Source organism: Desulfotomaculum defluvii, from assembly GCF_054657375.1.
Genome location: NZ_BAAHYV010000006.1, coordinates 345,307 through 575,992 on the forward strand (window position 1 = coordinate 345,307; position 230,686 = coordinate 575,992).

The 230,686-nt window shown below is 41.8% G+C and carries 212 protein-coding genes, 5 tRNA genes, 3 rRNA genes, 1 other RNA gene, 4 pseudogenes, 1 riboswitch and 2 other annotated features; of the genes and pseudogenes, 144 read left to right on the forward strand and 81 right to left on the reverse strand.

Translation table 11 applies throughout. The features are described from left to right. Window positions 1-9 precede the first annotated feature (9 nt). The 10 genes from gpmI (at window position 10) to ACYQ03_RS04380 (ending at window position 11,062) form a co-directional block, all read left to right on the forward strand. Entirely contained in the window at window positions 10-1,560 is a 1,551-nt protein-coding gene (gpmI, locus tag ACYQ03_RS04335) for a 2,3-bisphosphoglycerate-independent phosphoglycerate mutase (protein ID WP_459907911.1), read from the forward strand. Between the two features lie 228 nt (window positions 1,561-1,788). Then, the gene (gene eno, locus ACYQ03_RS04340) at window positions 1,789-3,075 is read left to right on the forward strand and encodes a phosphopyruvate hydratase (RefSeq protein ID WP_459907913.1); all 1,287 of its coding nucleotides are present in this window, start codon (window positions 1,789-1,791) and stop codon (window positions 3,073-3,075) included. Between the two features lie 174 nt (window positions 3,076-3,249). After that, on the forward strand, window positions 3,250-3,480 hold the full coding sequence (gene secG, locus ACYQ03_RS04345; protein WP_459907915.1) for a preprotein translocase subunit SecG: 231 nt from the start codon (window positions 3,250-3,252) through the stop codon (window positions 3,478-3,480). A gap of 53 nt (window positions 3,481-3,533) precedes the next feature. Continuing rightward, window positions 3,534-5,627 (forward strand): sodium-translocating pyrophosphatase, encoded by a 2,094-nt coding sequence (locus ACYQ03_RS04350; RefSeq protein ID WP_459908743.1) that lies wholly within the window; start codon window positions 3,534-3,536, stop codon window positions 5,625-5,627. Window positions 5,628-5,827: 200 nt separating this feature from the next. Continuing rightward, on the forward strand, window positions 5,828-6,319 hold the full coding sequence (locus ACYQ03_RS04355) for a PaaI family thioesterase (RefSeq protein ID WP_459908745.1): 492 nt from the start codon (window positions 5,828-5,830) through the stop codon (window positions 6,317-6,319). Window positions 6,320-6,631: 312 nt separating this feature from the next. Next, window positions 6,632-7,117, forward strand: a complete 486-nt coding sequence (smpB, locus tag ACYQ03_RS04360; protein WP_459907917.1) for an SsrA-binding protein SmpB — start codon at window positions 6,632-6,634, stop codon at window positions 7,115-7,117. 46 nt (window positions 7,118-7,163) lie between these two features. Further along, window positions 7,164-7,513: a transfer-messenger RNA gene (ssrA, locus tag ACYQ03_RS04365) on the forward strand. Window positions 7,514-8,061: 548 nt separating this feature from the next. Next, the gene (locus ACYQ03_RS04370; protein ID WP_459907919.1) at window positions 8,062-8,346 is read left to right on the forward strand and encodes a Nif11-like leader peptide family RiPP precursor; all 285 of its coding nucleotides are present in this window, start codon (window positions 8,062-8,064) and stop codon (window positions 8,344-8,346) included. 98 nt (window positions 8,347-8,444) lie between these two features. Continuing rightward, entirely contained in the window at window positions 8,445-9,968 is a 1,524-nt protein-coding gene (locus ACYQ03_RS04375) for a radical SAM family RiPP maturation amino acid epimerase (RefSeq protein WP_459907921.1), read from the forward strand. Next, on the forward strand, window positions 9,965-11,062 hold the full coding sequence (locus ACYQ03_RS04380) for a hypothetical protein (protein WP_459907923.1): 1,098 nt from the start codon (window positions 9,965-9,967) through the stop codon (window positions 11,060-11,062). Before ACYQ03_RS04375 ends, ACYQ03_RS04380 begins: the two co-directional genes overlap by 4 nt. 186 nt (window positions 11,063-11,248) lie before the next feature. Here ACYQ03_RS04380 and ACYQ03_RS04385 read toward each other — a convergent pair whose 3' ends face one another. The 6 genes from ACYQ03_RS04385 to ACYQ03_RS04410 all read right to left on the reverse strand — a co-directional run bounded on the left by ACYQ03_RS04385 (window position 11,249) and on the right by ACYQ03_RS04410 (window position 16,551). Next, the gene (locus tag ACYQ03_RS04385; RefSeq protein ID WP_459907924.1) at window positions 11,249-12,484 is read right to left on the reverse strand and encodes an ABC transporter permease; all 1,236 of its coding nucleotides are present in this window, start codon (window positions 12,482-12,484) and stop codon (window positions 11,249-11,251) included. Continuing rightward, window positions 12,465-13,151, reverse strand: coding sequence for an ABC transporter ATP-binding protein (locus ACYQ03_RS04390; RefSeq protein WP_459907925.1), 687 nt, complete (start codon window positions 13,149-13,151; stop codon window positions 12,465-12,467). The genes ACYQ03_RS04385 and ACYQ03_RS04390 overlap by 20 nt, the downstream gene beginning before the upstream one ends. A 241-nt stretch (window positions 13,152-13,392) precedes the next feature. Next, window positions 13,393-13,800 (reverse strand): PaaI family thioesterase, encoded by a 408-nt coding sequence (locus tag ACYQ03_RS04395; RefSeq protein WP_459907927.1) that lies wholly within the window; start codon window positions 13,798-13,800, stop codon window positions 13,393-13,395. A 48-nt stretch (window positions 13,801-13,848) separates the two neighbouring features. After that, entirely contained in the window at window positions 13,849-14,622 is a 774-nt protein-coding gene (locus tag ACYQ03_RS04400; RefSeq protein ID WP_459907929.1) for an ABC transporter ATP-binding protein, read from the reverse strand. Between the two features lie 2 nt (window positions 14,623-14,624). Further along, window positions 14,625-15,506 (reverse strand): ABC transporter permease, encoded by an 882-nt coding sequence (locus ACYQ03_RS04405; protein ID WP_459907930.1) that lies wholly within the window; start codon window positions 15,504-15,506, stop codon window positions 14,625-14,627. 28 nt (window positions 15,507-15,534) lie between these two features. Further along, a complete protein-coding gene (locus tag ACYQ03_RS04410) occupies window positions 15,535-16,551 on the reverse strand; it encodes an ABC transporter substrate-binding protein (RefSeq protein WP_459907932.1) in 1,017 nt (338 codons plus the stop codon). Window positions 16,552-16,601: 50 nt separating this feature from the next. Further along, window positions 16,602-16,842, reverse strand: a binding site (T-box leader). A gap of 217 nt (window positions 16,843-17,059) precedes the next feature. Here ACYQ03_RS04410 and ACYQ03_RS04415 point away from each other — a divergent pair. The 8 genes from ACYQ03_RS04415 to ACYQ03_RS04450 all read left to right on the forward strand — a co-directional run bounded on the left by ACYQ03_RS04415 (window position 17,060) and on the right by ACYQ03_RS04450 (window position 27,379). Then, complete coding sequence (locus ACYQ03_RS04415) at window positions 17,060-17,497, forward strand: chemotaxis protein CheW (RefSeq protein WP_459907933.1); 438 nt, start codon at window positions 17,060-17,062, stop codon at window positions 17,495-17,497. 12 nt (window positions 17,498-17,509) lie between these two features. Next, window positions 17,510-18,997, forward strand: coding sequence for a CheR family methyltransferase (locus ACYQ03_RS04420; RefSeq protein ID WP_459907935.1), 1,488 nt, complete (start codon window positions 17,510-17,512; stop codon window positions 18,995-18,997). A gap of 64 nt (window positions 18,998-19,061) precedes the next feature. Next, a complete protein-coding gene (locus ACYQ03_RS04425) occupies window positions 19,062-19,661 on the forward strand; it encodes a chemotaxis protein CheW (protein ID WP_459907936.1) in 600 nt (199 codons plus the stop codon). Window positions 19,662-19,692: 31 nt separating this feature from the next. Then, the gene (locus ACYQ03_RS04430) at window positions 19,693-21,315 is read left to right on the forward strand and encodes a methyl-accepting chemotaxis protein (RefSeq protein ID WP_459907937.1); all 1,623 of its coding nucleotides are present in this window, start codon (window positions 19,693-19,695) and stop codon (window positions 21,313-21,315) included. A gap of 13 nt (window positions 21,316-21,328) precedes the next feature. Continuing rightward, on the forward strand, window positions 21,329-23,671 hold the full coding sequence (locus tag ACYQ03_RS04435; RefSeq protein ID WP_459907939.1) for a hybrid sensor histidine kinase/response regulator: 2,343 nt from the start codon (window positions 21,329-21,331) through the stop codon (window positions 23,669-23,671). Window positions 23,672-23,689: 18 nt separating this feature from the next. Continuing rightward, the gene (gene cheB / locus ACYQ03_RS04440; RefSeq protein ID WP_459907940.1) at window positions 23,690-24,733 is read left to right on the forward strand and encodes a chemotaxis-specific protein-glutamate methyltransferase CheB; all 1,044 of its coding nucleotides are present in this window, start codon (window positions 23,690-23,692) and stop codon (window positions 24,731-24,733) included. A 39-nt stretch (window positions 24,734-24,772) separates the two neighbouring features. Continuing rightward, window positions 24,773-26,137 carry a diguanylate cyclase gene (locus tag ACYQ03_RS04445; protein WP_459907942.1) on the forward strand — a complete coding sequence of 455 codons (1,365 nt, stop codon included), beginning with the start codon at window positions 24,773-24,775 and terminating at the stop codon, window positions 26,135-26,137. Window positions 26,138-26,218: 81 nt separating this feature from the next. Then, window positions 26,219-27,379, forward strand: coding sequence for a sensor histidine kinase (locus ACYQ03_RS04450; RefSeq protein WP_459907944.1), 1,161 nt, complete (start codon window positions 26,219-26,221; stop codon window positions 27,377-27,379). A gap of 98 nt (window positions 27,380-27,477) precedes the next feature. On the opposite strand, the gene ACYQ03_RS04455 is transcribed toward ACYQ03_RS04450, so the two are convergent. Continuing rightward, window positions 27,478-27,756 carry a metal-sensitive transcriptional regulator gene (locus ACYQ03_RS04455; RefSeq protein WP_459907945.1) on the reverse strand — a complete coding sequence of 93 codons (279 nt, stop codon included), beginning with the start codon at window positions 27,754-27,756 and terminating at the stop codon, window positions 27,478-27,480. 279 nt (window positions 27,757-28,035) lie between these two features. On the opposite strand from ACYQ03_RS04455, the gene ACYQ03_RS04460 reads away from it, so the two are divergent. After that, window positions 28,036-30,492 (forward strand): DsrE/DsrF/DrsH-like family protein, encoded by a 2,457-nt coding sequence (locus ACYQ03_RS04460; protein ID WP_459907946.1) that lies wholly within the window; start codon window positions 28,036-28,038, stop codon window positions 30,490-30,492. Between the two features lie 56 nt (window positions 30,493-30,548). Here the strand turns inward: ACYQ03_RS04460 and ACYQ03_RS04465 are convergent, their stop codons facing one another. The 3 genes from ACYQ03_RS04465 to ACYQ03_RS04475 are packed head-to-tail and all read right to left on the reverse strand — an operon-like array spanning window position 30,549 to window position 33,168. Next, window positions 30,549-32,180 (reverse strand): GMC family oxidoreductase, encoded by a 1,632-nt coding sequence (locus ACYQ03_RS04465; protein ID WP_459907947.1) that lies wholly within the window; start codon window positions 32,178-32,180, stop codon window positions 30,549-30,551. Continuing rightward, window positions 32,170-32,772, reverse strand: coding sequence for a gluconate 2-dehydrogenase subunit 3 family protein (locus ACYQ03_RS04470; protein WP_459907948.1), 603 nt, complete (start codon window positions 32,770-32,772; stop codon window positions 32,170-32,172). Before ACYQ03_RS04470 ends, ACYQ03_RS04465 begins: the two co-directional genes overlap by 11 nt. Window positions 32,773-32,778: 6 nt before the next feature. Next, a complete protein-coding gene (locus ACYQ03_RS04475; protein ID WP_459907950.1) occupies window positions 32,779-33,168 on the reverse strand; it encodes a hypothetical protein in 390 nt (129 codons plus the stop codon). A 253-nt stretch (window positions 33,169-33,421) separates the two neighbouring features. Between ACYQ03_RS04475 and ACYQ03_RS04480 the strand changes: the two genes are divergently transcribed. Then, window positions 33,422-35,074 carry a long-chain-fatty-acid--CoA ligase gene (locus ACYQ03_RS04480; protein ID WP_459907951.1) on the forward strand — a complete coding sequence of 551 codons (1,653 nt, stop codon included), beginning with the start codon at window positions 33,422-33,424 and terminating at the stop codon, window positions 35,072-35,074. 115 nt (window positions 35,075-35,189) lie between these two features. Here the strand turns inward: ACYQ03_RS04480 and ACYQ03_RS04485 are convergent, their stop codons facing one another. Beyond that, on the reverse strand, window positions 35,190-35,870 hold the full coding sequence (locus ACYQ03_RS04485) for a hypothetical protein (protein WP_459907952.1): 681 nt from the start codon (window positions 35,868-35,870) through the stop codon (window positions 35,190-35,192). Window positions 35,871-36,056: 186 nt separating this feature from the next. Here ACYQ03_RS04485 and ACYQ03_RS04490 point away from each other — a divergent pair, with 186 nt between their 5' ends. The 7 genes from ACYQ03_RS04490 (at window position 36,057) to ACYQ03_RS04520 (ending at window position 43,136) form a co-directional block, all read left to right on the forward strand. Next, complete coding sequence (locus ACYQ03_RS04490; RefSeq protein WP_459907954.1) at window positions 36,057-36,584, forward strand: rubrerythrin family protein; 528 nt, start codon at window positions 36,057-36,059, stop codon at window positions 36,582-36,584. Between the two features lie 131 nt (window positions 36,585-36,715). Further along, window positions 36,716-37,054 carry a YtrH family sporulation protein gene (locus ACYQ03_RS04495; RefSeq protein WP_459907956.1) on the forward strand — a complete coding sequence of 113 codons (339 nt, stop codon included), beginning with the start codon at window positions 36,716-36,718 and terminating at the stop codon, window positions 37,052-37,054. Further along, window positions 37,051-37,539, forward strand: a complete 489-nt coding sequence (locus tag ACYQ03_RS04500) for a sporulation membrane protein YtrI (RefSeq protein ID WP_459907957.1) — start codon at window positions 37,051-37,053, stop codon at window positions 37,537-37,539. The genes ACYQ03_RS04495 and ACYQ03_RS04500 overlap by 4 nt, the downstream gene beginning before the upstream one ends. Window positions 37,540-37,825: 286 nt before the next feature. After that, on the forward strand, window positions 37,826-39,508 hold the full coding sequence (locus ACYQ03_RS04505; RefSeq protein ID WP_459907958.1) for a LytS/YhcK type 5TM receptor domain-containing protein: 1,683 nt from the start codon (window positions 37,826-37,828) through the stop codon (window positions 39,506-39,508). A 10-nt stretch (window positions 39,509-39,518) separates the two neighbouring features. Continuing rightward, on the forward strand, window positions 39,519-40,232 hold the full coding sequence (locus tag ACYQ03_RS04510; RefSeq protein ID WP_459907960.1) for a LytR/AlgR family response regulator transcription factor: 714 nt from the start codon (window positions 39,519-39,521) through the stop codon (window positions 40,230-40,232). A gap of 142 nt (window positions 40,233-40,374) precedes the next feature. Then, a complete protein-coding gene (locus ACYQ03_RS04515) occupies window positions 40,375-41,817 on the forward strand; it encodes a carbon starvation CstA family protein (protein WP_459907961.1) in 1,443 nt (480 codons plus the stop codon). A 98-nt stretch (window positions 41,818-41,915) separates the two neighbouring features. Beyond that, complete coding sequence (locus ACYQ03_RS04520) at window positions 41,916-43,136, forward strand: D-alanyl-D-alanine carboxypeptidase family protein (RefSeq protein WP_459907963.1); 1,221 nt, start codon at window positions 41,916-41,918, stop codon at window positions 43,134-43,136. 15 nt (window positions 43,137-43,151) lie between these two features. Here the strand turns inward: ACYQ03_RS04520 and ACYQ03_RS04525 are convergent, their stop codons facing one another. The 4 genes from ACYQ03_RS04525 to ACYQ03_RS04540 form a co-directional block, all read right to left on the reverse strand. Continuing rightward, a complete protein-coding gene (locus ACYQ03_RS04525) occupies window positions 43,152-43,577 on the reverse strand; it encodes a hypothetical protein (RefSeq protein ID WP_459908747.1) in 426 nt (141 codons plus the stop codon). 260 nt (window positions 43,578-43,837) lie between these two features. Next, window positions 43,838-46,972 (reverse strand): efflux RND transporter permease subunit, encoded by a 3,135-nt coding sequence (locus ACYQ03_RS04530; protein ID WP_459907964.1) that lies wholly within the window; start codon window positions 46,970-46,972, stop codon window positions 43,838-43,840. Continuing rightward, window positions 46,969-48,102, reverse strand: coding sequence for an efflux RND transporter periplasmic adaptor subunit (locus ACYQ03_RS04535; protein WP_459907965.1), 1,134 nt, complete (start codon window positions 48,100-48,102; stop codon window positions 46,969-46,971). Before ACYQ03_RS04535 ends, ACYQ03_RS04530 begins: the two co-directional genes overlap by 4 nt. Before the next feature lie 36 nt (window positions 48,103-48,138). Further along, window positions 48,139-48,714 carry a TetR/AcrR family transcriptional regulator gene (locus ACYQ03_RS04540; RefSeq protein ID WP_459907967.1) on the reverse strand — a complete coding sequence of 192 codons (576 nt, stop codon included), beginning with the start codon at window positions 48,712-48,714 and terminating at the stop codon, window positions 48,139-48,141. A gap of 153 nt (window positions 48,715-48,867) precedes the next feature. Between ACYQ03_RS04540 and ACYQ03_RS04545 the strand changes: the two genes are divergently transcribed. From ACYQ03_RS04545 to cooS, 7 genes are all read left to right on the forward strand, one after another. Then, window positions 48,868-49,596, forward strand: coding sequence for a (Fe-S)-binding protein (locus ACYQ03_RS04545; protein ID WP_459907968.1), 729 nt, complete (start codon window positions 48,868-48,870; stop codon window positions 49,594-49,596). Continuing rightward, window positions 49,593-51,008, forward strand: coding sequence for a LutB/LldF family L-lactate oxidation iron-sulfur protein (locus ACYQ03_RS04550; RefSeq protein WP_459907969.1), 1,416 nt, complete (start codon window positions 49,593-49,595; stop codon window positions 51,006-51,008). Before ACYQ03_RS04545 ends, ACYQ03_RS04550 begins: the two co-directional genes overlap by 4 nt. 16 nt (window positions 51,009-51,024) lie before the next feature. Next, on the forward strand, window positions 51,025-51,726 hold the full coding sequence (locus ACYQ03_RS04555; RefSeq protein ID WP_459907971.1) for a LutC/YkgG family protein: 702 nt from the start codon (window positions 51,025-51,027) through the stop codon (window positions 51,724-51,726). 497 nt (window positions 51,727-52,223) lie between these two features. Beyond that, window positions 52,224-53,753, forward strand: a 16S ribosomal RNA gene (locus ACYQ03_RS04560). A 257-nt stretch (window positions 53,754-54,010) separates the two neighbouring features. Next, a 23S ribosomal RNA gene (locus ACYQ03_RS04565) occupies window positions 54,011-56,947 on the forward strand. 187 nt (window positions 56,948-57,134) lie between these two features. Next, a 5S ribosomal RNA gene (gene rrf, locus ACYQ03_RS04570) occupies window positions 57,135-57,251 on the forward strand. Together the 16S, 23S and 5S rRNA genes form the textbook arrangement of a ribosomal RNA operon. Before the next feature lie 231 nt (window positions 57,252-57,482). Beyond that, complete coding sequence (gene cooS / locus ACYQ03_RS04575; protein ID WP_459907972.1) at window positions 57,483-59,606, forward strand: anaerobic carbon-monoxide dehydrogenase catalytic subunit; 2,124 nt, start codon at window positions 57,483-57,485, stop codon at window positions 59,604-59,606. A gap of 113 nt (window positions 59,607-59,719) precedes the next feature. Here cooS and ACYQ03_RS04580 read toward each other — a convergent pair whose 3' ends face one another. After that, the gene (locus ACYQ03_RS04580) at window positions 59,720-60,286 is read right to left on the reverse strand and encodes an HPP family protein (protein WP_459907973.1); all 567 of its coding nucleotides are present in this window, start codon (window positions 60,284-60,286) and stop codon (window positions 59,720-59,722) included. A 279-nt stretch (window positions 60,287-60,565) separates the two neighbouring features. Between ACYQ03_RS04580 and ACYQ03_RS04585 the strand changes: the two genes are divergently transcribed. From ACYQ03_RS04585 to ACYQ03_RS04595, 3 genes are read left to right on the forward strand one after another with little or no spacing between them, the layout of a single operon-like run. Beyond that, window positions 60,566-61,777 (forward strand): anaerobic nitric oxide reductase flavorubredoxin, encoded by a 1,212-nt coding sequence (locus tag ACYQ03_RS04585; protein ID WP_459907975.1) that lies wholly within the window; start codon window positions 60,566-60,568, stop codon window positions 61,775-61,777. A gap of 1 nt (window position 61,778) precedes the next feature. Further along, a complete protein-coding gene (locus tag ACYQ03_RS04590; protein WP_459907976.1) occupies window positions 61,779-62,300 on the forward strand; it encodes a ferritin family protein in 522 nt (173 codons plus the stop codon). 38 nt (window positions 62,301-62,338) lie between these two features. Next, window positions 62,339-62,491 (forward strand): rubredoxin, encoded by a 153-nt coding sequence (locus tag ACYQ03_RS04595; protein WP_459907977.1) that lies wholly within the window; start codon window positions 62,339-62,341, stop codon window positions 62,489-62,491. Between the two features lie 219 nt (window positions 62,492-62,710). On the opposite strand, the gene hcp (ACYQ03_RS04600) is transcribed toward ACYQ03_RS04595, so the two are convergent. The 3 genes from hcp (ACYQ03_RS04600) to hcp (ACYQ03_RS04610) form a co-directional block, all read right to left on the reverse strand. Further along, window positions 62,711-64,051 (reverse strand): hydroxylamine reductase, encoded by a 1,341-nt coding sequence (hcp, locus tag ACYQ03_RS04600; protein ID WP_459907979.1) that lies wholly within the window; start codon window positions 64,049-64,051, stop codon window positions 62,711-62,713. Window positions 64,052-64,251: 200 nt separating this feature from the next. Continuing rightward, on the reverse strand, window positions 64,252-65,400 hold the full coding sequence (locus tag ACYQ03_RS04605; RefSeq protein WP_459907981.1) for a THUMP domain-containing class I SAM-dependent RNA methyltransferase: 1,149 nt from the start codon (window positions 65,398-65,400) through the stop codon (window positions 64,252-64,254). A gap of 116 nt (window positions 65,401-65,516) precedes the next feature. Beyond that, on the reverse strand, window positions 65,517-66,818 hold the full coding sequence (gene hcp, locus ACYQ03_RS04610; protein ID WP_459908749.1) for a hydroxylamine reductase: 1,302 nt from the start codon (window positions 66,816-66,818) through the stop codon (window positions 65,517-65,519). Between the two features lie 229 nt (window positions 66,819-67,047). Here hcp (ACYQ03_RS04610) and ACYQ03_RS04615 point away from each other — a divergent pair, with 229 nt between their 5' ends. The 7 genes from ACYQ03_RS04615 to ACYQ03_RS04645 all read left to right on the forward strand — a co-directional run bounded on the left by ACYQ03_RS04615 (window position 67,048) and on the right by ACYQ03_RS04645 (window position 73,386). Further along, the gene (locus tag ACYQ03_RS04615) at window positions 67,048-67,293 is read left to right on the forward strand and encodes a 4Fe-4S dicluster domain-containing protein (RefSeq protein WP_459908751.1); all 246 of its coding nucleotides are present in this window, start codon (window positions 67,048-67,050) and stop codon (window positions 67,291-67,293) included. Window positions 67,294-67,507: 214 nt separating this feature from the next. After that, window positions 67,508-68,347 (forward strand): hypothetical protein, encoded by an 840-nt coding sequence (locus ACYQ03_RS04620; RefSeq protein WP_459907982.1) that lies wholly within the window; start codon window positions 67,508-67,510, stop codon window positions 68,345-68,347. Window positions 68,348-68,637: 290 nt separating this feature from the next. After that, window positions 68,638-69,816, forward strand: coding sequence for an ABC transporter substrate-binding protein (locus tag ACYQ03_RS04625; protein WP_459907983.1), 1,179 nt, complete (start codon window positions 68,638-68,640; stop codon window positions 69,814-69,816). A gap of 125 nt (window positions 69,817-69,941) precedes the next feature. Beyond that, window positions 69,942-70,835 carry a branched-chain amino acid ABC transporter permease gene (locus tag ACYQ03_RS04630; RefSeq protein WP_459907985.1) on the forward strand — a complete coding sequence of 298 codons (894 nt, stop codon included), beginning with the start codon at window positions 69,942-69,944 and terminating at the stop codon, window positions 70,833-70,835. 2 nt (window positions 70,836-70,837) lie between these two features. Next, a complete protein-coding gene (locus tag ACYQ03_RS04635; RefSeq protein WP_459907987.1) occupies window positions 70,838-71,908 on the forward strand; it encodes a branched-chain amino acid ABC transporter permease in 1,071 nt (356 codons plus the stop codon). Beyond that, window positions 71,901-72,686, forward strand: coding sequence for an ABC transporter ATP-binding protein (locus ACYQ03_RS04640; RefSeq protein WP_459907989.1), 786 nt, complete (start codon window positions 71,901-71,903; stop codon window positions 72,684-72,686). The genes ACYQ03_RS04635 and ACYQ03_RS04640 overlap by 8 nt, the downstream gene beginning before the upstream one ends. Further along, entirely contained in the window at window positions 72,679-73,386 is a 708-nt protein-coding gene (locus ACYQ03_RS04645) for an ABC transporter ATP-binding protein (RefSeq protein ID WP_459907990.1), read from the forward strand. The genes ACYQ03_RS04640 and ACYQ03_RS04645 overlap by 8 nt, the downstream gene beginning before the upstream one ends. A 97-nt stretch (window positions 73,387-73,483) precedes the next feature. On the opposite strand, the gene speE is transcribed toward ACYQ03_RS04645, so the two are convergent. Beyond that, complete coding sequence (speE, locus tag ACYQ03_RS04650; RefSeq protein ID WP_459907991.1) at window positions 73,484-74,311, reverse strand: polyamine aminopropyltransferase; 828 nt, start codon at window positions 74,309-74,311, stop codon at window positions 73,484-73,486. A gap of 348 nt (window positions 74,312-74,659) precedes the next feature. On the opposite strand from speE, the gene ACYQ03_RS04655 reads away from it, so the two are divergent. From ACYQ03_RS04655 to ACYQ03_RS04690, 8 genes are all read left to right on the forward strand, one after another. Continuing rightward, a complete protein-coding gene (locus ACYQ03_RS04655) occupies window positions 74,660-74,800 on the forward strand; it encodes a hypothetical protein (RefSeq protein ID WP_459907992.1) in 141 nt (46 codons plus the stop codon). 145 nt (window positions 74,801-74,945) lie between these two features. After that, window positions 74,946-75,602: a DVU0298 family protein gene (locus ACYQ03_RS04660; RefSeq protein ID WP_459907993.1), complete on the forward strand. Its 657-nt coding sequence runs from the start codon at window positions 74,946-74,948 to the stop codon at window positions 75,600-75,602. Between the two features lie 135 nt (window positions 75,603-75,737). Further along, window positions 75,738-77,015: an efflux RND transporter periplasmic adaptor subunit gene (locus tag ACYQ03_RS04665; protein ID WP_459908753.1), complete on the forward strand. Its 1,278-nt coding sequence runs from the start codon at window positions 75,738-75,740 to the stop codon at window positions 77,013-77,015. Beyond that, window positions 76,999-77,715, forward strand: coding sequence for an ABC transporter ATP-binding protein (locus ACYQ03_RS04670; protein WP_459907995.1), 717 nt, complete (start codon window positions 76,999-77,001; stop codon window positions 77,713-77,715). The genes ACYQ03_RS04665 and ACYQ03_RS04670 overlap by 17 nt, the downstream gene beginning before the upstream one ends. Continuing rightward, window positions 77,705-78,892, forward strand: a complete 1,188-nt coding sequence (locus ACYQ03_RS04675) for an ABC transporter permease (protein ID WP_459907996.1) — start codon at window positions 77,705-77,707, stop codon at window positions 78,890-78,892. Before ACYQ03_RS04670 ends, ACYQ03_RS04675 begins: the two co-directional genes overlap by 11 nt. A gap of 142 nt (window positions 78,893-79,034) precedes the next feature. Continuing rightward, complete coding sequence (locus ACYQ03_RS04680; protein WP_459908755.1) at window positions 79,035-79,898, forward strand: DMT family transporter; 864 nt, start codon at window positions 79,035-79,037, stop codon at window positions 79,896-79,898. A 1-nt stretch (window position 79,899) separates the two neighbouring features. Beyond that, window positions 79,900-80,433, forward strand: a complete 534-nt coding sequence (locus ACYQ03_RS04685; RefSeq protein ID WP_459907998.1) for a methylated-DNA--[protein]-cysteine S-methyltransferase — start codon at window positions 79,900-79,902, stop codon at window positions 80,431-80,433. 153 nt (window positions 80,434-80,586) lie between these two features. Next, entirely contained in the window at window positions 80,587-81,426 is an 840-nt protein-coding gene (locus tag ACYQ03_RS04690; RefSeq protein WP_459908000.1) for a stalk domain-containing protein, read from the forward strand. Window positions 81,427-81,468: 42 nt separating this feature from the next. On the opposite strand, the gene ACYQ03_RS04695 is transcribed toward ACYQ03_RS04690, so the two are convergent. The 4 genes from ACYQ03_RS04695 to ACYQ03_RS04710 form a co-directional block, all read right to left on the reverse strand. Further along, window positions 81,469-81,633 carry a hypothetical protein gene (locus ACYQ03_RS04695; protein WP_459908001.1) on the reverse strand — a complete coding sequence of 55 codons (165 nt, stop codon included), beginning with the start codon at window positions 81,631-81,633 and terminating at the stop codon, window positions 81,469-81,471. Window positions 81,634-81,873: 240 nt separating this feature from the next. Next, window positions 81,874-81,950: transfer RNA gene (locus ACYQ03_RS04700), tRNA-Asp, on the reverse strand. 9 nt (window positions 81,951-81,959) lie between these two features. Then, window positions 81,960-82,035: transfer RNA gene (locus tag ACYQ03_RS04705), tRNA-Val, on the reverse strand. A gap of 56 nt (window positions 82,036-82,091) precedes the next feature. Further along, complete coding sequence (locus tag ACYQ03_RS04710) at window positions 82,092-82,478, reverse strand: hypothetical protein (RefSeq protein WP_459908002.1); 387 nt, start codon at window positions 82,476-82,478, stop codon at window positions 82,092-82,094. 273 nt (window positions 82,479-82,751) lie between these two features. On the opposite strand from ACYQ03_RS04710, the gene ACYQ03_RS04715 reads away from it, so the two are divergent. The 3 genes from ACYQ03_RS04715 to ACYQ03_RS04725 all read left to right on the forward strand — a co-directional run bounded on the left by ACYQ03_RS04715 (window position 82,752) and on the right by ACYQ03_RS04725 (window position 83,105). After that, window positions 82,752-82,827: transfer RNA gene (locus ACYQ03_RS04715), tRNA-Val, on the forward strand. A gap of 7 nt (window positions 82,828-82,834) precedes the next feature. Continuing rightward, window positions 82,835-82,910, forward strand: a tRNA-Thr gene (locus ACYQ03_RS04720). Window positions 82,911-83,029: 119 nt separating this feature from the next. Further along, window positions 83,030-83,105: transfer RNA gene (locus tag ACYQ03_RS04725), tRNA-Thr, on the forward strand. A gap of 106 nt (window positions 83,106-83,211) precedes the next feature. On the opposite strand, the gene ACYQ03_RS04730 is transcribed toward ACYQ03_RS04725, so the two are convergent. Both ACYQ03_RS04730 and ACYQ03_RS04735 read right to left on the reverse strand, forming a co-directional pair. Continuing rightward, window positions 83,212-83,799 carry a hypothetical protein gene (locus ACYQ03_RS04730; protein ID WP_459908003.1) on the reverse strand — a complete coding sequence of 196 codons (588 nt, stop codon included), beginning with the start codon at window positions 83,797-83,799 and terminating at the stop codon, window positions 83,212-83,214. Window positions 83,800-84,091: 292 nt separating this feature from the next. Further along, window positions 84,092-84,385, reverse strand: coding sequence for a hypothetical protein (locus ACYQ03_RS04735; RefSeq protein WP_459908004.1), 294 nt, complete (start codon window positions 84,383-84,385; stop codon window positions 84,092-84,094). Window positions 84,386-84,518: 133 nt separating this feature from the next. Between ACYQ03_RS04735 and ACYQ03_RS04740 the strand changes: the two genes are divergently transcribed. Next, window positions 84,519-85,073: a 5' nucleotidase, NT5C type gene (locus ACYQ03_RS04740; RefSeq protein WP_459908005.1), complete on the forward strand. Its 555-nt coding sequence runs from the start codon at window positions 84,519-84,521 to the stop codon at window positions 85,071-85,073. 175 nt (window positions 85,074-85,248) lie between these two features. Then, window positions 85,249-87,666 carry an S-layer homology domain-containing protein gene (locus ACYQ03_RS04745; RefSeq protein WP_459908006.1) on the forward strand — a complete coding sequence of 806 codons (2,418 nt, stop codon included), beginning with the start codon at window positions 85,249-85,251 and terminating at the stop codon, window positions 87,664-87,666. Window positions 87,667-87,707: 41 nt separating this feature from the next. Here ACYQ03_RS04745 and ACYQ03_RS04750 read toward each other — a convergent pair whose 3' ends face one another. After that, a complete protein-coding gene (locus ACYQ03_RS04750) occupies window positions 87,708-87,968 on the reverse strand; it encodes a ribbon-helix-helix domain-containing protein (protein ID WP_459908008.1) in 261 nt (86 codons plus the stop codon). Window positions 87,969-88,186: 218 nt separating this feature from the next. Between ACYQ03_RS04750 and ACYQ03_RS04755 the strand changes: the two genes are divergently transcribed. Continuing rightward, a complete protein-coding gene (locus ACYQ03_RS04755) occupies window positions 88,187-88,495 on the forward strand; it encodes a helix-turn-helix domain-containing protein (protein ID WP_459908010.1) in 309 nt (102 codons plus the stop codon). An 80-nt stretch (window positions 88,496-88,575) separates the two neighbouring features. On the opposite strand, the gene ACYQ03_RS04760 is transcribed toward ACYQ03_RS04755, so the two are convergent. The 19 genes from ACYQ03_RS04760 to pduA form a co-directional block, all read right to left on the reverse strand. After that, window positions 88,576-88,866, reverse strand: coding sequence for a zinc-ribbon domain containing protein (locus ACYQ03_RS04760; RefSeq protein WP_011879210.1), 291 nt, complete (start codon window positions 88,864-88,866; stop codon window positions 88,576-88,578). Window positions 88,867-89,046: 180 nt separating this feature from the next. Next, window positions 89,047-89,994: an NAD(P)H-dependent flavin oxidoreductase gene (locus ACYQ03_RS04765; RefSeq protein ID WP_459908012.1), complete on the reverse strand. Its 948-nt coding sequence runs from the start codon at window positions 89,992-89,994 to the stop codon at window positions 89,047-89,049. 185 nt (window positions 89,995-90,179) lie between these two features. Next, window positions 90,180-91,529 (reverse strand): Trk system potassium transporter TrkA, encoded by a 1,350-nt coding sequence (gene trkA, locus ACYQ03_RS04770; RefSeq protein WP_459908013.1) that lies wholly within the window; start codon window positions 91,527-91,529, stop codon window positions 90,180-90,182. 171 nt (window positions 91,530-91,700) lie between these two features. Next, complete coding sequence (locus ACYQ03_RS04775; RefSeq protein WP_459908015.1) at window positions 91,701-92,252, reverse strand: BMC domain-containing protein; 552 nt, start codon at window positions 92,250-92,252, stop codon at window positions 91,701-91,703. A gap of 18 nt (window positions 92,253-92,270) precedes the next feature. Next, window positions 92,271-93,599 carry an SLBB domain-containing protein gene (locus tag ACYQ03_RS04780; protein ID WP_459908016.1) on the reverse strand — a complete coding sequence of 443 codons (1,329 nt, stop codon included), beginning with the start codon at window positions 93,597-93,599 and terminating at the stop codon, window positions 92,271-92,273. 32 nt (window positions 93,600-93,631) lie between these two features. After that, window positions 93,632-95,068, reverse strand: a complete 1,437-nt coding sequence (locus ACYQ03_RS04785; protein ID WP_459908018.1) for an aldehyde dehydrogenase family protein — start codon at window positions 95,066-95,068, stop codon at window positions 93,632-93,634. A 15-nt stretch (window positions 95,069-95,083) separates the two neighbouring features. Further along, a complete protein-coding gene (locus ACYQ03_RS04790) occupies window positions 95,084-96,049 on the reverse strand; it encodes a cob(I)yrinic acid a,c-diamide adenosyltransferase (RefSeq protein WP_459908020.1) in 966 nt (321 codons plus the stop codon). Window positions 96,050-96,055: 6 nt separating this feature from the next. Further along, on the reverse strand, window positions 96,056-96,337 hold the full coding sequence (locus tag ACYQ03_RS04795) for a EutN/CcmL family microcompartment protein (RefSeq protein WP_459908021.1): 282 nt from the start codon (window positions 96,335-96,337) through the stop codon (window positions 96,056-96,058). Between the two features lie 36 nt (window positions 96,338-96,373). Further along, the gene (locus ACYQ03_RS04800; protein ID WP_459908023.1) at window positions 96,374-97,159 is read right to left on the reverse strand and encodes a flavoprotein; all 786 of its coding nucleotides are present in this window, start codon (window positions 97,157-97,159) and stop codon (window positions 96,374-96,376) included. Between the two features lies 1 nt (window position 97,160). Further along, window positions 97,161-97,769 (reverse strand): phosphate propanoyltransferase, encoded by a 609-nt coding sequence (locus ACYQ03_RS04805; RefSeq protein WP_459908757.1) that lies wholly within the window; start codon window positions 97,767-97,769, stop codon window positions 97,161-97,163. 80 nt (window positions 97,770-97,849) lie between these two features. Next, window positions 97,850-98,128 carry an ethanolamine utilization microcompartment protein EutM gene (eutM, locus tag ACYQ03_RS04810; protein WP_459908025.1) on the reverse strand — a complete coding sequence of 93 codons (279 nt, stop codon included), beginning with the start codon at window positions 98,126-98,128 and terminating at the stop codon, window positions 97,850-97,852. Between the two features lies 1 nt (window position 98,129). Further along, complete coding sequence (locus ACYQ03_RS04815) at window positions 98,130-98,639, reverse strand: BMC domain-containing protein (protein WP_459908027.1); 510 nt, start codon at window positions 98,637-98,639, stop codon at window positions 98,130-98,132. After that, on the reverse strand, window positions 98,636-99,106 hold the full coding sequence (locus ACYQ03_RS04820) for a glycerol dehydratase reactivase beta/small subunit family protein (RefSeq protein ID WP_459908028.1): 471 nt from the start codon (window positions 99,104-99,106) through the stop codon (window positions 98,636-98,638). The genes ACYQ03_RS04815 and ACYQ03_RS04820 overlap by 4 nt, the downstream gene beginning before the upstream one ends. A 5-nt stretch (window positions 99,107-99,111) precedes the next feature. Beyond that, on the reverse strand, window positions 99,112-100,950 hold the full coding sequence (locus ACYQ03_RS04825; RefSeq protein ID WP_459908029.1) for a diol dehydratase reactivase subunit alpha: 1,839 nt from the start codon (window positions 100,948-100,950) through the stop codon (window positions 99,112-99,114). Window positions 100,951-100,962: 12 nt separating this feature from the next. Further along, window positions 100,963-101,490 carry a diol dehydratase small subunit gene (locus ACYQ03_RS04830; RefSeq protein ID WP_459908030.1) on the reverse strand — a complete coding sequence of 176 codons (528 nt, stop codon included), beginning with the start codon at window positions 101,488-101,490 and terminating at the stop codon, window positions 100,963-100,965. Between the two features lie 19 nt (window positions 101,491-101,509). Next, window positions 101,510-102,172 carry a propanediol/glycerol family dehydratase medium subunit gene (locus tag ACYQ03_RS04835; RefSeq protein WP_459908031.1) on the reverse strand — a complete coding sequence of 221 codons (663 nt, stop codon included), beginning with the start codon at window positions 102,170-102,172 and terminating at the stop codon, window positions 101,510-101,512. 25 nt (window positions 102,173-102,197) lie between these two features. Then, complete coding sequence (locus ACYQ03_RS04840) at window positions 102,198-103,868, reverse strand: propanediol/glycerol family dehydratase large subunit (protein ID WP_459908032.1); 1,671 nt, start codon at window positions 103,866-103,868, stop codon at window positions 102,198-102,200. 18 nt (window positions 103,869-103,886) lie between these two features. After that, on the reverse strand, window positions 103,887-104,681 hold the full coding sequence (pduB, locus tag ACYQ03_RS04845) for a propanediol utilization microcompartment protein PduB (RefSeq protein WP_459908034.1): 795 nt from the start codon (window positions 104,679-104,681) through the stop codon (window positions 103,887-103,889). Between the two features lie 26 nt (window positions 104,682-104,707). Next, window positions 104,708-104,983, reverse strand: coding sequence for a propanediol utilization microcompartment protein PduA (gene pduA, locus ACYQ03_RS04850; protein WP_459908759.1), 276 nt, complete (start codon window positions 104,981-104,983; stop codon window positions 104,708-104,710). 271 nt (window positions 104,984-105,254) lie between these two features. Between pduA and ACYQ03_RS04855 the strand changes: the two genes are divergently transcribed. Next, on the forward strand, window positions 105,255-106,364 hold the full coding sequence (locus ACYQ03_RS04855; RefSeq protein WP_459908761.1) for an iron-containing alcohol dehydrogenase: 1,110 nt from the start codon (window positions 105,255-105,257) through the stop codon (window positions 106,362-106,364). A 157-nt stretch (window positions 106,365-106,521) separates the two neighbouring features. Here ACYQ03_RS04855 and eutJ read toward each other — a convergent pair whose 3' ends face one another. Next, window positions 106,522-107,337, reverse strand: a complete 816-nt coding sequence (eutJ, locus tag ACYQ03_RS04860; RefSeq protein ID WP_459908035.1) for an ethanolamine utilization protein EutJ — start codon at window positions 107,335-107,337, stop codon at window positions 106,522-106,524. Window positions 107,338-107,566: 229 nt separating this feature from the next. Here eutJ and ACYQ03_RS04865 point away from each other — a divergent pair, with 229 nt between their 5' ends. After that, window positions 107,567-107,818, forward strand: a complete 252-nt coding sequence (locus ACYQ03_RS04865) for a hypothetical protein (protein WP_459908037.1) — start codon at window positions 107,567-107,569, stop codon at window positions 107,816-107,818. A gap of 124 nt (window positions 107,819-107,942) precedes the next feature. On the opposite strand, the gene ACYQ03_RS04870 is transcribed toward ACYQ03_RS04865, so the two are convergent. Genes ACYQ03_RS04870 through ACYQ03_RS04880 form a run of 3 tightly spaced genes read right to left on the reverse strand, consistent with a single transcriptional unit; the run spans window position 107,943 to window position 109,124 of the window. Continuing rightward, window positions 107,943-108,515, reverse strand: a complete 573-nt coding sequence (locus ACYQ03_RS04870) for a manganese catalase family protein (protein ID WP_459908038.1) — start codon at window positions 108,513-108,515, stop codon at window positions 107,943-107,945. Between the two features lie 18 nt (window positions 108,516-108,533). Then, window positions 108,534-108,767 (reverse strand): spore coat protein CotJB, encoded by a 234-nt coding sequence (locus ACYQ03_RS04875; RefSeq protein ID WP_459908763.1) that lies wholly within the window; start codon window positions 108,765-108,767, stop codon window positions 108,534-108,536. Window positions 108,768-108,824: 57 nt separating this feature from the next. Then, window positions 108,825-109,124, reverse strand: coding sequence for a spore coat associated protein CotJA (locus ACYQ03_RS04880; RefSeq protein WP_459908039.1), 300 nt, complete (start codon window positions 109,122-109,124; stop codon window positions 108,825-108,827). 246 nt (window positions 109,125-109,370) lie between these two features. Between ACYQ03_RS04880 and ACYQ03_RS04885 the strand changes: the two genes are divergently transcribed. The 3 genes from ACYQ03_RS04885 (at window position 109,371) to ACYQ03_RS04895 (ending at window position 112,042) form a co-directional block, all read left to right on the forward strand. Continuing rightward, window positions 109,371-110,804: a glucose-6-phosphate isomerase gene (locus tag ACYQ03_RS04885; protein ID WP_459908041.1), complete on the forward strand. Its 1,434-nt coding sequence runs from the start codon at window positions 109,371-109,373 to the stop codon at window positions 110,802-110,804. An 82-nt stretch (window positions 110,805-110,886) separates the two neighbouring features. Then, a complete protein-coding gene (locus tag ACYQ03_RS04890) occupies window positions 110,887-111,219 on the forward strand; it encodes a hypothetical protein (RefSeq protein WP_459908042.1) in 333 nt (110 codons plus the stop codon). A 181-nt stretch (window positions 111,220-111,400) separates the two neighbouring features. Continuing rightward, a complete protein-coding gene (locus ACYQ03_RS04895) occupies window positions 111,401-112,042 on the forward strand; it encodes a rhomboid family intramembrane serine protease (protein WP_459908043.1) in 642 nt (213 codons plus the stop codon). A 62-nt stretch (window positions 112,043-112,104) separates the two neighbouring features. Here ACYQ03_RS04895 and ACYQ03_RS04900 read toward each other — a convergent pair whose 3' ends face one another. Then, a complete protein-coding gene (locus tag ACYQ03_RS04900) occupies window positions 112,105-112,434 on the reverse strand; it encodes a YmaF family protein (RefSeq protein WP_459908044.1) in 330 nt (109 codons plus the stop codon). Window positions 112,435-112,621: 187 nt separating this feature from the next. On the opposite strand from ACYQ03_RS04900, the gene ACYQ03_RS04905 reads away from it, so the two are divergent. From ACYQ03_RS04905 to ACYQ03_RS04975, 15 genes and pseudogenes are all read left to right on the forward strand, one after another. Continuing rightward, window positions 112,622-113,104, forward strand: a complete 483-nt coding sequence (locus ACYQ03_RS04905; protein ID WP_459908045.1) for an N-acetyltransferase — start codon at window positions 112,622-112,624, stop codon at window positions 113,102-113,104. After that, the gene (locus ACYQ03_RS04910; protein WP_459908046.1) at window positions 113,091-113,465 is read left to right on the forward strand and encodes a zinc-ribbon domain-containing protein; all 375 of its coding nucleotides are present in this window, start codon (window positions 113,091-113,093) and stop codon (window positions 113,463-113,465) included. Before ACYQ03_RS04905 ends, ACYQ03_RS04910 begins: the two co-directional genes overlap by 14 nt. Window positions 113,466-113,587: 122 nt before the next feature. Next, on the forward strand, window positions 113,588-114,103 hold the full coding sequence (ilvN, locus tag ACYQ03_RS04915) for an acetolactate synthase small subunit (protein ID WP_459908047.1): 516 nt from the start codon (window positions 113,588-113,590) through the stop codon (window positions 114,101-114,103). A gap of 64 nt (window positions 114,104-114,167) precedes the next feature. Then, window positions 114,168-114,443, forward strand: coding sequence for a CopG family ribbon-helix-helix protein (locus ACYQ03_RS04920; protein ID WP_459908048.1), 276 nt, complete (start codon window positions 114,168-114,170; stop codon window positions 114,441-114,443). A gap of 7 nt (window positions 114,444-114,450) precedes the next feature. Next, window positions 114,451-114,801 (forward strand): type II toxin-antitoxin system PemK/MazF family toxin, encoded by a 351-nt coding sequence (locus ACYQ03_RS04925; RefSeq protein WP_459908050.1) that lies wholly within the window; start codon window positions 114,451-114,453, stop codon window positions 114,799-114,801. Window positions 114,802-114,993: 192 nt separating this feature from the next. Continuing rightward, a pseudogene (locus ACYQ03_RS04930) lies at window positions 114,994-115,635 on the forward strand (gamma-glutamyl-gamma-aminobutyrate hydrolase family protein); the annotation flags it as partial. 21 nt (window positions 115,636-115,656) lie between these two features. Continuing rightward, the gene (locus ACYQ03_RS04935) at window positions 115,657-116,811 is read left to right on the forward strand and encodes an amidohydrolase (RefSeq protein WP_459908052.1); all 1,155 of its coding nucleotides are present in this window, start codon (window positions 115,657-115,659) and stop codon (window positions 116,809-116,811) included. Between the two features lie 129 nt (window positions 116,812-116,940). Then, window positions 116,941-117,348, forward strand: a complete 408-nt coding sequence (locus ACYQ03_RS04940; RefSeq protein WP_459908053.1) for a response regulator — start codon at window positions 116,941-116,943, stop codon at window positions 117,346-117,348. Window positions 117,349-117,600: 252 nt separating this feature from the next. Continuing rightward, window positions 117,601-118,086 (forward strand): tRNA (adenosine(37)-N6)-threonylcarbamoyltransferase complex ATPase subunit type 1 TsaE, encoded by a 486-nt coding sequence (gene tsaE / locus ACYQ03_RS04945; RefSeq protein WP_459908054.1) that lies wholly within the window; start codon window positions 117,601-117,603, stop codon window positions 118,084-118,086. After that, window positions 118,067-118,771, forward strand: a complete 705-nt coding sequence (gene tsaB, locus ACYQ03_RS04950; RefSeq protein WP_459908056.1) for a tRNA (adenosine(37)-N6)-threonylcarbamoyltransferase complex dimerization subunit type 1 TsaB — start codon at window positions 118,067-118,069, stop codon at window positions 118,769-118,771. Before tsaE ends, tsaB begins: the two co-directional genes overlap by 20 nt. An 8-nt stretch (window positions 118,772-118,779) precedes the next feature. Further along, entirely contained in the window at window positions 118,780-119,250 is a 471-nt protein-coding gene (gene rimI / locus ACYQ03_RS04955; RefSeq protein WP_459908057.1) for a ribosomal protein S18-alanine N-acetyltransferase, read from the forward strand. 256 nt (window positions 119,251-119,506) lie between these two features. Then, the gene (gene tsaD / locus ACYQ03_RS04960) at window positions 119,507-120,529 is read left to right on the forward strand and encodes a tRNA (adenosine(37)-N6)-threonylcarbamoyltransferase complex transferase subunit TsaD (RefSeq protein ID WP_459908058.1); all 1,023 of its coding nucleotides are present in this window, start codon (window positions 119,507-119,509) and stop codon (window positions 120,527-120,529) included. A gap of 355 nt (window positions 120,530-120,884) precedes the next feature. Next, window positions 120,885-121,130: a binding site (T-box leader), on the forward strand. A gap of 206 nt (window positions 121,131-121,336) precedes the next feature. Beyond that, window positions 121,337-122,641, forward strand: a complete 1,305-nt coding sequence (locus tag ACYQ03_RS04965; RefSeq protein ID WP_459908059.1) for a phenylacetate--CoA ligase family protein — start codon at window positions 121,337-121,339, stop codon at window positions 122,639-122,641. A gap of 25 nt (window positions 122,642-122,666) precedes the next feature. Then, window positions 122,667-123,098, forward strand: coding sequence for an ACT domain-containing protein (locus ACYQ03_RS04970; protein WP_459908061.1), 432 nt, complete (start codon window positions 122,667-122,669; stop codon window positions 123,096-123,098). A gap of 130 nt (window positions 123,099-123,228) precedes the next feature. Then, window positions 123,229-123,819, forward strand: a complete 591-nt coding sequence (locus tag ACYQ03_RS04975) for a 5-formyltetrahydrofolate cyclo-ligase (RefSeq protein ID WP_459908062.1) — start codon at window positions 123,229-123,231, stop codon at window positions 123,817-123,819. On the opposite strand, the gene hemZ is transcribed toward ACYQ03_RS04975, so the two are convergent. After that, the gene (hemZ, locus tag ACYQ03_RS04980) at window positions 123,816-125,291 is read right to left on the reverse strand and encodes a coproporphyrinogen dehydrogenase HemZ (RefSeq protein ID WP_459908064.1); all 1,476 of its coding nucleotides are present in this window, start codon (window positions 125,289-125,291) and stop codon (window positions 123,816-123,818) included. The two genes, ACYQ03_RS04975 and hemZ, sit on opposite strands and share 4 nt — an antisense overlap. Window positions 125,292-125,431: 140 nt before the next feature. On the opposite strand from hemZ, the gene ACYQ03_RS04985 reads away from it, so the two are divergent. From ACYQ03_RS04985 to ACYQ03_RS05000, 4 genes are read left to right on the forward strand one after another with little or no spacing between them, the layout of a single operon-like run. After that, a complete protein-coding gene (locus tag ACYQ03_RS04985) occupies window positions 125,432-125,611 on the forward strand; it encodes a hypothetical protein (RefSeq protein WP_459908065.1) in 180 nt (59 codons plus the stop codon). A gap of 48 nt (window positions 125,612-125,659) precedes the next feature. Next, window positions 125,660-126,889 (forward strand): molybdopterin molybdotransferase MoeA, encoded by a 1,230-nt coding sequence (locus ACYQ03_RS04990; RefSeq protein ID WP_459908066.1) that lies wholly within the window; start codon window positions 125,660-125,662, stop codon window positions 126,887-126,889. Between the two features lie 25 nt (window positions 126,890-126,914). Further along, complete coding sequence (locus ACYQ03_RS04995) at window positions 126,915-128,849, forward strand: molybdopterin biosynthesis protein (RefSeq protein WP_459908068.1); 1,935 nt, start codon at window positions 126,915-126,917, stop codon at window positions 128,847-128,849. A gap of 8 nt (window positions 128,850-128,857) precedes the next feature. Next, complete coding sequence (locus tag ACYQ03_RS05000; RefSeq protein ID WP_459908069.1) at window positions 128,858-129,235, forward strand: winged helix-turn-helix domain-containing protein; 378 nt, start codon at window positions 128,858-128,860, stop codon at window positions 129,233-129,235. Between the two features lie 128 nt (window positions 129,236-129,363). On the opposite strand, the gene fdhD is transcribed toward ACYQ03_RS05000, so the two are convergent. After that, complete coding sequence (fdhD, locus tag ACYQ03_RS05005; protein WP_459908070.1) at window positions 129,364-130,152, reverse strand: formate dehydrogenase accessory sulfurtransferase FdhD; 789 nt, start codon at window positions 130,150-130,152, stop codon at window positions 129,364-129,366. A gap of 99 nt (window positions 130,153-130,251) precedes the next feature. On the opposite strand from fdhD, the gene ACYQ03_RS05010 reads away from it, so the two are divergent. From ACYQ03_RS05010 to groL, 3 genes are all read left to right on the forward strand, one after another. Beyond that, window positions 130,252-130,740, forward strand: a complete 489-nt coding sequence (locus ACYQ03_RS05010) for a MogA/MoaB family molybdenum cofactor biosynthesis protein (protein ID WP_459908071.1) — start codon at window positions 130,252-130,254, stop codon at window positions 130,738-130,740. 304 nt (window positions 130,741-131,044) lie between these two features. Beyond that, a complete protein-coding gene (gene groES, locus ACYQ03_RS05015) occupies window positions 131,045-131,329 on the forward strand; it encodes a co-chaperone GroES (protein ID WP_459908072.1) in 285 nt (94 codons plus the stop codon). 53 nt (window positions 131,330-131,382) lie between these two features. Next, window positions 131,383-133,011, forward strand: a complete 1,629-nt coding sequence (gene groL / locus ACYQ03_RS05020) for a chaperonin GroEL (RefSeq protein ID WP_459908074.1) — start codon at window positions 131,383-131,385, stop codon at window positions 133,009-133,011. Between the two features lie 699 nt (window positions 133,012-133,710). On the opposite strand, the gene ACYQ03_RS05025 is transcribed toward groL, so the two are convergent. The 3 genes from ACYQ03_RS05025 to ACYQ03_RS05035 all read right to left on the reverse strand — a co-directional run bounded on the left by ACYQ03_RS05025 (window position 133,711) and on the right by ACYQ03_RS05035 (window position 136,043). Further along, entirely contained in the window at window positions 133,711-134,124 is a 414-nt protein-coding gene (locus ACYQ03_RS05025) for a chemotaxis protein CheW (RefSeq protein ID WP_459908076.1), read from the reverse strand. A gap of 18 nt (window positions 134,125-134,142) precedes the next feature. Further along, window positions 134,143-134,610 carry a methyl-accepting chemotaxis protein gene (locus ACYQ03_RS05030; protein WP_459908078.1) on the reverse strand — a complete coding sequence of 156 codons (468 nt, stop codon included), beginning with the start codon at window positions 134,608-134,610 and terminating at the stop codon, window positions 134,143-134,145. 264 nt (window positions 134,611-134,874) lie between these two features. Beyond that, window positions 134,875-134,961: riboswitch (cyclic di-GMP riboswitch) on the reverse strand. 392 nt (window positions 134,962-135,353) lie between these two features. Beyond that, window positions 135,354-136,043, reverse strand: coding sequence for a Crp/Fnr family transcriptional regulator (locus tag ACYQ03_RS05035; protein ID WP_459908079.1), 690 nt, complete (start codon window positions 136,041-136,043; stop codon window positions 135,354-135,356). Between the two features lie 388 nt (window positions 136,044-136,431). Between ACYQ03_RS05035 and nhaC the strand changes: the two genes are divergently transcribed. The 11 genes from nhaC (at window position 136,432) to lpdA (ending at window position 148,729) form a co-directional block, all read left to right on the forward strand. Then, window positions 136,432-137,853 carry a Na+/H+ antiporter NhaC gene (nhaC, locus tag ACYQ03_RS05040; protein WP_459908081.1) on the forward strand — a complete coding sequence of 474 codons (1,422 nt, stop codon included), beginning with the start codon at window positions 136,432-136,434 and terminating at the stop codon, window positions 137,851-137,853. Window positions 137,854-137,874: 21 nt separating this feature from the next. Then, the gene (locus tag ACYQ03_RS05045; RefSeq protein WP_459908082.1) at window positions 137,875-138,975 is read left to right on the forward strand and encodes a Leu/Phe/Val dehydrogenase; all 1,101 of its coding nucleotides are present in this window, start codon (window positions 137,875-137,877) and stop codon (window positions 138,973-138,975) included. Between the two features lie 208 nt (window positions 138,976-139,183). Further along, the gene (locus tag ACYQ03_RS05050; protein WP_459908083.1) at window positions 139,184-140,080 is read left to right on the forward strand and encodes a phosphate acyltransferase; all 897 of its coding nucleotides are present in this window, start codon (window positions 139,184-139,186) and stop codon (window positions 140,078-140,080) included. Between the two features lie 25 nt (window positions 140,081-140,105). After that, on the forward strand, window positions 140,106-141,884 hold the full coding sequence (iorA, locus tag ACYQ03_RS05055) for an indolepyruvate ferredoxin oxidoreductase subunit alpha (protein ID WP_459908084.1): 1,779 nt from the start codon (window positions 140,106-140,108) through the stop codon (window positions 141,882-141,884). A gap of 1 nt (window position 141,885) precedes the next feature. Beyond that, on the forward strand, window positions 141,886-142,455 hold the full coding sequence (locus ACYQ03_RS05060) for an indolepyruvate oxidoreductase subunit beta (protein ID WP_459908085.1): 570 nt from the start codon (window positions 141,886-141,888) through the stop codon (window positions 142,453-142,455). A gap of 4 nt (window positions 142,456-142,459) precedes the next feature. Further along, window positions 142,460-143,137: a hypothetical protein gene (locus ACYQ03_RS05065; RefSeq protein WP_459908087.1), complete on the forward strand. Its 678-nt coding sequence runs from the start codon at window positions 142,460-142,462 to the stop codon at window positions 143,135-143,137. 20 nt (window positions 143,138-143,157) lie between these two features. Beyond that, a complete protein-coding gene (gene buk, locus ACYQ03_RS05070) occupies window positions 143,158-144,255 on the forward strand; it encodes a butyrate kinase (RefSeq protein WP_459908089.1) in 1,098 nt (365 codons plus the stop codon). Window positions 144,256-144,409: 154 nt separating this feature from the next. Next, window positions 144,410-145,858, forward strand: coding sequence for an aryl-sulfate sulfotransferase (locus ACYQ03_RS05075; protein ID WP_459908090.1), 1,449 nt, complete (start codon window positions 144,410-144,412; stop codon window positions 145,856-145,858). Window positions 145,859-146,018: 160 nt separating this feature from the next. Continuing rightward, entirely contained in the window at window positions 146,019-146,417 is a 399-nt protein-coding gene (gcvH, locus tag ACYQ03_RS05080) for a glycine cleavage system protein GcvH (protein WP_459908092.1), read from the forward strand. Window positions 146,418-146,476: 59 nt separating this feature from the next. Continuing rightward, the gene (locus ACYQ03_RS05085) at window positions 146,477-147,325 is read left to right on the forward strand and encodes a hypothetical protein (RefSeq protein ID WP_459908093.1); all 849 of its coding nucleotides are present in this window, start codon (window positions 146,477-146,479) and stop codon (window positions 147,323-147,325) included. Between the two features lie 27 nt (window positions 147,326-147,352). Next, window positions 147,353-148,729 carry a dihydrolipoyl dehydrogenase gene (lpdA, locus tag ACYQ03_RS05090; protein WP_459908094.1) on the forward strand — a complete coding sequence of 459 codons (1,377 nt, stop codon included), beginning with the start codon at window positions 147,353-147,355 and terminating at the stop codon, window positions 148,727-148,729. A gap of 120 nt (window positions 148,730-148,849) precedes the next feature. Here the strand turns inward: lpdA and ACYQ03_RS05095 are convergent, their stop codons facing one another. The 4 genes from ACYQ03_RS05095 to ACYQ03_RS05110 all read right to left on the reverse strand — a co-directional run bounded on the left by ACYQ03_RS05095 (window position 148,850) and on the right by ACYQ03_RS05110 (window position 153,346). Beyond that, the gene (locus ACYQ03_RS05095; protein ID WP_459908096.1) at window positions 148,850-150,790 is read right to left on the reverse strand and encodes an ABC transporter permease; all 1,941 of its coding nucleotides are present in this window, start codon (window positions 150,788-150,790) and stop codon (window positions 148,850-148,852) included. Next, complete coding sequence (locus ACYQ03_RS05100) at window positions 150,783-151,550, reverse strand: ABC transporter ATP-binding protein (protein ID WP_459908098.1); 768 nt, start codon at window positions 151,548-151,550, stop codon at window positions 150,783-150,785. Before ACYQ03_RS05100 ends, ACYQ03_RS05095 begins: the two co-directional genes overlap by 8 nt. 112 nt (window positions 151,551-151,662) lie before the next feature. After that, window positions 151,663-152,673 carry a sensor histidine kinase gene (locus ACYQ03_RS05105; protein WP_459908100.1) on the reverse strand — a complete coding sequence of 337 codons (1,011 nt, stop codon included), beginning with the start codon at window positions 152,671-152,673 and terminating at the stop codon, window positions 151,663-151,665. Window position 152,674: 1 nt separating this feature from the next. Next, window positions 152,675-153,346 (reverse strand): response regulator transcription factor, encoded by a 672-nt coding sequence (locus tag ACYQ03_RS05110; protein ID WP_459908101.1) that lies wholly within the window; start codon window positions 153,344-153,346, stop codon window positions 152,675-152,677. Window positions 153,347-154,139: 793 nt separating this feature from the next. Here ACYQ03_RS05110 and cysK point away from each other — a divergent pair. From cysK to ACYQ03_RS05125, 3 genes are all read left to right on the forward strand, one after another. Then, a complete protein-coding gene (cysK, locus tag ACYQ03_RS05115; protein ID WP_459908103.1) occupies window positions 154,140-155,096 on the forward strand; it encodes a cysteine synthase A in 957 nt (318 codons plus the stop codon). Between the two features lie 314 nt (window positions 155,097-155,410). Next, window positions 155,411-155,788: a holo-ACP synthase gene (acpS, locus tag ACYQ03_RS05120; RefSeq protein WP_459908765.1), complete on the forward strand. Its 378-nt coding sequence runs from the start codon at window positions 155,411-155,413 to the stop codon at window positions 155,786-155,788. Between the two features lie 6 nt (window positions 155,789-155,794). Then, window positions 155,795-157,351, forward strand: coding sequence for an NAD(P)H-hydrate dehydratase (locus ACYQ03_RS05125; RefSeq protein WP_459908105.1), 1,557 nt, complete (start codon window positions 155,795-155,797; stop codon window positions 157,349-157,351). Window positions 157,352-157,460: 109 nt separating this feature from the next. Here ACYQ03_RS05125 and ACYQ03_RS05130 read toward each other — a convergent pair. After that, a pseudogene (locus tag ACYQ03_RS05130) lies at window positions 157,461-157,664 on the reverse strand (recombinase family protein); the annotation flags it as partial. A 157-nt stretch (window positions 157,665-157,821) separates the two neighbouring features. After that, window positions 157,822-158,700 carry a LysR family transcriptional regulator gene (locus ACYQ03_RS05135; protein WP_459908107.1) on the reverse strand — a complete coding sequence of 293 codons (879 nt, stop codon included), beginning with the start codon at window positions 158,698-158,700 and terminating at the stop codon, window positions 157,822-157,824. Between the two features lie 99 nt (window positions 158,701-158,799). On the opposite strand from ACYQ03_RS05135, the pseudogene ACYQ03_RS05140 reads away from it, so the two are divergent. The 5 genes and pseudogenes from ACYQ03_RS05140 to ACYQ03_RS05160 all read left to right on the forward strand — a co-directional run. After that, a pseudogene (locus ACYQ03_RS05140) lies at window positions 158,800-159,347 on the forward strand (NAD(P)/FAD-dependent oxidoreductase); the annotation flags it as partial. Between the two features lie 76 nt (window positions 159,348-159,423). Beyond that, window positions 159,424-160,458, forward strand: coding sequence for a selenide, water dikinase SelD (selD, locus tag ACYQ03_RS05145; protein WP_459908108.1), 1,035 nt, complete (start codon window positions 159,424-159,426; stop codon window positions 160,456-160,458). Between the two features lie 2 nt (window positions 160,459-160,460). Beyond that, window positions 160,461-160,769, forward strand: a complete 309-nt coding sequence (locus ACYQ03_RS05150) for a J domain-containing protein (RefSeq protein WP_459908110.1) — start codon at window positions 160,461-160,463, stop codon at window positions 160,767-160,769. A 212-nt stretch (window positions 160,770-160,981) separates the two neighbouring features. Further along, entirely contained in the window at window positions 160,982-161,815 is an 834-nt protein-coding gene (locus tag ACYQ03_RS05155; protein WP_459908111.1) for a cysteine desulfurase family protein, read from the forward strand. Window positions 161,816-162,035: 220 nt separating this feature from the next. Beyond that, window positions 162,036-162,158 (forward strand): hypothetical protein, encoded by a 123-nt coding sequence (locus tag ACYQ03_RS05160; RefSeq protein WP_459908113.1) that lies wholly within the window; start codon window positions 162,036-162,038, stop codon window positions 162,156-162,158. A gap of 578 nt (window positions 162,159-162,736) precedes the next feature. Here ACYQ03_RS05160 and ACYQ03_RS05165 read toward each other — a convergent pair. The 3 genes from ACYQ03_RS05165 to ACYQ03_RS05175 all read right to left on the reverse strand — a co-directional run bounded on the left by ACYQ03_RS05165 (window position 162,737) and on the right by ACYQ03_RS05175 (window position 165,601). Then, on the reverse strand, window positions 162,737-163,069 hold the full coding sequence (locus ACYQ03_RS05165; RefSeq protein ID WP_459908114.1) for a CGGC domain-containing protein: 333 nt from the start codon (window positions 163,067-163,069) through the stop codon (window positions 162,737-162,739). Between the two features lie 30 nt (window positions 163,070-163,099). Further along, the gene (tsoY, locus tag ACYQ03_RS05170; protein WP_459908115.1) at window positions 163,100-164,248 is read right to left on the reverse strand and encodes a selenoprotein TsoY; all 1,149 of its coding nucleotides are present in this window, start codon (window positions 164,246-164,248) and stop codon (window positions 163,100-163,102) included. A 153-nt stretch (window positions 164,249-164,401) separates the two neighbouring features. Next, window positions 164,402-165,601: an NAD(P)/FAD-dependent oxidoreductase gene (locus ACYQ03_RS05175; RefSeq protein WP_459908116.1), complete on the reverse strand. Its 1,200-nt coding sequence runs from the start codon at window positions 165,599-165,601 to the stop codon at window positions 164,402-164,404. Between the two features lie 192 nt (window positions 165,602-165,793). Between ACYQ03_RS05175 and ACYQ03_RS05180 the strand changes: the two genes are divergently transcribed. From ACYQ03_RS05180 to ACYQ03_RS05240, 13 genes and pseudogenes are all read left to right on the forward strand, one after another. Continuing rightward, window positions 165,794-166,027, forward strand: coding sequence for a hypothetical protein (locus tag ACYQ03_RS05180; protein WP_459908117.1), 234 nt, complete (start codon window positions 165,794-165,796; stop codon window positions 166,025-166,027). A gap of 289 nt (window positions 166,028-166,316) precedes the next feature. Next, window positions 166,317-167,441, forward strand: a pseudogene (gene ald, locus ACYQ03_RS05185) (alanine dehydrogenase). Window positions 167,442-167,531: 90 nt separating this feature from the next. Beyond that, window positions 167,532-168,641, forward strand: coding sequence for an alanine racemase (gene alr / locus ACYQ03_RS05190; RefSeq protein WP_459908119.1), 1,110 nt, complete (start codon window positions 167,532-167,534; stop codon window positions 168,639-168,641). A 14-nt stretch (window positions 168,642-168,655) separates the two neighbouring features. Beyond that, window positions 168,656-169,231: an ANTAR domain-containing response regulator gene (locus ACYQ03_RS05195; RefSeq protein ID WP_459908120.1), complete on the forward strand. Its 576-nt coding sequence runs from the start codon at window positions 168,656-168,658 to the stop codon at window positions 169,229-169,231. Between the two features lie 286 nt (window positions 169,232-169,517). Continuing rightward, entirely contained in the window at window positions 169,518-169,856 is a 339-nt protein-coding gene (locus tag ACYQ03_RS05200; protein ID WP_459908121.1) for a P-II family nitrogen regulator, read from the forward strand. A gap of 117 nt (window positions 169,857-169,973) precedes the next feature. After that, window positions 169,974-171,296 carry an ammonium transporter gene (locus tag ACYQ03_RS05205; RefSeq protein ID WP_459908123.1) on the forward strand — a complete coding sequence of 441 codons (1,323 nt, stop codon included), beginning with the start codon at window positions 169,974-169,976 and terminating at the stop codon, window positions 171,294-171,296. A 166-nt stretch (window positions 171,297-171,462) separates the two neighbouring features. Further along, window positions 171,463-172,866, forward strand: a complete 1,404-nt coding sequence (locus ACYQ03_RS05210) for an ammonium transporter (RefSeq protein ID WP_459908124.1) — start codon at window positions 171,463-171,465, stop codon at window positions 172,864-172,866. 103 nt (window positions 172,867-172,969) lie between these two features. Continuing rightward, window positions 172,970-173,308 carry a P-II family nitrogen regulator gene (locus ACYQ03_RS05215; protein ID WP_459908126.1) on the forward strand — a complete coding sequence of 113 codons (339 nt, stop codon included), beginning with the start codon at window positions 172,970-172,972 and terminating at the stop codon, window positions 173,306-173,308. Window positions 173,309-173,435: 127 nt separating this feature from the next. Next, the gene (locus ACYQ03_RS05220; protein WP_459908128.1) at window positions 173,436-175,646 is read left to right on the forward strand and encodes a YcdB/YcdC domain-containing protein; all 2,211 of its coding nucleotides are present in this window, start codon (window positions 173,436-173,438) and stop codon (window positions 175,644-175,646) included. A 112-nt stretch (window positions 175,647-175,758) separates the two neighbouring features. Beyond that, window positions 175,759-176,634 carry a glycosyltransferase family 2 protein gene (locus tag ACYQ03_RS05225; protein WP_459908130.1) on the forward strand — a complete coding sequence of 292 codons (876 nt, stop codon included), beginning with the start codon at window positions 175,759-175,761 and terminating at the stop codon, window positions 176,632-176,634. A 110-nt stretch (window positions 176,635-176,744) separates the two neighbouring features. Next, complete coding sequence (locus ACYQ03_RS05230) at window positions 176,745-177,473, forward strand: metallophosphoesterase (protein ID WP_459908131.1); 729 nt, start codon at window positions 176,745-176,747, stop codon at window positions 177,471-177,473. A 106-nt stretch (window positions 177,474-177,579) separates the two neighbouring features. Continuing rightward, window positions 177,580-179,142, forward strand: coding sequence for a methyl-accepting chemotaxis protein (locus ACYQ03_RS05235; RefSeq protein ID WP_459908133.1), 1,563 nt, complete (start codon window positions 177,580-177,582; stop codon window positions 179,140-179,142). A gap of 39 nt (window positions 179,143-179,181) precedes the next feature. Further along, window positions 179,182-179,571: an XRE family transcriptional regulator gene (locus tag ACYQ03_RS05240; RefSeq protein WP_459908135.1), complete on the forward strand. Its 390-nt coding sequence runs from the start codon at window positions 179,182-179,184 to the stop codon at window positions 179,569-179,571. Window positions 179,572-179,776: 205 nt separating this feature from the next. Here the strand turns inward: ACYQ03_RS05240 and ACYQ03_RS05245 are convergent, their stop codons facing one another. Both ACYQ03_RS05245 and ACYQ03_RS05250 read right to left on the reverse strand, forming a co-directional pair. Further along, window positions 179,777-181,123 (reverse strand): ATP-binding protein, encoded by a 1,347-nt coding sequence (locus ACYQ03_RS05245; RefSeq protein WP_459908136.1) that lies wholly within the window; start codon window positions 181,121-181,123, stop codon window positions 179,777-179,779. A gap of 48 nt (window positions 181,124-181,171) precedes the next feature. After that, window positions 181,172-183,250, reverse strand: a complete 2,079-nt coding sequence (locus ACYQ03_RS05250; protein WP_459908137.1) for a thioredoxin domain-containing protein — start codon at window positions 183,248-183,250, stop codon at window positions 181,172-181,174. A 167-nt stretch (window positions 183,251-183,417) separates the two neighbouring features. On the opposite strand from ACYQ03_RS05250, the gene ACYQ03_RS05255 reads away from it, so the two are divergent. Continuing rightward, window positions 183,418-184,290, forward strand: a complete 873-nt coding sequence (locus ACYQ03_RS05255) for an AraC family transcriptional regulator (protein ID WP_459908139.1) — start codon at window positions 183,418-183,420, stop codon at window positions 184,288-184,290. Window positions 184,291-184,669: 379 nt separating this feature from the next. Here the strand turns inward: ACYQ03_RS05255 and ACYQ03_RS05260 are convergent, their stop codons facing one another. Further along, a complete protein-coding gene (locus ACYQ03_RS05260) occupies window positions 184,670-185,299 on the reverse strand; it encodes a helix-turn-helix domain-containing protein (protein ID WP_459908141.1) in 630 nt (209 codons plus the stop codon). A gap of 233 nt (window positions 185,300-185,532) precedes the next feature. On the opposite strand from ACYQ03_RS05260, the gene ACYQ03_RS05265 reads away from it, so the two are divergent. Next, on the forward strand, window positions 185,533-186,768 hold the full coding sequence (locus ACYQ03_RS05265) for a MalY/PatB family protein (RefSeq protein WP_459908143.1): 1,236 nt from the start codon (window positions 185,533-185,535) through the stop codon (window positions 186,766-186,768). A 60-nt stretch (window positions 186,769-186,828) separates the two neighbouring features. Then, window positions 186,829-187,239 carry a hypothetical protein gene (locus tag ACYQ03_RS05270; RefSeq protein WP_459908145.1) on the forward strand — a complete coding sequence of 137 codons (411 nt, stop codon included), beginning with the start codon at window positions 186,829-186,831 and terminating at the stop codon, window positions 187,237-187,239. A gap of 530 nt (window positions 187,240-187,769) precedes the next feature. Here ACYQ03_RS05270 and ACYQ03_RS05275 read toward each other — a convergent pair. The 6 genes from ACYQ03_RS05275 to ACYQ03_RS05300 form a co-directional block, all read right to left on the reverse strand. Then, complete coding sequence (locus ACYQ03_RS05275) at window positions 187,770-190,601, reverse strand: [Fe-Fe] hydrogenase large subunit C-terminal domain-containing protein (RefSeq protein WP_459908147.1); 2,832 nt, start codon at window positions 190,599-190,601, stop codon at window positions 187,770-187,772. Between the two features lie 32 nt (window positions 190,602-190,633). Further along, window positions 190,634-191,005 (reverse strand): response regulator transcription factor, encoded by a 372-nt coding sequence (locus tag ACYQ03_RS05280; RefSeq protein WP_459908149.1) that lies wholly within the window; start codon window positions 191,003-191,005, stop codon window positions 190,634-190,636. A gap of 592 nt (window positions 191,006-191,597) precedes the next feature. Further along, a complete protein-coding gene (locus ACYQ03_RS05285) occupies window positions 191,598-193,076 on the reverse strand; it encodes a GAF domain-containing protein (RefSeq protein ID WP_459908151.1) in 1,479 nt (492 codons plus the stop codon). A gap of 13 nt (window positions 193,077-193,089) precedes the next feature. Then, complete coding sequence (locus ACYQ03_RS05290; RefSeq protein WP_459908153.1) at window positions 193,090-193,365, reverse strand: transporter suffix domain-containing protein; 276 nt, start codon at window positions 193,363-193,365, stop codon at window positions 193,090-193,092. Next, entirely contained in the window at window positions 193,340-193,594 is a 255-nt protein-coding gene (locus tag ACYQ03_RS05295; RefSeq protein WP_459908154.1) for a DUF2442 domain-containing protein, read from the reverse strand. The genes ACYQ03_RS05290 and ACYQ03_RS05295 overlap by 26 nt, the downstream gene beginning before the upstream one ends. Before the next feature lie 105 nt (window positions 193,595-193,699). Next, complete coding sequence (locus ACYQ03_RS05300; RefSeq protein ID WP_459908155.1) at window positions 193,700-196,171, reverse strand: LuxR C-terminal-related transcriptional regulator; 2,472 nt, start codon at window positions 196,169-196,171, stop codon at window positions 193,700-193,702. A 535-nt stretch (window positions 196,172-196,706) separates the two neighbouring features. On the opposite strand from ACYQ03_RS05300, the gene ACYQ03_RS05305 reads away from it, so the two are divergent. Further along, window positions 196,707-196,907 carry an IS3 family transposase gene (locus ACYQ03_RS05305; protein WP_459908767.1) on the forward strand — a complete coding sequence of 67 codons (201 nt, stop codon included), beginning with the start codon at window positions 196,707-196,709 and terminating at the stop codon, window positions 196,905-196,907. Between the two features lie 193 nt (window positions 196,908-197,100). Here the strand turns inward: ACYQ03_RS05305 and ACYQ03_RS05310 are convergent, their stop codons facing one another. Beyond that, window positions 197,101-197,571, reverse strand: coding sequence for a hypothetical protein (locus tag ACYQ03_RS05310; protein WP_459908157.1), 471 nt, complete (start codon window positions 197,569-197,571; stop codon window positions 197,101-197,103). A gap of 71 nt (window positions 197,572-197,642) precedes the next feature. Between ACYQ03_RS05310 and ACYQ03_RS05315 the strand changes: the two genes are divergently transcribed. Then, window positions 197,643-198,389 carry a hypothetical protein gene (locus ACYQ03_RS05315; protein ID WP_459908159.1) on the forward strand — a complete coding sequence of 249 codons (747 nt, stop codon included), beginning with the start codon at window positions 197,643-197,645 and terminating at the stop codon, window positions 198,387-198,389. A gap of 161 nt (window positions 198,390-198,550) precedes the next feature. Here the strand turns inward: ACYQ03_RS05315 and ACYQ03_RS05320 are convergent, their stop codons facing one another. Both ACYQ03_RS05320 and ACYQ03_RS05325 read right to left on the reverse strand, forming a co-directional pair. Further along, a complete protein-coding gene (locus ACYQ03_RS05320; RefSeq protein WP_459908161.1) occupies window positions 198,551-198,850 on the reverse strand; it encodes a zinc-ribbon domain containing protein in 300 nt (99 codons plus the stop codon). A 412-nt stretch (window positions 198,851-199,262) separates the two neighbouring features. Next, a complete protein-coding gene (locus ACYQ03_RS05325; protein WP_459908163.1) occupies window positions 199,263-199,763 on the reverse strand; it encodes a hypothetical protein in 501 nt (166 codons plus the stop codon). A 404-nt stretch (window positions 199,764-200,167) separates the two neighbouring features. On the opposite strand from ACYQ03_RS05325, the gene ACYQ03_RS05330 reads away from it, so the two are divergent. From ACYQ03_RS05330 to ACYQ03_RS05385, 12 genes are all read left to right on the forward strand, one after another. After that, window positions 200,168-200,734, forward strand: a complete 567-nt coding sequence (locus tag ACYQ03_RS05330) for a glycerol-3-phosphate responsive antiterminator (RefSeq protein ID WP_459908165.1) — start codon at window positions 200,168-200,170, stop codon at window positions 200,732-200,734. Window positions 200,735-201,165: 431 nt separating this feature from the next. Continuing rightward, window positions 201,166-201,876 carry an MIP/aquaporin family protein gene (locus ACYQ03_RS05335; protein WP_459908167.1) on the forward strand — a complete coding sequence of 237 codons (711 nt, stop codon included), beginning with the start codon at window positions 201,166-201,168 and terminating at the stop codon, window positions 201,874-201,876. Window positions 201,877-201,921: 45 nt separating this feature from the next. Next, a complete protein-coding gene (gene glpK, locus ACYQ03_RS05340) occupies window positions 201,922-203,424 on the forward strand; it encodes a glycerol kinase GlpK (RefSeq protein WP_459908168.1) in 1,503 nt (500 codons plus the stop codon). Between the two features lie 239 nt (window positions 203,425-203,663). Continuing rightward, complete coding sequence (glpA, locus tag ACYQ03_RS05345) at window positions 203,664-205,265, forward strand: anaerobic glycerol-3-phosphate dehydrogenase subunit GlpA (RefSeq protein WP_459908170.1); 1,602 nt, start codon at window positions 203,664-203,666, stop codon at window positions 205,263-205,265. Continuing rightward, window positions 205,262-206,524 carry an anaerobic glycerol-3-phosphate dehydrogenase subunit GlpB gene (gene glpB, locus ACYQ03_RS05350; RefSeq protein WP_459908172.1) on the forward strand — a complete coding sequence of 421 codons (1,263 nt, stop codon included), beginning with the start codon at window positions 205,262-205,264 and terminating at the stop codon, window positions 206,522-206,524. The genes glpA and glpB overlap by 4 nt, the downstream gene beginning before the upstream one ends. A gap of 4 nt (window positions 206,525-206,528) precedes the next feature. Further along, window positions 206,529-207,719 carry an anaerobic glycerol-3-phosphate dehydrogenase subunit C gene (locus tag ACYQ03_RS05355; RefSeq protein WP_459908174.1) on the forward strand — a complete coding sequence of 397 codons (1,191 nt, stop codon included), beginning with the start codon at window positions 206,529-206,531 and terminating at the stop codon, window positions 207,717-207,719. A gap of 148 nt (window positions 207,720-207,867) precedes the next feature. Beyond that, complete coding sequence (locus tag ACYQ03_RS05360) at window positions 207,868-208,476, forward strand: nitroreductase family protein (RefSeq protein ID WP_459908175.1); 609 nt, start codon at window positions 207,868-207,870, stop codon at window positions 208,474-208,476. A gap of 467 nt (window positions 208,477-208,943) precedes the next feature. Next, window positions 208,944-210,029 (forward strand): transketolase C-terminal domain-containing protein, encoded by a 1,086-nt coding sequence (locus ACYQ03_RS05365; RefSeq protein ID WP_459908176.1) that lies wholly within the window; start codon window positions 208,944-208,946, stop codon window positions 210,027-210,029. 29 nt (window positions 210,030-210,058) lie between these two features. Beyond that, complete coding sequence (locus ACYQ03_RS05370) at window positions 210,059-210,832, forward strand: thiamine pyrophosphate-dependent enzyme (protein ID WP_459908177.1); 774 nt, start codon at window positions 210,059-210,061, stop codon at window positions 210,830-210,832. Next, a complete protein-coding gene (locus ACYQ03_RS05375; RefSeq protein ID WP_459908179.1) occupies window positions 210,825-211,388 on the forward strand; it encodes a 2-oxoacid:ferredoxin oxidoreductase subunit gamma family protein in 564 nt (187 codons plus the stop codon). The genes ACYQ03_RS05370 and ACYQ03_RS05375 overlap by 8 nt, the downstream gene beginning before the upstream one ends. Window positions 211,389-211,399: 11 nt before the next feature. Continuing rightward, window positions 211,400-211,651 carry a 4Fe-4S dicluster domain-containing protein gene (locus tag ACYQ03_RS05380; RefSeq protein ID WP_459908181.1) on the forward strand — a complete coding sequence of 84 codons (252 nt, stop codon included), beginning with the start codon at window positions 211,400-211,402 and terminating at the stop codon, window positions 211,649-211,651. A gap of 265 nt (window positions 211,652-211,916) precedes the next feature. Beyond that, entirely contained in the window at window positions 211,917-213,314 is a 1,398-nt protein-coding gene (locus tag ACYQ03_RS05385) for an NAD-dependent malic enzyme (protein ID WP_459908183.1), read from the forward strand. Window positions 213,315-213,426: 112 nt separating this feature from the next. On the opposite strand, the gene ACYQ03_RS05390 is transcribed toward ACYQ03_RS05385, so the two are convergent. Next, window positions 213,427-214,665 (reverse strand): sensor histidine kinase, encoded by a 1,239-nt coding sequence (locus tag ACYQ03_RS05390; protein ID WP_459908185.1) that lies wholly within the window; start codon window positions 214,663-214,665, stop codon window positions 213,427-213,429. After that, window positions 214,662-215,339: a response regulator transcription factor gene (locus ACYQ03_RS05395; RefSeq protein ID WP_459908187.1), complete on the reverse strand. Its 678-nt coding sequence runs from the start codon at window positions 215,337-215,339 to the stop codon at window positions 214,662-214,664. Before ACYQ03_RS05395 ends, ACYQ03_RS05390 begins: the two co-directional genes overlap by 4 nt. Window positions 215,340-215,506: 167 nt before the next feature. Between ACYQ03_RS05395 and ACYQ03_RS05400 the strand changes: the two genes are divergently transcribed. The 3 genes from ACYQ03_RS05400 to ACYQ03_RS05410 are packed head-to-tail and all read left to right on the forward strand — an operon-like array spanning window position 215,507 to window position 218,877. Further along, on the forward strand, window positions 215,507-216,232 hold the full coding sequence (locus ACYQ03_RS05400; protein ID WP_459908188.1) for a polyphosphate polymerase domain-containing protein: 726 nt from the start codon (window positions 215,507-215,509) through the stop codon (window positions 216,230-216,232). After that, the gene (locus ACYQ03_RS05405) at window positions 216,225-216,902 is read left to right on the forward strand and encodes a DUF4956 domain-containing protein (protein ID WP_459908189.1); all 678 of its coding nucleotides are present in this window, start codon (window positions 216,225-216,227) and stop codon (window positions 216,900-216,902) included. Before ACYQ03_RS05400 ends, ACYQ03_RS05405 begins: the two co-directional genes overlap by 8 nt. 13 nt (window positions 216,903-216,915) lie before the next feature. After that, window positions 216,916-218,877, forward strand: coding sequence for a carbohydrate-binding domain-containing protein (locus tag ACYQ03_RS05410; protein ID WP_459908190.1), 1,962 nt, complete (start codon window positions 216,916-216,918; stop codon window positions 218,875-218,877). A gap of 50 nt (window positions 218,878-218,927) precedes the next feature. Here ACYQ03_RS05410 and ACYQ03_RS05415 read toward each other — a convergent pair whose 3' ends face one another. After that, complete coding sequence (locus ACYQ03_RS05415) at window positions 218,928-220,061, reverse strand: PRK06851 family protein (protein WP_459908192.1); 1,134 nt, start codon at window positions 220,059-220,061, stop codon at window positions 218,928-218,930. Window positions 220,062-220,628: 567 nt separating this feature from the next. Between ACYQ03_RS05415 and abc-f the strand changes: the two genes are divergently transcribed. From abc-f to glnA, 7 genes are all read left to right on the forward strand, one after another. Then, window positions 220,629-222,392, forward strand: coding sequence for a ribosomal protection-like ABC-F family protein (gene abc-f / locus ACYQ03_RS05420; protein WP_459908194.1), 1,764 nt, complete (start codon window positions 220,629-220,631; stop codon window positions 222,390-222,392). Between the two features lie 146 nt (window positions 222,393-222,538). Continuing rightward, window positions 222,539-223,084 (forward strand): flavin reductase family protein, encoded by a 546-nt coding sequence (locus ACYQ03_RS05425; protein WP_459908195.1) that lies wholly within the window; start codon window positions 222,539-222,541, stop codon window positions 223,082-223,084. 182 nt (window positions 223,085-223,266) lie between these two features. Next, the gene (gene buk / locus ACYQ03_RS05430) at window positions 223,267-224,364 is read left to right on the forward strand and encodes a butyrate kinase (protein ID WP_459908196.1); all 1,098 of its coding nucleotides are present in this window, start codon (window positions 223,267-223,269) and stop codon (window positions 224,362-224,364) included. A gap of 317 nt (window positions 224,365-224,681) precedes the next feature. After that, complete coding sequence (locus ACYQ03_RS05435; RefSeq protein ID WP_459908198.1) at window positions 224,682-225,980, forward strand: glutamine synthetase family protein; 1,299 nt, start codon at window positions 224,682-224,684, stop codon at window positions 225,978-225,980. Window positions 225,981-226,138: 158 nt separating this feature from the next. Beyond that, window positions 226,139-226,714 (forward strand): ANTAR domain-containing response regulator, encoded by a 576-nt coding sequence (locus ACYQ03_RS05440; RefSeq protein WP_459908200.1) that lies wholly within the window; start codon window positions 226,139-226,141, stop codon window positions 226,712-226,714. A gap of 231 nt (window positions 226,715-226,945) precedes the next feature. After that, window positions 226,946-228,523, forward strand: coding sequence for an FMN-binding glutamate synthase family protein (locus ACYQ03_RS05445; protein ID WP_459908202.1), 1,578 nt, complete (start codon window positions 226,946-226,948; stop codon window positions 228,521-228,523). Window positions 228,524-228,804: 281 nt separating this feature from the next. Next, window positions 228,805-230,139 carry a type I glutamate--ammonia ligase gene (glnA, locus tag ACYQ03_RS05450; protein ID WP_459908203.1) on the forward strand — a complete coding sequence of 445 codons (1,335 nt, stop codon included), beginning with the start codon at window positions 228,805-228,807 and terminating at the stop codon, window positions 230,137-230,139. Window positions 230,140-230,173: 34 nt separating this feature from the next. Here glnA and ACYQ03_RS05455 read toward each other — a convergent pair whose 3' ends face one another. Further along, window positions 230,174-230,482, reverse strand: coding sequence for a DUF2508 family protein (locus tag ACYQ03_RS05455; RefSeq protein ID WP_459908205.1), 309 nt, complete (start codon window positions 230,480-230,482; stop codon window positions 230,174-230,176). Window positions 230,483-230,686: the final 204 nt, after the last annotated feature.

A 230,686-nucleotide genomic window follows, 5' to 3' on the forward strand; every position in this document is an offset into this window, starting at 1 on the left:
TTCCAAGTATTGAGTCAACAAAAACATCCCCTAGCCTTAGTTATCCTGGACGGCTGGGGGTTAAGTAAGGATGAAAACGGTAATGCCATAGCCCAGGCCAAAACGCCCAATATTAAGAATTATTTAGCCAATTATCCCCATACAAAACTGGCCTGTTCCGGGGAGGCTGTGGGTCTGCCAGAGGGTCAAATGGGCAATTCCGAAGTGGGTCACTTAAATATCGGTGCCGGGCGGGTGGTTTACCAGGAACTAACCCGCATCACTAAATCCATTAAAGACGGGGATTTTTTTCAAAACCCAGAGCTTGTAAAGGCCATGCAGTTGGTCAAGGAAAAAGGCTCGGCCCTTCATATAATGGGGCTGCTTTCCGATGGCGGTGTACATAGCCACATTAAGCATATTTTTGCAACACTGAAAATGGCAGCCCAACAGGGCTTATCCAGAGTCTATTTTCATGCCTTTTTAGATGGTCGGGATGTTCCACCCTCCAGTGCCAAACTTTATATGAGGGCACTACTCACCAAGATGAAGGAAGAAGGAGTGGGGCAGGTGGCAACGGTCAGTGGTCGTTACTATGCCATGGATCGAGACCGCCGCTGGGAGCGTACGGAACTGGCCTATAGGGCCATGGTTTATGCTGAAGGATTGCAGGCCAACTCCCCGCTGGAAGCCATTGACGTGGCCTATGAGCGTGGCGAAACCGATGAGTTTGTAAAACCTACCCTAGTTACCGATGATAGTAAACAACCCCTGGCCAAGGTAGCCGATGGAGATGCGCTGATCTTTATTAATTTCCGGCCGGACCGGGCTAGACAAATTACCCGGGCCTTTGTGGATGAAGAGTTCACTGGTTTTGACCGAGGACCTGGCCAGCCCAAGGTACATTTTGTCTGCATGACTGTATATGATAAGACCATTGAGGCGGCGGTGGCATTCCCGCCCCATCAGTTGGTTAATACCTTAGGTCAGTGGTTGAGTAATCAGGGCCAGAAGCAATTAAGGCTGGCTGAGACAGAAAAATACGCCCATGTCACCTTTTTCTTTAATGGTGGAGTAGAGGCTCCCAATCCCAATGAGGAGAGGGTGCTGATCCCATCACCCAAGGTAGCCACCTATGATTTAAAACCAGAGATGTCTGCCTACGAGGTTACAGAGGCCTTTATCGATAACATTAGTAAAGAGACCTTTGATGTTTTTATTACCAACTATGCCAACCCAGATATGGTGGGACATACCGGGGACCTGGAAGCAGCTAAAATAGCTATTGAAACGGTGGATAAGTGTATGGGGAAGGTGATAGCTGCCATACTAGAGAAGGACGGCACGATAATTGTCACCGCTGACCACGGCAACGCCGAAAAAATGCAAGATGAAAAAGGCGGCCCGCATACCGCCCACACCACCGAACCGGTACCCTTCCTATTAATCGGAAGCCGCTACCAAAATGTCAAGCTCAGGGATGATGGCAGCCTCGCCGACATAGCACCCACCATGCTAGAGATCCTAGGCCTACCTGTACCGGCAGAAATGACAGGCAAAAGCCTGTTGCTTGAGGAATAAAGGCTTGAGGGATAGAACTTTGGGGTCTAGCTGTTAGTCGTTAGCCATTAGCTTTTAGCTCTTGGCTTATAGCTAAGCTTACGGTCGGCAAGGCTGCCTAGGTGCCTGGCACGGTAGAATGGCCGGTCTATTTCTAAGGTATCTATATCTAAAAGCTAAAAGCTTAGTGCAAAGTCTACAATTATAAATAGCCATAGATATAAAAAAAGTCTAGGAGGGAATACAAACATGACGATAATCAGCGATGTTTTCGCACGGGAGATTCTGGACTCCCGGGGTAATCCTACTTTGGAAGCAGAAGTATGGTTAGAAGATGGTACCGTGGGTAGGGCTGCTGTGCCTTCCGGTGCATCCACCGGTGCCTATGAAGCAGTTGAATTAAGGGATGGCGATAAAGGCCGTTTCCTGGGTAAAGGTGTTATTAAGGCTGTGGAGAATGTTAATGAAATTATTGGCCCTGAACTGATTGGTTTGGATGTCACAGACCAGATTGGTATTGACAAGCTAATGATTGAACTGGACGGTACTCCAAACAAAGGAAAACTGGGTGCCAATGCTATCCTAGGTGTTTCCTTAGCCGTGGCCAAGGCCGCAGCCAACTACTATGGGCTACCTTTATATCAGTACATTGGTGGCGTTAATGCCAAGGAACTACCAGTGCCCATGATGAATATTCTTAACGGCGGTGCCCATGCTGATAACAATGTGGATATTCAAGAGTTTATGGTTCTCCCTGTAGGTGCTGAAAGTTTCTCCGAAGGACTGCGGATGGGGGCGGAAATCTTCCATAACCTGAAGTCTGTGCTTAAGGCCCGGGGTTTAAACACCGCTGTGGGTGACGAAGGTGGTTTTGCCCCCAACCTAAAGAGTAACGAAGAGGCTTTGGCCGTGATCATCGAAGCCATAGAAAAGGCTGGCTATAAACCTGGGGAAGATGTATACTTAGGTTTGGACGTTGCGGCCACGGAAATGTACAAGGATGGTAAATATGTACTGGCCGGTGAAGGTGTAACCTATACAGCCGATGAAATGATTGCCTTTTATCAGAAGTGGGTGGATAAATACCCCATTATCACCATTGAGGATGGTCTGGCCGAAGATGACTGGGAAGGTTGGGCTAAACTGACCGACGCCCTAGGCAAAAAAATTCAATTGGTAGGGGACGACCTGTTTGTCACCAATACTGAGCGTCTGTCCAAGGGAATTAAGGCTGGCGTAGCTAACTCCATCCTGATCAAGGTCAACCAAATTGGAACCCTGACAGAAACCCTAGATGCCATTGAAATGGCCAAGCGTGCTGGCTATACCGCTGTGGTATCCCACCGTTCTGGTGAAACCGATGATACCACCATTGCCGACTTATCCGTAGCCACCAACGCTGGACAAATTAAGACTGGTGCACCCTCCAGAACCGATCGGGTAGCCAAATATAATCAATTACTGCGTATCGAGGAAGAGCTTGGCAATGTATCTCGTTACCGTGGTAAAGGAGTTTTTTATAATCTGCAGGATTAAGGGATTGTTAAATTAATCACAAAACTCATGAAAATAGGAGCCAGGGAGAGTTAGAAGAAGCCTTGGCTACCTATTTTTACATGTATAAAGATTGTCACTTATTTCACGTTGTGCTATAATACAGAAGTATACAAGTCCTTTTTTTACATATAACCAATAAAAGGAGGTGGAGTTTTGTTAAAAGGTGTAGTGACTGCCATTCACGTACTAATTGCACTATCATTAATAGCTACGATTCTACTGCAGTCAGGTAAGAGTGCCGGGTTGTCCGGCTCGATTGCTGGCGGGGCTGAGACACTGTTTGGGGGAAAAGCTAAAGGTCTAGATGAAAAACTCGGCAGGCTCACAGCCTTTATCGCTATTGCCTTTGCAATTACTTCGATGGTATTAGTGGTATGGAAGTAGGTCCTAAGTAATTAATATCGGGACGAGGAGGGTAACTTCAAGTGGAAACTAATATGACGCTTGCTTATTATGCAGCGGGTGCCGGAGTGTTGGCTTTGTTATTTGCTTTTTATACACTGTCCAGCATTTTAAAAGAAGATATGGGTACCCCTAAAATGCGCGAAATTTCTGAAGCTATTCACGAAGGTGCGATGGCTTTCTTAAACCGTCAGTACAAGACATTAATTCCCTTTGCTATTATCATTTTTGTACTTCTTTGGGCTGCACAATATTTTGTAGAAGGTGGCGGCAGTGCACACATGCCTGTGGGACCTGCTTCTGCAATCTCCTTCTTAGTTGGTGCTGCGCTGTCAGCCGTAGCAGGTTACATCGGCATGACCTCCACCACCAAATCTAACGCCCGTACCGCTGAGGCTGCTCGCAGCCACGGTCTGGCTAAAGCGTTAAACGTATCTTTCCGTGCTGGTGCTGTTATGGGTCTGTCCGTTGCTGGTTTAGGTCTGCTGGGCGTATCCTCACTGTTTATAGTGTTTGGTCAACCCACCATTATCAACTCCTTCGCATTCGGTGCTTCTGCTATCGCGTTCTTCGCCCGTGTTGGCGGTGGTATCTATACCAAAGCTGCTGACGTAGGTGCTGACCTGGTAGGTAAAGTAGAAGCTGGTATTCCTGAAGATGATCCACGTAACCCTGCCGTTATCGCCGACAACGTTGGTGACAACGTAGGTGACACTGCTGGTATGGGTGCTGACTTATTCGAATCCTATGCTGCAACCACCATCGCTGCTATGTTAATTGGTAACACTCTGTTTGGTTTTGCCGGTGTTATCTTCCCATTGTTGGTAGGTGCTGTGGGTATTGTTGCTGCTATTATCGGTACCTTCTTCGTTCGTACTTCCGAAAATGGCAACCCTCAAGCTGCTTTGAACGTAGGTCTCTGGGTAACTAACATCTTAACCGCTATTGGCGTTTTCTTTGTAGCTAGGGTTACCTTTGTTGGGGAAACTGCTGATATTTCAACTGGTATTTTCATGGCTGTTGTAGCTGGTTTGATTGTTAACGTAGCCGTTGGTTACTTAACTGAAATATATACTGGAACTGGTAAAGCTTCCGTAAACCGTATTGCTGAGGCTTCCAAGTCTGGTCCTGCTACCAACGTTATCCACGGTCTGGCTGTAGGTATGGAATCCACTTTCTTACCTATGCTGGTATTTGCAGGTGCTATTTATTTCTCCTTCTGGGCTGTAGGTTCTGCTGCTCCTGCTGATAAAGCTGAAGCTTGGGCCATCTATGGTATTGCTATGGCTGCTATGGGTATGTTATCCTCTGCTGGTTTCGTAGTCGCTATGGACTCCTTCGGTCCTGTTGCTGACAACGCCGGTGGTATTGCTGAAATGGCTGAACTTCCTCCGGAAGTTCGTGTTAAGACTGACAAACTAGATGCAGTTGGTAACACAACCGCTGCTATTGCTAAGGGCTTCGCAATTGGTTCCGCTGCATTGACAGCTATGGCTCTGTTTAGTGCATATGTTGAATCTATCACTCATAAGTTTGGTGCTCAACTGCCTGATGGCAAGTTTATCGTTAACTTAACTGAACCTATGGTTCTGGTTGGTTTATTCATTGGTGGTTCCATACCTTTCTTAGTAGGTGCTCAAACCATGCGTGCTGTTGGTGAGGCTGCCTACGGAATGGTTGAAGAAGTTCGTCGTCAATTCCGTGAAATCCCTGGTCTGCTGGAAGGCAAGCCCGGTGTAAAAGCTGACTACGCTCGTTGCGTTGACATCGCTACTAGCTCTGCTATTTCCAAAATGATCGCTCCTGGTCTTGTTGCAGTATCCGGTCCTGTACTGGTTGGTTTTATCCTTGGTGCAAAAGCTCTTGCTGGTTTCTTAGGTGGCTTAACTGTAACTGGTGTTCTGATGGCTCTGTTCCTGTCTAACGCCGGCGGCGCTTGGGACAACGCTAAGAAATGGATCGAGCAAGGTAACCTGGGTGGTAAGAAATCCGATCCACACAAAGCAGCCGTTGTTGGTGACACTGTAGGTGACCCCTGCAAAGATACCTCCGGTCCTGCTATGAACCCACTGATCAAGGTTGCTGGTACAATCTCCCTAATCCTTGGTCCCCTTCTTACCAAACTGTAAGATTAAATTAAACCCCAAAAATTGCCGGCCCTTCAGGCCGGCAATTTTTTATTTTTGCGACACCGGGGACGGTTCTCGCTGTCGCATTATTCATTGTCTTATGCGACAGCGAGAACCGTCCCCGGTGTCGCATTTGCTATCGCAAGCTTGCCAGTTATCAATTTATTTAGTAAAATATTACAGGAAGGAAAATGATGGGGGTGAAGCATTTGTTAGATTATAAGGAATTATATGGTAGTCCACAATGGCAAGAAATTAACAAGTGTTTTTGTTGCGGTCCCAACAACCCCATTGGGTTAAAGTTAACAATTAAACATAAAGGTGATATTACCTACACCACCTTTACTCCAAAAACTGAGCATTCTGGATGGTTAAACATGATGCATGGTGGTCTTTTGGCCACAATTATGGATGAGGTTATGGGCCACTGGCTTTGGAGTAGAGGTAACCCAGCAATGACCGTAGAAATGACAACACGCTATTTAAAACCAGTACCCATTGGGGAACCTCTTGTGGTAACTGCCAGACAACAGGTTGATAGAGGTAGATTAGCTACTATGGAAGCAGAAATTACAATGGCTGATGGTACACAGGTAGCCAGAGCTACGGCAAAATTTATCAAGACGGAAAAGGGACTTCAAATCGAATCGGGAAAAGGAACAGTAAGTACTGAAGAAAAGCCTGAAGAATAAAACATTTATTGGCACAGTGTTTTCTTTGAATTTATTTAAAAACACTTGACCTACAATTATGTTGATAATCTTTGCTAGTGGTGGCAATTGAGAGCAAGTTTATACCTGCGCTGAGATAGTTTTAACCCAGAAAATTTTTGGGGTTAAATACTGAACCATGTAGGTTGCAGCCGATCAACGAGTCTAAAATTGAAGTATGGCTTGACATAAAAGTTTAGTTTGCTATAATATAAATACTTGCTTATAACATTTGTTTGCAAAAGCCCGAGTCTCAGATGAGTACCTGGGCTTTAACTGTCAGAGGTGTTTTTTATGGCTACCAAAGGAACCGCCGAAAAGGGTTTTAAAACTGTTACCGATAATCGCCGTGCCCGGCATGAGTATCACATCTTAGAAACCTATGAAGCTGGTATAGCTTTATCAGGTACTGAGGTGAAATCACTGCGGGCTGGCAGGGCTAATCTGCAAGACAGCTTTGCCCGAGTTGAAAATGGCGAGATGATGCTTTATAATTTACACATCAGCCCATATGAACAAGGTAATCGTTTTAATCATGAACCTAAAAGAACTCGTAGACTTCTGATGCACAAGCAAGAGACTTTACGTTTATATGGTAAGGTTAGAGAAAAGGGACTTGCATTAATTCCTTTGAAAGTGTACTTTAACCCTAGAGGTAAAGTAAAAGTACAACTAGGTTTGGCTCAAGGTAAAAAGTCTTATGACAAACGTCATGACATTGCTGCACGAGACGCTAAACGGGACATGGACCGTGCAATGCGTGAACGGCAGAAAATGTAAGACAAACTGAATAGCTTTACGTTAGCAAAGCATTCTCTTATAATCAGGGGGCGAAATGGCTTCGACGGGGGATGCGATGGCAAGAGGAGCGAGCCGGGATCTCACCAGCCCGTTAAACGGTGAACACTAATAATTGCTAACGAAGAATACGCTTTAGCAGCTTAATTGCTGTCTAACCCTCTACCTGCTACGCCCGTTGTGCAGGATAGGGGGTCATTATAACGGGACGCTCTATAGCCTGATGTTCGGAGGGCTATAGCTAAGACTACCGGACTAGCAACCGAGGAGGCTGTCTATGGCCGCCAAGGGAGCGAAATCTAAAGCATAGTCTACGCTCGTAGAGCCTGTTGTGGTTGCTCTTTCGGACGGTGGGTTCAACTCCCCCCGCCTCCACCATACATACAGGAAAATAAACGTTACTGAGCCGTTGATTTTACAATAAGTCATTCGAACACCCCAAAATACTTATGGTAAGGGGTGTTCTTTTTTGGTTGGAGGGATTTACTTGACTAAAGCCGCAGCGGGTGATGTTAAGAACCAACTTAATAAGCTTACCCAGTGTTAAGTTTGTTTGACAAACCAAAGAAGATTAGGAGAATATAGTTTACATTACTACAAAATTTGCCGCCCTTTCCGTGGGCGGCATTTTATTTTGAACAAAGAATTTGATTATCAGAGAGGTTCCATTTTTTATTTATTTTAGAAATCGACATATTTCTTGTAAATAATTATGATTCTAGAGATATAATATTTGAAACTTAGGACAGATAGGTGTTTGTTTGTGAGATTAGTATCAGAAAATTATAAATACATAGAAGAAGTTTATATCGCACGTATCTAGTTTCTAATCGTTTTCAGCAGTATAGGGATATAACATGAGAGCAAGTGATAAAACAAAATGAATGTAGTGAAGTCGATAAATAACTGGAGAGGAGATTATGTAAATGAGTGTAGAAGATTTAAAAGCCTTTGGTAAAAAAGTTTGGGAGAATCCTGATCTGAAGGAGAAAGCCAAGCAGATAGGTATTGATAACTTGGAGGGGATCATTGGTCTAGCAAAGGAAAACGGGTTTTCTATAAGCATAGAAGATTTTGAAATTCTTGCCAAGGATTTTCAAAGTACTGATGAGCTGAGTAATGATGATTTGGAGAAGGTGGCAGGCGGAAATGCAGCAGCCGCTGCCGCAGTAGGTGCGGTAGCTGTGGCAGCCGGAGCCCATTGGGTATAGTTTTTAATTGATTTGTGTTGTAGATTAAAATTATAGTTAAACATCTTTAAAATTATCGACTTCATTAATTTTATGTTTATCTTAGAAGGAGCTATACCATGAATAATGATGAACATACGTATAGTTATCAGAGTGTCTTGGACGCATTTACTCAGGACGAGTTATTTTGCATATCTCAAGTAAAAAGATTTTTTGAGTGCTATGAAGGAGATGTCGACTTTAGATCAAGCGTTAATTCTGGGCAGATTAACGATGAACAACAAAGGCGTATGAAACAAATCGGGATCGATTTTCATCTCCGGGAGATGGCTTTGGTCTGGGAGAAGCCTGAAATACTTAATGAGTACATTTCCCGAAAGCGCGGCAGTGAACATTCAGATATTCTTATAGAACATGCTGAATTGTTACGTAATTACCCACTTCTGGAGCTCTGGGTAAGATTTAACCTACGCCAAAGAATGAGGATCAAAGAAGTATGTACACAACGTCAACTTCCCGATTTGAAAAACACCATGTTTGAAAATTGGCGTAAAAGGCGTATCGCTTCTGCCCAAAGTGAATTAGGAGATTATAACCATTATATTGATCATCCCACCCTAGCCTTAGAATTATCTGAAGGCTGCAGCGTCCAATGCTGGTTTTGTTCATTCAGTGCTAAGAAGCTACAAAAAATATTGGATTATAATGAAAATAAAGATTTTTTCCGGGGCATTGCCCAGGTGTGCACCGATATTTTAGGTAATAATGCCGCAGGCAGGGCCTTGCTCTATTATGCTTCAGAACCTTATGATAATCCACATTACATAGACTACATGAGGGATTATGCAAATATTACAGGATCATTTGTCTGTACATCAACAGCAGTCTGTACAAATAAAAAATGGATTGATGATCTACTGGCCTTTTATCGGCCATACAATTTGCCATGGCCCAGATTAAGTGTTTTATCAACTAGTGTGTTGCATAAAATTCATGATCAGCATTCACCATATGAATTAAGGGATGTTTCTATGCTGATGCAGATGAAAGATAGCGAGCGGCCCAAAGTGCCGGGAGGACGGATTTTTGAACAAAAAGGTGATATGCGCCAATGTAACAATATAAATGATTTACGGGTTGGCATACCTCAAGGATCCATTGCCTGCGTTACCGGTTTTTTAATTAATCTAGTTAGAAAGGATATCAAGCTGGTCAGTCCTTGCTTTACCTCAGAGAAGTGGCCCTATGGCTATCGTATATTTGATCAGGCTTCCTTTAATACGGTTGATGATTTTCACAGTACCATACTGGATATGATCGATCGTAATATGCCCAAAACACCTCCGGCACATATGCCGCTTCGACTACGAGATGATCTTGTTTGTAGAATATCGGGAAGAGGATTTGATTTAGCTTCCCCCAATCAAATCCATCACTTTCAAAACAAAAGTGTTTTTAAAGCTCTAGGTGAGCTTTTAGTAAATCCAACTGTTAGCTATCAAGATGCATTTGACATTTTAGTGGATAAGTATGGGCAAAATCCTTTTGAGGTTCAAGCAGTACTAAAACATATGTTTACTAATGGTTTTTTTGATGAAGTGAACTTAAACCCTAACATTGCAATAGAGGAATACCAATTATGAATTCTGAGTGCACAGAAGACAGTTTAAAAGAAGATTTAGATATAATATGCAAAGATATGCCTGCTGAACTCTTAGATCGGGAAGGCTATTTGAGGCTGTCTGCTATCACATCATTGCTTCCTTTTGAACTATCAAACTTTTGGATCTTGGAGTGTCTGTTAAATAGAGATGAGCCTCTGTCTGATGTTTCGTTTGAGATTAGTAACAATACTTTAGGTCAGAAAATCCTTGCTGGCGATAGTCCTTCCTGTCTTGATGACCTGTGCTTAAATCATAATGTTTGGAAGGAACTCAGGGCTTTTACAAGACAATGGGCTCAGGAGTCGAACATATTAAATAAGCACATCCGCAACCTTTGGCTGGAATTTGATACAGAGTGTCTAGCCACGCACGAATTTGCAAAAAATCTTATCGGAAATCCTTCTATTTTTCTGGGCTTCCGCAGTAATGAATTATCGAATTCTGAACGGGCCGAAATATTGCATCGTTCATCTGATTTGCTGCACATTCCTGATTTTTTGATAGAAGACATTCTATCTTTTATGAACAATATACCGTCTACAGGCCAGTTATTTCAATTGGGCTCAATGCTGGGTAGGCCAAGCAGAGATACGCGGGTCTGTGTGAATCAACTGCATCCCGAGGTCATTCCTTTCTGGCTGTCTGAGATTGGCTGGAGTGGGGACAACTTGGCATTGTCAGAATTCCTAAACAGGCTGACTCCATTATTAAGGGATTTTGCTATTGATTTAAATCTGACCAAAGATGGACCATCTAGAAAAATTGGAATCGAGTGCTATATGGACTGGGATAATGATAGTCCTGGGAAATTGGAAGTATTGTTGGATTTTATTCAGGAATTTATATGGTGTAGTCCCAATAAACGCAAAGGGTTGCTCCAGTACTCAGGTTCAGTTCCCCTACCTGCAATACGTAAAAAAGCACCTGATGGTGCCCTGTATTCAGCCTTATTCAAAAGAATTAATCATATCAAATTGGTCTTAGACGGTAGACGTATTACTGATGCGAAAGTATACCTAGCCATCTACAGGCCAAGTTTACTGTTTTTCAATAATTGGTTTATTATCCAATAATATGCAAAAATTCTTTAAAGGGAAATTCATGCTCATCTTTAAAGTTCCAATGGCAGGATGGCGGCGAAGAGACTGAAGAAAGCATCTGCTGAACAAATAATTATCAATCTAAAAAGCTTACTTAAACGCAGGCGAGAACTAGCAAAAAGATAAGGTGACGGGTGTTGAATAACACCCGTCACTACATTATTCATGTCTCAAAGACTCAATAGGGTTGACCCTTGTTGCTTTAAGAGCGGGGAGGATGCCAAAGATAATGCCAATTAGCAGTGAAAAAACTAGACTATATTCTAATACCCTAAGGGGAATTTCTATGGCTAGGTAAGGTATTTTCCAGTTGATCAATTTTATACAGAGGTTGGCCATAAGTAAGCCCAGGATATTGCCTAGAAAACTTAACACTATCGATTCCGTAAGGAATTGAGCTAATATGTGGATATTACGTGCACCCACTGACTTTCTAAGACCAATCTCCCGAATACGCTGCTGAACACTAAGCAGCATGACATTAACTATACCAATGCCCCCGGTAATCAGGGATATGCCGGTTATACAGGTGGCCAAGCCGCCCAGCATAAGCATTATTTGGTTGATTAGAGAAATCAACTCATCAGGTTTGATTGTAATGAAATCAGATGAATTATGAGCCTTGGCGATTATGCCATGGATAGCCTTTTCTGCAATCACCATTTCTTCAAGGGAGGTGGCCTTGAAAAATAATAAGGAGGCATGGTCAATATTTGTTAACCTTTGAAATGTTGCTACCGGAATATAAACCCGATCATTATAGTTCAAACCAATAGCTGCTTTTGAAGTCATTACTCCGATGATCTCAAATTCTTCCCCAAGTAAAGCAAGTTTATTTCCTACGGCTGGGGAATCACCAAAAAGATCTTCCTTAACCTTTTGACCTAGTACCATCACATTTTTTTTATGCTTCATATCTTCTTGGCTAAAAAAATGGCCCTCTATGGGAAAATAGTTAAAGGTGTTAGTATAGGCTGGGGTTGTCCCCGTTAAAATAACATCGGAAGTGGCCTTTGTTTTGCCTGAAAAAGAAACCCTAGCAAAGGTTTCGTACTGCGGTGCTCCTGTTTCAACAGAGCTAACATTTTGTAAAACTGCTTCAACATCTTTAGTGTTTAGTGTACTATTGATTCCCTTATAGGAGTTTATGCCGGACAGGCCGCCTTCTAAAATGGATTGTTTAGCATTTAGCATTTTTCCCGGGGCAACAATAATTTGCTGCGTACCAAGTCCTTGCTCAATATGTTTAATTAAACTGGAGTTAAAACTATAGATAAGAGAAATAAAAGTAACTATAGAGGCCACGCTAATGGATATGCCCAGGATGCATAAGAGGGAACGAGATTTATTGGCCATGATACTTTTTAGACTGATTTTAATTGTTTTTATGATCAAAGGAAAGAAACCTCCCCTGGAATTTATCCATTGTTATAATACGCTGGGCATGGTGGGCAACCTTTTGATCATGGGTAACCATTATAATCGAAGTACCTGTGTGGTTTAAATTATCAAATATTTTTAATACTTCTTCGGTTGAATGGGAGTCTAAATTACCAGTAGGCTCATCAGCCAGTAGTATAGAAGGTTTACCCACGATGGCCCGGGCAATAGCAACTTTTTGTCTCTGGCCTCCAGATAGTTGAGTGGGATAAGAATTTACTTTCGCTAGTAAACCCACCTGCTCCAGAGCTGAAAACACTCTATTCTTGCGTTCTCGGGCTGAGATATTGGCATATAATAAAGGTAATTCCACATTACTATAAATCGAGTCCCGGGGGAGTAACCAGAAATTTTGAAAGACAAAACCAATATTTTGATTGCGGAATTTAGCTAGTTGGCCAGAATTATACTTGACTAGGTCCTGGCCCCGAAATAAATACGCTCCTGATGTTGGTGTATCCAGACACCCAAGAATATTCAAGAGAGTAGTTTTTCCAGAGCCTGAAGAACCCATTATAGAGATGTATTCATTTTCTTTGACCGATAAATTAATATTTATTAAAACTTGATTTTGTTTAAAGGCATCTTTATAAACCTTATTTATATTAATTAACTCAATCACCGGTACAAAATCACCTTCTTTGGGGGCTAGTTGTTAAATGATATCAATTAAGACTAATTATACAATATTTGGTTAACAAAAACGAAGTGTCGCACATTACTTTTAGTGCTAGCGACACTTCGTTTTTACATTCCAAAGATTGTCGGGAACGACCTCCGTGTCGTTCCCGACGGTATATCTACACAACAATGATTTAACATTGTGTAACTACCTTTTTTTACAAGGGTTGCGAACAATTCCTTTACTCAAATTCGATTGGCTTATCTTTTTTGTAACCCATCAGCGTTAATCTTGCAATTAGTTCATGTTTCTCATTAAACACATCAACATTATAATTGGCGATTTTGGAGGAGGATGAAACCTCTTTAGCTTCAGCCATAAGGATTTTCCCACTGGAGGCTTTAAAATAAGATATATTGGCATTAATGCCTACAGTCACTTGACCGTAAGAATTGGCTGCAGCTGCAAAGGCCAAGTCAGCCAGAGTAAATATAGCTCCACCCTGGATAATATCAACCCCATTTAGGTGGTTTTCAGTGACTACCATCTTGGTTACAGCATAGCCAGGTTCCACTTTTTCTAGGGTAATACCGTTATAGGCGGCAAATCTATCCCTTTGGAAAAATTTTTTTAATTTATCCTCATTCATAACAATACCATCCTAACCTTTGGAGTTATTCAACAATGGGCACCATACTTAATTGCCGCATTCGATGCTGATTTCATTAAATACTTCTAATAGCTTACTGATGCCTATTTTTTGCTTTTCTTCAGCCGTTGCGTCGATGACAATACCACCTTCATGCATCATCAGGATTCTATCTCCATAACTGACAGCAAATTTGAGGTTATGGGTGACCATAAGGGTGGTGATCCCTTTGGATTTAACAATATGATCCGTAAGCTCCATGATGTTTTCTGAGGTTTTCGGGTCCAATGCAGCGGTATGCTCATCCAGGATGAGCAGATCAATGGGGGTCATGGTTGAGGTTAAGAGTGCTAGGGCCTGTCTCTGTCCGCCGGATAGGGCACCCACTGGAACATTAATTTTATCTTCCAGACCAAGTTTTAGCTGCTCTAATAGTGATTTGTAGTAGTCTGTCCGTTTTTTGTTTACCCCTGCGGATAGTCCAAAGCTTTTGCCCTTGTTATCAGCCAGGGACATATTTTCAAGGATAGTCATATTAGGGCAAGTACCTTTGGCTGGATCTTGAAAAACCCGACCAATAAACTCAGCCCGCTGATGTTCCTTGATTTTGGTGATATCCTTATTTCGCAGCAGGATATTGCCACCGTCTATATCGATGCTGCCGCAAATAATATTAAGCATGCTGGATTTACCGGAGCCGTTACTACCCACTATGGAGATAAACTGACCTTCTGCAACTGTGAGGTTAAAGCCAGAAAATAGAGTAGTTTCGTTTATTGAGCCTTTGTTATAGGTTTTATGTATCTGATTAAGGGTGAGCAATTTTATTCCTCCCGAGCTTTAAGTACTTTTCCATTGGCGATCAGTGCAATTAGGAATAATACCGCTGTGATAAGACGGATATCGGCATTATCAAAGCCCACCTCAAAGGCCATGGCAATACAGGCTTTGTAAATAATAGAGCCACCTAGGACCATGGTGGTAGCCTTAAGAAATTTCATTGGTTTAAATACATTTAAACCGATAATAACTGCTGCCAGTCCCATAACGATTGTTCCTGTACCCATGGATATATCAAAGAGCTTTTGCTGTTGGCAGACCACCGAGCCTGACAGGGCAACAAAGGCGTTGGAGATGGCAAGACCAATAATTTTAACAGTGCCATAATCCTTAGCCAGAGAAGTTACAAACTGTTTGTTGTCCCCCGTGGCCCGTAGTAGGAAGCCGGACTTTGTGTTAAGGTACCAATCCAAGGCCAACTTCATCAGAAGGGCAACTATAAATACGATAATTAGGACCAAGAAACCTGATAGAGCTGGGGGAAGAAGCTTTGCAATGCCACTATTGAAAATAGTATCACTATCAAAAATAGGGATGTTGGCTTTTTTTCCTGCTATGCGGTAATTTACGGAATAAAGTGCTGTCATTAAGAGAATACCTGATAAAAGGTCTGTGACCTTTAACTTTACATGGATAATGCCGGTCATTAGACCGGCCAAAATACCTGCTATAAAGGATACAACCAGTGCAAGCCAAGGGTTTACCCCAACTGTAAGTAAAACGGCAGTAACGGCAGCCCCTAAAGGGAAACTGCCGTCAACCGTAAGGTCCGGAAAATTTAATATTTTATAGCTGATATATACACCCAAGGCCATGATGCCGTAAATAAAGCCCTGTTCTAAAACACCTAGAAAAATTTCAAACATATTTTATGCCTCCGCTAAGTTCCACCTGCTACTTCACCATTTGTGCGGTAGCTTTAAGATTTTCGGGTAATGTCAACCCTAAGTTATTCAAAGAGTTCTCATTAACAACTAATTTGCTTTCCTTAATTGTTTCAACGGCTATATTGTTAATGTCCTCACCCTTTAAAACTCTGGCAGCTATTTTACCAGTTTGCTTACCAAGCTCAATATAGTCGATGCCCTGTGAGGCCAGGCAGCCATTTTTGACCTGTTCCTCTTCTGAACCGAATACAGGTATTTTCTTTGCATTTGCTTTGCCTAACACAGTTTGTAGATTAGAAACAACAAGATTATCTGTGAGATTGGTGATGCAATCTACATTTGCCAAGATACTATCAGTTGCCATAGGGATATCTGCCTGTGCTGCTACACCAACTTTAACAATTTCAAAATTATATTTAGGGGCAGCGGCTTCATACATGGCAATCTGAGTGGCTGAATTGGGTTCACTGGTGTTAAAAAGAATACCAATTTTTTGTGCCTTGGGCATAAAGGCTCGGATCATTTCCAGTTGTTTTTCCACAGGAATAACATCGCTGGTACCGGTTGAACCTTTGCCAGGTTTGTCCAATGAATTCACCAGTTTTGCTGCCACAGGGTCTGATACCGCAGAGAAAACAACGGGTATTTTTTTCTCAGAAGCAGCTGTATAGGCTGTCTGGGCAGAGGGAGTTGCAATGGCACAAATAAGATCATAATTATTACCAACAAAGCTGGTGGCAATGGTGTTTGCCGTGGCTATTTCACCCTTAGCACTTTTGTAGTCAAAGGTAACATTTTCACCTTCCACAAAACCTTCGGCTTTTAACCCCTCAATAAAACCAGTACGACAATTGTCCAAAGAAGGATGATCTGCAATTTGTGTAATTCCGATGGTATATTTTTTTTCTGAGTCGTCGGTAGCAGTGGATGTTTCTTTGGTTGATGAAGAACAGCCAGTTAAAACTCCTAAAAACAATGTTGCACAACATAATCCGACCATGAGCCTTTTTAATGTTTTTTTCATATCCTCGTCCCCCCAAATATATTTATAAAAACAAAAAACTCTTATCCCTGATTAGGGACAAGAGTAAAATCCTGCGGTACCACCCAAATTGGTCATAAAGACCCACTCAAATAATGTACTGACATACATTCTCACTTTGTAACGAGCTGAGATCTCGTCAAAGCCTACTCTAAAAAATTTCAGCCTGCCCTCATAAGTCCATTCAGTAAAGTCAACCATATCGCAATCACACCAGCTGCGACTCTCTGTAAAGGTAAATACTTTCTTACTATTCTTAATCATTGGTTTAATTATTGAATTTTTATCATCGTATTATATGGTCAACTATTTGTCAAGCTAAATTTTAATCTTTATGAGCTGGCTGACGGCTGGTGGCAAGGTTCTTAGGTTTACTTTAAAAAAGGTATCTTAATAATCGCAGATTTTGTACCAAAATGCAGGAAGAAAATCTTATTTGTTGAAATTTAATGCTATCTACTTAGTCAATTAATTTTGTGAAGGGATACCTATGAAACACCTTATATTTATTATTCAAGAACATCGATTTGCCATCAAGCTTACAGATGTTGAGCGGGTTATCAGGGCTGTTGAAGTTACCCCCATACCAAATCAAAGTAAGCTTTTGGGGGTCATAAACATACAGGGAGCTATTACACCTGTGATTAATACCTATAGCCTATTCAACTTAACACTTAGTGAAATTGGTATTAATGACAGGTTCATTATTGTACGTGCAGGGAAACGCCAGGCTGTCTTGGTTGCCAATGAAGTTGACGAAGTCATTGAAAAAGACTGGCAGGAAATCAAAAATGCAGAAAAATTTCAGGACCGGGTAGAGATAATCAATGGGGTTTTAAAACTTCCTGATGGTTTAGTTCTAATAGTGGACTTAGAAAAATTATTCTCTGCTGATGAAGAAGAATTACTTAATCTATATGGCCAGTAGGAGTATGAAGAAATGAAACCGAGGATTTCCTCAAGTCTACTGACAAAGTTCAGTGAATTAGTTGCAGATTATACAGGGCTTTATTTTCCCAAGAATAGATTTTACCAACTGGAAAGGGCACTAACTGCCGTATATCCTCAATTGGGCTATAGCAGTGAAGAAAGTTGCCTTGAGGATCTGTTATCACGACCCTTAACCAGGGACAAGGTTGATATTCTGTCACAATACCTTACCATAGGTGAAACATATTTTTTTAGAGATAAAATGTTGTTTCAAAATTTGGAGCAGTTCATCCTGCCAATACTAATCAAAGAAAGAGAACAACCTCTTAAAATATGGAGTGCTGGTTGCAGTACTGGTGAGGAACCATATTCTATTGCTATCTTACTAGATAAAATGTATGGCAACTCTAAAGGGGTTAATATTTCAATAACCGCAACGGATATTAACCTAGTTTCATTAAAAAAAGCAACAGATGCTGTATATAGTAACTGGTCCTTTCGAGCTGCGCCGGATTGGCTAAAGAATAAATATTTTTTTGCAGCAGAGAGTGGACGATACAAGTTGTGTGAAAGGATTAAGGAAAGGGTTAGTTTTTCCTATCTTAATCTAGCCAGGGATAGTTTCCCAGCGGTAAACATGATTTTTTGCCGTAATGTCTTGATGTATTTTGTACCGGAACTAAGAAGAAAAATAATCCAAAAATTTTATCATTGTCTGGCACCAGAGGGTTTACTGATAGTAGGTCCCAGTGAAATATTGCAGGTCCCCAAAGAACAATTTACAACTATTAATTATGCAGGTTTGATTATTTATAAAAAGGCTTCAGTAAGTCAGGTTTCTTTAGCAGAAAAGGAGCCTTTTCAGCTTTATCGTGGGCTGCCCTCTACTGATATATCTAGGTTTGATTTTGAGTTTCAAGATCTAGCCAGTAATATCACAATTACAGAAGCTGCTAAATTGGACGAAGTAAACAAATTGTCTGAAAAGGTCTCAAAAAAAGAGCTTTATGAGGAAATCGAGGCATTATTTGAACTGGGAAAATATAATGAGATTATTGAGCTGCTGCAAAATAAGTTGGCAAGGGAAGGTTATACTGGCTCAGCTAAGGAAATGGCTCTGCTGGCAAAGACCTATGCTAACCTAGGAGAGTTGACTAAGGCAGAGGATTGGTGCAATAAGGCAATTAACCAGGACAAGCTGGATGTAAATTTACATTTTCTATTGGCAACAATCCTTCAAGAGCAAGGTAAAATAGCATCAGCTATTCAATCTCTAACAAAAACCATTTATCTAAAGCCTGAATTTTTACTAGCCCATTTTTTAATGGCAAACCTTTATAATCAACTAGGTAAATACCAAGATGCAAAAAAATCCTTTGAAAATGCTCTAAATCTTATCGATAGTTACAAAGCTGAAGAAATACTGCCGGAATCCCAGGGAATTACAGCCGGCAGGCTTAAACTGGTCATTGAGACTTCTTTGAAATTTCAGCAATAAAAAACTAAGGATGCCTGCCTAAATGGCACTAAAGAAAAGATCTTTCCCAAAAAGGAGTTAATAAATGGAGCAAGATAAACAAGGTGCTGCCTGGGATAAACTCAAAGAGCGGCTGTTAAAGGCCCAAAGGATACCAGATGGGTCTTTGCATGAAGAGAAGAAAAGAATATTAAGGTTGAGGGCAGAAATATTGGCCCAGGAAATACAAAAACAGGACATAGAAGTTTGTCTAGAAGTGGTGCAATTTACCCTGTCAGGTGAGCAGTATGCCCTTGAGTCGAAGTATATTCGGGAAGTATTTCCCCTCAGAGATATTACACCCTTGCCCTGTACACCTGATTTTGTTATGGGAGTAGTAAATGTACGGGGACAGATTGTTTCGGTTCTTGATTTTAAAAAGATTTTTAAATTACCACAGAAGGGAGAAGTAAAAATCCCTAAAGTTATGGTCCTGCACTGTTCTGATATGGAATTTGGTATGCTGGTGGATGAAATAACTGGTACTGGGCCGCTACCCTACAGTTCCATTGGCCCACCCCTTAATAACCTAACGGGTAAACAAGCGGCTTACCTCAGAGGGGTTACAGGGGAACGGCTTATTGTTTTGGATGGAGAGAAAATCCTTTCGGACAAAGATATTATAGTTGACGAAGAGGTTAGTTAGCGGACAAAAGTTCTCTGGAGGGGATAATTAAATGAAATGGTTAAATAATTATAAAATTGGCACCAAGCTACTGGCTGTGTTTTTAATTGTGGCTTTTTTTGGAGCCATCATAGGCTATAACGCACTTTATAATCTAAATCAAATTAAACAGCGAGATATAGAGGTATATCAAAATAATATCCAGCCCCTAAATGAAATTTGTAATGCCACAATCGCCTTTCAAGAAATGCGTACTTATCTAAGGGATATAGTTAATACCCATGATACTAAATATAGGGATGCCATCTATGAATTGGATGTTATGCTGGATGATGAGCTGGTTAAATTTGAAAGTAAAATAAAAAGTGAAGAAGTTCGTCAAAAATACAATGAACTTAACGCAAAGCTTGACAAATATAATGTAATAAGGGATAAGGCCATTGAACTTGCCATGGAAAATAGAAATGAAGAGGCCCTGAAATTAATTTATGCTGGGGAAGGCTATCATCTGGCCCTGGACATAGATTCGACTATCCAAAAAATTATGGATACAGAGGTAGCACAGGCTAAAGAAAGAGCCGATGCCAATATTATCACTGCCAACAATGCTGAAAGAAATATTATTATAACTATCTTATTGGCTTTGGGAATTGTTCTTTTCCTTGGCATAATGATTACCCGAAATATTCAAAAACCCCTAAAACAGGTGGTAGAGGTTGCCGAATGTATATCAAATCGAGATTTAAGTATAGATGTGCCACTGGACGACCGAAAGGATGAACTGGGCGATCTTCTTAGAACAATTAATCAAATGAGCGTAAATCTAAGAGAAGAAATTGGTAAGGTTGCCACAGGTGTCAATGTGCTTGTTACTTCAGCCGGCGAAATTTCTGCCTCAACTTCTCAATTTGTTTCTGGTGCCCATGAAACAGCTTCGGCTGTGAACGAAACTACCACCACCATGGAAGAAGTAAAACAAACAGCCCAACTCTCCAATGACAAGGCCCAGTATGTCTCGCAGATTGCCCAGAAGGCTGTGCATGTATCCCAAAATGGTCAGAGATCTGTGGATGAGACAGTGCAGGGCATGAACAGAATCAAGGACAAGATGGAACTGATTGCGGAGGGGATTGTCAGACTCAGTGAACAAAGCCAAGCCATAGGTGAGATTATCACCACGGTGGATGATTTAGCTGAACAGTCCAATTTACTGGCAGTAAATGCATCTATTGAAGCGGCAAAGGCTGGTGATCAGGGCGTTGGCTTTGTGGTGGTGGCCCAGGAGATCAAAAGTATGGCAGAGCAGTCAAAAGAGGCTACAGCCCAGGTGCGCAGTATCCTAAATGAAATTCAGAAGGCTACCAGTTCGGCAGTTATGGCTACAGAACAAGGTTACAAGGTAGTTGAGGATGGGGTAAAGCAATCCACCGAAGCAGGTGAATCCATAAGAATGATGACTAAAACTATTTCTGAAGCGGCCCAATCCGTTGTGCAGATTGCAGCTTCCGTTCAACAACAGTTCGTGGGAATGGATCAAGTGGCCCTAGCCATGGAAAGTATTCAGCAGGCCAGTGGACAAAATGCCGACAGTGCCAAGCAACTGGAGCTAACTGCCCAAAGTTTAGCAGAAATGGGTAGGGAACTGAAGCAAATGGTTCAAAGCTATAAGCTTTAGTAGGGAGATTTTTATGACTAGTAGGAAAGAGGATGAATTTTTCCAACGACTTCAAGCAATGTTTTTTGTAGAAGCTGAAGAGAGAATAAAGGTAATGTCTAGTGGCCTGCTCCAACTGGAAGAGCAACCCCAACCGGAGCTTCAAGAAAAAATGGTAGAAACAATTTTTCGTGAAGCTCATAGTTTAAAGGGTGCAGCCCGGTCGGTCAATATTACTGATATCGAGACTATTTGCCATGCCCTAGAAAACATCCTGGCTCTTGTGAAAAGAAAGGAGCTCAGTCTTTCACCAGCTGTTTTTGATATATTACATAAAAGTTTAGATACTATGACCAATGCCTTAGCTGACCCTAGTGGTAATAGCACGGCGGTGTTGGAATTGCTTCAAATCTTAAAAACCTTGGAGAAATCGAAACCAAAGGAGGAAAACAAGGCAGAAACTAGCCTTATTCCTAGCCATATTTTAGATAGTCTCCATAATCTGGCCCCGGTGGCCAAGGCCTCATTAGATCAGCAGGTGCCTGGAGATACCGGTAAACAAATTAATCAGTTAATAATAAAGTCTAACGAGGATCAAAACATCCGGATATCCACTACAAAATTAGATGAAATATTGTATCTATCTGAAGAATTACTTTCCGCCAAACTGTCAGCAGCACAGCTAGTTTCTGATCTTCGGTCTGTAACTGACTCGGTAAAAATGAGGCAGAGGGAATGGTATAAGCTTACTCCCTTAATTCGTAAGGCCCGTAAAATGGTGGATATGGGAAAAGACTTTAATGATAGTGGTGATTGGTTAAAGGTTTTCACAGCTTTACTTGAGGTTTATGAAAAGGAATTTGAATTTATAAAACAACTAGATAAAAAAACACAGAATGTAAGAAAACTGTCCGAGCATAATCATAGATATATTTGCGGCAATGTTGATAAGCTGCTGAAGCAGATTAAAAAAACCCTGATGCAGCCGGTGTCTACCCTTTTTCATAATGTACCAAAGGATGTCCGGGATTTGTCTAGGGCCCAGGGGAAAGAAGTAAAAGTTAATCTGCATGGTTTAGAAGTAGAGGTAGATAAACGTATTTTAGAGCAATTAAAGGATCCAATCTTACATATTGTGCGTAATTGTATTGATCACGGCATTGAAACACCAGAGGTTCGGAAGGGCCTTGGTAAAACACTTCAGGGAATACTTCATATATCGGTTACACAGGTCGGAGGAAACAAGGTTGAAATTGTTATTGCAGATGACGGAGCAGGTATAGATCTAGCTCAAGTACAAAAGGCAGCAGTCAGTCGGGGCCTATTAACAAAACAGCAGGAAGGCAAGTTGGGGTATAAGGAACTATTAGATCTCATCTTTCTGTCGGAACTTTCAACTAGCCCGATGATTACAGATATCTCTGGCAGGGGTCTGGGGCTGGCCATTGTTCGAGAAAAGGTGGAAAGCCTGGGAGGGGAAGTTGCGGTAGAGACAAGGCCCGCAACAGGTACAACCTTTAAATTACTTTTGCCCGTGGCGATTTCTACCTTTCGCGGTACATTGGTTAAGACTGCAGAGCAGAATTTTATCGTGCCTTCTTCGAGTATCAAGCAAGTGCTAAGGATAAAAAGGGAAGATGTAAAAACCGTAGAAAATCAAGAAACCCTAGCAATAAATGGTCAAGTTGTACCATTGATAAATTTGGCCGAGGTTCTAGAACTATCCTATCAAGGAATACAATCCCAAAATACAGATCCCTTAAAAGTACTTGTGGTGAGCAGTTCTCAAAAACAAATCGCCTTTCAAGTGGATGAAATTATCAGTGAGCAAGAGGTACTGGTTAAACCTCTAGGTAAACAGCTTAAAAGGGTAAGGAATATCAGTGGTGTAACGGTGCTAGGGACTGGGCAAGTAGTACCTATACTGCATGTCCCGGACTTAATCAAGGCCGCCATAAGGTATCCCACTAATAATATAAAGGCTGTGGCCAGTGAGCCAAGGCAGGTAGATCAAAGAAAATCCGTATTGATTGTAGAGGACTCCATAACCTCCAGAATGCTTCTAAAAAATATTGTGCAATCTGCAGGCTATCGCGTGATATCAGCGGTTGATGGGGTTGATGCATTAACTACTTTAAAAACAGAAGAATTTCACTTGGTTGTTTCTGATGTGGAAATGCCAAGGATGAACGGTTTTGATCTGACTGCCCAAATAAGGGGAGATGAAAAACTTTCACATCTGCCTGTTATTTTAGTCACCAGCCTTGATTCAAGGGAAGATCGGGAGAGGGGTATTGATGTTGGTGCCAACGCTTATATTGTTAAAAGTAGCTTTGACCATAGTGATTTGTTGTCAGTTATTAAAAGACTTATATAAAAACGTGGGGTACCTAACATGATTAAGGTACTAATTGTTGAAGATTCGCCAGTTGTACAATGTCTCTTAGAACACATACTGAAGTCTGATGATGAAATAAAGGTAATAGGCACTGTAAGTAGCGGTTCAGATGCGGTGAATTTTGTCAAACAATATCGGCCGGACGTCATAACAGTGGATATTGAAATGCCAGGAATGGATGGCTTTGCAACCACCCGTAAGATATTAGAGGTTGTACGGGTTCCCATTGTCATTGTTAGCTCACATTATCAACAGGATAATTTAGCCATGACCTTCCAGGCACTGGAGGCAGGTGCAGTGGCTGTGGAGGAAGTACCACCAGGAATTGGTCACTCGGAATTTGCTGAGAAGAGTAAAAGACTGATACAAACGATAAAATCTATTTCCCGGGTTAAGGTACGAGCTAAGAAATTACCCCTACCTCAAAGAACATTAAAACAGGAAATAAAGCCTGAAAACAACGGGAAAAGAATTAAATGTATTGCCATTGGTGCTTCCACCGGCGGCCCACAGGTGCTCAAACAAATTTTTTCTCAACTACCAGGTACTTTTCAGGTGCCAATTCTGGTTGTCCAACACATTTCTACGGGGTTTATTAAGGGCTTTGTTGATTGGTTAAGTCAAACCACAGCTTTGCCAATTCACATCGCTTCCCATGGGGAATATGCCCTGCCAGGACATGTATACTTTGCACCGGATGATTTTCATTTAGGGATAGAAGCAAATAGACGACTGTTTCTTTCCAAGGATCCACCAGAAAAAAGTACTCGTCCAGCTGTTTCTTTTTTGTTTCGCTCCGTCAGCAAAGCCTTCGGCTCCTCGGCGGTGGGAGTACTTTTGACCGGGATGGGAGAAGACGGTGCTAAAGGATTAAAGGCCATGAGGGAGAGAGAAGCAATTACCATAGCGCAAAGTAAAGAAAGCTGTGTTATTTTTGGCATGCCCGGGGCAGCCATAAAACTTGGTGCTGCTGCCTATGTCCTATCTCCAGAAGAAATCGTGGTAACCCTAAATGAAATAGTAACTGGACTATCTATGTAAATGTTTTGATTTGATTAACCTAGATTTGGAGGGACATTCTTGAGTAATAATGTTAGTATTCTGGTGGTTGAGGACAGCCGTACCCAAGCGGAGCAACTGAGATATATCTTAGAGCAAAATGGTTATCAGGTATATGTGACCTATAATGGGGTACAGGCCCTTGACTATATAATTATGAAAAAACCCACTATCATCATCAGTGACATAATCATGCCAGAAATGGATGGCTACGAGCTTTGCAAGACTGTTAAAACAAACGAGAGTTTAAAAGATATACCGGTTATTCTGCTGACAGGGCTTTCGGATCCCAAGGATGTTATTAAAGGCTTGTCCTCCGGAGCAGATAATTTTTTAACTAAGCCCTTTAATGAACAATTTTTACTCTCACGCATACGCCATATCTTAATCAATAAAGAATTGCGTCAATGTGGCAGTACAGAAATGGGTATGGAAGTTTTCTTTGAAGGGCAAAAGCACTTCCTTACCTCCGAGCGCATGCAAATTATAGACCTGCTCCTCTCTACCTTCGAAAATGCTGTGCAAAAGAATCTGGAACTGGAGCAGTCCAATAATCAATTAAAGGATGCGCTGAACCAAATTAGGCTACTTGAGAACAATTACCGAACCATCCTTGAAAAGAATAGTGATGCCATGGTAGTGGTAACTTGCCAAGGGGTTGTTAGTTATGTTAACCCCGCCGCAGAAGCACTTTTCGGCTGCTCCGCCAATGAGATATTGGAGAAGCCCTTTAGATTTAAATTAACTTCCGGTGAAAAAAAAGAGGTCTCCATTGTTCGAGAGAATAATGAACTTGTTGTGGCTGAAATGCATGTAGTGGAAATAAATTGGGAAGGTAAAAATGCTTATCTTGCTTCCTTGCGGGATGTTACGGAGAATGTACAGTTAAGGGAGAAATTACGCAATTTATCCCTGCGTGATGAGTTAACCGGTCTGTATAACAGACGTGGTTTCATTACATTGGCAGAGCAACAGCTAGAGGCGACCAAAGTTACCGCAGGGAAATTGATGATGTTCTTTGTTGATCTTGACCAGATGAAGCGCATAAATGACCAGTTTGGTCATCACCAAGGTGATCAGGCACTAATTGACACAGCAAGTATTTTAAGAGAAACTTTTAGGGAATCAGACCTCCTTAGCCGTTTGGGTGGGGATGAGTTTGCGGTGATAGTTTTAGGTGACCAGGAAGATAGGTTACCAGAATTAACAGCTAATATAACAAAAAATGTAAAGAAATTTAACTCACGGGGAATTAGAAAGTATAATATATCCCTCAGTTTTGGTGTTGCCTTTTACGACCCAGGGCATCCCTGTACCCTTGATGAATTGATCAATTCTGCAGATAAGTGTATGTATGAAAATAAGCGTAGTAAGGTTACTGCCTAAACCAATTTGGTCTGAGCAGGAATCTTTCTTTTCACAGGGAATTAAATACGGCGTAAATAACTTTAGGCGGTGTCGGAGAGTATGAGTGAAATTTTGTATCAGAACCATTTTACCTATTTTGCCCCGGCTGCCCGGTTGCCGAAGGATAAAATATTGGAGCAGGCTAAAATCGTGCAAAAGATTTATGATGTGCATTCGATATTTGATGCATTCCCCAATGTTATCCTAATCCTTAATCAATACAGACAGATTGTTTATTGTAATGATGCATTAATAGATTCTTTTAAAGTTGAAGATAGCGAAAAAGTTCTAGGGGCCCGAACAGGAGAAGTTTTGCATTGTATTCATGCCTTTGAAAATGAAGCAGGCTGTGGGACCACTGAGCATTGTACAACCTGTGGTGCTGTCCTGGCCACATTAGTGGGTCTTGCAGGTGCAAAGGCATCCAGGGAGTGCCAGGCAGTTGTAGAACGGCAGGGCCAGTGTGTTTCATTGGATTTGCTTTTTACAGCGAAGCCCCTTGCTTTAGATGGGCAGCAGTTTACCATTGTTTTTGTAACTGATATCAGTCATGAGAAACGAAGAAAATCCTTGGAGCGAATATTCTTTCATGACATTTTAAATACTGCAGGCAGTCTCCGGGGAATTGTGGAGTTACTGAGTTCTACCAAAGACTCTGCCAAAGCCAAGGAAATGATGCAGGATCTGGAGGAAATAGCCGGGGGCCTAATCGAAGAGATTCTCGCTCAAAGGGATTTACTCAGTGCCGAAAACAACGAGTTAAAGGTAAGCCCCGAACCCTTTGATCCAGTTGAATTGTTAGTTAGTATTGTGGAACAATATGCCAAGCACCCGGTTGCCCAGGGAATGCAATTGGAGTTAGTAAATGTTCCAGAGGAGGTTACCTTGGTCAGTGATCCACTACTCTTAAAAAGGGTACTGGGGAATATGTTAAAAAACGCCTTGGAAGCCTCCCAACAGGGTGATGTTATTGGTCTGGGAGTGGATCAAATCGATAATGAGGTACATTTTTGGGTTAATAACCCAGGGGAAATGTCCAGGGAGACTCAGTTACAGATATTTAAGAGATCCTTTTCCACCAAGGGTAGTGGCAGGGGCTTAGGAACCTATAGCATGAAATTAATCACAGAACGTTACCTAAAGGGAAGCATCTCTTTCGTTGTAGAAGAGGGAAAAGGGACCACCTTCTTAGCTAGGTACCCCCAAAACATTAGAGTGTAAATTGTTAAACTGCTGTCTTGTTTTGGGGCAGCAGTTCTTTTATGCCTTAAGGAATATTAGTCATTAGTTAGACTAACTGCCAAAAACTAATCCTAAATCTAAGAGAATTTTTTAAATACCTTCATAAAATCTTCCAGAGAGTCATTGATTTCTTTTCCTTGATCCATATTCTCCTGGATGGAAGTGGCCAGATGACAGGCTAGTACAGAAAAACCCACCCGATTAATTGCTGCTTTAACGGCGGCAAGTTGGATTACCACATCACTGCAACTGCGGTTCTCTGCAATCATTTTGTGTATTCCCCGAACTTGACCCTCGATTTTCTTCAAACGGGCCATTAAATCCTGTTGTAACTCAATATTGATATTGGCTGGCATTATTAAAAACCTCCATTTAAGCTACTATACCCCCTATGGTATCAGCGTTTTTAGCTATTTGTCAATAAATTAACCCTTTAGAACTAAATAGAAGATATATAACCATTGACTAACTGGCAGTAGAATGCTATTTTTATTATATACCCATACCCCTAGGGGTATATAGACGATCTGATATAGTTTGTAAATAGTCCGGGGGTATCTTGTGTTAGAAAGTTAATTTTTATGAAATAATTTTGTTAGAGCATTTATAGAGTGACTTACATGGGAGTGAAGAAAATGTCAAAAAAAGTGTTAATTGTGGGTGGAGTTGCCGGTGGGGCCAGTGCGGCAGCCAGATTAAGAAGGTTAGATGAAGAGGCAGAGATTGTTCTCTTTGAAAGGGGAGAATACATTTCCTTTGCCAACTGTGGCTTACCCTATTATCTGGGTGGAGTTATTCAGGAACGAGACAATTTGTTGGTACAGACAGTTCAGGGTATGCAGGAACGATTTAATATCGATATTCGCATCAAGAGTGAGGTTACCAGGATTCTGCGGGATAGTAAAGAAGTAGAGGTTTTTTCAGAGGGTAAGACCTATAGGGAAAGTTATGATTATTTGGTATTGTCGCCTGGGGCTGCTCCCATTTTACCTCCTATACCAGGGATTCAGCGGGAAGGTATTTATACCCTGAGAAATATGGCTGATGTTGATAAAATTAAAGACTTTCTCACAGTTAGGAAGCCCCGAAGGGCTGCTGTGGTAGGTGGAGGCTATGTCGGCATAGAGATGGCAGAAAATCTGAAACATGCCGGTCTGGATGTGGTCATCATTGAAGCGGCAGATCAGCTTATGGGACCATTGGATGCAGAAATGGCAAGGATTGTTGAACAGGAAATGCTGGCAAATGGTATCAACCTTTCCCTTAAGGATGCCGTGCAAAGGTTTCAAGGAGAGAAGCAAATTGAAATAGTTCTAAGCAGTGGCAAACAGGAACAGGTGGATATGGTTATTATGGCTGTGGGAGTGCGGCCAGAAACGAAGCTGGCCAAGGAAGCGGGCCTAGAGCTTGGAGATAAAGGTGGCATCCGGGTGGATGAGTATCTAAGAACCTCAGACCCGGTTATTTATGCCGTAGGGGATGCCATTGAAGTGAAGGATAGGATAAGTGGGCAATATGCCATGATTCCTCTGGCAGGGCCAGCCAATAAACAAGGGCGGATTGCTGCCAATAATATTTGTGGCGGCAATGATAAATATTTAGGGTCCCTGGGAACTTCAATTATTAAGGTGTTTAATCTTACTGCAGCCGCAGTGGGAAATAATGAAAAGCTCCTCAAACGGGCAGGGATTCCTTATTTAAAGTCCTTTACCCACTCGGGTTCCCATGCGGGCTATTACCCCGGGGCCTTTATGCTTACTATTAAGCTTCTTTTCTCACCCGAGGATGGAAAAATTCTTGGGGCCCAAATTGTTGGGCGGGAAGGTGTAGATAAACGGATTGACGTTTTGGCTACAGCCATTAAGCATAGTCTAACAGTTTATGATCTGGAGGAGTTAGAACTGGCCTATGCTCCCCCCTATGCATCGGCCAAGGACCCAGTTAACATGGCGGGTTTTACAGCCGCCAATATTCTCAAGGGAGACGTTAAAACTCTGCATTGGGAGAACCTCAAGGAATTAAGCAGAGACGATAGTATTATTTTAGATGTTCGAACCCAGGAAGAGTATGAGAATGGTCATCTGGAGGGTTCAATTCTGATGCCTGTGGATAGTATTCGGCAGAGGCTAAAAGAGATTCCAAAGGATAAAAAAATAATAATTTACTGTAAAGTGGGGCTAAGGGGCTATATCGCCTACCGGATTTTAGCTCAGCGAGGGTATGATGTTTATAATCTTAGTGGTGGCTACGATATGTATCTGGCTGAACAATATAAATATGCGGAGGGTATTGATTTGAATGAACAGATGACCAAGTTTGAACATATACCCGAACCTAAGGAAGATATGCAGGGGAGAACTATTCAGGTGGATGCCTGCGGACTTCAGTGTCCTGGACCCATTATGAAGGTGTATCAAGAAATAGCACATCTTCAACCAGGAGAAGTTCTCGAGGTCTTTGCTTCGGACCCGTCCTTTCCCAGGGATGCTAAGGCCTGGTGTGAACGAACAGGAAATACCTTTCTAAAGTCTGAATCAACGGCTAAAGGGTACCGGGTTTTGCTTAAGAAGGGCAATACCCAGGTACAGGCAGCTCAAAGGGACCTAAAAACCTTAGATATTCCCCATGGCAAATCCATTATCGTCTTTAGTGGTGATTTGGATAAGGCCATTGCTTCCTTCATCATTGCCAACGGTGGTGCTGCCATGGGAAGAAAGATAACCATGTTCTTTACCTTCTGGGGACTTAATATCCTGAGAAAAGATGTGGTTGGTAAGGTTGATAAAAACTTTATTGAAAGAATGTTTGGCTTGATGATGCCTAGGGGTAGCAAACGCTTAGGGCTTTCCAGAATGAATATGGCTGGCCTAGGCTCTCGGATGATTCGGAACATCATGAAGAAGAAAAATGTAGCTTCCCTGGAGGAACTTATACAGCAAGCCAAAGACAATGGGATACGGCTGGTGGCCTGTACCATGTCTATGGATCTAATGGGCATTAAGGCGGAGGAACTCATAGATGGCATTGAGTATGGTGGAGTGGCCTCTTATTTAGCAGAGGCAGAAGAAGCCGATACAAATTTATTTATTTAAAGTTATTTAAGAAAGAAGGACGTTCTAAAAACAAGAACGTCCTTCTTTGATATTATTCAATGGCCACCAGCCTTAGCCTGTTCGATAATATGATCAGCAGTCCGAGCTGCGATGGCCATGACGGTTTCCGTGGGATTACCGCCGCCGGAGGTGACAAAGACGCTGGCACTGCATATATACAGATTAGAAATATCGTGGCAGCGGCAAAAGGGGTCCACCACTGATGTAGCAGGATCTTTACCCATCTTGGTGCCCCCCATTAAGTGGGCCGAATCTGGTATAACAAAGGCAGGTTTGCCACCAACAGCCTCGAAGATTTGCCGAGACATTTCCATCCCATGGGCGATTAATCTATTATCATTGTCGCTGTAGCTAAAGGAAGATATTGCACGGGGTATACCGTATTCGTCCTTCTCACCACCCAATGTAATACAGTTATCTGGGTTGGGTAGCACCTCACCCACTAAGGTTATGCGTCCATAAAAATTATAGTCTCGCATAATTTCGTAAAGATCTTTGCCCCAAATGCCGGCTGTTGCAGCTAGCCCCCTGGCCATAGCCACTGGTCTAGTACCGTGGGCGTGTAAGGTATAACCCCGCACAAAGCCTCTGACAGAATCGGTTTCATAGAATTCTTGAGTTGAAGCCAAAACTGGTGTTCCTTTATAAAGACGCACTTCTTCGTCAAATTTGGCATAGAGGTCATGGCTGCTATGGGGCATGATGCATTTCCCAACCATGCCACTGCTGTTGGCTAGCCCGTGGGGAAACTTTGCACAAGCCGAATGAAGCAGCAGTCGAGGTGTTTCTACCACAAAGTTTGAGAGGATAAAAACCTTGGCTTCTTGGGAGTATTCCTTGCCATCATGGACAAAGGTTACACCTCTAACCAGTCCCTCTTTGTTTAAAGCAATGTGGGTGACCATACAATCACTTAGGATCTCTGCCCCCAGTTGAATAGCCTTGGGTATATGGTGTATAAGGGTGCTAAACTTGGCATTGGGCAGGCAACCCTGGTTACAAAATCCCCGGTTGATGCAGGGGGGACGACCCTCAAAGGGAGCCGAGAGAATAGCCAGGGGTGTCACCACACTGGGGATCCCTAACCTTTCACAGCCCCGGCGAAATAACTGGGCATTGGCACTTATTGGTTCACGGACAGGATAAGGATAAGGTCCGGGGAATTCCCCCCAGGGAAACTCCTGGGGGCCAGAAACAGCAATGTCCCGTTCGATTTTGTCATAATAAGGGGCTAAGTCTTCGTAGCTAAAGGGCCAGTCCTCAGCTACACCATCTAAAGTTTTTACTTTAAAATCGCTGGCATGGAAGCGCAGAAAAACACCGGTAAAGTGGACCGTTCCTCCTCCCACACCACGGCCAGAATTGTTATGACCAAAGCTAATGGGATCCTTGCCTGTGGAAAGTCGAGTATCTTGCCAACCCAATGAAGCCATAGATAGCTCATCGCTGGCAAAGTCCGTCTGGGGATTCCAGTAGGGACCTGCTTCAATAACCACAACCTTAAAACCGGCTTTACTTAGCTCATAGGCCAGGACACCACCAGCGGCGCCGGCACCCACAATACAGATATCGGCATCGTCCTTATACTTTCGCTGGTTTAGGTTATTATATCGATGACCATCATAATGATCGCAATTGTGAGTTACAAAATCATGATTATTTTTCATCTTGCCGGGCCTCCCATGGATCAGTAAGTCCCTGTTCTACCCGCACATAGCCTCGGGGATAGGCCGGACCGCCATAGCCAATTTCCGACCAAACTATGGGATGTGAATAGTAAGCACTGGTAATTTCCGATGCTAGTTTTTTAAATAATTCCTGCTGCATTTCTTTATCCCAACCAGGTAGAAGTTTTACCTGACCTCTTTGTAGGGCGGAAAGAATAGAAAACTGCTGCGAGGTAGCTAAATCTATAAAGCTTTTATGATAGGAATGCTTGGCCAAATTGTTCAGGGCTTTTAAACCTTCACGGATTAATTGCTTTTCTGGGGGTATAGTTGGTTTGCGTTGGGACTCACCAATTTTTGAAGTTAATTTTTGGTCTATGTGATGAGTGACATAATCTAAAAGCTCACTGCGATTATCATAGATTAGGTGGCTAGTAATACTTTTAATTAATATTACTTCATCATTTGTTAAAGTTTTTGGTTGAGAAAAGGGTCCCAGTCTCTTTTTTACTATTTCTCTAGTATGGGGATCCCACTCATCCTGGTATTTTAGAAGATCATATGAAGGGTAGCGGGTACGATTTTCTTTCACGACACATTACCTCCAATAAAGTGCGATAAGACCCAGTACACTGATAGCTGCTACCATTAGAGGCAAGATTACCGGAGGTCCTACCAAAAAATTTTGCATACGATAGCCATCCACACGTTCGCCTACACCTTCTACATGAAGACCAAAGCCAACTAAACCCGACAATACCCCTGCTGCACAAAAAATACCTGTGATGGCTCTCAGCCAGGGGATATTATAGAAAACTAAAGTCAGCAGCAACATGCCTATGATCGGAGTTCCCAGCACAGGTGCCCACATGGCCCAATGGCGAAAGTTTTGTCGATAATGAAGAAGGGTTACCTGAACAAAAATTAAGAATAGTGCCAAGGCTGAAAACAACAGGATTATCCTACTAATTGGCCAACCGTCCCACATTTGATTTCACCTCTAAAATTAATTTAGGGTAGCTTTCCCTAAGAAGGAATAAATTATTATTTTTAGGTAACCGGCCAGGGGTGCTATCGTTATCCCCCCGATTTTGCCTTCCACTCGTCAGTAAGTTGGCCATGTACTTGCAATAAAATTTTCTTTCGACATGATTTCTAAAGGAAAAATCAGTTCCAATACAGAAATTTTCCCCATGGGCTTTGTACAAATGGTTTCAATCTTCCCAAGGGGGTAAAGTAATTTGACTGATAAACATCTTTGGCACAGCTATTACCCGGAAGGGATGCCCACAAGCATAGACCTTCCTAAAATTTCTCTTTATGATTTTTTAGATCAATCGGCCAAGAGATATCCAGTTAACACTGCAATTATTTTTCAAAACCATCAACTGACCTACACTGAACTAAAAGAAAGAGTTGACCGTATTGCCACGGCACTGCATGGCCTGGGCGTAAAAAAAGGGAATCGAGTTGCCATTATGCTACCCAACTGCCCACAAGTGGTCATTGCTTATTATGCCGTTATGCGGCTGGGGGCCATTGCAGTGATGGTAAACCCCTTGTATTCAGAGCGGGATTTAGCTTATATTCTAAAGGATTCCCAGGCAGAGATCTTAATCTTTCTTGATCAGTTACAACCCAAGGTAGCCAAAGTACTTCCGGGTACTACAATAAAAACAATGATTTCCACAGGGGTGCAGGAGTACCTAGCCTTGGGCAATGATCTGAACGGACTAGCTGGTACCAGTGAAGAAAAGGAGATTATTTCCTTTGAACAATTGCTGGTAAATTCTTTGCCAGCCCCACCGGAGGTTAACTTGGATGTTCAGGAAGACATCGTACTTCTTCAATATACTGGGGGAACCACAGGTATTGTTAAAGGTGCCATGCTAACCCATCAAAATCTAGCGGGTAATGTTATGCAAACCAGGTATTGGTTAAGAGAATGTCGAGATGGCCAGGAAAGATTCTTCTGTGTTCTGCCTTTCTTTCACATCTTTGCTATGACAACTTGCATGAACTTATCTGTTTACCTGGCTTCTACCATGATCTTAATTCCTCGCCTAGAGGCAATGAATTTACTGAAACAGATCGCTCAATATAAACCCACGGTCTTTCAGGGCGTACCTTCCCTATATGTGGCCGTCATCGCCAACCCAGAAGTAAAAAAATATGATCTTTCGTCAATTCACATTTGCTTGTCTGGGGGAGCACCCTTACCGTCAGAGGTACAGCAAAAATTTGAAGCTGTTACCGGGGCTAAATTGGTCGAAGGGTATGGTTTAACAGAAGCATCGCCGGTAACCCATTGTAACCCATTAAACAATCAAAAAGTTGATGGTTCCATAGGTTTACCGATTCCCAACACTGAAATTAAGATTGTTGATTTGGAAACTGGCAAGCGAGAGTTGCCACCAGGTGAAATTGGTGAGTTATGTATCCGGGGACCCCAGGTCATGAGGGGTTATTGGAACATGCCAGAGGAAACAGAAAAGGTTTTGCGGGATGATTGGTTGTTTACAGGGGATATTGCCCGTCTGGATGAAAGAGGGTTTACCTATATTGTGGACCGAAAAAAAGATCTGGTTATTAGTATGGGATATAATATATACCCAAGGGAAGTAGAAGAAGTACTCTATGAGCACCCCAAGGTAAAGGAAGCTGCCGTGATCGGGATTAAGGATCGCAGTAGGGGTGAGGTATTAAAGGCTTTTATTGTCTTGCAGGAAGGTCAAGAAGCAAAAAAAGATGAAATAATCAAGTTTTGCCGACAGCACCTGACACAGTACAAAGTACCAAAGAAGGTCGAGTTTCGAACGGAATTACCCAAGTCCACCGTAGGTAAAGTTCTCCGGCGGATACTTATTGAAGAGGAAAAAAGCAACGAAAAATAATAAACATGTGTAAAAAAGAAACTGTTGCACAATGATTAATCGTTCTCTAAAAGTTGTCTTAAAAAAAGAAGTGTCGCTAGCTACTAAAAAGTAGTTTTGCGACACTTCTTTTATCTTACTTCAGGTAGGAATCAACTTGATTTTCGATTTGGACAATTTCTTCTTCGCTAAGTTCTCTGCCTAAGAAAGTGCGAAGGCTCTTAATAGCGGCACCAATGGCAACCCTTCTGATATCAATTTCAGATTTTACTTCCACTGGTGCAGTTCTGGGTTGGTATTTGGCAGAGGGTAGGCCCGGACTAATGGTAGCAGCCAAGTCATCCAGAGAGGGTACTGGCTTTTCATCCACATAGCCATGATCAACAAAGCGTTGTTCCTCATGGGTCTGTCTAGGGGAATCTTCCCAGGGAAGATCATCCTTAGTAGTAATAGAGGTAGTAACTGAAGTTTCTTCTGTAGAAAAATTTGCTATAAAGGGAGTCTCTTCTTCAAACTTAGGTGGTTCTGTAGCCAGGTTAGATTTTCTTTGTTCTCTCTTTTCCCGGGCCTTTTCCTTTTTTTGCATATAGTTAGTAAAAGCATAGGATATTTCTTGCTCAATTTGCAGCAGTTCCATGCGGTGCTGTTCCACAAAGATATTATAATCAGGATGGTTTTTTTCCACAACTTCCATTAGCTCAAGTTGGTTAGCAATGAGTGCTTGAAGTGCGGGAGATACTTTTATAGGCACCCGAGCTAAGTCTTTATCTACTTCGTGTCCGGAAATGGTAAATTCGATCTCTTGTTTTTTAGCCAAAGCTAACACTCCTATACAAATAAGTCTGATCACATAGTATAAATTGTATCGAAGCAACTGGGGGAGGGTCAATATAAATGTGCTCAATTGGTTAGGTCAGAAGCTAATTTTGTAAGGTACCAATGGTATAATCTAGGCAATATATGGTAAAAATGGCAACAGAATACCTAAATTGGAGGTAGCTAAATGACTAAGAAAACCGTAGATAATTTAAAGGCAGCCTACGCCGGGGAAAGTATGGCCCGTAATTATTATACTTTCTTTGCATCCGTAGCCCGGAAGGAAGGCTGGCATGAGATAGCGGAGATTTTTGAAGAAACAGCTAGAAATGAGAAAGAACATGCAGAAGTAATTTTAAAGCTTTTAGGTGGCATTAAAGGAACCAAAGAAAATTTATTGGCTTCTATAGATAAAGAATCTTACGAGTGGCAGGATATGTACCCTGAGTTCGAACAGGTGGCCAGAGAAGAAGGTGAACAGGAGGCGGCAACTTTCTTTGCCACCGTTCAGCAAGTAGAACACCACCATGCGGACCGCTTTAGAAAACTTCTAGAATTGTTGGAGAATAATAAACTCCTCCAAAAGGATCAAAAAATTAAGTGGAAGTGCCGAGAATGTGGTTATGTTCATGAGGGTAATGAACCACCAGAGAAGTGCCCCCTCTGTGGTCATGGTAAAGAGTATTATGAACCAGAGGTAAAGGAATACCTGTAATTATAAAAGACCTTGCCAAAGCTATTTGGGAAGGTCTTTTTGCGATCCATAGAGAAATACTATAATCGTAAACCCAAAGGCATATTTTTATTGTCCGGTAAATAAGGATTAGAAGATTGTCCTTATGAGGGGTGATAAAAGTAGAAACCTTTGGACATAAAGTTATTTTAATTTTCTTTACTGCCCTTGGCATTATGCTGGGCTCAGTACTTATCGGCTCTTTGGCGGCGCTGCTGGTAAGGGAACCTTCCTTAGGTGTCATGCTAAAATTGTCCCGGGATATGAAAATATGGGCCATTGCCGCGGCCATCGGAGGTACCTTCTCTACCTTTGAAGTCTTTGAGAGTGGTCTTTTTAATGGTGAGGTCCGGGCAGTTATTAAGCAGATTTTTTATATTGTTAGTGCTTTAGCCGGTACCCAAGCGGGTTACTACCTGATCCTAGCCCTATGTGGAGGAAACTCTAAATGAAGGGGACATTATTAAGAAGTTGTGCTTTTCTGGTATTGGGTATTCTATTGGGCGCTGCAACAACCAATGTGATCATTGGCAAACAGGTGGATCATCTTACCTTGACCAATCTAACCCTACGGGACCAATTGGCAGATACTCAAACTGAATTGTTAAAAATAAAAGACAATAGTAAAAAGGAAAAAAAGAAAACTATTACCCATATAGAAACCTATGTTATCATTTCTTCCCGTGAAGGATTAACAGATTTTGATGAACTTAGTGTTAATTTGGAAGCAAATGAAAAGGTGAAAAACTGGTTAGCGCCTTTAATTGGACAAGAAGTGGATGGCCTAGATACGTTATGGATTCCTGGTGTAGTAGATAACCGTGAGATAGAAGCCAATGGCAATCAGTATCAATTAAAGTCCTATCTGGTAGTGATAGATGAAAAAATCACTGTTTACTTAAAGGCCAACCAAATCAAAGGAGAAACCAAGCGATAAGGGCCTGTTAGAAAAGGTTCAGGGCAATATGTTGATAGGTTATCATCGAACCATACCTATTACAGGATTACTCGGGAGGGTAGGGATTATCTAAGAAGACTACGCAGGGAGAACAAGAAGCACAAAGCGATAGTTAGGCCATGGAAATAAATCTCCCATGGTTTTTTTGTATGCTGGCCTCAAAACATAATAAGAGGTATTGTAAGGGAAAACTGAGGATGAAACGGAGGTGTAAAACCTGATTTGGTTATTATTTATTTCAATGGCACAAAGAATGGGGTTTATTGTGGCCATTGCTTTTTTATTTACCCGTTGGCAAGGGTTTAGATCTCTATTGGAAAACAGGCCGACTCTGCGAGGGAAGATTCACTTAGCTATCATTTTTGGTATTTTCGGTATTGTTGGAACCTATACCGGTATTACCATAACACCAGGCGATGTGCAAGAACTTTTCCCTGGTAATCTGACCTACGAAGACGCCATTGCTAATTCACGGGCCATCGGGGTGATGGTAGGGGGGTTATTGGGAGGACCAATCACGGGGCTTTTGGCCGGTCTTATTGCTGGTCTACAGAGAATGACCATGGGTGGTTTTACTGATGTGGCCTGTGGTATTTCTACAGTTTATGAAGGGATCATAGCAGGAGCCGTTTATTATAAAATGAGGCAAAGGACCTTCACCCCGGGGGTGGCTTTATTGACGGGCATTATTGGGGAATTTGGTCAAATGGCTATTATCCTAATGGTAGCACAGCCCTTTTATAAGGCTCTTGCCCTGGTGAAGATCATTGCTATACCCATGATCTTTGCCAATAGTTTAGGAATTGCCCTGTTTATAGCCATTGTTCAGGCAGTTTTAGAAAATGAAAGGAATATTGGAGCTGTCCAAGCCCAGCGGGCCTTGGGTATTGCAGACAAAACACTTTCTTACCTAAGAACCGGTTTGAACGAGGATTCGGCTTTGGCTACTGCCCGAATTATCTATGAGGAATCCAGTATTGGGGCAGTGGCAATTACCAATCAACAAGTTATTCTTGCCCATGTGGGAGAAGGAGCAGATCATCATCTTCCTGGTGAATTAATATTGACTAAGGTAACCCGAGAGGTTTTGCGCAAGGGACATTTGGAGATTGCATCTAATCCAGAGGAGATACTATGTCCAGAACCACACTGTCCACTCCAATCAGCAGTGGTAGTGCCGCTAGCTAACGGTAAAGAAACTGTAGGGACTCTCAAATTGTATTCAGTGCGAAGACAACAGCCAGATCCCTTGATGGTAGAACTGGCCCGGGGCCTAGCCCAGCTCTTTTCAACACAACTGGAACTGGGGGAGGCAGAAAGGCAGGCCAGATTACTGCAAGATGCAGAAATTAAAGCTTTACAGGCGCAGATAAATCCCCATTTTATTTTTAATGCTTTAAACACAGTGGTTTCTTTGATTAGGACCAATCCAGATGAGGCAAGGAGTGTTCTTATCCATCTAGGTAACTATATTAGACAAAATTTAAAAAGTTCCTTAAATAAGTGGACCAACTTAGAAACGGAGATTAAACACGTACAGGCTTACCTTGCTGTGGTACAAGCTCGTTTTTCCAATCGACTTCAAGTAGAAATAAATATACCGCAAAATCTTTATGGATTAAATTTACCACCACTTACTTTACAACCCTTGGTGGAAAATGCTGTTCAGCATGCCTTTAAGAAAATCACAGAGGATTGTCATGTCATGATAGAGGCAGTGCAGCAGGAGAATCAGGTACAAATTTCGGTGCAAGATAATGGCCTGGGAATTGAGCCGCAGCGGGTGATAGAATTGTTGCATCCAGAAAAAAGAAGTGATGAGGGCATTGGTTTAAATAATGTGCACAGTAGACTAATCAGTATTTTTGGACCCCAAGCGGGCCTTTCTATTCAGAGTAAGCCAGGTCTAGGAACCAAGGTTATTTTTATCATACCAATGAACCAATAAGGAGGGGATTATGATACGGGTAGTGGTAGTGGATGATGAGGCACCGGCCAGAGATGAACTAATCTATTTGTTAAAACAACATGTAGATATTGAAGTGGTAGGAGAAGCAGACGATGTTCAATCGGCCCTTCAGGTCATCAAGAAGGAGCGGCCAGATGTAGTATTTTTGGATATTTCTATGCCCGGAGGGGAGGGTCTAGAAGTAGCACGACAGTTAGGGCGTTTTACGGAAGCACCCTTGGTGGTTTTTGCCACAGCCTATGACCAGCATGCCGTTGAAGCCTTTGAAGTAAATGCTGTGGATTATTTATTAAAACCATTTGCCGAAGAACGGGTGGCAGAATCAATTGAAAAGCTCCAACGAATGTTCAGCCATAAAAAGCAAAATCTTTTTCAGAAGAAAATTGCAGTTAGTTCTGACGACCTAATAAAATTATTAAACCCTGAAGATATTGTCTTCGCCAGCCGGCAGGGTAGGGATGTCCTAATCAAAACCGCCAAGGATACCTACTCTGTTAATTATACATTACAAGCCCTGCAAAACCGTTTGGAGGATTTACCCTTTTTTCGACCCCATCATAGCTTTCTAGTAAATATTGATAAGATTGAAACCATTGAGCCAGGATTCCAAGGATATCAATTGGTGATGAAGGATGACAGCTCTTCAAGGGTTCCGGTAAGTCGTAACGGTATGAAGGAAATCAGGCGTCTTTTGGGGATATAATAGTTTTTAACAAAGGAGTTTTGACAACTTATACACTGCTTTCGACCAATTATGCAGATTTTAAACAAAACCATTCCCTCCTGTATTACTATGATAGCAATGAGTCAACCTACTAAATTACTTTCCTAAGGAGGGAAGCGAAATGATAACTTTTATTCTTTCTATTGTATTGCTAGTAGCCGGGTACTTCACCTACGGTAAGTTTATCGAAAAGACTTTCGGGGTGAATGAGAAAAATGTAACTCCGGCCTATGCAAATCAAGACGGTGTAGATTTTGTGCCCATGGAATGGAAGCGTGCCAGTCTTGTTCAGTTACTAAATATTGCAGGCTTAGGACCTATTTTTGGCCCTATTATGGGCGCCCTGTGGGGACCAGTGGCCTTTGTATGGATTGTACTAGGCTCTATATTTGCAGGTGCAGTTCATGACTATTTCTCAGGGATGCTCTCCGTACGAAATGGTGGTTCCGGTTTACCGGACATAGTTGGTAGATACCTGGGAAAAGGCATGAAATCCTTTACCAACATCTTTGCTTTGGTACTGCTGGTATTGGTGGGTACCGTGTTTATGACAGGACCTGCTAAACTATTGGCTGACCTAACCCCTGGTTGGATGACGTTATCTGTCTGGGTAGGAATTATCCTCCTTTACTATGTATTAGCTACCCTGTTACCAGTTGACAAGATTATTGGTAAAGTGTACCCCTTCTTTGGTGCTCTGTTGCTGATTATGGCCTTTGGGGTTGCTGGTTCTCTGATTGTACAAGGTTATCAGATTCCGGAATTAACACTGGCTAACCTGCATCCCGGCGGAGCTCCCATCTGGCCACTGTTGTTTATTACCATAGCATGCGGTGCTATTTCTGGTTTCCATGCTACTCAGTCCCCTATTATTGCTCGCTGTACTCAAAATGAAAGAGAAGGCCGTAAAATTTTCTACGGCATGATGATAGCTGAAGGTGTTATTGCCCTGATCTGGGCAGCTGCTGGTATGGCCTTCTATGGTGATACTGCGGAATTAGGCAAAATGTTGGCCGCCGGGGGACCTGGTCCTGCCGGAGTTGTAAAAGAAGTTGCTACTACCATGATGGGTGCCGTTGGTGGTACCATGGCTGTGTTGGGTGTTATTGTACTACCTATTACCTCGGGAGATACAGCATTCAGGGGTGCACGGATGCTAATTGCAGACTTCTTTAAAATGGATCAAAAACCCTTTGGCAAACGCCTGTTAATTGCTTTCCCGCTATTCGCAGTCGGTTATGCCTTGACCTTGGTTGATTTTAACTTCTTATGGCGTTACTTTGCCTGGGCAAACCAGACAACAGCCATGATTATGTTGTGGGCAGCTGCTACCTTCCTGGTACAGAATCAGAAAGCCCATTGGGTTGCATCAGTGCCGGCTGCTTTTATGACGGTGGTGACCTTTACCTATATCCTAATGGCCCCAGAAGGTTTTAAACTGGCTACCAATATTGCATATCCGTTGGGCTTTGTGCTAGCCTTAATTCCCATCGGAATCTTTATTAAAAAGGTATATGGCAGCCAGGATGAAATTGCAGTATTATCTGCTAAAAAGCTTATGTAACTTTTAAAGCACGCATTTTGCGTGCTTTAATTTTTTCCAGCCATAAGCTGATGAGGCAAGGGAAACCTAAGCAAAACAATAATTTGCGGGGTGGTAAAGTGCGGAAAAATAGAAGTATAAGCTTGGGTTTCTTGATTTTTTTAATGGTTTTATTTTTCTCTACAGGGTCTGTCTTTGCCCAGGAAACGGATAAGATGGGTACTGATGTGTTTTTTCTTTATGAACAAGAATTGCCAGTGATAGAAACAGGAAATTTTATTAATGATCCACCGGTGCTTTCTGCTCTTTCGGCCTTGGTTATGGATGCTCACACAGGACAGGTTCTTTATGCTAAGAATCCTCACCAATCGCGGCCCATTGCCAGCACTACCAAAATTATGACAGCCTTGTTGGCCATTGAACTTGGTAATTTGCAGCAGGTTACAACTGTTAGTTCTCAGGCTGCCGGGGTTGAGGGGAGCAGTGTTTATCTAAGGGTAGGGGAAAAATTATCTCTGGAGCAACTTCTTTATGGGGCTTTAATGCGTTCTGGCAATGATGCTTGTGTGGCCATAGCAGAGCAAATTGCGGTTCGGGAGGATATTTTTGTTAACTTAATGAATTTAAGGGCCCGCAGATTGGGAGCTAAGAATACAAATTTCTGTAACTCCAACGGGCTACCCAATGATAATCATTACTCATCTGCCTATGATTTGGCCCTCATAACAAGGGCTGCCTTAGAAAAACCTGTTTTCAGTAAAATTGTTTCCACTAAAACCCATACCATTCCGGGTCCAGAGGGAGTACGTGCATTAAGCAATACCAATAAAATGTTGTGGAGTTATCAGGGAGCCAATGGAGTAAAAACCGGTACAACCAACGCCGCAGGTAAGTGTCTAGTCGCAGCGGCTCAGCGGGGCGGGCGGCAATTAATTGCTGTGGTACTGCACAGTGATGACCGGTGGAATGAGTCAATTAGATTGTTAGATTACGGTTTCAGTAGGTATGAAAACTTGCAGCTTGCCAGAAGCGGAGAAGCTTTTACTGCTGTTGAGGTTAAGGAGGGGGTTGTTAACAAGGTGCCAGTTACAGTTAACCAGGATATTGTGTTGACGGTACCAATTGCTAATTCTGAACAGGTTGAGAAGGTTGTGAAGCTAAAAAAAGAAATTTATGCACCGCTAAGATCAGGACAGGTTGTGGGAAAGCTGCAGGTAATGGTGGCTGGTCAAGTTGTGACCGGGGCTAGTTTGGTGACTATGCAAGGATGTGCACAAAAACCTTATCCTCAATTAATGTGGCAAAGGGTTAGTAATAAAATAAAAGGTTGCTTACCCTAGGGTTCAGCAACTACTTTAAAAATATTTACCTAAAAATTGGTGTTTGGCACAGTTGCCACAGGAGCAAGAAAGGTTGACAGCTACTAGGTCATAAACAAACTTAAAGCCAGATTGATCAAGTTTAATATTAACTCTAATATCTTGACTACCACATTTGTTACAGCTTATCCTTATTCCTTTGGGAAGGTGAGTAAAGTTATCATAGTTATCAGACCCAGACATATTTTCTGCTAATTTTAAAAAATGGTAGGAGAGGTTTCGACATTCCGGAGAGGAACAGAATATGGATAGTCCAAAGTTTTTAACTACTTTGTTATTAAGGAATTCCACTTCAGGAAGAATTGAGGCCCCTATGTTGCCGCATTGGTTGCAGAGCTGATCAAAATCCCCTGTAATACTAAAATTACTAATTTTTACAGCAGTAAATTTTAACTGTTTCACTTGGCTCAAGAGACTAACCACCTTGTAAGAACATTATTACTCTTTATAATTATACGATAAATCCATTATTCCTCTAGAAAAATGTCATATTTTTTGTTTCCTCACAATTAATGTCTTAAGCTTATTAGAAAAATGTCCTGATTGTGCCCGTTAGGGGGGCCAAGTAAGACTAGTTGTCCTTATGCAGGTAGATCAAAGAAAATAAAGTTTATTTAATTTGCAGAGAAAAGGTTGCCGAAATTATCGGCAACCTTTTCTAATTATACTGTTTTTGATTTGAAGAAGGGTATTTTCATTTTGCCGAATTTACTAGATAGTTTTTTGCCTAGGTCATCGAAGAGTGTATAAACCACTGGTACAAGCACCAGGGTAATTAACGTGGAGAAGGTCAAACCAAAGGCGATTACGATGGCCATTGGTGCCTGGGCTTCGGCACCTTCACCGGTACCAAAGGCCATTGGCAGCAAGGCCAATACCGTTGTCAAAGCAGTCATCAAAATGGGACGTAGTCGTACTGGACCAGCCATTAAGATTGCCTCATTACGTTCATGTCCTTGTCTGCGCAGTACGTTAATATAGTCTACCAGTACGATGGCATTGTTTAACACAACACCCACTAGCATGATCGCCCCAATCATAGCGGTTACACTGATGGGGTTTCCTGTGATGCCTAGTCCAAAAATCGCTCCAATAAAGGTTGGCGGCAGGGAGAACATGATAATAAAGGGCTGGAACAAAGATTCAAACTGGGCAGACATAACCATAAATACCAGTAACACCGACAGCAACAGAGCCAATCCCAGACTTGCAAAGGATTCTGCCATATCCTCAGCTTGACCACCAAAAGCAATTTCGTAGCCGTCAGGTAAGGCTAATTGATTAATGGCTGCTTGAATGTCCTTATTCACACTTCCTACGTCACGACCTGTAACATCGGCAGTAATCGTAACTTCCCTGGTTTGGTCGGTACGGGAGATTGTTGTTGGTACTTGGTGAGATTGGATGCTTGCTACGGCTGATAATGGTACCCTAGCTCCGGTTGGTGAGACAATAGTCAAATTCGCTAAGGTATCAACGCTTTTGCCAGTGTCTTCTGGGGTAAGCATCCGTATATCAACCTCATCGTCGCCGGTACGCATTTGACCAACCAATTTACCATCAAAGGACGTGCTCACTGCCGAGAGAATCTGACTGGCAGATAGTCCGTAACGGGCAGCTTGCTCCCGATCAACATTAATGCGCATCTCAGAAGTGCCTTCGGTCAAGGAGTTGGTCACGTTTCTAGTGCCCTCTACGCCTTTCACTGTTTCAACCAGCAAGTCGCCAACTTGTTCCAGCACCTCTAGGTCTTCCCCGTGGATGGCAATTTCTACCGCTGTGCTAGTAGGGCCACCGGAACCATCAGAAACTGCTACAGTAATATCAGCTCCGGGGATATTTTGCATGGCCTGGCGTAGTTTTTCTGCAGCTTGCTCCGTTGTTATATCCCGTTCCGCTAAAGGCACTAGTTTAATCTGTAGCGATGCTTGATCACTGGCACTGCCTCCCAGGAAGGAGAGTTGGCCACCGCTACCCACGGTAGTAAAGATTCTTTCAATTTCTTTGACTTGGTCATGGGCTAACTTTTCAAGGTCCGCAGCCACTCGGGAAGTTTCTGCTACCTTTGTACCTGCGGGCATCTCAATATTAACGGTAATTTCACCCTGATCCATGGTGGTCATAAATTCAGTACCAATTAAAGGAGTGGCAGCAATACTGGCTATGAGGAGAGCCACAGTGAAACCAACAACCTTTTTCCGGTTTCCGAGGGCCCAACTCAATAGTCGACCGTAACGTTGATTTAACGAGTGCATAAACTTACCAAACACAATAACGGGGTTTTTGGTTTTACCCTCCGGCAATGTCTCATCCGCAGGGGAGACATTTCTAAGTAATCGTGCAGACATCATGGGCACCAGCGTTAAGGCAGCAAAAAGGGCTGCTATGTGGGAAAAACTTACTGTCAAAGCCATTGGCTTAAATAATATACCCGCGATTCCTTCTACGAAAACAATGGGCATAAAAACAACCACTTGGGCTAAGGCCGACGCCGTTACAGCATTGGAAACTTCAGAAGTACCTAGTTTAGCAGCTTCGATAATACCAAAGCCGTTTTGTCGGTACCGATAAATGCTTTCCAGAACTACTACAGAAAAGTCTACCAGGGAACCCATACCTAGAACTAAACCGCCTAGGGAAAGCATGTTTATGGTTTGGTCACCGAAATACATTAAGGAAAAGGTAGCTATAATGGAGATAGGTATAGTTAAGGCTACCACTAGGGTACTACGGACGCTGCGGAGGAACAGATAGAGGACGATTACTGCAAAGAAGCCGCCCAGTAAGCCGTGCTCCACAACGTTATTAATGGAGTCCTTAATAAATTTAGATGTATCAACCACAGTTGTAATCTTTACGCCATCCGGCAGTGTTTTATTGAGCTCTTCAACCTCTGCCATAACTTCATTGGCTACCTGTACGGTATTGCCTCCGGTGGCTTTCAACACGCTCAAGCCCAGAGAGGTTTTACCATCTGTAAATGTAAACTGTTCCTCTTCTTTAAAACCATCTTCTATGGTGGCAAGATCTTTTAAAGCAATGGAGTTGCCAGTGGCAAGATTGATTTGAACTTGCTTCAGTTGGTCTAGGCTTTTATATTCACCAACTACACGGAGAGTTGTTTGGCTAGAGCCCTTGTCAACTCGGCCTGCAGTACCGTTGATATTATCAGAAGCGATGGCCTGCATAACTTGCCCAGTGCTTAAGCCATAGGCTTCCATTTTAGCTGGGTCTAAAATAACTTTAATCTCTCTGGTTTTACCACCGCTAATATAAACGGAACCAACACCCTTAATCCGTTCCAGACGAGGCTGAATATCATCTTCAGCAATTCTCTTAAGTTTTACTAGGTCTCCATTTGCACCAGTTAATGAGAAGGAGATGATGGGTGCTTGGTTGGGATCTAGTTTCATAACCCGGGGGGAACTGGCATCGTCGGGCATCATACCCCTTACGAAATCAATCTTTTCCCGTAAATCAATGGTAGCATTGTCCATATTGGTACCCCAGTTAAATATGACAATTACTAGAGAGAAACCATTTTGGGAATTGGACCGAATTTCTTTGATGTTTTCCGTGGTTGCTACGGCTGATTCAAGGGGCTTGGTGATTAATTCTTCTACTTCTGCTGGTGCTGCTCCTTCATACGAGGTAGAAACTACAGCAATAGGGAGTTCCATATCAGGATAGAGGTTTACCGCTAGCCGAGGCAAGGAAAAGAGACCTAGCACAACTAGGGCAATAATCAGCATGGAAATGGCCACTGGGCGATCGACAGATATATCTGCTATTTTCACTTAGCAGCACCTCCCAGTTCCTTGACCACCTTCACTTTCTGTCCTTCGCCCACCAAGCGGTTGCCAGTTACGATTACTGTTTGCCCCTCTTTCAAACCAGATTTAATTTCGGTTAATTCTCCAGAGGTAGCACCTACCTTGACAGAAACCTCTTTGGCCTTACCATCTTCCACAATAAAGACGGAGTACTGGCCATCTCGTTCTAACACTGCATCAATGGGTAGAGCTAGAACTGCCTTTGAAGTACCAGTGGATAGATTCAAGCGAGCTACCATGCCGGGTTTAATATCGCCCTTTTCATTGGGAAGTTGGATTTCCACGGCAAAGGCTCGGGTATCGGGGTCAGCTTTGGGAGCCACTGAGAGAACTGTACCTGTTACGGTGTTGTTTAAGGCGTTAATGGTTACAGGTACCTTGGTGCCGGTTTTAATGGAAGCCACAACGTTTTCGGAAACGTTGACCTTAATTTTGGTACTCGCCATTTGGACCACAGTAATCGGTGAAACTTGGGGTGATACCATTTCACCGGGGTCCACATTTACAGCAGCCACTACCCCGTCAATGGGAGAGATTACAGTGGCATTGTTATAGTTATCCTGAGTTGTATTTAAGGTTGCCTGGGCTTGTTTTACCTGGGCCTCAGATACCTTGACATTGGTCTGGGCAGTAACTAACCCACTCTCAGCTTGCTCGTATTGTGCTTGAGAAATGGCCTGGGCAGTATAAAGTTCTTTATTTCTATCAAAATTTATTTGAGCATCCTTAAGCCCTTGCTGAGCTCTTTCCAAATTGGCTTGGGCCAATGCAAGTCCAGCCTCTGCTTGAGACAGGGCATTTTGGGCATCGTTACCCTCCAGTTGGAGTAGTACCTGGCCATTATGTACCTTATCACCTACATTGACCATGACCCTTTGTACACGACCGGAAACCTTAGGCATGACGTTGACATCTGCCCCGGCAATAACTTCACCAGTCGTATTCAGAGTATGGTTGAGGTCTTTGGTAGAGATTTTTGTAGTTTCCACAGGGACCAGCTTTTCCTCCTGGGCCTTAGGGGCTTCTTTACCACAGCCTGTCATAAAAACAGCGAGTATTAGTAGTAGACTAACCGTACTTATGATTCTTTTCAAAATTTTTTACTCCTTTCGGATATTTAATTTAGTTAATTAACTAGCCCGTACCCCTGTAAGAAAAATGTCTAAAGCAGTTCTTACGGTTTTTTCTAGTAATTGCTTATTCTTGTGCATAAATATCTGTAGAACAATGCCATCAAAAATGGCTAAAAAGGATAGAGTCAAGATATTAGGGTCTAGGGGTTTAAATTCGCCGTTATCAATGGCTTCCTTGATAATGTTGTAGATAATACTGGTAGGTTTATGAATTTCGCAATTCATTTTAATGACATTTTCTTTATCCTTATTTTGCAGAAGAAATTCCAATACTAAGGCAATGATAGGTGCATCTACCTCATTAATACGATGTTCTACGTATTTTGACAGCTTGTCCGATGCCGTACGGGTTTCCTTTAGTGTGGCTAAGTAATGATTGTTCCACTCATCTATCATACGTGTGATGATGTAGAGAAAAATATCTTCTTTACTCTTAAAGTGCCAGTAGATGCCTCCTTTGCTCATACCCGATGCCTTGGCTATTTCGTCCACAGAGGTTGCACCGTAACCCGATGCTAAGAAACAGGATAAGGCCGCATCGGCAATGATGTCCTTTTTTATTTCTTTAGTCAAAAAACGACCTCCTTCTCCAAACAGACTGGTCAGTCTGTTATGATTGTATCGGCCATAGCTAGGCATGTCAATAATTTTATGTCGAGGCAAAAAATTAATATTAGTAAAAAAATTGTAAATAATAAATGCAACCTTACTACTGGGAGGATTAGTATGAAGGCATCCATTTTTGTTACCTGTATTGTTGATAGTTTTTACCCCCAGGTTGGTGAAGCAATGGTGAGGGTTTTAGAAAAATCGGGGGTTCAGTTGGAGTTTCCGGAGAGTCAAGTTTGTTGTGGTCAGCCAGCCTATAATACTGGCTACTGGGATGAAACCCGGCAAGTGGCCAAAACTCTTCTGGAGGCCTTTAAAAATAGTGAATATGTTGTGGCACCATCGGGCTCTTGTGTGGCGGCCATCAGAGAGTACTATCCCATTATTTTTGAAAAGGACCCCGAGTATTTGCCATTGGCAAGGGAACTAGTCCAAAAAACCTATGAGTTTTCCGAGTTTATGGTCAAGGTGCTGCAAATATCAGATGTGGGGGCGAGGTTTCCCCACAAGGTAACCTACCATGCTTCCTGTCACGGCAATCGCTTGTTGGGGGTAACACCCTATGCTAAAAAACTACTGGCCCATGTGAAGGACATGCAATTATTAGAGCTACCTCATGCAGAAACCTGCTGTGGGTTTGGTGGTACCTTTTCGGTAAAACAACCTGAGATTTCAGAAGCAATGGTAGATGAAAAGGTTCATCATATAAAGGAAACTGGGGCAGATGTTGTTACTGCCATTGATATGGGATGCCTGATGAACATAGAAGGTAGGTTGAAAAAAGAAGGATCACCAATTAGAACGCTGCACCTGGCACAACTTCTTGACGAGGGGATGAGACAATGACCCATTTTATTGAAGGTAATACGTTTCGGGATCGGGCCAGGCGAACACTAGAAAGTGAATTCATGAGAAAGGCAGTTCAAAAGGCCGTAGATCGACTTGAAACAAACAAAAAGAATGCCAGCAAAGAGTTAGGTAATTGGGATGATTGGCGGGCTCGGGGCCGAGATATACGTAAGCATACTGTTGATCATCTGGATTATTACTTGGGACAGCTAGCCGATAATGTAAGAAAAAATGGTGGCACAGTCTATTTTGCCCCTTGGGCTGAAGATGCTAGACAAATTATCAGTGAGATAATCAAAAAACATGAAGGTAAGTTGGTTGTTAAATCTAAGTCTATGGTGACAGAAGAAATCCATTTAAACAAGACTTTGATTGAACAGGGTCACGAAGTTGTAGAGACTGACCTAGCGGAATACATCCTACAATTAGCTGAAGAACCGCCCTCCCATATTGTGGTACCTGCTATTCATAAAAGTCGAGAGCAAATTGCCCAGCTGTTTTCAGAAGTAGCCGGTGAAAAATTGGCCAATGATACTCCTACCTTAACAGCCTTTTCACGTAGAGTCCTGAGAGAGAAATTTCTTAAAGCTGATATTGGCATTACGGGCTGTAATTTTGCTATAGCCGAGACGGGGTCTACATCTCTGGTAACAAATGAAGGTAATGCTCGTCTTGTATCTTCACTGCCCAAGGTTCATATCGTGATCATGGGCATGGAAAGAGTACTGCCCACCTTTGAAGATTTAGAGGTAGTACTGACTCTACTGCCCCGCAGTGCCACCGGGCAAAAGCTAACCAGTTATGTCAGTATTAATAACGGGCCCCGCAAGCCAGGCGAGTCAGATGGACCGGAACATTTTTACCTAGTAATATTAGATAATGGGCGATCCCGGATGTTAGCAGATGATGAATTTAGACAAGCTCTCCATTGTACTCGTTGTGGGGCCTGCTTTAACGTATGTCCTGTTTATCGTCATGTAGGTGGACATGCCTATGGCTCAGTTTATGGTGGGCCCATTGGCTCGGTCATTTCCTCCTTTTTAGGTAAAGATTATAAGGAATACTTGGGACTTGCCTACGCAACGACCCTATGTGCTGCCTGTAGCAGGGTCTGTTCAGTGATGATTCCGATTCATGACTTATTATTGACCCTACGTAAACGTTATGTTCAGGCAGGGCTGCCCCCCTTCTCCGAAAGAGCAGCCTTTAAGGTTTGGAAAACAACCTTCAAGAGTCCCGGTACTTACCGAATTGCTATGAAGTCAGCACAGATAGCCCAGAAGCCCTTTGTCAATAATGGTTATATTGGCCGGGGACCGGCACCTCTATCGGCCTGGACCAATTCAAGATATTTTCCGGCCGCTGCCGATAAAACATTTCGGGAACGTTGGCTAGAGAAACATCATTAAAACAGGGGTGGCGAAGATGGCACAGTTAGGTATCAGTGAACAAGAATTTTTAACCCAGGTAGCAACGGCTTTGGGGCGAGATATTCCTTTGACAGAGCGACCAGAGAGACAGGAAATTGGGCCACCAGCTTTTTGGAGAGAAGATGAGGATATTAAACATAAAGCATTGGAACTCTTCAAAAATAATTTAGAAGCCTTAAGTGGTCGGGTAGTTCTAGTCAAGAATCCTGAAGAAGTTTGTCGTCAGGTTAATACATGGTTGGCAGAATTAAATGCAAAACAAGTCATCTGCTGGGATCATGAGGAATTGAAAAGGATTTTGCCCCCGGAAGCATTGCAGGCCAAGGTTCGTTTCTGGAATGGTGACAATAGTAGGGAACAATTAATTGAACAGGCAGCACAGGCTGATGTAGGAATTACCTGGGTCAACTATGCCATTGCCTATACGGGTACCATGGCAGTATTTAGCGGACCTACAACTGGTAGGAGCGTTAGTCTTTTGCCACCGACACATATAGGTATTTTTAAACGTTCTAGTTTAGTTCCTACCATGAGTCATGTGGTTAGATATCTCGTTGAATTAAAGGGCAATAACAAACTTCCCACAGCCGTAAACTTCATCACAGGTCCCAGTCGAACCTCGGACATAGAAATGGACCTCAGTATTGGTGTACATGGACCTTATCGTACATGGACAATTATTTTAGAAGATAAATAAAGGACGCATAATCTGCAAAACAATGGGCAAGATATCATATGTTAAAATGAAAATAGTCTTCAGCCATCAGCCTTCAGCTTGAAAAGCCATGGGCGGTTAGTATGATTGGTAATGCGCTCCTGAAATTGGGGCGCAATACCAAAAAAAAATTGTCAAAAGGTCTTGCATTAAGGTTTAACTAGTGTTAACATAATAAATGTCGCCGCAAGGTGATGGACAAAAATTACCACTTGAAATTAACGTATTAAAAGTGGTAAGATAAAGTTCCGGTCGCAAGATCGGGACAAGTTAAAACAAAATGGTCTTTGAAAACTAAACAGAAGATGATGGATGAAAAACAGGTCAAGTCAAAAGTCGAGATACCCCGTAACGGGGATAAGACACTCGAAACTAAGACGACCACAAAAAACATCCTCGTCAAGCGTTATTAAATGACGCTAGCGAGTAAATCTAGGATAAGTAAAGAGCCAAAACTCTTTAAGATATTTTTAAAATATTTTACGGAGAGTTTGATCCTGGCTCAGGACGAACGCTGGCGGCGTGCCTAACACATGCAAGTCGAACGGAGATTAGAATGAAGCTTGCGATTTCTAATTTTAGTGGCGAACGGGTGAGTAACGCGTGGATAACCTGCCTGATAGACCGGGATAACAGCTGGAAACGGCTGCTAATACCGGATACGCTTGCGGAGTCGCATGACTCTGCAAGGAAAGCGCATACGCTATCAGATGGATCCGCGTCCCATTAGCTAGTTGGTGGTGTAGAGGACCACCAAGGCGACGATGGGTAGCCGGCCTGAGAGGGCGATCGGCCACACTGGGACTGAGACACGGCCCAGACTCCTACGGGAGGCAGCAGTGGGGAATCTTCCGCAATGGGCGAAAGCCTGACGGAGCAACGCCGCGTGAGGGAAGAAGGCCTTCGGGTTGTAAACCTCTGTTTTCAGGGAAGAAGTCAGTGACGGTACCTGAAGAGTAAGCTCCGGCTAACTACGTGCCAGCAGCCGCGGTAATACGTAGGGAGCGAGCGTTGTCCGGATTTACTGGGCGTAAAGGGCGCGTAGGTGGTTCATTAAGTTAGAGGTGAAAGTTCGGGGCTCAACCCCGTGATTGCCTCTGATACTGGTGGACTTGAGTGCAGGAGAGGGGAGCAGAATTCCCAGTGTAGCGGTGAAATGCGTAGATATTGGGAGGAATACCAGTGGCGAAGGCGGCTCTCTGGACTGTAACTGACACTGAGGCGCGAAAGCGTGGGGAGCGAACAGGATTAGATACCCTGGTAGTCCACGCCGTAAACGATGAGTGCTAGGTGTTGCGGGTATCGACCCCTGCAGTGCCGCAGTTAACACAATAAGCACTCCGCCTGGGGAGTACGGTCGCAAGACTGAAACTCAAAGGAATTGACGGGGGCCCGCACAAGCGGTGGAGTATGTGGTTTAATTCGACGCAACGCGAAGAACCTTACCAGGGCTTGACATCCTCTGAAAGGCGTAGAGATACGTTTTCTTGACTTCGGTTAAGCAGAGAGACAGGTGGTGCATGGTTGTCGTCAGCTCGTGTCGTGAGATGTTGGGTTAAGTCCCGCAACGAGCGCAACCCCTAACATTAGTTGCCAGCATGTAAAGATGGGAACTCTAATGTGACTGCCGTTGACAAAACGGAGGAAGGTGGGGATGACGTCAAATCATCATGCCCCTTATGTCCTGGGCTACACACGTACTACAATGGCCGGTACAGACGGAAGCGAAGCTGTGAAGTGGAGCAAACCTGAGAAAGCCGGTCCCAGTTCGGATTGTAGTCTGCAACTCGACTACATGAAGTCGGAATCGCTAGTAATCGCAGGTCAGCATACTGCGGTGAATACGTTCCCGGGCCTTGTACACACCGCCCGTCACACCACGAAAGTTGACAACACCCGAAGCCGGTGAGCTAACCGTAAGGAGGCAGCCGTCGAAGGTGGGGCCGATGATTGGGGTGAAGTCGTAACAAGGTAGCCGTATCGGAAGGTGCGGCTGGATCACCTCCTTTCTAAGGAGAAATCAGCAACAGCTGATTATCTAAGGTCGGACATTCATCATCTAATCTGTTTAGTTTTGAGAGACCAAAACAACCAGAAACTTCCGGTTGTTTTTCAGACTCTCATGCATTAAAATCATAAATCCAGCCTAAAGGCTGGTGAGAAGTGTTCTTTGAAAACTGAACAGCGAAACAAGTAAAGCGTCGACATAAAAACAATTTCAGTAGGTTACCAAAAGTAACCGAGCCGAAACAAGCAAGTAAGATTTGGTCAAGAAAGAAAGGGCATACGGTGGATGCCTTGGCGCTAAGGGCCGAAGAAGGGCGCGGTAAGCTGCGAAAAGCCACGAGGAGCCGCAAGCAGGCATTGAATCGTGGATACCCGAATGGGGCAACCCGGCGGAGTAAACCTCCGTCACCCTATGCTGAATATATAGGCATAGAGGAGGGCACCCGGGGAACTGAAACATCTAAGTACCCGGAGGAAAAGAAAGAAATATCGAACCCCCAAGTAGCGGCGAGCGAACAGGGGCGAGCCTAAACCAGATTTCTTCGGAAATCTGGGGTTGCGGGACCCTCATCACGTGAAGAATAGTCCTAGTCGAAGACACCTGGAAAGGTGCTGCACAGAAGGTAAAACACCTGTAGACGAAAGGATGAAACTTGCAGAGGGAATCCCAAGTACCGCGGGACACGAGAAACCCCGTGGGAATCAGGGGGGACCACCCCCCAAGGCTAAATACCCATAGCGACCGATAGTGAACCAGTACCGTGAGGGAAAGGTGAAAAGCACCCCGGGAGGGGAGTGAAATAGAACCTGAAACCGTATGCTTACAAGCTGTCAGAGCACATTAAAAGTGTAATGGCGTACTTTTTGTAGAACGGACCGGCGAGTTACATCTAACGTGCAGGTTAAGGCAGAAAAGCCGGAGCCGAAGCGAAAGCAAGTCTTAATAGGGCGATATGTACGTTGGAGTAGACCCGAAACCTGGTGATCTACCCATGTCCAGAGTGAAGCTTTAGTAAAATAAAGTGGAGGCTCGAACCGACCTTCGTTGAAAAGGAGGCGGATGAGGTGTGGGTAGGGGTGAAATGCCAATCGAACCAGGAGATAGCTGGTTCTCCCCGAAATAGCTTTAGGGCTAGCCTCGGTGTGAGAATAGCGGAGGTAGAGCACTGAATGGGCTAGGGGCCTTCACGGGTTACCGAACCCAATCAAACTCCGAATGCCGCTATATTGTAACCGGGAGTCAGACTGCGGGTGCTAAGATTCGTAGTCAAAAGGGAAACAGCCCAGACCAACAGCTAAGGTCCCAAAGATATACTAAGTGGAAAAGGATGTGGGGTTGCTAAGACAACCAGGATGTTGGCTTAGAAGCAGCCACCATTTAAAGAGTGCGTAATAGCTCACTGGTCAAGTGACCCTGCGCCGAAAATGTAACGGGGCTAAGTATATCACCGAAGCTTTGGAATGTAGTAATACATTGGTAGGGGAGCGTTCTTACAGCGTTGAAGCAGTACCGTAAGGAGCTGTGGAGTAGTAAGAAGTGAGAATGCCGGTATAAGTAAGCGAAAAGGCAGGTGAGAATCCTGCCCGCCGAAAACCTAAGGTTTTCTGGGGAAGGTTCGTCCGCCCAGAGTAAGTCGGGACCTAAGCCGAGGCCGCAAGGCGTAGGCGATGGACAATCGGTTGAGAATCCGATACCACCAGATACCGTTTGAGGATGGAGTGACGCAGGAGGGTAAGTTAAGCCAGCGGCTGGAAAAGCTGGTCCAAGCCCGTAGGGAGTAAGGTAGGCAAATCCGCCTTACACATATCCTGAGAGGTGATGGGGAGCGAAAACAAGTAGCGAAGTAACTGATCCCAAACTGCCAAGAAAAACTTCTAACGAGGTAAGCTGGTGCCCGTACCGCAAACCGACACAGGTAGGTGGGGTGAGAATCCTAAGGCGCGCGAGAGAACCCTCGTTAAGGAACTCGGCAAAATGACCCCGTAACTTCGGGAGAAGGGGTGCCTCGATATCGTGAAAAACACACGTTTGGAGCGAGAAGAGGCCGCAGAGAAAAGGCCCAAGCGACTGTTTACCAAAAACACAGGTCCCTGCTAAAGCGAAAGCTGACGTATAGGGGCTGACGCCTGCCCGGTGCTGGAAGGTTAAGGGGAAATGTTAGAGCAATCGAAGCATAGAACCGAAGCCCCAGTAAACGGCGGCCGTAACTATAACGGTCCTAAGGTAGCGAAATTCCTTGTCAGGTAAGTTCTGACCCGCACGAAAGGCGTAACGATTTGGGCACTGTCTCAACGAGGGGCTCGGTGAAATTGTAATGACGGTGAAGATGCCGTCTACCTGCGACAGGACAGAAAGACCCCGTGGAGCTTTACTGTAGCTTGACATTGGGTTTTGGTATTTGATGTACAGGATAGGTGGGAGACTGAGAAACTTGCACGCCAGTGTAGGTGGAGTCAACGTTGGGATACCACCCTTTAGATATTGAAATTCTAACTATAGACCATGAAGCTGGTTTTAGGACAGTGTCAGGTGGGCAGTTTGACTGGGGCGGTCGCCTCCCAAAAGGTAACGGAGGCGCCCAAAGGTTCCCTCAGTGCGGAAGGAAATCGCACGTTAGAGTGTAAAGGCAAAAGGGAGCTTGACAGCGAGACCAACAAGTCGAGCTGGTACGAAAGTAGGGCTTAGTGATCCGGCGGTTCTGAGTGGAAGGGCCGTCGCTCAACGGATAAAAGCTACCCCGGGGATAACAGGCTTATCTCCCCCAAGAGTCCACATCGACGGGGAGGTTTGGCACCTCGATGTCGGCTCATCGCATCCTGGGGCTGAAGTAGGTCCCAAGGGTTGGGCTGTTCGCCCATTAAAGCGGTACGTGAGCTGGGTTCAGAACGTCGTGAGACAGTTCGGTCCCTATCCGTCGCAGGCGCAGGAAACTTGAGAAGAGCTGTCCCTAGTACGAGAGGACCGGGATGGACGGACCGCTGGTGTACCAGCTATCGTGCCAACGGTAGTGCTGGGTATCTAAGTCCGGAAGGGATAAGTGCTGAAAGCATCTAAGCACGAAGCCCCCTTCAAGATGAGGTTTCCCACTACGCAAGTAGATAAGATCCCATGAAGACTACATGGTAGATAGGCCGGAAGTGTAAGAGCAGTAATGTTTTCAGCTGACCGGTACTAATAGATCGAGTTCTTGACCAAGAATTAGCCTTGTGCCATGTGCCATGTGCCGTGAGCTAAGGTAGAAATAAATGACGCAGTTACTTCAACGCTGTTTAGTTTTCAGAGAACACATAGGTTTAGTAAAAAAGGAAAAGCCCCAAAAAGCCCATGGCGCAAGGCCCAAGGCTTATGGCCGACCTGAAGAATTACCCAATAGTATAAAGTTTCTGGTGGCGATACCGGAGGGGGTACACCTGTTCCCATCCCGAACACAGCAGTTAAGCCCTCCAGGGCCGATGGTACTTGGAGCTAGCGCTCCTGGGAGAGTAGGTCGTCGCCAGAGTAATTTTTAAGAAACCACAGTGAGAAACCACTGTGGTTTTATTTTATTTAGATATTTTATGCGACAGCGGGGACGGTTCTCGCTGTCGCATTTTTTACCACAGCAGTTCCAATTTGTTTGCGACAGCGAGAACCGTCCCCGCTGTCGCACAGTGAGAATAAAGTTTCTAACATTGCATAATACTCCCTAAATAGGGAATAATCACATCATATCTATTTTAGGGGGGTTACCATGTCTGATAAAAATAATGAGAATTATGACAGTCTAATTCATAACAGTGATCCTACCCATCTAGCTGATACAAATGACCCAAGTGCCCACGAGGATCGCAACAAAACCGAGGTGCCCTATAACTACCGTAAGTTTGAACCCTCTCCCAAAGGTGAAGAACTCCACAGGTGGCAAAGGGAACATATTAAGAAGGATGATCAATCCAAAGAGGGCTATCCCTTAAATGTAATTGTAGATCCTGCTATGCGGGAAATGTACCAGGTTGTGCATAATCAAGGACTTACCAACGTATTTGATCGTTTTCAAGAACAGCAGCCCCAGTGTAATTTCTGTGCTCCAGGACTCTCCTGTCAGCTATGTGCAAATGGCCCCTGTCGAATTACTAAAAAAGCCCAGCGTGGTGTGTGCGGTGTGGATGCCCATGTCATGGTGTCTAGGAACTTTACTTACCGTCATACAACAATCGGAACTTCAGCTAACTGTTATCATGCTATGCAGGCTGCCCGAACACTGAGAGCAGCGGGCACGCACCCCAACAGTGGCTTAACCATTCGAGAACCAGAAAAACTTAAGAAATATGCAGAATTTCTAGGAATGGATACTAATAAATCCATAGATGAGCTAGCCGTGGATTTTGCGGATTTCTTTATTCAAGAACTACACCGTCCCAACTTTGAAGAATCTAAACTGGTGGAAGCCTTTGCACCGGCCCGCCGTAAGGAATTGTGGCGGAAGCTTGGACTCTTCCCCGGAGGTGCTTTTTCTGAGGTTGGTTTTGCACAAACCAAATGTATGACTAACTTAGGGGCAGATCCTGTGGATTTCCTTTTAACCTGTGTAAGGCTAGGTGTAGCCAATGAGTTCCAGGGACTGTGGGCACTGGATATTCTTCAGGAAATACTGATCGGAACCCAGGAGATTACCAAGCAAAAAACCAATATGGGACTCTTAGACCCAGATAAAGTTAATATTATCACCAACGGCCATATGCCTTTGCTGGCCCACGTTGTAATTGATATGGCCTCTACGGATAAATGGCAACAAAGGGCCAAAGATGCCGGCGCCACAGGATTGCAAATTATGGGACACGTTTGTGAGGGGCAGCAGTTAATTAATTATTCCGGCTCCCATAATATGCCTGCCTTGACTGGACAAGAGGGTGAATGGTTATCTGAGGAATACTTGTTTGCCACTGGCTGTGTGGATCTATTTATGTTTGACTATAACTGCACCGTACCCACCCTGCCACTGTATGCCGAGCGGTTTGGCACCAAGCTCATGAGTGTCGATCCTGTTATCCGTTTCCCAGATACTGAAGCCTTGGATTTCAAACCTGAGCAAATGAAGAAGCAAGCTGAAGAGTGCCTAGAGAGAGCTATTGAGTTCTTTAAGAAACGTAAGGCAGAGAATCGTGATGTCTATGTGCCACCCCATGTTAGCGATGCTATGGTGGGCTTTTCTACTGAATCCATAAAACAAGCCCTAGGCGGAAGCTGGCAACCTTTGATTGATCAAATTGCCAACGGTAATATCCGGGGTATCGCCACTCTAGTGGGTTGCACCACCGCTCGTTATGGCCAGGGTGGTAGCAATGCCTTCAAGATGGCCAAAGCATTAATTGAACGAGATGTTCTGGTACTCTCCGGTGGTTGTGTATCGGCAGTGTTTGAATATACAGGACTTTGCAAGCCTGAGGCAGCCAATGAAGCTGGAAACGGTTTGAAACAAGTGTGTCAGTCCCTGGGTATTCCTCCAGTCCTCTCCTACGGAGCCTGTGTAGACATTGGTAAAATGACTCACACTGCAATGGAATTGGCCGATGCTTTAGATGTTGATACCAATGCGCTTCCTCTTGTGATAGGTGCTCCAGAGTATCTTGAACAAAAGGCTGTGGCTGATGCCTGTACTGCAGTTGCAATGGGTTGGTTGGTCCACGTGGCCCCGGTTCCCTCTGTTACTGGAAGTGAAGTAGTTGTGAAGACCCTTACCGAAACCACCGAAACATTGGGCCTTGGTAAAGTAATGATAGAATTAGATGCTGAGAAGGCAGCGGATATCTATCTAGAACATATTGAAAAGAAACGCGCAGAACTTGGCCTGTCAGCAAATCTGCCTAAACAGTAAATAGATCTGGTTAATAGCAAGAGGCTGCTCTTTAGAGCAGTCTCTATTTTAATTTATTGTAAGGGTCAATTTAAACGAACAGCAGTAGCCAAAAGAAATACCCGAAGTATTGGTTAAAACCAATATTCCGGGTATTTTCTGTTTGCAGAAAAGTTGTTAACAATGACTGCAATGATTACTAAAAGAAATGCCCCTAGTCCAACTGGTGAGAATATGTAGCTAAAACTTTGGCCGGTATATACTGCTATGAATGCTGTTGCTCCGCCTGGCGGGTGCAATGTACGGGTTAAATTCATGGCAAAGATAGCTAAGGTAACAGCCAATGCAATGGACCACCATTGATTACTGCATAGTTGGAACACTAGTACACCAGCTGTGGCTGATACAAGATGTCCGCCAATAACATTTCTCGGTTGGGCCATTGGAACCTGACAGGCTGCGAAGAGAAGTACAGCTGAGGCACCCAGGGATGGAAACAAGAGGGCAATATCATAGAAGGAATTTAGCCAAGCAATGAGGCCTACTCCCAAAAAACTACCAATAGCCGTAAAGATATGGTTAGTCAGTTTTAGATTATTAACGGCTGGAGAGTTACCCCCACGCATTTTAGTTAAGTAAGAATGAAAGGTTTCGAATGTTGAATGATTCATGGCAGTCTCCAGGGGTCGGGTTTTTTCCATTTTTACCACCTCCAATTAAATTGTAAGTGAGGTGTTCTCTAATAGCTGTTAGATACATCACAGCAGTGATGTCTTTCTCCGGACATAGAACAAAATGTTAGATTTTTATAACAGATGTGTAATAATTCTGCAAACTATACTTGTTATTATAAATTATAAACCTAGTACTGAATTAACTCAATGTTTCTAGGGCTTAGAAAATTTAACCTTTAGGTTGATAAGTTTTTACTTCCTGGGAATCATAATGAAATAATGGAATATAACAGTGAGGTGTTTTGAATGTTTCAAATTAAAGACAAAATTTACTGGGTTGGTTATAAAGACTGGGAGTTAAGAAGATTTCATGGGGAGGAGTATTCCACCCATAAGGGTTCTTCTTATAATTCTTATATTATAAGAGATGAAAAATTAGCTCTAATTGACACTGTATGGACACCCTATCATGAAGAATTTGTGGGGGAGCTGGATAAAAGGGTTGGTATTGATAAGATTGATCTAATTGTTATCAATCACTGTGAAGTAGACCATGCGGGAAGTCTGGCGCACTTATTAGAGAAAAGACCGGATATCCCCATATACTGCACCAAAAAAGGTTCAGAAATGATGAAAAAGAGTTTTCACAAGGAATGGAACTTCAATGTTGTAAAAACCGGCGATAGCATCGAATTAGGACAGTATAAACTAATTTTTGTTGAGGCACCCATGCTTCACTGGCCGGATACCATGATGACTTACGTTCAAGGTGCTAATCTATTAATATCTAATGATCCCTTTGGTCAGCATCTAGCCTCTCCCCATTATTATAATGATCAGGTGGATCAAGGTGAGTTATTTTACGAAGCATTAAAGTATTATGCCAATATCATTACACCCTTTAATAAACTGGTTAAAGCCAAGATTAAAGAGTTAAAGGGTCTAAATCTGCCAATCGATATGATAGCCCCTAGCCATGGTATTATTTGGCGGGACAACCCCCTACAAATTGTTGAGAAATATGAACAATGGTGCAATAACTACCACGAGGGTTCTGTGACAATATTATATGACACCATGTGGGGGGCGACCAAGAAAATGGCCCTGGCCATAGCAGCAGGGTTAGAAAATGTAGGTGTTCCTGCTAAGGTAATTAATACTGCTAAATATGATAAAAATGACATAATTACTGAAGTCTTTCGTTCTAAGGGAATTATTGTGGGTAGTTCGACCATAAATAACGGGATTCTGTCTTCCATGGCAGCTATTTTAGAAATGATTAAAGGCCTAAAATTTAAGGAGAAGATTGCTGCTGCCTTTGGTTCCTATGGCTGGAGTGGAGAATCAGTAAAGATTATTGAGGGATGGCTTAAAGAGAGTGGGTTTGAAATTGTTCAGGAAGGTAAAAAGATAAGCTGGGATCCTACAGGTGACGAGATCAAAGAATGTATTGCCTTTGGGGAGTCCTTTGGTGAAAGGATCAAGACCTACGGAAGTATGCAACAGGCGGTGAAGTAAAATGAATACCAACTGCCTAAATTTGTCAACTATCTTTGATCTTGCTGTTCAGAACAGTGAGAAGGGTGTTAGCTATTATCGTAAAATGCAGGAATTGGCAGAGGATAATATTGCTAAACAAGTATTTCATCGTTTGGCAGAGGAAGAAGATGAGGAGAGACGTGCTCTAATTAAAGTAGCCCAGGCAGAAGTTGAAAAGGGAGAAATTAATCTTGATGAGCAAACCTATTGTTACTTATGCGCCCTTGGGGATGAGCTAAACTTTCCCTATGATCAAACCCAGGAATTTAAGGCGGTTACTCCCCGGGAGGCCTTTGAAATTGGTATTGAAGCCAAAAAAGACGGTATGTTGTTATATCATGAATTTCTCAAAAGATGTGTTAGCAAAGAGGCTAAGAATATATTAATGCATTTAATTGAAAATGAACAACGACATTTGTTGGAATTAAGAGACTATATGTATGAGATATGTCCTACGGGATGTAAGTATTATCCAAAAAGTGGTAATAATATTAGTAGCTAGAGATTAGCACAAGATTTAGAGAAATAAGGAGGAACCAAATGTCTAAGTATGAATGTGTTTGTGGGTATATTTACGACCCTGCTAAGGGTGAGGGGGATATTGCACCAGGAACGGCCTTTGAGGCTTTACCGGACGACTGGGTATGCCCTGAATGCGGCTTAGGTAAAGATGCTTTTACCGAAGTAGAATAATAAATAAAAGAAGGGGCTGTTACATGGTAACCGAGTGGTTCCAATGTAAACAGCCTCTTCTTTATTGCATCGTCATCAGCTTAGGGGCCGTGTGCCATGTGCCATGGGCTTTTGTGCATGTATTGTTAAAGAGACCATGGCCCCTAGGCATTATTCAGTGGTTTATGACTGGTGGTCATGGACCTTTAAGGAGGGTACCAATAACCTAGACGGTAATATTTAGCCTAACATCTTAGCTAGATCGGCTTGGGCATATCCGCTAATCAGTTGTAAATTAAAGGTCTTTTGAAGAACTTCCACAACTCCCGGTGTCAGGAATTCAGGAGCTTTGGGCCCTATATACATGTTATTAACACCCAAGCTGAACAGACCTAACAGAATGGCCACAGCCTTTTGTTCAAACCAGGACAGAACGATAGTTAGGGGTAGGTCATTAACACCACAGTTAAAGGCTTCGGCCAAAGCTAGGGCGATTTTCACGGCAGAACCAGAGTTGTTGCATTGACCTAAGTCTAGGAAACGAGGGATAGCAGTGCCTTCAATGGTGCCAAAATCAATGTCATTGAATCTAAATTTACCACAGGAGGTGGTCAAGAGGACACAATCCTTAGGTATGGCCAATGCCAATTCTCTATAGTAATCTCTACCCTTGGTAGGGGAGTCACAGCCTGCAATAACGAAGAAACGTTTAATTTTACCAGCCTTGACAGCTTCCACAATTTGAGGGGCCAAAGGTAATACATTCAAGTGGTGGAAACCGGTGGTCATGGTTTTTACTTCTTCGGCTGAACCGTTTAGTTTACCAACAATTTTCTTCCATAGGCCATCAGTTGGAGCGCCGGGTAAAGAAAGGGCCTTATCGATCACTGGGGTGAAGTCCATATCCTCAATTTTTTTGACTCCCTCTAAACCGGTAACACCGAAGGAAAACATGCGGTCACCATAGGTTGCATCTTTACGAACGGGCATTACGCAGTTAGTGGTGGCCAGGATAGCACCGGGAAATGCTTCAAATACCTTTCTTTGATCGTACCAGGCTTTACCCACATTACCTTTCAGGTGACCAAATTTCTTTAACTCAGGGTAACCGTGGGCAGGCAGCATTTCAGAGTGAGTATAAATATTAATACCTTTGCCTTCTGTTTGTTTAAGAAGTTCCTTTAAAGCCAACAGGTTATGGCCAGTTACTAAGATGCATTTGCCTTCAATCTTATCAGAAGTAACAGTGACCGGGGAAGGTATACCCAGGTTATCCAGGTGAGCTTTATCCAGTAGATCCATAACCTTAACGGTAGCAGTACCCACTTTGAGAGCCATATTGATGGTTTCTTGTAGGTTAAAGTTAACATTAGTTAAGGTAGAGTATAAAGCCTCGTGGGTAATAGCATCTACTTCAGGGTCGGTATAACCAAGTTCCTTAGCATGGGTGGCATAGGCAGCCACACCCTTTAAGGCAAATATTATAGTATCCTGTAGGCTTGCTATATTTTCGTCTTTTCCACATACGCCGATTTTAGAGCATCCGCCTTTGGGAGTTTGTTCACACTGATAGCAAAACATAATTAAGATCCTCCTTTTTATTGGTTAACGGCTTAGCCGTTGTTTGTTTTCTGATGTAATCATACCGAAAACAAGAAAAGGAGGATGTGATTGAGGTCATGAAGCGGGAGTGATTTTGCTCACACTTAGCTGTTAGCCATTAGTTATTTGCTATTAGCATTTAAACTAAAGGCTTATAGCATAAAGCTAAAAGCTAAAGGCTAAAGACTAGCCTTGGGTCTAGGGGGCCGTGGGCCAAGATATTGGTAGTAGTTGCATTCTACTCGGCCATTGTAAAGCTTACGTTTTTTATCTGCCTTTTTACCAAAGTGTTGCTCAAACTGATCAAAGGCAGAGATCACAAAACAAGACCAGTTTTCTAAATAAGAATAGCTTCGACCCAATTCTTCAGTCAATTTTTTTACTTCTGCTATTTCTCCTAACCGCTGACCATAGGGGGGGTTGGTAATAACAGAACCATACTTTTGTTTTGTACGGACATTGGCCACTGGTACCCGCTGAAAATGAATAGAATCTTCCACATTAGCTTGCTTAGCGTGGTAGCGTGCGAGGCTAAGGACCTCATCATCTATATCTGTACCGTAGATGCGGAGCTTAGCATCCCTAATTTCAGATTCCAGGGCCTCCTTACGTGCGGTTTGCCAGACCTCCTTGGGTATGATGGGCCATTCTTCTGCCACAAAGTTTCTCCCAATGCCTGGTGCAATGTTGTGTCCTATCAGTGCTGCTTCAATAGGAATGGTGCCTGAACCACAGAAGGGGTCTAGTAAGGGACGATCTGGATACCAACGGGCAATGGAGAGCAGACCAGCAGCTAAGGTTTCCTTCAAGGGTGCTTGGGCTGATAACTTGCGGTAACCCCTTTTATGTAAGCCAACCCCACTGGTGTCAATGGTGATGGTGGCAATATCCTTTAGTAAAGCTACCTCAATTTTATAGCGTGGACCAGTCTCATCAAACCAGTCTTTTTTATAGGTTTGCTTCATCTTCTCTACGATGGCCTTCTTTACAATGGCTTGGCAATCAGGAACACTGTGTAGCTGAGATTTAATTGATTTCCCTTCCACCGGGAAGTTGGCATTTACAGGTAGCCAATCGGGCCAGGGTAGGGCTTTTGTTTGTTGGAATAGTTCTTCAAAGGAAGTTGCTTTGAATTCTCCCATCTTTATCAAAACTCTATCCGCTGAGCGTAACCACAGATTTGTCCGACAAATGGCCATTTCGTCACCAAAAAAAGTGACTCGCCCGTTCTCTACCATCACATCATAACCAAGTTTTTTTACTTCGTGAGCAACCACTGACTCTAACCCAAAGGTGGCTGTTGCAATTAACTCAATTTTTTTTGCCATAATAACTCCTTATACATTATTATCCACTAAGGGTTAATTTACCACGTTAGTCTATATATTATCAAGTTGTGCACCTAAATAACGGGGAGGTGACTAGGCCACCTCCCCAGTAGTATTTATTTTGTTTCTCCTAACATTCTGGCTAAGTCAGCTTTGGGGTCGCCGCTAATCAGGGTTAGTCCGAAGTTCTTTTGCAATACTTCAACCACTGTGGGGTTGAGGAATTCGGGTAATTTAGGGCCAATGGTGATGTTCTGAACATTTAGACTTAATAGGCCCAGCAGAATAGCTACTGCCTTTTGCTCAAACCAGGATAAAACTATGCTTAGTGGTAAATCATTAACGGTGCAATCAAAGGCTTCCGCCAGGGCTTGAGCAATGTGTACAGAGGAAACAGAGTTATTGCATTGGCCTAAATCAAGGTAACGGGGAATATCGGTTCCTTCGATATTGCCGTATTCAATGTCATTAAACCTAAATTTACCACAGGAAGTAGTAATAATGACACAGTCTTTGGGAATGGACATAGCCAACTCACGGAAATAATCTCTGCCTTTGGTGGGGGCATCACAACCTGCAACCACGAAGAAGCGACGAATCTTTCCTGCCTTAACTGCATCCACAATCAGTGGAGCCATAGGTAGTACATTCTGATGATGGAAGCCGGTTAACAAGGTTTCTTGGGAATCTTGATTAGCTTTGGGTAGAGAAAGGGCTTTTTCGATAATAGGGGTAAAATCCCTATCTTTAATTTTTTGTGCTCCCTCCACACCTGCAACTAAATAGGTAAACATCCGATCACCGTATGTTTTGTTACGTATGGGCATTACACAGTTGGTAGTGGCCAAAATCGCACCAGGAAAGTTTTCAAATACTTCTCTCTGGTCATACCAGGCCTTGCCCACATTACCCTTCAAATGCTTGAATTTCTTTAATTCGGGGTAACCATGGGCGGGCAACATTTCTGAATGGGTGTAAATATTTATTCCCTTACCTTCAGTTTGCTTTAATAGTTCCTTAAGTGCCAGTAGGTCGTGTCCAGTAACCAAAATGCAATGTCCCTCTACCTTATTATTGGTTACCTTTACTGGTTTAGGGATACCCAATTCTGAGGTATGGGCTTGATCTAATAAATCCATTACTTTAACACAGGCTGTGCCAACCCTTAGGCACATATCAATATGATCCTGTAAGTGAAAGTTAGAGTTGGTCAAGGTTAAAAATAGGGCTTCGTGGGTAATGGCATTAACATCTGGATCGTCGTAACCTAATTCCCTTGCATGTACAGCATATGCGGCAACGCCCTTGAGACCTAAAATAATTGTGTCTTGGAGACTGGCAATGGCAGGGTCTTTACCACAAACACCTATCTGAGTACAACCGCCGGGGGGGGCATACTCACATTGATGACAATGCATTTTATTAACTTTTCCTTCTTTTTCAACCTGGGGCTTGGTTTCAGGTGTCTGTTTTCCTAGAAGTTTGTCCAAAATACCACCCAAGTTATATCACCTCATTTAGTTTTTTTTATTATTCTCTAATCCTTCTAACCTAATACCTTATGAAAAAACATGGTATTATCTAGATAAAAACATCAAAAAAATCAATTTACATATTGAAACTGGACAAGGGTTCGAGCATAATTAAATTAACCCATTAACTAACTGGGTATCAAAAAGTAAAAGGGAGGAACAAAAAACTATGTACGTTGTATCTATCGACAGAGATAAGTGTGACGGATGCGGTGCTTGCGCTGATGCTTGTCCTGCTGGCATCCTTGGTATGCTGGATGATGGCAAAGCTGATATTACCGGCGAAGCTGAAGAGTGCATGGGCTGCGAAACCTGCGTAGCTACTTGCCCTAACGAGGCATACACCGTTACTGAAATGTAATGAAAATAAAAGCCGCCATTAGGCGGTTTTTATTATTTATCATAGATGATTTATCTCATTTTTTGTAAAACATGTGAAATTAGAATAAAGAACCTGTATTTAAAATGCAGATGATGGCATCCCCTTAGATTTAGTGTCGGAATAAAATGCTACAATTGTTAAAAATTAACTGGTATAATTTAGCAAGACAAATCATAAGAAGGGGTGCCTTATATTGGGAAAGAAAGTTACATTCTCTGAAGGAGCTGAAATCTTAGGGGTACCAATCAGTACGGTAAGTAAATGGTTCAGCCAAGGATTATTTAAACATGTAGAGTTGGATAGAAAAAGTCCCGGTGGTCCGACTTATTTATTAAGACTAGAGGAATTATTGGCCATTAAAGATGCAATGGAAGCTGAGTCCAGGGGGCAACAGTTAGTAAAGGCAGAAATAGCTGCGGCAAAAGAAGATGCATGTGAAGAAAGTAAAAGGGATATAAACAAGAAAAAACTAAGCCTAGTTAAAAGCAACGTCAATAAGCAGGTATTAGATAACACAAATATTGAACAAGGTAAAGCGATTATATTAAAGATAGAAGAGGAAACAGCTGCCGGACTAATCAACTCTTTGACCAGTTATTTAAATAATTTTGAGCAAAAATTTATACAACACATGGAAGAACAGGCAGACAGAAATGCTTTAAAGTTTAACACAATGGCTATTGAGCATCTGGAAACTTTAAAGGAAATGTCCTTTAAGATGGAAAAGGTAGTTGACGCCTTAATATCAATGCCTCAAAAGGTTAGTGATGATACCATTAAGGCAGTAAATGAAATTAAAGAGATGATGCCAGATATGACCCAGCTATCTGAAATTAATCAAGGAACCACTGAAAAACTTGAATCTGTCGGTAAAAAACTGGAGCGGTTAACCGAGGAGATAAAGGACACTAAATGGGCAGTTGTTAAAATGGCAAGGGATAATAATAAACCTGGCAAGAAAGATAAAGGGAAGAAAAAGATAGGATCCGGGTTTACCAGTGGGATTGGAAAAATTTTTGGTTTAGGGAAATAACCTTAAAAGTCCGGTAGCACCGGGCTTTTTTGTTTAACCTAGACTAAAATTATCAACACATTTTAAAAAACAAAGTGTCCATTGTCAAACTACATATGTACATAAAATAATTAGCAAAGTGTAAAAAATAGTTAGAAGTTAATAAAAATTGATAAAAAAGTCTACTTATGGACAAAAAACAAATTGATTATTGGACAAAAACATAATAGTATACCCTATAGGGAGATATATCCGTTTTCAGGGGACAAGGGATGTGATCTCGAACATTTTAGGGGGAGGTTTTCTGGAGGATGTTTAAGAAAAAGTATTTTGCCGTTATTTCCCTCCTGCTAGTTGCAGCATTAGTGTTAGCAGGTTGTGGTGGCGGCGGTGCGGAGAAGCAGGACGCTGCTGAGAATGCTGGATCCGATGTAATAAAAATTGGTGTTTATGAGCCATTAACTGGTACAAATGCAGCTGGTGGCGAAATGACTGTTGAAGGTATCAAGCTAGCTAATCAGTTGTTCCCAGAGGTTTTAGGTAAAAAAGTAGACTTATTTATAGTAGATAACAAGAGTGAAAAACAGGAAGCTGCTAACGCTGTAGAAAGACTTGTAAGTAAGGACAAAGTAAATGTAATCATTGGTAGTTATGGTAGTTCCCTTTCTATGGCTGGTGGCCCTATTGCTAAGGATGCAGGTATCCCTGTAATCGGTTGTTCACCAACTAACCCTGCAGTTACGCTGGGTAATGATTATTACTTCCGGGTTTGCTTTATTGACCCCTTCCAAGGTACTGTAATGGCTAACTATGCTGTTGAAAAATTAGGTGCCAAAACTGCTGCCATTGTACAAGATGTTCAACAAGACTACTCTGTAGGCTTAAATAACTACTTTGAAAAATCCTTTAAGCAACTTGTTGGTGATGAGAATGCCATTGTAGCTAAAGTTAACTACAATACCGGCGACAAAGATTTTTCTTCTCAATTAACCACAATTAAGGCTAAGAATCCTGATGTAATTTTTGCACCAGGTAACTTCTTAGAATCTGGTATTTTAGTACAAAAGGCTCGTGAGCTGGGCATCACTTGCCCAATTCTCGGTGGCGACACCTGGGAAGCTCAAGAATTCCTGGATCAAGTTAAAACCACTAAAGACATTTACTTCAGTACTCACTTTGATTCTAGCCAGCCTGTAACTGAGATGTCCCAGAAATTTATGGATGAATATGCTAAAGCTTACCCTGACAAGCAGGTTAACGCTTTTGGAGCACTTGGTTTTGATGCTTACATTCTAGCTTTGGATGCCATTACCAAGGCAAACTCAGCTGAACCTCAGGCTATCCGTGATGCATTGGCTGCCACTAAGGATTTCCAAGGTGCCACTGGTTTAATTACTCTTGATACCAATGGTGATGCCACTAAGACTGCTATCATCAAGAAAGTGGTAGACGGCCAATTCGCATATGAAGGAAAAGTTGATCCCAAATAAGTAAGGGAAAATTTATGCTACACGACTCCCCTCCTGCTCCGCAGGTGGGGAGTCGGTATTCTTATTTCTAATTTGGAATATGTACCCAAAGAGTCATTATGAGCTTTTTTGGAAGGGGTTATAGCATGACCGGAGAACTATTACTACAAAATTTAGCAAACGGCATTTCTTTGGGCAGCTTATATGCACTGATTGCTATTGGTTATACAATGGTTTATGGAATTCTTCGTCTTATTAATTTTGCCCATGCTGATTTGTTAATGGTAGCAGCCTATGGGGCTTTTTATGGAATTGTGATTTTTGCTTTGCCCTGGTGGGCATCCTTTGCCATTGCTATTATTATTACAGCTTTATTGGGAGTCAGTATTGAGAAAATAGCGTATCGACCGCTGCGTAATGCTCCAAGAATTTCTGTGTTAATCTCTGCTATTGGTGTATCATTCTTGTTAGAAAACTTAGGTATTGTGATTATCGGAGCCCGTCCTAAGTCTTTCCCTCGTCCAGAAGATATTGTTTGGAATATTCAAATGGGTGGAATATCGTTTCTATCTTTGACAATTATTATTCCTGTGGTAACGATCCTCCTTTTGGTGGCAGTAACTTATATGGTCAATAAAACCAAGACAGGTACAGCCATGCGAGCTGTTTCAAGGGATTTTGAGACGGCTAGTTTGATGGCTGTTGATGTGAATAGAGTGATTAGTACAACCTTTGTGGTTGGTTCTGGTTTAGCTGCTGTGGGTGGCATTATGTGGAGCTTGCAATATCCTCAGATTGATCCTTTGATGGGTGTTTTCCCCGGCTTAAAATGCTTTATCGCGGCTGTTATGGGGGGGATTGGTAACATCCCTGGGGCTATGCTGGGGGGCTTTATACTTGGCATGGGTGAAGTTTTCTTAGTGGCTTTGATGCCTGAACTATCTGGCTATCGGGATGCCTTTGCCTTTGTCTTATTAATCTTTATTTTGTTATTCAAACCCACCGGCATTCTAGGTGAAAATGTAGTGGAGAAGGTGTAGACATGGACAATCGACAGGGTTTAAAAACACTTTTAACCATTGGCTTGATTGCCTTATGTTGTGTTTTCCTCTTTTTTGCAGAGGGTTACTTAGATAACTTTAAGGCTAGGGTACTTAATCTAGCTGCCATTTTTGTTATATTAGGTGCCAGTATGAATCTGGTACTTGGGTTTACCGGCATGTTTTCCTTGGGACATGCAGGTTTTATGTGCGTGGGAGCCTACGTTTCTGCTATTTTAACCATGTCACCGGAAAGTAAAGAAATGATTTATTTTATGGAGCCCATTACCCCTGCTCTGGCTAATATACACTGGCCTGTTCTACCGGCAATTTTCGTGGCAGGTTTGGTGGCCGCATTTTTTGGTTTTTTAATTGGATTTCCTGCCTTGCGTCTGCGGGATGACTATTTAGCCATCGCTACTCTAGGTTTTGGGGAGATTATTCGTATTGTTGTCACAAATACCATTACTATTACCAATGGCTCTTTGGGGTTAAAGGATATTCCTTCTATTAAAAGTATGTATCTTTACTGGGGCATTGCAATTATTACTATTCTTATTTTAAAACAATTGATTAATAGTAGTTGGGGCTATGCCTTTAAAGCTATCCGTGATAACGAAATTGCCGCCGAGGCAATGGGTATTGATATCTTTAAACATAAATTACTGTCCTTTACCATTGGTGCTTTTTTTGCTGGTGTAGCTGGGGCTCTTATGGGTCACTTAATTACATCAATTGACCCGACGATGTTTAGATTCTTATTTACCTTCCAAATCTTACTTATTATTGTCTTGGGTGGTTTAGGGAGCCTAACTGGCTCTGTCATTGCCGGGGTTGTAGTAACTGTGATGATGGAAGTATTGCGTTTTGTGGAGCAACCGATGAACATTTTTGGACTAGAAATTCCCGGTATTTCAGGCATGCGTATGGTTATCTTCTCATTGCTGCTGCTCATTGTGATTTTATTCTATCGTCAGGGTCTGATGGGAACTAGAGAATTTAACTGGGATTGGGTTCTCAACAAAATAGGAAGTAAGCGCAACAAAGAGAAGGGGGTTGGAGCAAATGGCTAATACCCAGTCAATTCTAGTTACAGAAAATATTACCATGCAGTTTGGCGGGTTAAGGGCTGTTTCCAACCTGGCTTTAAATGTAGCGCCTAAACAAATCGTTGGTCTAATAGGACCCAACGGGGCAGGAAAAACAACAGCTTTTAATATGATTACCGGTGTGTACAAGCCTACCTTGGGGCGGGTAATATTTGATGGCCACGATATCACTGGTCTTAAACCAAACAAAATTACTGAGTTAGGTGTTGCCCGTACCTTTCAAAATATCCGTTTATTTTCCAGTATGACTGTGTTAGAGAATGTGCTGCTAAGTAAGCATGTACGGCTTAAGGCCAACTGGCTGGAAGCTGTTTTGTCACTACCAAGGTATACCAGATCCCGCAAGAGGCATATTGAGGAGTGCATGGAACTACTGGATCAGGTTCAACTGGCTGATCTGGCCCACGAACCGGCCACTTCTCTTCCCTATGGTAAGCAGCGGCGGTTGGAGATTGCCAGGGCTATGGCTACTCAACCTAAGATGATTTTGCTGGATGAGCCTGCTGCTGGTATGAACCCCCAGGAATCTCTGGAATTGATGGATTTTATTGCGAAGATTCGGGATGAATTTAATCTTACAGTCTTAATGATTGAACACCATATGGAAGTTGTTATGGGCATTTGTGAGCATATTGTGGTACTGGATCATGGCGAACCCATTGCCCAGGGTACACCAACAGAGATTCAAAATAATCAGCAGGTTATCGAAGCTTATCTTGGGGCGGTGGATGAGAGTGCTTAAAATTGAGGATTTACATGTATTTTACGGTGGTATACATGCACTGAAGGGCATTACGCTGGAAGTACCAGAGAATAAAATTGTCACATTGGTAGGTGCTAACGGTGCCGGTAAAAGTACCACCTTACGAGCAATTAGTAACCTAGTACCGGTGGCTAAGGGGAGAATTAGCTTCCGGGGAGAAGATATAACCAAAACTAAGACAGCAGAGATTGTAAAAAAAGGTATCACCCTGGTGCCGGAGGGCCGGCGTATATTTGCTAACCTTACGGTTTTGGAAAATATTAACATGGGGGCTTTTTCCCGGAACGACAAAGAAGGCATTAAAAAGGATATCCAGAATATCTATGAAATGTTTCCCCGTTTGAAGGAAAGGGAATGGCAAGCAGCTGGTACACTCTCCGGGGGGGAACAGCAAATGTTAGCCATTGGCAGGGCCCTGATGTCTCGGCCAGCCCTATTAATGATGGACGAGCCTTCCCTGGGCTTGGCACCTCTGCTGGTTAAGGAAGTCTTTAGAATTATCAAGGATATCTATAGTGATGGTATGACCATACTATTAATTGAACAAAACGCCACCGCAGCTTTACAAGCTGCAGACTATGGCTATGTTTTGGAAACAGGTAATATCGTACTACAAGGCCCCGGCAAAGAATTAGCAGCCAATGAAGAAGTGAAAAAAGCATACCTGGGCAAAGCATAAAAACATAAAAAACAAAAATGCGACAGCGGGGACGGTTCTCGCTGTCGCATTTTTTTGAAATTTTTGCGACAGCGAGAACCGTCCCCGCTGTCGCACGTTATTCAGTTATTTTCTCGATGTATTTGGGTAATACAAAGGCGGCCTTGTGAACTGCAGGGGTATAATAATTTGTTTTTATATTTAACATCCGATGCGGATTAATATTATCCAATTGATATTTCTTCGAACCAACTGTAAAACTCCAGAAGCCTGCTATATAGGTAGGTTCACAGGTTAAGTAAGGTCTTGCTAAGGGGAACACTTCCATAATATTTTTAACTGCCAGTCGATAATGGCTGCTAAAGCTTGGCGAACCAGTTTGGGATACAAAAACCCCATCGCTCTTTAATGCTTTATAAATATCCTTATAAAATTCCTTTGCAAACAAATTCATGGATGGACCACTGGGATCTGTACAGTCGACAATGATAATGTCATAGCTGGCATCACATTGTTTGGTATATTTTAGTCCGTCCACAATCCTAATGTTAACTTTTTCAGAACCTAGGGCATGGCTGATTTCTGGCAACCACCTTTTACTTACTTCAATGACTCTTTCGTCAATTTCAATTAGGTCGATGGTTTCTACGGAAGGATGTTTGAGAATTTCCCGTACCGTACCACCGTCACCGCCACCTATTATCAGTACACTTTTAGGTTCTGGGTGGATCATAAGGGGAATGTGAGTAATCATTTCATGGTAGATAAACTCAAACTTGGTTGTGGTTTGTACAATGTTATCTAACAGCAGGGCTCGTCCCAGTTCGGGAGATTCTATCACGGCAATTTCTTGAAAGCTAGATTTTTCTGTATGTAAAATTTTTTCCACTCGCCAGGACACCTTATAGCTGTCGGTGTGATGTTCAGTGAACCAAAAGTCGAGCATAGTAATACCTCCTTCATAACTTTCCTGGTCATTCGTCACCTCTCTTTTAAATATCCAGAAAAACACGATTAATATTATAACATGGAAAAGGGTTTTTATAAAGTTGAGTGTAGATAATTGGCTTTAGACATGGCGTTGCTATGACAAATATTTGGATAACAAAAAAAGGGTCCTCATTGAGGACCGGTCAGAGGAGGGTAGTTGTCACTTTAAACTTTACAGTAAAGATCTCACAGTTTAATTACAAAAATATTACAAAAGAATAAAAAATAACCAAGCAGTAGCTTAAATATGGGCAGATACTGTGGGAGATAATAATAGCAAGCCTAATAAAAAGGAGGGTTCTACGTGGCTAATAAAAGTAGAGGGTCTATTAATCGTCCCGAAGCAGAGAAAATAGCCCGGCAGATAACCAAAAAGACCAGTGAAGAAAGGGCCTATGGTTACGAACCTGAGGATGGATTGGTTCAGGGAACCCCAATGGCTTAGTTTTTTTAAAAAGGGCTGTTGCACGTTAGTGCATCAGTCCTTTTTTAAACCTAGCTGTAAGCCTTATGTAAGGATAATTTTATGAATAAAAAAGGAACAAGTGGTACAATGATTTCATCCCTAATAAAATTACTGGGGTGATATTATGTCCATTTTAAGGGAAGAAGTTAATACGCTATTAAAGGAGTTGCGCTATTCAGAACTGGTGGCCAGGGCACTGGAAAACCCAGGAATAATGAGATATTTGTTTAGGTTACTATATCATCCCTATGGTCTAGAGAGATGGCGGGCTATTGAAGGTTTAGGTTGTATTACCGAAGCCATGCAGCAAGAAAATCCAGAGGCTGTGCGGGAGGTTATTAGAAGGTTGCTATGGTCCATGAATGATGAGTCTGGGACCACCAGTTGGAGTGCTCCAGAAGCCATAGGGGAAATTGTATATAGAAAACCAGAAGAACTTCAAGAATTTATCCCCATTGTGGTAAATGCTTCTGAGGAGGAAATATTTCATCGGGGGATTGCCTGGACACTTGGCAGAGTTGGTTCCAAGCGACCAGAATTGGTACAGGAATTTATACCGCTACTTAGGCAATTTCTCTCACATCCAAAACCAGAAGTAAGGGGGCATGCCGCACGATCCTTGGGTCAAATTGGGTGTTCTGCTAGGGAGACACTGCCAGGTTTGCAGGCTTTGCTGCAGGATTACCAGGAAATTGAGGTTTACGAAGTAAGTGATATGGTTTATGTCCAAGTAAAGGATCTGGCCGAGAGGGCAATGCAGAGAATCCTCTACAATAATTGAATATAGAGATTTAACCCGGCCATGAAAACCGGGTAATTTTTTTGCGGTATATAGAAAATTATGCGAAATAATTAGTTAGTTTAGTACGTCATAGCTAATAAAGAAAAATATTTGGAGGGAAGTTTATTGGAAGTTGTGCAGGATGAGATAAGTAGGTCTAAAAAAATACAATTACTTATTAGATCGGGCCCCCGTTGGGTCAAGGTGCTTTTAGTTGTTATTTTACTTTCTGCTATTGGCCTGTTGGTACTGAATAGCCTTAGTAATAAGGATATTGTGGTACAAACAGTTAAGGTAGAAATGAAAAGTATTGAACAGAGTGTAATGGCGACGGGGAAAGTGCAGGCCGCTGAAAAACAGGAGTTTTTTACACCGGTGGACAGTACGTTAATGGAGCTTTCTGTTAAGGTTGGTGACAAGGTTAAAAAGGGGGATGTTTTAGGGCGCCTTGATACGCAAGAATTGGGACGACTATACCAACAGTCATTAGCTAGGCTAGCGGGTTTGGAAGCACAACTGGCCACTGCCAAGGCCAATAATGATCAATTAAACTTGGCCTATAGTAAAGTAGCCTATGAAAAAGCCCAAAGTGACCTAAATAGAATTACGCAATTACATAATCAAGGAGCTGTGCCAGTAACGGAATTAGAACAGGCTAGGGTATCCTTTGCCAGGGCGGAGGCTGATTACCAAGAAAACTCTCTGCGGGTACAACAGGGTGCCACGGCAAAGGAGATTGCTTCCCTGGAAGCTCAGGTGGCATTAGGACAACAGGAAGTAGCCCAGGCCAAAGAACGATTGGATTTAGCTAACTTTATTGTGCAGGAGGACGGGGTAGTACTTTTTGTGGGAAAAGAAAAGGGAAACCGTGTCCTAGAGGGCACGCTGTTGTTGGAAGTTGGTAGTACTAGCCAACTAGAAGTTAGTACTAATGTCAATGAAATTGATGCCGGAACCCTCAAGGTGGGACAACCTGTAACTATCTCCTGTACTTCCCTGCCAGGCAAGGAATTTACCGGTGAAGTCACGCGGGTGGCCGGGGTGGCCATACAGGAGAATAATAGTGTCAGTAGCGGCAATACAGTTGTGCCTGTAACAATTCAAGTGAAGGGAGATACAACTGGCCTTAAACCAGGATTTACTGTGGATGTTAGTATTGTGACAATGGAAGCAAAAAAACTGCTTGCTTTGCCCTATGAAGCCTTGGTCAGTCAAAATGGTGAAAAGTATGTCTTTGTGGTAAAGGATGGGGTCGTTAAAAAACAAAGGGTTAAAACCAAAACTGGCAATGAGTTGTACGACATTGTTGTCAGTGGGCTAAAGGAAGAGGAAGAAATAGTTCTAAGCCCTCCTCCCTCCCTTAGGGAAGGCCAAAGGGTTTCTATAGGAGCAAAAAATGATAAAGGTAAATAATTTAAGAAAAGTGTACACTACTGGTTCTGTTGATGTGGAAGCTCTTAAAGGTGTGAGCTTATCTATCCAGAAGGGTGAATTTGTGGCAGTGATGGGACCATCGGGATCGGGCAAATCAACCTTTATGAACCTGTTGGGTTTATTGGATAGTCCTACTGAGGGAACCTACTGGTTGGAGGAACGTCAGGTATCATCCCTAGACAGAAATGAATTGGCCATACTCCGTAATCAAAAGTTAGGTTTTGTGTTCCAGGCCTTTAATTTAATACCATCCCTTACCGCCCTTAAGAATGTTGAGTTACCGATGCTCTATGCGGGTATTAAGCCGGATGAACGACGTCAGAGGGCCATACTCGCCCTGGAAAGGGTTGGCTTAGCCGAGCGTTTACAGCACCGCCCCAGTGAACTATCTGGTGGTCAAAACCAACGGGTAGCCATTGCCAGGGCCATAGTGAATCGTCCATCGGTAATTATGGCCGATGAACCCACTGGGGCCCTAGATACCAAAACTGGTGAGGAAATCATGGGGATTTTTGAGGAACTTCATCGGGAAGGAACAACCATTGTATTAGTTACCCATGAGCCGGACATAGCAAGACATGCAAAACGGATACTACGATTTAAAGATGGACTATTAATAGGTGATGAAGAGGTAACAAACCCTATTTCCTCTGCAAAAGAGGTGGATCATGAACCTTAAGGAATTTATTTTAATCGGACTGGAGGGCCTTCGCAATAACAAACTACGGTCATTTCTAACCACCCTAGGGATTGTGGTTGGTATTGCTGCAGTGATATCTGTAATCGCCATAGGTGAGGCTGGTAAAGCGGTGATTATGAATGAGATGGAAAGCTTTGGTACCAACTTGTTTCAGGTATACCCAAACTATAGAGAAGGGGAGCCTGTGAGAACAGTTGAATATACCAGGCAAGATGTAGCGGTCATTAAGAAGTTAGCACCGGAAGTTAAGTACTTGGCACCTGTAAAGTACGATCGGAGTGAGGTCAGGAGTAAAACAGGAAAAAAGACTACCCGTATTATTGGTACTACAGCAGATTATAAGCAGATTCGGAACCTAGAGATTTTATACGGCAGATTCTTTAGTGAAGAGGACGATGCCGTAGGTAAAAGAGTTGTGGTTTTGGATGAAATGTTGGCTAATGAAATCTTTGCTATGGAAAACCCTGTGGGAGAGCGGGTGATGATGCAAGGAAGTGCCTCAGTGGTTATTGGGGTCATAAAAAAAGCAGAGTCAACCATCCCTGGCATGAACCCGGATAACTATGCCTATGTACCCATATCTGCTACACCCGGAGGCTCACGCTGGGAGTATGCTAGCTCACTCATGGGTAGTGCTGCCAGTAGAGAAGAGGTCTACCAGGCAATGGATCGGGTCAAGCTGATACTTGAGCGGCGGCATAATGCACCGAACCATTATGAGGTATATAGTATGGAGCAAGAGATGCAAACCGTAGGTAAAGTTACAGGTATAATTGGTTTGGTGATCAGCTGTATTGCGGGGATCTCCCTACTGGTGGGAGGTATCGGAGTAATGAACATCATGTTGGTCTCAGTTACCGAAAGAACCAGGGAAATCGGCATACGCATGGCCTTAGGTGCCCAAAGGAAGGACATCTTATTACAATTTCTTATTGAAGCAATTGTACTCTGTGCTGTTGGTGGTCTGATTGGTATTCTGTTGGGCTACGGAGGTGCATTGGTTGTGGCCTTAGTCCTAAAGCTACCTCCGTTGGTTTCTGGATGGGTTGTTCTTTTTGCTTTCCTATTTTCGGCTTTGATTGGAGTGTTTTTTGGTCTTTATCCAGCCAACAAAGCATCCCAGTTAGATCCTATCCAAGCATTACGTAGGGAATAACATAACCTCAGGTGCAAACCTGGGGTTGTTTATTTATATGACCTGCAGGAATATGACTGATTTTGCAGAAAAGTCTATGTTATGTAAAGGAGGTGTAGCCGTGCATACAGACAAGCCTAAAGTAAATCCCTACTTGGTAATTATGCTTGGGGTTTTGGCAGCAGGCTTTTCCAGCATTTTTACAAAATTGGCCGAGGCCCCACCCTTAATCATTGCGGTATATCGCTTGGGATTTACCGTTCTAATTATTGCTGCACCCACTTATTTTTCAGGACGTAAAGAATTATGCCGAATTAACAAAAAAGATTTCGTTTTTGCCTGCTTATCAGGGGTGTTCTTGGCCCTACACTTTGCGGTTTGGATAAGTTCATTAAATTATACATCTGTAGCCAGCTCCACTGTGCTGGTCACGATGCAACCGCTTTTTGTTATTACTGGCGGCTATTTTTTATACAAGGAACGAGTAGGCCGACAGGGTTTAGTGGGAGCAGCACTGGCCCTGGGGGGGAGTATACTAATTGGCATCAATGATTTTCAAGTGGGAGGACAAGCCCTTTTAGGGGATGTTTTAGCCTTTGCAGGTGCCTTTTTTGTGGCAGTTTATGTACTCATTGGTAGACATTTGCGCTTTAGAATGGCACTTCTGCCCTACACATTTATCGTATACGGTGCTGCGACCCTTGTTCTTTTGTTGCTGAATGTTGTTTTTGGGTCATCCTTTTATCCATACCCTACCATGACCTGGGTTTGGTTTCTTTGTTTGGCCATTTTCCCAACGATTTTTGGTCATTCCCTGTTTAATTGGGCTCTCAAATATGTTAAGGCTGCTGTGGTCTCAGTTAGTATTTTGGGAGAACCAGTGGGTGCGACTATCTTAGCTTACTTTATTTTTCAAGAAGTTCCCACTGTTATGCAGTTAGCCGGAGGTTGTATTATTATTCTAGGCTTATATATTTTTATTACTTCTCAACTAAAGGCACAATTGCAACAAAACGGAGGCTCTTAGAATGCGAGTTCAACTAATTGAAGTTTCTCGGGGTATTGCCGCTGCGGCCTGGCAGAATGGCCAACTGGAAGCACTAACTCTACCCCATATCAACACAGATGAAGCCATTGTGACCCTAGGTGATTATCTAAAAATGGATTCGAGTCTTTTCAGGCTAATTGATGATTTGGATTCTTACCAACTGGAACTTGAAAGAGCAGTTAGCCAATATTTTGAAGGGAAACCTGTAACATTTAATATGCCCCTTAACTGGGATAGGTTAACACCCTTTCAAGGGAAGGTTTTAAAGGTTGTTAAAAATATACCTTATGGGACGACTATGAGTTATGGTGAGATTGGTCAAGTCTTAGGTTATCGGAGTGGTGCTAGGGCTGTGGGAGGGGCAGTGGGCGCCAACCCTTGGCTGCTGGTAGTACCCTGTCACAGGGTGTTGGCAGCAAACAAAGGGTTAGGTGGATTTAGTTCTGGCCTTGGATGGAAAGAAGTGCTTTTGCAAATTGAAAAGATCCAATATAAAACCAGCGACGGTAAATAGTCGCTGGTTTTTCATTTTATATATTCGTAGGGAAAGGTCCCAGTGCCGTTCCGCCTGAATACTAACGACACAAAATAACAATAAAAACGGTAATAAATGGTAATAAATGGGAATAAATATGGTAAGAGATCATATACTTAAGGGGTGGTTTTTTTGCTGAAGAAATGGCTTGTTCTTTGGGTGTTTTTAATTGCCATGCATTTACCGTTTAATTCTGCCTATGCTGAAACTCCCGTGGCTGTAGATGGCAGGCTAATTAATGGTTGTCAATCAATGCTAATGGAAGGGCAGATTATGTTACCACTACGTCCAATTTTTGAGGAAGCTGGGTATAGGTTAGAACCCAATATTCAAAATGGGGTTATTGTGGGATATAAAGGGAAGGGGTTTGTTCAGATCCATCTTGGACAACTGGAGATGATATTGGGCCAAAATAAAATCAAATTATCTACTATACCCCAGATAACTTTAGGTAAGACTTATTTAGGGGTTCAAGATATTTGTAGAATCTTAAATTTAGAAAAAAAAGAGGAACCAGGCTTACATCTAATTTCTCTTTTTCATAGTCAGGAAATGACTGAAGAGGGAGTTATTTCTCAACTGTTGGCCGCAGACAGACAGATGCTTCGGGTGGAATATTTTAATAACCAAGAATTTTTAGCTGAGCATCAAATTGCACCTTCTCCCAAAATAAAAAATAAAGAAGAATTAATAGATCATCTTAGTAGCTACTGGGATGAAACTTTTATAGACAGACTCTGGCAAGAAGGTTCTCAAAATGACCACTATATTGGCTTTTTCTCCGAAGGCTCCATACCCTTACTTTATAATAAAGAATTAAATGTAATTGCCTTATCTCCAGAGGAGGCCCGGATCCATGTGCTGATGCCTGCCTGGGATAAAGATAATCTTACAGAATTTGAAGAGATTATTTATACTTTGCAAAAAAATGAGTTGGGGAAATTAATCATAAAAGATATTCGATACCAATAAAAAGTAAAAAATAGTAAAGGCCCACAGTGGGCCTTTACTTTATTAGTTGCGCTTAGAACTTCCTTTTGATTGATTACATACGGAGAAAGCCTTTCCTACCTGACGCCCCATAGGTGCTCCCATGAAGGTTGCTAATCCTAAACCAAAGGCAATTGCTGTGGGAAAAACCCACCAAGCGTGACGCTGCTTTTCTGAAGCAATGATCATGGTTTATCCCTCCTGATGTTATTGTTCCATGAAAGGATTGGTTTCATCCAAAACAATAAATACTTATGCCAAAAAACAGCCGCCCCGGAGGCAGAGGGCGGCTCTTAGAGGAGGAGGCTGTTGGAATGAAAATTTAGTATTTATTATTTTTAATAATGTGCAGGAATTCTATAATTTAGAACAGGAAAAAATAGCGGAAATATACAAATAATACCAATGCTTAGCATTGGTATTATAAAGTGGCGGAGCTGACGGGAGTCGAACCCGCGTTCTCCTGCGTGACAGGCAGGCATGTTAGGCCACTACACCACAGCTCCATATATTATTGGTGGGCGATGACGGGATCGAACCGCCGACATCCTGCTTGTAAGGCAGGCGCTCTCCCAGCTGAGCTAATCGCCCGTGTTTAACTGACAATTGATATATTAACAAAATAATAACATTAAGTCAACATTGTTTTACATATTTTTATCGTTTTTTTCAAATTTGAAAAAAATAAAACCACAAATACAACCATAAGTTACCTTGTCCATGGTACCCTCTAAAACACTAAGAATTCTTACTGGACTATTAGGAATATAGATGTCTTGGTTACAATAAGGGCAATATTGGGTCTTGGTCTCAAGATGCCCTTGAATATAGGACAAACCTGAAGCTGAAGTACGGTGGACAGAAAATGTGTCTATATTAATTTTAGATACTCTATATTTATCAAGAATACAACGAATGTCATGCAACATTTGATCGCGATATTTCCCATGTTGATTCTTTAAAAAGCGTTGAATTGAAAATTTAATCCTATCAATATCCGTTTTGGTGGGATAATAGAGTATGTCTGTTGTCAACAAATGTACCTCCAAAAGCACTTTATAGTGAGTATAGACAGTTTTAGTAAACAAACATACTAGTGGGCCCTAGGCTGTGAGACATTAGCTAAAGATCCTTAAGCAAACATGTATAAAAGCCCAAGGCCACCCATACTCAATAGCCCACTGCCTTCTCCCAAGCTTAAAAGGTTGATCTTAAGGCTGGAGGCTGATTGGAAAAGTTGTTTTTTATGAAGAAACAATTTGTAGTTGACTTGCCTATTCATTTCTGTTAACATAAATCTTGTCGATGGGCGATTAGCTCAGCTGGGAGAGCGCCTGCCTTACAAGCAGGATGTCGGCGGTTCGATCCCGTCATCGCCCACCATCATCATGCTGCTATAGCTCAGTAGGTAGAGCGTATCCTTGGTAAGGATAAGGTCACCGGTTCAATCCCGGTTAGCAGCTCCAAGCCTAGGATCTTGCAATGCAAGGTCCTGTTTTGTTTTATACAATACCACTTGCATTCTAAGTGTGACTTTGATACTATAGCAATTGAATTAAGCTAAAAACATATTTTACATTAACATGCTGGGGTAGCTCAGTTGGTAGAGCAATTGATTCGTAATCAATAGGTCGAGGGTTCAAGTCCCTTCCTCAGCTCCACTGTGAAAAACGCTTTGGTAAGTATAAAACGCTATATTTTTTTTAAGATGTGTTTGGCTAAAGCAGGAGTAAAAAAACCGGACGGTATATACCGCCCGGTTTTAATCTATCTAGGGTTTTGTGCTATTTGTGAACCAGTGAAGGTAATGGGTCCAATAACATTAGCCTGACCGCCATCAATAATTTGAGCAGTTACGAAATAAGGTACTATAGAGTCATCGTGGCAATGATGATCATCTTCGCAGGGGTTTTTATGACCATTTTTATCTAGGGGTAAATCAACGTGGGTAAAGGTTGTAGTTTGGAGGTTCTCCTCCTCTGCATTGGCACTTTGACAACAGCTAAAAATCAGTTTGCGATGGTTATTATCCCCTCTAAAGATTTTGAATAATACATCAACTTTATTATTCTGTCGGAGATCATCATTGGCATTGGCAATAGCTTCCCAGCCAACTGTACAGGTTAAAAATACACGATCACACTCATCCTCGATTCTAAGTACGTCCTCATCTGTTAATGAAGCGATAATGGTAGGTTCAGCATTAAGTGGTATTGAGGTAGCTCCACAGGTGTTAGGACCCAGGGTAAAGGCTTCAAATTCAGTTAATAAACCTGGGCGCCTATTATTAAAAAGAGAGCTAGAAGATACAACTTCGTCAGTGGACTCTGTTAACTCCTTTGCGTCTTTAGTCATAAAACAGACCTCCCCTTGCGTTTTTATATTTTATATATAGTATGCAGGGGAAATGGTAGTGTGAGGGAATATTGTAATTAATTAACTAAAATGGCCATTAGCTAATAGCAATTAGTCATGAGTAGAAAGTAGAAAGTTGGATAGAAAATTAAATGATCTTTGGGTAAGACTCCCCCTGTCGTAATTGTGACAGGGGAGTCTTATCCAAAGATGGTAACATAAGGTGCCTAGCACCGTTAAAATGATAAGCTTTAGGATAGCAAAAGCAAAAAGCTACCAGCTAACTACTGACTTACACAAACCCTTCGTGTTTTTGAATAATGCCAATGGCCTTGTTTACAAGATCATCCTTAGTTTTTAGTGTAAAGAAGAAACCGTGGTTAAAGTCTACCTCACCTAATTGCTCACCAAAACCCTCTGGGTGAAGTGTAGAGGCAGAAAGAAAATCTTCACCTGGATGGCGGTCAAGCCTATCAACAAAGGGAAGTTCAAAGCCTGCTTCCTGAAGTGCTTCTGCTGCACTACGGGCAGCTACTCTGTCGTTAAAGAAAGCATAAAGAATTCGTTGGCCGGGGGATATGGTCATTTGGAACACCTCACATTGTTATTTATTGTTAGTATGACCTCAAATAGTTCTTTATAGACCTTTCTGTGGATTGACGAAAGGGAAAGTTTCTGGCTATACTTTTCTACAGAAATTAAAGAATTAGGGGGAAGTTATGAAAATTGGGATTGACCTGGACGGAACCATTGCTGACAATCTTGAATTGTTGGTTGAGGCGATGAATAGGTTTTGTGGCAAAAACTTACGGGGTGAAGAGATCTACCAATATAACCTATGTAAAGTTTACAATATTAGCGAAGCAGAATTTGTTAAGTTAATGAATGAAGAAGAACAGAAAATCATCTCTAAAAGCCCACTAATTCCTTATGCCAGGGAAAGCATCCAGGATCTGGTCAAGCAAGGTTGGGAGGTCCATATTATTACAGCTCGTAATCCGAGATACCAGAAAATTACTGAAAGCTGGCTGCAGGATCACAATATACCCTATAAACAACTACATTTATTAAATTCCCATGATAAATTGGCAGTTTGCCAGCAGCTTCGAGTGAAATTGATGATCGAAGATAATATTCACAACGCCTATCAGCTACATGAGGGTGGTGTCCAGGTTATATTGTTTGAGGCCCATCATAATAGATATTGGCCATGGCAGGGTTTGCGTTGTACCTCCTGGCAGGATGTTTACCAGACAATTAATAAAATGTTTTAACTGTGTGGCATTCTTTTACGGAGTGCCATTTATTTTCCATTTTTGGTACAGGAATTATGTTTTTTGTAACGAAATGTTAAGTAATAGAGTCTTTACTATAAAACATGTTGGTCCAGTCGGATACCTGTCCTACCCCCAATAGGCATCCGCCTGGCCCAACCAAGGAGGTATAATTTTGAAAGGGAAAAGGTACCTGTTAGTAATTGGGATCCTTATTTTTTCCATGTTAGTAGGTAATTCAGCTTGGGCAGTATCATCACACTTATATAAGGATACTACAGGTAAGTGGTGGGAGCAGTCTGTGGCAGAATGTAGTGCCGCCGATCTGGTAGGTGGTAGGGGTCAAGGCATATTTGACCCCAAAGCATCGGTATCCCAGATAGAGGCCATTGTTTTCTTAAACCGTGCCCTTGGGTATCGTACGGAGGCCGACGATTATAGTATGTCTGCCGGTGACTACAATTTTCCAGCAAATTTTCCTGAATGGGCTAAGAAAAATATTGCCTTTGCAGCTGATAAAAAATACATCTCAAAGTCCGGCATACCAAGTATGCAGCCAAAGAATGCTGCAACTCGGGCTGAGATAGCTGTGCTTTTTGCTAATGCCTTAAATTTAAGTGCAGATGGCTATAAGCTAACATTTAAAGACAAGGATCAGATTCATTCCAGTCTACAGTCCTTTGTGGCCGCAGCTGTGAAGCACGGAGTCATGTCTGGCCGTCCAGATAATACCTTTGATCCTAATGCCGCTGTAACAAGGGGTGAAATGGCGGCGATTATTTCCCGTTTGTTTGAAAATGGAAAAATCAATCCTAACCCTAGCAAGTATTATATTGCAAAAATTAGTAAAGTAGATACGGCTGGTCAGAAAATCACAGTTTTGAGAAACAGCCAATCTGTGACCCTTAATTTAGAAGAAGATACCTTGTTTTACTGGGATGGAAAACGAGTATCGTTAGACTCTCTAAAAGTAAATGAAAATATTAGAATAGCTTTAGGTTCCACCGGTAAGGTTCTGTATTTGGCAAATACTAAAGCTAGCACCAGTGGAAGTGTATCTGTAACCACTACATATAGTGGAACCATCAAGGGGTTAACCAGTGGTAGCCAATGGCTATTATCTTTCCAACCTGATACAGGGTCATTAACTTCTTACCCATTGGTTAGTTCAGTAAAGATAACACAAAATGGTACTACCAAGGATATGGCAGCTTTGGCTATTGGTACACGGGTCGAAATTACAGTGACCAATGGTAGTGTTACTGAAATTAAGATATTAAGTGCAGTTGTGGATAATGGTAAAAAGGGTTATGTAGTCAATATGTATTTGGATTACTTTACAGTGCGTTATGATGATGGTACCAAGGAAGAGATTAATAAAAGTAATGTAAGTACAACTTTTTACCAGTTATCTAGGGGTCAAAGAGTTTCTATTACCAAATTAGGAAACATTGTCTCTAGTATTGTACCCTTAAACGAAGCTAAAAAAATATTCGGTGATGTAATAAAAATCAATTCTTCAAGTATCACCATCGAAGATGGCGATGGCTATGAGCGTACCTTTGATTTAGCCAGCAGTTACAAAGTTAAAGATAAAGACGGCGACTCTATGGATTTAGAAGACGTAGAAGAGGAAGAGTTTGTAGAAATTGAACTAAATAGCAAGGATGAAGCAGTCACCATTAAGCTTAATGATGGTTCATCATCTTCTTCCTCAGCCTTAGAAGGAGAAGTCACTAAACTGGTTACCTCAGGCAACTGGAAAATAACCATTGAGAAGTATGATGGAAAAACTAAAACCTATGATGTAGAAGATGATGTTGACGTTTACGAGGACGGAGATAACGCAGATTTTGATGATATCCGTAAGGGTGATTATGTTAAGTTAAAGTTGGACAGCAGTGATGATGTTACAAAAATAGATATATTAGATGTTGAGATAGTTAAAGGGGAAGTAATTGAGGTGGATGATACTGGAAGTTGGGGTATTACCATTGAAAATTCAAGTGGCAAAGAGAAAACCTATGATGTATCTAAAAATGTAGATGTCTACGAAGGTAGTAAGAGTAGAGACTTTGATGATATCAGCAAAAGGGATTATGTTAAATTAGTCATAGACAATGATAGTGATGATGTTATCTCAATCATTATTACAGATGAAGAATCGGCTAGTTCCTATGAAGGAACCATTACAAAGTTGAATGAAGATGAAATAACAATCAAAGGAAGTAGTACAAAAACCTACGACCTCGCCAATGATGTGGAAATAGAAAAAGATAGTAATGAGATCGACTTGGAAGAGGTATTGATAGGTTCAGAGGTTAAGCTTACTATTGATGATGATGAAGTAATTAAGATAGAAATAACCGATGATGAAGACATTGAGGTTGAAGGGGAACTTTATAGTGTTAGTTCTCGGTATATCTACCTTAAGCAAGACAACGGCAAACACAAACTATATTTTGCTGATGATGTAGAATTGGAAGATGATGATGGAGAAGAAGTTGATTTAGACGATCTGGAGGACTACGAAGGAGATGACGTAGTAATAGAGCTGAAAGATGGAGAAATTGAAACACTGGAAATCCAGTAAAAATAAGGGCAGGCCATGGGGCCTGCCCTTATTCTATATTATCATCTCTTATAGCCACCAATATCTAAGAGTGACTGATAATAATCTAGGTCAGAGAGAGCCAGGTCATTTTCTCCTTCTTGAGGAACTGATCTATCTTGAGTAATCGTTACCGCAGCCATATCCTTTTTGATCAATAGACGGATGTACTGGCTTCGGTTTGTTTCCTCAAAGGAGTCTCTGTTAATTTGAGTAATTTTTTTATCCAAATATTCAATCAAGTCTTCTGGGATACTAATAGTAATAGTCTTATGTCTACGCAAAGAAATGCCTCCTTCACTGGTTTTTTATTATATCCTATGTAACATTAACAGTATTAAATAACCATAAGTGGTAATTAATTTCAAATTAGCACAGAAATTCACGGCAGAAAAAACTTTTGTGAAAATTTTCTGAAGGTATAAGAAAATTTACCACTCATACCTCTGGAGTAGAAACAAATAATATTAATAGGATTTTTTGAAAAGGAGGCATCAGCAAAGTGTATAGCCCGAAGGAATTAGGCCTCAAAGTGAAAAGAGCCCGGGAGCACAGGGCAACAAGAAGTGGACAAGAATTTACCCAAAAAATGCTTGCCTTTAAGATTGGGGAAACATCTAAATGGGTTCAAAAACTGGAAAAGGGCCAGTTTTACCCCGACTGGGAACCGCTAAATCTTATTGCAGATACCTGTGGTGTATCAATCGAATTCTTAATAGGTGAAAAGTTTGAAGAAGAGGTCGATTATGAAGAGGCCATTAGAGGTGGAGAAGTTGCTAGAAAAATAAGACAAGAGGAACTGCCCTTATAAAAGTCAATTAAACGCCTATGGGGCGTTTAATTTTTTTTAATAAAAAACCGAATGCTTGTGGCATTCGGTTAATTAACTGATTATTGTCTTACGCGGTTAAAGCAATCACGGCAATACACTGGTTTGGTACCACTGGGTTGGAAAGGTACCTGAGTAGTACAACCACACTCGTCACAAACAGCTTCAAACATTTGACGCTGAGGACGATAACCATCGTTACCTTGCATCCGTTGCTTACGTGCTGCTCGGCAAGAAGGACAACGGGAAGGGTCATTCTGGAATCCCTTTTCAGCAAAGAATTCTTGCTCACGAGCAGAGAATACAAATTCTGCGCCACAATCACGGCATGTTAGAGTTCTGTCGGAAAACACCAAATATCTCCTCCGAATAAATAGACTCCCTAAAGTTTCCCGGGGCCAACCATATGAACTACCGATACCCTGACACCGATCCATTTTTCGGGAGGAGATAGCCAAGTTAGCGCAGTAAAACTTAGAGGTAATTTAAGTATACCCCCCATAAAAGGAAAAATCAATCAATTCTTTATTTTACTAGGCTTTATTGAATTCAGTGATTAATCGGTCAAAAATAACCTTAACAGGTAAAATATCCTTGATTTTGTGAACATTTTGACCACAGAAAACTAGACCATCATTAATTTTTCCATCACGGCTGTTTGTTAGGGCTTGCATAATGCAGAAAGATTTAGAGCAATGCTTTAAACAAGCTACACATTTTCCAGGTTTGGGGGCATCATTATTAAAAACCCGTGCTACAAAATTATTTTTTAAAGCCCTGCCAGGTAGGCCAACTGGGCTTAAGATTTCAACCACATCTTCTGGAGTAGATTTTAGGTAATGCTTTTTAAAAGCCTCAGCCACGGTACATTCAACACTCATGACAAAACGGGTAGCCATTTGAACACCATCGGCCCCCATTCGAATCATTTCTGCAATTCCTTTGCCATCTACAATACCACCGGCTGCAATGACCGGAATCTTAACAGCTGCCCTTATTTCGGGCAAAATATCTTTAATGGATCGATTGGTACCCAAATGACCTCCAGCTTCGGTACCTTCAGCCACCACTGCTGCACCACCTAGCTTTTCTGCCATCTTAGCAACCTTAGCTGAAGAGACAATGGAGACTATGGGTGTATTGGATTCTTTACCCCACCCAAAGATGTCCCTGGAAAAGCCTGCTCCAGTAAAAATAATGTCAATTTTTTCTTCAATGGCAGTATGCACTATTTTAGAAAACTCTCTAGCAGCGTACATGATATTAATGCCTATGATTCCATTGGGAGCGATTCTACGAGCCTCACGAATTTCATCACGAAGTTCTTGTTCTTCCATCCCAGTGGCACCAATGACACCTATACCACCAGCCTCTGCAACAGCACCTGCCAGTGGGGCTGTTGAAACTCGAACCGCCATACCCCCTTGAATGATAGGGTATTTTGGAGTAAATTTACCAATTGTTAGGGTGGGGAATTTCACTGTTCTTCTCCTTCCTTAAATGCCAAAAACTTAACAACTTATATTATTAAAACAAAAAAAATATTAATTTGCAAACAGTTTATATTTTATGATAAAAGCAAAATAACTATTACTTATTATTTACAAGTATGGTAAGTTTTAACACAAAGTAGAATAAATCATAAAGTATATAAATAGGTAAAAAACTATTTTCCTCCTACACCGAACAATTTCTCTATATTGTTTAAGGTGTGACCCATTGCAAATACGACAATTCTATCATCAGCCAAAATCTTTTCTGTTCCTTCGGGGATAATGGCCCGATCATCCCTTAAAATTGCTCCTACTATTATATTTTTAGGCAAGCCACACTTGGCCAGGGGTTTACCAATTATACGACTACTGGGTGGAACAATTAGTTCTGCTACCTCTGCCTTTCCATTCAACAACATAACCAATGATAATAGCCTGCCACCTTGGATAAAGCGGACGATTTCTGAAGCAGTAATTAAACGAGGACTTACAGCGGCATCTACACCTAGGGTTTCAACAATGGGTGCATAACTTGCTCGGCTAACTTTAGCAACCACCATTTTCGCGCCCATTTGTTTAGCCAGCAAAGAAATCAATAGGTTTTCCTCGTCTAAACCGGTAACGGCAACAAAACCGTCTATTTCTTCAATTCCTTCTCTGCTTAGTAAATCGACATCAGTACCGTCCCCATGTAATATTAGGGCTTCTGGCAACCTTTCCGCCAATTCTTGACATCTGCTATAATCTTGTTCGACGATTTTTACAGCCATACCCATGGAACATAACTTATTTGCTAAGTAATAACCGAGGCGTCCGCCACCAAGGATCAATACGCTATGCATTTTTTTCTGACGGCGTTTCTTAACCTTGGATACCAGAGTGTCAATACTACTGGGTAAACCTAATATATATAGGCTATCACCTGGTAATATTGTGTCCATACCACCAGGAACGATCATATCCCCTCTACGAGAAATAGCTACAATTAAGCAGGAAGGAGGCATATCTAGATCCTTAATATGTTTATTAACAAGATGGTTCATTTTTTCATCTACAGTAATATCGGCCATTTGTATTTTGCCTTGACCGAAGGGTTCGGTGTGAACAGGTAAGGCCATTGTCAACATACGGACAATCTCTCGGGCCGCGGCAAACTCCGGGTTTACAATTAAATCTAGCCCTAAATCTTCTCTAGAAAAGGAAGAATCCAAGGCATAATGTGGATCCCGTACCCGGACAATGCACTTGGGAATACCCAGTTTTTTACCAGTCATACCAGCAATAATATTAACTTCATCGCTGTTAGTTACAGCTAACAAGTAGTCACTATCAACTACATAAGGATCCCGTAAGACCTGGGCGGTGGCTCCGTTGCCTTTTAATATCATGACATCAAGCTGTTCATCTACCTTTGAAAGCTTGTTTTCATCCTTATCCACCACCAGAACATCATGGCCTTCTTCGCATAAACGACTAGCCGTCTCAAAACCTACTTTTCCGGCACCGATAATAGTAATTTTCATAATATAGGCCAAACCTCCGGTAGCATTTTTAATATATAATACTGTAATACTGTATCGAAGGGGAAAAATCAAGTTTTATTTTTTGAAAAACAGATAATAAAAATTGATAAAAGTAAGAAACCGACCCTTGCAGAATTTTACTGCATAGTCGGCCTTTAATCTTTTAAAGAATTAGAATAGAACCTTGTGCAGACCTGGATGGGGTGCTGCAATGACAAGTTGATCCACCATGAAACCACCACCTTGTATTGCATTACTGCCAGCACGAACTGCCGCTGTTACAGCACCAACCTCTCCACTTAGGGAAACAATTGATTTTCCTCCCATACCGCGGGCCAAGCGTACCTCAAGGATGTCCACCGCTGCAGCTTTTACCGCAGTATCAGCAGCAAGCACCGCTGCTGCCACGGAGTAACTCTCAATGAGACCGAGGGACTTAATCTGTTTAACCTCTGTACAACCGGTTAGAGCTTTGAATACGTCAGGATGAATATTGGGTAGCACTGTATCATCCACAATATTCTCCGATCCTCCAGCAGCTTGTCCACTGCGAATGGCATTTTGCACGGCCCCGATGTCACCACCGACCATGACATAATACTTACCTGGACATAAAGTGTGAGCCATAATAAGTTCAACATTAGCTGCTTTTAACATGGCATCAGCTACCAAAATGCCTTTGGCAATATTTTTAACTTCTATTAATCCTATGGCGTGTTTCATTTTACTTTCCCCCCGGATTTAGATTGCTTGAATACCAATCCAACCGTCCACGTTAAATATTTGTCCCGAAATGCTGGCATGTAGGTTTGCACCTAATGCCCCTTCTGGTACGATAGCTATCAGATCACCCCTATTCACCATCTGACCAATATCCACAATAGGTTTGGCTGGGGCACCGATATGCTGGGACAATGAAATTCTAACTTCATGACTGAGAACCGGCTCCAGTTCTAAGGGAGCTTGATGCTCGTAATTTTCCAAGCCTAGACGGTAGAGTAACCTTTTGGTTGGTATACGTCGGTATTCTCGTCTTGAATGAGAGCTTTCGGGCTTGGCATTATGGGGGTTCTTAATGCCCGCACTGGCAAATTGACGTTTTAGTTCAGAGTTAATGCGGCGTGGGGATAGACCCATGGTACAACCGTAGGTGTCACAGGCACCACATTCAGAACACAGGAATGCCTTTGAAAGTACCTCAGACTCATTTATTTGTCCTCTGCCAATTGCCTGCATAATACGATGTGGCTCTAAACCGTGCCCCAGTAGATGACGGGGGCAAACATCTGTACAAGCCCTACAGTTGCAGCAGACAGCTTTGGCACGGTTGGCCATAACAATCCAGGGCAGCTTTTTTTGGACTACTAAGGAATGTCCCGCTGGTAGCACAATAATACCGCCTGTAGTTTTTCTAACGGTGGCATCGGGGTCAATTAGTTTCCCCATCATGGGACCGCCATCAATGAGGGCATAGTCCTTAATGGCAGTCCCACCAGCTAGATCAATGACTTCACGAATTAACATCCCAATGGGCACTTTAACTGTCACAGGATTATTAACGGCCCCGGTGACAGTGACATATTTTTCAATTACAGGTTGTCCTTCCAGTGACTGGGCAATATTAATTAGAGTTTGTACATTGGAGACTACGACGCCCACATTAGGTGGGATGCCCCCTTCGGGTACAATGCGACCTGTAACTTCGTGCACAAGAACCTGTTCGTCTCCTGCGGGATACATATCTGGCAAAAAAAAGAGTTCAATTCCTTGGCTATCCAGCTGTTTTAAGGTCTTTTGCAGGTTGGCCACAGCCACTTCATACTTTTTTTTCAAGGCAATATAGCCTTTGCTAGCTCCGGTAGCAAGCATTACTGCGTTTATGCCGATAATCAATTTCTTGCTTTCACTACCCATTAAATGCTGGTCAGCCCTAAGAAGTGGTTCACACTCCGCACCGTTAACAAGGACTATCTCAGCATTGGCATTTATTTTTACATGGGTTGGAAAACCAGCACCACCTGCCCCAACTACTCCAGCTGCTTTAACGGCGGCGATAATCTCTTCACGCATAATTTCACCTACTTCCTCCGCAGCATCATTACTTACACAATGGACAAGGCATCTACTAAAACACAACGCCGCTGGCGAGTAAAGCTGCGTGCAGAGGTCAGTCCTTCACCGGTGGGTCCGGCAATGGTAAAGGTTGTATAGCCTTCGCCGCCTACACCAATACCAGCATATGCCGGAGCATTTTTTACAAAGATGGTTGTTTCAATGGCCTTGGCATAGCGGGATAGATTATCGATGTTACGTGAATGCATGACTGCTGTATGACGGTTGCCATGCTCTACACTCACTGCTAATTCTATGGCCTCATCAAGATCCCTTACTTGAACGATAGGGAGAACCGGCATCATCAGTTCTTCCAGTACAAAGGGGTGGTCAGCACTAGTTTCGCAAATAATGCAACGTACATTGTCAGGTGCCTGGATGCCAATTTTGCTTAATAGATATGTAGCATCTTTGCCTACAAAATTCTTATTAACCATATAGGATTTTTTGGTCTTAACGGTGCATCCCGACGCAGCTTCTGTTTCTTTTTCTGTTAAAATAACCTTTACCAGACGCTCCACATCTTGGCCAGAAATTAAATATGCTCCATATTTTTTCATACTTGTGATTAATTTTTCAGCTATACACCCTAGGGTAATAACTTCTTTTTCAGCAATACAGGGCAGGTTGTTATCAAAGGAAGAACCAGCAATTATATCCTTGGCGGCTTGTTCGATATCAGCGGTGTCATCAACGACAACCGGAGGATTGCCAGCTCCGGCACCAATGGCTTTTTTGCCCGAAGACATAGCCAAGCGCACTACTGCAGGACCACCAGTGGCTACAATCATATTGATATCAGGATGCTTTAACATGGCATTGGTTGCTTCAATTGTTGGATTGGCAATGGCTGTTAATAAATTAGCCGGGCCGCCGGCCTTAATAATCGCCTCATTGAGAAGATTGATTACTGTGATTGAGGTGTTTTTGGCTGTGGGGTGGGGGCTAAAAACAACCGTATTGCCGGCAGCAATCATGCCAATACCATTATTAATAATCGTTTCTGTAGGGTTAGTTGTGGGGGTAATGGAACCGATTACCCCAAAGGGAGACATCTCGATCAGTGTTAATCCCTTATCCCCGCTCCAAGCCTCAGTGCGGAGATCCTCAGTTCCTGGAGTTTTAGTGGCTGCCAGTTGGTTTTTCAGGATTTTATCACGAATGTTTCCCATACCACTTTCTTTGACAGCCATTTCGGCAAGTAGGGTAGCATTTTGTATGCTTACCTCCCGCATGGCTTTAATTAATTCTTCCCGCTTTTCTATGGAGAGCTTCCTAAGTTGTTTTTGTGCTGAACGAGCTGCGGCCGTGGCCTCGTCGATAGTTTGAAAAATACCGCCGTTAGTAGAACAGTTGCTTTGTTGTTCTTGTACTCTGGCTAATACTTCAGCTGTAATTCTAGAGATTAAGCTTTGGTCAATTGCCACAGTCTTTCCTCCTTCCTATAGGCTTTCTAGACCTGCCTGGGCTACTGTCATGTCTTCATCAACAGAGCCACCGCTAACTCCGATACCGCCAATTAAGAGGTCGTTTTCATAGATAGGTATACCACCACCAAAAATCACTAGGCGTCCTTCGTTAGTGGTGTTGATCCCATACAGCTGCTGCCCTGGCTGGGAGAGTGCTGCAGCTTGGTCTGTAGGCATTTTTAATGCTACTGCAGTATAGGCCTTGTTGAGAGAAAGCGAAATACTTGCTAATAAAGCATTATCTTCTCGGTGCTGAGCAACCAGATTGCCACCACAGTCAACAACTGCAATGACCATCGGAACGCCAATTTCCTGGGACTTTTTTTCAGCAGCCTCGATTATTTTTTTGGCCTTGTCTAAAGTCAGCATGGTTTTCAAATCACTTCTTTTATTAAGCCCTTGGACGATGTTATTGGTAACCTTGACAACCAACTCTTCTTGCTCTACACACCTTGCCAAAACAAATAACAAGTCAGATAGACGATTTAGATAAAGAGCAACGGGTGAAGGAACGAATTCTTGACGCTTAAGCTTGACAACACACCGCTCAGCCCGGCGCACGACGGTTCTTGCCAAATCCAAGGCGGCACTGACAGTGGTGCCGCCCGGTGTGACAAAATGATTATCCGGGATACGCCGCTCTTCCAGTGAGTCGATGATCTGCTCCAGTTTCTGCACATTATCAGAAGTAATACGATACTTGGCACTATCATCTGATTCGGTAGCTAAATCTGCATTTAACTGGATTAATTCTACTTGGACTGGATGAATGACACTGGTCACCCATTCTTTATCTGTTAAGGATTTGGCTAAGCCCATGGCAGCATTGGCTTCATCCACAGTACCATAGGCCTCTACCCTAATATCATCCTTATAAACTCGTTGTTTGCTGAGAAGGCTGGTTTTTCCCTCATCTCCAGTTTTCGTATACACCTTCATGGTAAACTACTCCTCGATTAATCCATTATTTATCTCCATGCTATCGATAATACCCACGATTGCTGCATCCACCGCTGCATTTGGTTTGCCAGTGACGAGGCGGGCGGAACTTCCCTCGACAACAAGGACAGTCTCACCAGTTCCAGCACCAATTGTATCAACTGCCACAATTGGCTCCCTTACTTGATGAACAAAGGTGAAGGGCTGAACAATCAGAAGTTTGCTGCCAGTTAGACTGGTGTCCTTAGGTGTTGCCACCAAAGTGCCGATTACTTTCCCTACCCACATAAAAATCTTCCTTTCATACAACCTGTGCAAATCTGATTAACTATAAATTATTTCAGTATGCAACTCTCTGGCGAGGTCTCGTGCTAAGGGAGTGACAATGGTACCTTTGGGAACAGTAATGATATTGTCTCCATTAAGTACAAGGTTTCTAATAGTTTCTGCATCAAGAATCTGCTTGATAGAAGGCCTTGTAGGAATAACCATGTTCATAGCCTTGGTTAAGATATTTTTTGTTTCTGCTGCTAGGTTTTCCACCTTAGAGAGTTGAATGCCGTAGGTTCCGAGCTTTATGAGATTGGTCTGCAAAGCCTCTCTAAAGGCAGGATTGACCTTTGCCATTGCTACCTGGGGCCGATTATCTGGATCAGCAGCATCAATTGCAGCGATTATGGGTTTATTTTGCATTAAGGCTGATAGAATAAGGTAGGAGGCCATGGTGTCAGCGATGGTATAAGCAATTTTTGCTGCGGTATTTTGGGTCAATACCGGAACAATTACAATGTCTGCCTGGTGCAAAAGATCCTTTGGATAAGGTGATTGGGCCGTAACTAGGTTGATGTCACAGCCTAACTCTTCTTGAATGCGCTTTATTCCCACAATTTTCTCGGCTGCTTCTGAAAGAACCACAGTAAGTGCAGTACCCAGTTCTTTAATGTCTCTTAATTGTTCTAAACCTGTAGAAAGACCGATGGTTCCACCAGTGAAAATAGCCATGGCTTTGAAGCGTGGTCCGGCAGGCAGTGTTTGCTTGGTATCTGCTTGTTGTTTAAGCCTTCGTAATACCTCTGTGGTGATTATCTCCACAAGTTTATCAAGTTCCATGCTAATTCACCCTCAGATCAAGGCTGACTGTATCTCCATTTTTAAGTCCTGCGGCATTTGCTTCATCCGTATCTATATGAAGTTCTAGCAGGAAGTTTGGCTTAACTCGCACAAGCACATTGTCAAGGGTGCCTCCCCGGGGGCCATTTATTTTTACGGCAACATGATCCCCGTCAGCCACCTGGAACTTACAGGCGTCTTCTTCTCCCATATGAATGTGGCGGGCAGCGCAGATGACACCTTTAGTAAGTGTCACTGCACCACGGGAACCTACTATAACAATACCCGGCGTATTTTCCAGGTTGCCAGAATCCCGTAGGGGAGGCACCACTCCCAGGCTGAAACCATCGGTGCGGGATATTTCAACCTGAGTGAATTTTCGTACCGGTCCCAAAACTCGTACGCCTTGGATAACACCCTTGGGTCCCACCAGAGTAACAGTTTCTTTGGCGGCAAATTCCCCAACTTGTTTTAAGTTCTTTAATGGGGTTAGGGCATGTCCTTTACCAAACAAAGCTTCAATGTGTTCCGCAGAGAGGTGGATATGGCGATTGGATACACCAACGGGAATACCTTCTGCCGTCTGTTGGGTCTGCTCTTTGCTAAGCATTTTAGCCACTACCTGGGTTACAATCTGCTCAATCATTTGTTGTTCCATCATCTCACCCCTCTGACTAAAATATGCAATTATTATTCTCCCTTAGGTAGTATTCTTTCAACGTCGATATGGGGACGGGGAATAACATGAACTGATACCAATTCTCCCACACGCTGAGCTGCGGCAGCTCCGCTGTCTGTGGCAGCTTTGACAGCACCAACATCTCCACGCACCATTACTGTGACCAACCCTGATCCGATTTTTTCATAACCTACCAAAGCGACATTCGCGGCTTTAACCATGGCATCAGCCGCCTCAATTGCGCTGACTAGTCCCTTGGTTTCCACCAATCCCAGTGCCTCTCCACGCATATTAGTCATCCTCCTTGTCGTGTTTTTGGTAATGAATACAAGTGGTCCTGGGTTCTCCTTTTTTTCGTCCGCAGGCTGGATCACCACACAGGTTGCAGATATCTTTAGCGTTGCCTACTATTACTTGCTCTTCATTAACCAGGCTCTCTGTAGGTTCAATTTCTTCTATGGTTTCGTTCAACTCTGGCCCAGATAAATTGGTTGGCTCAGGGGGTGTATCTTTTTTACCAACAGTTTCCTTGGTATTGACGATTTTATCCAGGTCGTTGGTTGGTCGCGGGATAACACGTGTGGCATAAACCTTATCGGGATAAACAGCCGCCGCTCCTGCATCCACAGCCGCTTTAACGGCCCCCACATCCCCCTGAAGTTTGATAACTGTCATGCCGCCACCTTTGGTAAGTTCGTAACCTATTAATTCAACGTTTGCTGCTTTTACCGCAGCATCTGCAACTATTAAGCCGGCGGCAAGACCAACCACTTCTATTAGGCCTAAGGCATTTTTAATCATGCATTCACCTCCTGATGGCCCCGGGCAAGTTCCTGCTCTACTTTAATCACGATTTCACGGACAAGCTGGTATAATTGAGCTGTATCCAAATCAAGGGCAGGATCCTCAGTTGGCATATCTTTGAAGGGAAGCCCTTTAACTAAGCGTGCAGCGTTATAGCCAAAGTAACGCCATTCCTCTGGAGTGCCATCACCATCTAAAGAAAACAGGGGCTGATCTTCTGGCAACTTATGATAGTGAATGCATATTCCCGTGGGGCTGATACCGATACCTACACCAAGCTGCGAGGCATTAGCACCTTGGTAGGCAAGGTCAACCCTATCGCTTTGCTCACTCTTTTGCAGCAAATAAGGGACGCCCTCTTCCTCTATACCAGCCTGGATTTCACGTAGTTTAGTTTCACTGCCCTCGAAAGGAACTGTGCAAATAATGATGCTGGGCTTGGTTAAGGTTTTATCAAATTGCATGATTATCACGCCTCATCATTGAGATATGAAAGCACCAAACCAGTAGCAACTGCATTCCTTGGTCCTTCGATACCGCGTATGTTGCCTCGTCCACAGACAATTCCGTATTCTGCGAGGGCATCAGTTACCATATCTGCTACTTCAAAATCCATTGCGGAACCTCCAACTAAGACAACAAATTCGATGTGCCGAATATTGTTAGTAGGAGCAACACGGGCAAGGGAACGGATTGCATTAGTAACAAAAACTCGCTTTTTTGACTCCCGTCTGACATGACGTATTTTATCCAGTGGATGGTCAAAGGGAATAGGAACCATGTCGCCTTCCTTCAAAATAACCACCCGGGCAAAGATATGCGGTGGTAGGTGATTGTCGTAAAACTTTACAGTGCCGTCTTCTAATCTAACATGATATAAACTTTCCACCTTTGCCAGAGGATATTTCTTAATATCCTCGGCCAGGTCAAAATCATTTAAGCCTAACTCCGAGTTAATCAACATGGTTACCATATCTCCGGCACCGGCCAAATGAATAGATATGGGCTGTTTTTCTCTGGTAATAATGGCCGCATCGGTGGAACCGCCGCCCATATCCAAGATAGCCAAGGGGGTATCCGTACCAGGGGTTGTTAAAGCACCATGAATAGCCATGTTAGCTTCTACACCAGCGATAACCACACGGATACCCAATTCTTCTGTCAGCTTATTGGCTATTTGTTGCATTGGTAATCTGCTAGTTTTTACCATGGCCGCCAGGGCCACCGCATTTTCCAGGGCAAATTCACCGGCTAGGCCACCCTGTACCTTTTGGGGTACAAATGTATCAACTGCCAGTATGTCCTGTATGCGCATCTCTGAAAGGGATTGGTTGGTAAGTTCCGCCATCACTTGTCGCACTCTCTCCAGCATGCCGTTGACATGGGTTCCTGCTTCACCCTGTACATCAATGATGGGCTGTACCTGTTCCACAGTTTGCATGATGGCACTTGCCCCTGACTCTATATCCACATCAACCTTGCCCTTCTGACCCTGGATGCTAATGTGCCCTGCTGGTATTGAGCGGGCTTTGACATCACCTTCCGGGGTTCGGACCACTACTGCCGAACGATTACCGATTAATGCCCGAGCAATAGGTACCACCATTTTTGTTTCTTCAGAAGTTAGGTTAAACACCGTGGCAATGCCATAGGGATTAGAAAGGGTAGTAATGGTTTGGCCTGCTTCTGCCACCTCTACTGCCGCCAGCATGCCCAAAGGAACCTTTTCAATCAAGGTTACTTCATCGACCACCGGAATTTTCTTCTGCAGCCTTTTGACAATGAGGACAGCGTCATCTTGACGGGCCACGGCTCCTTGAATATCCACACCCCTAAGCAGGGAGGTATTTATTTCCTCAGCCGCGTCTTCAAAATCAATACCCTTAGGGATGATGCAGATAACCTTTTCACCCGGAGTTACCTCGGAAAGCTCATGGAAGGAAACGGTCATGCCAACACCTAGACCAATGCCCCCGGGAGTAGCTGGATTATGTCCAATCATTGTTGATTCTGTAATAATGGTCTCGGTGATGGTTTCCATAGCCAGATCGCCGATAACAGGAGTAGCCTCATTGAGACGTATTTCATCCAGTCTTATATGATCCAATTCTTCCAGTGTAATTTGAGATTTTTCTATAGCCTCTCGTAAGGCCGTTATTACTCCTGGTACATTGGCCAAAGTCCCCTTGATGCCAGTGGTTTTTGTTATACTGCTGGCCAGATACTCAGTAATTTTTCCCTTTTCAATTTTGGCCAGGCATACTTCAGTGGTGGAGTTTCCGATATCCACACCAGCTATAATAGGCATGAGTTTTCCACCCTATTCCACTTTAAGACGTTTCCGGCGTTCATAAACATCGGCAGCTTCCCTAACCAAAGCGGCATTTATTTTTGCGTTGAATTTGGATTCCATTTCTTCTGCAATTGCTAACAGTTCTTGCTTAGTAGAACGGTATGGGCGCAGGGCGTTATAGATTTCCAATAGGCGTTCGTCAGGAATGGCTACCAGTTCTGCGGCCCGACGAAGGTTATTGGCGAATTGCGTTCTACCGACACCGTCAGCAATCTCTGCCTGCAGACGAAGTGTCTCCGGGGTAATCCGTACGTCTTCGGGTTTTACAGTGCCAGAAAGAACTTTTTCTAAGGTTATTTCGTTAAGTTTTTTCCCCGTAGGGGTTTTTAACAGTTCAGGTCGCTTGGTTGCCAGCGGATAATCAAGTTCTGGGGATAGACCAGCAGCCGTAGCTTGGGACCAAGTCTGGCTGGTTGTACCAGTGGTCTGAGTTGTTTGATTCATAGACTTTAATACTTCACGAACAATATTTTCGATCATTTTATTATCTGCCATTTTCGTCACCTCCACCTAGTTAAAACTGTACTTCCAGTTCCACGGGCTTTGCGCCGGGAACAACATGTTCTGTTTCTTTAATATGAAGTACAGCAGCTTTTGCCTGATATTTAGGCCTTGCCATTTGGTCGTTTCTTGTGGGTACCGGTGTGGGGGATTCACCTTTAGCATATTTGGCCGCATTGCGTCCAATTGCCCGGTACGCTTCCAAATCTAGGAGCGGTGATTGGGAGAAAAGTTCCAGGTTGCTTAAAGGTGGTAGATCCTTTTGATGGATTACGGCTGTGCCTCTGGATTGAATGCCGATGGCAACCCCAGAGCCGCAAATTTTTGCTGCTTGATAGGCGAGGAAACCTACATCAGAAGTACCTACAATACGCACTATCCTTGGATTAATACCTTCTTCTTCGATACCGGCAATTATCTCTCGTAACACGTCACTATGGGGTATATTAACAATCGTTTTGTTTTGATATTTACCAAAGGCTGGGGCTAGGGCTACGATAACTTCATCGGATTTAGTTCCTGACCGGGCTTGGCCTTTTTCCACAAGGGTCATAGTACGGCCACCAACTGCTGCCTTGAGTGGTTTTGTTGGCGTCTTATTAACGCTAGTGCCAGAACTAGTACTGGCGATAACTTGTTCCACAATTTCGCGGATAAACTGTTCGTTTATTTGCATTTTTCTTCACCTCACCTCTCTATAATCACGCGTCTATATCGGCTGGGTTAATGGCCTGACGTATGTTCTTAATTTCCTCCCAACGTTCTTTGCTGAGGCGATAGCCAGTGCCAGGGCCTTGATAATCATTTTTATTGTTAACGGCACTGATAACATTAAATTTGTTGTCAAGAATAGCTGAAGTATGTAGGAAGTCGCCGGAAATACGTTGTTTTAGAGTACCTAATACATTTTCTGCAATATCAGTAAAGCCGTTCTTGGCCAGTGCTTTAACAATATCTAAACCAGTTATGCCACGTTTCATCATATCTTCTGCGGCTTTAATATCCTCAACTACGTTGCGCTTGATTACCTCTTTGGTACCATGGGCATAGGTAACTGCTTCGATTTCCTCATCAGTGATGGTTGGAAAACCAAGTTCTTTAAAGACTGCTTGTAATGCTCTGCCTGCTTTGTGACGGATTGCGATTACGTCTTCCTCAGAAACCGGACGCAAGCCACCGTCTACCATCAGATCCCGCTGCATAATATTCCAGTCGTCATAGTCGTCAACATCCCAGTTAGAACCGGCGAACATGTTATCGTAGTTTGGACTGGAACTATATCCCGAGCAAATGAAGTCAGTACCTGGTAAAAATTGCATTAATGTACGGGCAGTACGGCGAATATCTGAGTGGGTAAAGGTTTGATCGTTACTGGATGCTACCTCTAAATCAAGCATAGCAGCAGTAAGGTTTTCAGCTAGCACAGCGCGGATGCCAGATGGAACGGCCGCGGGTAAACCGATACAACTTACGGAGCCATTTTGGAGTCCCTGTACACCAGCACCTTTGGTCAGCATGATGCAGCGAACTTCCAAGTAGAGCATGGACTTGCCTTCGGCATATCCCATTTGAACTTCCGAACCAGTGCCTGAGGTAAAGCGCATTTTTAATCCCCGGGAGGCATAACAAGAGGCTAGGAAGGCCTTGGACCAAGGAGTATCATCACCATCCACAAAGACGTTTTCTGTACCGTAGACAGAGATGGTTTCGGCGTAAGCAGTAATACCTCGCATGCCTAGTAGTAATTCCGTAGCTTCTTCCAGTGCACACTGAATCAGTATGCCACCACGGCCAACTTGGGCGCCTACCTGCAGTGCTAAGGCGTTGAAGGGAGCATATCGAACAACGGCAACGGTTGTTTCCATTTCATCAAAACCTCTTAGGGCAGCTTCAGCTGCATCCGCAGCAATTAATACTGGGTTATCCTGGGTATTGGTGACATGGCATTGGTTTGATGGGATTTTACGGGCCCGCATTTTTTGCATGGCCATCATCATTTCAACCACATTCATGGCATTCATTACAGCAACAATTTTAGCGGCAGTGAGACCACGAGCGATTTTGACAACTTCCTGGCGGGAAACATTGACATCAACCAACATCTTGGCAATTTCCGTATTTTCCATAGCCATTGCTTTTTCTGCTATGGTCACGTCAATGGCATAATCAGCGATATACTGGTCGATAAAATCGAACTGATCCCGGGGTTTGCCGTCCATTTCAATAACTCTACCGTTTTCGATCTTAATGCTGGGTTTAGGGTCATTGGGGTTGTCCATAGCCACCAAGCCCACTTCTGGCCATTCAACTACGAAACCATCTTGGTTTACTGGACGGTTCGCCAATACCTCAAAACGTTTTTGTCTTTTCATTTTAGTTCCCCCCGTTGCTTAGATGTATGGCGTTGTGGACGAAGGAGCAGGACCGGCCATCGCCTCTAACAGTTTTTTGCCAACCTCTCTGGCTGAAATTACTGACTGTCGTACTGCCCCAGAATCACCTGTGATCATTAAGATAACTTCATTGGAGAAGCTGGTTCCTTTGGCTGGACTGGAAAACCCTACAATTTCCACGCTGGCGGTTTTCACAGCTACATCTGCCATAACCACTCCGATGGCTGCTGGTGCTCCTACGATCAGGCCAAAGGCCTTGCCAAGGGGTGCACCAAAGGCCTTGTTAATAGCTAAGCTGGCACGGGCCGTATACTGTAGTTCAAGGTGGCCAGCATCATTGGCATAGACATCACCAAAGGTACGTTCTAGTTCACCCAGTGCAACTTCAATGGCCCGGCGTGCATCAGATACTTCCTCTGCCCCAAAAAGGATCAACGAACCATGTCCGGCACCACCCTTAGTGTCACGGGGCAATTCAATGGAGATAATTTCTGTGTTGGTGGCTTTGACAGCTTCATCTGCGGCCATAATGTGCGGACCAGCACCTGTACGGGCACCGAGAATACCGATAGAACGGTATTTGGGATCTAGGTTCATTTTTTCATGTAGACCGGGATCAACATTAGCGATGACTAAACCAATGGTATCACCGATAACATTAGTGCCAACAAACTCTGTAATACCGGGTTTAGAAAATACCCTTTGGCCCTCGGACACCGATGCTCCCTGAGGTGTATTACCTGTACGTTTTTTAATTTCTTCCATGACCTTTTCTATCAACTGGTCTTGCATCTTATTGCACCTCCAAAATTATGCTATTAAACTTTAGGAAGAATTTTTTCAACATCGTTATGAGGACGTGGAATAACATGAACAGAGACAATTTCCCCCACATTTCTGGCCGCGGCTGCCCCGGCATCAGTGGCTGCTGTGATAGCACCAACATCACCTCGTACCATAATGGTTACTAAACCAGAACCAATTTTTTCATAACCGATTAGGGTAACGTTTGCTGCTTTGACCATTGCATCAGCAGCCTCAATGGCCGCCACGAGACCTTTAGTCTCCACCATACCTAAGGCATCATTCAATATTTTCTCCCCCTTTCCAATGGATATGTAACTAATTCAGACAAACTGATCCCAGTGTGTGCTGAAAATAAAAATAATATTAGTGACATTAACTTGAATATTTACCCTTTCCAAATACATTCTTTTCCTAATGTTCAGAGCTTATGCATAGAACAGAATATGTTTATTTGACTAAAATTTTGGGTTTACACCAATAATAACTGTGGATTTTATTTAGAAGGGTGTTGCTTAGATAGAGGGGGTTTTTACATTGAAAAAGGTCAATGAATATTTCATGACTCCGATCAGTATTTTGGGGATAGGGTGTTTAGAGCAAATTAAGAATTACTTTAGGTCAATGTCATTTCGTAAAGCATTAATTGTTACGGACAGAGGACTGGTTGACAGTGGGTTAATTAATAAACTCTTTTCAGTACTTGAGGATGAAGGTATTTTTTACATAATCTATAAAGATGTTTCACCGAACCCTACAGTAAGTCAGGTAGAGTCAGGTCTAAAATTATTGCAAGATAACGGTTGTGATTTTTTGATTTCCTTTGGTGGTGGCTCCCCCCATGATTGTGCCAAAGCCATTGCACTTTTGGCTACTAATGGCGGAGAAATCCGAAATTATGAAGGGCTTAACAAATTGAAAAAAGATTCTGCACCGCTTATTGCAATCAATACTACGGCTGGGACAGGCAGTGAGGTGACTCGTTTCTGCGTTATTACTGATGAAGAAAAACATAGTAAGATGACTATTAACGATTGGCATACAACACCAGTAATTGCCGTAAATGATGCAGAATTAATGACTGGGATTCCACCTGGATTGACTGCAGCTACAGGTATGGATGCACTAACCCATGCCCTAGAAGCCTATGTGTCTACCAACGCAACACCTGTAACTGACTGTAATGCGGTAAAGGCCGTTGAACTTGTTTTTAATAATTTGTGTGACGCATATAATGATGGCAGTAACTTAAAGGCCAGGGAAGGCATGGTTTACGCTGAGTTTTTAGCAGGTATGGCCTTTAATAATGCAGGACTAGGTTATGTACATGCACTGGCCCACCAGTTGGGAGGATTTTATGACTTACCTCACGGTTTATGTAATGCCGTATTATTACCTGCGGTCATGCAATACAATCTGCCGGTGGTTATCGAGAAATACGCAGAGATGGCACGGGTCCTTGGACTGGATAATGCGCAATTATTAATTGATAAGATCCGTCAATTTAATAAAGACTTAGGAATACCTTCGAAACTTCAGGATTTGCGGGGATTTAAAGTTGAAGATATCCCTAAACTAGCTGAGAATGCTCAAAAGGATTTTATAGGCTTTACCAATCCACGCCAGGGCTCACAGGAGGAACTTGAGGGAATACTTCGTTCAGTACTTTAATTATTAGTTGTCATCAGCTTTAGAATCCTTGGGAGAGGGCTTTGAGCCATAGCCTCCTAGCTCATGGCTTATGCTCCGTAAAAACAACGCCACAGTTCTCTTAGAGCTAACCAGTAGAACTGTGGCGTTGTTTTATGAGTAAAAGTATCTTTTACAATTAACCAAACATGGCAATACCTAATGGTGTAACCAGTAAAGGATGGGGGGGCACGTGTACCTCTCGGCCAAAGGCTTTGCTGAACTCTCTTTCAAAGTTTTGCAAATAAGCGGTGCCTCCGACCACATAAACTGGGTAGTTATTATATTCCTCATGCCCAATGAGCATTTTTTTTACTACCGTTGCCATTTTTTCAATTACTGGAAAGATTACGGATATGATTTTTTGATGCTGCTTCTCGTTACGCTTCAGGATTTCAGCTTCTTCAAAGGGAATGCTGTAGGCCCCAGCCAGTACCAAGGAAATATGGGTACCGCCTGTGGGTTCGTCGGCGGTAAAAACCAAATTACCATTTTTCAACACGGCAATTCCGGTAGTGCCGCCTCCGATATCCACAACAATGCCATGTTCGATATTTAGTGCTTTGGCAGCTGCCACTGGTTCATCAACTTGACATATTGGTTCTAGCCCTGCACCTGCAATCACATGTCCACAAGCTGCAGCATTACGTCCTAAAGTGCCGGGAGGTATAGCTGTTGCTCCTTTATCCAAGGTAACTCCCAGCAATTTTTCAACTTCAGATTTTAATTCTTCAACAATGGTGGTAGCTCCCCTAAAATCTACTACCAATCCGTCCTTTACTACCGAAGCCCAGCGCATACTTCCAGCCACGGGAGTTCCCTTACTATCAATAACAACCAAAACAATATCTGCAGTTCCTAGGTCTACTCCCACCTTGTAAGGACCGGGTAATTTAGCAGCTGTTTTGGTTTCTATAAGGTGGTGTAATTGGTGAATATTTGTATATGCGTCCATGATGACCCATTACCCCTGTACTAAATAGTTTGAAAGTAGTATTTACCAGTTAAAAGAAGTTTAGACAGAAAGTTAAAGGATTGTAGTGAACACAGGTTGATTGAAAAATAGTAAACTGAAGTCTTAATTTTAAATGTTGTATGCATACAAATTAGAACTAGATAGAAAATATACTTACAATGTTTTTGTGATAATTGGAATTAAACTAAAATATATGGAGGTATTCTACATGGAAAATACATCAACTATGTGTATTAATGTTTCTCAGGAGGACAAAGAGACCTTTGAAAAAATGGCTGAGTCTCAAGGAATTACACATAGGGACTTGTTTGAAAAATATCAAGAAAATTATCTGGCGAATCAAGAAGAAAATGATAGCGATACAAAGCTATATCTGGGTTATAATGCGGCTGATCCAGAGGGTAGAGAAGACGAAGGTTTTATTAATTCTAGATTAAGTTTAGGCTATTTGAGAAGATAAACCTAGTGTCCTAGCAAAAAATAACTGTCTGGCTTAGAGCCAGGCAGTTATTTTTTGCATAACCAAAGTATATACTTGTTGATATCCTGGTTATTATTGGGATTTCTACATACCTAGCGTAAAATTAGTAAAATTTCTTTTGCCTCATATGCTCCTGAACATCCATTAGGGTTTCACCAAAACGTTGGAAATGCACAACTTCTCTTTCACGAAGCCAACGTAAGACGTTAGTAACTTCTGGGTCGTCTGATAAATGAATAAGATTTTCATATACTGCCCTGGCCTTTTGTTCAGCTGCTAGGTTTTCATGTAGATCAGCGACTGGGTCACCAGTAGCCGAAACATAGGCGGCAACCCAGGGAACACCTGCAGCATTTTCCCACCAGAGTGCCCTATCATGGTCGGCATAATGGGCACCAAGGTCTGCTGCTTTTATTTGTTCTATGGAGGCTCCCTCTAATAACTTGTAGACCAGGGTAGCTACAATTTCCATATGGGCCAGTTCCTCGGTTCCGATATCGGTTAAAACCCCTTTGGCCTTATTTGTGGGCATAGAATAACGCATATTTAAATATCTAAGTGAGGCAGAAAGTTCTCCCTCGGGTCCACCATATTGAGTAATAACGTATTTTGCAAGGCGGGGATTAGGGCCACAAACCCTAACTGGTACTTCAAGCTTCTTTTCATATAGCCACATACTCACAAATCCTTTCCGTTAGTATTTAATTTCCCAGGGCCAGGGGGTTTCTACCCATCGCCAGGAGTTTCCCACATTGGCTGAAAAGCCGTAATTAATCAGTGGGCCGTACACCTGCTCATAGGCATGTTTGCACTGCATTAATTGTTGATGAATTTGATTAAATTGTGTCAGTGCTTCTTGGCAATCTGGGTGAGTGTCTAAGAAAAGGTTTAATTCAACAGCAGCAAACTCTAATTGCATTATTTGCATAAGGAGTTGGTGTTGGTGTTGAGGGATAGCATTGGCATCCAAAGTATACACCTCCAATTATTTATGGGGATAGGGGTAGGGCCTATATAGGTCCGGATAAAGGGTACCGACTTCCAGTGCTTTTCTAAGGTCAAATTGAGGGCTGCCGCAGGGCTGAATAGGGATATAGGCTTGAGCTAGGACCATACCTGGGAAGGGTATGCCAGGGCAAAAATCAGGTGCAGTTCCTGGCATGTTAGGGAAAGGAGGGTTCATTCCTGGTAAGCCCGGGTAACCCATTCCAGTCTGACCAGCCACGGGACCCATAGGTGCTGCTTGGGCCTTGGCTTGATCAATTTTTTTATTGTCCTTAGACATATACATACCTCCAAACTATCTGTGATGGTGAGTTCTTTTCATTACCACATTATGTAAAAGTCTATGTTAATGTTACAAATACAACCAAAATCAAAGGAAATAAACCTATTAGTTTTTTAAAAATTAGTAAATGCATAAAACCTTAGATAATAGCAAAGAAAAAGGGGTAAACCACATAATGTGTAAGAAGGAATTATGAAGTACATTATGGTAAAATATAGTAAGTGTTCCTGAGGAGGATTTGATATGACAAGATACCAGCAATCCCACTGGCAAAATGAAATGAGACTGACAATTGACTTTAACAACATGATGGAGGATTATATAGGCCCTGAAGAAGGGTTTAGTAAAGAACATATTGATGCACTGACAGTGAAAATTGCCAAAGCCCATCAGAGTATGACAGTGAAGAGAAACACAGGGGCAATGGACTGGAGAAAACTTCCCCTGGACCAGCAAGAAGTGGTTCGAGATATTCTGGAAACGGCCCAAGGAATACGTAGTTGGTGTGAAAATTTTATTGTGTTGGGTATTGGAGGTTCTGCCCTTGGTCCATTGGCAGTACACACTGCCCTCAATCATTTGCATTATAATGAGCTGCCTGTAGAAAAACGTGGAGGTCCCAAATTCTATGTTTTGGATAATGTAGATCCAGAACGGGTCCATGATCTCTTGGACATAATTGATCCTGCCACAACGGTTTTTAACGTCATAAGCAAATCTGGCAGCACTTCAGAGACAATGGCACAATTCATGATTGTTTATCAGATGCTTCAGGAGAAAATTGGTGACCAATATGCAAAACATGTAATTGCCACCACAGATGCAGAGAAGGGAAATTTGATAAAAATTGCTCGCCAAGAAGGCTTTAAAACCTTTATTATACCCGGAGGTGTAGGAGGGCGTTTTTCCGAACTTTCCCCGGTGGGTTTGCTTGCGGCAGCCGTATGTGGCATTGATATTAAAGAATTATTAGCTGGTGCAGCCTTTATGGAGGAAATTTGTGGAGAGGCAAATGTATACCAAAACCCAGCCTATATGTTAGGTGCTTTGCAGTACTTAGCGATGCGTAGGGGTAAAAATATTTCCGTAATGATGCCCTATACAGATTCTTTAAAGTACTTTGCCGATTGGTATGCTCAGCTTTGGGCAGAAAGTCTGGGTAAGCGTACTAGCTTAACAGGAGAAGAGGTATTTGTGGGTCAAACACCCGTTAAAGCCCTTGGAACCACCGATCAGCACTCCCAGGTACAGTTATATACGGAAGGACCCTTTGATAAAGTTGTTACCTTTTTAACAGTTGGCAGATACCGTAAGGAAATTAACATTCCCAAGGTATTTGAAGAAATACAGGGAATAGCTTTTCTAGGAGGACATACTCTTTCAGAGTTAATTACTGCAGAACAAATGGCTACAGAATATGCTCTAATGAAGGCCCAGCGCTTAAATTTTACCATTTCCTTGCCAGAAATAAATGCTTTTACAATTGGACAACTTATTCAGTTGCTGGAAATTGAAACGGCCTTTACAGGTGAACTGCTTAATATTAATGCCTTTGATCAACCTGGAGTTGAGGAGGGCAAAAATGCCACCTATGCCTTACTTGGTAGGCCTGGCTATGAAGCTAAAAAAGAAGAATTAGAGTCTCGTCCTATTAAGAAAATAGAATTTACCCTCTAGTACAAAAATTTATAGAGAATGACTCCAGTAGAATGGCGGTATGATAGGTTATAACAAATTTGAAATTGACGGAGGGAATACTATGCAGCGTCTGCCGGAACAAGATTTTTACGTTTATAAAACACCGGGTGAAGAAGTACATAAAATTTTTGTAGGAGATATGGATGGTAAACGCTTAAAGGCCTTTTCTAAATTAGAAACAGCTAACGGAAAAATCTCCTATAAAATTTTTTCTGAAGATGCCAATCAAAGGATGGAAACCCTTGTAGAAGGAGAAGGTGACGCAGGGGATTTTGAACGTGAGGTTCAGAGGATAGGTGAGCAGTACTTGCAACCCATTGGTGAGTCGTGGAGAGAAGTACAACCCAAGTACATGAAGGATTTTAACCCATTAAATCCATGCCCAAAGCATTAGAACAAGCTTAGCCTATATGTTTTACTGTTAAGGCAGTTGTTGAAAGGCAATTATTATTCTATTTAGAGATATATAAGGACCCGCAGTTATACTGCGGGTTATAGTTTTTAGTCTTGATGACATTGCAGAAATTTTAAGCATAAAATGATATATAATAATTAAAAAGCTGGAGGTTTCAAATGTGATTCCTTTAAAGGATAATATCCCTTCCAGGAGATTTCCGCTGGTTACACTAACCCTTATTATAATTAACACCTTAGTCTGGTTATTTGAACGGTCTTTGGGGCCCAGTATGGAAAATCTGATCTTTGCCTTTGGTGTTACCCCGGCGGATTTATTTCAGTATGGGTTGGTCAGCCAGCTATTTTTTATGACTACAGCAATGTTTATGCATGGTGGTTGGATGCATTTTCTGGGTAATATGCTGTACTTATGGATCTTTGGTGACAATGTAGAAGATCGCATGGGAAAGTTTCGCTTTTTGATTTTCTATCTAATCACAGGTTATATTGCAACTCTGGCCCATGTATTGTCTGATCCCACTTCAACTTCACCACTTATTGGGGCCAGTGGGGCCATTGCTGGTGTATTGGGGGGGTACTTCGTTTTGTTTCCCCATGCAAAGGTTCTAACACTTATTCCCATATTCATTTTCATTCAAATCATTCACATACCAGCGCTATACTTTTTGGGTTTTTGGTTTCTCTTACAAATTTTTAACCAAACCTTCCAAGGTGCACAGTCCGTTGCCTTTCTTGCCCATATTGGTGGCTTTGCTGCTGGGGCTTTGTTGGTCAAATTCTTTCAAAAATACAGGTATTAAATTACTAAACCCTGACGTTAAAATAAACGACAGGGTTTTATTAGCATATAGGGAGCAATTTTTTAGGTAATCTTAGATGTACCGGAGAAATTGTGGGTATGGCCATCTGCAGCACAGGGGAGTGTGCAGCCGCAAAAATCATGATAATGTTCGGTTTCAGAAACCCACACGGGGGGACCGGTGATCCCTTTAATTTGATGGTTATGCATATTTAAAAAGGAGCAGTGAGTAATATAAATTTCGTGAACATGGTCCAAATCAGAACAATTCGGTAAAATAATTTCTTGCCCTGTCACCCCTGAAAAACTATGACTATGTTTATTATCACAGGTGGTATTTCCTGTCACTAGATGATGGTGAAAGGGGCTGGGGTCAGCAACAACCACAGACATAAAGGTTTCCTCCTTCCTGGTTCATGTTATGTGTAGACTTGGCAGCAGGTTCCTGCCTTATGTCAATTTTTTTAACAGTATTCCTAAAAAAAATATGTAATTTGTTGAATATAGCAGGGTATCTGTGGAATAAAGCGAATATATTATATATATTTTGATATATATTTTTTACTAAGGAGATATAACAGTGCTAATAAGAAAGGCAAAAATATCTGATGTTGAAGATATACACAAATTAATTACTCATTATGCATCTGAGGGGCAAATGTTGGCCCGGGCACGCACATTCCTTTACGAGGGGATAAGGGAATTCTCGGTGGTAGAAATTGATAACAAAGTTGTAGCAGCAGGTTCGCTCCATGTTCTTTGGAGTGATTTGGCAGAGATAAGGGCATTGGCAGTGGCACCGGAATATATACGTCAAGGGCTAGGAAAAGCTCTGGTGGAGATATTTTTATTAGAAGCAAAAGAACTGGAATTACCAAGGGTGTTTTCCCTCACCTATAAGCCAGAGTTTTTCGCTAAGTGTGGCTTTCATTTAATAGATAAAGAGAAATTACCTCAAAAGGTTTGGAAGGAATGTGTTAACTGCCCGCAGTTTCCAAACTGTGAAGAAAGTGCTGTAGTTTTAGAACTAGAGAAAAGGGGGAGTGAGGGTGGAGTTTATTAAAAACATTAGTGAAAAGGCCAAGGATATTGGTGAAAAAGCCAAGGGAATCACAAAGAAATCTGGAGAGTTGCTGGAAGTTACTAAAACGCGCTATGAAATTAATAAATTGGAAAAGATCATGGAAAACAACATTGAGGCTATTGGAGAACTTTATTACCGTAAATTTAAGGGAGAAGAGGAATTAGCTGAGGAGATTGAAAGACTGTGCCAAAGTACTAAGGCAGTTGAACTAGATATTCAAAACTTTAGGGAGCAAATAGAAAAATTGATGCCCAAACCACCAGTGTGTCCCCAATGTAATACCCAACTACCGGAGGAAGGTAAATTTTGCCCTAACTGCGGCACAAAGGTTGTTGAATAGAGTTACCATAAATTACATACATTTGCAACAAGGATATATAACATGTATGTAGAAAAAATAACTTTGGCTTCTATCAAGTTGTAAATAAAGCATAGTGGCCACGGGGATAAGGAGAGTTATTTATGAGACATAGTTTGGCTGTTCTTGTATTAAACAAGCCTGGGGTATTAGCAAGAATTTCTGGGCTTATCAGTCGCCGGATGTTCAATATTGAGAGTATTGCTGCTGGTTATACCGAGGATCCTAATATAACTAGGATTACTCTAGTTGTTCAGGGTGATGAAAATATCCTATATCAAGTCGTAAAACAGCTTAGTAAGCTAGTGGATGTTATTAAAATTCATGAATTGGCTGTTTCTGATTCTATTAATAGAGAACTGGCTTTGATTAAGGTCAAGGCCCATGACACAAACCTACGTGCTGATATTGTTAATATTGTCGATATCTTCCGTGCCAATGTGGTTGATGTAAACAAGGAGACAATGGTCATTGAGTTAACTGGTACTGAAGAAAAAATTGATGCTCTTTGTAGTATGCTCCAGGGACATGGTATAGTTGAGATGGTGCGTACTGGGAAAATTTGTTTAGATAGGGGACCCAGCGCAGCTAAGGATGCTCCAGATAATGACCTAACATAATTTAGCTATTTTGGGGTATATATTTATTATATAGCATATAGTATAGAACAAGGGGGTCCGGTAGGTGTCACAAGCACATGTCAAACGAATTATGATTAGCCTACCCGACAGTCTGCTGGAGGAAGTGGACAACATAGTCGAGGAAGAAAGGGTCAATCGCAGTGAGTTTATTCGGGAGGCAATGAAGTTATATATTGCTGAGCGTAAGCGACGTATTTTAAGAGAACAAATGAAGAAGGGTTATTTGGAAATGGCCAAATTAAACCTGACCCTGGCCATAGAGTACCAGCGTATAGAAAATGTTTCCAGTGGTTATGAGCTGGCCAAAGCGGAGGGATAAAACTTTCATGCAAGTCCGACGGGGAGATGTTTTTTATGCTGACCTCAGCCCTGTGGTCGGATCTGAACAGGGAGGCATTAGGCCGGTATTAATTTTACAAAATGACATCGGGAATCAATATAGTCCCACTACTATTATTGCAGCTATTACTTCTCAAATCGCTAAGGCAAAGCTGCCTACCCATGTGGAAATACAGGCCAAGGTTAGTGGTCTGGAGAAGGATTCTGTGGTTCTTTTGGAACAGCTTAGAACCATTGATAAGAGCAGGCTATTTGAGAAGGTATCTTCTTTAAACGAGGATTTGATGAATAGGGTGGATCAAGCTGTTGAAATTAGTCTTGGGCTAGTGGAAATCTAACCTAGTAATTAATACACTCCAGTAAGGGGTGTATTTTTATTAGCTATTAGCCATTAGCTATTACTAAAAGGTTATCTGTAGCTAAAAGCTAAGGGCTAAAGGCTAATGACAAGAAGGAGGTTTGAAATGGTTCCTGTCATTGGCATTACCAGTTCTTATGATGAGCAAACTGGTAGGACATTTTTAGCACAGTATTACGTTGATGCTGTGGAGGCCGCTGGGGGTTTGCCCATAATTTTACCCTGTACTTTATCTGAGAGTAATGTAAGTTCATTGCTAAAGTCCATTGATGGGCTGATTTTATCCGGTGGTGTTGACGTGGACCCACTACAATTTGGCCAGGAGCCCCATCCTAATATGGGAGAGATATGCCCGGAAAGGGATAAATTTGAATTAACCTTAACACGCCAAGTCCTTGCTCAGGATTTGCCCCTGCTGGCCATTTGCCGAGGTGTTCAGGTACTCAATATAGCGGCGGGAGGTACTATCCTCCAAGATATCGAATCTAATATGCAAAGTCCAGTAAAACATAGTCAACAGGCTCCTAAATGGTATGGTACACATACCATCAACATTTCTCCCGGTAGTCGCTTGTCAGGTATTTGGGGAGAAAGGATTGTGGTCAATTCCTACCATCATCAAGCTGTTGGCATCCTCGGAGAAGGCTTTGTTGTCAATGCCCGGTCGACGGACGGCGTTGTGGAAGGTATTGAGAGTATAACTAATTCATTTGTTCTAGGAGTCCAGTGCCATCCAGAATGTATGTGGCATAAGGATGAACGTATTTTTGAATTGTTTAAAAGATTTGTGCAAGCAGCTAAGATAGCTAACTAATTAAGGAGTGAAGTATGATTTATGCTGGCCATTATTAATGGAACTGTGTATACCATGAACGGTCCCGCTATATCAAAGGGTACTGTCCTAGTAAGTGAAGGGAAAATTGTGCAGGTAGGAGAAGATGTAGCCTTGCCTGAGCAAGTGGAAATCATTGATGCTGCAGGAAAGTATGTCATGCCAGGCCTAATTGATGCACACACCCATGTAGGAATAATGGAAGAAACTTATCGTATAGAGGGTGATGACACCAATGAAACGGCAGACCCTATAACTCCCCATTTGAGGGCCATTGATGCAATAAACCCTGCAGACTTAGGTTTTAAGGATGCATTGGCAGGTGGTGTTACCACAATAGTTACTGGGCCTGGTAGTGCCAATATCATAGGTGGCGAAATGGTTATTATGAAAACTGCAGGTACAGTGGTAGATGAGATGATTTTGCGGTTTCCAGCTGGACTAAAATGTGCTCTGGGCGAAAACCCCAAGCGAGTGTACGGAAATAAAAATAAGATGCCTGTTACCCGGATGGCATCAGCAGCTCTACTACGGGAGACCTTGGTGGCAGCTAAAACCTACTTGGAAAAAATAGCCAAGGCGGCAAAGGATGACGCAGTAGCCCCGGAACGCAATTTGAAGCTAGAAGCTGTTGGTCGGGTTCTAAATGGAGAAATTCCTTTGCGAGTTCATGCCCATCGGGCCGATGACATTATGACAGCTATTCGTATCGCCAAAGAATTTAATATAGAATTGATAATAGAGCACTGCACGGAAGGACATTTGATTGCTCCTTGGTTAGCAGCAGCTGGTGTCAAGGCTGTTGTGGGACCGATTATTAGTAACCGGGCAAAGGTAGAATTGATGAACAGAAGTTTGGAAACAGCCATGACTATGTATCAAAAGGGGATACCCTTTGCCATTATGACAGATCACCCTGTTGTACCTGTCAATTTACTTAGTCTATCCACAAGTCTAGCTGTCAAAGGGGGGCTGCCAGAAGAAGAAGCCCTGAAAGCCATAACCATTAATGCAGCTAGATTATTGAACATTGATGCTCAAGTAGGGTCCCTTGAAGTGGGCAAAGATGCGGATATAATTATTATCGACAGACCAATATTCGACCCAAATCATCAGGTCGAAAAGGTTTTTGTAAATGGCTGCCTAGTGATGGGGTAATAGGAAAAATTTCCTATAAAAAATTTATTTTAAAGAAGGATTTATCCAACTCCCGTCGAAACATTAGTGAAAATGGTAATATGTACCTAATATGGAATAATGTCACAAAATGTCGGGAGGAGTAGAAAAATGAAGCCTAAATTAGATGTTTTGATAGTAGATGATCAGGCAGGGGTACGTTATCTACTTGAAATATTGGTAAAAGAATCAGGGCATAGGGTTTTTACTGCACAAAACGGTGTCGAGGCTGTGGATCAAGTTCGCTTGGTCAAACCTGATTTGGTATTTATGGATGTAAGGATGCCTGTTATGGGTGGTTTAGAGGCGCTTGGAAAAATTAAAAAGATTGCTCCTCTGACAGAAGTGATTATGATGACGGCCTATAGTGCCGAAGACACTGCAACCATTGCTTTGCAAAAGGGAGCTATGAAATGTATGAGCAAACCCTTTGATGTTGAAGAAGTGAAAAATTTGTTGGATAATATAAATACCCATGAGGGTTCCTATGAACACACTTGTATTAAAAACTATGCGTAAAGTTGCATAGTTTTATTTTTTTAATATACTAGGGCATAGGAATGTTGATATAAAAGGGTATGTCCTGCTAGGAGCCTTATCTTTGCAGAGGGGGGGCTTTAATATATAATAACCATAGTTTGTCTGCTGTGAATTTAAATTTAAATTTATTTTTTATACTTCAACCTGATTGGAAAAAATAGATAGGACATGCTTTAAAGTTTATGTAGGCAAATAAGTCATTTTAGATGTAATGAAGGTGAACAATAAAGAATGAAATTATCAGAAATTAAGACCAGTACTCCAGAAGAAACAAAACAATTAGGAGAAAAGTTGGCGACATTGTTAATTCCAGGAGATGTAATATGTCTTAATGGTGACCTTGGAGCAGGAAAGACAGCCTTTTCTCAGGGCGTGGCTAGGGGTCTGGGCGTTAGCGGTGCCGTAACAAGCCCCACCTTTACCTTAATTAACGAATATGAAGGAAGACTCCCCCTTTATCATTTTGATGTCTATCGTCTTAGCGGCCCAGAGGACATGGAGGATTTAGGTTATGAGGATTATTTTTATGGGCAGGGTGTATGCCTGATAGAGTGGGCCGAAAAGGTAAAAGAGGTTCTGCCAAGAGAACTGTTAAATATAAATTTATTTAGGGAGTCCAATGCAGAGTCGGTTCGTAACATTTGTTTTGAACCTGTGGGAAAGCGTTATCAGCAGCTAGTAGAGGAGTTGAAGAAACTTGTATGTTCTAGGAATTGAAGCAGCAACACCGGTAGCTGGGGTAGCGGTAGTAGAGGATGGACGAATTCTGGCGGAACACTTGGTTAACAATCGTCGAACTCATTCAGTCAATTTATTACCCATGATTAAGGCTGTTATTGAAGAAGCAGGAATAAACCCTGGAGATGTCAATGGGGTAGCGGTATCTTCCGGTCCCGGTTCCTTTACTGGATTGAGAATTGGTATGACCACGGCCAAAACCCTTGCCTGGATTTGGCAAATACCGGTTATCGGGGTATCCACCTTGGAGGCTTTAGCTTTGCCTTTGGGAGCCAGGGATCAAATAGTTTGTCCGATACTAAATGCCCGTAAAAACGAAGTATATGCCAATATCTTTAGGGGACAATCAGGACGGCCCGAGAATTTATCAGGACCTTTGGCCATTGGTATTCCAGAGTTAGTACAAAGATTAGAAAAATGGCCAGAGAAGATCACCTTTATGGGGGATGCAGTTCCCATCTATCAAGAAGAAATTAAAAAGTTAATGGGTGACCGAGCAGAATTTAGCCCACAATCTACCCAACTGCCCAGAGGTGCGGCGGTGGCTGAACTAGGTTATTTGGAGTTGGTATCCGGGGGTGGGATTAAGCCCCTAGAACTTAAGGCCGACTATATCCGTTTATCCGAAGCGGAGGTAAAGTTAGCGGCAAAATGTGGGAAGTAGGTGAAGTCATGGAGGTTAGGCTGGTAGAGATGAAACTTGAGCATATTCCAGGTGTTCTGCAAATTGAGCAGGTATCTTTTCCAACACCCTGGTCTCAGCAATCCTTTACCTATGAAATTACGCAAAATAATTTTGCTTGCTATATGGTAGCTTTAAACGAAGAGAAAGTGGTTGCCTATGCGGGAATGTGGCTTGTTCTTGATGAAGCTCATATTACAAACATAGCTGTTCGTCCCGATTATCGAGGGAAAAAATTAGGGAAATCTTTATTATTGGAAATGATGCGCCAGGCAATAATGAGAGGTGCCGTGCGTATGACCTTGGAGGTAAGGCCCTCCAACTATACGGCCCGTAAGTTATATGAAATATTAGGTTTTAAGGAAAGAGGAGTTCGTAAAAAGTACTATACTGATACAAACGAGGATGCAATTATTATGTGGGTCGATCTGGTGAAAGTGCCGGACTTTGGCCCGGACTAGCCATTAGCCAGTGGCTTTTAGCTATTAGCTTTTAGCCATTAGAAACGCTTGTATAAAGGGGTAAGTATAGCTAAAAGACATGCATATCGTTACACCAGTAGTAAAGAGTAAAAACATGCCTAATTAAGGGGGCTGACTCCTGGACAGCAAAGTATCCTCAGTGATCCAGCCTCTCCTGTCACTAACAACAAACACAACTAGCTAACAGCTAAAGGCTAAAGGTTAAAAGTTAAAAGCTGACGAAGATGGAGGAAATATGAGTATAACAATTTTGGGTATTGAAACATCCTGTGACGAGACCTCTGCAGCGGTGCTGGTGGATGGGGTTGATCTACGTTCCAATATTGTAGCGTCTCAGATTGAAATACATAAAAAGTTTGGCGGAGTTGTACCCGAGGTAGCATCAAGAAAACATTTAGAGAATGTTCATCCTGTGATTATTGAGGCACTAGATAAAGCAGGAATTAACCTGGCGGATCTTGATGCTGTGGCCGTGACCTATGGCCCTGGCCTGGTAGGAGCATTGCTGGTGGGGGTGGCTGCGGCTAAGGCCATGGCCTACTCCCTGGATATTCCATTAATCGGTGTGAATCATCTGGAGGGACATATTGCGGCTAATTTTTTAGCCCAACCGGATTTACAATTTCCCTTACTTTGTCTTGTTGTATCCGGTGGACATTCTGATCTAGTATATTTGCCCAATCGTGGTGAATATAAGCTTCTGGGACGTACCCGTGATGATGCAGCGGGGGAAGCCTTTGATAAAATAGCACGTTCTATGGGTTTAGGCTACCCAGGGGGGCCGCTTATTGATAAACTGGCCAAAATGGGAAATCCTCAGGCAATCAGATTCCCCCGAGCCTATCTGGAAGAAGGAAGCTTCGATTTTAGCTTTAGCGGGTTAAAATCGGCTGTATTAAATTATTTAAATAGGGCCAAGATGTTAAATGAGGAAATTAACCAAGCTGACCTAGCTGCCAGCTTTCAAAGGGCAGTTGTGGAAGTTTTAGTGGACAAGACCATCCAGGCAGCCCGTCAAACAGGTGTTAAAACCCTGGTGGTAGCAGGTGGTGTGGCAGCAAACCAAGGACTGCGGGAGTTGCTTCAGGAGAGGGCACCCTCTGTAGGTTGCCAAGTTTTTTTTCCACCCTTAAACCTTTGCACCGACAATGCAGCCATGATAGCCTGTGCCGGGTACTATAAATTCCTTAGGGGTGACTTTGCCCCCTTGACCTTGAATGCTGTTCCAGGTTTACCATTGGGCGAAGAGAGGTATTAAATAGCCCTCAGCCCTCAGTCGTTAGTTTTTAGTTTTTGCTATTGGGCCATGGGCCTTGAGCCGTGGGCCTTGGGCTTTTTTGGCAACCGGTAGATATAAACTTTCCGACATGCATAAGAGCAAACAAGACTTGGCGCAAGACCCCTAAGTAAAACAGGCAAAAAAGCTGAGGGCTGACGGCTAAAAAGTGGTTTATCCACTGTTCTGTGGAAGAAAGCCTGTGGACAATGTGGATAAGTCTGTTAATAACTTATGAAATAAGGGTTTTTCTTGTGAATATTAAACAAATCCAACCGAACAAAAAAATATATTGACTCATTGCTGAGGTTATGGTAATTTATTGCTAAGTTGATATGAAATGTCGATGATGGAGAAAAGTAAATCATGCCCAACCTTACAGGGAGAAGAAGTCGAGACTGAAAGCTTCTTTATGGTATGGTTGATTGAAGTTCCCTCCGGAGTTTCTGTGCTGAAAACAATAGTAGGTGCAGACGGGACTTCCCGCCGTTAAAAGGGAAAAGGTATCGGATCATATCCCGTACCGGTAAAGTGGCTATTGGCAAGTAGGGTGGTACCACGGAAAGAATACTCCGTCCCTTGGGGATTTGGAGTTTTTTTATTTTTGTGGTGTCTTTACCGGGGGAGATTTTGTTCCCGTATCTATTTAAGTAGGGCCTTTGGCCAATTAGGGTGGTACCGCGGATGTATCTCCGTCCCTTCTGGGATGGGGTTTTTTTATTTTTTCAGGGTTCTTTGGAATTTATTTAATAAGTTTTATAAAAATTTGATAAAATGGAGGTGTATGATATGTCCTTATACTGGGATGTATATCATGAAACAATGTCAAGGGAGCAACTGGCAGATATTCAGTTGAAGAGGCTTAAGAGCCTAGTGCAAAGGGTTTATACTTCAGTTCCTTTTTACCGCCAGGCCTTCCAGGAAAAAGGAATTTCCCCTGGGGATATAAATTCTCTGGATGATCTAAAAAACTTGCCCTTTACTACCAAAAAAGATTTGCGGGACACTTATCCCTTTGGTTTGTTTGCGGTACCCCGTAGTGAAATTGTACGGATGCATGCCTCTTCAGGAACCACGGGGAAACCCATTGTGGTGGGTTATACCAAAAGGGACCTAGAAACTTGGTCTGACCTAGTGGCCCGTTGTATTACGGTGGCTGGTGGAACCAAAGAAGATGTGGTGCAAAACGCATACGGCTATGGTCTTTTCACCGGCGGTCTAGGAATTCATTATGGTGCTGAACGTCTCGGGGCAACCATTGTGCCGATTTCAGGAGGCAATACAGCACGTCAGATTATGCTCATGCAGGATTTTGGCACAACAATTTTAACCTGTACACCCTCCTATGCCCTGTATTTGGCTGAGGAGATTCATGCGGCTGGTGTTGATCTGAAAAACCTGCGGCTTAAAGCTGGTATCTTTGGTGCGGAACCCTGGTCTGATAATATGAGGATACAGTTAGAAGAAAAACTAGGAATTAGTGCCCATGACATCTATGGTTTGAGTGAAGTGTTGGGACCAGGAGTTGGTGTAGAATGCTCTTGTAAAAATGGACTGCATATTTTTGAAGATCATTTTATCCCGGAAATTATTGACCCTAAGACCGAGCAACCTGTTCCCTACGGACAAAAGGGTGAGCTAGTATTTACCACTTTAACCAAAGAAGGTTTCCCCGTCATCCGTTACCGCACTAGAGATATTTCAGCCCTTCACCCAGAAAAGTGTGCCTGTGGCAGAACCCACCTGCGCATGGAGCGCATAACTGGCCGAACAGACGATATGCTCATTATCAGAGGGGTAAATGTATTTCCATCACAAATTGAGAGTGTATTGCTGGAATTCGGCGAGACAGAGCCCCACTATCTTCTAGTAGTAGACCGCAAAGCTGGAATGGATGATCTGGAGATACAAGTAGAATTATCCCAAAAAATGTTTTCTGATAAGGTTGCAGCCCTGGAAGTTCTGGAGAGAAGATTGCGGCAGCGGATATTAAGTGTTTTGGGTATTTCTGCAAGGATAAGACTGGTAGAACCAAAATCTTTACCCAGAAGCGAAGGTAAGGCCAAAAGAGTTATCGATAAAAGGGAGTTATAAACTTTAGAAAGAAGGGGGTATTAGTTTGCGAGTACAGCAAGTATCCATTTTCTTGGAAAATAAGAAGGGACGGCTAGCCAATGTGACGGAAGTGTTGGGAAGGAATGATATTAATATTCGCGCCCTTTCCATTGCAGACACTACGGATTTTGGTATTCTTCGATTGATTGTTAACAAGCCTGAATTGGCCTATCAGGTTCTAAAGGCTGAAGGGTTTACCGTTAGTTCCACCGATGTTATTGCAGTGGAGGTTACTGATCAACCCGGTGGCTTAAGCCAAACTTTACGCCTCCTGGAAAAAGCAGAAATTAATATTGAGTATCTATATGCCTTTGTTACTCAAAGTTCCAGTGCAGCTTTAATTGTTTTCCGGGTAGAGCAGGTTGATGAAGCTATTAACGTATTAAAAGAAAATGGCGTCAATGTAGTACCAGGTGAAAAGGTATATCAAATTTAAATAAAAATCCTCCCTCAGGGAGGATTTTTCCAATGATAGCCATTAGCTATTAGTCTTTAGCCCGTTAGCCTAAAACCCAAAAGTCAACAGCTAATAGCTAAAAGCTAATGGCTAATAAAGAGGTATGATGATGGATAAAGATAGAATCAGAAAACAGGTATTAGAAGCCCGTGGCAATCTCAGTCAAGGGGAAGTAGTTGATAAAAGTAACAGTATTACAGAAAGGTTGCTTTGCTGTAATCTTTACCAACTTGCCAGGACAATCATGGTTTACTTAGACTTCCGCAATGAGGTTAAGACTGACAGTTTAATCAAACATGCCCTAGGTACTGGAAAGCAGGTTGTGGTTCCTGTGGTCAATACCCAGGACCGCTCCATGATATCATCTCTCCTTGTGAATTACCCGGAAGACCTTACCAGCGGTTCTTATGGGATTTTGGAGCCTGCCCCAGATAAAGTTCGTCCTATGGACCCCAGGGAGATTGATTTGGTTATTGTGCCGGGGGCAGTATTTGATTACCAAGGTAACCGGATGGGTTATGGCGGAGGATACTATGACCGTTTCCTACCTCGTCTTAGAAAGGATGCTGTGGCACTGGCCTTGGCCTATGAATTTCAAGTTAGGCAAGATTTTGCAATGCTTATGGGCCAATATGATCAGCCTGTTCAATATATTGTTACAGAAAAACGAATTATCCAGTGCCAGAACTCAGTACTTTAGGCATTGGCTAATTCCCCGATATGCTGCAGCTTACGAGCAATATATTGATCCAGCCGCTCCACATACTGTCTGGGGTCCTTGGCATTATATTCGTTTACCAGGGTAAAGGTTTCTGGGTCCACCCACTTGGAACCAGCACCAACCCCTAGACCAATAATGGTTTGACGTTCCTCGATCATTTGAATGTTGTATATACATTCATGACCGGGCAAGGCATAGCCGATGTTTTCCAGATTACCAACCATTTGTTTCTGTCGGTACATATAATAAGGCTGTTGACCAAGGACTGCTGCCCCCCTAGCAGTTTCCTGCCACATGGCTACAGCCTCCTCGGCCTGTAACAGGGGAAATTCGGCCAAACGCTGTTTTAATATTGAAGCGCGTTTAAGTGCCAGTGCATGGACTGTTATATTTTCCGGTTTAAGCATTAGTACACTGTTCATGGTTCGAGCAACATCCTCAACTGTTTCTCCGGGCAATCCAATTATTAGATCCATATTTAAAGTAGGAAAAGAATATTTTCTGGCTGACTCAAAGGAGTCATAAATATCCTCAACGGTATGGGCGCGGCCGATTATGTCCAGGGTTTTTTGGTTCATGCTTTGGGGATTGATGCTCAGTCGATTTACTCCTGAATCGGCAAGCAGAGCAAAAACGTCGTCATTTAAGGTATCGGGACGACCTCCCTCCACAGTAAATTCCAGGGTATGATTAGTTTTTAGATACTGCTGGATGGCCTGCAGTAAAAGCTGAAACTTATCATAATTTAGGCTGGTAGGAGTACCACCACCCAGATAGATGCTTTGCACAAGTAAGCCCTGGGATTTTATAGCTTCTCCAATAACTTGTATTTCTTTTAGCAGTGCCTTTAGGAAAGGGTCCACCATATCCCGGTGACGTTTAATGGGATAGGATGGAAAGGAGCAGTAAAGGCATCTAGAAGGGCAAAAAGGAATACCAATATAGATTGCGATTAATTTTTTGGTTTGTTCCTTTGATAAGAGAAATGGTCGTTGGATCCCTGCGACAGAGGTGATTAGATTTGCTTTATCCTGCCTCAGGGCATAATTATTCTGCAAGTAATTCTTTACTAATTCTATGTCCCAACCAAAATCAAGTAGGCGGTGAACCACTTTAGTGGGACGAATGCCAGTCATGATACCCCAGGGGGAGGGGTTGGTTCTACTATAGGAAACCAAAAGTTTATATACGGCCATCCGAGCCAGGCGTTTTAGTTCATTTGGGCTTTCCTCCGGTGTAATTGGCTGACCTTCTTCTCGTTGGGCTAAGGATACATCCTTGGCAAACAGTTGGGCCTCAGCAAAAAGTTCTTCTAAATTACCTAGGTTCAAATGGAGGGAAAAATCCCCTCTATCTTCAGCCACCAACTCTGCACCGGGATAAAATAACCAAATAATGTCTTGGATAGTTCCCCTGTATTCAAAGGCGATGTTTGAAAGGCCAATGATCAATTTTCTCTCTCCTTTTTGACAAATTACGGCACCGTTATGTAATAATCAACATAACACTTGCTGGAACAGGCAGGATATTTTGACATTGCATTGTAATAATAACACAAATAGACTCCATTCCAATAAGAGGGGAGATTAACATGAACGAACAAAAGGAAAAAGTTTTACAGAGTGTTAAAGAAGTAGCAAAGGATGGCAAGATTTCCTGTACAGCTGCTAGAAGGATCGCCAATGATAATAATGTACCACCGAAGTTTGTGGGAGATATCTGCGATGAGCTAAAAATAAAAATTAAGGCCTGTGAATTAGGTTGTTTCTAAATGCAGTCAAGGTAAAGGGCCACTCTTTTTACACTTGGAGGAATGACTTTGGAATTATTTAAAGTACTAACAGTTCAGCAGGCTCGCACAGCCGTAGCCTCCCATTTGCCTGCTTGGCATAACGAAGAAACTGTAACACTTCTGCAAAGTTTAAATCGAATATTAGCGCAAGACATTACTGCTCAAGAAGATGTTCCCGGGTTTGACCGTTCTACCATGGATGGCTATGCCCTACGAGCCAGAGATACCTTTGGGGCTTCTGAGAGCCTGCCCTCCTATGTGGATGTGACCGGGGAGGTATTGATGGGTGAAGAGGCCATGGGACCAATTGGGTCTGGGCAAGCTTGGTCCATTCCCACTGGAGGCATGCTACCTCCCGGAGCTGATGCAGTGGTCATGGTGGAATACACAGAGGAGCTTGATGAGAGAACTATTGGTGTTACCAGGCCGGCAGCGCCAGGAGATAATCTGGTACGGCGGGGGGAAGATGTGACTAAAGGTGCTGTGGTATTAACCGCAGGGCATCGATTACGCCCCCAGGATCTAGGTATATTAGCAGCAGTGGGTGTTACGGAAGTAGTTGTTCAAAAACCAGTCAAGGTGGGCATTTTATCTACGGGTAATGAGCTAATCACACCAGACCAACCCACCAGTCTAGGAAAAGTAAGAGACATTAATTCCTATACTCTATATGGACAGGTTTTAGAAGCAGGCGGACGACCTACACTATACGGAGTTATTGAAGATAATTTTGATTCTTTGCAACGGGCAGTGTTAACTGCTCTGAGGGAAAATGAGATGGTGCTCATTTCCGGTGGCAGCTCTGTAGGTGCCAGAGATGTCACAGCTAAGGTCATTGAAACCCTAGGTAGCCCAGGGCTATTGTTTCATGGTATTGCCATTAAGCCTGGTAAACCTTCCATTGGAGCTGTAGTGGACGACAAGGTTGTTTTTGGCTTACCCGGTCACCCTGTCTCAGCCATGATTGTTTTTGATTTATTAGCCAGACCTTTAATCCAAGGAGCAACTACCAGAGATAGCAGCAGAAATTACCCTTTGCGGGCTGCTATTACTAGAAATATTCACTCTGCCACCGGGCGCGAAGACTTTCAGAGGGTTAGTCTGAGGCGGCTGGAAAATGGCACTATCGTGGCAGATCCAGTACTAGGCAAATCCGGTCTCATTAGTACAATGGTGAAGGCCGACGGCGTGGCCCATATTCCCCTGACTAAAGAAGGGGTAGAGGCCGGCGAATTGCTTGATGTTTGGCTTTTTTAGCATAGAAGAATAGGAGATTAAGCTGATGAGAAATAAACGTGATGTATACCTAGATGATCGTCCGTGGGAAGAGGCCCTAGAGGGGTTGCTCAATCACCTTAGGGAAAAGGGATCATTGGTCCCCTTAGAGCCTGAGGAGATTAATACTGAGGAAGCATTGGGACGGGTTACCGCAGAACCTATTTTTGCCTTTAATTCCTCACCTCACTACAATGCTTCAGCTATGGACGGCATTGCAGTGGATTCCGCCGTCACCTTTGGTGCCTCAGATGCTTCACCTAAACTCATTCGATTAGGGGAGAAGGCACAGGTGGTGGACACCGGAGATCCTATCCCGGCCGGATGTGATGCCGTTATTATGATCGAGGATGTTCACTTTGTGGAGGAAGAAGTATTTGAAATTACCTCTGCAGCAGCCCCCTGGCAACACGTGCGGGCCATTGGGGAAGATGTTGTAGCCACAGAGATGATACTGCCCGCCAACCATAAAATTCGGCCCATGGATATCGGGGGAATCTTGGCCGGTGGGATTGGTAAAATAAGAGTTCACCGCAAACCTAAGGTGGCTTTATTGCCTACGGGAACAGAATTAGTTCAGCCGGGAGGCGATATAAAGCCAGGTGATATTGTTGAGTATAATACACGAGTTTTTGGTTCTTTAGTTCGTACCTGGGGCGGTGAACCCCTGCGTTGGCCCATTACTATTGATGATTGGGGTAAACTCAAACAATCGATTCTTGCGGCAGTGGCGAAGGCAGATATTGTAGTTATCAATGCCGGATCTTCGGCCGGGCGGGAAGATTTTACCGCAGAGTTAGTACGTGAACTGGGCACACTGTTAACCCATGGTGCAGCCATTAAGCCAGGCAAACCTGTTATCCTAGGTGAAATCAATGATAAACCTGTAATTGGTGTACCGGGTTATCCGGTATCGGCCTATTTAGCTATGGAGTTATTTGTTCGTCCCATTGTCTTCAAAATGTTAGGTGCGGTACAGCCCAATCCAGTCACTGCGGAGGCCATCATTTCTCGTAAAATGCCATCTCCAATGGGAGTGGAGGAATTTATCAGGGTAAAGATGGGTCAGGTGGGGGAGAAATTGATAGCCACCCCCATCTCTAGGGGAGCAGGAGTCATCATGTCCCTTGTGAGGGCGGATGGTATGTTAAGGGTGCCCCGTCTTTCGGAGGGGTATCGGGCAGGGGAATCCGTCAAGATCGAACTGATGCGCCCTCTGGAGGAAGTTCGCCAGACTACAGTGGTCATTGGAAGCCATGATATGACCTTGGACATTTTAGCTAACCATCTGCGCAGAAGGTTTCCGGAAGCCAGCCTTTCCAGTGCCAATGTTGGCAGTTTAGGAGGTCTTTCAGCCTTAAAACGGGGTGAATGCCATTGCTCCGGGACCCATTTGTTGGATGAGGAGACAGGTGGTTATAATGTGAGCTATATTCAGAGATTGTTGGGTGATCGCCCCGTGGTCCTGGTCAATCTAGTTTACCGTCAGCAAGGCCTAATGGTGGCTAAGGGTAACCCCTTGAATATTCAAGGTTTAGAAGACTTAGGTCGAGAAGGAATACGTTTTATTAACCGGCAACGAGGAGCGGGTACCAGGATATTGTTGGATTACCGCCTCAAGCAATTAAATATTGATCCGGATACTATTTATGGTTACACCCGGGAGGAATATACTCACATGGCCGTTGCAGCGGCTGTGGCCAGTGGAGCTGCTGATGCCGCACTGGGTATCTTGGCAGCGGCCAAGGCATTGGAGCTAGATTTTGTCCCGGTGGTGGAAGAACGCTATGACCTCTGTATTCCAGGTGAATATTGGGAAACACCATATATCAAACGTTTGCTAGAAGTAATTGCAACCACAGAGTTTAGACAGCAGGTAGAAGCCCTGGGTGGCTATGATTTGCGGGATTGCGGCGGTGTTATGTATCGTCAAGGAATCTAGGAGGAAGTATGAAGAAGAATGACCCGGAAAACCTGAATCAGCCTCTAGAAGAACATTTTCAACCAGGTTGTAAAGTATGGTTGAAAATGGGGGAGACGGATTTTGGAGATGGGCTCTATTATCTTCTTTTGAATGTGCAACGTTATGGGTCCATATCCCAGGCAGCTAAAAGTATGGGCATGTCTTACCGTGCTGCCTGGGGCAAAATAAAAAAGGCAGAAAAAAACTGGGGATTTTTGCTTGTTCAAACCCAAGTGGGGGGAGACTCAGGTGGCGGTGCCACACTGACACCTGAAGGAAGTAAACTGGTCAAGTGTTTTGGAGAGTTTCGCAGAAAGATGGGAAAGGTTAGTCAGGAGATTTTCAACCAGTGTTTTGGGGAGTAGCTATTAGCTGTTAGCCATTAGCCAATAGCAATTAGCGGTTAACCCCTAGACCTTTGAGAAAGTAATAGGAATACGGTTTAAGCTTGGTTTGCATGAATTAGTAAAAAACTGGGGTAGGTTTTGACTACCTACCCCAACACCCGCTCTGGATAAGTATAGACATTCATGCGTTCTCCTTTAGCAAAACCCACCACAGTAATACCTAGTTTTTCAGCCATTTCTAGGCCTAAATCTGTGGGGGCTGAGCGGGAGATGATTACTGGTAATCCCATTTTACCAATTTTAATAACAATTTCTGAAGAGACTCTACCGCTAAAGACAAGAATTTTATCATTTAAAGTAATACCATCTAAAAAGGATCTACCAAAGATTTTATCCACTGCATTATGACGTCCCACGTCTTCATAAAAATAAATAACCTCTGTGGGATTACATAGAGCAGCGTTATGAACGCCCCCGGTTTCTTTAAAAAGTTGGGACATCTCTTCTAAGCGATCAGATAAATCCCATACTTGCCCTGGGGTTACCAATATATTGGTAGACACCTTATTCATGCTTTTTGCATCATTGACAAAGTAAAAGACAGGCCGTCCACGACCGCAACAGGTTGTGATGTTTCTTTTTAAAAACTTGGACTCTGTTTCTATACCTGGTGCATCCAGGTAAACTACCCCGTTTTCTTGATCAATTCGTAGGTCTTTTATTTCATTTGGTGACTGTAATAGTCCTTCCGAGCAGAGAAATCCAACGGCCAATTCTTTAATTGCCTGGGGAGAACATACCATTGTAACAAACTCTTGATCATTTAAAAACAGTGTTATGGGTACTTCTCGTACAAGGGAGTCTTCAGTAGTTATTATTTTGTCACCTTTAACGCGGATAATTTTAGTTGTTGTTTTGTTTATTTGCCAGACCATTTGATAACCTCCTAGAAGGTGAAGGAAAATTCTATACCTTTATTGTACCTTAATGCTACCAATGTGTGAAGATTAGATCAAAACTGAGGTGAAGATATAATGTACAAAATAGGGATCGTAACCATGAGTGATAAGGGGTCCCAGGGACAAAGGGAAGATATCAGCGGTGCCACAATAAGAGATATGGTCAAGGAGCTAGGATCTGTTGAACAATATCGTATAGTACCTGATGACCTAGAAGTTATTAAAGACACCTTAATTGAATTTGCCGATGAAAAGGGTTTGGATTTGATTCTCACTACTGGCGGAACTGGGTTGGGACCTAGGGACAATACACCAGAGGCTACCCTTGCTGTAATAGATAGGCAGGTGCCTGGACTAGCAGAAGCCATTCGAGCTGAGAGCTTGAAAAAAACACCAAAGGCTATGCTTTCAAGGGCTGTTAGTGGCACTAGGGGTAAAACTTTAATAATAAACTTACCTGGTAGTGTTAAAGGAGTTCGGGAGTGTCTGGAGGTTGTTTTGCCGGTGTTACCCCATGGAATAGAAATATTAACTGGTCGTGGGGGAGAATGCGGACAATCATAAAAAACTAAATTTTGTAAAAAAAATTGCATAAAATATCCTGGTATATGGCAACAATATCTAATAGGGGTTGTAATAGGCAAGAACCTATGTAAATGTAATGTAGAAGGAGAAATTAAAAGGAAAATATCCGTATTCTGGATTATACAAGCATAATTGGATTTATTTGTTTGACGGAGTATTTGCTTTTAAATTTCTTGTTCTATATTATATTTATTAGGTGTTAGCACTCAACACTGATGAGTGCTAACAGAAGAGCTTACCCGTTAATTAAAAAACCTTAATATTTTACAAGGAGGGGTTTTTTGTGATTAAACCATTAGGTGACAGGGTAGTAGTTAAGGCACTGCCCCAGGAAGAAAAAACTAAAAGTGGTATTGTACTACCTGATACTGCAAAGGAGAAGCCCCAGCAGGGTGAAATCGTGGCTGTAGGCCCTGGTCGTCTGCTGGAAAATGGTCAGCGTGCTGCCCTAGATTTAAAGGCAGGGGATAAGGTGTTTTTCTCCAAGTATGCTGGCAATGAAATTAAACTGGAAGAAGAAGAATATTTAATCCTGCGTGAGATGGATATTCTGGCTGTTATTGAATAATTTTTTCTTTGTACTTACTCAGTAATTTTAGATTCTTAAGGAGGTTATAAACCTTGGCAAAAGAAATTATCTTCCGCGAAGATGCTCGCAGAGCACTAGAAAGAGGCGTTAATGCTCTGGCCGAAGCTGTTAAAGTAACCCTCGGCCCCAAAGGTCGTAACGTAGTAATCGAGAAAAAATTTGGTGCTCCTACCATTACCAACGATGGTGTTACTATCGCCCGTGAAATTGAACTGGAAGACCACTTTGAAAATATGGGAGCTCAATTAGTCAAGGAAGTAGCAACTAAAACCAATGATGTTGCCGGTGATGGCACAACCACTGCTACTGTTTTAGCTCAAGCACTGGTACGTGAAGGTCTCAAGAACGTAGCTGCCGGTGCTAACCCCATGATTATTAAACGTGGTATCGAAAAGGCTGTTGAAAAGGCTGTTGAAGAAATTAAAGCAATGGCTAAGCCCATCGAAAGCAAAGAAGCTATTGCTCAAGTTGCAACCGTTTCTGCCAACGATGATTCTATCGGTAACCTGATTGCTGAAGCTATGGAAAAAGTAGGTAAAGATGGTGTTATCACCGTTGAAGAATCCCAAGGTATCGGTACCAATTTAGAAGTAGTTGAAGGTATGAACTTCGACCGTGGTTATATTTCTCCTTACATGATCACTGATACTGATAAGATGGAAGCAGCCCTGACTGATCCCTATATCTTAATCACTGATAAAAAGGTTTCCTCTGTACAAGAACTTCTGCCTGTTTTGGAAAAGGTTGTACAAACCGGCAACAAGCCTGTACTGTTGATTTGCGAAGATCTGGAAGGCGAAGCTCTGGCTACTTTGGTACTGAACAAACTTCGTGGTACTCTAAATGTAGTTGCCGTAAAGGCTCCTGGTTTTGGTGACCGTCGTAAGGCTATGTTGGAAGACATCGCTATTCTGACCGGTGGTACCGTAATTACCGAAGAAGTTGGTCTGAAACTGGATAAAGCCGATCTAGAAATGCTTGGAACTGCCCGTCAAATTCGTGTTAAGAAAGAAGAAACCATCATCGTTGGCGGAGCTGGAGAGCAAGCTCAAATTGAAGGACGTATTGCTCAAATTAAGAAGCAAATCGAAGAAACCACTTCTGAATTTGACCGTGAAAAACTGCAAGAGCGCCTGGCTAAGCTGGCTGGCGGTGTAGCTGTAATTCAGGTTGGTGCTGCAACTGAAGTTGAAATGAAAGAGAAAAAGCTGCGCATCGACGATGCTCTAAACGCTACCCGTGCTGCTGTTGAAGAAGGTATTGTTCCCGGTGGTGGCTCTGCCTTTGTGAATGTTATTTCCTCTTTAGACAGCATTCAGCTGGATGGTGACGCTAAAACTGGTGTAGATATCGTTAAGCGTGCTTTGGAAGAGCCCCTGCGTCAAATTGCTAACAATGCGGGTCTGGAAGGCTCTGTAGTGGTAGAAAAAGTACGTACCACTGGCAAAGGTTTCAATGCTATGTCTGAAGAATATGTTGATATGATTACTGCGGGTATTATCGACCCAGCTAAAGTGACCCGTTCTGCTTTACAGAACGCTGCTTCCATTGCAGCTATGGTTCTGACCACCGAGACTTTGGTAGCTGATAAGCCTGAAAAGGAAGGCGCTAACCCAATGGCCGGAATGGGCGGTATGGGTGGCATGGGCGGCATGATGTAAGAAAAAGCCTGAATCCCGCTCATGCCAAGGGTTTGAGCTGTTCAGGGCCCTTTAGAAACCCTGTGGGGTAACAAAAGGGTAACATTTTCCGTCAAAACACAAATCCATACCTGGTAGAGGTATGGATACTTAGAGGCTTCTCATAAGTTCAACTTTTGGGAGGCCTCTTTTTTCATTGATTTGATTACGTGCATATATACCGTTCTGGTATGATCCCAAGACACCTTAGTATACCATCCTTTGTTGCATGTAATTCAACTAATTTGATTATACCGTAGAGGGAAAATAAAAATAATATTTTTCCAGCAAGTTTTTGTATGGCAAGCAACTAACAGATGCCCCAGGTATTAAACAACTCCTTTACAATACAAGACTAAATTTTTTAGACATAGTTGGAACAATACTTAAAAGAGGTTATAAGAACTCAAAATTAATAATTGGGGACTAGCCCATATCATGACTAAACAATTATATTAGTGAACATAACATCATTTTGGGTAACATAAGTTTATATTTGGCAGGGCAGGTATTTTATCTAAAATAAGGCAAACTAGCATATTATCAGAACTTAATATAGTTTTCTGAAAGACACAAAGGGGGAGTTGTTGAATCTAATGTGCTTGGTACTAACTAGGTATCTTCAAAATTAAAAGCCAAGAGATCTTTCCGACCGCTTGGCTTTGTTTAATAACCATTTAACTAAAAACTAAATTTGTCAATGTCTAAGATTAACCATAACTCTTCACCTTTTTTAACGATACCTTTAATATATTGATTACTTCCAACCTTTAGTTCTACCTGTTGTATTTCATCATCCTGGAAATCCTCTACTTCACATACGTTATCAACTATTAAGCCATACTTACGATTACTGACATCAGAAATAATTATTCTAGTGTCTTCAGTAAATTCACCTTCTGGTAAACCTAAATACCGTCCTAATCTTACCACGGGAATAACCTTTTCTCTTAAACTGATAACCCCTTCAATAACACCAGATGTGCCAGCAATAGGAGTTATTTTTTGAAGCTTAATAATTTCTTGGGAGGACATTATGTCTATTCCGTACTTAATATTACTAATCTCAAATATTACAGCTTTAGTTCTGGCCATTATTGAAACACCATCCTTTTATAATTCATCATTAGATAGTTTACTAAGTTGCTCGGATAGTGCCATTATTTCTTCAACGCTTGCATTTACCTCTTGAACTGCAGCTGCTTGTTGTTCGGTAGTGCTTAAAGTAGAGCTGGAAGATTCCAGTGTTTTATGAACTGACTTTTGTATGTTAGTTGTTAAATCTCGTATTCTTATAACTGTTTGCTTAGATTCATCAGATAGTTTTCTAATCTCTTGGGCTACAACTTCAAAACCTCGACCTGCTTCGCCTGAGCGTGCTGCCTCAATTGCTGCATTCAGACCTAGCATTTTAGTTTCATCGGCTATCTGTTTAATAAAAGCCAGTACTTCATTAATTTGAGCTGAAAGAGACTGTACATTTTCTATTTCTTTATTTAATAGGTGTTGGTTTTGTGAAACCTCTGCTCTGATCTTTTGATTTTTATTACAAAATAAACTTTCATGATCCCTGCTGGTCACTGGCTATGATAAAAATTGAATATGACCTTTAATTTTTACAAAACACCTAAATCTATATTTAGAGCAAGATTAGTTCGTTGTTTTATGCGGAGGTTTGACCCCGATAGATAACTGAATGGAAAAACTTTTGAGAACAGGATTTGGATCTAAAATCAGGATAAAGAGATGTGTGGGGTTGGTAATATCATAAAAAAAACCATCAAATTTGTATTTGAAGGGCAAACCAAGACACAATTACCTTTACACTGTAAAAACACCATATGTATAGGCAACCTGGCAATCATACCTATTAATAGGCTTAGACCCAAGGCTTTGCGTCCCTAACTTTCGTTAAGTTTGCCGTTTCTATATTTTTTGACAAATTATGATAAATAATAAGCTAATAATACATTATTTTACGAGTATTTGCAATTTACGAAAAAGATGTTAATTTTATTAGTTAGGATCTTAGAATTTTAGTCTGTTCCTATTACGTGTGATGTGTGAACAACTGACCAGAAAGAAAATATGATAATCAGTTATAGTTCTCCACTGAAATTAATTCCCATATTATAAAGCATCCTTGTACAGTCCAAGCTATTCTTCAGCAAAGTCCTCAAACAGGGTGTTTTTTCTTCAGCATAGGTCTTACCAATTCATAATACGGAATCAGGGCTGCAAATATTGCATTATTTATAAAAAAATGCAATATTTGCAGCCCTGACTCCATGTACCTTTAAGCATTTAAGAAGCTACAACCTATCTTAGTCTATTTTGCTAAATATTCCTTTCAATATATCTAGATCTTTTACTATAACATGACGCGTGTGATCTTCTAATGCATGTAATTCCTTTAAACGTTTTAGTGCTTGGTTTACAGTAACCCGGTGCATTCCTAAAACACCCCCTATGTCTTCCTGTGTAAGGGGAATCATTGGGGTACCTTTTTTATCTGTAAGATTATGTCCTTGGTGCAGCAGGTAGACTAGTTTGGCCACACGTACGATTGGTTTGTTGAATGTGAAATCTTCTACTTGTGTTGATAAAATATGAACTTTCCTTGATAACATTTGGATAATAGATATGGTAAGATCGGGGTGTTTCGCAATTATTTCTTGTAATACCACTTCTTTAGGGAATACATAGATTTCACAATCAGTAAGGGCAACAAAACTATAGTCACATGGTTTCTGGTTAAAAAAGGGTGTCTCGCCAAAAATACAACCTGAATCAATATACCAGACAATTTTCTGATGTCCTGAAGGACTAATTGCAACGGTTTTAACCCGTCCATTTTTTAAATAATAAAGGCAGTCAATCAGTTTACCTTCATCTATAATAATACCTTTTTTTTTAACTTGCTTAACTCTTCCTTTGCTCAAGACACTATCCCATTGAATTTGCTGGTCTGTGTATATCCACGGAGAGCCTAATAATTCTAATTTTGTATTCATAGTTATTATGTCCCCTCTGATATAGCTAATGCACATGAAAAGTATACTATGTTTTGTCAAATCGGACAATGTAAATGCTAATGTGTATTCTAAAAAAGTAAATTATCTCAAAAAATAATTAACTTGTAAATATGACAACAGACTTAATCAGGTAATTTACTTATCATAATAGCTAAGAGGAAACCATGCATGGAATCTGGTGTTTGTTGAAAAGTTACACAAAACCACAGTTAGGAGGGATAGTTTTAACTTTTGTGCCTAATAATGCAAGAGGTAGCTATTTAGGTCACCGTAAGGCACTGCGGTGCTGTTGAATATCCGTAAGCATAATTGGTTATGAGTTTATTGTTCATTTTTGGTAGATATATTGAGATGGAGGTTGAGCATATTGGCAGATGGTAGTGAAAGAAAACCAAGTTTGTCTGAAGCCACTATGGCATTTGTAATCCCTGTAATGTTTATATTATGGGGCACAGTTATTGCAAAATTACCTGCTGTACTTGCATTGATTATTGCAACAGTAATCGCTTGTTTATTTGGCAAATACTTTGGTTACTCATGGAAAACTTTGCAAGAAGGTATGTTCGAGTCTGTGTATCGGGTTAATATTGCTATTTTTATTTTGATAGTTGTGGGTATGTTGGTAGGTGTATGGATTCTTGGGGGGACTATTCCAACTATCATCTATTGGGGTCTTAAACTTATATCTCCATCTAGTTTTCTTGTTTCAACTTTCTTATTGTGCGTGGTTGCTTCTACCATGACTGGGACATCATTTGGGACCATAGGAACAGTTGGTATTGCTTTAATGGGTGTTGGTCAAGCACTTGGTTACCCATTACCGTTAATTGTTGGGGCGATTGTTTCTGGAGCTTATTTTGGAGATAAAATGTCTCCTGCATCTAGTTCAACAAATATTGCCTCCTCTGTTTGTGAAGTTGATTTGTTTAGCCATATTGGTTCAATGATGTGGACAACATTACCTGCTGCTGTTCTAACAGCTATTATTTACACTATCATGGGTATGAATCATACAGGCGGAGGAGACCTTGGGGGTGGGATTGCAACTATCCTACAGACGCTAGGTTCCACCTTCAATCTATCACTCTGGACATTGGTTCCGCCTCTGGTATTGATGGTATTGGCTTATCGTCGAGTCCCTGCGGTGCCACTTCTTACCCTCTCTGTTGTCCTTGGTGCTATAGTTGCATTCGTAATTCAAGGACAATCAATAAATGCCATTTGTAATGCTGCAGTTAATGGTTATGTAGGCCAAACAGGGGTAAAGCAATTAGATTCCTTGCTGAGTCGTGGTGGAATCAATAGTATTACTAGCACAGTAATGTTATTGATTGCTGCAGTTTCCTTTGGTGGTGTTTTAGAAAAAACTAGGGTATTGGAAACCATTGTAGATGCAAGTCTAAAATGGGCTACCAATGTTGGTCGACTGATTATCGCAGTTTTATTTGCTAGTTATATCATGCTTATCGGGACAGGTAGCCAGTCTGTTACGATGATCATTCCGGGACGTGCCTATGCCCCAGTATTCAGAGAAAGAGGGTTACATTTGAGAGTCCTTTCTCGGACAGTAGAAGATGGTGGTTGTATTGCAAGTCCCCTTGTGCCTTGGAGCGTTCATGCTTTTTATATCTTTGGTATTCTTGGCGTAAGTGCTTATGATTTTGCACCATATGCTTTTATGTGTTGGCTTGTTCCACTATTCTCAATTACCTATGGGTATACAGGCTTTGCTATATGGCGATCAGATAATTCAAGTATTCGTAAACCCGCAGCTACAGTGAAGGCTTAAATTTTTTAGGAGGCAAAAATGATGTCAAAGAATGAAAATGATCAAGTGTTTAGTATTTTTGAACAAATGGAAAAATATGGCCACGAACAGTTAATCTTTAACTATGATAAGACCACCGGGCTAAAAGCAATTATTGGTATACATGATACTACTTTAGGACCAGCTTTAGGCGGATGCCGAATGTGGAATTATGAAAGTGAACAGGATGCAATCATAGACGTACTACGTCTTTCCCGTGGTATGACGTATAAATGCGCTATTTCTAATGTAATGTGTGGTGGTGGTAAAACTGTTATCATTGGCGATGCCAAGAAAGATAAATCCGATGAACTTTTCCAAGCTTTAGGAACATTTGTGGAAACTCTGAAGGGGCGTTTCTGGACTGGGACAGATGTTGGAACCACCGGGTTAGACTTTGTTTCTGCTAATAAACAAACTAAATTTGTGAACGGATTGCCAGAAGAGTTTGGTGGTAGTGGAAATTCTGGGATTATTACTGCTTTTGGTGTCTATAAAGGGATGAAAGCAACTGCCAAAGCAGCCTTTGGCACTGACTCCTTAAAGGACTTAACGGTTGCTATTCAAGGCCTTGGTAAGGTTGGTAAAGTTCTTACCCAACATCTACTGGGCGAAGGTGCAAAAGTAATTGCTACAGATATTTTCGAAGAGAATATTATAGCAGTAAAGGAAGCTCATCCAGAAGTTACAATCGTTAAACCTGATGAAATCTTTAGTGTAAAATGCGATATCTTCTCTCCAAATGCCTTAGGTGCAATTATTAACGACAAAACAATTAATCAACTTACTTGTAAAGCTATTTGCGGAGCAGCAAATAATCAGTTAGCTGAGCCTCGCCATGGGGATAAATTGCACGAGCTGGGTATTCTTTTTGCGCCGGATTATGTAGTGAATGCTGGTGGACTTATTGCAGTGGCTGATGAATTCTATGGTTTCAATAAAGAACGTGCTTTTAAGAATGCAAGCTTAATTTATGATACAGTAGGCTGTATTCTTGAAATTTCCAAGAAAGAAAACAAACCACCCTATGCAGTAGCAGATCTTCTTGTTGATGAAAAGCTTGATAAAGTGATGCGTTTGCAAAATAAATATACTGTTAAATAAATCAGCACTGCAGTATAAGACTAAGAATAATTTGTTGGTGGTTGTAAAACTTAAATGAGGTTACTCCACTTAATGGAGTAACCTCATCACCTTAAAAGGATCTTGTTAGTAATCGTCATGGTTAAACATAAGAAAAGATTTCTTCTTATTAATTATTAGTGGTTCAACCTTTTAGTTCATAGAAGGAACCTAGAGGGGAGGATAAACTGTGAACTACAGCGGATTTGACGCATTGCGGAAAAAGGCAGTTAATATGCCCAAAAAGATAATAGCAGTTGCTGCTGCCCATGATGAAGAAGTTATTTTAACTGTGGCAGAGGCCTATAAAAAAGGCATTGCGGATTTTATCCTGGTTGGGGATAAGAAACTGATAGGGGAACTGGCACAAATAAATGAAGTAAATTTTGATTTTGCGGTAATTGAAGAAAAGGATGAAAAAGAGGCAGCATTGAAGGCGGCTGAGCTTGTCAGGACAGGTAGGGCAGACGTCTTAATGAAGGGACTTTTGAATAGCAGTGTGTTCTTAAAAGCAGTACTGGATGAAAACAGAGGCTTGAAGACCGGAAAACTGCTAAGTCATCTGGCAGCCTTTGAGATTCCTGCCTGTGCCAAACTAGCTTTTCATACCGACGGTGGCATGAACACATTTCCGAACCTGGAAAGTAAAAAACAAATTATCGCCAACGCTCTGGATGCTCTGAATAAAATGGGCATCGAGGAACCAAAGGTGGCAGTGCTGGCGGCCAATGAGTTAGTCAGTGAAAAGATGCCTTCTACGGTGGACGCAGCCGCTCTGGTTGAGGCGGTGCAAAAAGGCGAACTGCCGAGATGTATCATTGAGGGACCAATGGCCATGGATGTGGCATTAAGCAAAGAAGCAGCCGGGCATAAAGGTATTGCCAGTAAAATAAGCGGTGATGTGGATTTGTTCGTAATGCCAAACATTGAAGCTGGCAACATGGTAGGAAAGACACTTCTCTATGCCGCTAGGGCCAAGATGGCAGGGGTAATATTGGGGGGAACAAAGCCGGTTGTCATGACCTCTAGGGCAGAAAATGCTGAGGGTAAATTGAATTCAATTCTTTTAGCATCCTTGGTATCGTAACAACTAGGAAGGGGAGCAAAACATCATGAAAAAATTGCTATCAGGCAATGAAGCATTGGCCAGAGGAGCCTACGAAGCGGGCGTGCGGTTTGCAGCAGCCTATCCGGGTACCCCAAGCACAGAAATATTAGAAAACATAATTCAATATAAAGAGGTCCGCTCCGAGTGGGCACCCAACGAAAAGGTAGCCATGGAAGCTGCAATTGGAGCATCCATCGCAGGTGTTAGAAGTATGGCCTCTATGAAACACGTTGGGCTAAATGTTGCGTCTGATCCTTTGTTTACCTTTGCTTATACAGGTGTAAATGCCGGTATGGTGGTAATTACAGCGGATGAGCCGGGGCAGCATTCGTCCCAAAATGAACAGGACAATAGAAACTATGCCAAGGCTGCAAAGATTCCGATGCTTGAACCCTCCGACAGTCAGGAAGCAAAGGACATGATCAAGGAGGCCTTTGCCATCAGTGAAGCAAATGACACACCGGTATTGATTCGTATGACAACAAGGGGTTGTCACTCTAAGAGCATTGTTGAAATCTCAGAGCCAATTGAGGCACCTTATAAGGAATATGTAAAGGACGTTAAGAAGTATGTTACAGTGCCAGCCAATGCCAGGGAAATGAGGAAAAGGGTTGAGGTACGGGAAGAGGTATTGGCAGCATATTCTAATAGGTCACCCTACAACAAGATTGAAAACGAGGGTAAGTCAATTGGTGTTATCGCTTCTGGAACCGCCTATTGTTTTGCCAAGGAAGTATTTGGGGAAGGAGTAAGTTATCTGAAACTAGGCTTCACCTATCCGCTGCCGGATCAATTAATTGAAACCTTCTGCAAGGGCATGGAAAAAATTTATGTTATTGAGGAAAATGATCCAATTATCGAAGAAAGAGTAAAAATGTTAGGCTTCTCCTGTCATGGCAAGGATACCTTCCCACCCTATGGTGAACTAACACCAGATGTAATTCGTAAGTCCGTTTATGGCACAGAACTGCCGGTAATAGAATATGACGAAACAAAGATTATCCAAAGACCACCTACCCTTTGTGCAGGATGTCCTCATAGAGGTTTCTTCTATGAACTAGGCAAGCGGAAAAACGTCATGGTGGCCGGTGATATTGGCTGCTATACCCTGGCCTTTGCCGAACCATATAATGCCATGGATTTCAATATTTGTATGGGAGCAAGCTTCAGTGCAGGACATGGTGCCCAACTGGCCTTTGATCTCAAGGGAGATAGTACAAGAGTAGTATCCGTTTTAGGGGATTCTACCTTCTTCCATACGGGAATTAACTCCCTAATTGAAGTTCTCTATAATAACAGCAAAACCGTAAATGTCATCTTAGATAACCGCATTACAGGAATGACAGGGCACCAAGAAAACCCTGGCAGCGGCAAGCATGCCAATGGCAGTGCTGCACCAATCATTGATATTGAAACAGTAGTCCGAGCCTTGGGTGCCAAGCATGTAGCAGTCATTAATCCCAATGATTTAGCCAAAGTAAAGGAAACATTAGATTGGGCTCTTTCCCTGGACGAGCCTTCGGTTATCATAACAAAATGGCCTTGTGTGTTGAAAAAAATGAGCAACCTCGATCAGGAGCAGTTTGCTGGAGCATTTAAAGCAAAGTATAAGGTTGACAGCGACCTGTGTATCGGCTGCAAGATATGCACAAAGGCAGGGTGCCCTGCATTGTCAGTAAACCCAGACATCAAGAAGGCAGTTATTGATAGGACCCAGTGTGTAGGTTGTCAGGTCTGCGCACAGGTTTGTGCCAAGAGGGCCATTGTCAAGGAGGAGAACTAAGATGACAAAGAGCATTATGTTGGTAGGTGTAGGGGGTCAGGGAACCATTTTAGCTAGCAAGTTATTGACTCAGGGACTAATGGAAGCTGGTTACGATGTAAAGATGAACGAAATACATGGCATGTCCCAGCGGGGCGGCGCTGTGTCCTCACAGATAAGGTTTGGCGATAATGTCTCATCCCCAGTAATCGAAAAGGGTGGGGCAGATATCCTGGTTTCCTTCGAATTAATGGAAGCTCTGAGATGGCTGGGCTACCTGAAAGCCGGAGGTAAAATTGTTGTAAATAATTATCAGATGAATCCGATGCCAGTGGTAATGGGAAAATGTAGATATCCAGAGGGGATTTTGGAGGAGCTTAAGCAGAAGGCAGCCACAAGTGCCTTTAATGCCATGGCAGAAGCACAAAAGCTTGGCAATCCAAAGGTAATGAATGTGCTTTTGCTGGGAACTATTATTAAGCTGATGAAGCTTGAAGACATCAATTGGAAAAAAATCATGGCAGAAAACGTAAAGCCAGCCTTCCTGGAAATAAATTTGAAGGCCCTGGAAGTTGGAAAGGCATTGGTGTAAGGGTTTGACACAGCAAGATAGAAAAAGTACCGGAGTTCCTGCCTTTTGTGCTGTTGTACTCCTGAGCTTTGCTTTGATTTTGATTTTCCCCGCTTCAAGGGAGATTTTTAGAGGACTTTCGGCGGAGCATCCTTTTAGCATGGGCTTTGTAAAATTTGTTTTTCTGGCCACAGTGGGTGAATTAATCGCTGCCAGAATCAGCAACGGTCTTTGGCTGCTGCCCCCCAAAATTCTGGCAAGGGCCTTAATTTGGGGCTTAATTGGTGCAGTTCTAGCTTTTATGCTCAAGATTTACAGTGGGGGTGTCAAAGTCGCCTTGGCTGCGGGAGTTTTGCCAGGAGCTGAATCCCTATTTCTAAAGGCATTGCTTACTAGTGCGGTAATGAATATTACATTTGGTCCTGTGATGATGGGCTTTCATAAAATGACAGACAAATACCTTGAATTAAAAGCTAGAGGTGCAGGGCAACTGGATGTCAAGGCCGTTGCTAGGGCAACGGACTGGGAAGGGTTTATCTCCTTTGTAGTCCTAAGAACAATACCAATTTTCTGGATACCAGCCCATACAATTACCTTTATGTTACCTGCCGAATACCAGACGATGATGGCTGCTGCACTGTCAATTGCACTGGGCATTATCTTAAGTCTTAGGGAAAAGCCCAATGCAACTGAACCTTCATAATAAATGGAAAGGACTGGATTATGGATTACTATATTTTAGCAATCAATCCTGGGTCAACCTCTACGAAAATCGCTGTGTATAAAAATGAAGAGGTACTTTTCGGGGAATCCATCAACCATAGCAATGAGGATTTGGAAAAGTGTAAGAGTTTAAAGAATCAGTTTGAAATGAGAAAGGAATTGATTCTTAAGGCACTGGAAAAGCACAATTTCAACCTACAAAAACTTTCGGCAGTGGTTGGTAGGGGTGGACAACTACCACCGGTAAAAGCGGGGGGCTATTATGTAAATCAGGCTATGAAGAGAAGGATTATCCAAGGGCCCATTGTGAACCACGCTTCCAACCTGGGTGCACTTCTGGCAGCGGCAATGGCACAACCAAAGGAAATTCCGGCCTATATCTACGATGCTGTATCCTCTGATGAACTTAAGCCGGTGGCAAAGGTGACTGGAATTCCTGAAATCGTCAGACACAGTTTTTGTCATGTTTTAAATAGCAAAGCCACTGCCAGAAAGGTAGCTCAAAGCCAGGGCAAAGGATATGAGGAGATGAACTTTATCGTGGCACATTTAGGAGGAGGCATCTCCATCAGTGCTCACGAAAAAGGCAAAATTGTTGATGTCATCACTGATGATGCAGGTCCTTTTTCACCGGAACGCTCGGGCAGTGTGCCCATCCTATATATTGTTGACCTGTGTTTCAGTGGCGAATACAGCAAAAAGGATTTACTTAAAAAACTACGTGGCATGGGAGGCTTAAAAGCCCACTTAGGCACCCATGACTGTAGACAAATTGAAGCGATGATTGAACAAGGCAATGAACAGGCAAAGCTGCTATATGAGGCCCAAGCCTACCAGGTGGCCAAGGGAATTGGCGAATTGTCACCTACCATAGACGGTAAAATTGACAATATCGTATTAACCGGCGGTATCGCCTATTCAAAAATGTTGACAGACATGATTACTGAGCGGGTAGAATTTATGGCACCGGTTATCGTTGTGCCGGGAGAAAATGAGCTAGAATCTCTGGCCCTCGGTGCCCTTCGTATTTTACGTGGTGAAGAACGGTGTAATGAGTATGTAGATAGTTATGGGGAGAGGGATGAATTATTTATCTGATAAACAGTATTGTTTGAAAGCGGCATAGATCCACAAATTCTCTTTTCTCGTTGTAGTTATATTTACAGAGATGCTTTAATCTTCATGATAAATTTAGTAATAGAAGGTACCAGGTATAATCCTAAAAATTAAAACAGAGGGGAGATTTTTAAACATGTCTTATCCAAGTGTTTATCCAACAGGAGTTACAGTTTATAACCCAAAAAAATGTTGGAGTGGCTACACTATTTTCCCAGCAAGAGAACTTGGTGCTATGTTGATTGACATGAATGGGACAGAACTTCAACTATGGAAGGGATTGCATGGCTTCCCGAATAAAATACTGCCTGGTGGATATGTAATGGGTCAAAGTGGAGAAAGAAATAATGCTTTTGGTATGCAAGATTTAGTTGACTTAGTTCAAGTGGATTGGGATGGAAATATCGTCTGGAAATTTGACAGACATGAGTATATCGAGGATCCAGGTGAAGAACCACGCTGGATGGCTAGACAACACCACGACTATCAGCGGGAAGGAAACCCTGTGGGGTACTATGTACCTGGTATGGAGCCAAAGGTTGATGGCGGTAATACCTTAATTCTTGTCCATAAGAATGTTAAAAATCCAAAAATCTCTGATAAGGTTCTGCTTGATGATAGCATTATAGAAGTTGACTGGGAAGGTAATATCATCTGGGAATGGAACTGTCATGAGCACTTTGATGAGTATGAGTTTAGTGAAGAAGCCAAAAACGTTTTATTCCGTGATCCCAACATGCGTTCTGCTGGTGGCGGTATGGGTGACTGGATGCATATTAATTCAATGTCTGTCCTGGGACCAAATAAATGGTATGATGCAGGAGATGAGCGTTTCCATCCAGACAATATTATTTGGGATGCTCGTGAAGCAAATATCTTAGCGATTATTAGTAAAAAGACCGGAAAAGTAGTTTGGAAAATTGGACCTGACTATAACGCGACTAAAGAGCTTAAAAAACTTGGCTGGATCATCGGTCAACACCATGTTCACATGATTCCCCGTGGACTTCCGGGCGAGGGTAATATATTAATCTTTGATAATGGTGGTTGGGGTGGCTATGGCGCACCTAATCCAAGTTCACCCATTGGGAGAATGAATGCCCTTCGTGATTACTCAAGAGTACTAGAAATAGATCCAACAACCCTTGAAATTGTATGGCAATATACCCCGGCTGAGGCTGGTTTCATTGTTCCAGTGGATGCTAGCCGTTTCTATAGTCCATTCATCAGTGGAGCTCAACGCTTGCCGAATGGAAACACCCTGATTACAGAAGGCTCAGGGGGACGACTTATTGAAGTTACCGAAGATCACGAAATTGTATGGGAATATATCAGTCCATATTGGGGTAAACAGTTCAAAATTAACATGATATACCGGGCTTATCGTGTACCCTACGAGTGGATTCCACAACTTGACCGTCCTCAAGAAGTTCCTATCGAACGTATTGAAGTGAAAACATACCGTGTACCTGGGGCTGCGCCAAGTGGTTGCAAAAGAGAAGTTAAGGTACCTGGCGTTATTCCTTTCCAAGGCGATACCGCATTGTGCGTAGCCGCAGGTGATGAAGTAGAAGACAATAATTAGTTTTAGCTAACTGAGGTATTGTTAACACACACTAGACTATAATATCGGGATAAAACCCAAGTATGTCTAAGAGTTGAACATACTTGGGTTTTTTAACACTATCTCAGAAAGTATAAAAATTTTGAACAAATAAGTAACAGCAAAAGGGATGATATAGAGAATGACTAAAGCAATTACTGAATTGAATTTCATTGAGGATATCCTTTATTACCCTGAGCATACCTGGGCCAAGGAAGAAGACGGCCTTGTAAAAGTAGGCATTACGGATTTTGCCCAAGACCAACTAGGTAACATCATTTTTGTAGAGTTACCCAATGCAGGAGAAACCTACAGCGAAGGCGATGAATTTGGTCAAGCCGAATCCGCCAAGACTGTTTCCGCCCTTTACATGCCTGTAAGCGGCGAGATTGTAGAGGTAAACACGGAATTAGAAGAAGCACCCCAAAAAGTGAATGAAGATCCCTACAATACTGGTTGGATGATCGTGGTTAAACCCAGCAATTTTGATGAATTAAAAAAACTCCTGTCCAGGGAAGGTTACCTGAATATGGTGAGGTAATGGTGGGGTTAGACCTAGAAAGTATCATGGTTTTTTAGCATATGGAAGGAGCTGGCCAAATGAGTTTCACTATTTATACAGCCACTGGTTGTACCCGTTGCAAAATCATTAAAGGTCTGATGAATGAAAGGGGCATTACCTTTGAAGAGCAAGATATGAAGGCCGAAGGTAAAGAGGCTTTCCAAAAGTTTTATGCAGCTAATCGTAAAGCCATCTTTCGTGGTCCCGATGGTGTAGAGTTCCCTCTCCTACATGATACTGAGGCGGGCATTATTCGCCAAGGCATTGGGGCTTGTGTGGCTTACTTACATGGAGGGACCAAGCTGGATGGTTTCTTTAGTGTAGGAACCCTGCACAAAGAATGGGTAGATGGTATTCACATTTCAGGTGGTAACCCCAAAGATGCAGAAGCATTCTTAGGAGTTTTAAGATATATCAAGGTAACCAACAATATGAAACTTCAAATCGACACCAATGGTCTAAACAGTACCATTTTGGAGCAAGTATTAGCTGAAGGTCTAGCAGATGTGATGATTATGAATGTCTTAGGTCCCAAGGAACTTTATTGCAAGATTCTGGGCAGAGAGGTTGATACTGCGGATATCGAAAAATCCCTTGTACTGGTAACCAAGTTCCCTGAATATAAGTTCCAAACCACCGTGGTGCCTGTGGTTCGTGAAGATGGTGAGATTAGCTACCTCACCGCCAAGGAAGTTAGCGGTGCAGCAAAATTAATTGCTGAAGCCACTGGCAACATGAAGACCCCTTACTTAGTAAAGCTGTATAAACCTAAAAAGGGTCAAGATGAGCGTTTTAAAGATGTAGAAGCCATGACTCCGGAAGCATTATTAGCCTATCGCACAGCGGCTAGGGCACATCAAGTCTTTGTAGAGATTGAAAAGGCATAATCATAAATTAAATACGGAGGCAAGAGCATGACTTATAAGGCAGTGGTGATTGGCGGCGGCCCCGGTGGCTATGTGGCTGCCATTCGTATAGCCCAACTGGGTGGTAAGGTTGCTGTGGTAGAAAAGGATAAACTGGGTGGTACTTGCCTAAACAGGGGTTGCATTCCCACCAAATCATTGATTGCTGCGGTGGATAAGCTGAAAACAGTGGAAGAAGCCGCAGAGTTCGGCATTGAAGTAGGCAAACCAGTAATTGACTTTGGTAAAGTACAGGCTAGAAAGGCTGACGTAGTAGAAAAACTGGTGGGCGGCATTAACTTCCTATTTAAAAAGAACAAAGTGAAATTATTTAATGGCACAGCCAAGATTAAAGCCCCCGGAGTGGTGGAAGTGGAGAACAATGGAGAGAACCAGGAACTTCACTGTGAAAACATTGTCATTGCTACAGGCTCTAGCCCGGCTTTAATCAAATCACTTGGTTACAATGGCACCACTGTTATCACCAGTGATGAGGCCTTACAACTGACAGAAGTACCTAAAAGTATGCTGATTATTGGCGCCGGTGTCATCGGCTGTGAATTTGCCCATATTTATGGCAGTTTGGGAACGGAGATTACCATGGTGGAAGCTGCACCAAGTATCTTAGCCCTTCAGGATAAAGATATCTCACGCCGTATGCAGACCATCTTTAAGAAGAAAAAGTACAGTATCAAAACAAATGTGACCATTAAGAAAATAGAAGAGGTAGAAAGTGGTATTCAAGCCGAGTTAGAAAATGGTGATATTATTAATGCAGAGAAAGCACTGATTTCTATTGGCCGGACTCTTAATATTAAAAATATTGGTTTAGAAAAACTCGGGGTTGAATTAGGTCAAAGAGGACAGATCGTAGTCAATGACAAAATGCAAACCAACATTAAGGGTATCTACGCCATTGGCGATGTGGTAATGAAATATCAACTGGCTCACGTAGCTTCGGCTCAAGGTATCGTAGTTGCCGAGAACATCATGGGCAAACAATCTACCATGGATTACAGTGCTGTTCCCAGCTGTGTTTTTACAAGCCCAGAGATCGCTTCAGTAGGGATGACTGAGCAGCAAGTTAAAGATAAAGGTATCCCAGTAACAGCCGGTAAATTTAACTTTATGGCCAACGGAAAGGCTCTAAGTATGGGTGAAGGAGAAGGCTTTGTTAAGGTTGTAACCAACTCTAAAACTGATGTGGTACTAGGTGTACACATCATCGGTCCCCATGCCTCAGATTTAATTGCTGAAGCTACTTTGGCAGTGAAGAACGGTCTTACCGCCAAAAATTTAGCTGCCACTATCCATGCTCATCCCACTTTAGCTGAGGCTATTATGGAAGCAACGGAGAATGTACATGGCATAAGTATTCACGGTTAAGAGTTAATGACCACATTGGCTTTCACGCAATGTGGTCATTTGATTTCTTATATATTTTTCATTAATTTAATATTTTTACGAACTATATTTTGGGCAGTTGCCAACCCCTGCTGTATATAATTATTCTACGATTTTGTAATATTCCCGTGCAGTTAAGGAATAGATAGCAGAATAGATTACTGCAAAAACTAAAATGGTCATTACAGTTGACAACTGGAACAATGCTACATTCTTCAGATTTAGAACTGCCAGTAACTTAGTGATCATAGGGAAGGCAAAGGTTATATGAAGCACCGTTGAAGCAAGGGGCAGAAAAAACACCGTTAAAATTTGACTTTTTATAGTTCCCTTAATTTCAGTTTTAGTCATACCCACTTTTTGCATAATTTCAAACCGTTCCTTGTCATCATACCCTTCTGATATTTGCTTGTAATAAATAATTAATACTGTAGCCATCAAAAATAAGGATCCTAGAAAAATTCCAATAAAGAATAATCCACCATAGATCATATAGAAATCTTGTCTGTGGCTAACAGGACTTTCAATCTGGACTGTTAGTTGGTTATCCATGAATTTTTGATTTAGATGCTTAGAAAGCAGCAAGATATTTTGATCGGAACTTTCAATGTCGAAACAAACTAAATACTTTCTTTTATCGTTGTTCTCAGTAAGATTTATATCATTTAAAAACACCAAATAGGAATCTACTATATCTGTCTCACTGGCCATTCCCAAGACAGGTGAATCAAGTTCTTTCTTGACCTTAAAGGTTTTCTCATCAATAGTAATCGTATCTTTGCCATATTTCTTTGTTGGAGAGAAAATGATCACCTCATCATCGGAGAGGGAAACATTCTTTCCTTCTAAGCGATTGTAGTCTGAAACAGGAATTGCCGTAAGCATACTCAGGTTGGAATTATAACCAACTTCCTTCTTTAAGCTGAACCTACCCTCTTTGACCTGAGCACCAAAAGTAATATTCCAGTAGTTAAACTTATCTCTTATGGTCAAATTGTTATTTTTTATTTCGCTCTCTAAAATCTTCTCTAACTTTTGCGCTTCACTGGAAGTAATATCTGAGGCTACCATAACGATATCCCTGGGAAAGCGGGACTTCAAAGCGTCCTCTACACCTACATATAAAGCAACTGTAGTGGAAAAGGTTACAAGGACTGCGGTACTAAGGATACAGATATTGGCAAGTCCCACTGCATTTTGCTTCATTCTGTATAACATTCCTGAAATGGAAATGAAATGTCTGGTTTGATAGTAAAACCCTTTGTTTTTCCGAAGAAGTTTTAAAAGGGCAATACTTCCTGCTGTAAAAAGGGCATAGGTTCCAATCATAACTAAAATAACAGCAATAAAAAACTGATTCAAAGCTGCAAGGGGTGACTTAACACTCAGTGCTATTCCATATCCGGTGCCAAGGGCTATCAAACCAACAATCGTCATAACCCATTTTGTTTTTGGCTCCCTTTCCCCATGTTGTGAGCCTTTCAGTAGATCTATGGGCTTTAGCATTCTAATCTGCAACAAATTTGATAACAATATTACTAAAAAAATGCCCAGAAAAACAATTAAAGTCCTTAGCATCGAAGGTACAGATAAAGAAAAACCGAAGGCTACCTCAAAATTAAGCAACTTAAGGAGTACCAGAAACATCAATTTGTTTAAGACAACGCCACCCACAATACCTAACGTTATGCTAATTAGGAAAGTAATGATACTTTCGAATAACAACACCCTTGCAATATGCTTTTTCTCGAGGCCCAATACATTATACAAACCAATTTCTTTTTTTCGTCTCTTGAGCAAAAAACTATTAGTATAATAAAGAAAAATAGCCGAAAAAATTCCAATGATAATTGTCCCAAGCCGAAGAATGCTTTTTAGACTCTGAGAGCCACTTTTACCCTCTAACCCCTCGTTGACAGAAATTGCATGCATAATATAAAACATCATGATAGTGCAAATACAAGTGATTATAAAGGGTAAATAGGTCTTACTGTTCTTTTTAATATTAATTATTGCTAGCCTTAAGGAAAATAGGTTATTCATTTGCCCCACCTCCAGTGGTGATCACTGTAAGGGTATTGGAAATTTTTTCAAACATCGCCTCCTTAGACATAGCACCTCTATAAAGCTGATGAAATACCTCCCCATCCTTGATAAATAACACCCGTCCAGCATGACTTGCCGCCTTAATACTATGGGTTACTACCAGTATGGTTTGACCTTCCTGATTTATCTTAGCAAACATCTTCAAGAGCTGATCAGTAGCTTTTGAATCAAGGGCTCCTGTTGGCTCATCGGCCAAAATTAGGTGAGGTGACGTGATCAGTGCCCTCGCTACAGCCGCTCTTTGCTTTTGGCCACCTGATACCTCATAAGGGAATTTCCCCAAGATGTCTTCTATACCCAGCTTGGCAACGATAGGGTTCAACCTCTTCTCCATTTCCTTATAGGGCCTTCTAGACAAAACCAGCGGTAAAAAAATGTTGTCCTTGATTGAAAAAGTATCCAATAAGTTAAAATCTTGAAATACAAAACCCAAATTATCTCTCCGAAAGGCTGTAATCTCACTTTCTTTGATGGCTACTATGTTTTTACCCTGTAATAAGACCTCACCACTGGTGGGTTTATCTAATGCTGCCAAAATATTAAGTAGCGTTGTTTTCCCTGAACCCGATTCCCCCATAATTGCTACATATTCACCCTTTTCCACAGAAAAGGTTACATTACTGAGGGCCTGTACCTGATTTCCACCAAACCTTGACATGTATATCTTCTTTAAGTTTTTCACTTCTAATAATGGCATATTATTTCCTCCTCATCTAACCTTGGCTATAACACGAGTATAAGAAAAAAAGAAATGCTCAGCCATAACTTTGGCTTACATTTCTTCTTCTAATCTTACAGTTTTGTAAGGTCTATTCAAACATAGTTTTTGTAGGGGTAAAATCAATCTCTACTCTTGTCCCAACGTTAACCTTAGAAGTAATGATTATGGTATGTGACAGTTTATCCAAGATTTTTTTGCAAAGGTATAGTCCGATACCTGTTGCCTTTTTATCCATCCGCCCGTTGTACCCAGTGAAGCCCCTTTCAAACACTCGTGGTAAATCCTCTTCGGCAATGCCGATTCCCGTATCCTCAATCACCAACATCTTTCGTTCCTCATCCACTATGTATATTGATATCTTACCCCCATTTGTATATTTTAGTGCATTTGAAAGTATTTGTTCTATTACAAAAACCAACCACTTTTCATCGGTTAGTACAATACAATCCCTTTCTTGTAAGTCAAGAATGATATTCTTTTTAATAAATAGATGTGCGTATTTCCTGATACCCTGCTTAACAAGTTCCAAAAGATTATACTTCTCCAGTACTAAATCTGACGATGAATTATCTATTTTAATGTACCCTAAAACCATCTCGACATACTGCTCAATTTTAAAAATTTGTGCTCGTAATTCTTTATGTTCCCTGGGTTCGGACTGAACCAACAATCTCATGGCTGCAATGGGTGTTTTTATTTGGTGGGCCCAAAGGGTAAAGTAATCTATCATTTCCGTTTGCTTGCTATCTGCTTTTGAAATCATTTTTGTCTTCTCAGCATAGATTGCTAGCAAAATATCCTGGTAATCAGCTTCAAGTAAATCGGTAGTTGAGGGCATACTTTGTAGATTCGCTCTTATTTGTTTGGCAAGATTGGTTAGCTGGTTATGTTTTCGATAGTATCTATTAAAATCATAAACCATATAAATTGTTGCTATCCAGGCAGATAAAAGGAAAGAATAAGTAAGGGCTTCAAATTCCAAGGAATACAAGTAAAAAACCGCGAGAAAGATTATGTAAAAGATAAAACCTAGTCCGATGGCCTCACTGCGACTCCTAAGATAACATAGCGCAACCCACAAAAAAGAATTCTCTTTCATATCATTCCACCAAGTAGCCGAGTCCTTTTTTCGTTTTAACAACATTACTAAGTCCCATATCCGAAAGCTTTTTTCTCAATCGAGTAATATTAACAGTTAAAGTATTATCGTCTATATAGCTATCACTTTCCCACAGCCTAGTCATGATGGCTTCACGGGAAATGGCTTTTCCAACGTTCTCCAATAAAATTTGGAGAATTTTAAACTCATTTTTTGTCAGTTCAATTTTAGCACTATTAAATTCTAAGGTTGCATCACCCAAGTTTAATACCATACCGTTATGTTCGATTACGTTCATAGTTCCGCCAAAGGAATATGTCCTTCTCAAAAGCGCCTGAACCTTGGCCACAAGGATATTGAGGTCGAAGGGCTTGGCAATATAGTCGTCCCCACCTATGTTTACAGCCATAACGATATTCATATTGTCGGACATCGAAGATATAAAAATTATCGGGACCTTTGATATTTTACGTATTTCAGTACACCAATGATATCCATTGAAAAAGGGTAAGGATATATCCAATAGCACAAGATGTGGTTCAAAGTGCACAAACTGGGTAATAACCTCTTTGAAATCAACTACGGTTTCAGTTTCATAATTCCACTGGATCAAGCATTTATTTATTGCATTTGCAATGACCATATCATCTTCAACAATTAAAACCCTAAACATATTTTTTCTCCAATTCATTATTTATGAACGTAACATAAATTTATATACTCCCTCTACTAAATCTATTCCTGCTTATTAAGTTTGGAAATGACCTCCAAGCAATAACAAATCCACCTAGTTAACAGGTGGATTTTGCCATTTCCTACTTGGTTTTTATATTTCTGTTTTTCCACTTATTCCAATGCCACCATAAACTCCAACGTAACTTACTTAAAAATAACATTCGCTGCAACCAACGCAATGAGATTTCCTCCCTAAATATAGACTAGGCTTAAGAGTAGTGCAAGGCCCGGTAAAATTTTAAACTTTAAACATTATATGGAAGTTGCATTAGGTTGGTTACAGTTTATTTAACTTTTTAATTATTGTAGCTCTCCTTAGCATTTCTCAAATGCGTTCCGCTTCTTCATATTACTACTTACAGCTAATGGGTTAATATGTTCGCCAAGCATTTTGGTATAGACTAAAAATGTTTGTTAAATAGAAAATTTCTAAAAGTATCCCACCAAACCTTCGAGGAAGTGGTGAATGCCGTTAATTTTAGCAGCACAGCCGTAGATTGTCCTTTCTTTAGTCCATGATATGGATAATATTGTTATCTTGTTACATGTGGCGATTTGTTTGTAATAAATAAATGAGAAAATATACCAAAGAGGCAAAGTTTAAGATAAACTAGAGAAAAAGATACCTTTTTTTATATTAGGGATGCCAAGGTATGAAGAATAATTTGGTTCCGATTGTATTATGTTATGGTTTATAGTTTTGTATAAAAACAAGCAACGGAGGGGTTGAAATGCCGGTTTTTAATAGTATTTTAGAGACCATTGGCCATACGCCGTTGGTCAGGTTAAATAACATGACAAAGGGTTTAGAGGCTGAGGTTCTAGCAAAGGTAGAGTTTTTTAATCCGGGTGGTAGTGTTAAAGACAGAATCGCCTATGCGATGATTTCCGATGCCTTAGGGAGTGGAGCTATCAACAAAGATACAGTTTTAATTGAACCAACCAGTGGGAACACAGGGGTAGGTTTAGCTCTGACCTGTGCTTCGATGGGAATGAAACTAATACTTACCATGCCAGAAACCATGAGTCAAGAAAGGCGCAGCCTATTAAAGGCCTATGGAGCAGAAATTATCTTAACCCCAGGTTCTGAGGGCATGAAGGGCGCCATTGCCAAGGCCGAGGAATTGGCAGCAACAATGAGTAATGCAAAGATATTACAACAGTTTGGCAACCCCGCCAATCCAACAGCTCACAGGGAATCTACTGGTCCAGAAATTTGGGAGGATACCAGTGGTAAAGTTGATATTTTTGTCGCCGGAGTAGGGACTGGCGGTACCATTACCGGGATTAGCAGATTTCTTAAAGGCCAAAAGGCTTCCCTGCAAGCTGTGGCAGTGGAACCCTCAGCATCCCCAGTGCTATCAGGAGGCAAGCCAGGTTCACATCCCATTCAAGGCATTGGGGCAGGATTTATTCCAGAAGTGTTAAGTCTAGAAATGGTAGATGAGGTGTTTCAGGTAGATGGTGACCAGGCAATGGAAACTGCCCGGAGGTTAGCCAGGGAAGAGGGAATTCTGGTGGGGATCTCAGCGGGGGCAGCCATGTATGCTGCCTTAGAAGTGGCACGTCGTCTGGAAAATAGGGGTAAGATAGTGGTTGTTTTATTGCCAGATACAGGAGAACGTTATTTGTCTACGGACTTATTTAAGGAAGATTCACCAAAGGAGAGTTTTCAATCAAATCAATAATACGTCAATGAGGTTCTTCCACAGGAGGAACCTCATTTGCCTTCAGCCATCAGTCTTAAAACCTTGAGAAAGGGCATGGGCCATGAGCCATGGGCCTTGGGCTTTTGTGCATGTCCTGCTTTGGGGTTCTTTAGCTCATCACCCACGGCCATGGCTCGCTGTATATATTCATCAAGAGTTTGACTGTAGGCTAGGGAATTTACAAAATTTAGCTTATTACGCTAAAGCATGCCACCGTTTTCTAAAGGAACAGTGATAGATCGTGTGGAAATAAAGGTAGAGAGGTATAAAGAAAATTCCCCGGAGGTGGTATGATGAAGGGGATCGGTACAGATATTATTGAAATTGAAAGAATTGAGTTAGCCGTCAGCCGTTCTGGTCAGCAGTTTTTAGATCGAGTTTTTACACCAGCGGAGCAAGAGCATTGCCAAGGTAAAATACACTCCTTGGCTGGTCGCTTTGCAGCAAAAGAAGCGATTTTAAAGGCCCTGGGGACTGGTCTTAGGGAAATGAGATGGACCAATATTGAGATTTTACCCAATTATCTAGGCAAACCTGAGGTTAAATTTTCCGGACCAGCTCTGGAAATAGCAGAAAAAAAGGGGATACACCGGGTTTTGGTTAGTATTTCCCATGACCGCGGCAGGGCCGTGGCCTTTGCGGTGGCAGTTGGTAAAGAAAAGGAAGGATAGATAACCGTGCGTTTAGCGACAGCAGCAGAAATGAGAGAAATTGACCGAAAGGCTATACAAGAGTATGGTATACCTGGCATTGTTCTAATGGAAAATGCAGGGTTACAAGTAATTAGAGTGATTCAAAAGCTATTGCCCCAGGTATCTGAAAAAGTGTTTACTATTTTAGTAGGAAAAGGGAATAATGGTGGAGACGGACTCGTGATTGCAAGGCATCTATTCAACCTGGGGGCCAAGGTTAAGGTTTTACTAATGGCAGATGCCGAGGAATTTCAGGGGGATGCAAAGGTTAACCTGACTATATGGCAAAGGCTGGGACAACCTGTTTATCCAGTAAATCAGGTCAATGGTATTAATATTGTTAAAGTGGCTTTGCTTAATACTGATGTGTTAATTGATGCTATGTATGGAACCGGATTTCATGGCACAGTAAACGAAAAGGTAGCTAGGGTAATTAACCTGATCAACGCTAGCCAAGTAATGGTACTGGCAGTGGATATTCCCTCAGGCCTAGAGGCCGATAGTGGCAAAGCCCAGGGACCTTGTCTTAGAGCAGATCACACAGTAACCTTTGGCCTGCCAAAACTGGGCTTGGTGTTAGAACCAGGCGCATCAATTGCCGGCAAACTGCATGTTGTAGATATTTCCTTACCAAAGGAACTGCTAGAAAATAAAAATATACCCAGGCAATTACTTACAAGACAGTTGATTTCCCAATGGTTTAAACCAAGAAAACAGGACAGCCACAAGGGAAGCTATGGGCATGTATTTATTGTGGCTGGTTCAAGAAACATGTGTGGGGCTGCTCGAATGGCAGTTCGAGGAGCTCTGAGGAGCGGTGTTGGCTTGGTTACCCTTGGTGTACCGCAAAGTATTCAGCCGTTAGCGGCTGCAGGCTCTGATGAGGCAATGACTAAAGGCTTGCCCGAAACCGAGGCAGGAACCCTGGCAACTGCTGCAGTAGAACCAGTCTTAGAGGCCTGTGCCTTTGCAGATGTTCTAGCCCTTGGCCCAGGTATTGGGACACATCCAGAGACAGTAGAATTTGTACTTAATTTGCTGCCACGGCTGACCATACCGGTGGTATTAGATGCTGATGCCTTAAATGCCTTAGCTGGTAAAACAACTATATTGGAAAAATTACAGGTTCCGGTTATTATGACACCACACCCTGGTGAAATGGCTCGTTTATCAGGGTTTTCTACCTCAGAGGTGCAGGAAAAGCGGTTAGAGCTGGCAAGTACAGTAGCAAAAAGGTGGCATGCAGTTGTTTTACTGAAGGGCGCCAAAACTATCATTGCTTCCCCAGAAGGAGAGATACTAATAAATCCCACCGGGAATCCTGGTATGGCTACTGGTGGTAGCGGTGATGTGTTGACCGGGGTGATAGCAAGTTTGCTGGCCCAAGGGTTTACTACCTTCCAGGCCGCCGCCACTGGAGCCTATCTACATGGCTACGCAGGTGATATGGCAGCTCAACAGTTGAGTCAAACCAGCACCTTGGCTGGAGATATCGTAAATTCTTTGCCGGCTGCCTTTATAGAAATAGAAAAACATTGTTAGACCGAGGTAACAGGGCTAACTTAATATCTTATAGCAAAAGCCCTTTGGTATTTCTATAAATCGGCCTACCAAAACGTTTCCCTTTCAATTTAGAAGCTTCAATGCCTTACCTCTGTCGCTGTAATGTATTTTCTCTTTCAAGCTCTGCCAATGCAGCAAAAATAGTCAGTATAAATTTCCCTTGAGGAGTATTTGTATCAATATTTTCTTTAAGGCTTACAATAGCAACAACCTTTTGTTTCAAACATTCCACTATATTTAATAAATCCTGTGTACTTCTTGCCAATCTACTTACACTCTCAATATATAGGGTATATAGTAGGGGGAGTTATTTTAAGCTAGTGTTAACCAAATTTTCATTCAGATGAACACAGAAAAAGTCCGGCACTGCTGTGCCGGATTTCGTTTTTTATTAGAAAGTTTTTTCTGCATCCGTTATGACTGAAGTAGCTAGGGTGACTCAACCATTTTTATTGATATTTTCTTACAAAGTTCATAAAGGCCAAAAGGGTTGGGCAGTAGTGCTGATCTTTAGACGTCACCAAATATACCCAGCGGTTTATAACAGTTGCCGCCCCTTTAACGGTCTGTAGAGTACCTGAGACTAATTCTGTTTCCACAGCCCGTTCAGGTAGAAAAGCAACGCCAATCCCGGTCATTACCAGCTTCTTAATTACTGCGGTATCAGGAATCTCCATAATTGATTTAGTTTTAATGGCGTACTTAGCTAGATGATCTTCTATAATAACTCTAGTAGAAGAGAGCTTTTCTCTAGTAATCAATGGATAATTAATAAGGATTTCCTTAAGCATAGGGGAATCTGCACCAGGGGGACAAACCAAAACCAGGTCATCCTGGGCATATCTCTCCAAATGTATGTTGTCGCATGCCAACGGTCCCACAGCCAAGGCTAGGTCAAGTTCCCCTTCCTCGATACCCTTAATCAACTTTTGTCCACAATCTAGTTGTAATGAAACTTTAATGTTAGGAAAACGGTTATAGAATTCTTTCAAAATTGAAGGCAGCAAGTAGCAACCAACCACTGGGCTCACCCCCAGGCGGACTTCCCCCCGCTCCAAATCGTGGTACTGGGTCAGTGCTCGGCCTGCCTGCTGGGCCAGACCCATGATGCGATCTGCATAATCATAGAGAGACCGACCAGCATCGGTTAGCACCACCTGACGACCACGTTGGGTAAATAAATCTAGTCCCAATCCTTTTTCTAGGGAGGAAATTTGCCGTGACACTGCTGGTTGGCTTAGGTTAAGTTCTTCTCCAGCCTTGGAATAGCTTAAATGTCTAGCCACCGAATGGAAAACCAAAAGGTGGTTCAAAATTATAGCAGTCAACAAATCACCATCCATAACAAAAATGCATAGAACCAATGCAAACAATTTATTTGTATTATACAAAATATAATGATAAGCTGTAAACATGAGTTTATTTAATTCCACGGTCGAGGGGTATCCTACTGCGCTACCTGTGACGGCGCTTTCTTTAGAGACCGGGTTGTGGCAGTAGTAGGAGGCGGCGATGCAGCCGTGGAAGAGGCGCTGTTTTTAACGAAGTTTGCGGCTAAGGTCTATGTTATTCACCGTAGAGGCGAACTCCGGGCCACTAAATTAATCCAGAACAGGGCCTTTGAGAACGACAAGATTGAATTCGTCTGGCATTCCACGGTAGAAGGGGTTCTTGGTCAAGACCGAGTAGAAGCAGTGCAGATTAAAGATGTGCGAACAGATGAAACAAAGGAAATTCCGGTGGATGGGGTATTTATCTACGTGGGTACCCGTGCAACACAGATCTGGTGAAAGATTTGGTTAGGGTAGATGACAGAGAGTATATTATCACCGATGACCGGATGACCACTGGGGTAAAGGGACTGTATGCCGCGGGAGATGTTCGGGTTAAGTCGTTGCGTCAAGTGGTTACAGCGGTGGCAGATGGTGCCATAGCTGCGATGGAAGTAGAGAAATATCTTGCTGACATCAAATAAGGATTAGGATAAATTCGCTGTTTAAGTAAGTGTCCCTTTTGCTATAGCTACCTGCTAAGAAAGGAATTTTGACATCGTGAACATTAATCTTACTTCATATTCACCTGGCTCCGGCTGAGCATGTAAAATAGGTCCGTCGGACCTAATGGAACTTCTATCCGGATTGCCCAAGGTGGTTGACCCCAAGGTACTTGCTGGACGGGAGGATAATGCCGCTGTCTATCAGATAAGCAATGAATTGGCTGTGGTTCAGACGGTGGATTATATCACTCCAGTAGTGGACGACCCTTATCAATTTGGCATGATTGCTGCAGCCAATTCCATTAGTGACATTTATGCAATGGGGGCCACACCTGCTTTTGCCCTAAATATTGTAGGCTATCCTAACCAATCCCTGCCTCTAAGCATTCTGGGAGAAATTTTAAAGGGTGGTGCAGACAAAGCTGCAGAAGCTGGTATTGCCGTTATCGGCGGTCACTCTATTACTGATCATGCCCCAAAATACGGCTTGGTGGTAACCGGCTTTGTTAATCCGAACCGAATGATTAGCAAAAAAGGAGCTAAACCAGGAGATGCCCTAATATTAACTAAACCGTTAGGTATTGGAGTAATCACAACCGGTATAGACCGTAAGCTGGTTAATTATGAGCTAACGGAACGAGTTATAAAACAAATGACTACATTAAACAAACAAGCCGCTGAGGTTATGCAGGAAGTAGGAGTAAATGCCTGCACAGATGTGACTGGTTTTGGGCTGTTGGGTCACTTACGGGAGATACTCATTGCCAGTAAGGCTAGGGCACGTGTGACTGCTTCTAAAGTACCTGTCATTCCTGAAACTGAAGAATTAGTACAAGCTGGGGCAGTGGCAGTGGGAACGCATAATAATTATCGTTATTTACGTGATCTGGTTAAATGGGACCCTAAACTGTCCAAGGAAATAAAACTTATTTTATGTGACCCGCAGACTTCGGGAGGTCTGCTGATGGCAGTTCCTCAAGAAAATAAAGATAAATTGCTTAAAGCCTTACAAAGTAAAGAAGATGTCATAACTGTCGCAGAAATCGGAGAAGTAGTTGAAGGGCCGGGTCAAATTAGCGTGGTGGTTTGATAATGAATTCATTGGAATTAAAAAAACGAGCTAGAAAGTTACTTGGTGTTTCAGAGGAAGCGGGTATAGAGGATATTCGGTCTGCTTATAGACGATTAGCTAAAAAATATCACCCGGACCTAAACGGCGGTGATTCTAGTATAAGCGAAAACTTTAAATTTATTTCAGAAGCCTATGAAATACTGACCAAAGACAGAAATCGAAACAGGTACACTATAGATAAAAACGTTGATAGAACTGCAGAGGAGCCGCCGCTTGATGACAAAGCATATTGGGAGTGGTGGAAAGAAAGGTTTGGTGACCTTATTTGATCAAAAAAAGATACTGGGCCAGGATTATATACTTAGCCCAGTATCTTTTTACTATTTCTGTACGGAAAAAGGACTAGTAAAAACACGATAAGATAGCCTTTATATTACGATAGCTCATCGTTGTTTTTATTAATCACCTTCGTGTTTTAGTTTCGTCTCTATAATCATATTGCGATACAAATTGTTGGGAAAAAACGAAAGGATGGTTTTCGGTGATATATTTGGACTACAATGCGACAACGCCTATTGATAAGAGCGTTGCGGAAGCGATGCTTCCCTATATCTATGAAATGTATGGAAACCCATCTAGCTGCTATCCTCTAGGGCTGTATTCCAAACAAGCGATAGAACAGGCAAGAGCACAGGTTGCCGATCTTTTGCAGTGTCATCCCCAAGAAATCGTTTTTACTAGCGGTGGCAGTGAAGCTAACAATATGGTGATCAAAGGTGTCGCCCATACTTATCGACACAAAGGAGACCATATCATCACATCACCGATTGAACATCCTGCCGTGTTAAATCCCTGTAAATATTTGGAGCGACTTGGCTATCAAATTTCTTACCTGCCTGTGGACGAATATGGAATGGTGGATGCAACGGCTTTGGAGGAGTTACTAACAGAACGAACGATATTGGTCACCGTGATGCATGCCAATAATGAAACCGGAACCATTCAACCCATTGCAGACCTTGCAAAGATTTGTCGCAAGCACAAAGTCCTGTTCCATACTGATGCAGCTCAGTCTGTGGCCAAAATTCCTACGCATGTAGACGAACTTGGAGTTGATTTTCTATCCATAGCCGGACATAAGCTCTATGCTCCCAAAGGAGTGGGTGCCCTGTATATCAGAAAAGGAACTGCGATTGAGCCGCTGATTCATGGTGCCAGCCACGAATTTGGACAGCGTGCAGGTACCGAGAATGTAGTTCTGGATGTTGCACTAGGCCAAGCATGTCAGATTGCAAAAACAGCACTTACTACCAGCGACCTTAAGCTACTAACCGACTATTTAATGAAGTGGCGTTGCCGCACTGCCTCCATCTAATAGGCACAGATGATAGGAGCTTAATGCGATTGTCTGTGTCTTTATGGGGGTATTTTTGTATCACAGTGAAGGGCAGGAGCATTGACTGATTAATTGGTGAGCAAACGAGACATTATTGTTGAAACAACGAAAATGCTATTGTTATTTGAAAAATGTCTGATGCAAAACGACTTAGTAGAGGTTATGCTTCGACAAGTTATGTTAACCCAGGGGGAATGTTATGGAAATTGTTAAGCTACTTTGCAGCATTTTTCGTTATTGTTATTGTTTTGAAACTAAAAAAGCCTTTGTACTTATCTATGATTGCAGGGACAATTGCTACCGCTTTTTTGTTTCAGATTAGTATAAAAACCTTCTTCTCAACACTGCTAAATGCAGCAATAAGTTGGAACACAATCTCAATATTACTCGTGATTACTCGTGTTTTATCTTATCACTTTCCTGCAACGCATGTTAGAAAAGCGCGGAAGCCTTAACCTTGCACAGCAGTCGTTAGACCGCATGTTTAATAATCGGAGAATAACAGCCTCCTTAGCTCCTCTATGTCTTGGATTGTTGCCTTCGGCCAGTGTAGTATAAAAGAAATTTATCGTGTTTTAAGGCCACAAGGACATTTAATCTTAGCCTTTCTCAATCGCTGCAGCCCTTGGACGATGTTAAGGAAATTTAGAGCTAAGGGAAAGCCATCTATGTACAGCCAGGCTCGATTCCTCGGATCAAAGGAAATGTTTTTGCTACTTCATAATGCCGGATTTACCAACGAAACCTGGCAGAGGGCCATCTACTTTCCCCCTTTAAATAACCCTATGTTTTTATAATTTTATCAGATTTTCTATACATTTTCTAGTAATCCTAGGACGCAAAAAAGGATCGCTATTATAAACGATCCTTTTTATCGTTTTAATCCATACACCTGATTATTTAATGTGTCCATTCTATTATCTTGATATTTTCCCCAACTTTTTTTAAAATTGCCTCTTTTATTTTTGGATAGTGCGGGCAAGGAAATCCTATTGGATTTCCCTTAGTAATACAGGAAGCAAAAGCTATTGCCTCTGCACCTCTATCGACCATCAACTTTGCTCTTGCTACTGCTCTTTTTCCTGGACATCCACCACAAGTTACAAAACCAACAACGTCAACAGGTCCTGTTTCTTCAAAGGCAAATTTACCTTCTTTAGCAACCTTAAAATCAGTGTTACCAGGACACATATCCTCGGTCTGTTGACAACGGATAATTCCTACTTTTAACATTTACATCACCCTCCCTTATAAGTTCACCAGTTAACCCTGGCTTAAAATAACACTTTTATATTTTTGTTCTGCTGTAAAAAATTTTTTTGTAATAATGATAAAGATAGTTGATGCAAATATAATACTTACATAGTTTAAAACTGTAAGTACGAAGCTTGGATAATAAATTCCGTAAACATTAACCCCCAAAACTTGGGAGCCAACAAAGGCTCATATCATGGCCCATTGGGGTGCAGCAAACTCACTTTTGTAGAAATAGTTTTTAAAGTAATCATTAAGTAAGTATAAACAAAAGATACCCCAGCTTATTGTTATGACATAGGAGAAGTTAATAAAGATGAAGGATAATACATCTACATTAATTGCGAAATATGTTTTCAAATAAAGTGTAAGTCTGTAAAAGCTATAACTAAATAAACAAGTAATTGGAATTAAAATAAAGAAACTAGGCTGTACAGGTTTTGGTGGTAAACTGCTAGATTTAATCTGCAGGTAGAACAAATAAGCAAGTTTAATAATACATAGGAATATTCCTGCAGTTAAAGCAAAAAGTGACGCAAAAGCTGCTATAGATGAGATCATCTTATCACTTGCCATAGCGGCAATACCAGTACCGGTTAAATTAACTAAGCCAAATGAAAAAACATCAAGCAACCACACAAAATGTAGTTTAGTTGAATCCAGTGACTGTGTTAACCAAACTTTAAGCAGCTTAAATTCTAGCATAAAAAGCATTAGCCAAAGAAAGCCATAGAAAATTAAAGCAGGCAACATCATTGCTTGCATGTTATCTACTATGCCAGGAACAAAAAAAGCCAACGGGCCCCAAATAACATTTGCTGTCATAGACAGAGAAGCAATAGGTATAAAAATAGCTACAGCTGCTGTCGGTAGACCATTCATAAAATCATTAAATTGATTTTTAGTCAGAAGCCATTGCACTAGCTCCTTTAAAAAAACACCGGTAGATAATAGGTTGATAGCAATCATTGCTAACATAATAACTATCAAAGGATAGTATAGTGCTGTTTGCCCTAATGTTAAATTAGCCATTGGCATATCTAATATTGTTACCATTTTACTCTTATGGGGCACAGCATATAGTAGGAAATTATAAGCCATCAAGGCAATCCCGCCCGCTGCAATGGGCAACTGAAATTTAAGTGGTGTAAATGTCATCAATATGTCTCCTTTACTAAGTAATCAGTCAGAGAACGTTATTTAGCTTTTTATATGACACCCCTCATAGTTACCCCCCTTATTGTTTTTATTTAAATTAACTTGCCATTAATATTAATTATGTAAATAATCTAAACAACATAATGCATCTATTTAAGGCAGGTAACTTGCCCCTGCCTTTGTCTTTGATATAAAGTAACGTTCAAAAGCAAATTTCATCCAGCGAACCCAAAATTTTTTCTTTAGAAATATTGTTTGCCTTGGAGGTAGGGCAGGCTTCGCAGCCATTAAGGCTGCTGTATTACCCATATCTACACAACAAGTAACCCCCACTTCATTAAAGGGCAGACTAACTTTTGTGCCACCTTTGATGTCGCATTTTATATTTTTTGCAACAATTTTTGCCACAGCACAAGTCATACTTCCAGTCTTTGGTACGCCGGTGGGTATGGGGGTACTCTCTGGCGGGTTAAGCTCCAAAGCTACCCCGACTCCGTAAATGTTTTGATATTTGCGGTGGCGGTAATACTCATCCACACTTAACCATCCTTTAGGGTTTCCTAATGCGGAATCCACTACCACATCTACTCCTCTAAATGGTGGGGCAAACATGGCAAAATTATAAGGTAGTTCTGTTTTATCCATTAGCTTTACCCGGCCAGGCAGAAATTTTTCTATAACAGCATTACATACTACCTTTATATCCCGCTCTGCAAACTCGTCTTCCATCATTCGGCGAGATTTGCCAACACCACCTAAGCCAAAATGACTTAAATATGGCTCTGAAGTAACAAAACTAAGCGAGGTTTTGCTTCTCTTACCCAGCTTTCTAAGTTGATGGTCTATATCAAGTATAAGTTCATAGGCCGGGCCAAAGCAGCTTACACCCTGGGTGGCACCAATTACGATGGGGCCTCCTGTTTCTAAATACTTCTGCCATGAAAGGTAAGCTTTTTCTGCATGTCCAAGAGTAAAAATTGACTCGGTATAACCTTTTTCCGGGCCCAGGCCCGGTATAGCTTTAAAGTCCAGGTGTGGACCTGTTGCTATTACTAGATAGTCGTAAGGAACAATACCTTTGTCAGTAATTACACTCTGCTTGTCTGTATCAATAAACTTAGCGGGGCTATGCATAAAATTTATTTTCTTAGACGGTAACAGTTTTTTTAAGTCTACGGTGATATCTTTAGCCGATCTCCACCCAAGTGCAACCCAGTGTAGGGAAGGCAAGAAAACAAAATTATCATTATCTGAAATCACGGTAATGGTGTGATTATGACCAAGTAAACGTTTTAGTTGCATAGCGGTTGTAATCCCACCAAAGGAACCGCCAATAATAACAATGTTTGACATTGACTTCCTCCCAAGTAGTATTCATATTAAATCATCGTTTCTTTCATTTTTTATCAGAGGCCTAGTGACTAAGTTATCAGCTTACTGACTAATGTATTTCTTATGTATTTAAAGACTACCATGAACCAACTTATAATACAAATGCATAATTTGCATTGTATCTATGCATATTTGTCATAGGTAGCATCTAGGTTGAGCGATTTAATTAACATTAGGAGCAGGCATAATTTCTATGAGATTTCCTGCTCCTTTTATTCTATGTTAACCAACGGGTACAGGGCAGAACTACCGGCAATACCTGCGGCTACTGCAGGGACAAGGGGTATTTCCCGCCAGGGAAAAGCTTCATCAGGTAATCCGTCTTTTACAGCTGGTATTACCCTGGGTCAGATTACCCCCGGTCCACCTTCTGGCGTGCTATGCTAAAAAAACCTGCCCGGTCGGTGGCAGGTATAAAAAATTAAGGATCATATTAAGTTTTAAGTGGCCGGAAAAACCATTTGTATTATATGCAAACATCTTTGATTTTATAAATGAATTTAAGAAAAATAATCTAGAATAGCATAAAATATTGTCAAAAATATGGAGATCTTTCTGAAAATTGTGTATTATGTATTATGTACATAAAATTCTTTATGACCTTATTTATAATTGAAGCTAAGTTTATTTTTTGTTTAAAATTATTTAGCCTAGAAATCATCAGGAGGTTGTTGCTATGCTAATAGGAGTGCCGAAAGAAATAAAAAATAATGAGAACCGTGTGGCCATTACTCCTGCTGGGGTAAAAGCTATGGTTGATAACGGACATCAGGTCGTTATTGAACAGCAGGCTGGGATAGGCAGTGGTTTCAGGGACGAAACGTATATCGAAGCTGGTGCCCAAATTCTTGCTACTCCTAAAGAGGTCTTTGATAAGGCTGATATGATTATGAAGGTTAAAGAACCTTTAAGTTCAGAGTATGGTTTATTTAGAGAAGGGCAAGTACTTTTCACTTATCTTCACCTTGCCCCATAGCCAGAACTTACAGCGGCCCTGATAAACAAAAAAGTTGTTGGTATTGCCTATGAAACCATTCAATTGGATAACGGCGCCCTACCCCTGCTGCAGCCCATGTCTGAAGTTGCTGGACGTATGTCTATTCAAATCGGTGCTAGATATTTAGAGAAGACCTATGGTGGTGCAGGTGTTTTACTCGGAGGCGTTCCCGGCGTTCCTGCTGCAGAAGTTGTTATTGTTGGCGCTGGTATTGTTGGAACCAATGCAGCAAAAATGGCCATGGGCTTGGGTGCAAATGTAACCATTCTTGATGTTAATGTTGATCGTTTCAGGTATTTAGATGATTTATTTGGTGGCCGTATCCATACGTTAATGTCCAACAGCTATAATATTGCGGAGGCTGTTAAAAAGGCTGACTTGCTGGTAGGAGCAGTATTAATTCCTGGGGCCAAGGCACCCAAGCTGGTAACCGAAGACATGGTAAAAACCATGAAGCAAGGTTCTGTAATTGTAGATGTAGCTATTGACCAAGGGGGGTCCATTGAGACTTGTGATAGAGTGACTACCCACAGTGAACCAATTTACGAAAGATACGGGGTTATTCATTACTCAGTAGCAAATATGCCAGGGGCTGTTGCAAGGACTTCTACTTTCGCCCTCACCAATGTAACATTACCATATGCCTTGCAATTAGCAAACAAGGGTTGGCTACAGGCTATTAAAGACAACGGTGCTTTAGCTAAAGGCATTAATGTGCTTGATGGTAAGTGTACCTTTAAGGCAGTGGCCGAGGCCCTTAACTTAGAATACTCACCACTGTCAGAGGTAATTCAGAATATATAGGAAATAGAAAATTGCTTGGGAGATCCAAGCAATTTTTTTGTGTGTATGCTACAATGAAAAGGAAATTTGAATCAATGGCAGGTGTTTATTGTGTTAGAGCCTGTTTGGGCAGAGATTAATTTGGAAGCCATTAGACATAATATTAGAGAAGTCCGAAAAGCTATAGGACCTAACAAAGAAATTATGGCAGTGGTTAAGGCGAATGGGTATGGACATGGTGCTGTACCAGTGGCCCGAGCGGCACTTGAGGCAGGAGCTACAAGACTTGCCGTGGCAAGATTATCAGAGGCCCAAGAACTTCGTAGAGCAGGACTCAAGGTGCCCATACTACTGCTGGGTTACATATCACCAGATCAAATTACCAATGCTCTGGAATTTGACATCACCTTAACTGTTTTTAGATCTGACTTAGCCAAGAAAATATCTGAAATTGCTCATAATAGAGGGGTTAAGGCCACTGTACATATAAAATTAGATACGGGCATGGGTCGTATTGGTTTTACCCCTGATGATGCTGGCTTGGAGGAAATTACTTCTGTATACAACTTAGCAGGTCTCAATGTAGAGGGCATTTATACACATTTTGCAGTTGCAGATGAACCTGACAAAGGTTACACTCAGCAGCAGTTTAAAATATTTATGTCAACCCTAGGATCTTTGAAAAAAAAGAACATCACTTTTGCTGTGAGGCATTGTGCAAACAGTGCAGCCATTATTGAATTTCCAGAGACTCATCTCGATCTTGTGCGTCCAGGTATCATTATGTATGGGCTTTATCCTTCCCCAGAGGTTAGTAAAACTAAACTTTTACTGCGGCCGGCCATGACATTGAAGGCAAGGGTTGCCCATTTGAAGAAGGTTACACCTGGAACTACAATTAGCTATGGCTGCACCTATGCAGTTGCAAGGGAAACCATCATCGCTTCTCTGCCTATCGGTTATGCCGATGGCTATCCACGGTTATTATCATCTAGGGGGCAGGTTTTGATTAAGGGTAAAAGGGCTCCAATAGTTGGAAGGGTTTGCATGGATCAGTGCATGGTTGATGTAGGACAGATTGTTGGAGTGGACGTACATGATGAAGTAATTATTTTTGGTGACGAAGCATTACCCGTTGAAGAAGTAGCAGCATGGTTAGGAACCATCAATTATGAAGTAGTTTGTTGGGTAGGGAGCAGAGTGCCGAGGGTATACAAGTGACTGGGAGATGAACTATGGACAGAAGGATTGTAATGGCCTGTGGCGACAACGTAGAATTACATCAATTAAAGCAACTGTTGGTACACCTTGGTTATCGTGTGATAGCAGAGGCAACCAACGGCATGGATGCGCTAAAAGCTGTTCGATCCACATCACCAGAAGTTGTTTTGCTGGATGATTACCTACCAGTGTTGGATGGTATGCAGGTGGCCAAAATTATTAGTGAAGAAAACTTAGCTCCAACTGTTTTAATGGTTTCCCAAGGTAATAAAGGCCTTGTAGAAAGAGCAAGGGATGTGACCTCGGCTTTCTTAATGCGCCCCTACCTGGAGGATCAAGTTTATGCTGCCATAGAAGCTGCTATTTCCTCATATAAGCGTTATACACAGTTACAACAGCAACTTTATGAATTGCAAGATGCTTTAAAGACCAGAAAGAACCTGGAGCGTGCAAAGGCAATTCTTATGAAGCAGAGGGGTTATACAGAGGAACAAGCCCATAGGGCTATTCAACATACTTCTATGAAAAAAAGAACTTCTGTGAAAGCGGTGGCTGAAGCAATAATAACTGCCAGTGAAATGGGTATTTAATATTAGCCATCAGTATTAAGTCTTAGGGAAGGGTCTGGGACATAGCTATATCGAAATTATTGCTTTGTGAAAGGGTCGTAGGTAATAAATGTGTATACAGAATATTAATCTATTTGCCCTTGCTAAAGTCGATACTTAAGAATATAATAACATCTAACAGCAGGGGAACAAAGGCGTACCCCAAGCTAAAGGCCAATGAGGGCTCAATGACCGGGACTAACGGACATTGAGCCTTATTTATTGTCACTCCCTGCGTGTTACAAATGCTTGCGTAGGAGGGTGAACAATGAAAAAAATAGAAGCCATAATACGTCCTAGTAAACTGGAAGATGTCAAGGAAGCTTTAGCTGAGTATGGAGTTAAAGGAATGACAGTTACCCAGGTCATGGGTTGCGGTAAGCAAAAGGGCAGGGTCAATGTTTACCGGGGTCAGGAGTATACCATTAACCTATTACCTAAAGTTAAATTGGAAATAATTTTACGGAATTCACTGGTTGACGAAGTAGTGGATCTAATTGTTCAGACAGCCAAAACCGGGGAAGTTGGAGATGGCAAAATCTTTATATACCCGGTGGAAAATGCCATAAGAATTCGTACCGGTGAAACCGGCGACGAAGCTCTTTAATTGTTACAATAGGAGAGAAGTTTTAGGGCAAAGATGCCCTCTGGAATAAGGCTTTAAGATCTTATCCTAGAGGGCATCTTTTTTTGCTCTTAAAAGACGAGGGGGTCCAATAAAACAATGGAGCTAGATGTTCAGACCTTAGCGATGGGTATTGATACAGTTTGGGTATTACTTTGTGCAGCATTAGTTTTCTTTATGGAAGCAGGTTTCGCTTTTTTGGAAGCGGGATTCATTCGGGCTAAGAATTCTTTAAATATTGTTATGAAAGTATTTATGGATTGTACCGTGGGAATGTTGGGTTATTGGGCCGTTGGCTTTGCCGTTATGTATGGGCTGGATAAAGCCGGTATTATTGGTACCAGTGGCTTTTTCCTAGAAGGTGACTTTAGTTATTTAGGTTTAAATATACCTGTTTATGCTTACTGGTTATTTCAAGCGGTCTTTGCAGTGGCTGTAGCATCTATTGTTTCTGGCGCAGTGGCTGAAAGAATGAAATTTGCTCCATATATTATCTACTCCTTTGTAGCCTGTGCCATTATCTACCCGATGGCTGGTCACTGGATTTGGTCTGCCGATGGATGGTTGGCCCAACTGGGAATGAAAGACTTTGCTGGTTCGGCAGCGGTTCATGCTGTGGGTGGTTGGAGTGCTTTGGCTGCAGTAATGGTATTGGGACCCCGCAGGGGTAAGTACAACATAGATGGTTCAGTAAATGTCCTGCCAGCCCACAATATGCATCTGGCTGCTTTGGGAGCCTTTATTCTCTGGGTAGGCTGGTTTGGGTTTAACCCAGGAAGTGCTTTAAGCGGTTTAGATAGTAATATTGCCCGCATTGCCGTGACTACAAACTTAGCTGCAGCAGCCGGCGGCACAATGGGAACACTTTTTACTATGTTTAAATACGGCAAGCCAGATCCCAGTATGACTATCAACGGTACTCTGGCAGGTTTGGTAGCCATAACAGCTGGAACTGCTTTTGTTAGTCCCTTTAGTGCAGTTGTGATAGGGTCCATTGCTGGTATACTAGTGGTTTTAGCAGTTCCCTTCTTTGATAAAATAAAGGCCGATGATCCAGTTGGAGCCATTGCGGTACACGGTGTTTGCGGTTCCTTTGGAGTTCTGGCAGTAGGAATATTTGCCCAAGAAGGCGGCTTACTCTACGGTGACGGTTTACACCTTTTAAGTGTTCAAGTGTTAGGGCTTCTAGCAGTATCCCTTTGGGCCTTTGGGTTAACCTATGCTACCTTTTATATTATTAAAAAGACGGTTGGCATTAGAGTTACAGCTGACGAGGAAATGGAAGGGCTGGATATCGTGGAACACGGTATTCCGGCTTACAGTGGAAGTACTATCAGTAAGGGAATGGAAGGGTTATCTACAGATTTAGGTGCATACCCAGCCACACCGGATATGAAAGAAGAACTAATCTATAATCGATAAAAATAATAAAGAAACGCAAAGATGTGTTTATTAAGCGATGGCGCTAAATTCAGGGAATATTAAAAATCCCTTGGATCAGGCGCCTTCACTTTTACATAGAAGTCTTGTCTGGAAGGGTACCCCCGGAAAGACTTCAGATAAAAAATTTACTAGGAGGGTTTAGAAAATGACAAACAGAATGAAAACCTTATTTATGGCCCTGTTCGTTTTAATGTTGCTACCAGGTATTGCCTGGGCTGGAGAAACTCCTGCCATTGACACTGGTGATACAACTTTTATCATTATCTGTTCTGCATTGGTGATGATTATGACACCTGGATTGGCACTATTTTATGGTGGTATGGTTCGTAAGAAAAATGTACTGAGTACAATTATGCTGAGCTTTATTGTACTATGTGTTGTTTCTGTTATCTGGGTTTTATATGGTTATACTTTAGCTTTTGGTACCGATAATAACAGTGTTATTGGTGGTCTGGATTACCTTTGGCTTCAAGGGGTAGGGCAAGAACCTAACGGGGGCACAATACCTCACTTTATTTTTATGGCCTTTCAAATGATGTTTGCACTCATTACTGTGGCTATTATTACTGGTTCCATTGCAGAAAGAATGAGTTTCAAAGCTTTCTTGCCATTTATTATAATCTGGGTCTCTGTGGTTTATTCTCCCCTCTGTCATTGGGTTTGGGGTGGCGGCTGGTTAATGCAATTAGGTGCCTTAGACTTTGCCGGTGGTACTGTTGTTCATATTAGTTCTGGTGTAGCTGGTTTGGTTGCGGCATTGGTTATTGGCAAAAGAAAGGGTTACGGTAGTGAACCAATGGTTCCCCACAACCTACCTATGACCATTCTTGGTGCTACTTTACTCTGGTTTGGTTGGTTTGGTTTTAACGCTGGTAGTGCTCTAGCTGCCAATGGTTTAGCTGCCAGTGCCTTTGCAGTAACGCATATTGCTGCTGCTGCTGGCGGTCTTTCCTGGGTACTGGCTGAATGGATCCATCATGGTAAACCAACAGTCTTGGGCTGTGTATCCGGTGCAGTGGCTGGTCTAGTGGCCATTACCCCCGCCGCTGGTTTTGTAGCTCCTATGCCCGCTGTTATTATTGGTCTAGTGGTTGGCCCTCTGTGCTACTTTGCAGTGGCAGTGGTCAAAACAAAACTGGGCTATGACGATGCCCTAGATGCCTTTGGTATCCATGGGGTCGGTGGGACATGGGGTGCCATAGCCACAGGCTTATTTGCCAGTAAGTCTGTTAACGAAGCAGGAGCTGATGGTTTATTTTATGGTAATGCTGCCCAACTAAGCACTCAGGTGATTGGGGTGGCTGCTACTGTGGTCTTTGCTGCTCTGGCTACCTTTTTGATATTAAAAGTTATCAGTATCTTTACCAGCCTAAGAGTATCCGAGGATGATGAAGTAATGGGTCTGGATAGTAGTGTCCATGGTGAAACTGCCTATGCTTATACAGATACCTTTGGGGGTTCCCTTACCCGAGAGATAAAAACTATGGCTCTTCAACGGTCCAAGGAAAATAATTTAACAGTCAGCCATCAGTCATCGGCTTTAGATTAGCCTAGTTCATAGCCCTTGGCATACGACTAGGGCCAGATTTATTTTGCGATCTAGGTATGGCAGTTAGCGGAATGTAAATCTTTTTCAAAGGGAGGAAGTAATGATGACTAAAATTGAAGCTATCGTCCGTCCAGGCAAGTTGGAGGATGTAAAAGAGGGTCTTAACAAACTTGGCATTCATGGTATGACTGTTTCCCAGGTTATGGGCTGCGGTTATCAAAAGGGACGAAAAGAGGTCTATCGGGGGGCTGAATATAGTATTAATCTATTGCCAAAGGTAAAGATTGAGCTTGTTGTTGATGATTTGCGAGTTGATGACTGCGTAAAGGCTATCTGTGAAATGGCCCGTAGTGGAGAAATTGGTGATGGCAAAATATTTATTTTCCCTGTTGCCAATGCTGTTCGAATTCGTACTGGAGAACAGGGTGAAAAAGCCATATAAGCTAGAGTGTGTTTTTAATTCCCGGGCTTGCCCGGGAATTTTTTGGTGTGTTTTCTAAAATGGTGGGTTACATCTTGGGGTAGGTAAACGTCTATATAATAAAGATTTAAAAGAGGAGTGAATTTGCTTGGCAAAAAAAATAGTCAGTGCCCTTATGGCAGGTTGGCTAGTCAGTGGCTTAATGTTTAACCCAGCGGCCTATGCAGATGTTAGGTCTGATGTCATTGCCAAAAAACCTGCCCAGGTCGAGGGGGATCTTTCCAAGGCTAAATATTCATTGGACAAGGCCATAGCCAAGGCTAAGGAGACTTTTAATATTACCAATGAATATGATCGGTTTGAAAGTGGCTTTAGTACCTACGGAGAGAGGGCTGAATGGCATCTTAATTGGACACGCAATACAGAGCCAAGGGGAAATATATCAGTCCGCATTAACGCCATAGACGGTGAAATCTTTGGTATGGATCGTTGGGAAGAGCTGCCCCCGGGCCAAAAATATAGTGGTTTACCCCGTTACTCTTATGATGAATCGGCTAAGATTGCACGGCAATGGATGGAAAAATTAGTGCCGGGTTACGCTACCCAAACAAAGCTTGTCCCCAATCAAGACCAACCCTTTTATGGTTTTGGAGATAGGGGTCCGGTGGAATACTATTATAACTTTAACCGAGTGGTTAACGGCGTTGTCTATCCAGAAAATAATATCTACATTCGGATAAATGGGGATACTGGTCAACTGTTGGGATTAGGTCTGAACTGGAATGATAAGACAAGTTTCCCTTCTGCCGCAGGAAAGATCTCAATCAAAGAGGCAGAAAAAGTCATCGGCGATAATATCGAATTGGTGTATTATCGTCCCTGGACTAATGGTGACAAAGATACGCCAGTCAAATTGGTCTACCGGGTAAAAAAGGGAGCCAGTTTAATAGTTGATGCCTTCACAGGAAAGGTCATTGAGGGCCAATTGTATGGGGCCTATGATAAAGGTATGGGTGGAGAAGCTGAAGCGGCAAAGTCCAGTAGAAGTGAGATGTCGCCAGCAGAGCAGGCAGAAGTTGATAAGATAAAAAATCTTCTCAGTGCAGAAAAGGCAATGACTAAGGTTAAAAGTATTGTTAAGGTGCCTGCTGAGTTAAAGCTGACAGAGAGTAGATTAACCCAAGATTATCAATACCCGGAACAAAAACAATGGAATTTTCACTGGTACAATGAAAATAATACAACAGATTTGCAAAGTATCAGTGCTGGAATTAATGCTGTAACTGGTGAACTTGTTTATTATAACATCTGGAAGAAGGGCTTTGAGGAAAGAAAGACAACCAAACCGGTGGTTAATAAGGAGCAGGCCAGGCAAAAAGCAGAGGATTTTATCAAGAAACAGCAGCCCAAGCGATTCTCCGAAATTAAGCTGGAGAATAGCTTAGACAGTGATTATTTGGAAAAGGGTATTACAAGGAATTATCATTTTTCCTATATCCGTATTGCCAATGGCATTCCCTTTACTAATAACGGCTTCGATGTCGAAGTTGATGGTAACACAGGGGAGATCACCAGCTACCGAATGGACTGGTGGAATGTTAAATTCCCTGAGGTGACACAGGAAATTGGCCAGACCAAGGCCACTGAAACCTTCCTGAGTGGTGACGGCCTGGGACTGGAGTATATCAATACCAACAGGGCAAATAATCAAGCCCAGGTTAATTTGGTATATCGGTTAAAAGATCGACCTTCTTATATGCTTGATGCTAAAACTGGTCAATACCTAAACAGCAATGGTGAATCCATTACACCCAAAGAAACCAGTAATTTTACGGATATCAGTGGTCACCCCGGGGTAGATGCCATTATGCAACTGGCCAAGGCTAAAATTATTACATCTACCGATGGGAAGTTTTACCCAGACCGCAATATTACAAAGTTTGAGGCTTTAGAAATGCTGGTTGCCACTAGAGGCTGGCAGAGGCCTGTCCCCTATGAACTGCTGAAGACTAATCAGGAAAAAGAAGAGGAGAAGCAACACCTTATTACCAATGCAGTTAACCTAGGAATTATTCAACAGGACGAAGCCACTGATCTAGATAAGGAACTGACAAGATTGGAACTGGCAAAACTAATGATTAATACACTGGATTATGATGGAGCAGCTAAGCTTTCACAAATTTACAACCTGCAAACCCGGGATGCTCAGCTTGTCCCAGCACAACTGAGGGGCTATGCAGCCCTAAGCCTCGGACTGGGGTTACAGAATGACAATCAGGGATATTATGCTCCCAATGAAAAGGTTAGTAGGGGCTATGCAGCCATCTCCTTGGTGCGCATGTTAAAAGTTCAAAAGTAACTGCTAAGCACCTGCCTTTATGGGTAGGTGCTTTTTTGACCTATCTTTTAGAATACTAAATTATGTCCCCCGTCTCATAGAATGATAAAAATAAGGATTAAGGGGGAAAATAATGGCCCAAGTTTCGATTATTATACCGTGCAAGAATGAGGGAAAGCTAATCAGGCAAACCATCGAGTCCATAATGGCAACACCCAGTAGGATTCCCTATGATATTACTGTAGTTAATGATGGATCCACCGATGGTTGTTGTGCGTTTTTAAATAAAAGCAAATTTTATTCAGGTATAAAACTAATTAATACCACAGGAATAGGAGCAGCCAATGCTAGAAACTTAGGTGTTCAACAATCTACTGGTGATATACTAGTATTTTGTGATGCCCATATAACGGTGGAACCAGAATGGTTGGAGATATTATCTGAGGGCCTTTTAGAACGGGGCTCTGGTGCTATTTCACCGGGTATTGCTAATATGAATCAGAATTATGCCATTGGTTACGGCATGACCTGGAACGATAAACTGGAAGCCCGATGGTTAACCAGTACCGGCGATATTACAGAGGTACCCATAGCGCCAGGTGGCTGTGTGGCAGTAACCAGAGAGGTATTTAATGATGTGGAAGGCTTTGAAACAGGTTTTCGAACCTATGGTTTTGAGGATGCAGAGTTTTCTATGAAGCTCTGGTTATTTGGCTACAGGGTCGAAGTAGACCCAGCGGTGGTTATCCAACATCAGTTCCGTAGTAAGCATCCCTATCCCATCACCATGGAGGAATATGCCTATAATGGTATTCGCATGGCCTTCAGTCATTTTAATTCACAAAGGGTGGGGCAGGTCATCAAAATGTATAGCTACCTGAAGGATATTGGAGAATTGGTCTCCGAAGTTGTACTAGAAAGCAATGTATTACAACAGAGGGAACGGTATTTAAAAAGAAGAAAGTACAATGATGATTGGTTTATGAATAAATTTCAAATTCCTTTATAAGCGTGTTGACAATCCCAGAACCTGAGCGATAAGATATCCTCAAGTACCAAAAAATGGTGATAGTAGCTGGCGATTTAATATATGAGATTACAGGGGAAGGGGATGTGGCTGTGAAATTCTTTGGAATAAGTGATTTGCACCTTTCCTTTAGGAATCCAGTAAATCCCCAGCACTGGGATGAGGCAATACTGAATAAACCAATGGATATCTTTAACCATGAATGGCAACGGCATTACCAGAAGGTTTATGAAAACTGGTGTATGAAGATAAAGCCAGAAGATATTGTCTTAATGCCTGGGGATATTTCCTGGGCCACACGCTTAGAGGAAGCACGCAACGATGTAGATTATCTGGGAATGCTACCAGGAACCATCTATGCTGTACCAGGTAATCATGATTACTGGTGGCAGGGAATATCCAAAACTCGAAAGTTTGTACCTGACAATGTGAAATTAATTCAGAATGATCACATGGTGGTGGGAGAAACGGTACTTTGTGGTACCAGGGGTTGGACCTGTCCTAACAGCCATCAGTTTACCGAAGAGGATGAGAAGATATATAAAAGGGAATTAATTCGACTAGAAAATTCCCTGCGCAGTATTCAAGGTAGTCCAGAGGAAATTATTGTTATGATGCACTTTATGCCGACCAACGAAACTCACGAGCGATCTGGATTTATTGATATACTGTGCGAATTTAAAGTAAACAGAGTGGTCTATGGACACCTGCACGACCGGGCAAAAAACTATCGACTACCTGATGAAGCCTGGGGTATAAAGTTCCATCTAGTCAGTGCAGATTTCCTTAATTTTAACCCAGTACTAATTGCAGAAAAATAATTGTAAAAAAACCCCCAATAACGGTTGAAAAAAATAATTGACTTAGTTATAGTTTTGTCATGAAATTTATGTCAATAGTTTACTAATTGATCGGGGAGGGGAGAAAATGCAATTAAAGATAACCACGAAAATAGTACTGGGTTACTGCGTTATTCTATTACTTGCAGGTTTGTTAGCAGGGGCTATGCTTTACAAAGTTAACCAAATTACTATTGAAATTGATGGTTTACAGCAGCATAATGTTCGTACTATGCAAGGATTAGACATCGACATGTTTATTGAGGAACAAAACAGCCTAGCCAAGGAGTATGTAATAACTGGTGTTGTGGCGGACAAAGAGAAGTATGAGGAAAAATTAAATTATACCCTGGCAAAAGAGAATGAGCTAATCAAACTAACGAGGCAAAAAGTAAATTTAGACAGAATTACTAAAGTAAATGAATTAAACCAACAGTTGGGCCAGGTTTTTATGTCTGAGATTGTCCCCTTGGTAGAAAATGGGCAAAATGAACAGGCAAAACAGTTGAAAGAAGAACGTTATGATCCCCTATCAGATCAACTAAAGAAAGAAGTAACTGATTATGTTAACTATAAAAAACAAGAAAGTAAGAATTCAGAAGATCGCTCCATGCAAATAAGCGTTGAAACTAAAAAAATTGCCCAAATCTTTGGTGTAATTGCTATATTGCTGGGTATCATGTTTAGTATATTAGCTTCCAGAGCGGTTACCAGACCCATCAATCGGATGCTTCGGGATACCAGCATTGTTGCCCAGGGTGATTTAACCCAAAGGGTAGAAGTTATGGGTAATGATGAATTGGCACAGCTGGGCAAGGCCTTTAATACAATGGTGGATAATCTTCATGAAATGGCTAGGCAAGTGGTCGAGAAGAGTACTAGTCTAGCAGCCCATAGTCAGGAACTTTCCGCAGCCAGCCAAGAAGTAAGCGCTGCAGTTGAGGAAATTACCAGTACAACCACGGATTTGGCCAGTATAGCAACCCAGGAAGCCGCCTGTGCAGACAATGCAGTGGAGGTTTCTCAGGAAGTTGAGAAGGCGGCTCAAAAGGGTAATCAGGCAGTGAATCAAGCAGTGGATAAAATGAACTCCATTGTTCAGAAAGTGGATAAGAGCTCTGAACAAGTTGTTAAGTTAGGGGACCGATCCCAGGAGATTGGCAGGATTACTGAGGTCATTACAGGTATTGCAGATCAGACTAATTTACTGGCCCTTAATGCAGCCATTGAGGCAGCCAGGGCAGGAGATCAAGGCAGAGGTTTTGCGGTGGTTGCTGAAGAAGTAAGAAGATTAGCTGAACAATCGTCCCAAGCTGCTAAAGAAATTAGTTTGATTATTAATCATATACAGCAAGAGACAGTTCAGGCTGTCAAGGATATGAATTTAGGTGTTCAGGAGGTATACCAAGGTACTCAGGTGGTCAACTCTGCGGGGCAGTCACTAAAAGAAATAGTAGAACAGGTAAACCAAACCGTAGTTATTATTAAAGAAATTGCCCAGGGAGCTGAAAAGAACAGTACCAGTGCACAAAACCTTGCCGCAGCAACTGAGCAAGCCAGTGCCACTGTTCAGGAAATAGCCAGCGCCTCTCAGGATTTGGCCCGGATGGGTAATGATTTTCAAAACTTGGTAAAAATGTTTAAGGTTTAGAGTAAATAGCAACCACAGAACAGGTCAGGAGGAACAACATTGGCAAAAAATATTTTTCCACGGGTTGAAGAAATGATCGAACTAAGAAAGATGTCAATTCAGGAACTTGCTGGTAGAACTATGCTTGAGATCTCTGATATTGAGGGCCTAAAGCAGTTTAATCCCAAGAAAACTGCTCAGGTTGCCATAGTTCAAGCTATCTCCCTTGCTACCGGTATTAATGTATATTATTTTCTTGGGGATGATGTTATCGGTCCTAAAAGAATTCTATCTCGGCTAAATGTATTCGATCAGCAGAAATTATTAAATGGCGAACTGGCTCCATTTCTTCGGGTCACCAAAGAGCAGGCCAAAAGAGGCATCACCGATGAAGAATTGGATGCAATGATTAACGTAATGCTGGAACAGGAAAGCCATCAAGACTTTTAAACATGATCCATTAGCTACTGTATTTTCATCAGAAGTTGCAAAGTAAAGAGGGGTTGCAAACTACTTTTGTAGTGAGCTACCCCCTTTTTACATTCAAATTTACTGATATTACGTAAGTGCAATTCCGATTGTAGGGGACGACCCCCGTGTCCTTCCAATTATCTACACAAGAATGACTAGTTGTTGCAATAGTCCCTTTTTTAATTTAGAAAATATCAAGGTCGTCATATCTATCCTTAATATGGTCAATAAATTGTCGGGCAGTACGGCCTGAACGTTCATTATTCCAGAGTACCCATTGCAGTGCCAATCGTTCTAAGGTTGCCTGATCCAGATTTATTTTTTCTTGAACTGCCAGTTGACGGACAATCTCCAGAAAAACTTCCTTGTCCGGTGCTATAAAAGTAATTTTTAGACCAAAGCGGTCTGCCAGAGATAACTTTTCCTGCTGGGTATCTCCGGTATGTACTTCTCCATCCACCATCTTGGTATGTCGATCACTAAAATATTCTTTTATTAAATTGCGTTGGTTAGAAGTGACATAGATACAAATGTTGGAGGGTTGTTGTTCAAGACTACCCTCAAGTTGAGTCTTAAATTCCTTATAATCAGTTTCTGATTCTTCAAAGGATAAGTCATCGATAAAAATAATAAATTTTTGAGGAAAATTAATTAATAATCTACTTAAAGACTGCAGGCCACTCAGATTTTTGCGGGATATTTGTACCAGTCGTAGACCCATTGCCCCATATTTATGTAACAATGCCTTAACAGTAGAAGATTTTCCTGTTCCTCTATCCCCATATAAAATTAAATTATGGGCCTTTTGTCCCTGCAATAACCGTTCGGTATTAGATAGTACTTGTTTTCTCTGACGTTCATAGCCGATCAATTGCTTTAACCTGATGGGGTCAGGATTTTCAATCCCAGCCAAGTGGAACCCAATGGATCCCGGTTCCCAACGGAAGGCCCAATAAATGGCAAGTTGGCCAAAGCCAGCTGTCTGATAAAAATTATTAAAATCAGCTAGATAATCTGACCAACAAGTACCTACCAAAAGTTTTTGTTTCATGTCCATTAGCAGGTCGGACAGAGGATGAGCACCTGGGGAATCAGGCAAGGGATCGGACGTGGCTAAAAATACACCAGGTGTCTGGTTAAGGGGCTCTTCTAATACCTGCAAACCTTCTTGACAAAGAAGCTGTAAGTTTTTAAGGTCGTGTAAAAAAGCCTCCTTAAGAGTCGAGTTTATGCTTTCTTCAGTAACATATTTCCGGGCATATAAATTATTGTTAAATAGTATCCGGTTTAACAAATAATTTTGCCATGCAGTACCTAATTTGGGCAATTGTGGGTTTACTGCTTCTTCCAGCAAAAAGCCTATGAGTCTGTGGTAATCCGCCAATATGTCCACAGATAAGGGGGTATCTCCCTGCACCATAGAGCTGATTAGCCTGCTGTAGCACTGAACTGCTTTATCCTCGGTGATTTCCCGAAATAAAGTTAGGCAGTTCAGTGCATGATGAATCTTGATTAATTTTTGCTTATCCATTTTACGACCCCCAGACAATTTTCTACCAGAGTTATTCTACTTTTTTGTCTAGGAACCTTTATTTTTTAGCAGATTCTGCAGCGCAGTAAGTTCTGTAACTGGTGCTTGGCAGGAAAAATTCTTACAGACATAGGCAGCAGTTTTACCAGTAACAGGATTCTTGTCTTTTATTAGGGGTAATAAATCACTCCATTTGGCTGCAAAATCATTATCGTAACGAACCATTAAAGAAGCATTGGGTAGAAAACTTTGCTGCAAGGTTCCCACCATTTGCTTCAATACGGGGTCCTCTTTGGGTCCCGCCACAACTATTTCCATAGGCGGCTCCTGCTCTAAATAAGCACCCATCATGAAGAAAGAGTAACCGGCCGGATATCGTTCTAGATCTCCGGCAAATACCTGCAACTGTTGCTTTGCTATTTCTCCATAGCGCGAACTCTCCGTTAGCCTAGCCAGTTTGAGGAGGTTTACTGTGGCCACTGAATTACCCGAAGGAATGGCTCCGTCGTAAATATCCTTGGGACGGCTGAAAAGTTCCTCACTGTCTTTACCATAAAAATAGAAACCGCCATGTTCATTATCGTAAAACAAGTCAAGCATAGCTTCGGTCAAGTTGACTGCATTTTGCAGATACCTAGGCTCAAAGCTAGCCTGATAAAGTTCTAACAGTGCCCAAATGATAAAGGCATAATCATCCAAATAAGCTTGATAGGCTGCTTCCCCTTCCCTGTAACGGGCCAGTAGACGACCATTTGGCCTTTGAAGTTTAGCAAAGATAAAGTCCATTGCTTTTTCAGCAGCCTCTAGGTAAAGATTACTTTGGAACACCTGGGCACCTTTAGCTAAGGCTGCAATCATTAAACCATTCCAGGAAGTTAGGATCTTATCATCCTTATATGGATGAATTCTTTTCTCCCGTTCTTCAAACAGGGTCTTGCGACATTTTTCTAAGCCTTCCACTAGGTCCTCTAGCGAAATGTCTAGTTCTTCGGCAAATTGCAGGGGGTTCTGATTAATTAAATTTGGTATACTGGCACCCTCAAAATTACCCTTTGTGGTAATATCATAGTACCGACAGAAAAGTTCACCGTCCACGGGACCTAGTAATTTAATAACTTCTTCAGGCTGCCAAACATAAAATTTTCCTTCCACACCCTCGGAATCAGCATCCTCTGCTGAATAAAAGCCCCCCTCTGGTGAAGTCATGTCCCTGAGAATATAGGTAAAGATCTCTTTGGCAATTCTTCCAAAGCGAGGGTTCTTCGTTATTTGGTAGGTTTCCATAAAGGCAAAGGCCAGCAGGGCGTTGTCATAAAGCATTTTCTCAAAATGTGGCACCAACCACTTTTTATCAGTGGAGTAGCGGGCAAAACCAAAGCCAATATGATCATAAATACCGCCTCGATGCATGGCATCTAATGTTTCTGCCACCATATCTAGGGCCTTTTCTTCGCCAGTTTTGTACCAGTAACGTAATAAAAACATTAAGTTATGGGGAGTGGGAAATTTGGGTGCATTGCCAAAACCACCGTAACTTTTATCATAATTTTTTTCAAAGAGGCGATAGGTTTGCTCCAGGATATCAGCGGGCAACTGACCCGGAGCAGTTGAAGCTTCGGCTTGCATATGGCTGGTCAGTTTATCTCCTATCTCCAGCAGACGACTGCGTTCCCCTTGCCACATGCCTGAGATTTGCTCTAAAACTTCTATTAAACCGGGTCGTCCATAGTTAGAGGTTTTAGGGAAGTAGGTTCCCGCAAAAAAGGGTTTTTGGTTTGGCGTCATGATAATAGTTAAGGGCCAGCCCCCAGACCCAGTAAGTGCTTGGCACACATTCATATATATCTGGTCAATATCCGGTCGTTCTTCCCGATCTACCTTGATTGAAATGAAGTATTGATTTAAAACATCCGCCACATCTTCAGATTCAAAGGATTCCCGTTCCATAACGTGGCACCAATGACAAGTGGAGTAACCAACAGATAAAAAAATTGGCTTATCTTCTTTTTTGGCCTTGGCAAAGGCATCCTCACCCCAGGAGAACCAATCCACGGGGTTATGAGCATGTTGCAGAAGATAAGGACTTTTTTCATTGATTAGTCTATTGGGCTTCTCGGTTAGTATCATGGGCATCACCTCCTGATTTTTTTGCACGGGGTATCATGATATTATGTTGCCCGAGGAGCAGATTATAAATAAGCCGTTATGTGTAATAACCCTACAAATCTGTGCACGAAATGTCGGATCAATCGATTACGCTTCTGATATTCTATTGATGAGGGGAGGTTATGACAATGGGCATGCTTGAACAAATGAATGCAGCATTAACCTATATAGAAAAGAATTTGACTAATGATATAGATTTTAAGGAAGTGGCAAGAATTGCCTGCTGCTCAGAATATCATTTTAAAAGAATGTTTTCTTTCCTGGCTGGTGTTCCGCTATCGGAATATATCCGACGCAGGCGCCTCACCCTGGCAGCCTTTGAGCTAAAGAATAGCGACTTAAAAGTAATTGATGTTGCCATCAAGTATGGCTACAATTCGCCTGATTCCTTTGCAAGAGCTTTTCAAGGTCTACATGGGGTAAAACCCACAGAAGCAAGGAATAATGGCCAATCTCTAAAGGCATACCCGCCCATGACCTTTCAGTTATCAATCAAAGGAGGAAGCGAATTGAACTATCGAATTGTAGAAAAAGAAGCATTTCATATAGTTGGTATGAAGAAACGAGTGCCTATTATTTTTAACGGAGTTAATCCGGAGATTGCAGCTATGTGGAAAAGTTTAAATCAAGATATAATTACGAAACTCAAGAACCTTTCTAATGTAGAGCCTTTGGGGCTACTTAGTGCATCCACTAACTTTTCTGAAGGCCGAATGGAGGAAAAAGGGGAACTTGATCATTATATAGGTGTGGCTACAACGGAGGAAGCTCCAGATGACTTTGCCCAACTTAATGTTCCTGCCTTAACCTGGGCTGTCTTTGAAGCGGTGGGCCCTTTTCCCAATACGTTACAAGACGTTTGGGGAAGAATCTATTCGGAATGGTTTCCTTCAGTTGGATATCAGGCTGAAGAAGGACCTGAGATATTATGGAATGAGCATAAGGATGTGACTTCTCCCAACTTTAGAAGTGAAATTTGGATTCCAGTAAAGAAATGCTAATAGCTTCAGTAAAAAGGTTAGGAGTTGATTTCATGCACAACAGTGTAGCCTGAGATTTTTACCACATTGTAGAACTGGCAGCGGCCTATCCCATAGCCATTGCAGAGTTTTGCGATGACATCTGCTATCCAGGAATATGAAATCTATGTTAAGCACTTACTTAGGGTAGAATAATCGGATTTGAAAAAATCATATTTATATACGTGAAGTGAAAATTTGTAGCGTGGCTTAATTGCTTCAGTGGTTCAACGGCGGCTTTGAAATCACATTTCGGGCCGCTATTTTTTATTTTAAAGAGGATTAGGTCACCGAAAGCATATTATAAAGCTTCAGTAGGCGGATATCTTCTCGTGAAACCTTAAGCTGATGGATAAGAGTTTCATCTTCTTTTAATATCTTTTTGGAAAAAAAGCATTTTGACTGCGATCGGCATCATAGGCCGTGAAGAAATTCCAAAGAATAGACCCCATTTTGTATTTGAATCTAGAAAAGATGCTAAAATGCTAATGGTTACCTGTTCCATGGGCGTATCCTGGTTTTTCATATATATATTCGTCAGGGCGTCATAATGCTCTATGTATCCCCAATAGGTATTTTCGCAGTTTTGATAATTGTCATAATCCTTAAAGTTCATGTACATCATGATTTTATATCTTGACTCTCCGGATTCTGATAAAACATCAAAGACACATCGCACAAGCTGGTTTGATCGTCCGTCAAAAACATAAGAGTAAAACTGGGAAATGCCGTTGAAAAATGCCGGGTTTTTTCCTTTAGTAGATATGGCTGTCCGTTCCGGCCTGCAGTAAAGAAGTTGTTCCACATGCACCTGGAGAGCGTTGGCAATATCATATAATGTAACAATATCCAGCACAATTTCTCCTTTTTCATACTTGGATACGGTTGCTTTACTTTTAGAAATAATCTGGGCCAGCTCTGCTATGGTCATCTTTCTCATTTTGCGGAAGTTCCTAACTCTTTTTCCGATTTCAATATTAATTTCCGACATAGAGCCTCCGTGAAAAGTTTATTTAAAATAGACTAATTGGTTAATATGTGAAATTAAATATAATAATTAATTTATTATAACTTTATTATTGTAAATTTTCTACTTTAAATAGAAAAACAGCAAAAAATGTCTATTTTAAAGAAACTTGTACTGCTTTGATGCTGGACGATTCTACAAGTAAAATTAGTGTAATTAAATGCAGCTGCACAAAAAACAAAAAGGAAGTTGAGATTATGTACAAGTTTGACGAGATTATTGACAGAAGAAATACTAATGCAATGAATACAGATGGTTTTCGCCAATATATCTTCCACGCAGATGATTCTATGACATTTCCTTACGCAGATGAGGAATTTATTAGAATGTGGGTTGCTGATATGGAGTTTGCAACACCACAGGTAATCATTGACGCAATCAAAGAGCGGCTGGACAAAAGAATATTCGGCTATACCCGTATTTTTTCTGATAGCTATTATCATGCTTTTGTGAATTGGTGCATTAGGAGATATGGTTGGAGTTTTGAACGAAAACACATGGTAATGTCTAATGGTATTATACCTGCCCTATATGAACTTGTTGAGTATATCTGTAAACCAGATGAAAAAGTTATTTTTTTAACCCCGTCCTATGCATATTTCAAATATGCGGCAGATTTTAATCATCGGGAGAGTGTATGTTCAGACCTAATAGATAATAACGGTTGTTACAGTATTGATTTCGATGATTTTGAACGTAAAGCGGCTGACGAAAAAACAACCCTTTTCATTCTGTGTAATCCACACAATCCTACCGGCCGGGTTTGGACCGAAGATGAACTTAGTAGGTTAGGCGATATATGTATCAGAAACAACCTGTGGATTATCTCAGATGAGATCCATTGTGATCTTTTGAGGTTGGGTAAAAATCATATTCCGTTAGCCAAAGTATTCCCTGAGTATGAAAAAATAGTTACTTGCATGGCTCCGAGCAAAACATTTAATATGGCTGGGCTGATGCTTTCAAATGTTATTATACCGAATGAAAAATTAAGAAAAACTTGGCTGGCAAGACATTACAATTTTGACAATCCCTTAAGTGTTGCAGGTGCCCAAGCTGCATATGAAAAGGGAGAACCCTGGTTAGAAGAACTGAGGGTTTATCTGGATGACAATTTTGTTTTTACCAGAGATTATCTAGCAGAGAATTTGCCAAAGGCTGTTTTAGAAATTTCAGAAGCAACGTACCTTGCATGGGTAAATGTAAGTGCTTATTTTAGCAAAGACGAGAACCTTCCAATGTTTTTTGCCTATAAGGCAGGTGTTTTGTTAGAGGGCGGGAATATGTTCGTACAGAATTCAGACTGCTTTATCAGATTAAATCTTGCTTGCCCCAGATCTGTCTTGGCTGAAGGTCTGAAAAGAATATGTGATGCAATTAATAAGCAAGAAGGAACTGCTGAATCAGATAATTATGCTGAAAATGTAGAGTGAGAATGAATATATATGACGAAGAAATGTATTGTTTTGGGGAGATTTTTAGAGGTGGTTGCAATGTTTAAAATGAATTTGTCTTACCCTAACAAAAGGACGGCTTTTATAATACTAATCGTCTTAATTACATTGATATTAGCCAAGTTTCATTTAAAAGATTTATATCTTAATCTCAAATCTGGTGAGGTTGAAGGTTTAAAGGATATTTATATTGGCTTCATTAATGATGAGAATTCTAATGGTGACAGTTTAATATCGGCTAGTCAATATAAAATTCAAGCATCTTACATAGGTAATAATTTATATGTTGTAAGAGTATCGGATAAACAGACAATAAAGAAGCTATTTTTGGTGGAAGCCTCTTTTAGTAAAGATAAATGGTACAAAGAAGGTCTTGATGCTTTAAATTTAAGTTATTCAATAGTGCCTTTAACAACATCTTCAAAATATAAATTACCTTGGGAAAGATAAACCTATTTCTCAAAGCTTATAAGTACGCGGTCTCTTACCTGGTTTGCCAAGAGCCTTGTGTATAATGTCGATAATGTCATCAAGCTTCTCCCTTGCTTCGTTAAGCAAGGAGCAGTCAGTGGGAAAACGTATATCTGCTGGTGCTCAGGTTGCTCCTCAGCATTGCCCTATCCTCCCGACGGTAAGAGCCATTATAAGCCTATCCAATTCTACAAGGAAACAATCCAATTCCACAAAAATCTGTACACTCCCCAGGTGGTGGCTAGGATGGGCTTAAAATCGCTTGGGAATTTTAGAGTCGTCTTTTTTAGGGAGTGTATATAAACTAAGAATGCCTCAATAAAAAAGATTACTATAATCTAGATAGTAATCTTTCACCTTTATTCAATTTTAATTTCTATGTTATGCGAATGTGCGTCTGTTCATAGTGTCGACAGCAGAGCCGTGTTTTCGTCTCTCAAATGTTCAGAGAGTATCAGCCAATCTAAGGTATAGCGGACAAATGAATATTTCCAAATCCTGTTCAGTACCTATTTCCCTGCAAAGAGAAACAGTACGTTTTCCAAACCTTTTTCAAGGCGCAGTGAACCAACTACGTTTTTATATCCCTCATTCAATATGGTATCCAGTACGATGATATCCGGCTTTTCCGTTATGGCCTTTTTTATACATTCTTCCCTATCCACGGCCCCTACTACTGTATATCCTCTTGTTTCAAGGGCCTCAATCAATGTCTTCAGGGTCGACTCATTTTCGTCTACTACAAGCACCTTTTTCTTTGAATTGCCCTGATATATAAGTACTTGTATTTCCCTTAACAATTCTTCAAAATTTATAGGCTTTGTAAGATATCTGTCCACTCCAATATGATAACCTCTTTCCTTGTCTTCTATTATTGAGAGTATTATAATAGGTATATTCACGGTTATCGGATTATTCTTTAATACTGCAGCTACATCAAAACCATTCATTTGGGGCATCATAACATCAAGTACTATTAAATCCGGTATATTCTTCTTGACTTCGTCTATTGCTTCAATACCATCCCTCGCTTCTCTAATGGAATAGCCGGCAGCTTCAAGTTCCTGTCTTAAAAGAGATCTTATATTAACATCGTCATCAACTACTAAAATATTTTCCTTGTTTTTATTAAAGCCTGGAACCAAGGGTAATACTCGGTCTCTCATCTCTTTAATCAAAGTATTTACATTTAACTTATTTGCGGTAGCTTTCTTAAAGGGCAGTGGTATTGAAAATGAAAAATTGCTACCTTTGTTTATTTCGCTTTCTACCGATATCTTTCCACCATGCTGCTCCACAATTTGCTTGCATATCGATAGTCCAAGGCCTGTACCCTTCGGTTTATCAGTCAGGGTATCTCCAACCTGTTTGAATTTTTCAAATACCTTTTCCAAGTCTTCTGGAGCAATACCTATACCCGTGTCTATTACACTTATTACCAATTGTTTATCAAGTCTTTTAACCCTGCAGGTTACCGAACCGATGTCGGTAAATTTAACTGCATTGGATATAAGATTAATTACTGTCTGAATTAGTCTATCCTTATCACCCATTATCTGAGGTAGGTCATTTTCAACATCTTTTATTAATTCAAGGTTATTTTTTTCAAAGAGGGAAGAAGTAGCGGCAGTTGCCCTGTCAATTACTTCTTCTATAGAGAGAAGCTCCATTTTCCAATCTATTTTGCCCGCTTCCATTTTTGAAAGGTCCAGCACGTCATTGATAAGATTTGTTAGCCTTTTGCTTTCGGATATGATAACATCCACATTATCTCCAACCTGCCTGACAGTTCTATTGTTCTTCTTGTCGCTTACATCGATCTGCGGGAAGACAACTTCATCCAGCTTTTTCTTTATGATCTTGGAGAAGCCCAAAACTGATGTAAGAGGAGTTCTTAATTCGTGAGAAACAGTAGATAAAAAGTCCGATTTCATCCTGTCTAATTCCTGAAGACGTTTATTTTCTTCTACGGATATTTTGGCCTCGTACTTTATATGAACAATGCAGCCTCCGGCTTCATTTTCCCCGTTGTATACAGCTTTAGCCCTGCTCCTGCAGTTGTCATAACCACATGCGCCGCAGTTGAGTTCATCTTCAATTGTATGCTTTCCGTCCTGTTCCAGAATATACTTTATTTCATCTTCACCCGGCTCTTTTCTCTCATAGTGGTTATTTTGCCATTGTCTGATAAAAACATTTTCCTTTATCAGATTGTCAACAATATGAAGCCATTCTCTAAATTTAGGAGCTTCTTTTGTATTTTTTTCAGTAATAGAATAATTCCTTTGCCCTATTTCACTATTAGAGCTCTTAAATCTTCTCTGTGTATAATCTGAAATAATACTCCTGGCTTCCCAAAAATCACATTCAACTCCCATGGCTTTGCCTACAGTACAGCCTTCACAGTACAATATATCCGTCAATAAAGGGTATCCGCTTATGTTTGTATTTTCGGTTTTTTTTCGGGCCATATTTTCCAGGAAACTTACACTTCTGTCTTCCCCTTCAATTATCAGATAGTCCTTACTGATTGGGTCAAATTCCTTGTCCTTTAAAAACAATTTCATTGCATTTGTCAGGCCTCCTGAAACAGGAAAGCCTGCACCGTAAAAGGATTGGATGCCGTCAAATTTTTCATCTTGCAATTCTGAGGGTATGATATTATTTTTATCTATTAAATTAATCAGTTCTTCAAAAGTCAGTTCTTCATCAAATAAGGATAGCTGTTCATCTAGTAATTCCGATTTCTTTGCTGTACATGGAGCAGCACCAATGATTGCCAGATCTTCATTATGCCAGTGTTTGACTATTACAGCTTGGGCAGCCATAGGGCTTAAAACAGGTATAAAGTTTTCTATAAGTGCCGGTGTATGTTTCTCAACAAAGTTCATAATGGCTGGGCAGGGGCTGGTTATAAGATGTGCATTTTCTCTTCCTTTTTTATTTAGTTGTTCAGCAATGTAGTTAATACAAACTTTTGTAACTACATCAGCACCAAAGCTTGACTCATATACCAGCGCAAAACCAAGTTTTTTTAAAGCGCTGCAAAACTGTTCCGGTGTACAATGATATTTCTTATGGGCTAATATAACATAGGAAGGTGCTAATATTATAGCCGTTACTCGCTGTGATTTTATTTGCTCAGCATTTTCAATACTCGTTCTGTATTTCTTGGCGTTTTTGCTGCAAATTTTAACACAGGCTCCACAAGCTATACAGCTCTCTTTAATGATCTCCGATTTTCCATCCTGCACTTTTATTGACTTGGTTCTACATACTCTGAGGCATGCTGAACATGCCTGGCATAGCTCTTTATCAGTATATACAATTCCATTAAGCACTGTTAATAACCACCTCTCATGCTATGAATCATCTATAGCCCCAGAACTTCTCTTGCTTTTTCAACTATTTCGTCCGGGTCAAAAGGTTTGGTCATATAAATATCAGCGCCCACTTCATTGCCCTTTTGCTTATCAAATTCCTGGCCCTTTGCAGTTAAGAGTACAATATATGAATCTATGGACAGTTGTTTTTTTACTATGTCACATACTTGAAACCCGTTCATCTTAGGCATCATGACATCAAGAAGAATTAACTCGGGTAATTCATCTTTTATTACTTTGAGAGCGTCTTCGCCATTCTCCTCAACCAATAATTCAACCCCTTCGTCTTCCAGTTCCTCCAATGTTTGCTCCAGGAGTATTCTTATATGGGGTTCATCATCAACAATTAAAATCTTAGCCATGATACACTCTCCTTAAATAGAATTATTTAAATATTATGTCTTCTTTTAATGGGGTATTCTGCCGGGTATTTATCCTCCATTTGCCATTTAAAGCAGTCATAGTAATCTATTTGTTCCTGGGAGACGGGATACCTACCACATGAGAAATAATTCCAGTACGGACTGTTATAAACCAGACATTTATTTTCGTCACTATCCAGCATTGGACAGCTGATTTTAATACAGCATTTTACACACCCCGCGCAGTCGTACTCACCATGTTCCCATTTCGGTGAGATTTTTAATTTAGTCCGGTCAGGACCCTTCATCGGAGGAGATGACAGAGGTTGAGAAAACATACTTCTATATTTGTGGTCCGATAACCAGAAGTATATAATGCGGTACATCTGTTTATTCAATGGGTAAAAATATTTAATATGTCTCCAGAATGCAAAATCACCAAAGAAATAATAGGATGGAATGGGAGCGAGTAAATATGTAGCTATTCCACCTGTTAAAGCTGCCAATGCAAGCGTTATATAATACAAAATTCTGACAAAAGACCATTTAATCCTTTGAGTCAAAGTATACATTACAGATTTCCCCTTAAATATTAAGTATGAGTTATGATGTTCCAAAGTCCAAGAACACCCAACCAGTTACCAATTAAAAAGTGATTTATACTGACGCCGACTAAAGTCTTATGCCTTACAAACATCCATCCCCAAAGCAGCCCGCCTAGGATAGCTGCTATCCCAAGTTCTATGGACTCATGAATATGGAATACTCCAAATAATGAGGATGTCAATACTATTGCCCACAACCAGTTCAGAGGGCCTACCAGGAATCTTTGAATGGAGTTTTGCAGTATACCCCTGCATAAAAATTCCTGCAGAGGTGCAACTATAATATATGTAAGGTAATCCCATCCAACATATCTCCAGGACATTACAGGTTCACCTTGAAATGAGGGCAGATTATTTACAAGGTATACCTTTAATCCGGCTAAAGCAGCCATTAACACTGCACTAATAATAAGTGATTCAATTATTGATTTTTTTGTATTTTTTGTTGTTATACCAAAGCTCTCTAGAGGAAGTTTGCTTCGAAATACCAGCCAGACATTGGTTAATACGAAGGCAATCTCAATTGCCCGACTGATAGCATACATCTCTTTAGCTCCAACATCAGTGTTGTTCAATAAAGTAATCAGAAGTGTATATAAGCTAACCATAAGAACTACGGAAATAAATATATTTCCAAACTCCATTCTGGTTTTTATTGATTTGCTGAGTTCATCCTGTTTATCCTTCAAATCCTCTATGGTTTCTTTTAATTTAGCAAATAACCTGGCATTTTCAATGGCTGCAGCTATCTGATAGGCCAGGGTGGATAACAGCTTTAAGTCACCTGCAGAATAGTCTGCTGACTCCCTGCTGCTTACAATGATTACACCTAATACTTTGTCTTTTATGGCTAAAGGAGCACACATTAGAGAATTAACCTTAATCTTTTCTTCAATATATCTTTTGTCTGATGGGAAATTATTAATAACTTCTCCTTTGTTGTTGTTTAAAGTACTATCAATAATTAAGCGGCAAGTCTTTGCTACTTCCAATGAATAATCTTCATTTTGAGATGAGGATAATACTTTTTTACCTTCATCTTCGATAAGAATTATTGATATATCTCCGTACTTAATAAGCCTTTTGGATTCCTCAATTAAAAATCGAGCAACTTCTAGAGGTTCTGGATTGCTAGCTAACTGTTCAGTTACATTAAAATAGAAATTTACCTCCCTATACTTTTCCAGCAACTCTTGGCCAAGAGCCTTTTTTTCATACTCTATAGTAATCCAGAATGAAAGCAGGTCAGCTATAATATAAACTCTTTTTTCTCCACAAATACTGCCGACTATAGAGTCATTACATTTCACGGCATATTCATATGGTAGGCTGTCGCTGCTTCCAAACAGGAATTTTCCCCTGGTGTCCTTGATACAGATAGGCGATCCCAATATTTTTTCAGTGTTTGTTATAAATTCCTTAAACCCACTTTTTGATATGATTTTTTTAAGTGTGACCTTAATCATATTCAATATTCCCCTAAAAATTATTGGACTTTAATATTTTCAACCGATTTAGCAGATTCACAAGAATATGGCTGCGTAAAATACTCTTTCCAATAATTGCAGTACCTGCCCAAAATATTACATGACTTGTTATATACAAAGCAGAACAGCATATAATCTTTGTCTTAAGGTCAAGATGCAAGAATGGGATTATAAAAACAAAACCATATACAATATACGAAACAATTATTAGTAGCAGTGCAGTCTTATTGGATTTTAAAATACTAATAAAGGTCCCTCCTAAATACACCCACGGCAACGTCAATCAGCTCAAACAACGGTATTTTTAAAATACCATCACCCCATATGACGATTTCTCTGTCGGTTTTAACATTGTTAAATACCTCTTCATCGGAAAGCTCCGCAAAGCGGGCGGTCATTAATTTGGCCGATAAATCCACTGTGATGCTGCTTCCGGTATTAAGCTGTATCAGCAGCCTATAGCCCTCCAAAGGCGTAACAGCATGAATGTATCCCATCAAAGCACCCCCTTATGTATTTTGCAAAAAAAAACCTGCTTTATTGATATAATAAAAACGAATTTTATTTTCCGCCCCAATCGAAAGTATAGTTTTTTACTATCTTTATTCAAGAATCCCCGCCAGCTTGCTTCGGCGGTCGATGCCCAGCTTGGAAAATACGGTATGTAGGTGGAATTTGACGGTAGCTTCTGTGATAAACAGGGTTGATGCGATTTCTCTGTTGCTCATACCTTTGGCAGCAAGTGTGGCCACCTCCATCTCCCGTTCCGTCAGGCCGTAGGGCAGCGTTTCGCTTTCTGAGCTGAGACGTATCAGGAGTTTCCAGTTATCACCGATCACCTGTCCATTTGTCGTAATTTCCTCAGGCATCTTCTTGCCCAGCTCAGAGAAAGCTTTCTCGACCAAATCCCCCAGCATCCATTTGAATTCCATGAAAGGGAGATAGATTCCGTCGGGTACGGAACTGGCAAGAGCTTCCCGTACATAGGAAAAAGCCTCTTTTTGCCGTCCTGTTTTGAAATAGCCCACCGCCGCAATAAGGTACATGTACTGCTCCACCATAAGATAGCCCAACTCCTTGCATTCGACAATGGCTGCCTCCGCCGTTCCCAGCAGACGTACATATTCTTTCTCCTGTAAAAGGATACCAAGGTGGTAATAGCTCAAATAAATCCTGACCCATGATGGCCCATCGGGGAAGGCTGCTCTACCATCCCGAATCCATTTTGGAATCAATTCAATCAGGCCCAGCCACATATAAAAATCCGTCTGCAGCAATTGCATAACAATCGGGCATATAGCATCCTTCCCCACTGTTTGCTCCAGTTTTTTGATGTATTGAGATAAGTCGTTATTTCTACCGCGTTTTACTGCCAACTGCGCCATCAAATTAACCGTTCCTGTCCTCACTGACCACTGACCGCTTCCTTCAGCCAAATAGGCAGCCTTGTGGCAAAGTATCTCAGCCTCGGAAAGACATCCTTGGTAGAGAGCCGACTCGGCCTTTAGCAGCTCATCGGCACCGCTTTTGACGCCTGTGAGGACATAAAACAGTTGTACCACGTTGGAAAGGGCCTGTATTTCCTGGTCCAATCGGCCAGGCCTTTTATGGAAAAATATCATCAGCGGCAATCCAAAGGCGAAGGGCTCTACAGCAGTAAGTGTCCGGCATCTGCCGCCGATCATTTCAGCCGCTTTTTGGAGTATGGGTTCCATCTTTTCAATATCGGGAAACTCCATGTAGGCGGAAACCAGCAGCCATTCGCCCAGCAGGGTCTTTTGCTCGGTTTCGTCCGCTATTTCACCTATAATGTCCTTAATCTCCTGCATCAGTATGCTTGCCTGTTCTCGCTTATCTGCGCCAATGAATGCATAAGCAATGCGCAGCAGCGATATGGGATATTTACATTTGATTTCCATAGGACAATGGTCCAAAAGTTTATTTGCCAACTGTGTAAAGGGTATGCCGTCGATACGTGCCAGGGTCAGTCCGTTCAACGGCAGGGATAGGATTGCCTCATAATCCTTCACTTTAAAGAAACAGGAAAGAGCGTGCACTGTATCTCCATTACTTGCGTACCATCTACCAGCCCTGCCATAACAGTTGATATTTGTCTGGGTATCCGCTGCTTGGAGCCTTCTAAGCAGCATTTCCCGCAATAAGGCGTGAGGCACATAACGCCGCTCGTCACCCTCATAGCGGACAAATGGTGTTTCTTCCAGCAATTGAAATATATTTTCCGGCAGGGGGTCTGTCTGAAGCAAAAAGCTGATTTGCTCAATGGTTGTACCGGAAAAGGGTGCCATATGAAAAAAAAGATTTTTCCCCTGGCTGCTCATGTTTTCCCATACGATGTTTTCCATAAGCTGGAGCACGCTCAAGCCCGGAGAAAGACCTTCTCCTCTCTGCATCTGCAGTGCGGTGAGATAAAGTGCCACTATCCAGCCCTCGGTGTAATCATAAAGCTGTCTGGCTTCAACTTCTGACACGGCAATACCGCAAAGCCGGCAATAACGCCGCACATCTTCTAGGCCCAAACGCAGGTCATTTGTTTGGATGTGATGGACACCCGCTTGCTCAAAAAAGGAAAGGAGAAAAGGGCGGGACGTTTGAGTGATGATGACGACATGTAATCCCGGTCCGGCATATGAAAGTAATGCTGACAAAACGGTCCGGGGAAGCTCCTTTTGCAAAAACTGAAAATCGTCCAGTACCAACACTGATTGCGTATCGCAGTGGAGACTGCTGATTATCTGAGCAATTTCCCAGGCAGATAGCAACTTGGGAAAACCGGCGGAGAGCAGCTGCTTTCCAGTTTCCGGGTCGATACGCCCAAGCTCCCGACATAGCCTATCCCAGGAGATTTCGGGAGCATCCTCCGCTGCGCTCCACCAATACAGGTGTGCACCACCGGGTAGGTTGTTCATGAGAAAATCCTTCACCGCCGTAGTCTTGCCGTAGCCGGAAGGTGCTTCTACCACCGTCACCGGCACGGATAGAATATCCTTTAGTTTTTTTAGAAGCCTTGGAGAATAATAATGAATACTTGATTGAAAAGCTTTCTTTTCGCTCATAATGTCATCTCCTTGTTTGTGATCTTTTTCTAAATCGAGAAATGTTACCTTCTGATATATCCGTCTGCTAATCAATTACATTGAAACTCTTAAAAAACTGTAATATTCAATCGACTTATTATGTTATAAATTTCGGAGTATATTTGATGCGATTGGCTGCCCAATAGGATCAACGAGAGTACTATAGCTAAAGGAAAAATTGCAAGAAGAGTTTTAAACTAATTGACTGAAGTTTTACATTTTCATAGGGAGGTACAGAGTAGACCCTTCTATAAATGCTACAATAAAAGTGAGCCCTTATACGAAAGTGCACCCCAATTGTTGGACACAGTGATAATCATTTAGTAGATGAAAGGGGTTCAGAGAAGGGGATAAAAGGCCGAAAACTAAAACACTATTCAGGGGGATTTTAAGGTTAGTGCTGTTGAGAAGTGCTTATCAATCATATGGATCTACGAAAGACAGCATGAAAATATGATGTAACCCAGAAGATGATTCAAACCTGGATGTGTTTGTATCTTGAAAAAGGTAAGGAATACCTCAGACTTTTAATGAAAATAAGGGCCGTTACGGTTACGGTCGAATAACTGCAGAGGTAAGGAAGAAAGGCATAATTATCAACCATAAAACAGTACTTAAACTAATGCATGAATCAAACCTGTACAGTTCAGTTAGTGGCTCATCTATTTTCTGGCGATTGGCTCAGTTTTTTCTTGACAATCGCATCCCTTCTTAAATATATGTGTATAGATTACATATCTTCTTTTGTATATAGCTTACTTTTTTATTTTTAATATATTATACCTAAAGTCATAGGCCTTCTACAAGGGAAGCCAGAAGCAAGCCCTTGTTGTTGCCAATACTGGAGATACACCCCAAAGAATTTATAACCTCATTTTACTAATAAAGTTAGGTTTCTCCAGATATAATTATTTTATGTATTCTGGACTAAAACCTATTGCAACTGCCCTGTACTCCTTATATATATTTTTGACCATATCTCCCTGCTGCTCATTTTCACATAGCACGGATATAATAACTTCTCCCGAAGGGTTTCCGTACTTAACTTTTCTTTTTTTATTTATTCGTTTGTCTACTATATATCCTATGAGACCACCAATAATTAGAGCAATAAGACCCATTGCTATGGATCCAATTGTCATAAGGGAGCCATAGATAACACCAAATAACATTCCAATGGAAGAAAAAATTGCAATTCCGTCAATTAGACTTAACCCATCATTTTGATACATGGAGTCTAATAATCTTTGTCTTGAGGGTAGACATGGGTCGAGGGTAATAAGTTTTAATCTTTCTCCGCGGAAACCTTTTTCTTTGAGTTCTTTTATTCCCAGTTCTAAAATTAGATCTGGTTTAAAAAGTCCATACATCCAGTACATTTTATAGCTCCCTGTGAATAAACAAATTTTCCTTCGGTTACTATATTTTTACCTAACTGGGGGGTTATTATTTGGGTAATAGAAAACAAATTAGAATTCATCGAATGGGCATGTCAACAATAAATGTTGCAGTTCAACATAATAAGAGTCCGTGGCTCAGTGCTTGGTGGTCTGCTGCCTTACCAGGCCTGGGACATTTATGTTTAGGTAATTACTTTAAGGGATTAACTTTGATGTCCTGGGAGATGCTATTAAACTTTAAAGCTAAAATAAATCTTGGAATACTGTACACTTTTGTTGGTGAATTTCAAAAAGCCAAAGAGGTAATACAATTAAATTGGGCTATTTTTTATGGCGTAGTTTTTTGCTTTGCAATTTTTGATGCTTACAAGACTTGTGTGGAGTATAATACTTTATCTTTTTTAGAGAAAAAACAGAAAAGGCATTATATTAAATTTTTTAATTTATCACCATATGGAGTTAACTATTTAAGTCGATACAACCCATGGTCATCACTTATATGGTCAGCTTTACTTACAGGATTTGGGCATCTTTATACCTCCAAAGCTTTAAAGGGTATAATTTTGTTTGGCTGGATGGTTGCAATCATAATTTTTTCAAAAATAAACCATGCAATCATATACACCCTAATCGGGGAATTTGAAAGAGTTAACAAAGTGCTAGACTACCAATGGTTACTTTTTTTTCCTTCAATTTACGTATTTGCTATGTGGGATTCCTATAACGATGCAGTAGAAATGAATAAATTGTATACAGATGATGTTAAAAACAGATTAACTAAAATTGCATTAGAATAATTATATAAACCTTTGTATTAGAATTTTTTCAATAGCCCTTTGGACTTTTAAAAAAATTAAATCAACTACAAATTCTGGGAAGGTAGTAGGGTAGTAGAAGCCCAAATAAAAAAGCCGTATAGCAAAAGCTATACGGCTTAGGTATCAATTGTTAGTTTATACTACCAGTTGTTGCGGGGTCTGAAGCAATCACGGCAGTATACGGGTTTATCACCACGGGGTTGGAAAGGAACTTGGGTTTCTTTTCCACAAGCAGAACAAATTGTATCAAACATTTGACGCTCTCTACGGTTAAAACCACCGTTACCTCTATTGTTTTGAGCCTTACGGGCGGCACGGCACTCAGGGCAACGACCGGGTTCGTTGGTGAAACCCTTTTCTGCGTAGAATTCTTGCTCAGAAGCAGTAAAAGCAAAATCAACGCCACAATCTTTACAGGTTAAAGTTTTGTCTTGGTACATGGAAAAACCTCCTCAAATAATTGCCCGTGCTAGGGAATAACAGTTTTCAAAAAATTCCCCTCAGCCAGTGGCAATAGAGAAAGTTCACCGTATATCCAAGCATTTTTCGAGCTGATTGTATTATACATCAAAAATAAAAGGTTTTGCAAGATAACATAAGTTTTTATTTAATAAATAAAAAATGAAAATAGTAGTAATTTTTTTGCAGGTTGGTGCATAGACTAATTGGGTAACTACTTGAAAGGGGGAAGAGGATGAATAAAGAATTGATAAATGAGATATTAGATAGTATTGGCTTAGAAAGCATATTACTAGAGAACGAACAGAGATGTCTGAAGGAATCAATGGCAATCAAATTTGGAGCCAAAGAGTAATAAAACCGAGGATGGTCTACCCTATCCTCGGTTCTATATTACACCATGGATTTTCCCAATGAGAAAGCCTTGGTAGATCGTTTTGGACCCCTAGGGATGATGCAGCAGGAACTTCCTTTAGCGGCATCTCTTATTGTTTGGGCTGTGGACTTCAGGGTAGTACATAGGTGAGGGGATATTTCAATATTAAATTTAGGGTGATGCATCTTATACCGTGTGTTAGCAGGACAATTGGTACATTTCTCTTGCTGATGTTTCATATAATCCAGTTGACGTGAAGTGGGGCGTATATAGCCCTTTTCACAGTGTTCAAAAAAATCTTTAATACCCAACGGATCATCTTCCACCGGGCAACTGCAGACAATATCTACGGATTTTGGTTCACTAGTAATATGCGATGAGACTAACTCACAGACAGTCATTCCCAGAGTACCCTTTGCTTTTAGGGGGCAAGTACAATTGTCACAGGATATAAAATCCTGTCTGCCACATGTTTTTCTAAGTTTTACAACTTCACGAAAATTATTAACCTGTATCATTGAGACCTCCATTAATTTTTAATAGATCTTTATAAAATAGATTGTGACAAATGCCACATAATAAATAACTTTGAAAAAAGTTTAGATGACATAATTCGACACATGCCCTAGAAATCCTTTTGCAAACGAAATAAAAATTATTTTTTCTAAAAAGTATAGATAATTATTTTTACAATAAAAGATTTCTTTAATAAGCCTGGCTATTGCTATTATACATTTATTTATATTGAAATCATTTGAGTTTTATTCTACTCGAATTACTGTATCTATGAGATACGCATTTTGATTGTTACAATCAGAGCGTACTCACCAAGGCTTGTTAAACATCACACAAATATATTGCAGTTGTTATGGAGACGATATTACTAATATCTAAATCAGATCTTAAAGTCGGAGGGTATTAGATGGGTTTTCAACAAAAAATACTGTTTGATAGAAAAATTGGTGCTGCCTTGACAAGAATTGAGGATCTAGAAGAAGCTGTTAAACATCCGAAAATAAAAACTATTTTTCTGTTGGGTGGGGAAATAAACATACTACCTAATATTTCTAGTAAGATTAATAAAGCGGGAAAAGGATTGTTGGTACATATCGATCTAATCGAAGGGGTTGGTAAGGATTGGGCTGGCATTAGGCTCCTCAAAAGGATGGGAGTTACGGGAATTGTAACTACTAAATCTAATTTAGTTAAATCTGCCCATGAAGAGGGAATCTCGGTAATTCAAAGAATATTTCTGGTAGATTCTACATCATTAAAAACTGGTATTCGTATTGCCAAAAATGTACAGCCCAGTGCAGTGGAAGTATTACCAGCAACCGTTCCTGCCTATGTTATTGAGGAACTTAAAAAGTCATTGGGTTTGCCCATTCTTGGTGGTGGTTTATTAAAAACCGAGGAAGACGTTAAAGAAGTATTTGCAAAGGGTATCGATTTTATATCAACCAGCCGGAGAGCTCTCTGGGAATTATAAAAGATGGATCCTAGACTAAAATCTATAAACAGGGAAATCGAAATGTCTAAAAATTAATATTTTTCTTGACAGATTTATGTGAATCTTTATAATTAATAATAAATACAATATTATGTTAACCCGATTTTACAACTTGATATTTGGGTAGAGTTCTGGAGAAGACCCTCGTGGATAGCTAGTTTTCTAATAGCTATTTATGGGGTTTTTATTTTTCTCTAACCCAGCCAGGAGAGAGGGAGACGGCCTAAAGGAACATTTAAATTAAAATGTTCTGAAGGGCCGTTATTTTATTTTTAAAGGGGGTGAACTACTCAGATAGAAATATAATTCTTCTCTGGGAAGTATAACCGGTTAACTCTGTGAACAAGATTTGGTACATTTATTTAGTGACCCTATAAAAGATCATTCAATTGAAGAAAGGAAGATATGCTGTGACCCCTTTTTTAGCTGAAATAATTGGTACGATGATTTTGATCATATTAGGTAATGGTGTTGTCGCAGGTGTTTTATTAAAAAAATCAAAGGCAGAAAATAGCGGTTGGATTGTTATTACGGCGGGTTGGGGATTAGCTGTAGCCATTGCAGCCTATGCTGTGGGAGGCTTTAGCGGGGCCCATTTAAACCCAGCATTAACCATAGCTCTAGCTACCATTGGAAATTTTCCTTGGTCTGATGTACCTACCTATATTCTGGCACAATTTATTGGTGCTTTTTTGGGTTCTGTTATTGTGTGGCTACACTATTTACCCCATTGGCAAGAAACCCCTGATCAAGCAGCCAAATTAGGTATCTTTTGCACCGGCCCTGGCATTCGTAATACAGTAGGAAACTTGTTAAGTGAAGTAATTGGTACATTTATTCTGGTATTAGGCATCTTAGCCATTGGTGCAAATAAATTTGCCGATGGTATGAACCCTTTTGTTGTTGGACTTTTGATTTTAGCCATTGGTCTTTCCTTAGGGGGTCCCACCGGCTATGCCATTAACCCCGCCAGGGACCTGGGTCCCCGTATTGCCCATGCGGTACTACCCATTGCAGGTAAAGGACACTCTGATTGGGGCTATGCCTGGATTCCCGTAGTTGGTCCAATTATTGGTGGTGTGTTAGGGGCAGTATTCTATGCAACATTCTTTTTAGGTTAACTGATTAGTTTTTCAACTAAATAATAATGTAAGGAGAGATGCAAGATGGTAAAAAAATATGTACTGGCCTTAGATCAGGGTACAACCAGTTGCCGGGCCATTTTATTTGACCGGGATAGTAATATCGTAGGTGTTGCACAAAAGGAATTTACACAAATCTATCCTAAGGCAGGCTGGGTGGAACATAACGCCGAGGAAATATGGAGCACTCAGTATGGGGTTATTGCAGAAGTCATTGCTAAGACTGGGATTAACCCCGAAGAAATTGCCTCTATCGGTATTACTAACCAAAGGGAAACTACAGTGGTTTGGAATAAGCATACTGGTAAACCCATTCACAACGCCATTGTATGGCAATGCCGCCGGACAACAGAGATCTGTGATCAGATAAAGGCAAAGGGACTGGAAGAGACATTTAGAAAGAAAACCGGGTTGGTAGTGGATGCCTATTTCTCTGGAACCAAGGTCAAATGGATATTAGATCAGGTACCTGGAGCAAGGGAATTGGCTGACAAGGGTGAACTACTTTTTGGGACAATGGATACCTGGCTAATTTGGAAATTGACCGGTGGAAAAGTTCACGTTACTGATTACTCCAATGCCTCACGGACACTGATGTACAATATTCGTGAACTCCGTTGGGATGAAGAACTACTGGAGATTTTGAATGTTCCTGCAAATATGCTCCCCATGGTAAAAGCCTCCAGTGAGGTGTATGGTTATACTCAGCAGGATCAATTTTTGGGTTATTCCGTACCCATTGCTGGGGTAGCGGGAGACCAACAGGCTGCTCTTTTTGGACAGGCATGTTACGAACCTGGTATGGCCAAGAATACCTACGGCACTGGTTGCTTTATGCTTATGAATACTGGAGACGAGCTTTATGATTCCAAGAATGGTCTACTAACCACCATAGCTTGGGGCTTAGATGGCAAAGTTACCTATGCTCTAGAAGGAAGTATCTTCATAGCTGGTGCTGCCATTCAGTGGTTAAGGGATGGCCTGAAGATACTGGAGTCTGCTCCAGATTCTGAATACTTCGCCAGTAAAGTAGATGATACAGATGGAGTATACCTAGTTCCTGCCTTTGCCGGTCTAGGGGCACCTTACTGGGATATGCGTGCCCGAGGAGCCATTGTGGGCTTGACCAGAGGAACCACAAAGGAACATATTATTCGTGCGGCTTTAGATTCCTTAGCTTACCAGACCAAGGATGTGTTGGGGGCTATGGAGGCAGATTCCAATATTAAATTACAGGCTTTAAAAGTTGATGGTGGGGCTGTGGCAAATAACTTATTAATGCAATTTCAGGCTGATATTCTAGATGTTCCAGTTGAGAGACCAAAGGTTATTGAAACCACTGCCCTAGGAGCAGCTTATCTAGCAGGCTTAGCTGTGGGTTTTTGGGAGAGTAAAGAAGAATTGGCAAAACGTTGGAAGCTTGATCGCAGCTTTGCCAGTGTCATGGCAGACCAGCAAAGAAATAAACTCTACAATGGTTGGAAAAAAGCAGTTGGTCGTTCTATGGATTGGGCTACTGAAGATTAAGTTGTTGAACTGGTAAAGAGTTAGAATATATTGTATAATGTTAAGTGATTAAGTTAAATTTGATATTGGCTTGAGAATGGGAGAAGCCGCACAGTATCAGGAAGATAATCCTGATGTTGTGCGGTTTTTTAACACTTTGTTTATTGATGAAAGTATAAGAAGAATTAGGCTTACCAAGAACTTGGCGTCAGCCGATTTTTTCTAACTAACTTAATGTGGAAATAAACGGAGGTAAGGGTATGGCGAGGGATAAAGCTCAAGTAGTTGTAATTGGTGGTGGTGCTACGGGAACGGGCATATTACGGGATCTGGCTCTCAGGGGTATTTCCGGCCTACTGGTGGAACAGGGTGACCTTGCTCATGGTACCAGCTCCCGATTTCATGGGCTTTTGCACAGCGGTGCCCGGTATGCCGTTAAAGATAAAGAAGCTGCCCGTGAATGTATTGAAGAAAATAAGATTTTACGCAAAATAGCAGCAAACTGTGTGGAGCTTACTGGTGGATTGTTTATCCAATTAAGAGAGGACGATCCTGACTATACTGATAAGTGGCTTAGTGCCTGCTCCGAAACTGGTATTGATACAGAAGAAATCAGTATTAAAGAGTTACGCACAGGTTATCCAGTATTATCACCAAACATAGTTAGAGCCTTTCGAGTACCAGATTGTGCGGTGGATGGTTTTCGAGTTCTTTGGAGTAATATTCACTCCGCCCGACAATACGGCGGGAACCTATTAACATATCATAAGCTAACTGGAATTCAACAGACTAATGGTGAAATTTTTGGGGTAGAAGTAACTAATCAGCTCACTGGAGAGAAAAAATTTATAGAATGCCAACTTGTGATTAACGCAGCCGGAGCCTGGGCTGGGGAAGTGGCCGCCATGGCAGGTATTGAGTTAAATGTAATTAAAGATAAGGGTACTTTAGTGGCCTATAACCACCGACTGACCAACCAGGTGGTCAATCGTTTACGTCCCCCGGGTGATGGAGATATTTTTGTTCCCCATGGTACCATTACCATTCTTGGTACCACATCCATTACCGTGGATGAAGCTTCTTGTACTAAACCAGGACAGCAGGAAGTGCTAGATTTAATTAAAATTGGTAGTGAAATGATACCAGATTTGCAGAACTATCGAATGATTAGGGCCTTTGCTGGTGTACGTCCTTTATATCAAGGGGAGAAAACTGCTGTTGGTAGGGCTGTTACCAGAAACTTTGCCTTGCTGGATCACCAAAAGCTAGATGGAGTTTCTGGCATGGTCAGTATTGTTGGCGGGAAATTTACAACCTTTAGATTAATGGCAGAAAAGGTTGTGGATATGGCAGCACAAAAGCTAGGGGTGCAGGCGCCTTGCCTTACCGCTGAGGAATCTCTTACTAAACCAACTTCCCAGGAACTGTTAGAACGGGGCAAAAGAGTCTTTGGGGTGGCAGGTGCCAAGAAGGCTGCGGATCGGTTGGGGGATCACTATGGCATTGTTGTAGAGGAAGCAGAAAAGAATCCTGATAAGCGTAAAGTATTTTGTGAGTGTGAAGCGGTAAGCCTTGCTGAGATAGATTTTGTTGCAAGGGACGGGGATAGCTTTACTTTAAGCGATATTAGAAGAAAAACGAGACTTGGTATGGGTACCTGTCAGGGAACCTTTTGCAGCTATCGGACATTGGGTGCCTTAAATGGGTATGATTTTACCAAAAATCACAAGGATTTTTTAACTAAGTTTTTACAAAAACGTTGGATGGGTATTCGGCCCGTTATGTGGGGACAGCAAATGAGAGAAGCCCAACTTTCTACGGCAATTTATTCAACATTATTTGGCATGGAGAGAATGAAATGATGAAAAAAAACGTAGATGTCTTGGTTATTGGAGCGGGTCTCTCTGGTCTTATAGCTGCTGCCAAGGCTGCGGATTATGGTAAAAAAATATTGGTGGTAGCAAAGGGCATGGGGGCTTTGGGATTATCCTCAGGCTGTATTGACCTTTGGGGCTACAGTATAGATCAACCGGATGAATTTTGCCAAAGGCCGATAGATGAAATTGCCCAACTGATTTCGAATAGGCCCGATCATCCCTATGCTAAGGTTGCAGATGTCTTAGTAGAAAGTTTGGACTTTTTTGAACAGCTTTGTACTAAGAGTGATATCTATTATAGGAGATGCGATACAGGTAATTGGCAGTTGCCCACCGCTTTAGGTACTCTCCGACCGACCTATTTAGCTCCAGCAGGGATGGCAGTAGAGAACTTAGCTAGAGTAAAAAATATATTGATTATAGGCTTCCAAGCTCTCAAGGACTTTTATCCAGATGTGTTGGCAGAGAATCTGAAGAAAAATATGAATTTACACGGGGACTGCCATATTACAACCCTTATGTTGGATCTGGATGCTGCTGAACTTACACCCAATAACTTGGCTTACCTTCTGGAGAAGCAAGATATCCTGCAAAGGCTGGTTTCCTACATTAAGCCACATTTGCAGGAGGATATGGTTATTCTCATGCCGCCAGTGCTGGGGGAAAGATGGGATTCTAAGGTTAGACCAACCCTTATGGAGAATCTTGGGGTGTCAGTTTATGAGGTAGCCAACATTCCTCCCTCCCTACCAGGGCAAAGACTGCAGCAAGCTCTGCTGCATCACCTAAGAAGACGTGGGGTAGAAATTATCCTGGGATGTACGGTTACCGAGGTAATTCACAGGGACGGACGTTGTACCGAGGTCATGGCAACTGGTTCCGGTAAGCAGCTTAAAATAATAAGCAAAAACATTATTCTTGGGACTGGTTCTTTTCTGGGTGGTGGGCTAGAGGCCGAGCCCGGGGAAGTAATAGAACCTATTTTTAATCTTCCGGTTAAAACCTATGAAGGTAAAAGATCAAGTAGCCAATTTTTATCAAAGGAAGGGCACCCCTTTAACAAATTTGGTATCGAAGTCAATGACAGGTTACAACCTGTCAATGGATGGGGTGAAGTGGTGCTAGAGAATGTTATGGTTGTTGGCTCCAATGTGGCTGGTTGTAATGTTCCTGTAGAAAAATGCGGTAACGGTGTTGCTTTGACCACGGGATATAAGGCTGGAAAATTGGCGGGGGAGGTGTAATGCTTTGACGCAGGGAGATCGAGTTGCTCTGGACAACTGTATTAAATGCTCAATTTGTGTCAGTCACTGTCCGGTTGCCAGAGTTACAGAAAAATTTGCTGGACCTAAACAGAATGGACCGGACTTGGAGCGTTTTAGGTTAGAAGAGCCGGCCACTGTACATCCTTCCATTGGTTATTGCAGCAACTGTAAAACTTGCGATGTGGTTTGTCCTTCAGGAGTCAATATTTCGGTCATGAACTGCAAAGCCAAAGGAGAATATGTTTCGCTACACCAGGTTCCCCTAAGGGACAAGCTATTGTCAAGGGTAGAACTAATGGGTAAAATGTCTCGCTTGTCCCCTTCTCTGGTAAATTTTTTAGGAAGTATAAAGTTTTTACGCCTACTAGGGGAAAAAGTAATGGGGGTAAGTGCGGAGATGACGTTACCCCATTTTGCCCAAAAAACTTTTTTACAATTATATAAAGCAAAAAAATTGAAAAATAGCAAAAGAAAGGTGCTCTACTATCCAGGTTGTTATGTTAATTATAACACCCCAGAGGTTGGCCTAGACTTGGTAAAGGTGTTGAACCATCACAATGTTGAAGTTTTAGTGGATCAATTTGACTGCTGTGGATTGCCTATTATTGCCAATGGTTTTCTGGAGACAGCAAAGGGCTATGCGGAAAGAAATATCGAGAAATTAAGGAAATATGCAGCAGAAGGCTATCAGATAATTACCACCTGCCCAAGCTGCAACCTAACCCTAAACCGTGAATATCAGGAACTTTTTGATCTGGATACTAGCAAATATTGTGTTCTTGATGCCTTTGAATATTTAGATCAACTGATTGAACAAGGGGAGTTTAAAACAAACTTTAAAAATATGCCTTTAAACCTGGGTTATCATCAACCTTGTCACTTAAAAGCGGCTGGCATTGGCGTTCCATCTCAGGGAATACTGCAGCTAATCCCGGAACTAAAAGTAACAGATCTCGATGCCGGATGTTGTGGTCTTTCAGGGAGTTACGGTTTTAAAAAAGAAAAATACCCAATCAGTCAAGAGATTGGTCAAAATATAATCAGAGCGGTGGAGGAATTAGCTCCCGAACAGACCATCACGGAATGTGGTATGTGTCAGTTGCAAATTGATCATCTAACTAAAAAGGCTGTTCTGCACCCTATTCAAATTTTAGCTCAGGCCTATGGTCTATAGTTTAAATAATGAAAAATCCCTCCTGGATGCCTGGAGGGATTTTTTTTGTTCGTTAGACCTGGATAAAGATATTTATTATTTTTTATAAGGTGGGAGAAGAGGAGAAAAAATAGTTATGTTATATAAAATTCGATAAAGAGGTGGGAAAATGGAAGTTATTGCTGCCATGAAAGCTAGAAGGAGTATTAGAAAGTTTAAACCGGATCCGATACCGGATAGCTACGTACAGGAAATTATCGAAGCTGCTAGGTTGGCACCATCGGGATCAAATTTACAGCCTACGCGATTTGTGGTGGTAAAGAGTGATGAGGCGAGAATGCGATTGAACGAAGGAACACCTATGAACTTTGTGTCCAAAGCTCCAGTGGTGCTTGTTTGTTGTGTAGACAACCAAGTCTTTGAACATTACGGTAAACGGGTTAATGAATTAAAGGAAGCAGGCGCTTTCTTAGGGACACCGCTAGAAGATGTTAAAGCCACTGATTTATCAAGCCAAAGAACTCAAGATGAAGTGGCTATGAAGGCCTATTTAGGGTTGAATGCTGCCATTGCCATTGATCATATCACCCTAAGGGCAGTGGATTTAGGTTTAGCAACCTGTTGGATAATGTTATTTGATCAAGATAAGATAAAAAAAGCTATAAATCTAGATAATCGGTATCAGGTAATAGCATTAATCCCATTAGGATATCCGGATCAAAATCCTGCGCCAAGGCCGAGGCTACCCCTGGAGGATTTGGTTATAAAAGAATTGTAGAAAAGTTACAGGTTTATAGTGATGTCTATCTCATAGGTCCAGTCACTGGTCTTCATGTAGGACTGAAACGCTGGGTATTGTTATTACACCCGCAAATAGGTCCCATGATATTGAACTCAAGTGCTGTACTTCCTTTTTATGAAGGGCTACAATTTAAATTTTTTTTTTGGGTGTATGTTTTTTCACAAAAGCCTCTAAGGGCCGTATGGGTCCAAAGAGGCTTTATTTTGCTAATAAAAAATTCTACCAGGGAGGTTTTATCAGTAAAGGTTTAAAAAATTATTCAATTTAAAAAAAGGAATATTCAGAAATATATAGAAAGGCATATTTTACTACTTATTTACTAGCATAAGACTAAGAGGTAAATTACAAAGCAAATTCATACATTTTAAAATGTTTGAGAATTAATTTGCTGTAATGAGTAGTTCAATAAAAGCTTTACTTAAACAGGAGGTGTAGTAAATCTTATGTCCGAAAAACCCATTATCGGAGAAAAACGGGCGTTTATGACGGGTAACGAGGTAATTGCCTGGGCTTGCTTAGCTGCAGGTGCCGATATTATGTACGGCTATCCCATTACTCCTCAAAACGAAATCATGCACTATTGGACCCGTCAAATGCCCAAATTTGGTCGCAAATTCCTACAAACTGAAGATGAGTTGTCTGCCGGTTTTACCACAATAGGTGGTGTATTGGCAGGTCTTAAAGCCTTTACTGCTACTGCTGGCCCTGGTAATACCCTGATGCAGGAACCGATGTCTATGGCTGAAATGATGAGACTACCAACCGTATCCATTGTACAGCAGCGCGGTGGCCCGTCTACTGCCACAGTTATTTATTCTCAACAGGAAGTTACTATGACAACCCAGGGTGGTAATGGTGAGGGCATCCGTATCGTTTACTCACCCAGTAATCACCAAGAACTATTTGATTATGTCTTGAAGGCCTTTAATACTGCCTGGAAATATCGTTTCCCAACCTTTGTGCTAGGCGACGGTTATCAAGCCAAACTTCGTGAATCTGTAACCCTTTATGATCCCGAAGAACGGGGTTATGTAAGAGTACCCTCTGAAAAATATGTTGGTAAATCAGGTACCATCGGCGTAGATCGCGAACCCGGTCTTTATCGTAACACCTTTAATACAGAGGAAGAACTCTTTGATGTTTTACAACAGCACTTTGCCGATTACCAGAAAATGGCTCCTGAGGTCATCGAGTATGCCCAAGAAAATGTAGAAGATGCTGACTTGGTCATCATTGCTCATGGTGTTGTTTTCCGTGGTGTAAGCGACGCAGTAAAAGAATTAAGAGAAGCGGGCTATAAGGTAGGATTTTTCCGTCCCATAACCCTCCGCCCCTTCCCCGCTGAGCAACTGAGAGCAGTGGCTGACAAGACTAAAAAATTACTGATTGCTGAGTCAGCCCAGGGACAGTTAGCTAAATTGGTTAAAGATGCTATTTATGGTGCAACTGCCGAAATAGTGCCCCTCTTCCGTCCTGGTGTAGGTATCACCACAGAACAAATTGTAGCCAGAGCAAAAGAGGTACTTTAGATTTTAAAACTAAGGAGGGAGGTTTCAACATGTCTGTGTCTCTACAACCTGCCATGCCGAAAAGCTGGCGTCCAGAATCAAAACCCCATAAATTTTGTCCCGGTTGCGGCCATGGTCTGGTATTAAAGTGCCTTGGCGAAGCCATTGATGAACTGGGAATACAAGATAGAGTCGTATTCGGCTGTGACATTGGATGTTCCTTGCTATCCTGGGATTTCTTTAATTGTGACAGCGTACAAACCCACCATGGTCGTACCACCCCGGTAATGACTGGAATTAAGCGTGCTAACCCTGACCTCATCTGTGTTGCCTATATGGGTGATGGTGGCGGTTATGCCATTGGTATTGGTGGTATTGTTAACGCTGCTGCCCGTAATGAAAAAGTAACTGTACTTCTAGCCAATAACACCGTGTATGCTATGACCGGTGGTCAGATGTCTCCTTGTACCATGCCTGGGCAAAAGGTAGAAACTGCTCCATATGGTCGGGATCCTGAAGCCACTGGTATGCCGACCCAAGGTCCGGAAATGTTAGCAGCTATCACTGGAGAAGGTGCCTATGTTGCCCGTGGTACCACTGCCAATCTGAAGCAGTTAAAGAACTACATCAAGAAAGCACTGCAGAACCAAATGGATGGCAGAGGCTTCTCCTTTGTGGAAGCATTGGCTGGTTGTCCCACCAACTGGCGGACCAATGCCGAGAAGACATGGGAATTTATAGAAAAAGAAATGCCTAAATACTACAAAGTTGGAGAAAAGAAAAACCCCTTTGAGGCTAAAAAGGAGGCTCAGCAGAATGGCTAAGGCTGTAAAAATTTGCTTGGCCGGTGAAGGTGGCCAGGGTGTTCAATCTGTGGCAGGAATTCTTGCTGATGCTGCCAATGCAGAGGGGCGTGAAGCACTCTATATTCCTAACTTTGGTGTTGAGCAGCGGGGCGGTGTATCCATTGCCTTTCTACAGATCGATGATAAAGCCATTGGTGCTCCAAAGTTTGACAAGGCCGATATCCTGGTTGCCCTAAGTGACCGTGCTGTACGCCGTTGTAAACAATACGTGGATAGCAATACCGTTTTTGTCTATGATGCCAGTATCCAAGGCGTAGAAAATGATTTACCTAAGGAAGGCGAAGCTAAGAAGGTATTAGCCATTCCTGCCTTAGAAATTTCTCAAAATGAATTACACCCCCGCGTATTTAACATTCTGATCATGGGTGCTGTAATTGGTGCCACCGGAGTTATTCCTGTGGAAGGTGCCAAGTCTGCCATTGAGAAGAAATTAGGTTATAAATTTGAACAGAATCCTCAACTGCGTGAGATGAATTATAAGGCCATTGATCGCGGCATTGAGCTGATTAAATAGGGGGGGAAATCATGGAATTCAGAGCTCATACCCAGGAATTAACCAAAAGTAGCTGGACTATTTTCCTCGGTCTGTGTAAGGGCTGTGGTTTGTGCATTCAGAAATGCCCCAAGAAAAGTCTTTCCTGGGCTAAAAAGCTGGGTGTATATAGTACTCCTGCTGTGGAGAGCAGTGATGAGTGCAATGGCTGTGGTATCTGTCAGATGGTTTGCCCCGATGCAGCCATACTGGTCCAAAGGAAGTCAAAGAAAGCCGAAGAATAAACTAGTTAATTAAAAGAAATTAAAAAATGTGGAAACAAAAAGCTGATAAATCTCCTTAGGGAGAGTTATCGGCTTTTTGTTTCCGAGATATAAGCATCTATTACGGATAAATATGCGTTTTTAAAATGCTTCAGCACAGGTTATGGCTGCGGAGGATATCAGTGAACTGGAAGTACATGAATTCGTGGATAGAGGAGTAGGTGCCATTTTAAAAGAGCATACTTAGGTTTATAAATAGTAACAAGCAAAAAATGGGGGCGAAAATATGGCCGTGTCATTAAACATTACCATGAGGCTGGAACTTCCAAACCGCCCTGGAACACTGGCAAAGGTGTTAACTGTGATTGGTCAAGAAGGGGGAAGTCTGGGTGCCATTGATTTAATCTTCGCAACACCGACCCATGTAACCAGGGAATTGATGATTCAAATAAGAGATAAGAGCCATCTGGATGATTTAATTAGTACCTTAAAAGGTATGAGTGAGGTAAAAATCATTCATATTGCAGATAGGGTATTCACCAGACATTTAGGAGGTAAAATTGAGGTAACTCCCAAAAGACCCATTCAAAACCGTGAAGATCTAGCTATGGTTTATACACCGGGTGTGGCTTCAATTTCCAAGGCTATTTCGGATAAACCAGAACTAGCCTATAAACTTACAATGAAAGGTAATTCTGTTGCCATTGTAACAGACGGGTCAGCTATTCTAGGTTTAGGAAACCTTGGACCGGAACCTGCACTTCCGGTAATGGAGGGTAAGGCTGCGCTGTTTAAACAATTCGGTAATGTAGATGCCATTCCCATTTGCCTGGCTGTGCACGAGTCTGAGGAAATCATTGCTACTGTGCTGGCACTGGCCCCTGGCTTTGGCGGTATTAATCTGGAGGATATTGCAGCACCCAAATGCTTTGAAATTGAGGAAAAACTAACACAACTGCTAGATATTCCGGTTTTCCATGATGACCAGCATGGGACAGCCATTGTCGCACTGGCTGGCTTGATTAATGCACTAAAAGTGGTTGGTAAAAGGCTTGATAATATAAAGGTTGTATTAAGTGGTGCCGGTGCTGCGGGAGCTGCCATTGCTAAAATATTATTAAATGCAGGAGTAAGTAATCTAATTGTCTGTGATCGCAAGGGGGCTATTAGTAGAGATAATTTACCCAGTGAGCCTACAAAATCATGGCTAGCCCAAAACACCAATGAAAGGTGTGTTAAAGGCAGTCTTAATGAAGTAATAGTCGGAGCAGACGTGTTCATAGGGGTATCCGCCCCTGGTCTCCTTAAACGAGAAGATATTTTGCGGATGGCTGAGAAACCTATTGTTTTTGCACTGGCAAACCCGGAGCCCGAAATAGAACCTGAAAAGATATTTGATATTGCAGGGGTAATTGCCACTGGTCGATCAGATTATCCCAACCAGGTTAATAATGCCCTGGCTTTTCCAGGAATTTTTAGAGGAGCACTGGATTGCCATGCTACCAAAATCAATGATGAAATGTGTGTGGCTGCGGCCTATGCCCTGGCCAGTATCATCCCCGAGGAACAATTAAGTGCAGAATATATAATTCCTTCTGTGTTTAACGACAAAGTAGCTACCGTTGTGGCTAAGGCTGTTAAAAATGAGGCTAAGAAAACTGGTGTCTCGAAAAAAGGGATGTAATGATGAGATAGAGTTTAAACAAAATAACGAGGGTGACTTGAGTCTTAGTAGACCTAGACATCCTCGTTACTTTTCACCTTGTCCACTGTTAATTCTTATTTTATTCAAGCGGCTATGGTAGTTGTTTAAAAAGTACAGTGAAAGTTGTTCCTTGATTTATTGTACTTTCAGCTGTGATTTTGGCATGGTGATTTTCTGCGATGCTTTTGGCAATGGACAGGCCCAAACCGTAGCCACCCAACTCCCGTGCCCGAGACTTGTCCGCTCGGTAGAAACGTTCAAAAATTTGAGGCAAATCACTAGGAGGGATGGGGGTGCCCGTATTATTTACTTTTAGACACACTTTTCTTTGCTCTTGTACCAGCGTTACTGTAACGATACCTTTTTCACCAGCATATTTACAGGCGTTATCCAGCAGGATGGTAACTAATTGCTTAAGCTGATTCCCGTCACCTTTGATAGTAATATCTGGTTCAATGTTGGTATTGATGGTGACACCCTGCTCGAATGCCACTGCTTCAATGGGCAATAAGCAGCCCCATACCGTATCACTTAAATTCAGTTCTAAAAACTTTAGGGGAACCTGAGAGGCACCAGATTTTGCTAAAAACAACAGATCATCCACCAGCTTTTTCATTCGGGTGGCTTCAACTTGAGTATTTTCCACCCATTTGGATTGCTGGGCGATGGTGTCTTGACGATGGGCCAGTAGAATGCCAATATTAGCAAGAATAACTGTCAGAGGCATCCTTAGTTCATGAGAGGCATCTGCCACAAACTGTCGTTGCTGTTCCCATGCCTTTTCCACCGGGCGTAGTGCCCAACTGGACAGGTACAAACTGATGATAAAGAAGGCGATCAGGCCCCCTGTACCTACAATCAAAGATATGAGAAAAAGACTTTGCATGGAGTTAATCTCGTTGCTTCTATCAGCAAAGGCAATTTTTGTCCCATCAAGTATATCTCTTCGGAGAAAGCGTAGATCTAGGTCGTGCAGAATACCTTCGGGGTACTCGGAAGTCATTGCTTCTTCCACCGCTTTTGCCAGGTCAACATCGGATATGGACATATTTTGTTCTGTTGTATGAACGATGTTATTGTTTTTATCAAGTACCACAGAGAAAACTGGCGTAAATGGAAAGGGCTTTCTTCCGTGAGACAATCTACCAATTTCAGGTTTTGGTGGGGGTAGATCATTTCTTTGCTCAAGGGCATGATATAAGGCTTCGTGACTTTCAGATTGCAGCCTCTGATAGCTTGAAAAGAATATAGCGGCGAAGACGATGAGTAGCACCAAACTGACCAGAGTCATATTGATTAGGATAAATTTCCTACGCAGTTTTTTAATCATAGGACATCTACTTCTAACCGATAACCCACTTTCCGAATGGTGCCGATACTTACCTTGGACCCAAGAAAAAAGAATTTTTTACGCAGGAAAGAAATGTAGGCTTCCACGTTGTTATCCTCTGCGCGGGACTCCACACCCCAAACCTTAGTAAGTAAATCTTCTTTTGGAATCACAATTTTAGGGTTTGCCATTAGTATTTTCAGGATTTCAAATTCTTTAAAGCCCAAATGCACCGATTTTGCCCCCCGGGTCAAATTATAGGTAGATAGGTTTAGTATCAGATCTGCAAAAGTTATCTCTTCTAAAAGTACATCACCTTTTCTTCTGGAAAGGGCTCGGATACGGGCTAGCAGTTCTTCTGGTGCAAAGGGTTTTGTCATGTAATCATCAGCGCCACAATCTAGCCCAGTGACTTTATCAGTTATTTCGTCCTTTGCGGTAAGCAACAGAACAGGTGTGGCATTCTTATGATTTCTTAACTCCTTAACTACTTCGAAGCCACTGCGCTTTGGTAGCATTACATCCAGTACAATCACATCATATTGACCGCTTAATGCGTATTGCAGCCCGTCTTCTCCATTATATACAATATCCGGGGAGTGCCTTTGTTCAGCTATAATGTGCCCCAGAGCCTCTGCCAGTCGCACTTCATCTTCCACTATTAATACACGCATATAGATCCCCACCTTGTCGTTCCTTATTATAAAATGGGTAGATTTCCATTGCAATTATTTTAATAAAGAAAGCTGAAATTAGTCTGAAACCAGTTTTTCAGACTAATTTCAGTTAGAGCATGTATGATATGGTCCATGAGGAGAATACACCGATTGGAGGTATCAGATTGGCACAATATCAGAACGTATTTCAACGGTATGAGAAAAAGTATTTAATGGATGAGCGACAATATCAAGCTCTAATTAAATTTTTGCATGGCAAGATGACTTCAAATGAGTATGGGCGCCATACCATCTGTAATATTTACTTCGATACCCCAGATTTTAGACTGATCCGTGCATCCATTGAAAAACCCGTTTACAAAGAAAAGATTCGTCTTCGCAGCTACGGCGTACCAAAGAAGGAAGATACCGTATTTATTGAATTAAAAAAGAAGTATAAAGGTATCGTTTACAAACGACGGGTGTCCATAACACTATGGGAAGCGGAACAATATTTGCTACGGCGTAGTAAGTTGCAAAAACCCAGTCAAATTCTCAAGGAAATTGACTGCTTCTTGGATTTTTACCAACCCATTAATCCCAAGATATATCTTGCTTATGACCGTATTGCCATGTGTAGCAGCGAAAATCCAGACCTACGCATTACTTTTGATACCAACATTCGCTGGCGGGAAAATGTTTTGGATCTTGCTAAGGGGGTTTGGGGAAGTCCGTTACTGGAAGCAGGACAGCACCTGATGGAGATAAAGATCCCGGGAGCTATGCCTATTTGGCTTAGCCGGGGCCTATCGGAGCTAGGGATCTTTCCTACATCCTATTCTAAATACGGCAACTGTTATAAAAAATATTTGATACATTCAATTGGTATAGGGGGAACGCAAAGTGCTTGAAAGTATTCTGTCAACCAATGCTGCTAACTCCATAACACTTGAGGGACTGCTGCTTTGTACGCTATCCTCTCTCGTTCTTGGTGTTGGCGTGGCCTACATTTATATGTACCGAAACGTTTATAATAAAAACTTTGTGGTGACTCTGGTGCTGCTGCCGGCAATGGTCCAAATGGTGATTATGCTGGTGAATGGCAATATCGGTACTGGTGTAGCTGTGATGGGGGCTTTTAGTTTGGTACGGTTCCGCTCTGTACCAGGTAGCGCCCAGGAGATTAGCAGTATATTCCTGGCTATGGCTGTGGGCCTTGCTACCGGCATGGGTTATCTCGGTATTGCTTTACTGTTCCTAATTATTATCGGCGCCATGACGGTTCTTTTGTCCAGCACGGGCTTTGGGGAGCAGCAGAAAACTGAAAAGGAACTGAAAGTTACGATTCCAGAAAACCTCGACTACTCCGGCATCTTCGATGATCTGTTACAAAAATATACGAAGTCTGCTGAGTTGATCAAGGTAAGGACCACCAATATGGGAAGTCTATATGAGCTACAATATCACATTGTATTGGCAGACCAATTTAAGGAGAAGGAATTTCTTGATGAGATTCGCTGCCGTAACGGCAATTTAAATATCTCTTGTGGGCGGGTACCCACCAGTAAGGTAGAACTATAAGGAGGAGAATATTATGAGCTATAGATCCCATAAATTGATCACACTATTGACTGCGGGTATGCTGTTTGCTTCCGTACTCAGTGGCTGTCAGGAGGGCTCGTCAGCTAATTTACCCCTCAGCACTGCCAGTGCTGCGGAGCTGTCCCCCATCGACCCCGGCTACAGTGAACGTGACTTGTCAGGAACCTGGGATGAACAATCTGCCACTAAGATTTCCTTAAATGGTTCGTCAATCACTGCCTCAGGCCCGGGTGCCACAGCTTCGGGTGGTACCTTGACCATCACTGCTGCGGGTATTTACGTATTGTCTGGTACTTTGGCCAATGGCCAAATCGTTGTGAATGCTGCTGAATCCGACAAAGTACAGCTTGTGCTGGATGGCGTGTCCATTACCAGCTCGAACAGTGCAGCTATCTATGTGAAGCAGGCAGATAAAGTTTTTTTGACACTGGCAGATGGTAAGAAGAACACAGTGACTGACGGCGCCACCTATAACCTAGCTAACGGTGTGGATGAGCCCAATGCGGCGATTTTTAGCAAAAGCGATCTGACCATAAATGGTAAAGGCGAGCTGACAGTCACTGCCAACTATAAAAATGGCATTACCTCTAAGGATGATTTGGTCATTGCAGGTGGGACCATTACGGTTACTGCGGTCAATGATGGCTTACGTGGCCGTGATGCGGTGGCAATCCACGACGGTGCCCTTGTAATTAATGCGAGCCAAGGAGATGGTATCCAGTCTAACAATACCGAGGATGCCCAAAAAGGTTGGGTTTCCATCGATGGCGGTACATTGAATATTACCGCGGGTCAGGATGGCATCCAAGCAGAGACGGTAGTTCAAATAACTAATGGTACAGTAAACACCAAAACAGGGGGTGGCAGTGCCAACGCCAACACTGACAGTAAGGTCAATGAGCAGCCGAGTTGGGGTGATGGGGGTAAACCAACTACGATTAAAACTACCGAGGACAGTGTAGATAACGAAAATGACAGCGCAAAAGGTTTTAAGGCTGGAACAGCTATCTATGTAACCGGTGGAAAAATAAATATTGATTCTTCGGACGATGCGGTTCATTCCAATGGGAATGTAGTCATAAAGACAGGCACGTTGACCCTGATATCTGGTGATGATGGCATCCATGCCGATACCTCTCTGGTGGTGGACGGTGGTACCATTGATATTTCTCAGAGTTATGAAGGTATGGAAGGAACTAATATCACGGTGAACGGTGGGAATATCCATGTAACTGCTAAAGATGACGGCATCAATGCTGCGGGCGACAATGACCGGTTTGCCCTTGGCAGACCCAGAGAGAACAACTTTACTGCAACTAGTTCTGGTGATAACGACAGTGCTTATATTCGAATCACGAATGGCAATGTAGTGGTCAATGCTGCTGGAGATGGCCTCGATACCAACGGTTCACTGTATGTAGACGGTGGTACGGTACTGGTTAATGGTCCTACTGGCCAGGGCAACGGTGCCTTAGACTATGACAGTGTGGCAGAAATTACTGGCGGAACATTAGTGGCTGCAGGTAGTTCAGGTATGGCCCAGAACTTTTCCGACAATTCCAAACAGAACTCCTTGCTTGTAGCCTATTCCTCTATTCAAAAAGCAGGTACTTTAGTAAGTTTACAGGATGAGAACGGCAAAACCATCTTAAGCTTTGCTCCTGCCAACGAATATCAGTCCATTGTGATCAGCTCACCTAAATTGGAGCAGGGCAAGACCTATACACTTTACTCTGGTGGTAGCTCAGGTGGGAAGAATATTGACGGATTGTACACAGACGGAAGTCTTTCTGCTGGCTCTAAGGTCGTCAGTGTCACCCTTTCCGGGGTCTCTACCAATATTACAGATACAGGTGCCCAGTTTACCGGTATGGGTGGGCCTGGCAGGGGAGGTCATATGGGTGGACCAAAAGGACCCAGGCCAGACCGTAACCAAGGTAATGTCGGTCAATAGATTATAATTTTAAAAGGAAGGACACCATTAATAGGTGCCTTCCTTTTATATTATTTAAACTCCTCTGCATATTTTAAAATTCTTTTTAAAATTAGCTCTCTCTTAGCATTAATGGCGTTAAAATCCATTGCTGGGATGTAGTACTCCTCCATAACATCGTGTTCTGCCTTGGCGGCAGCGATATAGCTGGTAGCTCGCTGGATTGCTAAACCAAAACGATCCCTGGCAGATTTAATCTCTTCCTCATATACCGCTAACACAGACTGATCAAGAAACTGGTTTAGGTCTTTAATAATAACTTTATCTAATCCGGGAACTCCTTGTAATTTTATATCAATACCCGGGATTTCCTTCAAGATAGCTAACTTTAAGTTAGGGATAACTACTAAATCCACAGCAGTGGGCTCAAAGGCACAGTGATAAACTTCGGTATTCAGTCCATGTATATGCATTGCTTGGGCAATGGTGCCAATTACATGAGAACCGATGGCACTGGCTTCCCCTGTAATAAAGTATAATTTTGTAACTCCATCTAGTATGGTTTCAAGGAAATGAGCCTGCCCCTTTGGAGTAAAAGCGGTTGCGAAAAGATGTCTATCGTCGGCCTCCTTCTCAAACTGTAGTTTATGGTCTCTAATTATATCCCCCAGTATACTCTCGGCAATGTTGTGAATAATACTGTTAACGCCACCCATGTTCATGGCTTCGGCATAGTAGCTATCTAGTTCAGCCTTGATAGCCTTTGCTTCATTTAATTGGTTGTAGGCAATCTTAAAGAGACGTCCAACCCGGGCATTGGCTTTTAAAATAAGTTCTTTATTTTGTCTTAACTTATCTTCATTCCAATAGTCACCTAGATGGATGATTTCGTCCACTGCCCCAGGGTTTTTAGGATCAACAACATGAGGGGCGGTGCCATCCAGCAGAGCTACACCAATGGCGGGAATTACCACTCCATCTAGGGAGTTGTTATCCGAGGAACAGCAGTGTTGTTCCACATCATAACCCAGATCCACCATTTTCTCACTGATGTACTTCATAAATGTTGACTTGCCTACCCCTGGGCCGCCTTTGATACAAAAGATTCGGGTGGCGTTTGGTGCAATCATATAGTGGTAATAAGAATAGAAACCTTGGGAGGTATTTCCCCCGGGAAAGACCTTTTTGATCTTACCTTTACCCATCTACCTTACCCCCTTGTAAAATTTGCTAACTTCATAGTTTAAAATGCACCACCACAGAGGATGTCTGAAGCGGTTTTTGACGCTCAAGAGAGGAGTCACGCCGTTGTGACACTTCTACACATTTATAGATATTGAGTGATTTAATATTGTATGACAGGGGGATAGTGGAAATCCAACGAAAGATAAGGTCAATTATGGGATTGTTGGCATGTTATTGTTCAATCAGTTAGGTTTTACAGACTGGAATACTTGGTTACTCTTTTCGAAATTGTTTACCTATGCTATAATTATTAGCAAGAAAATTTATGAGGTGTGAAATGAAGAAAGTGTTTTTAAACTAATCAATTTTAATAATTTCTTAAGGTGTTTACCGATTCAAAGGGATTAGTGTGCACTCTAAGAGATGATAGTTTAAAAACACTCACAAGATAAGTTGGATACTAAATTTAAGGCTATGTGTGCTTATAGCTTTATTTGTATGCTTTACTGCAGTGGACACTTGGGTGTTTACTGCAGTTTTGTTTTTTAGGCTATTATCTCTTTGATTTTGGAAAAGGAGATGATTGGATGAGCTTAAGTTTCTACGGTCTTAGTAAAAGCTATAACGGTAAAACAATTTTTGAGAATATTAGTGGCAAAATCAACAGTCAGGACAAAATTGGCTTGGTAGGAGTAAATGGTAGCGGAAAAACAACACTGGCTAGGATATTGGCGGGGTATGAAGTGTGCGATATGGGTAACATCAGACGATCATCGTCCAATGCCAGGGTTTTATATATTGAGCAGCACCCCATTTTTAAACCAATGGTTTCTGTATACGATGAGATTGATGGATTGGCCTCAACTTTTCGGCAGGACCATATGGGGGATAGGGCTACAGTAGTAAAAAGAGCTCTCAATAGGGTTGGTTTAGATGAGGAAAAATGGAGACAGAGAGCGGTAAGTCTAAGTGGCGGGGAAAAAACAAAACTGGCCCTATGCAAGGCATTGGTCAGTGATTTTGATTTTCTAATTCTTGATGAACCCACGAACCATATTGATATGAAAAGCTACTTGTGGCTGGAGGAGTTTGTCCGGAATTTAAGCAAGCCCATGTTGATAATCTCTCATGACCGCTTCTTTCTAGACCGAGCAGTTGGAAGTATTTGGGAATTGGGCGACGGGGAATTAAGAGCTTATGAAGGAAATTACTCTGCCTATAGAACGCAACAAGAGATAGAACGTACCAGCATGGTTAGAGAATATGAAAAACAACAGGCCAAGATTCAGCATTTGAAACAGATGATCCATGAGCGGGAAAACTGGTATAAAAGTGCCCATCAAGCCGCAGGCCAAAACGATTTTTATCGAGCTAAGGCCAAAAAACATGCCAGCGTCTTAAAGGCAAAGGAACGTGAACTTGAAAGGATCGAAAAGAACAAAGTTGATAAACCCAGAAACACAGTATCACCAGCATTTGAGGTAATTAACAAGAGTATCATCGGTAAGAAGTTTCCACCCTTCCTTGTGCAGGGAAAAAACCTAGGCAAGGCTTATGGCACAAAGGTAATCTTTGAAAATATTTCTTTCAACATAGGGCGTAAAGATAAAATTGCTCTCATTGGACAGAATGGTGTAGGAAAAACGACTCTTTTAAAAATAATATGTGGCTTAGACCAAGATTTTAGCGGTGGAGTTAAAATTAACCCATCACTCAAAATTGGCTATTTTGCTCAGGAACTGGACAATTTGAGTAATCAGTCTACCATCCTGGAAGAGGTTTTGTCTGTAGGGAGTACCATTGAAGAAGCCAGACTGCTTCTTGCTTGTTTGCTTTTTAGAGGCGAAGATGTTTATAAAAAAATAGAAAACTTAAGTATGGGGGAAAAGGGCAGAGTTGCCTTTGCCAAGCTAATATTGTCAGGTGCCACTTTACTTGTTTTAGATGAACCCACTAATTATATGGATATCGCATCTAAGGAAAAGATCGAAGAAGTGCTTGGAGAATTTGCAGGGGCAGTAATTTTTGTTTCCCACGACCGGTACTTTATCCAACGAATCGCCAACAGAATAGTTGTCATCGATCACCAAAAACTCCGCTGTTATGATGGGGACTATGATTACTTTCTGACAAAAGAGAAGGAAGAAAAGTCTAGAAGTGCCAGTGGTATTGATTATCGAGATTTGGCTAATAATGTTAGCCGACTAGAATGTGAGCTGGCTTTTTTAAGTGGCAAGTTAAATGAAATGATGGATATAGAAGAAAAAGAAAAGCTAAACCAAAAATTCTTGTCCACTGTGAAGGAACTAAATATATATAGAAACCTTCTTAAAAATGATAAATATAATTAAAAATAAGATAGAGTATGCCCCTCGTAAGGGGCATACTCTATCTATATGATAACTTTAAGGAGAGAAAAAGTCTATAGATTTACTTGGTTATATCCTATAATCTTCAATGTTGCTAACAAAAAAGAAAAATAGATAGGAGAATAACTATGCTGAAAAAGAAGATAGCAAACATTCCTTTTGGACCGTATATCACAGTTCTAGCAGGAGCAACTGTTAATGGAAAGCCAAACTATGCAACCATTGGCGCATACGGGGTTGTCAGCCAAAAACCAGTACTTTATATTTCATTAAAAAACTCTCATTGTACAACTAAAGGCGTACTAGAGAATGGTTTTTTTAGCGTTAACATTCCTTCTGCTAAGAGCGTTGAAAAAACGGATTATTGTGGAACTGTTTCTGGTAACAAGGTAGATAAGTCAGAAGTCTTTGAGTCCTTTTATGATGAAGCAGGCCATGCACCAATGATAAAAGAGTGCCCAGTAAGTTACCTCTGTAAGGTAATCCAGACTATACCTATATTTGACTTTACAATGTTTCTTGGTGAGATCGTTGCTGTATACGCCAATGAAGATTGCCTGGAAAACCGTAGACCCAATGCTCTAAAAGTTAATCCAATAATATTAATGGATACAGGATATTTTGATTTAAAGGATAAAGTTGGGTCAATATTTAAAGTATGTAAAGGAAATTAGTAAGGAATGTCCAAGGCTACAGAGTTTTCAATAAGATATATTTTAAAGTCAATCTCCAAAATTGGGATTGCATTCTATTGTATTGGCATCCCTATTATAAGCATCCACAGCTAAAGACCTTGTCAGGGAGATGCCTTGGGAGGATTTTTGGATACCTATAATATTGGGAAGGGAGAGGATTTATGGATTATTATATTTTAGCAATTAATCCTGGGTCAACATCGACGAAACTTGCCGTTTATAAAAATGATAAAGAATTATTTATGGAATCGATTAACCACAGTAATGAGGATTTAGAAAAATGCAAGGGCTTAAAGGATCAGTTTGAAATGAGAAAGGAACTGATTGTAGAGGCACTGGCAAGGCACAACTTCAGTCTTTACAATCTCTCTGCAGTGGTTGGCCGTGGCGGACAACTGCCACCGGTAAAGGCAGGGGGGTATTATGTAAATGAGGCCATGAAGAGAAGGATTATCCAGGGACCTATCGTCAACCATGCTTCAAACTTGGGCGCACTTCTGGCATGGGCAATGGCACGACCAAATGAAATTCCTGCCTATATCTACGATGCGGTATCATCTGATGAGCTTAAGCCTGTGGCAAAGGTGACGGGAATTCCCGAAATTGTAAGAAAAAGTTTTTGTCATGTTTTAAATAGCAAAGCGACTGCTAGAAAGGTAGCACAAAGCCAGGGCAAAAAATATGAGGATATGAATTTCATTGTGGGACATTTAGGTGGAGGAATTTCTATCAGTGCTCACGAACGAGGAAAAATTGTTGATGTTATTACAGACGATGCAGGTCCCTTTTCACCTGAGCGTTCTGGCAGTGTTCCGCTTCTATATATTGTTGATATGTGTTACAGTGGAGAATACAGCAAAAAGGATTTAATAAAAAAGCTGCGGGGTATGGGAGGCTTAAAAGCCCACCTAGGAACCCATGACTGTAGAGAAATTGAAACTATGATTGCACAAGGCAACGATAGGGCAAAGTTTCTCTATGAAGCCCTAGCCTACCAAGTTGCCAAGGGAATTGGAGAATTATCTCCTACCATTGACGGTAAAATTGATGGCATTATTCTGACCGGCGGTATTGCATATTCTAAAATGATGATTGACATGATTACAAAACGCGTAGTTTTTATCGCACCAGTTATTGTCATCCCAGGAGAAAATGAGCTAGAATCTCTGGCCCTTGGAGCCCTTCGTATTTTACGCGGAGAGGAACCGTGTAACGAGTATTTTGATGAATATGGGAAAGAGGATGAATTATTTATCTGATAAGCATTACAACAAAGGTTGTTTTTATATAATGTTCTGAGGTATTTCTGTCAGGGGATACCTGTTTTTTTGTTTTTTACAATATATTTATCAGATAATGATAAAATTAAACAAATAAATTATAATGATTTATTATTGGAAAATTTAAAAGCAAAGATAAGGTTAAATCAGTTATTCTATAGATTTTCAAAAGATTGCTTTTCATGTTCTATATCCTTATACTTTAATTAGGTTACCAATAAAAGGTTAGACACGGCCAGTTTATTATCTGTTTTTACAATTTATAAAAGATTGCCCCAAGGAGGACAAAAGAAAAGATGCAGCCTTTAACAGTTCAGGAAGTAATAGATAGGGCACAAGAATATCACGTTAAATTTGTTAGATTGCAATTTACGGATATTCAAGGTTCTTTTAAAAATGTTGCTGTAACAGTGGAAGAACTTGATAGAGCTTTACAGTCCAAAATTAGTTTAGATAGTGCGGTTATTGAAGGGAAATATGGTGTTCGCCAAAAGGATATTTTTCTAAAACCAGATCCTACAACCTTTCAAGTTTTTCCTTGGCGTCCCCGGGAGGGGGCAGTGGCGAGACTTATTTGCGATATTGTTGATGCTGATGGAAATCCCTATCCCGGATGTGTAAGAAGCAAATTAAGAGATTCTCTAACAAGGTTGCAAAATAATAACCTTGAACTAACCGTGGGAGCAGAAATTGAATTTTTCCTTTTTCAAACGGATCAGAAGGGTCATCCTACCCATTGTACCCATGATAACGCAGGACTTTGTGATCTAACACCTGTAGATTTGGGTGAAAATGCCCGCCGCGATATGGTGCTAACCCTGGAAGAAATGGGATTCCAAATCGTTGCCAGCCATCATGAGAGTGCTCCAGGTCAACATGAAATAGTGTTACGGGAAGAATTTCCCCTATATATGGCAGATAAAATTGCCACTTTCAAATTTGTTGTACGGACCATTGCCCAACGTCATGGATTGCACGCATCCTTTATGCCAAAACCTTTGCACACTCATAATGGTTCTGGCATGGCCTTGAATCTTTGCCTGTGGCAGGAAGGAATAAATGCTTTAGCTAATATTTCAGGTTCCTTTGGTTTAAGTTCTCTGGCAGGTGGCTTTATAGCAGGAATAAGCAACCACGCCTCTGCTATTACGGCTGTGATCAATCCTTTGGTGAATTCCTACAAACGACTGGGTTATGCTAATTTAGACCGCGTTTTGAAAGGATGGTCAGAGAGCAACCGCAATTCCATGATTCGCGTACCGGGACAGAGAGGTAATGATACTAGAATTGTCCTGAGAAGTCCCGATGCAACCTGTAATCCATACTTAGCCCTGTATCTGATAATGCAAACGGGTTTAACAGGGATAGAGCAAAACCTGCCTTTGCCCATATCATTGGATGAAGATACTGTAGCTCACAGAGTACCTCGAAATCTTGGAGAAGCCTTAGAAGCTCTAGAGCGGGATGAGTTTATCAAAAGAGTACTTGGTGAAGTGATTTTTGAACGCTATTTGGAGTATAAGAAACTTGAATGGGATGATTTTCATAACCATCTGCATCCTTGGGAGATAGAGAAATACTTAACCAATTATTAATTAGCAGTTTTTTTGCGGGAATAGTGACAAAGGTCGTTATCTAGGGATTTTTTTTATCCTTTGGCAGAGCAGGTGTGTTACAGGAAAAATATTCTGCCTAATCTTATATGTATGTCCGTCATAGGTGGAAAGGTTGATATACAAATTGGGGTGTAAACATGTTTGGTAGACGAGTGCTGCTGGCAGATCCAGACCCGGATTTTCGAAAAAGTCTTAAAGACGTACTCCAGCAGCATGGTTATCTGGTGATCGCAGAGACCGAAGAGGGCAGGAGTACACTACAGGCAGCCTTTCAGCATCAACCAGATATTGTGCTGATGGAGGGGGAACTTCCTGGTAGTAGGGGATTGGAAATAGCCAGGATCATTGATGAACATCACCTAGCTCCAGTTGTGTTAATTACTTCTCGGACCAATAGGGAAATACTTGAAGAAGCAAAGGTGTCTTCAATTCTTGGTTTTTTAATCAAACCAATTGAGGATTTTAATATAATACCTACTTTGGAGGTGGCTTTGGCAACCTTTAAGAAATTGGTTCGTATTGAGGAAGAAAATAAGAAGTTGAAGAAGAAGCTGGAGGAACAGCGGTTAGTTGAACAGGCTAAGCGATTGCTCTATGAGAAAAAAGGTTTTAATGAACAGTTGGCTCATCGTTACATGCAAAAGGTGAGTATGGATCGCTGCTGTTCATTAACTAAGGTTGCCCAATTGGTTATTAACTCCCTTAGCAAATAAGGATCTCAGGACTTTCCAAATGTATACAATATATCTAAAATACATTCATTGACTAAAGAATGTCTTGCAGTTATAGTACTATTATAAAGTAAATAGCTAAGGGGCAAAGGCGTCCCAACTGGACCTTTAGAAATATAAGGGTCTGGTTGGGACGCCTTTTGTTTCGCGGATCGACGGTCAAAGACAGGCTTTAATTTAATCTAATAAACTAAAATTTGGAGGTAAATGTTGATGACTTATAGTAAAGGAACGAATGCTACTTCTGCAACCCTGACTAAACTGCGTACTCCAGATAGCTACTGCCCCTTTAGTGGTATGTGCACCACTTGTTTAGACGGTTGCCCCGGTTTCTGTGAGATTGGCAAATCTGCTGTACGTGGTAAGGAAAGTCTATACCCTCAACCTTTCGGTAAGGTAACCTCTGCATCCCAAAAAGATTATCCCGTTGATTACTCCCATTTTAACATTATGGGTACTGCCGTAGGCGCTAAAGGGATTGAGGCAGATTCTGATAAGGCAATTTTCCCTGCTGTTAATTTGGAAACCTTTTTAGGTGCTAATAAAGATTTGAAACTTACTACTCCTATCATAGTTGCTGCCATGGGTTCCACCAATATCGCTTCAGATAACTGGGATCATCTGGCTGCTGGATGTGCTATTTCTGGTGCAGGTATTGCCATCGGTGAAAACGTATGTGCCATGGACCCCAATGTAGAGATCAAAAATGGTCGAGTTGTACATTCTCCTAACCTATCCAGAAGAATTAAAGATTTCCAAAACTGGTCCCAAGGTGCTGGTTTCATTGCTGTTCAGGCCAATGTTGAAGATACCATGCTTGGTGTTCAGGAATATGCTTTAGATAAACTGGGTGTTGAAGCAGTTGAGATTAAATGGGGGCAAGGTGCTAAGGATATTGGTGGCGAGGTTAAATTAAACACCTTAGAACGGGCCCTGCAATTAAAGAGTCGTGGCTACATTGTACTGCCTAATCCCGAGGATCCAAAGGTACAGGAAAATTATAAGGCTGGGGCCTTTAAAGAGTTTGAACGTCACTCCCGTGTTGGTATGGTTAGCGAAGAAAGCTTCGTTAAGCGTGTAGAAGAACTACGTGCTGCTGGTGCAAAATATGTATTCTTAAAAACAGGTGCTTACCGTCCTGCTGACTTAGCCCGGGCTGTCAAATTTGCATCTATTGCCAAACTTGATCTATTGACTGTGGATGGTGCCGGCGGTGGTACTGGTATGAGCCCTTGGCGGATGATGAACGAATGGGGTCTACCCACCGTTTATATTCAATCTTTGTTAACTAAGTACTGTGATAAATTGGCTGCTAAAGGTGAATATGTGCCACCTATTGCCATTGCAGGTGGTCTAACTTTAGAAGACCATATGTTCAAAGGTTTTGCAATGAGTGCTCCTCACGTTAAAGCCATTGCTATGGCACGTTCTCCACTAACTGCAGCTATGGTTGGTAAGAACATTGGTGAAATGCTTAAATCAGGTAAAGTTCCTAATGAATACAAGAAATATGGTGAAAACCTTGAGCAGGTATTCATTAACGCTGCCGTACTAAAAGAGAAATTGGGTGATCGCTATAACGATCTACCAGTGGGTGCTATTGGCGTTTACTCCTACTTCGAGCGTTTATCTCAGGGTCTGCGCCAGTTTATGTGCGGTGCACGTAAATTTAGTCTAGACTATATCACCCGTGATGACTTGGTTGCTATAACTCCCGAAGCAGCTCAAGTAAGCGGCATCAAGTACATTATGGATGCCGATGCCGATGAAGTAGAAAGTATTCTTGGCTAATTTTGTTTAGTAAGTAAGCCCAGACAAGAACCTATCTTGTTTGGGCTTACCCTTTACAAATTAATTTAATTTACTTCTTCCCAATAATATATTTTCTCTCTATTAGATGTGGATATTTCTAAGCTTATCGTTTATAATTTAGGTAATTGAAAAGCACAAATGTGCAAGGAAATTGGCAATGAGGCCTACGACGGGTAATAAACTTTTTTACCTGTATGTAGGTTTTTTCTGTTTTTTTAGTCTACTAATTCCTTGTAAGATATGGAGAAAGGTGTGTTAGTGTGGCCAAATTGACCAACGATGATGTCAGACAGTTATGCAAAGATTTAAATGTTAAATTTATTCGTTTACAGTTTACTGATATCTTTGGTGTATTAAAAAACGTAGCTATTACAGTGGAGCAACTTGATAAAGCCCTAGCTGGTGAGTTGATGTTTGATGGGTCATCTATTGAGGGATTTGTACGTATTGAAGAATCGGATATGTATCTTCGTCCAGATCCCAACTCTTTCGTGGTTTTCCCCTGGAAACCAAGGGATGGTGCGGTAGCCCGGTTAATTTGTGACATTTATAATCCAGATGGTACACCCTTTATTGGTGACCCGCGTTATGCTTTACGTAGGGCCATTGCTGAGGCTGAGGAAATGGGCTATTCCATGAATGTAGGGCCTGAGGCTGAATTTTTCCTTTTCCATGTAGATAGTGAGGGACGCCCCACCACCAAAACCCATGATAGAGCGGGGTATTTCGATATGACTCCCATTGACCTGGGAGAGGATGCCCGTCGTGATATGGTTATAACACTAGAGCAAATGGGATTTGAAATTGAAGCTTCTCACCACGAAGTAGCTCCTGGCCAGCATGAGATTGATTTTAAGTATTCTGATGCGCTAGATGTAGCTGATAAAATTGTTACCTTTAAGTTGGCTGTACGAACTGTTGCCCAGCGTCATGGACTTCATGCTACCTTTATGCCGAAGCCAGTCTTTGGTATGGCTGGATCAGGTATGCACTTGAACCAATCTCTAATAACCAAGGATGGCAAAAATGCCTTCTATGATCCATCAACCCCCACTGGTATGAGTGAAATTAGTATGAACTATATTGCTGGGTTAATGAATCATATAGATGCAATTACAGCTATTATTAACCCTACGGTAAACTCTTACAAGCGACTGGTTTCTGGCTACGAGGCTCCGGTTTATGTGGCTTGGTCTGCTCAAAATCGCAGTCCTTTAATTCGTATTCCGGCTAAAAGAGGTATGTCGACTCGTATTGAACTACGTAGCCCAGACCCATCATGCAACCCCTATCTGGCTTTGGCTGTGTGCTTGAGGGCTGGTTTGGATGGAATTAAAAAAGGTATGGCACCACCCTCACCCTGTGATCGAAATATTTATGAAATGACTTTAGCTGAGCGCCAGGAGTTAGGTATCAGCAATTTGCCAGCTAGTCTCTTCGAAGCTGTACAGTCCTTGTCAGAGGATGAAGTCATTAAGGAGGCACTGGGACCCCATATTTATGAGCGTTACATGGAAGCAAAAACCATTGAATGGGATCGCTATAGAATGCAAGTAAGTCCTTGGGAACTTGAAGAATATTTAACCAAATTCTAATTCGCTATTTTATAAAATATAACCCCTGTGGTAGCTAGCAATTGCCAGCTACCACAGGGGTTAATTCTTTTGTATCCCAAGTTTGGTATTGCTCAGATCTGGCCTTCTTTAATAGAGCCATATATTTTCTTTCACAGGCGGTGGTTTGAAGAATGGCTGCTTCCAGCATATCTCTGTCAGCCCATTCCAACTGATTTTGAGCAATTAACCAGGCCTTTTTAGCCAGTTCAATTTGCACCTCTAAGGAATGTTCATCTACCCTTTTAGTTAAGATGCATTTTTTGAAATTCTTCCAGGAGAAATCCTTTATGACGCAAAGAAGTATTTCCTTGTCAACTTTCATCTAAAGTTACCTCCTTGTCCACTTTGTTAATACTTATTAGTAAAGAGATAAAATTAGTACAAAAAAAGCAAACAATAAGGGAAGTAAAATAATTCTGATTTAGAATTAAATGAACTGTTTTGCAATTAGAACTTAGGCCTGTGAGGTTGCACCCCTAAAATAAGATTGTTATAATTTTCTCAAGCAATGATTACCGGGGGTGTT

What these genes read in the sequence shown, in the direction of transcription:
- ACYQ03_RS05370 (WP_459908177.1), top strand. Translation starts at nt 210,059, where the DNA reads ATGTCTGTGTCTCTACAACCTGCCATGCCGAAAAGCTGGCGTCCAGAA.
- ACYQ03_RS04780 (WP_459908016.1), bottom strand. Translation starts at nt 93,599, where the DNA reads ATGCGTGAAGAGATTATCGCCGCCGTTAAAGCAGCTGGAGTAGTTGGG.
- ACYQ03_RS05045 (WP_459908082.1), top strand. Translation starts at nt 137,875, where the DNA reads ATGTCAAAGAATGAAAATGATCAAGTGTTTAGTATTTTTGAACAAATG.
- ACYQ03_RS05075 (WP_459908090.1), top strand. Translation starts at nt 144,410, where the DNA reads ATGTCTTATCCAAGTGTTTATCCAACAGGAGTTACAGTTTATAACCCA.
- ACYQ03_RS05085 (WP_459908093.1), top strand. Translation starts at nt 146,477, where the DNA reads ATGAGTTTCACTATTTATACAGCCACTGGTTGTACCCGTTGCAAAATC.
- ACYQ03_RS04435 (WP_459907939.1), top strand. Translation starts at nt 21,329, where the DNA reads ATGACTAGTAGGAAAGAGGATGAATTTTTCCAACGACTTCAAGCAATG.
- ACYQ03_RS04900 (WP_459908044.1), bottom strand. Translation starts at nt 112,434, where the DNA reads ATGTCTGTGGTTGTTGCTGACCCCAGCCCCTTTCACCATCATCTAGTG.
- ACYQ03_RS04465 (WP_459907947.1), bottom strand. Translation starts at nt 32,180, where the DNA reads ATGAAAAATAATCATGATTTTGTAACTCACAATTGCGATCATTATGAT.
- ACYQ03_RS04460 (WP_459907946.1), top strand. Translation starts at nt 28,036, where the DNA reads ATGTCAAAAAAAGTGTTAATTGTGGGTGGAGTTGCCGGTGGGGCCAGT.
- ACYQ03_RS05390 (WP_459908185.1), bottom strand. Translation starts at nt 214,665, where the DNA reads ATGATTAAAAAACTGCGTAGGAAATTTATCCTAATCAATATGACTCTG.
- ACYQ03_RS04425 (WP_459907936.1), top strand. Translation starts at nt 19,062, where the DNA reads ATGGAGCAAGATAAACAAGGTGCTGCCTGGGATAAACTCAAAGAGCGG.
- ACYQ03_RS05215 (WP_459908126.1), top strand. Translation starts at nt 172,970, where the DNA reads ATGACTAAAATTGAAGCTATCGTCCGTCCAGGCAAGTTGGAGGATGTA.
- eutM (WP_459908025.1), bottom strand. Translation starts at nt 98,128, where the DNA reads ATGCGTGGAGAGGCACTGGGATTGGTGGAAACCAAGGGACTAGTCAGC.
- lpdA (WP_459908094.1), top strand. Translation starts at nt 147,353, where the DNA reads ATGACTTATAAGGCAGTGGTGATTGGCGGCGGCCCCGGTGGCTATGTG.
- ACYQ03_RS05395 (WP_459908187.1), bottom strand. Translation starts at nt 215,339, where the DNA reads ATGCGTGTATTAATAGTGGAAGATGAAGTGCGACTGGCAGAGGCTCTG.
- ACYQ03_RS04380 (WP_459907923.1), top strand. Translation starts at nt 9,965, where the DNA reads ATGAATTCTGAGTGCACAGAAGACAGTTTAAAAGAAGATTTAGATATA.
- ACYQ03_RS04800 (WP_459908023.1), bottom strand. Translation starts at nt 97,159, where the DNA reads ATGGAACTTGATAAACTTGTGGAGATAATCACCACAGAGGTATTACGA.
- ACYQ03_RS05105 (WP_459908100.1), bottom strand. Translation starts at nt 152,673, where the DNA reads ATGAAAGAGAATTCTTTTTTGTGGGTTGCGCTATGTTATCTTAGGAGT.
- ACYQ03_RS05260 (WP_459908141.1), bottom strand. Translation starts at nt 185,299, where the DNA reads ATGTCGGAAATTAATATTGAAATCGGAAAAAGAGTTAGGAACTTCCGC.
- ACYQ03_RS04590 (WP_459907976.1), top strand. Translation starts at nt 61,779, where the DNA reads ATGAATACCAACTGCCTAAATTTGTCAACTATCTTTGATCTTGCTGTT.
- ACYQ03_RS05165 (WP_459908114.1), bottom strand. Translation starts at nt 163,069, where the DNA reads ATGTTAAAAGTAGGAATTATCCGTTGTCAACAGACCGAGGATATGTGT.
- ACYQ03_RS04450 (WP_459907944.1), top strand. Translation starts at nt 26,219, where the DNA reads ATGAGTGAAATTTTGTATCAGAACCATTTTACCTATTTTGCCCCGGCT.
- ACYQ03_RS04370 (WP_459907919.1), top strand. Translation starts at nt 8,062, where the DNA reads ATGAGTGTAGAAGATTTAAAAGCCTTTGGTAAAAAAGTTTGGGAGAAT.
- ACYQ03_RS04925 (WP_459908050.1), top strand. Translation starts at nt 114,451, where the DNA reads ATGCAAGTCCGACGGGGAGATGTTTTTTATGCTGACCTCAGCCCTGTG.
- ACYQ03_RS04420 (WP_459907935.1), top strand. Translation starts at nt 17,510, where the DNA reads ATGAAACCGAGGATTTCCTCAAGTCTACTGACAAAGTTCAGTGAATTA.
- cysK (WP_459908103.1), top strand. Translation starts at nt 154,140, where the DNA reads ATGCCGGTTTTTAATAGTATTTTAGAGACCATTGGCCATACGCCGTTG.
- ACYQ03_RS04885 (WP_459908041.1), top strand. Translation starts at nt 109,371, where the DNA reads ATGACAAGATACCAGCAATCCCACTGGCAAAATGAAATGAGACTGACA.
- ACYQ03_RS04660 (WP_459907993.1), top strand. Translation starts at nt 74,946, where the DNA reads ATGTCCATTTTAAGGGAAGAAGTTAATACGCTATTAAAGGAGTTGCGC.
- ACYQ03_RS04510 (WP_459907960.1), top strand. Translation starts at nt 39,519, where the DNA reads ATGATACGGGTAGTGGTAGTGGATGATGAGGCACCGGCCAGAGATGAA.
- acpS (WP_459908765.1), top strand. Translation starts at nt 155,411, where the DNA reads ATGAAGGGGATCGGTACAGATATTATTGAAATTGAAAGAATTGAGTTA.
- buk (WP_459908196.1), top strand. Translation starts at nt 223,267, where the DNA reads ATGGATTATTATATTTTAGCAATTAATCCTGGGTCAACATCGACGAAA.
- ACYQ03_RS04625 (WP_459907983.1), top strand. Translation starts at nt 68,638, where the DNA reads ATGTTTAAGAAAAAGTATTTTGCCGTTATTTCCCTCCTGCTAGTTGCA.
- ACYQ03_RS05445 (WP_459908202.1), top strand. Translation starts at nt 226,946, where the DNA reads ATGACTTATAGTAAAGGAACGAATGCTACTTCTGCAACCCTGACTAAA.
- tsaE (WP_459908054.1), top strand. Translation starts at nt 117,601, where the DNA reads ATGAAATTATCAGAAATTAAGACCAGTACTCCAGAAGAAACAAAACAA.
- ACYQ03_RS04995 (WP_459908068.1), top strand. Translation starts at nt 126,915, where the DNA reads ATGAGAAATAAACGTGATGTATACCTAGATGATCGTCCGTGGGAAGAG.
- ACYQ03_RS04405 (WP_459907930.1), bottom strand. Translation starts at nt 15,506, where the DNA reads ATGTTTGAAATTTTTCTAGGTGTTTTAGAACAGGGCTTTATTTACGGC.
- iorA (WP_459908084.1), top strand. Translation starts at nt 140,106, where the DNA reads ATGAAAAAATTGCTATCAGGCAATGAAGCATTGGCCAGAGGAGCCTAC.
- ACYQ03_RS05110 (WP_459908101.1), bottom strand. Translation starts at nt 153,346, where the DNA reads ATGTTTAGGGTTTTAATTGTTGAAGATGATATGGTCATTGCAAATGCA.
- gcvH (WP_459908092.1), top strand. Translation starts at nt 146,019, where the DNA reads ATGACTAAAGCAATTACTGAATTGAATTTCATTGAGGATATCCTTTAT.
- ACYQ03_RS05195 (WP_459908120.1), top strand. Translation starts at nt 168,656, where the DNA reads ATGGACAGAAGGATTGTAATGGCCTGTGGCGACAACGTAGAATTACAT.
- ACYQ03_RS05235 (WP_459908133.1), top strand. Translation starts at nt 177,580, where the DNA reads ATGCAATTAAAGATAACCACGAAAATAGTACTGGGTTACTGCGTTATT.
- ACYQ03_RS05435 (WP_459908198.1), top strand. Translation starts at nt 224,682, where the DNA reads ATGCAGCCTTTAACAGTTCAGGAAGTAATAGATAGGGCACAAGAATAT.
- ACYQ03_RS05440 (WP_459908200.1), top strand. Translation starts at nt 226,139, where the DNA reads ATGTTTGGTAGACGAGTGCTGCTGGCAGATCCAGACCCGGATTTTCGA.
- ACYQ03_RS04875 (WP_459908763.1), bottom strand. Translation starts at nt 108,767, where the DNA reads ATGCAAATAATGCAATTAGAGTTTGCTGCTGTTGAATTAAACCTTTTC.
- abc-f (WP_459908194.1), top strand. Translation starts at nt 220,629, where the DNA reads ATGAGCTTAAGTTTCTACGGTCTTAGTAAAAGCTATAACGGTAAAACA.
- ACYQ03_RS05250 (WP_459908137.1), bottom strand. Translation starts at nt 183,250, where the DNA reads ATGATACTAACCGAGAAGCCCAATAGACTAATCAATGAAAAAAGTCCT.
- pduB (WP_459908034.1), bottom strand. Translation starts at nt 104,681, where the DNA reads ATGCAAGACCAGTTGATAGAAAAGGTCATGGAAGAAATTAAAAAACGT.
- ACYQ03_RS04840 (WP_459908032.1), bottom strand. Translation starts at nt 103,868, where the DNA reads ATGAAAAGACAAAAACGTTTTGAGGTATTGGCGAACCGTCCAGTAAAC.
- ACYQ03_RS05035 (WP_459908079.1), bottom strand. Translation starts at nt 136,043, where the DNA reads ATGAATACAAAATTAGAATTATTAGGCTCTCCGTGGATATACACAGAC.
- ACYQ03_RS04790 (WP_459908020.1), bottom strand. Translation starts at nt 96,049, where the DNA reads ATGAAGGTGTATACGAAAACTGGAGATGAGGGAAAAACCAGCCTTCTC.
- buk (WP_459908089.1), top strand. Translation starts at nt 143,158, where the DNA reads ATGGATTACTATATTTTAGCAATCAATCCTGGGTCAACCTCTACGAAA.
- ACYQ03_RS05000 (WP_459908069.1), top strand. Translation starts at nt 128,858, where the DNA reads ATGAAGAAGAATGACCCGGAAAACCTGAATCAGCCTCTAGAAGAACAT.
- ACYQ03_RS04730 (WP_459908003.1), bottom strand. Translation starts at nt 83,799, where the DNA reads ATGACTAAAGACGCAAAGGAGTTAACAGAGTCCACTGACGAAGTTGTA.
- ACYQ03_RS04490 (WP_459907954.1), top strand. Translation starts at nt 36,057, where the DNA reads ATGACTAAGAAAACCGTAGATAATTTAAAGGCAGCCTACGCCGGGGAA.
- ACYQ03_RS04410 (WP_459907932.1), bottom strand. Translation starts at nt 16,551, where the DNA reads ATGAAAAAAACATTAAAAAGGCTCATGGTCGGATTATGTTGTGCAACA.
- ACYQ03_RS04935 (WP_459908052.1), top strand. Translation starts at nt 115,657, where the DNA reads ATGCTGGCCATTATTAATGGAACTGTGTATACCATGAACGGTCCCGCT.
- ACYQ03_RS04740 (WP_459908005.1), top strand. Translation starts at nt 84,519, where the DNA reads ATGAAAATTGGGATTGACCTGGACGGAACCATTGCTGACAATCTTGAA.
- ACYQ03_RS04630 (WP_459907985.1), top strand. Translation starts at nt 69,942, where the DNA reads ATGACCGGAGAACTATTACTACAAAATTTAGCAAACGGCATTTCTTTG.
- eno (WP_459907913.1), top strand. Translation starts at nt 1,789, where the DNA reads ATGACGATAATCAGCGATGTTTTCGCACGGGAGATTCTGGACTCCCGG.
- glpK (WP_459908168.1), top strand. Translation starts at nt 201,922, where the DNA reads ATGGTAAAAAAATATGTACTGGCCTTAGATCAGGGTACAACCAGTTGC.
- ACYQ03_RS04735 (WP_459908004.1), bottom strand. Translation starts at nt 84,385, where the DNA reads ATGACCATATCCCCCGGCCAACGAATTCTTTATGCTTTCTTTAACGAC.
- ACYQ03_RS04815 (WP_459908027.1), bottom strand. Translation starts at nt 98,639, where the DNA reads ATGATTAAAAATGCCTTAGGCCTAATAGAAGTGGTTGGTCTTGCCGCC.
- ACYQ03_RS04580 (WP_459907973.1), bottom strand. Translation starts at nt 60,286, where the DNA reads ATGGAAAAAACCCGACCCCTGGAGACTGCCATGAATCATTCAACATTC.
- ACYQ03_RS04820 (WP_459908028.1), bottom strand. Translation starts at nt 99,106, where the DNA reads ATGCAATTTGATAAAACCTTAACCAAGCCCAGCATCATTATTTGCACA.
- ACYQ03_RS04455 (WP_459907945.1), bottom strand. Translation starts at nt 27,756, where the DNA reads ATGCCAGCCAATATCAATATTGAGTTACAACAGGATTTAATGGCCCGT.
- tsaD (WP_459908058.1), top strand. Translation starts at nt 119,507, where the DNA reads ATGAGTATAACAATTTTGGGTATTGAAACATCCTGTGACGAGACCTCT.
- ACYQ03_RS04830 (WP_459908030.1), bottom strand. Translation starts at nt 101,490, where the DNA reads ATGGCAGATAATAAAATGATCGAAAATATTGTTCGTGAAGTATTAAAG.
- cooS (WP_459907972.1), top strand. Translation starts at nt 57,483, where the DNA reads ATGTCTGATAAAAATAATGAGAATTATGACAGTCTAATTCATAACAGT.
- ACYQ03_RS04795 (WP_459908021.1), bottom strand. Translation starts at nt 96,337, where the DNA reads ATGTGGGTAGGGAAAGTAATCGGCACTTTGGTGGCAACACCTAAGGAC.
- ilvN (WP_459908047.1), top strand. Translation starts at nt 113,588, where the DNA reads ATGAGACATAGTTTGGCTGTTCTTGTATTAAACAAGCCTGGGGTATTA.
- ACYQ03_RS04865 (WP_459908037.1), top strand. Translation starts at nt 107,567, where the DNA reads ATGGAAAATACATCAACTATGTGTATTAATGTTTCTCAGGAGGACAAA.
- ACYQ03_RS05285 (WP_459908151.1), bottom strand. Translation starts at nt 193,076, where the DNA reads ATGATTAAGGTCACACTTAAAAAAATCATATCAAAAAGTGGGTTTAAG.
- ACYQ03_RS04500 (WP_459907957.1), top strand. Translation starts at nt 37,051, where the DNA reads ATGAAGGGGACATTATTAAGAAGTTGTGCTTTTCTGGTATTGGGTATT.
- ACYQ03_RS05280 (WP_459908149.1), bottom strand. Translation starts at nt 191,005, where the DNA reads ATGGCTAAGATTTTAATTGTTGATGATGAACCCCATATAAGAATACTC.
- ACYQ03_RS05010 (WP_459908071.1), top strand. Translation starts at nt 130,252, where the DNA reads ATGTACAAAATAGGGATCGTAACCATGAGTGATAAGGGGTCCCAGGGA.
- ACYQ03_RS04695 (WP_459908001.1), bottom strand. Translation starts at nt 81,633, where the DNA reads ATGATCATTGCTTCAGAAAAGCAGCGTCACGCTTGGTGGGTTTTTCCC.
- ACYQ03_RS04775 (WP_459908015.1), bottom strand. Translation starts at nt 92,252, where the DNA reads ATGAAACACGCCATAGGATTAATAGAAGTTAAAAATATTGCCAAAGGC.
- ACYQ03_RS04670 (WP_459907995.1), top strand. Translation starts at nt 76,999, where the DNA reads ATGATAAAGGTAAATAATTTAAGAAAAGTGTACACTACTGGTTCTGTT.
- ACYQ03_RS05225 (WP_459908130.1), top strand. Translation starts at nt 175,759, where the DNA reads ATGGCCCAAGTTTCGATTATTATACCGTGCAAGAATGAGGGAAAGCTA.
- ACYQ03_RS04555 (WP_459907971.1), top strand. Translation starts at nt 51,025, where the DNA reads ATGGCACAGTTAGGTATCAGTGAACAAGAATTTTTAACCCAGGTAGCA.
- ACYQ03_RS04545 (WP_459907968.1), top strand. Translation starts at nt 48,868, where the DNA reads ATGAAGGCATCCATTTTTGTTACCTGTATTGTTGATAGTTTTTACCCC.
- ACYQ03_RS04680 (WP_459908755.1), top strand. Translation starts at nt 79,035, where the DNA reads ATGCTTGGGGTTTTGGCAGCAGGCTTTTCCAGCATTTTTACAAAATTG.
- fdhD (WP_459908070.1), bottom strand. Translation starts at nt 130,152, where the DNA reads ATGGTCTGGCAAATAAACAAAACAACAACTAAAATTATCCGCGTTAAA.
- ACYQ03_RS05360 (WP_459908175.1), top strand. Translation starts at nt 207,868, where the DNA reads ATGGAAGTTATTGCTGCCATGAAAGCTAGAAGGAGTATTAGAAAGTTT.
- ACYQ03_RS04550 (WP_459907969.1), top strand. Translation starts at nt 49,593, where the DNA reads ATGACCCATTTTATTGAAGGTAATACGTTTCGGGATCGGGCCAGGCGA.
- glpA (WP_459908170.1), top strand. Translation starts at nt 203,664, where the DNA reads ATGGCGAGGGATAAAGCTCAAGTAGTTGTAATTGGTGGTGGTGCTACG.
- ACYQ03_RS04870 (WP_459908038.1), bottom strand. Translation starts at nt 108,515, where the DNA reads ATGTGGCTATATGAAAAGAAGCTTGAAGTACCAGTTAGGGTTTGTGGC.
- ACYQ03_RS05175 (WP_459908116.1), bottom strand. Translation starts at nt 165,601, where the DNA reads ATGTCAAACATTGTTATTATTGGCGGTTCCTTTGGTGGGATTACAACC.
- ACYQ03_RS04985 (WP_459908065.1), top strand. Translation starts at nt 125,432, where the DNA reads ATGAACGAACAAAAGGAAAAAGTTTTACAGAGTGTTAAAGAAGTAGCA.
- ACYQ03_RS04640 (WP_459907989.1), top strand. Translation starts at nt 71,901, where the DNA reads ATGGCTAATACCCAGTCAATTCTAGTTACAGAAAATATTACCATGCAG.
- ACYQ03_RS05320 (WP_459908161.1), bottom strand. Translation starts at nt 198,850, where the DNA reads ATGTACCAAGACAAAACTTTAACCTGTAAAGATTGTGGCGTTGATTTT.
- ACYQ03_RS05300 (WP_459908155.1), bottom strand. Translation starts at nt 196,171, where the DNA reads ATGAGCGAAAAGAAAGCTTTTCAATCAAGTATTCATTATTATTCTCCA.
- ACYQ03_RS04585 (WP_459907975.1), top strand. Translation starts at nt 60,566, where the DNA reads ATGTTTCAAATTAAAGACAAAATTTACTGGGTTGGTTATAAAGACTGG.
- ACYQ03_RS04635 (WP_459907987.1), top strand. Translation starts at nt 70,838, where the DNA reads ATGGACAATCGACAGGGTTTAAAAACACTTTTAACCATTGGCTTGATT.
- ACYQ03_RS04825 (WP_459908029.1), bottom strand. Translation starts at nt 100,950, where the DNA reads ATGCCTATTATAGCTGGTGTGGATATCGGAAACTCCACCACTGAAGTA.
- ACYQ03_RS04415 (WP_459907933.1), top strand. Translation starts at nt 17,060, where the DNA reads ATGAAACACCTTATATTTATTATTCAAGAACATCGATTTGCCATCAAG.
- ACYQ03_RS05270 (WP_459908145.1), top strand. Translation starts at nt 186,829, where the DNA reads ATGTTTAAAATGAATTTGTCTTACCCTAACAAAAGGACGGCTTTTATA.
- ACYQ03_RS05095 (WP_459908096.1), bottom strand. Translation starts at nt 150,790, where the DNA reads ATGAATAACCTATTTTCCTTAAGGCTAGCAATAATTAATATTAAAAAG.
- ACYQ03_RS05295 (WP_459908154.1), bottom strand. Translation starts at nt 193,594, where the DNA reads ATGGGATACATTCATGCTGTTACGCCTTTGGAGGGCTATAGGCTGCTG.
- ACYQ03_RS05160 (WP_459908113.1), top strand. Translation starts at nt 162,036, where the DNA reads ATGGAAATTGTTAAGCTACTTTGCAGCATTTTTCGTTATTGTTATTGT.
- ACYQ03_RS05325 (WP_459908163.1), bottom strand. Translation starts at nt 199,763, where the DNA reads ATGATACAGGTTAATAATTTTCGTGAAGTTGTAAAACTTAGAAAAACA.
- ACYQ03_RS04940 (WP_459908053.1), top strand. Translation starts at nt 116,941, where the DNA reads ATGAAGCCTAAATTAGATGTTTTGATAGTAGATGATCAGGCAGGGGTA.
- ACYQ03_RS05150 (WP_459908110.1), top strand. Translation starts at nt 160,461, where the DNA reads ATGAATTCATTGGAATTAAAAAAACGAGCTAGAAAGTTACTTGGTGTT.
- ACYQ03_RS05380 (WP_459908181.1), top strand. Translation starts at nt 211,400, where the DNA reads ATGGAATTCAGAGCTCATACCCAGGAATTAACCAAAAGTAGCTGGACT.
- ACYQ03_RS04350 (WP_459908743.1), top strand. Translation starts at nt 3,534, where the DNA reads ATGACGCTTGCTTATTATGCAGCGGGTGCCGGAGTGTTGGCTTTGTTA.
- ACYQ03_RS04805 (WP_459908757.1), bottom strand. Translation starts at nt 97,769, where the DNA reads ATGCTTAGCAAAGAGCAGACCCAACAGACGGCAGAAGGTATTCCCGTT.
- ACYQ03_RS04675 (WP_459907996.1), top strand. Translation starts at nt 77,705, where the DNA reads ATGAACCTTAAGGAATTTATTTTAATCGGACTGGAGGGCCTTCGCAAT.
- ACYQ03_RS05415 (WP_459908192.1), bottom strand. Translation starts at nt 220,061, where the DNA reads ATGGGTAAAGGTAAGATCAAAAAGGTCTTTCCCGGGGGAAATACCTCC.
- ACYQ03_RS04515 (WP_459907961.1), top strand. Translation starts at nt 40,375, where the DNA reads ATGATAACTTTTATTCTTTCTATTGTATTGCTAGTAGCCGGGTACTTC.
- ACYQ03_RS05025 (WP_459908076.1), bottom strand. Translation starts at nt 134,124, where the DNA reads ATGGCCAGAACTAAAGCTGTAATATTTGAGATTAGTAATATTAAGTAC.
- ACYQ03_RS04965 (WP_459908059.1), top strand. Translation starts at nt 121,337, where the DNA reads ATGTCCTTATACTGGGATGTATATCATGAAACAATGTCAAGGGAGCAA.
- ACYQ03_RS04880 (WP_459908039.1), bottom strand. Translation starts at nt 109,124, where the DNA reads ATGTCTAAGGACAATAAAAAAATTGATCAAGCCAAGGCCCAAGCAGCA.
- ACYQ03_RS05060 (WP_459908085.1), top strand. Translation starts at nt 141,886, where the DNA reads ATGACAAAGAGCATTATGTTGGTAGGTGTAGGGGGTCAGGGAACCATT.
- ACYQ03_RS05425 (WP_459908195.1), top strand. Translation starts at nt 222,539, where the DNA reads ATGCTGAAAAAGAAGATAGCAAACATTCCTTTTGGACCGTATATCACA.
- ACYQ03_RS04855 (WP_459908761.1), top strand. Translation starts at nt 105,255, where the DNA reads ATGACTCCGATCAGTATTTTGGGGATAGGGTGTTTAGAGCAAATTAAG.
- ACYQ03_RS05205 (WP_459908123.1), top strand. Translation starts at nt 169,974, where the DNA reads ATGGAGCTAGATGTTCAGACCTTAGCGATGGGTATTGATACAGTTTGG.
- trkA (WP_459908013.1), bottom strand. Translation starts at nt 91,529, where the DNA reads ATGAAAATTACTATTATCGGTGCCGGAAAAGTAGGTTTTGAGACGGCT.
- ACYQ03_RS04475 (WP_459907950.1), bottom strand. Translation starts at nt 33,168, where the DNA reads ATGTGGGACGGTTGGCCAATTAGTAGGATAATCCTGTTGTTTTCAGCC.
- ACYQ03_RS05410 (WP_459908190.1), top strand. Translation starts at nt 216,916, where the DNA reads ATGAGCTATAGATCCCATAAATTGATCACACTATTGACTGCGGGTATG.
- smpB (WP_459907917.1), top strand. Translation starts at nt 6,632, where the DNA reads ATGGCTACCAAAGGAACCGCCGAAAAGGGTTTTAAAACTGTTACCGAT.
- ACYQ03_RS05255 (WP_459908139.1), top strand. Translation starts at nt 183,418, where the DNA reads ATGGGCATGCTTGAACAAATGAATGCAGCATTAACCTATATAGAAAAG.
- cheB (WP_459907940.1), top strand. Translation starts at nt 23,690, where the DNA reads ATGATTAAGGTACTAATTGTTGAAGATTCGCCAGTTGTACAATGTCTC.
- ACYQ03_RS04375 (WP_459907921.1), top strand. Translation starts at nt 8,445, where the DNA reads ATGAATAATGATGAACATACGTATAGTTATCAGAGTGTCTTGGACGCA.
- ACYQ03_RS05200 (WP_459908121.1), top strand. Translation starts at nt 169,518, where the DNA reads ATGAAAAAAATAGAAGCCATAATACGTCCTAGTAAACTGGAAGATGTC.
- rimI (WP_459908057.1), top strand. Translation starts at nt 118,780, where the DNA reads ATGGAGGTTAGGCTGGTAGAGATGAAACTTGAGCATATTCCAGGTGTT.
- ACYQ03_RS05265 (WP_459908143.1), top strand. Translation starts at nt 185,533, where the DNA reads ATGTACAAGTTTGACGAGATTATTGACAGAAGAAATACTAATGCAATG.
- ACYQ03_RS05455 (WP_459908205.1), bottom strand. Translation starts at nt 230,482, where the DNA reads ATGAAAGTTGACAAGGAAATACTTCTTTGCGTCATAAAGGATTTCTCC.
- ACYQ03_RS05365 (WP_459908176.1), top strand. Translation starts at nt 208,944, where the DNA reads ATGTCCGAAAAACCCATTATCGGAGAAAAACGGGCGTTTATGACGGGT.
- ACYQ03_RS04605 (WP_459907981.1), bottom strand. Translation starts at nt 65,400, where the DNA reads ATGGCAAAAAAAATTGAGTTAATTGCAACAGCCACCTTTGGGTTAGAG.
- glpB (WP_459908172.1), top strand. Translation starts at nt 205,262, where the DNA reads ATGATGAAAAAAAACGTAGATGTCTTGGTTATTGGAGCGGGTCTCTCT.
- ACYQ03_RS04595 (WP_459907977.1), top strand. Translation starts at nt 62,339, where the DNA reads ATGTCTAAGTATGAATGTGTTTGTGGGTATATTTACGACCCTGCTAAG.
- ACYQ03_RS05245 (WP_459908136.1), bottom strand. Translation starts at nt 181,123, where the DNA reads ATGGATAAGCAAAAATTAATCAAGATTCATCATGCACTGAACTGCCTA.
- speE (WP_459907991.1), bottom strand. Translation starts at nt 74,311, where the DNA reads ATGCTCGACTTTTGGTTCACTGAACATCACACCGACAGCTATAAGGTG.
- ACYQ03_RS04395 (WP_459907927.1), bottom strand. Translation starts at nt 13,800, where the DNA reads ATGAATGAGGATAAATTAAAAAAATTTTTCCAAAGGGATAGATTTGCC.
- ACYQ03_RS05385 (WP_459908183.1), top strand. Translation starts at nt 211,917, where the DNA reads ATGGCCGTGTCATTAAACATTACCATGAGGCTGGAACTTCCAAACCGC.
- ACYQ03_RS05330 (WP_459908165.1), top strand. Translation starts at nt 200,168, where the DNA reads ATGGGTTTTCAACAAAAAATACTGTTTGATAGAAAAATTGGTGCTGCC.
- hcp (WP_459908749.1), bottom strand. Translation starts at nt 66,818, where the DNA reads ATGCATTGTCATCAATGTGAGTATGCCCCCCCCGGCGGTTGTACTCAG.
- ACYQ03_RS05100 (WP_459908098.1), bottom strand. Translation starts at nt 151,550, where the DNA reads ATGCCATTATTAGAAGTGAAAAACTTAAAGAAGATATACATGTCAAGG.
- ACYQ03_RS04685 (WP_459907998.1), top strand. Translation starts at nt 79,900, where the DNA reads ATGCGAGTTCAACTAATTGAAGTTTCTCGGGGTATTGCCGCTGCGGCC.
- ACYQ03_RS05210 (WP_459908124.1), top strand. Translation starts at nt 171,463, where the DNA reads ATGACAAACAGAATGAAAACCTTATTTATGGCCCTGTTCGTTTTAATG.
- ACYQ03_RS05310 (WP_459908157.1), bottom strand. Translation starts at nt 197,571, where the DNA reads ATGTACTGGATGTATGGACTTTTTAAACCAGATCTAATTTTAGAACTG.
- hcp (WP_459907979.1), bottom strand. Translation starts at nt 64,051, where the DNA reads ATGTTTTGCTATCAGTGTGAACAAACTCCCAAAGGCGGATGCTCTAAA.
- ACYQ03_RS04430 (WP_459907937.1), top strand. Translation starts at nt 19,693, where the DNA reads ATGAAATGGTTAAATAATTATAAAATTGGCACCAAGCTACTGGCTGTG.
- eutJ (WP_459908035.1), bottom strand. Translation starts at nt 107,337, where the DNA reads ATGGACGCATATACAAATATTCACCAATTACACCACCTTATAGAAACC.
- ACYQ03_RS04835 (WP_459908031.1), bottom strand. Translation starts at nt 102,172, where the DNA reads ATGCAAATAAACGAACAGTTTATCCGCGAAATTGTGGAACAAGTTATC.
- ACYQ03_RS05375 (WP_459908179.1), top strand. Translation starts at nt 210,825, where the DNA reads ATGGCTAAGGCTGTAAAAATTTGCTTGGCCGGTGAAGGTGGCCAGGGT.
- ACYQ03_RS04890 (WP_459908042.1), top strand. Translation starts at nt 110,887, where the DNA reads ATGCAGCGTCTGCCGGAACAAGATTTTTACGTTTATAAAACACCGGGT.
- ACYQ03_RS04975 (WP_459908062.1), top strand. Translation starts at nt 123,229, where the DNA reads ATGGATAAAGATAGAATCAGAAAACAGGTATTAGAAGCCCGTGGCAAT.